The following is a 230,686-nucleotide window of genomic DNA, read 5'->3' on the forward strand; positions in this document are numbered from 1 at the left end:
CAGGCGGAAATAAAATGAATATAGATTCTGATGATCAAGACACCACAAAAGCCAATCCATTTAGAAAACTTAAGGGTGCGGGTTTTACAATGATCATGTTGCACGATGGATCTGTAAAATCGATAAACGGTGTAGATAAAATGCTAAATGATATGACCTCGAGCATGTCTAAAGATACGGCAGTTGTTCGTTCGATTAAACAATCGTTGGCCAAACAATTTAACGCAGAAAGTTTAAAGCAAACCATGGAATCATCGCTAAAAATTTATCCATCAAAACCAATTAAAATTGGTGAAAGTTGGGTTTCTGCAACCAAAGTTAATTTGGCAATGCCAATGGAAATGAATTCGACTTATACATTAAAAGATGTTAAAGGCAATATTGCTTATCTAACCATAAGTGGAACATTAGCTTCCAAAGGCAGTTTTGATGCAATGAATAATAAAATGGAAACCGATTTAAAGGGCACAAACATAGGTGATGCTGAGCTCGATCTTAATACAGGGTTGATTATGAACGCGCATTCTCGTATCGAAATGGACGGCACAATAAAAGCACAAGGTCAAAATATTGCTTTTAAACTCCAGGGAATTACTAAGATCGAGGCAAAAGAAATTAAATAATTTAGATGTTTATAACCCGCCAATTAAAGCAATCAAAAATTCTGTTGTAATTTCAACATGTGGAATATGCCCACAGTCTTCAAATTCTATAATTTTTGAGCCTGGTATTTTTAGTGCTGTATTTTTGCCTAAAAACCTGTAAAGCCCATGTATTGCTTGCTGATCTTTAGATAAAAGCCCCTTGCCAACTATTGTTTTATCTTCCTTACCGATAAATAAAATGGTTGGCACTTTTAAATCTTTAAATTCATCAACAACAGGTTGTTCATAAATCATGTTGTAGGTTAGCGCAGCAACTTTGGCAGCTTTTGGGTAATCGGCACTAAAAGTGGGGCCGGCGGCAATGTTTACCAAATAATCGTATTCTGGTTTCCAAATGGTAAAGTACGAGCTTTGATAATATTTTTTAATGCTTTGCGCAGTATTTTTAAGCTCACGTTTGTATTGTTCCTCAACGGTTGATGCAGGTACAAAAGCTTTATAATCTTCTAAACCAATTGGGTTTTCGAGTAATAATTTATCCATTCTTTCTGGATACATTAAAGCAAAACGCGTAGCCAACATACCGCCCATACTGTGTCCCAAAATCGAAGTTTTTTTGATACCCAAAGTATCCAAAAGCTTTTTATTCCATTCGGCAAGCTGTTTAAAGGTGTAATTAATAATCGGTTTGGATGATCGGCCAAAGCCAATTTGGTCTGGTGCAATTACCCTAAAACCAACTGCAGCAAGTGCTTTAATCACACTTCCCCAGTAATAACCTCCAAAGTTCTTACCATGGAATAACATCACGGTTCTTCCGTTTGGGGTAATTGTTGGTGCCACATCCATATAGGCCATGTTAATATCTTGGCCGTCGATATTTAAGGGTAGATATTTAAGGGCATAAGGATATTTTACACCCTCTAAATTAATAGAAAGTGTGTCTATTTTCTGTGCTTTCGCCGATGTAATATAAATTATTGAAAGCGTTAGTAGAATTAAGATTCTTCTCATTATGAATGTTTGAATTGCGAATTGTTAATGATTTGCAAATTTACACAATTTAAGCGTCCTTAATTTTTTAACTTAATTTATGTTCTCAATTATAAGCTTTCTGTAAAATAGCGCATTCATTAGCAAGGTGCTAAAACATCTTATATAAAATGTTTGTAGTATTTAACAATAGCTTAAACTTGTTACGTTTTAATGTGTAAAATAATTGGTTGAGCTTTATAAACTTTTAAAAAGAACAATTATGGAATATAGGAAGATTGGAAATTCAGATTTAGAGATGTCGGTAATTACTTTCGGTGCTTGGGCTGCGGGTGGTTGGATGTGGGGAAGTACAGATAGAAACGACGCAATAAATGCCATTAAAGCTTCGTACGATTTAGGCGTAACTTCAATCGATACCGCTCCAATTTACGGGCAAGGCGATAGTGAAGAAATTGTTGGTGATGCGATAAAAGGAATTTCTAGAGATGAATTACAGATTGTAACCAAATTTGGTATGCGGTGGGATTTAGCAAAAGGAGATTTTGGATTTAAAAGTAAAGATAACGATGGTAAAGATATCGACATCTATAAATACGCCGGTAGAGAAAGTATTATTTACGAATGTGAACAATCGTTAAAGCGTTTAAAAACAGATTATATCGATTTATATCAAATTCATTGGCCCGATAAAACTACGCCGATGAGTGAAACTTTTGAAGCCGTAAGTAGATTGATCGACCAGGGGAAAGTTCGCTACGCTGGGGTTTGCAATTTTAATGCTGAACAATTAAAAGAAGCAGGTCAAACTTTAGAAATTATTTCGAACCAAATTCCGTTTAGTATGGTAAATCGTGCGGTTGAAGATAAAACTGTTCCTTATTGTATCGAAAAAAATAAATCAGTTTTAGCTTATAGTCCGATGGAGAGAGGTTTATTGACTGGCAAAATTACCAAAGATTATAAGTTTGAGGCCGGCGATCACCGTAAGGGAAATAAATTTTTCACTGCTGAAAGTATTGAGCAAACAAATGCATTTTTGGCTAAAATTAAGCCTTTGGCTGATGAAAAAAATGCGTCGTTGTCGCAGTTGGTTTTACGTTGGACAATCGATCAACCTGGGATAACCATTGCTTTGGTTGGTGCTAGAAATGCAATGCAATCGGTACAAAATGCAGAAGCTGTTAATGTAAAACTAACTGTTGATGAGATTGAGTTTATCGATTTTGAATTGAAGAATGCTGGATTTTAATAATTAATTTTAACCGCAGTTTTATGCTAACTGTCGTTGATAAATCAAAAAATATATGTCGAAATTATTTAGTGCCCTTACTATAAAAAATGTTACGTTAAAAAACCGTTTGGTTATCTCGCCAATGTGCCAATATTCATCTGTTGATGGTTTTGCCAACGATTGGCACTTGGTTCATTTAGGAAGCAGATCGATTGGTGGCGCTGCATTAATTATTCAAGAAGCTACCGCGGTAACGCCCGAAGGTAGAATTACATACGGCGATATGGGTATTTGGAAAGATGAACACGTTGATAAATTAAAACAAATTGTTTCCTTTATCCATGCCAATGGTGCTGTGGCAGGTATTCAACTTGCACATGCGGGTAGAAAAGCAAGTTGCGAATTACCTTGGAATGGTGGTGAACAAATTACTGAAGGAGAAAATAGTTGGAAACCCGTTGCACCTTCTGCAATTCCGTTTAAAACCGAACAGGTTATTCCGCACGAATTAAGCATAAAGGAAATTCAAGAAGTTGTTACGGCTTTTAGAGATGCAGCAAGGCGTGCGAAAGATGCTGGTTTTAAAGTGGTCGAAGTACATGCTGCACACGGTTATTTATTACATGAGTTTTTTAGTCCGCTAAGTAATAAGAGAACTGATGTTTATGGCGGTAGTTTTGAAAATAGAATTAGGTTAACCATCGATGTTGTAGAAGCAGTGCAGTCGGTTTGGCCAGAAGATTTGCCATTATTTGTGCGTATTTCGGCTACAGATTGGACGGAAGGTGGTTGGACAATTGAGGATTCGTTACAATTAGCGGCGGTGCTAAAAGATAAAGGTGTAGATTTAATTGATACTTCTTCTGGTGGAAACGTACCTGATGCAAAAATTCCGGCTGGTCCAAATTATCAGGTTCCGTTTGCCGATAAAATTAGGAACGAGATTGGTATTTTAACCGGTGCGGTTGGCGTTATTGTTAAAGCCCACCAAGCAGAAGAAATTTTAGAACAGGGCAAAGCCGATTTAATATTTATTGCAAGGGAATCATTACGGGATGCGTACTTTCCTTTAAATGCTGCGCAAATTTTAGGTGATGATATTGAATGGCCTAATCAGTATGTGAGGGCGAAGAGAGAGGTTTTTAAATAAGAAATTTATTTATAATTATCGGATGAATATCAGCATGTTGCTAGTAATCATCCGATGATTATTTTTTTTTGTCGAAACCGTGGTCTTGTCTTTGGCGCCGACCCATTTTCAATATCATAATAAAAGTTACTAACTCTAAATAACCACATCGCTATTAGAGTTAGTAACTTTTATTTATTACTAAACCCATGGTTGGTATCTCACCGAAAATTTTCACCATCTTATAAAAAGTTACTAACTCTAAATAACTACAGCGCTATTAGAGTTAGTAACTTTGCATTATTTCACCAAAGCAAAAGGAATGTACAACCCAAAAGTAATATTCCTTCCAGTATTGTAAACGCCCAAATTTGGGTTTTCCGAGTCAAAACGACCTGGTTTGAACCTGCTCAGTGCATCGTAATATTTCTGATTAAGTAAGTTATTACCAGATACTGAAAGCTTTATAGGTTGTTTGCCCAAGTTAAATGTAGCGCCAATACCTGCGTTAAGCAAAGTATAACCACTCGTTTTTGTTTCAAAAATATCATCAACTCTGTTTTGTTTAAATGCCGAATTAATACCTACAGATAAATAAGCATCATTTGTGCCTTTCAACTTTGGCTCAAAGCGTAAATTATTTCGCAAACTTGCTGCAGGAATAAAAGATAGGGGCTTGTTTAGGCTTTCATTCTGCGCATGCACATACCCAAAAGTATTTTCGAAGTGAAGAAATGGCACTGGGTGGATAGTCAAACTCGCTTCCGCACCATATAGGTTAGCATTAACCTGTCCATAGCGGTAAACTGGAAAATCAGTACCGTCTACATCTTTTAGCTCGCCGTTATTTGATGCATAAATATAGTTATGGATATAATTGTTATAGATGCTCGCAGTCGCACTCACTATTTTGGTATCATAATCTATCTCTGCATCAATTTGAAAACTTTGTTCTGGAGATAGACCTGAATTACCAATTTCGTACCTAAATGTGCCTTCATGCACACCATTTGAACCTAATTCGGCAGGATTTGGTGCTCTAAAAGCAGAACCCGCATTTGCCTTAAGATTCCATTCTTTACTAAACTGGTGCGTAAAACCCAACGCTCCACTTACATTTGAAAATTTATTGCTAAATCCCGCAAAACGTTCCTCTCCGTTATCTACAAGCTGTTTTCCATCATTTTTTCTAAAATCGTAGCGGGCACCAAAATTTAAAGTATTGCTGGTCCAGTTTTTCTTTATATACGCAAATGCGCCAATTCCGAAACTGTCGTAAGCTGGAACAAGAAATTCGATGCCTTTATTTTGGCTATGTGCATCTTCCATGCTTAAGCCAAAAACAGGTTGCCAGCCATTTATTTCATTAATATAATATTTTAAGTCTGCTGTATATGTTTTAAGATCGAAAAACAGCGTTGGGTTAGGTCCATCCAACTCACGGCGTTGATTGCGCTGATAACCTAAATCTGCTTTCAAATAGCCATCACCTAAAATAATGTTATTGTTTAATGCTATTTTAAAATGTCTAATGTCTTGCCGTGGATAACTTAGATCGCGATTTCTATAATCCTGATTCGTAAAAGCGCTACCGTCTTCTTTCACAAAATTACCATCAGCATCTAAATTTGGCTCATAAAAACCAATATTATTACGGAAGTTAGAAACATTTAAATGCGAATAGCCCCAGCTTTTATTTAAGCCGACCATACCACTCAAATCAGTTTCGTTAAACCCCGAATTTGGAAAATAGTTTACTGGTGTTTTAAAAGAGTAAGCATTTTTATAAGTCCCTCTGGCTCTCCAAACAAAGCCATTCTCGTTGCCATTTACCATTAAAGAATTTGCAGTTAGGCCGTTATTGGTAGCATAATTACTAATGAATTCGCCGTTAATTTCGCCCTGCGGACCAGCGTTTGGAGCCAATAAGTTAATAACACCACCCAACGCATCAGAACCATACATTAAAGATGCTGCGCCTCTTAGAACTTCAACCCGATCTGACTTGAATTGATCAATTTCAATTCCATGTTCATCGCCCCATTGTTGCCCTTGTTGTTTTATGCCGTTATCCAAAGTCACAATTCGGTTATAGCCTAAACCTCTTATTACAGGTTTAGAAATTGATGGTCCAGTAGTAATTTCCGAAACGCCCGGAATTTTAGTTAATGCATCAATCAAATTATTAGAAGGTGCTAACAATTGAGCTTTGTTTAAAACTGCTGATGATGAACTATTCCTTTTGCTCGTACTGCTTATTAAAGTGCCTGTAATTACAATTTCCTTCGCTTCAATGGCCGTAGGTTCAAGCTCGAAATGGAGGTTTTCTCCGGTAGAAAAGTTTACACTTTTAGTGGCTGTTTTATAACCAATGTAGCGCACCTCGACTAAATAAATCCCTTTTGCAGGCAGATTTCTTAACGAAAATTCGCCGTTTTTATCGGTTACTGCGGTTACTTTTAAATCGGGAATATAAATGGTTGCACCTGGTAAAGTTTGGTTTGTACCAACTTCGGTAACTTTTCCATTAATGTCTTTTAAAGCAGATGCAAATATTGGGTTGCTAAATAATAATGTATATAGAATTACAAAGCCTAATAGCTGTAATTTTTTCATAAAATGAGATAATTTTAAATGATAGAAATAGCCGAAAATTAAAGCACAATAAAATTGTACGATTAATTCAGCATAAAATTGATAGAAAACGCGAACGTTTTTTTAGGAAAGTTTAAGCAATTGGCGGACCACGTAAAGAAGTATGCTTTAATTCTACGTAAGTATTTTTAAGTACAGGTACAGCAATGCCGAAAATTTTAACGGAAAGGAAAACCCTGTAAATATTATGCGCTTGTACGTAGTTTTTTTCGAAACCAGCATGGCAAATGAAACAATTATCTGCGTGTGCCTTTACATGGCTTACGTGATGACAGTTGGTTTCTTGTTGCGAAGTTGGAATTTCTTTATGATGGTGCAAAATGCTCCACGGCGTTAAAGCAATAGCAAAAACCACCAACATAAATGTTGATAGGAGTAGATTTATACGTTTTGCATGCTTTTTCAATCTGCCAAAAGTAATAAATAGTATTTAATTATCTATAAAGGTATTTTAATCCGATATTATAATGTTACTTTAAAATGAGATGTTCGCTATTGAAAATATGCGAACGGTTTAAGGGATTTTCCCTTCTTTTGCGTTGGTATGTTTGTTGCATGTATTGCTCTGACCGAAGGCAACTTAATATAACCTGAACGTTATTAGTCTTTTTAGCTAAATTTGAAATAAATTAAGAAAGGAAAAAATGAGACAAAGGTTTTAAGAGATTTTAGAATATGAAGACTAAAAACATAGAAATAGAAAAAGAGTTTGACACAGTTGAAACCTTTAGAAAAATTAAGGATTCAATTTCAAAAGATTTGTCAGGAAAATCTACAGAACAAATATTGGAATATTTAAGAATGAACAGCATGAAACTACAAGTCGAAAAATAGCACTTCACACAACATCGAACTTATGCAAGAACGGCTGAACGGTGGTTTAAGGTTAGTTCATCAATTATTTACTTAATTTGGTACGGGGAACCAATGGTTTTTCAAGCAGTTCCACTTCTTCACAAATTTTCAAAACAGTAGGTATAATCACCCATTTAGATAAGTAAGCCATAAATAAAAAGATAAATAATGGATAGATTCTTGAAATTTCTTAAGAAAAACATTGTAAATACAATTTTGCTGGTGCTTTTTGCCGTTTTATTTTTCGTGCCTGATGCAAAAGCATTTGTGTTAAAAGGATTCATTAATATTGGGCTTTTTTCGCCTGATATTAAGGAGGAGAAAACAGTAGTACCAGATTTAGATGGCATAAAGTTTAAAAACGCAAAAGGCGAAATAGTCGATTTAGGAGAATTAAAAGGAAAAGTTGTTTTTCTCAATTTCTGGGCAACATGGTGTCCGCCGTGCAGGGCCGAAATGCCATCTATTAACAAATTATACACGCAGTTTAAAGATGATGCGGATGTGGTTTTTATTTTTGTAGATGGCGATGGTGATCTACCAAAAGCAAATGCTTTTATGAAGGCTCGAAATTATCAAATGCCGGTATTTAAGGCAGAAAGCAATGTGCCGAATCAAATATTTTCGGGCTCACTGCCAACCACTGTTATTTTTGATAAACAAGGTAGAATATCGCTAAAACATGAGGGAATGGCCGATTACAGCAGTAAAAAAATTATTGATTTTTTAATGAAGTTAAAGGCTGGATAGGGTTTTTTGATCCATTAATGTAGTTCGATTATCCGCTATAGAAATGTAGTATTTAACTTTTAGAAAGGAATATTCGATTGACCAACAGGGGTTATTAGCACAAACTTTCGTAAATAAACCTGATCGAGGCGGTAGCTCCCGATTCGATAACTATCGGATTTTTATCGGGACTATAGCAAAGAGCAGGGCTGTCGCAACCGAAGAACTACTGCTGTTGGTTTTCCAAGAGAAAAATTGATTTATTTTAGCACACTTTAATTTTAATCTATATTTAATTGCTTTCATTACTTTTGCGATATGATTTCATTTTTCGAAGCCTCGCTTAAGCAACTTTCTATTCACCATACTGGCAATAAATTAGTTGAAGAATATTACAAACTATCTGATGCGCCTTTGAATATTGATGATGAAACGCTCAGTAACTTGTTAATGCAATATTTCTTAAAGCCTTTCGAAAAGGTGAACGAAGTATTCCGCTTTTACCACCCAAATGATAATTTGCAATTGAATGAGGTTTATCACTTTGTGAACGAAATTTTCGAAAACAACGAACTTTTTCACGAAGACTCGCAACAGCTTGCGAAGCATTTATATGATGTAGCCAACCACCCAAAAATTAAATCGGGCGAATTATATGTGGCCTATTTTGAAAAGGTACAAATTGAAGGCGAGCAGTTGGATTGTGTGGGAATTTTTAAATCAGAAAATAAAGAAACCTACTTAAAAGTTTATCCCGAGCTTGATGGCTTTGGCGTAAGCTACGAACAGGAAGCGATAAGCATAAACAAGTTAGATAAAGGTTGTTTAATTTTTAATGTGGATAAAGAAGAAGGGTATAAAGTTTTAGTGCTCGATCAATCTAAAAGTAACAATGAAAGTGCGGTATATTGGAAAGATGAATTTTTGAAGCTTAAAATTAGGAATGATAGTTATAACCAAACCAATAACGTTTTGGGTGTTTATAAAAGCTTTGTAACTCAAAAATTAGACGATGATTATGAAATTAGCAAAGCCGATAAGATTGATCTGCTAAACCGATCTATGAAATATTTTAAAGAGAAGGAAACTTTTGATATTGAAGAATTTAGCAATGAGGTAATTGGAAATGCAGCGGGAATAGAATCGTTTAAAAATTATAAAAAAAATTACGAAGAAGAATATGAATCGCCTATTGCTGATGTTTTTGAAATTGCAGAATCTGCGGTAAAAAAACAGGCGCGGGCGTATAAAAGCGTTTTAAAATTGGATAAAAACTTTCATATTTATATTCATGGAAATAAGGATATGATCGAAAAAGGATACGACGACGATAAATCGATGAATTTTTATAAAGTATATTTTAGAGAAGAGGAGTAGTGATCAGTTGACAGTTAACGGTGCCAACCAATAAACTAACCAACTAAAAAACTAATCAACAAACCAACGAAAGCATGATCAATCAGTTTAGAAAACTTAATCCTATTAACCTTGTTTTATTATTGGGTTATGCTTTTTTCATGCGTATCTCTATTTTTCTTGAACTGCCAGCGAAATTAAATTTTGATTTCTTTGAGCCTTTTGCACGCCTATTAATTAATGTGCCAATTGGCAATTCACTTTCTCCTACTGCTAATATTTGCATTGCCACTATCTTTATTTATATACAGGCACTTATTTTTAATAGCGTTATCAATAACCATAACCTGCTTGCTAAAACTAGTTTTTTGCCCGGGCTTATGTTTGTTACGGGCACAAGTTTGTTTATGCCTTTTATGGTTTTGAGTCCGGCTTTACTATGTAATTTTCTTTTAATATGGATTATTGATAAATTTTTGAAGTTGGGTAAAACGGCCAACTCCGTTACCATGGTTTTCGATATTGGGATGATTATCGGTATTGGCACTTTAATGTACTTTCCGTTTGTTGCAATGCTGTTGATGATATTTTTGTCGTTATTGCTATTTCGTCCTTTTAATTGGCGCGAATGGATCTCTGGTTTAGTAGGCTTTATTACTATATTTTTCTTTTTAGCCGTTTGGTATTATTGGAATGATAATTTAACTTTATTTTATAAAATTTGGAAACCTTTAGGCAATAAATTCCCTTCAGTTTTTACCATTAACTACAAGGATTATTTATCTCTTGTTCCGGTTTCCATTATTATATTATTGGCATCATTACAGTTGAGAGAGAATTTTTTCCGCAGTTTTATAAACACTAGAAAAGCTTTCCAACTCTTGTTTTTTATGTTTTTGATTGCGGGTGCAAGCTTTTACCTAAAACCCGATTTTAGATTATGGCACTTTTTACTGTGCGTTGCGCCTGCTGCAGTGATACTTGCGTACTACTTCAGCAACGCTAAAAAACGTTGGTTTTACGAAACTTTGTTTGTGCTATTTGTGCTCTCAGTACAGTATTTTCTGTTTGTTTAACCTTTTTTAACAAAATGTTACCCTAAAACTTGTTAAAGATTAATAGCTTTGTGAAATGAAGTTTGGAGTAGTTTTTTCTCGGCCAAATGCATAAGCTTAGCATAGATGTTGGTAATACAGCCACAAAAATTGCTATTTTTGTAAATCGAGAAATGATTAATTATCAACGATTTAGCAATTTTAATATAACGGATTTAACGGAAATAGTTAAGAAGTTTAATGTTAAAAAATCTATAATCAGCAGTGTTGATGAAGACATAACCAACCTGGAAATTTTTTTAAAATTAAATACAGATTATACCCGTTTTACTACTTTATTGTGCCACGGGATACACAATAAATACAAAACACCACAAACTTTAGGATTAGATAGGTGGGCTGCGGTAATTGCAGCAAAAAGTATATACAAAGATTCTGCAAATTTGGTTATTGATGCAGGCAGCTGTATTTCTTACGATTACTTAAACACTGCACACGAATATTTCGGTGGTAGTATTAGTCCGGGAATTAACATGCGCTTTAAAGCCATGAACGATTACACTGGGCGTTTGCCTTTATTGGTGTTAAATGATAAATTGCCAATACCCGAAGGGGTGGATACGGAAACGGCCATGCAAAATGGTGTTTTGCAGGGTGTGATAAATGAAATAGAAGGCTATATTGGCCTAAACAATAAAAAAACTAGTGCCTTAAATGTGATTTTAACAGGTGGCGATGCAACGTTTTTGTATAAGCAATTACAAAACAGCATATTTGCGCCTCAAATAGTTATAGATCCGTATTTGGTTTTAAAAGGATTAAATGAAGTTATTGCATAAAATGTCTAAAAAATTAAGTTTTATTACAACCATACTCCTAATCGTTTGTGGTTCAATTGCTCAAGCACAGGTTACTACATCATCGCCATATTCTCGTTATGGTTTAGGCAATCTAAGCGGTTCACTTTTACCACAATTGCGTGCAATGGGTGGTATTTCAACTGCGGTAAATAAGGTAAGTGGGTTTAATTATATCAATATGCAAAACCCGAGTTCTTACGCTGATATTACATTAACCACTATTGATATGGGCATGAGCACGAGTTTAACAAGTTTAAGCAAAGGTTCGTTAAGCGAAAATAATTTCAATGCAACTTTTTCTCATTTGGCTTTTGCTTTTCCAGTTACAAAGCGTTCGGGTATAAGTTTTGGCTTACTTCCCTATTCAGATTTGGGTTATAGCAATAGAAATACTACAAAAATTGATACCATGTCGGTTGATCAGATTTATCAAGGTGAGGGTGGTTTATCAAAAGCTTATTTGGGTTACGGATACCGTTTCGGCGATCATTTTAGAATTGGAGGTAATGTAGAATACATTTTTGGTAATTTGCAAAACACCCGTTCAACCGAATACGTGTCGCCTGGTGCTGTAAATTCTCGTATTCAAGATAAGAACAGTGTTGGTGGTTTAAGTTATTCGTACGGGTTGCAGTACGATTTTAAATTAGCAGCTAAAACCACTTTAACGATAGGCTATTCTGGTAGTACTGCAAGTAAAATAAATTCGCTTCAATCTAACTACGTTACGCAATACCTGGTTACGGCGGGTGCAGAAGGTACAGCGCTTGATACTTTGAGTAGTTTCGAAAAGGCAAAATCTAGTTTAAAACTTCCGTTAATCCATAATTTTGGAATCTCAATACAGCAGAATAATAAGTGGTTGGTTGGGGCTGATTTTAGGATGGGCGACTGGTCTAAATTGCAAATAAACAACGTAAACCAAGGTTTGCAAAATAGCTACGGCGCATCACTCGGTGCACAAATTACCCCCGATATTTCTTCTTATAACAATTACTTTAAAAGAGTTGATTACCGTTTTGGTGTAAACTACGATAAAACCTACGTGCAGATAAATAATCAAGATATTAAGCAAATGGGCGTATCGTTAGGTTTTGGCTTTCCATTGCCATCTGCGCAAGGTGGTTTATCTTTTTATAAAGTAAATTTTACCACAGAGTTAGGCCAGCGTGGTACGTTAGATAATAATTTGGTGAAAGAAAAATTCATTAATTTTCGTTTAGGCTTCACTTTAAACGATACTTGGTTCCGTAAATACAGGGTAGATTAATGAAAATAAAAACATTTTTTAGTTTCAGCGCTTTTCTGGCAGTCGTATTATTGGTTGCTTGTTCTGGTGATGAATTGAAAAATGTAAACTCTATTTCTGCAAAAAAAATAACTTTTTCCAAAGATAGGACCGAAGGTGTTGAGATTATTTATAGTGATTCTGCACGTGTAAAAGGAAAAGGTACAGCTCCGATTTTGGATAAGATAACACCATCCGATGGGAGTATTTACGAAGAGATGCCAAAAGGCGTGAAAATAGATTTTTACGATGTAAAGGGAGCGTTATCGGGCACATTGGTAAGTGATTATGCCATTAGAAGGGAAAGCGAACAAAAAACTACTTTTACCAAAAACGTGGTTGTAAATAATGTTAAAGGCGATAAGTTTAGTTCAGAAGAGTTAATTTGGGATGAAGGGAAGAAGCTATTCTATTCTAACCAAAGGGTTTATGTAACTACACCCGATGGAAATAATGTAGATGGCATGAATTTCGAAGCACCGCAAGATTTTAGTTCGTACCGACTTACACAAGGCAGTGGAGCGGTAAATATGAAAGAGGGTTTATCTCCTCAATAACTAAAATTTATATTTTTTGCTTGTGATAAATTGTTCAGAATCTTAAGTCAAATTATATAATCTTATTGAAAAATTACACCGTTAAAAAATGGAAATTTTGGCCTTGCTATTTGCTTAAAAATTAAACACTTATTAAATAAAATTTTGTGTTTTCTTTTTTGAGGCAAATTTGTATCTTGCGCCCTCTTAAAAAACAAATAAATTATAGGTACAATATGGGAATAATGACACATTTGCGTAATCATCCAGGGAAAGTAATTGCGGCTATAGGTATAGCAATGCTTGCATTTGTCATAGGGCCAGCTCTCGAGTCTGAACCTGTCAAATACTTAACCTCTTGGTTTACAGGGAAGTTACCTCCTGATGCGATTGGATCGGTTGATGACGTAATGATTAAATATGAGCAATTCAGCCCTAAAGTAGAGCAAAGCGTCAATCAGTTTAAACAGCAATACGGTGGCAATGTAAATCCGCAAATGCAAGCAATGGCTGTAGATCAAGCTTGGAATGGCGAATTGGGCAATATTCTTTTAAATAAAGAGTATGATCGTTTGGGTTTAAGTATATCTAGCGATGAACTTTGGGATTTATTGCAAGGTAAAAATCCAAGTCCAATTATAAAACAATATTTCTCTGATAAAGAAACCGGACAAATTAACCGTGCTTCTTTAACTCAGTTTTTAAAATCTAAAGATCCTCAAGCTGCAAATCAGTCGTTATTGTTGCAAGAGGAAATTGAGAAGCAAGCATTACAGCAAAAATATTCTAATTTGATTCGTAACTCAGTATATGTAACTTCGTTAGAAGCTACAGATGATTATACAAACCGTAATAAATTAGCAAACTTTAAATATGTTAATTTAGAGTACGCATCAATTGCAGATGCTTCTGTAAAGCCAACCGATGCAGATTACACTGATTATTACAACGAAAACAAAGCTCGTTTCAATAATCCTACAGAAACGCGCTCATTTGAGTATGTTACTTTTAGCATTAACCCAAGTACTGAAGACTCAATTGCGGTTAAAACTCAGGTAGATAAAATTGCAGCAGATTTTAAAGCAGCACCAAACGATTCGCTTTTTGCAGCCATAAATTCTGATGTTAAATTGCCATTTACTTATTCATCTAAAGGAAAATTAGATCCAGCAGTAGATTCGGCAGTTTTCGCTTTACCAGCAGGAAGCTTTTACGGTCCTAAATTATCTGGCAACGCTTACAAAATGGTAAAAGTTATCGGTACACGCATTTCGCCTGATTCTGTTAAAGCAAGTCATATTTTAATCGATCCTTCAAAAGTAGGTGGCGAAGCAAATGCAGTTAAACTGGCCGATTCGTTAAAAGGTGTAATTTTAAAAGGGGGCAATTTTGCCGAGCTTGCAAAAACTTACAGTATTGATGGATCGAAAGAAAAAGGCGGCGAGCTGGGTACATTTGCGCGTGGTGCAATGGTTCCTGAATTCGAAAATGCAGTTTTTGATGGTAAAGCTGGTGATATTAAAGTTGTTAAATCGCAATTTGGTGTTCACGTAATTAAAATCGAAAAACAAATCGGTTCATCTAAAGTAGTTAAATATGCTTATGTAGAGAAAGCAGTAGCTGCAAGTAATAAAACACAAACTGCGGCATACAAAGCAGCAAGTAATTTTATGAACGATGTTAAAGGTAAAGACTTTAATAAATATGCTCAAGAAAAAGGTTTTAAAATTGGTTTAGCTGATAAGGTTACAGCAACGCAAGGTTTTGCTCCAGGTTTGGATAATCCTCGTAAATTAATTCAAAATGCTTTTGCAGCAGATAAAGGAAGCGTTTTGCCCGAAATTTATACCATGAACAATGCCTACATAATTGCGCATTTAACGGATATTAAACCAAAAGGAGAATTACCTTTAGAGGCCGTTAAAAAAGAAATTGAGCCAATGGTAATTAACGCCGTTAAGGCAAAGCAATTGGCGGCAAAGTTTGAAAAAGCTGGAAACGGAAGTTTAGATCAAATCGCAACAAAAGTTGGTCGCTCGGTTTTCCCAGTAGAAAACCTTGTGTTTGCCAATCCGGTAATTCCTGGTGTATCACAAGAAACTAAGGTTGTAGGTTCGGTATTTGGTGCGCAACCAGGTAAAGTTTCTAAGCCTGTTGATGGCGAAAAAGGTGTTTACGTTTTTGTTGTAGATGGTTTTACAAATCCGGCTCCAATTGCAAATATGTTTAAACAAAAAGAAGCAATGTTGTTAAGTTTAGGTCAGCGTTCTTTAGGCGCAGCGTTCCAAGCCTTACAAGATCATGCTAAGATAAAAGACAATCGCGTGAAATTCTATTAATTAGAATTTGCGTAATTTTACAACCGTTTCAATGTATAATTGAAACGGTTTTTTTATTTGTACAAACTATGGAAATTCAAGAAAACTTCGTTAATAAAGTAGCAAACAGCGGTTTAATTACCTTAAACCTCGAAGATTATTACGACAATGGAGAACGGGTTGTTTATGATATAAAAGAAAATCTTTTCCATGGGTTAATTTTAAAGGAAAAAGATTTTAGAGAATTTATAAAAAATCATGATTGGGCACAGTTTACAGGCAAAAATGTGGCAATAATCTGTTCTGCAGATGCGATAGTACCAACATGGGCTTATATGCTTTTGGCAAATAGAATGAAGCCTTTCGCAAAGCAGATTGTTTTTGGGAATATGGATACACTCGATGCCGTATTATTTGCTAAAGCATTATCAAGCATCAATGTAGAAACCTTTCGCGATGAGCGTGTGGTTATTAAGGGCTGTGGCGAATTGCAAATACCTGTTTCGGCTTATGTTGAAGTAACCAACCTATTAACGCCAGTGGTAAAAAGTTTAATGTTTGGCGAGCCTTGTTCTACAGTACCGGTTTATAAACGAAAAGATTAATTTTTCGTTTTGAGGATTCATTGCGTTAAATTGGTTTACTTTTTGCGTACATTTCGTTATCGATTCTGCACACACACAAATCAAACACAAATGAAGACTTTAATTTTTATCGCTTTGAGCGGATTATTTTCGCTTAATGCATCTGCACAAGAAATTCCTTTTAAAAAGGAAGCTGTTTTTCAAGAGGGCGAAGTTTTAAGTTATCGGCTTAAATATGGTTTCGTAACCGCAGCAGAAGCCACTATAAAAGTAACCAACTCTGACTTAAAATTTGATGGTAAGCCAACTTATAAGCTTACCGTAGATGCGCAGACTTCGGGTACTTTTGATATTTTTTACAAAATTAGAGATCATTACGACTCTTATATTGATAAAGTGGAACTAACACCCTATTTCTATCAAGAAAATATAAGAGAGGCAAGTTACCGCCGCCAAGATAAAGCGAGGTTTAACCAAGATGATAAAAAAGTGGTTTCCAATCGTGGAACATTTAAAACGCCAACAACGCAAACGTTCGATTTGGTATCTGCTTACTATTTTGCACGCAGTTTAGATATGGCAAAAATTAAAGTGGGCAATAAGTTTTCCATCAATTATTTCTTGGGAGATGAGATTTCGGCGTTAGAAGTAGAATATGTTGGTAAAGAAGTGATAAAAAGCAAATTGGGTAATATCCGTTGCTTAAAATTTAGCCCATCAATAAAACCTGGGCGTATTTTTAAAAAGGATAGTCGTTTATATTTATGGGTTACTGACGATGGAAATAGAGTTCCGGTAAGGGCAGAGGTAGAGATTTTGGTGGGCTCAGTTGTGATGGAATTAAAATCTGCTGCGGGTTTAAAATACGCATTGGCTAAAGATTAGATAATGATAGAAGTAGAAAATGTGCTTGTGCACGAAGATGTTATAAAAGAAAATTTTGTTTGTAATTTAAGCAAGTGTAAAGGTATTTGTTGTGTTGAGGGAGATTCTGGCGCGCCGCTCGATGCGGAAGAAACCGCTATTTTGGCCGAGATTTACCCAAAGATAAAACACCTGTTAAATGAAAAAGGAATTAAAGCCATAGAAGAACAAGGAACTTCGGTTACGGATTTGGATGGAGATTTGACCACGCCCTGTGTTGATGGAAATAAAGAATGCGCGTACGTTTTATTTGAAGGTGGGATAACTAAATGTGCCATAGAAAAAGCTTATGAGGAAGGATTAGTAGCATGGCAAAAGCCTATTTCGTGCCATTTATATCCAATTCGCATTACCAAATACCCCGAATTTGATGTGTTGAATTACGACCGTTGGAGCATTTGCAGTGATGCTTGTACTTTTGGAAGAGAATTAAAAGTGCCCGTTTACAGTTTCTTAAAAACGCCACTTATTCGAAAATATGGCGAAGCTTGGTACAAAGAACTTGAAGAATCAGTGGCATTGATGTAAACAGATTACTCGTTAATAGTTGCTATTTTACAATATCTAAGGTATTTTAGCCGATAGAAAAAAATAAACTGTGAAAAAAATCTTAATTACAGGCGGTGCAGGCTTCATTGGCTCTCATGTTGTTCGTCGATTTGTTACTAATTACCCGCAATATGAGATTGTAAATCTTGATAAGTTGACTTATGCAGGTAACCTTGAAAATTTAACTGACATAGAAAATAAACCTAACTACCGGTTTGTTAAAGCGGATATTGCCGATGCGGTTGCGATGAACGGGCTTTTTGAGAAAGAAAACTTCGATGCAGTAATTCACCTTGCTGCAGAAAGCCATGTAGATCGTTCTATTACCGATCCAACTGCCTTTGTAATTACCAATGTAATTGGAACTGTAAATTTGTTAAATGCTGTCCGCGAGTATTGGAAAGGCGATTATGATAAAAAGAGATTTTATCACGTGAGTACCGATGAAGTTTATGGGGCTTTGGGCGATGAGGGAATGTTTACCGAAACCACAGCCTACGATCCTCATAGTCCATATTCTGCTTCTAAAGCAAGTTCCGATCATTTTGTTAGGGCTTATCATGATACTTATGGTTTAGATTGTGTTATATCTAACTGTTCTAATAATTATGGTTCGAACCATTTTCCCGAAAAGTTAATTCCTTTAGCCATAAATAATATTAAAAATAATAAACCCGTTCCTGTTTACGGTAAGGGCGAAAACATTCGTGATTGGTTATGGGTTGAAGATCACGCACGTGCCATCGATGTAATTTTTCATCAAGCTAAAACTGGCGAAACCTATAATATTGGCGGTCATAATGAATGGAAAAATATTGATTTAATCAATCTTCTTTGTTCAATTATGGATGAAAAATTAGGAAGACAAGCAGGAACATCAGCAAAATTAATTACTTATGTTACCGATAGAGCGGGCCACGATTTGCGTTATGCGATAGATTCCACCAAACTACAAAATGAATTGAATTGGGTGCCAAGTTTACAGTTTGAAGAAGGTTTGGCAAAAACGGTAGATTGGTATTTAGAAAACGAAGATTGGCTGAACAATGTAACATCAGGTAATTATCAATCGTATTACGAACAACAATATAATTCCTAATAATGGAAATTGAGCAAACTGGCTTAAAAGACTGCCTAATTATTAAACCAAGAATTTTTGAAGATGCTCGAGGCTATTTCTTCGAAAGTTTTAACCGCGATACGTTTGCACAAAAAACTGGTCTGTCTGGTGATTTTGTGCAAGATAATCAATCTTTCTCCGCTTATGGGGTAATTAGGGGCTTACATGCGCAAGGTGGCGAGTTTGCGCAGGCCAAGTTAGTTCGTGTTTTAAAAGGCGAAGTGCTTGATGTTGCCGTTGATATGCGCAAAGATTCTGAAACCTATGGCAAACACTTTTCGATTAAATTAAGCGCCGATAATAATTTGCAACTTTATATTCCAAGAGGTTTTTTACACGGATTTTCAGTGCTAAGCGAAACTGCTGAATTTTTTTATAAGTGCGATAATTTTTACAACAAAGCATCAGAAATTGGTGTGGTTTACAATGATAGAGATTTAAATATCGATTGGTTAATTCCCGGTGGGGATGAATCTATTTCGGATAAGGATGAAGTGCTTAATTCTTTTTCTGCTTTATAATGGGTAAAATATTAGTAATAGGAGCCGGCGGACAATTAGGGCAATGCCTTAAAACAGTTGCTAATAGAAGAGGCATTGATGAAATCAGTTTTCCAGCAGAACAAGAAGCCAATATTTTAAACGAAGAAGGTTTAAATATCTTGTTGCAGCATGAAAAGCCAAAGTACGTAATTAATTGCGCTGCATATACGGCTGTAGATAAAGCCGAAGATGAAGTTGATTTAGCGAAAGCCGTGAATGAAATTGGTGCGGGGAATTTAGCCGAAGCGTGTAAAAATAGCAATGCTACACTAATTCATGTTTCTACCGATTTTGTTTTTGAAGGGAATGAAGTAAAACTTTTGAAAGAAGATGATATTGCTAATCCCATTAATGTTTATGGCGTAACCAAATTAGCAGGGGAAAAACTCGTCGAATCAATCTTGCCTGAACATTTCATCGTCCGTACCAGTTGGTTGTATTCAGAATACGGCAATAACTTTACAAAAACAATGCTAAAGTTGGGTGCAGAAAGGGATGAATTAAATATTATTGCAGATCAGATCGGAACACCAACTTATGCAATAGATTTGGCAAATGCTATTTTCGATATTATTGCATTAGAAAGTAACGCTTTCGGTATTTATCATTACAGTAATGAAGGTATAACCTCATGGTACGATTTTGCCAAAGCGATATTCGATATTAGTAAAACAGATGTCAAGGTTAATCCAATTCCGGGATCAGCTTACCCTACTAAAGCAATTCGGCCAGCATTTTCGGTGATGGATAAATCAAAAATTAAGAATACATTTAACATCACTATTCCTTACTGGCGAGATAGTTTGGTGGAATGTGTAAATGCAATTAACAGAAATTAATTTAACAAAAATTAGAGAGAGGAGTTGCTGGGAATTTTTCTCAAATCTAACATCTCAAATCTAATATCTCTAAAAAAAAATGAAAGGTATAATTTTAGCAGGAGGCAGTGGCACACGTTTACATCCATTAACTTTGGCATGTAGCAAACAGATGATGCCAGTTTACGATAAACCGATGATCTATTATCCTTTATCTACTTTGATGCTTGCTGGTATTAAAGAAATCCTCATTATTTCTACACCACACGATTTGCCAAATTTTGAGAAATTGTTGGGCAGCGGTGCATCTTTAGGTTGTAAATTTAGTTACGCCGTTCAGGCAGAACCAAATGGTTTAGCGCAGGCTTTTGTTATTGGTGCAGACTTTATTGGTAATGATAAAGTGGCTTTAGTTTTAGGTGATAATATTTTTCATGGTGATGGAATGGCTAAACTTTTGCAAGCCAGTTCCGATCCTGATGGTGGTGTTGTATTTGCTTACCAGGTTGCTGATCCAGAAAGATATGGTGTGGTAGAATTTGATGAGCAGAAAAAAGCCATTTCAATTGAGGAAAAACCAACTTCACCGAAGTCAGATTATGCTGTTCCAGGATTGTACTTTTATGATAATTCTGTTGTAGAAATTGCTAAAAACATAAAACCATCTCCGCGTGGAGAATACGAAATTACAGATGTAAATAAGGTTTATTTAGCGCAAGGAAAGTTACAGGTTGGTGTATTGAGTAGAGGAACGGCTTGGTTAGATACGGGTACTTTTACCTCTTTAATGCAGGCCGGGCAGTTTGTGCAAATTATCGAAGAACGCCAAGGCTTAAAAATTGGTTGTATTGAGGAAATTGCCTATCGGATGGGTTTTATAACAGCAGAACAACTAAAGGCAATTGCTACACCGCTGGTAAAAAGTGGTTACGGGGAATATTTGCTTAAGCAGATTAAATAGGATTTTTTTTGGGTTATTAGATGAAACAAATAGTGTTGTCATCCTGAGCCTGTCGAAGGACAATATTTTCTAGAGGCTATTGCAAGGTTTTTGGTAGGTTGACCCTAACAGCGCTATCGGCTGACAACGATTAAGTTATCATACCTTTGGCATAGTTAACAGACAAATTATACTAATAAAAAATGAAAAACAAGCAAATTGCAATTATTGGATTGGGCTATGTCGGCTTACCACTCGCAATTGAATTTGCTAAAAAATATAAAGTAGTTGGTTTTGATATTGATAACGAAAGAATTACATCTCTCAAAAATGGGTTAGATTTAACTAAGGAAGCGAATATAGAAGAGCTAAAGTCGGTTATAAAGCAAAATGCCAAAGGTTTAACCTTAACTGCGCAACAATCTGATCTTATTAATTGCAACATTTTTATCATTACCGTACCTACACCTGTTGATGATTTAAAGCAACCAAACTTATCGTTTCTTTTAGATGCTTCGGCAATGGTTGGGAGCATTTTAAAACCAAATGACATTGTTATTTATGAATCTACGGTTTACCCTGGATGTACGGAGGAAGACTGCGTACCTGTTCTCGAAAAAACATCTGGCTTAAAGTATAATGAAGATTTCTACTGTGGTTATTCACCCGAAAGGATTAACCCTGGCGATAAAATAAATACGTTAATTAAAATTAAAAAAGTTACTTCGGGCTCAACGCCAGAAATTGCACTACAAATTGATGCACTTTATACTTCGATAATTGAAGCTGGCACACATTTAGCGCCGAGTATAAAAGTAGCAGAAGCATCAAAAGCGATAGAGAACGCACAAAGAGATGTGAACATTTCCTTCGTGAATGAATTGGCCCTAATATTCGATAAAATGAATATTGACACGGCGGATGTGTTGGCTGCCGCCTCTACAAAATGGAATTTTTTAAATTACAAACCGGGTTTAGTTGGCGGGCACTGTATTGGTGTGGATCCTTACTATATGGCTTATAAAGCAGAAAAGCTCGGCTACAAGCCCGAAGTTATTTTATCAGGAAGGAAAGTGAATGATAATATGGGCATTTTTGTCGCCAATAAGTTAATTAAGTTAATGCTTGCTCGTGATAAAGTAGTTAAGAATGCTAAAATTTTAATTCTTGGTATCGCCTTTAAAGAAAATTGTCCAGATGTTAGAAATACTAAGGTGGTTGATATTTATCACGAATTGAGATCTTTTAGTATGGAGGTTGATATTTACGACCCTTGGGCAAACGCGGATCAAGTAAAAGCAGAATATAATATAGATTTAATTAAGCTCGAAAATTTTAAAGTGTACGACGGAATTGTGATTGCTGTTGCACATCGAGAGTTTTTAAAGTTAAACTTTAGTGCGTATAAAAATGATGGGGCTGTTATTTTCGATACAAAATCTTTTATCAATCGTGATTTAGTTGATGGAAGATTGTAAGTTCTGCGCTCCATATTCGGCAATTTTTGGCGTAAAAAAACCTATCTATCTTCACATTTTAAATGAATATAGATAGGTTTTTTTAATTATGCTTTGTTTTTACAAGCCTACAGCATCTTTCCACGATGTTGCAATACGTACACCATCGTAAGTTGCGGTAAGTGCGTTAGTATTCTGTCTGATAAATACTTTTGAAAGTGAGGCTGGGCCAGTACCAGAAGAATTAACAGCGTTTGGAACAGGTGGTTCATACTTGGTTGGTGCCGAAGTTAAAACATACATGGTTGATGTACCAGAATCAAAATCATATTTGGTTACCACTAAATACGTTGTGCCATAACTATACGTCCCTGATGCAAAAATTACGGTACCAGCTGCTTTACCGAGTCCGAAACTTGGTTTACCAGTTCCATCATCTTTAACTGTTATTCTATTAAAGTAATTGTTTCCAGCATCTGCCATTCCTGCAAAGAAATCGCCTGTGGTACTACCAACAGATGGATTAATCATTTGAGCTTGATATACTACACCTGAGCTAATTGTTGTGCCAAAACTTCTGATATAATCTTTTCTCGATCCTGATCCATTTGCAGATACAATTGCGCCACCTACATTTGAGCCTGCATAACCTGTAAATGATAAACCTGTTGGCATATAAGCTATAGGATTTAATGTGCCAGAAAATACCGACCAATTTGCAGCGCCAACGGCATCCAGAGTACTGGTAGTAGAACCATAACTAAAATCATCCTTCATAACTAAAACACCTGGTAACGCAACGCCATATTCAATTCCTGTAACGTTAATCGTATTACTCGGTACTACACCAGAAGAATGTGTAATTGTACCTGTAACAGTTTGATTAATACCTGTAAGCGCAGTAAATTGAGCATAAACAGTTATAGGTGCAGCGTTTGCCGCAGCGAAAGGAAGCGTTAAAGTTGTTACAAAATTTGTATTATCTAATGATATTTGATAATTATCTGACGCAGTTATCGTAATATTTGATGTCAATTTTATACCCCTAACTGTGTAAGATTGTGAAGGCGATGTAGAACCTGAAATAGTAGGCGCAAACGCTGTTAATGCAGAAGTTTGAATTTCTGGATAAATAATTGGATCTCCTTTAACATTAATAACAGTTGTGGCATTTGTATTTGAAACCGTTACGCCACCAGTTGGTGCAGTTAACTTTAGTACTAAAGTTTTTTCGCCTTCAAAATTGTTCATCGAATTTACGTTAAAAGAAACCTCTGTTGATCCCTTTGGCAAACTAATTAATAAACCTGAAGGTGGTATTGCTGGCGAAATTGAATATTCCGTTGAGGCGATTGTACTAGCATTATCTACGGTAAGCAATACAGTTGCATCTTCCTCTAACGGTAGCGATAAAGGTAATGTAACAATTAGCGGATCGGTAGTTTTGTTTTCTATTGTATAAGTATTTGCTGTAAACCTAACCGTACCAACGTTTGTAGGTGCTTCGCCAATTAGTGCTTTTGTGCACGATATACCCATTATACCTACCAACATAACCATTATGATGGCATAAGTTTTAATGATGGATGAATTATAAGACATTAATTTCATAATTTATATTTTTAAAAACTGTATTACCAACCTGGATTTTGTAGTAAATCAACCGATTTATTTACCTCACCCTGTGGTATTGGCCATAAATACCATTTAGGCGCTGTAAATACTGGCGTTCTAACATTTATAAGATCATAAGTATAGGTAGCTGGTGTACCTGTTCCAACCTTTGTAACTTTCATACCGTGTAAAGTTTGGTTAGATACAGTTTCAGCAATTTTCCATCTACGTACATCCCAATACCGATGTTCTTCAATGGCCAGTTCAACTCTGCGCTCATTTTGAATAATCGTTCTCATCGGAATTAGCGTCAGTCCATCAGGTAAACCATAGTTATCTTCTACGCCTGGTAAAATTCCAGCCCTTTTTCTAATCAATTTTAGTTGTTCATAAGCCGTAACAACATCTCCTGCCTCATTGCTTGCCTCTGCATAGTTTAATAAAATTTCTGCATAGCGCATTAATGGGAAACAGCGCTCTGTAGTTGCCGAACTTGTATTGTTAATTGTATTATCATCTAACATCTTTCTTAAATAATAACCCGTTTTTGTGGTACTTGTTGTACCATAACCATCTTGCGCTGCACCCACATAAGTATAAACCGGACTTATGGTTTTTGTAGCATTTAAGCGCATTCCTTCATTAGGCAGAATGGTCCAATTAAACCGTGGATCTCTATTTGCGTAAGGATTAGCCGCATCGTAACCCGTTGGGTTTGATGGAGATTTTATATCTGTAGTAATTGGTAAGCCTTTTATGGTTGTAAACGCATCTACTAATTCCTGATAAGGCCAAGCACTTGCCGAACCTGAACGGGATGCAGGATCCCAAATGGATTCTAAAGATCTGTTCGGAGCCATCATTAGTGCTAACATGTACTCTGGGTTTTTACGCAATGTAAATACTTTTTGAAAGCCGTAGCCTGGTTTAGGGTCTAGCGGTAAATCATATAATTGATACTGATTTAAATCAATTACTGCTTTAGCTGCTTGTGCTGCTTTTGTCCAACGGGCAACATCTGCAGTTGGATAGCCAAGTACGCCGTCCATATTGTCACTTCTACCATTAAACAACGGACTGGCAGCATATAATAATAATCTAGACTTTAAACCCAAAGCAGATCCTTGTGTAACCCTGCCATAATCTAAACCTACGTATGCCTTAGGTAACAAAGCAGCAGCGGCATCGCACTCTGATGAAATATAATTTACGCAAGCTTCGTAGGTGTTTCTTTTTCCTGAAATAGGATCTGTTGCTTCATAAACAGCATCTCCAATTAATGGGATACCGGCGTAATGTTTTAATAAAATAAAATAATACCACGCTCTTAAAAATCGCGCTTCGCCCGCAACTCTTTTTTGTAGCGGTGTAGATAATGGCGTACTAGCAATATTCCTTAACAATAAATTTACCCTTCTAATATTTGCGTAAGTGGTAAACCAAGCATCGGTAGGTATATTTATTGCACTTATACCACCTGTTTGAAATATAATATTGAAAGCTGTTCCTGCGGTTAAGTTAGATTCTGTTTCATCGCCAATACTGTAAATACCAACACTTGCGCCAAATCTTCTTGGATCGGCACTAAAACCTATATCAGTATATATTCTAGTTAAAAACTGCATTGTTCTAGCGCTATCTGCAAAAGTGGTTGATTCATTTTGATCGTTCGTTTTCACTTGATCCAGCACGCTTCCTTTTTTACAGCCAATCATCATCGCAATAGCAACAATTGAGGCTAAAAATAATTTCTTCTTCATCATTATCGTTATTAAAATCCTACCTGAAAACCTAAATTATACACCTTTTGAACTGGGTATGTACCTCCACTCGCTCCATTTGCCACTTCTGGATCTTGCGAGTACAAGCTAAAGTTACTCCAAGTATATAAATCATAACCACTTAAGTAAATTCTAGCACTTGCAATATGTAAAGCACTAGCCCATTTTTTTGAAATTCTATAACCTACATCTACCGATTTCAACCGTATATATTTAGCATTAATTTGCCAAAAGGTAGAGTTATTAGCCGGACTACTTGGGCCTGCTACATTTTTACTCAAACGTGGAAAAGTTGCATTAATGTTATTCTCTGGCGTCCATCTACCTAAAGCAGATTGTTGCAGGTTTGCTTGGAAAGGGATACTTGCTTGTGTTCCAATTTGATAACTGTAATCAAAACTACCTTGAAATAGCACATTTAAACTAAAGCCCTTAAATTCTGCACCGAAAGTACTTCCTAAAACGGTTTGCGGTAAATTTGGCTTACCAATTGCTCTAAAATCTTGTCCATCAATTGAGCCGTCGCCGTTAACATCTTCATATTTTAAATCGCCCGGTTTAACATTTGCTAAATGAGGATAACCGTCAATTTCATCAGTTGTTTGGAAAAAACCTAATGCGTTATAGCCAAACGTTTGTCCAATTGGTAATCCTGTTCTTGCTAAATAAGGATATCTTGGTGTAGCTTCTCCTTGATAAATAATTTTGTTTTTAGCTGTTGAGAAGGTAAAACCAACATTATAATTAAAACTACCGATGTTATTTCGGTAAGATACTATACCATCGAAACCTTTGTTTTGAGTAATTGCCGAGTTGGTATAAGGTAAGCCGATCCCTAAAATACCTAAAACATCTTGTTTAACATACAATTGATCGTAACGATAATCGTAGAAATAATCTACCGTAAAGCTAAATTTATTTCCAAAAAATTGTGCATCTATACCAATATCAGTTTTACGAGATTTTTCCCAGGTAATATTTGAGTTTCCTAAAGGGCCTTCTTCAATACTTGAGAATGAGTTATTGGTTTCGCCAAAACTATAACCTGGGCCGCTGTTATAAACTTGGTCTGTTTTATATCTATTTCCTGCGGTAACGTCAGATCCTGTCATACCCCAAGAACCTCTTAGTTTTAATAAATCTAAAAACTTAAAGTTGTTTTTGATATATGGTTCTTCTGCAATATTCCATCCTGCCGAAACTGCTGGGAAAAAACCTTTTGTTTTTTTGCCCACAAACTGGCTCGTGCCATTGTATGCGCCGCTAAAATCAATTAAATAACGTTGTTTATAATCATAACCCGCTTTAAAAGTATAGCCCTGAGATGAAACCGGTGCATATTCTTGAAAACCTGAATTTGAATTTGCGTTAATTACCTGATTTAGATTATACAACACAAACCCGTAAACATGGTGGCTACCAAACGTATTGTTATAATCTATTTTAGCTAAACTGTTAATTGTTTTATTTGAAATATTTGTAGCGGCACCACCTGATAATGATAAAGGATCTAACCTATATAAACCGTTACTATGTGGTGTGTAGGTATTTGCAACCGGATCGTAATAAAAGGCAGGAATTGCAGTACGGTTTAAGCCTCTACCATAACTAACATCGCCAGCATAAGCCACCCGACCAGAAATTGAAAGGCCTTGCGTTAAGAAATCCAATCTGTGATCGGCACCAAATAGAATGTTAAATTCGTTTCTGTAAGTTTTCTCGTACCCTTGTAGCGCAAGCCTGCCCAAAATACTGGTTTCAAAATATCTCGATCTTTTCGCCCAAGGATAACTTCCATCTGGATTTAAAAGTGGCTCTGCAAATGGAGGTAAACGATCATAACTATATACTGTACTCAATGCGCTCACATTTGATGGCGAACCATTAAGTTTCGGTTCGGTGGTGTTGCCAATTCTACCGGTAACGTCCAATCGCAATTTTAAATTTTTTGTGGCCTGCATATCCAAATTTGAACGGAAAGTGTAGCGTTCGTATGCAAAATTATTGTTTGGTGCTTCGTAAGTGCCTTTACTAAAATCTCTAACGGCGCCATCCTGAAAGAATTGGCCTACAGAAACAAAGTATTTAACCTTTTCGCTACCACCTTGTATATCAAAATTGTTTCTGGTTTGGTAAGCATATTTTTTAAATAAAGCATTGTACCAATCTACATCAGGGTGGCCATAAGGATCATCGCCTGTGCGCCAGTGCTCTAAATCTTCTGGCGAAAATTCTGGTGGTGTACCGTCATTGTCATTTGCAATGGCCTCGTTTCTTAAAGTGGCTACCTGAAAGGCATTTAAAAAATTGGGAATCCGCACTGCAGATTGTAAGCCAGATTCTGTATTGAAACTAACTTGAGGTTTACCCAATTTACCGCGTCTTGTAGTTACCACAACTACCCCATTTGCACCCTTAATACCATAAACTGCGGTAGTTGATGCATCTTTTAAAATGGTAAAAGATTCAATTTCATTTGCATCAATTTGCGATAACTGATCGTAAGTATATTCCACATCATCAACAATTACCAATGGCTTTTGAGATTCGGATGCTAATGAATTTACGCCACGAATATAAAAATCAGATCCGGTTTTGCCTGGCTGACCAGAACGCTGCTGCGAGAAAAATCCTGGGGCTCTTCCTGCTAAGGTATTTTGAACGTTTGGCGTTGGAATCGATCTAATATCTGCACCAGAAACTGTACTAATTGCGCCAGTGTTGGTGATTTTTTTAGTCGTTCCAAAACCCACAACCAATACTTCTTCTAATCCTTTGGCATCTTCTTTAATGTTAACGGCAACGCTAGTTTTGCCCGCTACATTTACTTCTTGTGTAAGATAGCCGATTGCAGTAACCTGAATAATTTTGCTTGTTCCTCTTAAAGTTAACTGAAACTCGCCCTTTTCGTTGGTAGTTGTTCCGTTTCCCTTACTTCCTTTTTCTTGAACACTAACACCCGGCACAGCGCCTGTGTTATCTTTTACCGTACCACGGATAACTGTTTGCGCAAACCCAATGCTTGGCAATAGAAAGCCTGTAAGTAAAATGATGTATATTAATTTCTTCATATCTGTATGATTTTGATTGTAATAACTGATTGATTGTTACTACTAGTATCCTTCATTTTGGGTTAAGTTTGTATTTTTAGAAATCTCCGAAAATGGAATAGCGTACCGATACATTTTTGGTGCTATAAATTGGAAAGGTGTGCCCAATTCTTCAACCTGATAATTTGTTAGCGCACCAGTTTTAATAATTCGAATACCATGCAGTGGTTTATTGTAAACATTTTCTGCAATTTTCCATCTTCTCAAATCCCAAAAACGTTGCTCTTCAAAAGCCATTTCTACTCTGCGCTCGTTACGGATTAAATCTTGCATCTGTAACGCAGTTAAAGTACTCGAAACGCCATAAGTGTTTACACCTACACCTTGCGTTATTCCTGCTCTTGCCCTTATCAATCTAACATAGTTGTAAACAGAATCTGTATTTGCGCCAGGTCCATCAACTGCATTTTTTGCTTCTGCAAACATCAACAAAACATCAGCATATCTATAAATAGGAAAGTTATGCGTTTGATTAGCGTAGGCACTTCCCACTGTAAAATCGCCCATAAATTTTCGCATGTAATAGCCTGTTTTAGTTTGCGTAACGCTACCGCCGGGTCTGTCTTTTCCACCATTAAAAGTTTCTACAGGCCTGCTTAACCATGTCATTCCGTTATAAAAAACGGTATTGTCTAAACGTGGGTCTCTGTTTGCGTATGGATCTTTAGCATCAAAACCTTTAGGGTTCGACGAAGTTTTAAGATCGGTGGTAATTGGCAAGCCATTAATTGTTGTAAAGGCGTCAACCAATTCTTGCGTAGGGCTAGTTCTGCCTCGACTAGCAGTACTTCCACTTAAATAGCCTATCGGTGCGTTATTTAATTCTACATCTGTAGTTACATTTCGCTGATAAGCAAAAATTACTTCATTATTTTTACGTGATGAAAATACATTGCCAAATGATGCCTCTAAAGCAAAATTACCCAATGGTGCTTGTCTAATCACATCTGCCAAAGCATTTTTAGCCAATCTCCATTTTCCTAAATCGCCTGTTGGGTTATTTAATGCGCTCGCTGCATATAGTAAAGTCTTCGCTTTTAGCGTTAAAACAACCATTTTAGTAACCCTTCCATAATCTCCAGTGGCAATGGGGTCTGTTCTTACTAAATCTTTAATGGCATCACATTCGCTTACGATATAATTCACGCAATCTTCATAGCTGTTGCGGGGAAGTTTTAAATCATCATTAATAGTTAAAACACGATCGCCCAATAAAGGCACACCACCATAACGTTTAATTAATTCGAAATAAAATAAAGCGCGTAAAAAGCGATTTTCTGCTTTCCAATAAACACCTTGTGGCAACAAGGGTGTTCTAAGGTTAACTTTAGGGAAATTTTGCACAAAAAGGTTACATTTTCTAATGCTCGCATAATTAGATTGCCAAGCATTGTCTGCATTTACTGTAGCTGTATAACCTCCATTTGTAAACTTAGAAATTGAAGTATTATCTGCCGAGGGCACTGCATCATCTGTCGCTGTGGCTAAAACATTTCCATCAATTCTGTTATATCCGGTTGGAATATCAGCATAAATATCATTTAAGAAATAGCTGGCATTTATACCCAGCGAATCTTTAGAATCCCATACGTAATCTTCCGTAATTTTCTCGAAAGGCCTATCTTCTACTTTCTGGCAAGCCGAAATAAGTAGCGATGCAGATAAAAGAATGAATAATATATATTTGTAGTTTCTCATTTTCTTAGCTTTATAATTTAATATTTACACCAAAGTTGAATGTCCTGCGAATTGGAAAAACAGAGTTGAAAGCTTCCGGATCGCTATAATTTAATTTATCAAAAGAGTATAAGTTAAATCCATTTGCAAATACACGTATATTTCTTAGTTTAAGTTTACTTACCCATTGATTAGGCAGTGTGTAACCTAAATCAACATTCTGCAAACGCAGATAATCAACCGATTGTAACCAAAATGACGACGTTCTTTGATTGTTGCTATTGCTGCCTACCGAAAGCCTAGGGTAATTTGCGTTGTTAGCGTTTGATGGTGTCCATCGGTTTAGGTTTGCTTCGTACGCTTGACCTCCATTTTGGAATTCATAATACAAGCCATCAGCAATGTTTCTGTTGGCAACACCTTGAAAGGTAAAGCTCATATCAAAACCCTTAACATTAAAGCCAGCAGTTAAGCCGTAATAAATAAGCGGTTTTTGTGTGCCTAATGCAGTTGCATCAAATTGATCAATAATACCATCACCGTTCAAGTCTTTATATTTAATATCTCCTGGTACAGGCGTATATCCATCAACCACAGGACTCGCATTTATATCGGCTTGCGATTGGAAAAAACCGATTGCTTGATAGCCAAAAATCTGTCCGACTGGCAATCCTGTTCTTTTTTGATAATCTAACGGGCGAAAAATCTCATCTTGATAAATTACTTTTGATTGTAAGAGTGTGGCATTTGCAGTAATAAAATAACCAACTGATTTAATTTTTCCATTCCATGAAACACTGTTCTCAAAACCGGTAAATCTGTTTTTTCCAACATTTTCTGTCGGATAATTTTGGCCGATTAACGATGTTGAGTTTCCTCTGGTTTGCATTAAATCAAAGTAAAAATCGTTAAAATATTCTGATGTAATGCTTAAGCGGTTTGCAAACATTGCTAAATCCAAGCCAACGTTTAATTTATTTGCCTTCTCCCAAGTTGCATTTGGATTAGCTAAAGATTGTTCTGAATAACCTCTTGCACCAGTTGGCGATTGGCCAAAATAATAAACAGAGCTTGTACCTCCGCTGGCATAATATTGGTCGTAAACATAGTAGCCTACATTTGCATTACCCGTTCTGCCATAATTTATACGTGGTTTAATTGTGTTTATCCAGCTAACATCTTTTAAAAAATCTTCTTTTGCTAAGTTCCAACCAAGGCCTGCGGCATAAAATAAACCAAACCTGTTGCCTGGTGAAAAGCGATTAAAACCCCCATAACTTAACGCTGCTTCTGCAAAGTATTTTTCTTTAAAATTGTAGGTTGCATTACCCGCAAGGTTTGTGTACTTAGCAGGCAAAAGTAAATCAACTGTTGTAGATTGATTATCTCCGAGCACCAATAAACTTAAATTGTGGTCTCCAAAAGATTTATCATAACCAAGACTAAATTTGCCATAAGTATAAGTTCTGCGTGCATCAAAACCAATTGAATTGCTTTGACTTCCGTTTGTGCCAATTTGATTATAACTTGCAGTAGTGCCACCCGGATTTAGACTAAATACCGCAAAGCTTTTAGTTCTGTTTACCGTTTGCGCAACCGTATTGTTGTAAGATATATTTGCTTTAGCCCATAAACCAGGAATAACAAAATTTAACTTTTGAGTTAATTCGATATCAATTGCCAAATCCCGATCGGTAGATTTTGTGTAGCCAGAATTGTTAAGATACCCGTAAATGTTATTATTATACGTAGTACTGCCACTTAAAGAACCATCTGCATTAAAAACATTATAAGCATTATTTGGCGTATTGTAAATAGATTGATATGCTGTATTGTTCGAAGCCCCCGGTCCGTTGGCATTTTGTATGCGCCCGAAAATATTTAGACCAACATTTAGGTTTTTGCTTAAATCTATATTTACGTTCGATCTAACAATATAACGTTCTACCCCAGCATTTGTGCTGTACGTATTTAAGTTAGCCGTATTTAAAAAGCCACCTTCGTTTTGGTAATCTAGCGCTACATAAAATCTGGCGGTTTCATTACCGCTGTTAATATTGATGTTGTAACGATCTAAAGAAGCATTTTTTTTGAAAAACAAACTTTTAAAATCTGTATCAGGATGGCCAATAGGATCAGCACCTGTTTTATAAGCCATTATATCTGCTGCGGTATAAACAGGAGGTAAATTATCATTATTAAGCGCTTCATTGTATAAAATCGCATAATCTGCAGCCGAAACTGTTTTAGATTTATCGAGTTGACTTTGCACGCCATGTTGCGCGGTAAATGATAATGTAAATGGCGTAACTTTTGGCCGTTGGGTAATTACCTGAATAATATTTCCTGATGAATTTTGACCAAACATTACCGTAGATAGAGCATCCTTAAGTATGGTGATAGATTGGATGGATTCTGGTTCTATCGAAGTAAAATCTCTCGGTACACCATCAATTAAAATTAAGGGCGCCTGGCCACGAATTTTAAAATCTATAACTCCAGTTGGACTATCATTATCTTGAATGCCGCTGCGTTGCCGAGTATATAAACCTGATAATTTACCAGGCAAAGCTTGCAAAAATGATGGCGCCGGTGTTGTTATTAACTGGTTGGTATAAACAGTTGATGTGGCTTGTAATAAATTGCTCTTCTTTTGGGTTTTATTGAGCAAATAAATTTTAGAAGTTGTATCAGCCGTTTTTGCTGTATCGATGGTGTTAACGTTTTTGGTTTGTGCAAAAGCCGTGCTACACCCCAAAACTAAACCCATTGCGAAAAACGATTGCACTATTTTTCTATTTAAGTAGTAATTACACATAAATTTTTTGATAAATTATAACATTGACATGGTTAAATCTTAATCGTTTTGAGGAAGAAAAACCGAATTAAACTTATAATTAATATGATTTAGCGAGCATTAATCATAACAATAAGTTGATAAGAGGGGAGTACATTTTTAATCATAAGTGGTAAGTTTTATTTGGTTAGAAAATGGATTACTGATATTAAATTAGTTTAATTAAGCTACTTGCAGTGAAAATAATTGCTGTCAGGTAAACCGCTAATAATCAATACTCAATGTTAAGTATATGCTATTTGTTTTTACAGGTGTAATCGTTCATATTTACCCGTTAAATGATTAATTAAAGATGATGCATTTAATTAAGATTGCGAAATTATTACTTGTAAAATTTGCATTTAGCCTATTTCAACGCTTTTTGCGATATTTATAGCTTGTCATTTAATGCGCAATGTTTCGTTCTCACAACATAGAATTATTTCTATATTTGCATTTTAAACAAAAGCTGTTAAATTATGAAGGTTGCGCTTATTACTGGTGTTACAGGACAAGATGGTGCTTATTTAGCCGAGTTCTTATTGAAAAAAGGTTATTTCGTTCATGGTTTAAAAAGAAGGGCTTCTTCGTTCAATACCGATCGGATTGATCACCTTTATCAAGATCAGCATGAAAATAATGTACGTTTTAAACTGCATTACGGCGATTTAACAGATTCTACGAATTTGATCAGAATTATTCAGGAAACGCAACCTGACGAAATTTATAACTTGGCTGCGATGAGCCATGTGCATGTAAGTTTCGAAATGCCAGAATATACAGCTAATGCCGATGGAATTGGAACGCTACGTCTTTTGGAAGCTGTGAGGATTTTAGGTTTAACCAAAAAAACTAAAGTTTACCAAGCATCAACGTCAGAATTATATGGCTTAGTGCAAGCAGTACCACAAAGTGAAGCTACACCTTTTTACCCGCGTTCGCCTTATGCCGTAGCAAAAATTTACGGCTATTGGATTACCGTAAACTATCGTGAAGCGTACGGAATGTTTGCATGTAATGGGATATTGTTTAACCACGAAAGCCCGCTTAGGGGAGAAACTTTTGTGACACGCAAAATTACCAGAGCCAGTGCCAAAATTGCTTTAGGTTTACAAAACTGCTTGTATTTGGGTAACCTTTCAGCACAGCGAGATTGGGGACATGCTAAAGATTACATTGAAGCCATGTGGTTAATTCTTCAACAAGACAAAGCCGAAGATTATGTGATTGCTACCGGTGTTACCACCACGGTTAGGGATTTTGTGCGCATGAGTTTCGCAGAATTGGGAATCGAAATTGAATTCTCTGGTAGAGATGAAAATGAAAAAGGTGTTATTATCGGTTTAGATGAAGAATTGCTAACCAGTTTAGGGCTAAGTACTGAGAAATTATTTTTAGGCACAACAGTGGTCAAGGTTGATCCTAAGTATTTTAGGCCAACAGAAGTAGATCTTTTATTAGGCGACCCAACAAAATCGAAAACACAATTAGGCTGGGAACCAAAGTACGATTTGCCAGCGTTGGTTAAAGAAATGGTTATTTCTGATCTTCAATTGATGAAAAAAGATGAATATTTAAAAAAGGGTGGGTTTACTACCTTGAATTATTTTGAGTAAAACTGTGAGAATTAATAATATCTAAACAAAATTTCTGATTGACCGATATTTTTTTAATTCGAGATATTACTACATTTAACTTAATTAATTTAAACTGTAATGCAAGATCTTCAGTTAACCGAAGAGTTTTTTTCCGTTAGTAGAGCACAAAAGGAAGCCGTAAATGGGCACCCTTCTTTTGTGATTTGGCTTACCGGACTTTCTGCATCAGGAAAATCTACTATCGCAAGAAAGTTAGAAAAAGAATTATTTGATAGAAAAATCCGAACGGTCGTTCTTGATGGTGATAACACGAGAATAGGTATAAACAAAGATCTTGATTTCTCAGATGAAGGGAGAAAAGAAAATATAAGGAGAGTTGCTGAAATTTCAAAATTAATGAATGACGCAGGTGTGGTGGTCATCTCTAGTTTTATTTCTCCATTTCAATCAGACAGATTATTGGCAAAAAGCATAATAGGTCAAAATTCATTTATCGAAGTATTTATTGATGCAAATATTCAAACTTGTATCGATAGAGACCCAAAAGGTTTATACGCGCTTGCAAAAGCAGGCAAAATAGAACATTTTACAGGCATTTCTAGTCCTTACGAATCACCAGAAAACCCTGATTTGCAATTAGATACGAATTTATTGTCTATCCATGATTCCGTTGTGAAAATTTTAGACTTTTTAGCCATTAAATTTAAGCTAAACTAAGCTTTCACATATGTTAACTACATTAGCGCTAAAAAGCAAATACAGTGCAGAACAAATCTTAATTGTATTAATAGCGCGTTTATATTTCAAAAAAACACCTCGTGAGGAAGTTATTGTTTTCCTCAACCAACATGAAGTAAATTGGGCCCTGTGGGTGAAAATGGCCGTTTTGCATGGTGTATCAACATTTCTAACCCACGTCATCCTTAAAGAAGATGTGCCTATTCCAAGCATTTACCTCTCTCAACTTCAAAAGCGGAAATCTCAGTTCGGTTTAAAAGCGATGCACCAAACTATGGTTTTGAAGCAACTAATAAAAGACTTAGATGCAGAAAATATCAAGGTATTACCATATAAAGGCGTCGTTTTTTCTGCCGCTTATTTTGACTCATTTTTATGGAGAGAAAGCACCGACATAGATTTGATTGTTGCCGAGAAAGATGTGATCCGCGTTAGGAAATTTTTGCTTAATCATGGATTTACCTCATATACCGATGTGGATGATCGATATCTAAATCATTTTATAAAATATTTTAAAGAGATTACTTTTAAATCACCTGTAGATAGACTTAATGTTAATTGTACTGTCGAGATTAAATGGTTATTGCTTGGAAAATTTTTAGGTACCTATGAAAATTTCGATTTTTTTAAGGATCATTTGATTCCTTTTAAAGTTGGTGAATTGGAATTTAAGAAATTGAGCCCCACTTATGATTTCATGGCAGTTGCCTCTAACCACTTAATTAAAGAGCCTCTGCATGCATTTAAATATGTTATCGATTTGGGGGCAATTTTGCATAAATGCCCTAATGATGTTGATGCAGATCTTGTGCTTAAAACGATGGATAAACATGGATATCAACAGCTATTTTTAGCAGGAATGACCGTCTGTGACGATTTATTGGGCATTAACTTGCCTCAATGGCGCGAAAAAAGTATTCAGGATGAAATTCTTTTTAACAGGCCGCTAGCTTACCCGAGGTTACGGGGTGCCGAGAAGTTAAGTTTACAAATATTAGAAACGATAAATAGGTTCGACAGTAATAAATGGAGGCGAATGAAGCGTAAATTCGTTGTGTTATACTACTACTTTATTCCAAGTATGTTAGATTTTGATCTTCTCAAGCCTAGTCCGTTTTCACTTCTATTTTTATATGTAATTAGACCTTTCAGACTTCTAAAAAAAGCGTTATTTGGATAAACCCATAACGTTAAAGTTTTTGCAGGTCATACAGTTTCTTAAACAATCCATCATTTTCAATAAGCTGATCAAAGCTACCTTCCTCTGCCACATTTCCTTCGTGCATTACATAAATGTGTGATGCCATTTTCAAATTGTACAAACGGTGAGATACTAAAATGACCATCTTATTCAATGCAATTTCTTTAATGTGCTTAAATAGTTCAAATTCTGCTTCAGGATCTATGGCACTTGTTGGTTCATCTAAAACAACTAATTCTGCATCTTTATAAAAAACCCTAGCTAATGCCAATTTTTGCCACTGCCCGCCACTTAATTGTTCGCTATTTTGGAAGGTGCGCCCCAGCCTTGTATCGTATCCATTCGTTAGGTGCTGAATAAACGTGTCAGCTCCAGATGATATTGCCGCCTTTTTTACACGTGCATTGGTGTCTTCGTCACCTCCGTTCTTATCAAAAGTAATATTGTCTTGCACACTAAAAAAATACCGTTCAAAATCTTGAAATAAAAAGGCTGTTTTTAAACGATATTCCTTTTCTTCAATTTCATTAACAGAAACTTCATCAATAAAAATGGCGCCTGTTTGTAAGGTGTACAGTTTTGCCAATAATTTTACTAAAGTTGTTTTACCCGAACCATTTTCGCCTACAATGGCAATAATTTGGCCTGGTTTACAATTTATAGAAACATCTTTCAGTACCAGCTTCTCTGTTTGTGGATATTTGAAAGACAAATTTTTGATACTTAAACCAACTTCTACCATTGGGAAAGATGACGAACCACTTAAATTTTTAGCGGGTAGGTTTAAAAATGAAAATAGATCTTTTAGAAAAAGTCTTTGTTGAAATACCTGAACAATTGCCTGTAAAAAACCTCTAGATGTGGTTTGAAGACGTTGAAAACCTTGAAGATAAATTACAAAAACACTCAAAGTTATCGTCTTTTCCCATACGCTTTTGGCAAGGAAGCCAAATATTAGCGCCATCACAATAATCTCCGCAGCTTCAGCAAATAGGCTATAAATCATCAATTTCGATTGTAATCCTTTCTTACTATTGTAAATATGACTTCTGATCGCCCTAAATTTCTTGATAAACGATGTTCCAAAATCAAAGAGCCGTACTTCTTTAGCAAAATTTAATCCGGTAACCACCTGATGTAAGTAATTCGCCTCTCTCTCTAAAGGTGCAAATTTCTGCTCCATTCTAAGCGTTGCATAACCCGAATACCACTTTATACAAGCCAAAGGCACAGAAAGTAAAAGAAATAGCAAGCCGAAAAGACTATTTAGGCTTATAAAAAAAGATAGTAAAAAAAGTAATGATAATGAGTTTAGCAGCAGCGCATTGAAATTTGACAATAACTGAGACGCTTTATAAACAGATTGCTGTTGAGCCAGATGCAAATTATCATGGTAATCTGGATTCTCATAATATTCATAATCCACCGCTATAGCCTTATCTAATACCTGTAATGAAAGGTGATCGGTTAATTTTTGCTGGTATAAACCAGTGATGTACGTGTTGTACTGATTCACAATTGAAAATAATAGCTGTGAAATACCAAACAGAATAATGATTTCAGCAATTTTATCAAATGCTATTTCTGGTTTTACTAAATACTCTATCAATAATTTAATGCAATATAATGTTGCAATTGGTAAAAGCGATAATAGAAACTGAATGGTAATATTTATGATGGCTGTTTTCTTTCCAGATAACCACAATAACTGTAGTATTGACGAAAAGTCTTCTTTGAATAGATGTAATTGCTTTTTTAAGGTCACTCTGTTTGGTTTTTTGGGAAGTTAAAAAGTATAATTAAGAAATGTTATATTTTTTAAAAATTTATAGCTTTTTTCTTCACGCCGTTAATTCAATTCATGGTAAAATGATATTTTTTCTGTGAAACTACAAATCAGTTAAATATCATAAGAAAGTGTTTCGCAAGTTGCATACAGCTTATTGTTGGATTTTTTCGATCTAAAACTCCACAGTTTTGTGTTTTGGTAGCTGGGAGGGTAGAATCTATTTGCCTATTACGCCTAATGCCACTAATATGCATTAAGCATTGTTTTACAGGATGGCTGATGCCACTTGTTCTTACAAAGTGTTTCTTATCTTAAACGCTGAGAATTTTAATTTAATTAAAATCCCGAGCGAATTTGCAAGGCCAATGATTCGTTTGGCAGCAGCATCATTAAAAAAATCGTACTTATCTGTCATTTTATTGCTATTAATTTTTTTTGTATCATAAAAAAAAGATGTAATTTAGCAAAATCATAATAAAAATGAAACCAATAAATGCAAGATTGTTGTAAAAATTATTGTAAAAATCTTTATATTATCAACAATTTAAAAAAATATAAACCATGAAAAATCAAGAAATTAAAACAAATTCAGTTGAATTACAATCAAAAAAAGAGTGGGTTAAACCAGAAATCTTAAGCGACAAAGCGGTAAATACCTTAGGCGGAATAAATGCAAATTCTTTTGAGCAAGCAAGTGGGGCTAGCGCATCTTACCATTCTTAAAAAATTAATAAAACATGAAAAATCAAGAAATTAAATCAAATTCAGTTGAATTACAATCAAAAAAAGAATGGGTTAAGCCAGAATTGTTAACAGAAGAGGTTGAGCGTACATTAAGTGGACTTGGTCCTACTGCATTAGAAGGTATGTACCAACACTCGTAATTTTTAAAAATTTGAATTAATAGTGGCGAATAATCACACTTTTTGGTAAACAATTTTAATTCAAAAAGTATTAAGTTTTATTTAAACAGCATATTTTAGAATTAACTTCTTCTAGATCAAATAGCTATATATCGCTAATCAATAAAAATTAAATCATTAAATACCATAAACGTGAAAAATCAAGAAATTAAATCAAATTCAGTTAAATTACAAGCAAAAAAAGAATGGGTTAAGCCTGAATTGTTAACAGAAGAGGTTGAGCGTACATTAAGTGGTAGTATTATTGGCGGAGCTGAAGGTGCGATGACGCTTACAGGGGGGTTTTATTCGTCTTAGCATAAAGTTGAGCAACACCCACTAAGCGGGTTCAATCAAGTAAAAATCACATTAGTATTTCGTTATAAATTAAAAATATATAAGGATTAAAACCATGAAAAATCAAGAAATTAAATCAAATTCAGTTGCATTACAATCAAAAAAAGAATGGGTTAAGCCAGAAATTTTAAGCGAAGATATTGCGCGCACATTAAGCGGTAGTATTTCCGGTGGAGCCGAAGGTGTCCCGGCTCCAATAGGGAGTTATCACTCTTAAGAAGCAAACTAGGAAATAGTAAATCTAAAAAGTGTCAGTTGGGCTTGATTTATTATGTGATTAAATAAAAATAAAAACGTTGAAGAATCAACAAATTATTGCAAATCCTGTTCAAACAAAAAAAATTGGGTTAAGCCAGAATTGTTAACGGAGGAAGTGGACAATACTATAGGTGGGCAATACTTTAATACATTCGAAGATGTATATTTTCACTCTTAAGAATAAGGTTAAGTAATATTAGATAAGTAGGTACGTCAAATTAAGAGTGCATTTGGTTTAAATTATTGTCCAATTTAAAATTAAACAAAGTAAAAACATGAAAAATCAAGAAATTATTGATAACCCAATTCAAACAAAAAAAGATTGGGTTAAGCCAGAATTGTTAACTGAAGAAATTGATATTACATTGAGTCCATTGGGTACAATTAGTTCAGCTTCTTAATTTTATTCTTAAGAATAAGTTAAGCAATATTAAAAAAGTGGGCGTAATTAAATATAGAATGTTATTAGTTTATTTCCTTTACAAAACATGAAAAATCAAGAAATCACAGTAAACCCGATTCAAACAAAAAAAGAGTGGATTAAGCCAGAATTGTTAACTGAAGAGGTTGAGCGTACGCTAAGCGGTGCAAGCCCTAATCCAACGGAAAGTTTTTATTTTCACTCTTAACCATAATCTATCCTTGTTGTATAAGTTGGTAGTTGCAATATATGGTTAATTTAGGTAGCGTATAGTGCTATAGTTTATATTTAGGCTAAGATTAATTTTTCACTTATTTAACTGATCACTTCAGTTAAATTTTTTTTACCAATTTTAAACATTGAGTGCAATAGCTGGCTTTTCTGCCCAAAATTCTTCTGCCATTCAAAGCATGCTTAATCATCTTAAGCATTGGGCGCCGCATAGATCGGATATTTATCAAAGTCAATATATTACCTTGGGTAGCCTCGAGCTTTTTAATACACCCGAGGCTCACTTACAACCACAACCTTTTGTTTACAAAGATTTTGTACTCGTTGCCAATTGTAGAATTGATAACCGAGATGAGCTTGCGCTTGAATTTAATTTGCCAAATAAAAATGCCATAGCAGATATTAAGTACATTGCTTTAGCTTACGAAAAGTGGGGGAATGAATGTGTGGATCATTTATACGGCGATTTTGCATTTGTAATTTATGATCACAAAAAAGATAAAATATTTGGTGCAAGAGATCACATTGGGATAAAAACCCTTTATTACAGCATTAATGCAACTGTTTTAATTTTTGCTAGTGAAATAAAAGGCATTTTAGGTTATAAAGACTTAAAACCAGCATATAATGAAGCATATTATGTGCACGCTTTGAGTGCAGTAAGTTTACCTGCTACCGAAACACCATTTGCAAATATCCATCAGTTTCCTGCTGGAAGTTATTTCGAATGGCAAAATAAGGATTTAAAAATTACTAAATATTGGGAATTGGGTAGTCGTTTCGCGAAAATACCAGAAACAAGAGCAGCGCAAGAAAACGAATTTCGAACTCGCTTATTCGAATCGGTAAATTGCAGGTTAAGAACCGCAAATAAAATTGGTGCCGAACTAAGTGGTGGATTGGATTCGACTGGAATTGTAGCCATTGCCATGGAAATTTTAGGTAAAGGTTCAGAATTTTATTCTTATTTCTATGGTAAAGCATTAAATCCTTTAGCTGAAGATAAACAAAATATAGATGATCGGCACTTTGTAGAAGAGTTTTGTAATCGCTATGAAATTACAGATTATTTAACCGTGGTTAATGAAGATCATTATAATTTTGATTTAGTGTTGGAGCTTTTTAAAGACGTTTATGACGATTGTGAAGCAAATGGAGTACCACTCGCTGCAGGCTCATTTTTGCCAGATGCAAAAAGCAAAAATGTAAGCGTAATTCTTTCTGGTCATGGTGGCGATCATTTGGTTACGAGTATTAGTACTGCTTATTACAATCCAAAGGCATGCAAGAAAATGTATAAAGGTTTGTGGAAAGAATTGAGACAAGAATATAGTTTTGGCCCTGCATTTTTGAGGTTTATTTACTATTCCATCAAGGGGCTAAATCCAAACCATTTTAAAAGACAAAATATAATTTTCAACAGGGAAATTATGGCTAAAAGCAGCCTAAATCCTAAACTTATAGAAAAATATAAACTAAAAAATATCCCTAGTGACCGGTATTTTTTGCATCATCAAACCAATAGGTTAGACCGATTTAAGCAAACCATAGGTTATCCGCCTACGCAAACTCGAGCCTACCACCACGATTTAACAGGCAAACATTTCAATGCCGAATATCGATTTCCCTTACTTGATGTGCGGTTATTGGAATATATGATTAGCCTGCCCGCAGATACCATTGCACCTAAAGCAAAACCAAGATACCTTTTTTATAAAGTTGTACGCAATTATATTCCCGAAGGGATACCAATTTTAAAATCTAAAATAGGCAGTGTTCCATTCTTTGGTTCATTTATGAAAATGAATTTAAATAATGTCAAAACTGAAGTTGATAAAACGCTAGATAACAAGGAATTTTCTTCTTTAATTGATCCCGAAAAAATAAATAATATACCAGATCAGTCTTATTTTAAATTATTAAAATTAAGTTTGCTCCTTCAAAAATAAATAAAAAATGAATTTAAATACAACCATAAAAAGAGGTGAAAATTATCTACATAATGAAGTGGATAATGAATTGGTTATGATGAACGTAAATACAGGAGGTTACGTATCACTCAATGATACTGGGAAATTTATTTGGCATTTCTTGGAGTCGCCAAAAACTTATCAGGAAATTATGGATTGTCTTTTTAATACTTATAATGTGACTAAAGAACAATTTACCACTGATTTAGTGCCGTTTTTAGAAAAAATGTTAGATGAAAAGATAATCGAAATTTCGACAAAATAGATTTTATATGCTAATTGAGCGCTTAAATATCTCTTTTAAGAACCAAGTTTTTTCAAAGGAATATGATTTGTTAAGAATTCAATAAATTTTTGTCTAAATACAATTTCAATTCCTATTTAATTTTTTGTGACAGAATTTAAATCCTACTTAAGAATTTGATACCTGAGTAGTTTATTAAATAATTTTATTTCTTATTTTGCAGGCACATCATGATTAATTACACGTACGCACTATCTGGTTTTGTTTTAAAAACTAATTTTCATTTACCAGAATTAACAGTTGTACACGGGCCGTCGAATTTCGAGATAATAGTTAATGATCAAATCTCTGCAGCTTTTCCAATAACTTCTCTTCGCAATTTTTTTTTTAAAAAAAATGATTCAACTTTAATTTACATTAAGAGGGCAAAGATGGGTTATATTGAAGTTTGTGAAAAGAAAAAACTTGTTTTTACTCCTTTGTCTTCGTTAAGCGATGCAGAAATTAAAATGCACATTTTGGGCACTTGCTATATGCTGGCTTCGGCATGTTTGGGTTATTTCTCTTTTCATGCGGCTTGCGTAGTTATTAATGGTAAAGCGGTTTTGTTTTGTGGTGATTCTGGTGCGGGTAAATCAACACTGGCCGCCCATTTTTTTAATAAGGGTTACACGGTTTTAAGTGATGATGTAACCAATATTAAGATTTTACCTGCAGGTGAAATTAGCGTATTTCCTTCTTTACCTCGAATAAAACTTTCAGTTGATACGTTGTCTCAACTTCGAAAATCTACGGATGGTCTGAGTGAAATTGGCGGACCAAAAATTAAGTATTCATTGCCTATAAATGATTTTCCAGACCAACTTACCTTTAAGCTCGGCTGTATTGTTTTTCCTACTTTTACCGACGATGGTAACTGCTCAATATTACCTATGATTAATAACTTAAAAAAAAGTGAACTATCAAACAATTTTTATCGGGCCAAATTAAGTTTAGAGTTGCATACTAAAAATAAACTTGATGAAGTGGTAAGCATCCTCACGCAGGCTGTAGATATGTTTTCTTTTACACGGCCTAGTTATAGTGTTAGTGTCAACGAAAACATCAATTTTATAGAGGAAAAATTATTAGGCATTATAAAACCATAATAGCAATAACATGAAATATAAATACCTATTGGGTGGGTTCACAATCGCTTCTGATTTGCATTTTCCTGAATTAGTTCAAAGTTTGGATGATGCGGACGTGACAATTTCGTTAGGCAAAGTATCCGAGCATTTAGCTACCAATGATGTGGGTTTTCCTTTTATTGAGGCAAATGAGTTTCAGTATTTATTGAGGTTGCCAAATATAGGTCGTTATTTGGTAGAAAATGGTACATCAGTAACCATACAGCCAGATGATTGCGCGTTGATAGGCGATGTGAAGAACTATGTCTTAACAGCAATATTTGGCGCCTTGAGTTGCCAACGAAATTTTTTGCCAATGCATGGTGGCGCTATTTTAGTTGATGGTAAGGCATATTTAATCTTGGGAAACTCTGGTGTAGGAAAGTCAACGTTATTATCCTCGCTTAACCAAATGGGGTATAAGGTAATTACTGATGATATTAGTAACATTAAAATAGTAAATGGTCAGCCTGTCTTATACCCCTCTTTTCCAAGGATAATGATTTGGAAAGACACTTTAGCTAAAATGCAAATTGACAATACAACATTGGTTAGAGTGAGATCAGATATGGAGAAATATTTCTTACAAATTGATGATACCGATTTTACGACTCCAGTTGAAATTTATAAAATTTTTGTACTTGTTAATCGAAAAGTTGAGGATGCGCTAGAAGTTAAAGGTTTTAATAAGATAAACCTGCTAAAAAATAATATCTTTCATCCATGGATGATTAACGCATTTAAAAAGCACATCTCAATTAATGAGCAAATAATGGTATTGTCTTCAAAAGTAACGGTAGAAAGATTTTATAATAATCTATCGGCTGATATGAAATTTAATGTCGAAGAATTTATTAAAAGGATTTAAGAATGCTTAATAAACAAGTAAAACCTATATGGCTAAGTTCTTACCCCAAATCTGGCAATACTTGGGTAGGTTTGTTTCTTTCTGTATTAATCAAGCAGATAGAATTAGACATTAACAATTCGGGGTTTGAAAATATTATTTCTGCGCGTAATATTATGGATTCGACGCTTGGAATAAATTCTTCATTATTACCTGAGAAAGATTACTTAAGCTACAGAAGCGCGCTTTACCATACTTGGATGCAACAATTTACAGATAGAGACTATTTACTTTTTAAAGTTCATGATGCTTGTAAAATTGATGACATGGTTTTATTTCCGCAGCATATAACTCGAGGTGTTGTTTATATTATGAGAAATCCATTTGATATGGCTGCTTCTTGGGCCAATCATTCTTCTATATCGATTGAAAAAGCAGTAAGTGATATTTGTGACCCTAACGCTCGTTTGGCAGGTAATAAAAGGAAGCTAAATATTCAAATTTCTCAATATATGGGTACTTGGTCTAACCATGTAGAGAGTTGGTTAAGCGTACATGGCGATAATATGCTTGTTGTAAAATACGAAGAATTATTAGCTAATGGCTTTGTAGAGTTTTCTAAAATACTGGATTATATTGGCTTAAGTTTTTCGAAAGAAGAAATTGAGGAAGCAATATTAAAAACATCCTTTAAAAATATTCAAGATCAAGAAAAAATAACAAAATTTAAAGCTGCACCTAAAATAGACCGTTTCTTTAGAGCAGGTAAAGTTGGTGGATGGCGAAATGAAATTACCATGGAGCAGGCAAACACTATTATTGACTGTAATTATGACACTTTACTTAAGTTTAATTATATCGATGAGCAAAGAAATATTTTGGTATAGCGCTAACCATAAAAGTTAACCACATTAAATTCCTTATGGCCAGCCCCACCAGTTAAAATTTTATCACCGAATTTTAACCAAGCGTGGGCTAGCAACTTCTTATTGTTATCATTCTTAACGCCTAAATAAATCGTCGATTTTATACCACTTCTTTTTAAAATTTTTTTACAAATAATCGCTTGTACCAAGCATTTGCTTTCCCAAGGTGTATGGTTACAAACTGTTAAAACGATATTTTTAATGTTAAGTGCAAAAGCCATCGCTTCGGTGCTAATTTCTTGTACAGCCTCTTCTTGTAACTTTCCTAAAGTATTTTTGTAAAATTTAAACGGGAAAAAATAGATGCAAAAACGTATCCATGCAGCGAGAAAAAATATTTCGGCATAATATAATTTGTCTCGATTAGAAACCAAAATAAATTTCTCTTTAAAATTTTTGATGAAAGAATTCGTCACACTAATCGATGTTGTTTTTAGTAAAAATATTGATTGTTTGTTTATAATCATTCACTTCTGTAAAAATAGCGATATGATTTTCAAATAGTTGATAATTCTTTATTCTTTAATAATCCACTATCAACCAAAGTTGTAAAGTGTTTTGTCATTGGTACTTTTGCTAATCCATCTAAATGTCTAACATGGTGAATATCCGTACCAATAAAATCGATCATGTTTTTTTCGATTAATTTTTCGGCAATCAGTTTAATTCCTTTTCCATAATGTTCGGTTAGTGAAAGCGCATTTACTTGTAGTTCTACGCCCATTTCTTTCAACCGAACATAATAGTCGAAATTTTTATGAAAAAATAAATACCTTTCTGGGTGTGCCAATACAACTTGATAGCCTCTAATTGCCAAATCAAATATTACTTCTTCTAAGTTATGCGGCCTACTAATCTGGCTCATTTCTACCAATAACCTATTGCCATTAAAAGGCATTAAATCATTTGCCTCTAACTGTTGTCGAAACTGCTCATCGAGATAATATTCTGATGATAGGCTCAGTTGTATGGCATTTGGTAATTTCCCAAATAATAATTCATAACCTTTATTTAGTGTTTGTTTGGTATTTGGATGAATATCTTGTAATGTATGAGGAGTTGTAATTAACTGCGAAAATCCTAAATTTTTCAATCCATCAATAATCTGGATGCTGTCCTCAACATTTTGCGCTCCGTCGTCCACGTTGGGTATTAGGTGAGAGTGCATGTCAATACCAATTTCGGTAAAATCATTATACTTTGATTTTTTAGCGCGATTGAAAAATAGCATAATTAAAAGAATTGAATTTTCTCAAATATAATATTTGATTTCCAGTTTCTAAAATAGGTGTATTAAACGTAAATCAATTAGAATTGAGATTGAACAATCAGTTACCTTATAAAGTTATCTACCTTTTTTCTGTCTAAGTTCTTATAGCACTGTGCTAAAAACTACCATATTTGATTTGCGAAATAAAAATGGCTAAAATAAATGATGTTAGTATGTGAATCTTTAAATGAATAAAAGCATTTGAAACACAGTGAATTGGTCTCAAAAGTTTAAAGCTCTTGTTTGAAAATGAAATAAATATCGCATTTTCTAATCTTTTTAATGTGATAACCCTTTTTTGGTGTGATTTTTGTCAAACCTGGCGATCTCAATCTAACTTATGAACTATCAATCTTATCAATGCAGCAAGTGTGGTTGCGACTTTCACTATCAAGTGCCTAGAGGTTTTTTTTTAAAAAACATTTTAGGTTTCTTATCTGTACGTATTTTTTGGTGCCCGAAATGTGCAACAAATAGGTATGTGTGGATAAATGCAAAGCGTAATACAAGCGCTTAGTGTGGTTTTTGAATCAAACTGTCTATTTTCATTGTGAGTTTTTTTGCCCCGATTTCATTTAAATGATCTGCATCATAGAAATCACTTTTGTCAAATGATTTATCTTTAAGCCAATTGTAATAATCTACATTGTTTTTCTTTGCAATATCTGTTACCGCAGTTATTGTATTATGCAGTTGGTTAAGGTTTAAATTATCGTAATAGGTTTTGTAAGTAGGACAGGTTATTAAAATTATTTTTATGTTCCTTTGCTTTCCAAATTGGATTATGTTTTTTAATATTCGGAGGTTATTTTTATGGGTGTCATCATCCTTAACAGTATGCCTTAGCGCTGCTGTCATGCCAGTCCTGTCTAGATCCTTATTTTTTCCAGAGTTATAACTGGTTCCCCACCCAAACTTATTAGATGTGATTGCCGATTCTTTCTTTAAATAAAAGTTGTTTAATTTTTCTGAATTGATTTTAAGATTTGAGCTTAACATTTCCGAATTGTTTTTAACACTTTTTTGGTCAATGTCAATATTATAATATATGGTATAATTTTTTACTCTCCAAGCCTCAACACTCGTTCCTAATTTAGAATCAAGCGAAAAGTAATCAATTGGTATAATGATATACTTTAATTCTTTCCAATGATCTTTGTACAATTCTAATATTGCGAGATCATAATCAATAGATTGCGAGATGTAGGCGGCATTGTATGATTTATTTCGAATATATTCAGGATTGATACCATAGTAAATATGCGAATTCCCCAGGAAGAGCACATTAATATCGTCGGCGTGATTATCGAGGTATGTTTGTTTTTGAGAATAATCGTTGGGGATTCGTCTAACCAAATACTCACCACATATTGCCAAAAATAATATTGGCAATACAAAAATGGTCAGTTTTTTTACAAAAGTATTCATTGCTAAAATTGAAAATATATAAACTGCTGGTTACTTCCGTTAAACCAAAATATTGAAATTATGAGTAAGTAATAAAATGAAATACGAAGGGTCTTAGGCCATTTTGTTCCGAAAGCAGCTAATGCATATTCTTCTTCTCTTCCAAGCCATTCAATAATTAAAAATGCAACTAATATGACGAAAAGATGCAGTGGTTTTATTGCTGGAACTGAAAATAAAGATGTGGTGAAAATTTTAGATATATATGTGAAGGCTGAATTTAAGTTTTCTGATCGAAAAAATATCCAAGCAAAAACAGTTAAACTAAAAGTTAAAAGAATATTAAGCGTATCCTTAAATGTAGGTAGATATTTCCCCTTTGCTACAATCTCAATATTATTTCTATTCGTTTTAAATATAACAGAGGGCATAATGTATAATGCATTCAACAGTCCCCAAATTATAAATGTCCAGTTGGCGCCATGCCAGAAGCCACTAACTATAAAAATAGCAAAAGTGTTTCTAATTTTCATCCAAGTTCCGCCTTTGCTTCCCCCTAATGGGATGTATAGGTAATCCCTAAACCATGTAGAAAGAGAAATGTGCCATCTTCTCCAAAATTCTGCTATGTCTCTTGAAAAGTATGGGAATGCGAAATTCCGCAATAACTCAATGCCAAAAAGCCTTGCTGTTCCTAATGCAATGTCAGAATAGCCAGAAAAATCCCCATATATTTGAAATGTAAAAAATATTGCCCCCACAACTAACGTACTTCCGGAATATTCTCCCGAGTGGTTGAATATCGTATTTGCAAATTCGGCACATTGATCTGCTATTACGATTTTTTTAAACAATCCCCAAAGTATTTGTCTGAGGCCATCTATTGATTTTTATAGCTAAAATTTCTTTGAGTTTGTATTTGGGGTAAGAGATGGGTTGCCCGTTCAATTGGCCCTGCAACCAAAAGCGGGAAAAAGCTAACAAATAAGGAGTAGTCAATAAAATTACGCTCGGCTTTTATCCTACCTTGGTATATGTCAATCACGTATGATAGCCCATGAAACGTGTAAAAAGAAATGCCCACTGGTAAAATTACTTTTAAAGTCCATGGATTTACATTCATTCCTACTCCAGATAACATTTCAGCAAAAGAAGAAACGAAAAAATTGTAATATTTAAAAAGGCCTAAAAAACCGAGATTAATGCATATACTCAACCAAAACCAAAATTTTTTCAATTTCCGGTTGTCGGTTTCACACATTTTTATACCAGTAAAATAATCTAATAGCGTAGAAAATAGAAGCAAAAACAAAAATCGCCAATCCCAACATGCATAAAAAAAGTAACTTGCACTTAGTAGTAGAATGTTTTGACGTTTAAAACTCTTTTTTGCCGCAAACCAATATAGTAGGAAAATTATTGGCAGAAACAGTGCAAAACTGATAGAATTGAAAAGCATTAGATTTTTATATTTTCGATTAAATATATATATTCTTTTGTCGCATGTTATATATGATGAGCGATAATTTAGTTAAACGGCAGTAAATATAGTTTAATTTCCTTTCTATTTATCGAAATCTATTATTTTTACATGATCCAAATCTGGCAGCACGTACTTTCTAATCAAGTTATCTTTTCCGGTCGCTTTTAATAGCGAAATGGAGTAAGTTATTTTTCTTTCCGAAACAGGGTACTTCATCATATCCAAAACTGTAGGTAGAATATTAGCATGAGAGGCCTTATAGTTAGTATCTATTTTAATTTTTTCGCCGATTAAGATAATCGGAACTGTAGCTTCTAATTTACTTACTCCACCGTGTTTAGCACTTTTTCCATCTTCTAAAAAAGCCTCACCATGGTCGCCTGTATAAAGAATAGTTGTGTTTAATAAAGATTTGCTAACGTCTCCCAGTAATAATTTAAAAAACGGATCTATATTGTAATGTAGTGAGTTGTCATAAGTGTTCACTAATTTATTTCCATCTTTCGAATCCTTTTCGTCGATTGCAATTATTGGGCTCCATTTTCCTGCATTTTCTGGGTAATTACCCTTATAATTATAATGAAACCCTCGTTTAAATATATAAATGAAGTTGCCTGTAGAGGTATTAATAATTTTATTTACGGCTTTTGCTACTTTAAAATCAATATCGTAACCTGGAATATTTGAGTCTAAGATTAAACCTTTTGTAGCAACTCTATGGTCAATATACTTCATATCGTCACTTATTCCAGCCCATTCATCATCTTTTTGAGGATCAAAAAAGTATGTCTTATAATTCATGGCTTTTGCGTACTGAAATAAAGTAGGCCTTGTTAGCGAATGTTTTAGTATATCGCTATTTTCCGAGATATTTTCACCGACAATAAGAAGGTTATTAGAGGCTAAACTAGCTGTAGATCCAGATGCGCAATTGCCAAAGCTTTGGAGGATATTTGTCGACTTTAGGAATTCTAAAAAAGGTGTTGTAGGTCTATTATAGCCATTTATGCTTAAATGATCGCCTCGCAAACTCTCGTCAACAACCACAATAATATTATTTTTTGGTTTTAATTCAGATTGATACCCGAGCGGGATTCTTACTGTTTTTTCTCTTATAATATAACTAAAATATGAATTGATTACCGTATTTAAGCCTACTGGAAGTGGCATAAATAAGTTTTCGTTGATGTTTCTAGCATTTACGGAGGGATTTTTAAGACTAAATACTTTATAGGCTGAGTATATAAATGTGGCGTGAGCAAAGTATAGAAATATTAAAAGGAGGAAGCTTTTTAACCCCAAAAAATTATTCTTTTTGCATAAATAAATTTGAGCAACTATAAAGCCTAAAAGTATTAAAAGGATGTAGAAATTTAGATACCCAAAAATGATTTCAGATCTTTGTTCACCTGTAGCCTTAATCGCTATATCAACATCACTTGCGGTAGAAAATCTATCGTAAAATGTAATGTAACCATATTCTACGGAGACGCAAAATAATAAGAAAAGAAGCAATAAAATTTTGTAGATATATTTAGAACGCAAACTTACATATACAAAGATTACATAAAGGCCAAATTCAAATAGGAAATTGATTAGATGAAAGAGATGGAAGATAAAAGATTTGATTGGAGAATCTATACCTGGCCAATTATTATATAAATTCAAAAAATATTTACTAAATAGCAAAAAACCGACAATAGTAGAGCATACGCTAAATAAGAAACTAACATAAAGCGTGCTTCGGTCAATAGTTAATCTATACTTTTTAAATGAGTAAACAATTGCGGGCTTCATAATTAATTACTGCTATGAATGACAAAGGCAAGCGGAATATTCAACCTTAATTTGATTTTATTTTTGCTAAAAAATTTTTTAATCTCTTTTAAGAAAAATAGTGAATAGTAAACTTGAGAAAAACGACCATTTTTATCCAATCGTAATTTGAATTTATCTAAAATAATATGGGATGATTTTATTGGGAAAATTGTAAAAGGTAAGGTTGAAATGATTATATCAACTTTCTCTTGTACCAACTCCTTGTCGAAATTTTCCGCATTGTCATTAATTATAACTAGTCTTTCATCCTTGATCTGCTCACGCATATTTTCACAAAAAAAGGTGTTAAGTTCAAACGAAAATAATTTAGAATTTACATGCATTTTTTTGAGGATAACTTTTGTTACGTTTCCATTTCCTGCACCTACCTCAATAATTACCTGCGGTTGATCTGATGAAACATATTTGGTAATTTCATTTGCAACAAAAGTAGAAGTTTCTGTGAAAGCTCCTGTAGTTTTAATGTTCTTGGCAAGCAAGTAGCTTGATTTTAAAAAATTGGCCATTTATAATCCTTGAGTATTTTAACTCCAGCCACGAAGTTAATTTATTTGTGCAAAAATTTTGTGTAAAATAAATTATTTCAATTCGTTAGGTCTCATTTTTTTGACTAAAATTTAATGCGATGGTTTGCAATTTGATAATTAAAACGATTCCTGTATTTCATCCTATATTAGAACATCGACGTTGAAACAATAATGTCGCACCCCCAAGCTGATGCTTATTTATCAAAAAACTAAAACCTGCTTCAAAAAGATAGGTTTATATTTCTATTTAAGATATAGCTTATATTACTATCTTTGCAAAAAAACGATTGAATGAAAAATCACATATATTTTTTATTACTAATGCTTTTATTCTGTTCATGCAAAGGCTATAAGCAGGTTGCTTATTTTCAAGATTTGAATAAAGATGGCGTAATTAATCAAGAGATTAAAAACTATACCACATTAAAGCTTCAAAAAGACGATCTTTTGTCGATCAGCATTAGCAGTATAGAGCCCAAAGCGGCTGCAGTTTACAACATCGGTAATGGTGGCGGTGTCTCCGCTGTAGGTATGGGTTCTTCCTCGGGCCAAGATGGGTATTTAATTGATGAAAATGGAGAAATTCAAATCCCTACGTTAGGTACGGTTAAAGTTGGAGGCTTAACAACTAGTGAGGCAAAAATCTTGATTACTAAAAAATTAGTTCCTTTTTTAGGCAATCCAGTGGTCAATTTAAAATTAATCAACTTTAAAATTTCTATTTTGGGTGATGTAGGCGCACCAGGTGTTTACCCAATCCAAGGTGAACGTATTTCTTTTGTAGAGGCCATTAGTAAAGCAGGCGATTTGAATATATCTGGCCTAAGAAAAAATATATTGTTGGTTAGGGAAACAGACGGCGCCCGTAAATTTATTAGATTGGATTTAAATGATAAGGATATTTTTAACTCACCTTACTATTATTTGCAACCCAATGATGTGATTTATGTACAGCCAAGTAATTCTAAATATGCAGCTGTAGATAATACAACCAGGAATATAAGTTTTGCGCTATCTGGTATTTCTTTATTATTAGTGCTCTTTACTACGTTTAAATAATACGAATGGCATTAGCAAATAATTCACCGCAAGCACCTGTCGATTTTCATCAGGATGAAGTCTTCAATCTTCGAGACCTACTAAACAAATACGTGTATCACTGGCCAGTATTCGTTTTAAGTGTGTTCCTTTTTTTAACCGCGGGTTATCTTTATTTGAGATATACACAGCCTATTTATATGGTTACTTCTAGCTTGTTGATTAAGGAAAAGGATAGATCAGCAAGTTCAGATGTATTGAGTAAATTAGATCCCAGTAAAGGTTCCAAAAGTTTAGATAATGAAATAGAAATCTTGAAATCCAGAACGCTCATGAGGCAGGTAGTGGATCGATTACATTTAAATGTAACTTACAAAAATGTAGGCAAGATCGTCAATACCGACGCTTATGAAACTAGGCCAGTAGTAATTATTCCATCTAAATTAGATTCTAATTATTATGGCCATGATTTTAACCTAACCTTTGTTGATAACGCCCACTATCAGTTAGAAGATGTTATTTCGCACAAAAAGGTTACCGGCCCTTTGGATACCTTGCACCAAACGCCGTTCGGAGTCTATCGAATTGATAAAATCAATCCGTCCATCAACCTATCTAAAGAACAACTAAAAGTAACGATATTTAAGCCAAATGATGTAGTAACTGGCGTTTTAGGCGGATTGAGTGTAGAAAATGTAAATAAAAGATCTACAATCATTCAGTTAAGCTACGTAACGCCAAGCGTAAAATTGGGCGAAGATATTTTAAATACCTTAGCCCAGGTATATAATGAAGCGGCATTTGAAGATAAAAATCAAACCGTTAAAAATACATTGGCATTTATTAATAAAAAATTAGAGCCAATTACCGGGGAGCTGACCTCGGTTGAGAAACAAGTAGAACAGTTTAAAAGTAGTCAGGGTATTATTGATATGAGTGCTCAAGGCGACTTATACTTAGGCAATGTAAAAAGCAATGATTTAAAATTGGCCGATGTAAATATTAAGCTTGCTGTAATCGATGATATTAACCAGTACGTAAATGCGAACGCTAATCGTGAAAAAATACCCTCTACAATGGGAATTGAAGATCCGCAATTAGCCGCGCAGATTGCACAACTTGCTGATTTGCAAACGCAAAAGCAACAATTACTAGCTACCACCCCTGCTGCAAATCCTATTTTTGAACCGTTGAATCAGCAAATTGCCACGCTTCGTAAGAATATACAAGGGAATGTTAAGAATATTGCTGTGGTGTTACAACGTACAAAAAACCAAATCGTAGGCGGAAATAATATTGCGCAGGGCGCGATTAAAAAAATACCCGGTCAAGAGCGCGAATTTATTAGTATAAAAAGACAGCAGGTTGCGAAAGAATCACTTTATAATTTCCTTTTACAGAAGAGAGAAGAAACGGAACTTTCTTTTGCCTCTACAGTGCCAGATAGCCGTTTAATTGATCCAGCGATTGGTACAGGTGGCCCGATTAAGCCTAAAAAACAGATAGTTATGCTGGTGGCATTTTTAATTGCACTCATTTTGCCTGTAACATACATACACGCTAAAGATTTACTAAAGAATAAAGTTTATAGTAAAGCTGACTTAAATAGCCTTACGAAAGCGCCTTTGTTAGGCGAACTATCTTTTGAAGAAGGAACCGACGCGATTGTTGTGAGTAGCGACAGTAGGCGGGTTATTGCAGAGCAGTTTAGAGCACTTCGAACTAATTTACAGTTTATACAGGGCAAATCAGTTCCGGGTGCGGGTAGAGTTACACTCTTTACCTCAAGCATTTCTGGAGAAGGAAAAAGTTTTGTTGCGAGTAATTTAGGGGTTACCTTCGCATTAAGTGGCCGTAGAACGATTATTTTGGAGCTTGATTTGCGTAAACCAAAAATTATCAAATACCTAAAATTAAGTTCAAAACTTGGTTTAAGTAATTATTTTATCGGAAAAGCTTCTTATGAGGATATTTTGCAAGAATCTGGGGTTCATCCCAAATTATTTGTAATGGGTTCGGGTCCAATTCCGCCTAATCCGTCTGAACTGTTGATGCAAATAGAAATGGACGATTTGATTGGACATTTAAGAAAAGACTTTGACGAAATTATCATAGATGCACCGCCGGTTGGATTGGTGACCGATGCTCAAATTTTAGCGCCTTTGGCCGATGCTACACTATATGTGGTCAGGCATGGCGTTACTTTAAAAGCCGACATACAACAGTTTGATGCATTGTATAAGCAAGATAAGTTTCCCAAATTAAATTTAATTTTAAACGGTGTGCAGGTTGGCGGTAAATATGGCTATGGCTACGGTTATGGGTATTATGGAGAGGATGCAGAATCAAATAAATTTAGTATTAAAAGAAGCTTAAAGGGTTTCTTCAAAAGATTTTAAATTTATTTTTGTTTAGAAGTAATTATGAAAATGGTAATATAAGTTTAATAAAAATAAAAAGCTTTTTAATGGAAAAAATACCTTATGGACGCCAGAATATTACAGAAGATGATATTCAAGCTGTAATAGAAGTTTTAAAATCAGATTGGTTAACTCAAGGTCCAGATATTAAACATTTTGAAGATAATTTTGCAAATTACATTGGTGCTAAATATGCAGTTGCAGTTTCTAATGGTACAGCGGCATTGCATCTTTGTGCTTTAGCTCTAAATATTCAACCGGGTGATAAAGTAATTACCACACCCATAACTTTCGTTGCATCTGCCAATTGCGTAAAATATTGTGGTGGAGAAGTTGTATTTTCCGATATTGATCCTAAAACCTATTTGTTAGATTTAGATAAAGTTAGGCTTCGGTTAGAAAGCGCCCCAAAAGGCACCTACAAAGGAATAATTCCAGTACAATTTGCAGGTAGATCTGTAGATATGGAAGCTTTCAGAAAATTAGCAGATGAATTTGGTTTGTGGATTATAGAAGATGCATGTCATGCTCCAGGAGGATATTTCAAAGATTCTTCAGATAAAATACAAAACTGTGGTAATGGTATATTTGCAGATTTAGCAATATTCTCTTTCCACCCAGTAAAACATATTGCTGCAGGTGAAGGTGGTATGATTACAACAAATAATGAAACGCTATATAAGCATCTGCTAAACCTAAGGTCGCACGGCATACAACAAGATCCAGCTAAGAAATTAGAGAATCATGGTGTTTGGTACTACGAAATGCAAGAGTTAGGTTACAATTACCGCCTAACAGATTTTCAAGCAGCTTTAGGTAACAGTCAATTATTAAGAGCAGAAGCTGGATTAAAAAGAAGAAGGGAAATTGCCGAAATCTATCAAAAAGCTTTTGTGGGCAAACCTTATCTACTAGGGCAATCGGGGATAATTGATGGTCACGCATATCATTTATACATTTTAGAGGTAAAAGATAGAAAAGCTTTAGTTGAACATTTAAGAGCAAAAAATATTTTTGCTCAAATTCATTATATTCCCGCACATTTAATGCCTTATTATCAGCAGTTTGGTTGGAAAAAAGGTGACTTACCTAACGCAGAAAAATATTACGAAAATTGCATAAGTATACCCATGTTTCCTACTTTAACAGAAATTGAGCAAAGCTTTGTAGTCGATACGATAAATAAATTTTATCTTGCATAAGCTTGCCATTATACCTGCACGCGGTGGAAGTAAACGCATTCCAAGAAAAAACCTAAAAATTTTTTTAGGCAAACCCATCATTGCTTATTCAATAGAAGTTGCTGTAAAAAGCGGATTGTTTGATGAAGTAATGGTTTCTACTGATGATGAAGAAATAGCCAAAATTGCGATACAATATGGTGCTAAAGTTCCATTTATGAGGAGTAGTGAGAGGTCGAATGATTTTGCTACAACTTATGAAGTAATTGAAGAGGTGTTGTTAAATTACAATAAGTTAGGCCAAACTTTTAACCAAGCCTGTTGCATATACCCTTGTGCCCCTTTTATTTCAGTACAAAGTCTTAAAGAAGCATCACAGAAACTGACATCGTTTGATACTGTTTTCCCAGTGGTAAAATTCGGCTTTCCTATACAGCGAGCATTAAAAAAAGAAGAATCAAATAAAATTGCTTTCCTTCAACCTGGATTTGAACTGTACCGATCTCAAGACTTAGATGAAAGATACCATGATGCAGGACAGTTTTATTGGTTTAATGTTGACAAAGCATTACAAAATAAAAGCTTATTGTCTGCCAATACAGGTTGTGTAGTCTTATCTGAAATTGAAGTACAAGATATTGACAATGAAATCGATTGGAAACTTGCAGAGTTAAAATATAATCTACTCAATGAAATTTCCTAAAAGTTATCGAGTTTTAGAAAATAATTTGTTTTCAAACGATGCTTTTTCTCTTGTCCCAATACGTTTGGAGGATAAGATGAAAATTATGAATTGGCGCAACGAGCAAGTATATCACCTTCGCCAAGCAAAACCATTAACAGAAGACGAACAAAATAATTATTTTGAAAATGTTGTTGCAAAACTATTTGAACAAGAGCAACCCAATCAAATTCTTTTTTCTTTCTTAGAAAATGGAGAATGTATTGGTTATGGTGGTTTGGTTCATATCAATTGGATTGATAAAAATGCTGAGATTTCATTTGTTATGCAAACGGATCTAGAAAAAAATCGCTTTGCAGAGATTTGGGGTGAACATTTATACTTGTTAGAGAAGGTTGCTTTTAATGATTTGAGATTGCATAAAATATTTACCTATGCTTTTGATGTTAGGCAACATCTTTATGCACCACTTTTAAAATCAGGATTTTACGAAGAGGCTCGTTTAAAACAACACTGCTTTTTCGATGATAAATTTATTGACGTTATAATACACTCTAAAATTAGTCAACTTTTAGAATTAAGGTTGGCCACAGAAGAAGATGTAGATGTTACTTTCAAATGGGCAAGTGATTCGAAAGTACGACGGTTCGCTATTCAGAAAGACGCAATCACTTTTGAAAATCATAGCAATTGGTTTGAAAGAAAAATAAATGCAGACGATTGTGTTTATTTAATCGCTGAAGTAAATAAAAAGGCGATAGGTTCTATTCGGTTTGATATTGATGATAAAAATGAAGCATTGTTAAGTTTTTTACTGGATCCAACATTTCATGGAAAAGGCTATGGGAAAGAAATTTTAGTGAAAGGATATATCGAGTTACTAAAATTGAAATACATATCAAAAATAATTGGAGTTGTTAGTATTAATAACATTCCCTCTTTAAAAACATTTAAATCATTAGATTTTAATCAAGTTAATGAAACGGAAGGATACGTTACTTTTGAAAAAATAATAAGAAATGAAAATAGGTAAATTCGACATACACAAAAATTCAAAGGTTTTCATTATTGCAGAACTTTCCGCAAATCACAATGGAAGCATAGAAGTTGCGCTCGAAACAATAAAAGCTGCCAAACGCGCCGGAGCTGATTGTATCAAATTACAAACTTACACCGCCGATACGATTACTTTAGATTCAGATAAGGACGATTTTAAAATAAAAGGCACCATTTGGGAAGGTCAAAATTTACATAAATTGTATCAAGAAGCTTATACACCTTGGGAATGGCACCAACAATTATTTGAGGCTGCCAAAGCTGAAGGATTAGTTTGTTTTTCTTCTCCTTTTGATAAAACTGCAGTGGATCTTTTGGAGGATTTAAATACTCCTGCATATAAAATTGCTTCTTTCGAAATTACTGATATTCCTTTAATTGAATACACAGCTTCCAAAGGTAAACCTATCATTTTATCTACAGGTATTGCAACTGTAGAAGATATTGAATTAGCATTAGATGCCTGTAGGAGAATGGGGAATAATGACATCGCATTGCTAAAATGCACCTCCAGTTATCCTGCGCCAATCGACGAAGCGAATATGTGTATGGTAAAAGATTTGGCAGAACGTTTTGGAGTAATTTCCGGCTTATCAGATCACACTATCGGAAGTACTGTCCCAGTAGTTGCCACTTGTTTTGGTGCAAAAATTATAGAAAAACATTTTATCCTAGATCGTTCTATTGGAGGGCCTGATGCCTCCTTTTCTATGAACGAAGAAGAATTTACAGCAATGGTAAAAGCGGTGAGAGAAACTGAATTGGCTATAGGAAAAGTAGATTATACTTTAACAGATAAACAGGTAAAAGGAAAAGATTTTTCTAGATCACTTTATGTTGTTAAAGATATACAGCAAGGCGAAATAATTAGTGCCGAAAATGTTAGGTCAATCAGGCCAGGGTTTGGCCTACATCCTAAATTCCTGCCAGAAATTTTAGGAAAAAAGGTTAATCAGAATATTGCAAAGGGCGAAAGATTTTCGATGGATTTTATTTCAATTGATTAGTTAAAATATTGGCTCTAAATTAATGCTATGATTTCATCTATTAAAAAGTATTTTATTAGAAAAACTTACGATGTCATTTTCTATTATCCGCAACATTTTAATAGAAATGAAAACGGTGAAAACCCCTATTTTGAAAAATTAATCTCATCATGTGTTAAAAATAATTTTTCTTATTTACTTTTAGAAGAACCAGATCGGGGAACAAAATATCCGAGAAGTAAAAAGGCTACTAAATTTGATTTTTGGTTTTATCTGATTATAATTTTCAAAAAAATTATACCCTCTTCTTTGTTTAAAAATTATCTTGCAAAAGAACTATCTATAGCTAAAGTAATTTCTTTATTGTCACTAAACAGATTCAAAGCTAATACCTATATAACCATTTCTAATGCTAAAATAAATTTTTTATCTGGATTAAATAGTAGAGCCAATGTTTTTGATTTACAGCATGGTGTAATTTACAGTTGGCATCCTGGTTATTTTAACAGAGACTTTTCATTGCATCAACTACTTAGGCCTAAAAAAATAAATTTTTTAGTATCCGGAACTTCTTTCAAACATGTTTTTTGTATTAATGAAGATTTTTGCAACTATAAAACGAGTGATTCCGTATCTGTTATTGGGAATGTTCTCAGCGAGGACATTACTTATTCAAAACGTAAATTTTCCAGTATTCTTTATACACTTCAAATAACTGATGACCTTACCACCAAAGAAATAGATGATGAGAAGATAGAATTGGTTTCATTTATTAAATCCATTGCATCATTTTTTATTGAAAATAAATTGTCTTTAATTTTAAAAAATCATCCGCGCTTTAACGATGATTTTTTTCTTAATTCACTACAAGGAAAATTCTTTTTTGTTGAAATTTCAAAGAAAAATATGAATGATGTCGCTAGTGAAATCTTTTTACACCTCACTAAATCTTCTACTAGTATATTTGAATTGGCACAAAGAGGAATTCCTTCCCTACTTGTACAAAACGAAGTAGGGTCTAAAATATTTATAGATGAATATAAGTATCCTATAAAAACTTCAGATATTTGTAAACAAACTAATGAATATCTACAAAATAGAATAAGATATATGGAAGACCAGAAAAGAGTTATAGAATGGGTTTCTGGATTTTATGAACCATATAATGAGGAAGCATTTATTGAAATTTTAACACAGACTTAGTAAAATTTAGAATAGAATCATCCAAATTATAAAATTAAGACGTCCTACCAAATTTTAAATTTGAACACGAATAACTATGCTTGTTAAAAAAATAATTGCTGTTTTTCTTTATTATTCTGGTATTGCTTATTTACTATCACGCATTATAGAACATAAAACCCTTACTTACCACAATGTAATGCCAGATTGTTTTTATGATAATAAACTGCATTTAGGTGTTTCACATTCTTCTACAGTTTTTGAGTCACACATTAAAGTACTATCTCGATTTTTTGGCAGAAAAAAACTAAAATTTTCCTTCGATGATGGTTATTTAAATAATTATTTGATAGCAATACCTATTTTGGAAAAGCAGCATCTTAAAGGTTTGTTTTTTGTTCCTTTTTTTAAAAATAATTCATCTAAGGCATTTTGGGCAGATAGGCTAATGTATTTATTATCTTACACTAAACCAGGCAATTATTATTTTGATACAATAACCATTCAATTGGATGAGGATAATCGAGAAAAAAGTTTTTCGATTTTGTATGCTTACATAATGAATAATTACGGAAAAAAACTGAAAATTATGGAGTGTGTTGACAGCTATCTTCAATCAAAAATATTTATTGAGAGCGAATATTTTAAATTAAGATTTACTTTTATTGATGATGAACAAATAAATGCGATCAAAGAATCAGGGCATCAAATAGGTTTTCATAGCTTAAATCATGATATTTATTCTCAATTAAGCAATGAGGATATCTATGAAGAATTCCTTTTAAGTAAGGAGAGATTAGACTTCTTAAATGTTAATAGTTTCTCATTTCCTTTTGGAGGCGAGTTGGAAAATAAGTTGGAAATTGTTGAAAAGTTAAAAGATTTCAATATTACCAATATCTATTCCAACCAAAATAAACGTGGCAACCCAATTCATTCGAGAATTAGCCTGCCAAATACATCAAATACGTATTTGATCATTTTCTACTATATTAAAAATTCGTTAAACTTATAAATGAAAAATATACAGTTAAAAAAATATTCGTCTTTTAATGAGATTCCTCCAATTGTCATCAATTCCATTCAAGATTATTTGATTAATGATAACTATTTATCAATTAAAGAGTATGAATTTCATCTATCGAAATTTGAAAACGCGTTTATTTTAGTTGCCTATTCAGATATAACAGGGCTAGAATTTTTCTCTATTTTCAAAAAAGATTATTTTACTTATGCGGGAAAGAAAATTAAAAGTTTAGTTAGCTTCATGTACGAATATTATGATTACAACCCTTTTTATTCTATTTACAGTACGGTAGAATTAGAACGTGCAATCACAAAAATAGGATTAGAGGAAAATATTGAAATGATTGCGGTATTAAATACCTACACAGAATTACCAAATGCCATATATAATGCTAAGGAGGAAGTAGCCGTATACAATTCTAATATAAATAGTTTTGATGAATTTTTAAACAAAAAAAGTATAAAAAGAAAATATAATACGCTTTTGAAAGATTTTGAAATTGAAGTATTACACTACGATGAAAATAATAATTGGGATCTACTTATTATCAATGAAATAGAAAAAATGCATAAGATTAGATGGGCTTTTGATGGTATTGAAAGTTCTTTCGAAAACGATGCTTACAGGAAGGACTTCTATAAATTTAATGATGGAAATAGGGTTGTAAATATTGTAAAAAATAGTGGAAATAACGAAGTAGTTGCTATCCATTATGGCTTTACTAATAAAACAGACTTTTTATGGCACACGCCAATAATTAACGTTAAATACTACGATTATTCTCCCTTAGAAGTTCTCCTTAAAATTGTAATAGAATATTGTAAAAAACATCACATTCAGAACTTTGACTTAGGATTAGGATCAGAAAATTATAAATCACGTTTCACGAATTATCAAAAAGATTTATTTTCTTACTTCATCCCTATGAATAGATCGACTAAGATTCATTTTAATATTTTATTTAAAAACCGAAATTTCTTAAAAAATACCCTAGAGAAATTAAAAAAATTAAAACATATTGTTGCAGTACAGTTAGCAAAATTCAAATCAATTGTCTTTTATATCTCAGAAAATCAAACTCAAAATCATAACAATGAAAATGATCTTGAGTTTATAAAAGTTGATAATTGGATGGATTATTTTGATCTTTTAATTAACTCTGGTATTAACCCCACTAAAGAGGCATATATTCGATTTAAAAATCAAAACCTTTATTATGCCCTATTAAATGAGAACAAAATATTATCTTCTGGTTGGTTATCCAATAGTAACAGCTTTTACGTTCTTGAAATAAACAAGAAAATTGAATTTGATTGTGACAAGATTTTATTCGACTTTAATACTCCCATAAAGTATAGGAATAAAGGATATTATAAGAAACTTTTAAAAAGTATAAAAATTTCATTACCAACCTCTTGTTTAGGGATATTTGCAGACGCAACTAACAAAACTTCCAATAAAGGTATTTTAGGTGCTGGTTTTAGACTGAAAAATAAATATAATGGTTAAAAAAATCAAAATTTTTCTTGGTGGTTCTATCAACTATACCAATGCCCAAAATTTAAATTGTTTGGCTTTGGCTAAATATTTAGATAAGGAAAAATTTATAATTTACACTTTGCAGTATTACTCCGGTATGTTAAAAGACCAAAGGGGGGAAATTATTGGGGTAAATATATTTAATTGTTTTAGGCCAGCTAAAATTTCATTGTATCTTGGTTTTTTATGGGGCATTTGGAACTGTGATGTTGCTTACTTGCCAAAAAGTGAATTGTGGAAATACAACCGATTTTTATTATGGCTATTCAATAAAAAAAGTTTTTCTACAGTAGAAGGAATTTTTGATGAAGTGGCTTTTAACAATGCGATAAAAGCTTATGGTTCTGAAAAATCATTTTTAAGCGCAAAAAAATATTTCACAAAGTTATATAGCATCACTGCCTATATGAATCAGTATAATAAAGAAAAATTTAATATTGTAACCGAGCCAAATACTTTGTACTTAGGAGTGGAAAACAGTTTTGTTCCATTAGCTAACAAAGGAAATACACTAAATGCCATTTTAATGATAGGAAATGATTTAGTTAGAAAAGGAGCATTGGAGTATCTTGATATAGCGACTAAATTTGACCAAATAGAATTTATACTGGCGGGTAGTGGTAATGGCAAAATTGATTTAAATAAGGAAATTAAGGATAGAAATATTAAAAATGTAAAGTATGTGGGAATGGTATCTACAACTCAATTGAAAGAACTTTTAAATATAGTTCAGTTGCACATTTTACCATCACGTTCAGAAGGATTTCCTAAAGTGATTTTAGAAACTGCCTCAGCTGGAGTTCCGTCTGTAATATATAATGATTACGGTGCAGATGAATGGATTACTACTGGAGAGAATGGATGGGTGGTAAAAACCGTTGACCAAATGATAACTTTGGTTGAAGCGCTTGTTGCAAATCCATCAAAATTACAGGAAGCTTCAAAGCGAGCAGTTGCATTAGCCGAAAAATTTGATTGGAAAATACTTGTAAAAGACTGGGAAGAAGTGATTATCGACGTTTATAATAGCGAGAAAAATTAAGTTTATTTAGCTGTAAATACATAAAATTTAAAGATTCGCTTTAATTAATGTAAGATGTTGATTGTTTAAATCTTTTTAAAAGCTAAATTTGCATCGATTATTTTAGGCAGAGGTTTTACAAAACCTTTACTCAAAATTGATCAAAAACAACTATGTCTTTAAAAAAACAGGCTTTGTCGGGGATGTTCTGGTCATCCATGCAATTATTTGGCACACAGATTATAAGTTTTGGTGTATCTCTAATTTTAGCAAGGTTATTATTGCCTGCTGAATTTGGATTAATTGCCATGCTGAGTATTTTTATGGGGTTAGGCAATGCATTAATTAATAGTGGTTTAAGTAGTTCTCTAATTAGGGCTAAAGAGGTTGACGATGAAGATTACTCGACAGTATTTTATTTTAATTTAGTTGGCAGCATCATAATTTACTTAATCATTTACATCGTTGCACCACTTATCGCCAAATTTTATAGTCAGAGTTTGTTAACTATTATCGTTAGAGTATATTGTCTTACTTTTATCATAAGTGCTTTTTCAGCTATCCAAAATACTAGGCTGACAAGAATGATGGATTTTAAAACGCAAATGAAAGTTACGGTGCCATCTCTTGTAATAGGAAGTGTTGTAGGTATTGCTATGGCCTATAACGGCTATGGTGTTTGGAGTTTAGTTTTCAGTGGTATTACTCAAGCACTAGCAGCAACTATCCAGTTATGGTACTACGCTAAATGGATACCCTTATGGGTTTTTAATAAAAAAAAATTTAGGTCACATTTTCATTATGGTGTAAAGCTAATGTTTTCAGGCATTTTGGATACTGTTTTTACCAATGCTTATACCATCATTATTGGAAAGTTCTTTGTGCCTGCCCAAGTTGCTTTTTATAATCGTGCAGATGCGCTGCAAATGTTGCCAGTCGGCACTATTAGTTCCATCATCACAAAAGTTTCCTATCCACTATTCTCATCTATACAAGATGATGATGTAAGATTGAAGAGCGTGTATAAAAAAATAATGCAAATGGTAATTTTCCTTGTGGCACCTACCCTTATTTTGATGGCTGTTTTAGCAGAACCCTTATTTCGGTTTTTACTAACGGCAAAATGGTTGCCAGCTGTACCTTATTTTCAGATTCTTTGTTTTAATGGGATTCTATATCCCATACATTCTTATAATTTACAAATACTAAATGTAAAGGGACGAAGCGATTTGTTTTTAAAATTGGAGATCGTAAAAAAAATAATAATGGTGTTGGTTATTTTTGTATCTTTTCATTATGGTATTTACGGCTTATTGTATGGCAGTGTAGTTACCTCTTTGCTCGCGTTTTTCATAAATACACATTTTAGTGGTAAATTTTTAAATTACCCTGCCTGGGAGCAAATTAAAGATCTATTACCCACTATTGTATTGAGTATTTTAATCGGCGCAGTTGTTTATTCCTTTGATAAAATATTGATCTCCGATTTATTTCACGATTTTAGCCGTTTGCTACTAGGCGGGGCAATAGGGGTTATTTTATTTTTAACAGTAGCCTATTTATTTAAAATGAGTTCGTTAACTGAACTTATTACTATAATTAAACGCAAATGATACCTGTAACAAAACCCTTTCTACCTCCGCAAGATTCATACTCAAAATACCTTACTGGAATTTGGCAACGTAATTGGTTAACCAACATGGGCCCTTTAGCCAGTGAGTTGGAAATGAAATTAAAAGAACATTTGCAACTAGAGCACTTGTTATTTGTAACCAATGGTACTGTCGCTTTACAAATGGCCATAAAAGCGCTTAATTTAAAAGGCGAAATCATCACCACGCCGTTTTCATTTGTTGCAACCACAAGCAGCATTGTGTGGGAAGGATGTCAACCTATCTTCGTAGATATTGACGAACAATCATTGAATATCGATGCGACTAAGATAGAAGCTGCAATAACCCAAAACACAACTGCCATACTAGCCACCCACGTTTATGGTAATCCATGTGATGTGTTGGCCATAGAAAAAATAGCCCGTAAACATCACCTTAAAGTGGTATATGATGGTGCACATGCTTTTGGTGTGGAAATAAATGGAAAATCAATTTTCGAATATGGCGACATTTCTACCTGCAGTTTGCATGCTACAAAATTGTATCATTCCATAGAGGGAGGCTTAGTAATTACAAAAGATGCTTCTTTATTAAAAAGGCTAGCTTATATACGCAATTTTGGTTTTGATGGGCCAGAAGCTTTTGCAGAATTGGGCATAAACGGGAAAAATTCCGAATTTCATGCGGCCATGGGCTTGGTTAATTTAGACTATATTGATCAAATTAGCAGCAAACGCAAAGCACTTACCTTGCGGTACGACGAGAAATTAAAGGGCCTGAGAACAAGACGGCCTTTATGGCATGCCCATTCTGAAAACAATTATGCTTACTACCCAATTGTTTTTGAGAGTGAGGTTTCAATGCTAAATTGCATGAACTACTTAAAAGGCCATGAAATTTTTACCAGACGATATTTCTACCCGTCTTTGGCCAATACATTACCTTATTTAACACCTAAAAATTTTGAAGTTACAGATGAAGTTGATAAATGCATTTTATGTTTACCTTTGTACGCCGATTTATCTATCGAAGAAGTGGATTTGATATGTAGGTTGCTTTTAAGAATTCAAAATAATTAAATTTATAAATATTTATAACATGGAAATTACCACATTTTTACAAAACTTTGCTGATATATTAGATGATACAGATGCAACATTAGTTACGGCAGAAACCGATTTTAGAGATTTAGAGGAATGGGATTCTATGACGGCATTATCTTTAATTGCGATGGTGGATGAAGAATACGATGTTAAATTAACTGGTGAGGATATTAAAACATCAAAAACGATTCAAAATTTATTTGAAAAGGTTAATTCGAAAGTTTAAATTATGGCCGTTCTTAAGTTGCAAGGTATCGAAGTAAAGGGTATCTCATGCTGTGTTCCACCAAAAATTGAGTATAATAGAGATATAACATATTTAACGGCTGAAGAAAAAGAAAAATTTATCACAGTAACTGGTATTGAGGAGAGAAGAATTGCGGAGGATGATGTTTGTGCTTCCGACTTATCTTTGCAGGCTTCTGAACTCTTATTTGAGAAACTCAATTGGGATAAGGACTCAGTAGAATTATTAGTTTTTGTTTCTCAAAGTGCAGATTATACTCTTCCCGTTACTGCCGCAATATTGCAGGATCGAATGGGTTTATCAAAAAAATGTTTAGCCTTCGATGTACCTTTAGGTTGCTCGGGGTACGTTTACGGTATTTCTATTATCACAGGGATGATGAAATCATTTAATATCAAAAGAGGTATTTTAATTGCTGGAGATACAGGCAACAAGTTGATTTCTAAAACGGATAAAAGTACACATCCTTTATTTGGCGATGCAGCAAGCGCAACCGCATTTGAAAATACGGACTCAAACGAGACGATATTATTTGATTTAGGTACAGATGGTTCAGGTTTTGAATCTATTATAATTAGAGATGGCGGTTCAAGAAATAAAGCGACAGAAGCTTCGCTACAGTATAATGAATATAAGCCTGGTGTTTTGCGCAATAATTGTCAATTAAGTTTAAATGGAATGGATGTATTTTCGTTCGGCATTTCTCAGGCGCCTAAAACGGTTAACAATTTAATAGATTCATTTCAAATTAATAAAGATGAAATAGATTATTTCGTTTTTCATCAAGCTAATATGATGATCAATAAAAAGATCACAAAAAAATTAAAAATACCTATTGAAAAAGTGCCATATTCGTTAAAAGAATTTGGAAATACTTCATCTGCTACAATACCATTAACCATAGTAAAAGAGTTAAAACATCAGATAGAAGTAGAGAATAAGAAGTTATTGCTATGTGGTTTTGGCGTGGGCTTATCTTGGGGCACTGTAATTTTAACATTGCAAAAAGATATACAACTAATATATTCAGAATATGTATAATCCATTCAGTTTAGAAGGTAAAACAATTTTAGTTACTGGCGCATCATCAGGTATTGGCCGTGCTGTTGCTATAGATGTTGCCAAGGCAGGAGCGAAAGTGATTATTATAGGAAGAAATGAAAAGCGCTTGACCGAAGTTAAGGAATTAATAGGTTCTAATGTTATTAAAGCGCTTACAGGTGATTTAACAGATAACGAGTTTATAAAACATGTTTTATCTTCTGTTGATCAGATTGACGGTTTAGTACATTCGGCTGGCATAATGAAATTATTACCCTTCAAGTTTATTGATTATGAAGGTTTAGATCTCATGATGAAAACAAATTTTTATTCGCCTGTGATGTTAAGCGTAGAACTATTAAAACGGAAGAAATTTAATAAAAATTCCTCCGTACTTTTTATTTCATCCATTACAGGGTCTGTTGTAGGTAGCAAAGCAAATGCAATGTATGCTGCTTCAAAAGCAGCGCTTAGTGGTATAATTAAATCAATGGCAATTGATTTGGCTAAAAATAAGATTAGAGTTAACGAAATTGCACCCGGAATGATACAAACTGAAGGTGCGATGGAGCTAACTAATGTTATCTCAAATGATGCTATTATGGAAGATAAAAAGAAATATCCATTAGGGGACTATGGCAAGCCAAATGATATATCTTCAGCATGCGTATTTTTTATGTCTGATGCGAGTCAATGGATTACAGGGTCTAAACTTGTAATAGACGGCGGATTTACAATACAATAATTACCTTGAAAGCATACATTAAATATATTTCTTACTACTTGCCAGAATTCTCTCTGACAAATGAAAAAATTCATCAGGAGTTTCCTGAATGGAATATTGAGAAAATCAGTTCAAAAACTGGAATAGATGAAAGACATATTAGTGCTGACGATGAATTTTCATCCGATATGGCTATAAAAGCTGCAGAAAAACTATTTAATGAACATCAAATAGATAGAAAAACTATTGATTTTATACTGTTTTGTACCCAAAGTCCAGATTATTTTTTGCCTACTACTGCTTGCATTTTACAAAATGAACTTAAATTAAATACAAGTTGTGGTGCATTAGATTTTAATTTAGGCTGTTCTGGCTTTGTATATGGTTTAAGTTTAGCAAAAGGCTTAATTGCGGGCAACATGGCTAAAAATGTGTTGTTGATTACTTCAGAAACCTACAGCAAATTTATAAACCCAAAAGATAAAAGTAATAAAACAATTTTTGGAGATGCAGCGGCCGCTACTTTAATAAGCGCATCGGATGGGTTGTTTGAAATTGGTGATTTTATTTTTGGCACAGATGGTTCTGGTGCAGAAAATTTGATTGTCAAAAATGGAGGAATGCGGCATTCAAATATAAAGAATGAAGATGTTGTAGATGAATATGGAAACGTTAGAAATGATAATAACCTGTATATGAATGGCGCTGAAATATTCAATTTTACTAGTGAATCTGTTCCAAAATTAATAGCATCTATTTTAGCGAAAATAGATAAGAACATAGAAAATATTGATTTATTTATTTTTCATCAAGCTAATAAATACATGCTCAATCATCTAAGAAAAAAAATAGGCATTAGCGAAGATAAATTTTATATTTCAATGAAAAATTTTGGAAACACTGTTTCATCAACTATTCCTATTGCATTGTATAACGCAATTAAAAATGGAAAAACAAACAACAGTAAAAACATTCTTTTATCGGGTTTTGGCGTTGGATATTCATGGGCGAGTTGCAATCTTATAAAATAATATGAAACAGTTAATTATTATTGGGGCAAGAGGTTTTGGTAGAGAAGTCTTTTCGCTTGCAAAGAGATCTATCGGTTACGGAGATGAATTTTTAATAAAAGGTTTCTTAGATGATAATGTAAATGCGTTACATGGTTTCCTTAATTATCCAGCAATTTTAAATTCGGTAGAAGAGTATGTAATACAAGCAGATGATGTTTTTATATGTGCTTTAGGTTCAGCGAAGTGGAAACAACACTATGTGGAAATTATTATCGAAAAGGGAGGGAGATTTATAACTTTAGTAGATAAGACTGTAATTATAAGTGAAAATGTAAAATTAGGTGTGGGTAATGTAATTTGTGCAAATTGCGTGATTAGTAATGATGTAGAATTTGCAGATTTCGTGACTGTTAATTCTTTCAGCATTTTTGGCCATGATGTAAAAATAGGAAAATTCGCACAAATTGGCGCTCACTGTTTTTTTGGGGGTTTTGCAGTGGTTGGAGAAAGTGCAACAATATATGTTAGTGCCACAATATTAGATCGATTAACAATTGGAAAATCAGCTACGGTGGGTGCAGGAAGTGTAGTAATTAGGAATGTTAAAGAAAATACGACAGTATTTGGTGTTCCTGCAAAAAAAATAGTATTTTAAAATGGATGGGTTATGGTGTCAGTAAGTATGATCACTTATGGTCATGACAATTATATCATTGAGGCAATTGCGGGAGTATTAACGCAAAAAGCCAATTTTGCTATAAAATTGATTATTTCAGATGACTGCTCTCCCGACAACACAGAGCGATTAGTAAAAGCATTAATTGAAAACCATCCCAACGGGCACTGGATTGAATACTATCGCCATGAAAAAAATATTGGAATGAATGCGAACGCTGCCTTTGCAAGTTCGAAATGTCAGGGCAAATACGTTGCAATATGCGAAGGAGACGACTATTGGACTGATCCATTAAAGTTGCAAAAACAAGTCGATTTTTTAGAGGCAAACAAGGGTTATGGTTTAGTTTATACTAGAGCAAAATTATATGTAGAAGCAACGAAGAATTTTATTGGTGAAACTGGTGGGCCAATAATTACGTACAGAGATCTGTTAGAGTATAATCCAATACCTACTTTAACGGTATGTTTTAAAAGAAAATTTCTTGATTCCTTGGGTAATTTTAAAGAAACGGGTGATTTGTCATTAGGGGACTTACCCTTGTGGTTAACTATTGCTTATCAAGAAAAAGTAGGCTTTATTGATGAGATTACAGCCGTTTACAGGCTGTTAAAAGAAAGTGCTTCACAATCAATAGATATTTCTAAAAATATTCGTTTTTTAAACGATGCTTTGAGGGTTAGAATATCTTTTTTGGAAAGTATTGATCAAACCAATTTAATGCCTTTAGTACAAAAAACACACTATCTGAAGTTGAGTAATTTGAGATTATTGCCATCAAAAATACAAGTTTCTAATGAATGTAAATTATTTTTTAAGAACAAGAATATAAATTCACTTTACTATTTAGAAAGCTTTAAACAAATTGTCCGGTCTAACAAGTTTTTGTTACATTTCCTATATAGAAATAGTAGTTTGATTAATAAAGTTTTGAGAAGGTTAGTGTAAGTTAGAAATTTTAATTTTTTTGTCTAAATATATTTTAGGGCGCCAACTAATACTGGAGCGTTGAGAAATGTAAATTGAGGCTTTTCACAAGCAAACGGATTATGTATGAATATAGTTTTGGAGGAGGGTTTGTTAGATGTAAATGGTTTAGAAAACTATTTTGACTACAAAATATCAAATACAAATGAAATACACATTACCTTTGTAAGGTTCACCAAATTCAAATCTTAAGCATTACCGAGTAAAAAGTGAAGTGGGATGCTTGCTGTAATGTCGATCAAGATTTTATTGAAATTAATGACGATACTTCAGTTAATATATTACTTATGTAAATAGGCCTCAATAAAAGCGAAACAAATTAATCTTTAGAGTTTTACTATTTTTGCAAAAATGTAAATATTTAAGTGGACATTTTTAATTTAATCATATAATTTAGATCAAATGATTTTTAGGCATTTATCTTATTGGTGTTTTTGCCTAGGTATGATTAAAAGCATGTGATTTGAATAGTTGTCAATTTACCATTGTTAATAAAAATGAAATTTGGATGGATGTAAATCAGAAGGCAAAAAGTTATATAAAGGGATTGGATGGCCTACGCGGCATTGCAGCGATACTCGTTATTTTAGGTCATATTGAGTTATTAAAAAAGGTCTTTGGGTTTAAAAATGTTTATGATGGGGGAGGGCCCTTTTATATCTATTTAGGAGCTTTAGCCGTAACTTTCTTTTTTGTGCTCTCAGGTTTTTTAATTACTTACTTATTATTAAATGAAAGAGAAAAAAATAATAATATATCGATAAAAAATTTTTATTTAAGACGCGTACTAAGAATCTGGCCTGTGTATTATTTATTATTTATTATTGGTTTTATAGCTTTTCCTTTTATTATAAACAGTAACCTACTTTTACCAAATCATATTCCTAAAGATAATTATTGGAGGAGTTTTTTATTTAATTTTTTATTGTTGCCAAACTTTGTAAAACCATCCAACCCTATTGCTTTTCAATCATGGTCTATTGGTGTTGAAGAGCAATTTTATATTTTTTGGCCATTAATAATAGCTAGAATAACCTCGTTAAAAAAATTATTCATTGCGATGGTGCTTATAATTGTCAGCATTTATTTACTTAGGTCAGCGATGATTGTTAATAATTTTTCTGATTATAATTTTCAGTTTTTGGTAAAAATAAATCAGTTTTTTGGGGCCTGTAGGTTTGATAATATGGCCATTGGAGGGTTGCTTGCAATTTTTTACTTCAAAAAACCACATTTAGAAATTAATTTCTTCTCTAAAGTTATTATAATTATATCATTGTCAATTCTACTTATTAAACAGCCAGCAATTGGTTTTGGTCTTGATAACGTAATTGCAGCCATCATATTTGCCTTATTAATTGCTTTGGTAGCCTATGCAAAGAACATTTCATTTTTAGAGCATAAAATATTTAAATTTTTGGGTAGAATATCCTATGGTATATACATGTATCATGTAATTGGGATAATTATTGCAATAAACATAATTCGTTATTTTAATCGTAGTTTTAATGGAGAGGGTTTTTATAATATTATCCTATACATTTTGACAATTATAATAACCATTTTAATTGCTAATGTTAGCTATATTTATTTAGAAAAATACTTTTTAAAGTTTAAAAAGTAGCTAATTTTTATGCCTTAAATTCGTAACAATATTGAAAGACTTCTACATTACATTAACGCCATTCTTTCCATCGCCGACAAACTTTACGGGGTCTTATATTTACGATCAAGTAAAAGCCATTCAGAAAGAGCGTGATTTTGAGGTGATTGTAATTACGCCGGCTAATGGATTAAAAGAAGAATCCTATCAATATCAAGGCGTTGCGGTACACCAAATAAAATTATTAGATTTGCCCTCTTTCATTCTACCTGGCTTATTTACGGGCATTAATTACAATAGGCTTCTTTCTAAATTGAAGATATTTACCCATAACCAGCTTCAAAATATAAAGTTTATACATGGCCATGTTACTTATCCTTTCGGTATGCTTGCAGTAGATTTGGCCAAAGCTTTAGGCGCAAAATCGATTGTACAACATCATGGCTTTGATGTAATGGGCTATACCAATGGGCGGTTAAAGCAACAATGGTTTAAGCGTTTAAATCAGAATTGGATTAATAAATACCATGTACCTAAATTAAATCAAGCAGATTGGAATGTAGGCGTAAGTCAGAAAACACTCGATGCCCTACATGCCGTAAAAGGTTACCAGCCAACGCAAGAATATGTTTTGTATAATGGAGTGGATTTTAGGAAATTTTATCCTGTTGAAGGTTTAAAAGATGAAAAATATTTTACAATCGGTTGTGTAGGCAATTTTTGGGCAATTAAAGATCAGCTTACTTTAATTAAGGCGGTAGAAATTTTACTGAAAGAAAATTTGACCAAACGCATCAGGCTTAAATTAATTGGTACTGGCGCAACATTGGCAATTTGTACGGAATATGTTGAACGCCATAGTTTAAGCAATCACGTCCAGTTTTTACCCACAATAGATCATACCGAGCTCAATAACTTTTATAATACTTTAAATCTTTTTGTTTTGCCATCTTATTATGAAGCATTTGGTTGCGTATACACGGAGGCTTATGCTTGTGGTGTTCCATTTATAGGTGTATATGGGCAAGGTATTGAAGAGTTGATTTTGGCAAAAAATATTTCCTATCAATCGATAAAACCTAAACAAGAGCATGAATTGGCCATTAAAATTAATTACTTTTGCCAACACGAAAATTTTAAACCAAGCCTTAATCGGTCTATTGACATCACAAATTTGATAGCTCAGTTTTTAAGTACAATTAATCAGTAATGAAGTTCATTATAAAATATGGGATAGGAATTTACTTAATTGTAACGCTTTTGTTTAAATTGGGTTTTATTTTGCCCCATGCATTTACAAATGTAATTTATTACATTTTAATGGCTGCTGGTGTAATTGTGGTTCCTTTTTATAGTAAGGTAATTTTTAGCAGCAAATCCATCCGTGTTTTTTGGGTTTTCCATGCAGTAAATTTGTTAAATTTTATTTACCTTCTAATATTTGGTTTAACAAATATGGATTCTTGGTTATATTTTTTAACTAAGTTTTCGACTTTCAATTTGATCATTTTGGCTTTTGTATATAATTATGAATTTTATAAAGATTCATTTGTAAAATATTATAAATATATTATTTTGTTGATGCTATTAATGGGTGTGTTTTTTAGTGGCGTAACCGATGATAGTGCTGGGCGTTTATCAGCTGGCTTCAACCCCAATGATGTGGGTATATTTGGCTTAATGGGTCTGTTTTCTGTTATTATTTTAAATAAACAGTGGGCTAAAAGCAAAATTGATTTAGCATTAGTCGCCGTATTTTTTGTGTTTGCATTACTTTCTGGCTCTAAAGCAACCTTATTGGGGATCGGTTTATTGGGTTTTATGAACTATGGTTTATCGCTAAAAAGTGTTGGCCTAGCCATACTTGCAATTGGTGCAATTTTTATCGTATCAAATTTTGGTTATAAAACGAGCGTAGACCGTGTATTTAGTAAGGAACGTACTTTTGAAACCCGAGATGAGGTGTACAAAAACGGTATGCTTACTTTTGAGGAGTCTCCCGTTGTTGGCCATGGATTGGATAAATATGGTTGGTCTAACCCTAAATACTTCGAAAATCCAGAAGATGCTTTAGGTCCTCATAATACATATATAGCAATAGGTATCATGTATGGTATCCTATTTGGATCTGCTTTCTTAATTATTTTGTTCAGTTTTCTCTTGTTTACCAAAAAAATCTCATTTAGTAGCGGTGATGAATTTACTCGCTATTCTTTTTATTTTATGCTGCTCATTTTGATTATCGGTTTTTTTGAAACCTTAATAGTTGGCGTAAATGAAACGGTAACTTTACAATTTTGGGTATGTTTAGGGGTTGTGGCTTATAATTATTCTTTAAATAAAGAAAATGTTCGAGGTAATTAAAGATATTAATGAAGTTGAGCTTTTAGAGGAAGAGCTAAGTTCGCTGTATGTTGTAAACCAGTGTAAGTTAACCTTTTATTCTCCCCAATATATCATTAAAGGGTTTCGGGAATTTTTAGCGACTAATAGAGGAAACAGTTTATATTTTATAATTTATAGAACAAAAGCAAGTATTAGCCAATATCTCCCTTTATATATAGATGATAAGCATAACCTTAGATTTATATTTGATGCGCATACCGACTACTGCGATGTGATAGGCGAAGATTTTACATTTAGTGCCTTAAAGGCATTGTCTAACTTGATTTTGGAGGACAAGAATATAAAATATGTAAATCTCGATAATTTACTGCCTGAAAGTCAATTGTTAAATTTTTTCAAACATTTTTTAGGATTGGGTACAGTTATAACCTGTTATAATAATCATTCTTTTTTAAGTAAGGTTTATAATGATGGTTTACTTAACCATTTGAAATCAAATCAAAAGAGTGAAATAAGGAGAGTACAGCGAAAAAATGCTGAATTTATTTTCGAAATTTTCAATGGCGTGGAGCCTTTTCCAACCTTACAAATTAAAGACTTGCGTAAAACGATGATTGGAAATAAAATCAGAGATGAGCACTTTTTCGATGATGCATTTATAGCGTTTTCAGCATATTTATATCAGCGCAATGAATTGGAAATTTTCACTAAATGGAAAGAGGAAAAACTAATTTCAGCCTCAATGGTGTTAAAGAATGGTAGATACAGAATGGTTTGGATTGATTTATATGCTGAAGACGTTCAATTTATAAATTTAAGTGCTTACGCAGATTATATAGGTTATTTAGAACAATTTGATAATATTGTTTTTAGTTTTGGTAGAGGAAGTTACGATTATAAAGCTAAAAATTTTCATCCTAACATACAGAATTTATATAATTTGAGGTATAGCAAATCTAAATTCAATTTCTTTTTTAGCAATTATCAGGGTATTAAACAATTTGTAAAAAGGTTAATTAAGGCGAAAAAATGAGCGTACACACCATTTTTGTAGAACCGGCAAATTATACAGAAGACTTGATCAACAATGTTTATAAAAAGCAAAATATCAAATATTCCTTTCTCCATTCAACTTCAGTAGCCACAAATAATACCATAATTATAGATTCTGCGGAATATATTTTTGATCGAAATAATCTATTTTCAAACGTCTCATTTTTATGGCGTTGCATAAACGAGAATAATCTAATTATCATCAATGGTTACAATCATCTAGCATTTATATTTCTGTGGATCTTTTCTTTATTCGTTCCATGTTATGTAGGCATAGAATCTGATACACCTTATTATCCTACCAAAAGCTTTAAAAGGCTTTTGAAAACGATTTATCTAAAGTTTATTTTTTCTAACAAAAAAATATTGGGCTTGCCAGGCGGTACAGGTTTGCATACGCAGTTATTTTTGCATTATGGAATGAATAAAGACAGAATATTCCTTTTACCAATGATGGTAGACAATGCAAGATTTAAACGAGCAATTAAAGATGAAAACCTGTTGCATCAACCGCTAAATTTTATCTTTGTAGGCAGGTTAGTAGAAGAGAAAAATCCTGTGCTTTTAGTTAAAGCGTTTATAAATGTATTAAATAAAGGATTAAATGCAGTGTTAACCATCATTGGCGCAGGGGAGTGTTATGGTGAACTAGTGCAGTTGAGTGCTAAATTTTCAAATATTAGGATTTTAGGTAAAAAATTTGGCAATGATTTATTAGCAGAATATCAAGGCGCTAATGTATTGGTATTGCCATCAAATTTTGAACCTTGGGGTTTAGTGGTAAATGAAGCAATGGCCAGCGGGTTGCCCGTTTTGTGCAGTTCTGTAGTTGGGGCGGCCCATGATTTAGTGGAGCAGCCAGATTCAGGTTGGGTATTTAAAGCGAATGATGAAGCAGATTTAACCGAAAAGTTAATTCAAATTATTAATAATCCTTTGGCAATTATAGACAAGGCAAAAAGAGGTCAGGATTTCATTTTGAATTATTGGAATTACAATTTATATACGGAACGGCTAAATAAAATACTTACCTATGCGCAAAGAAGTTAAATCAAAAATATATTCGCTGGCTTTGCTTCTTGGCGCAATAAAATTTAATAATAAGAATAGCAAGGTACTATATTATCATGATGTGCATGAAGATGGAGATGTGCCAGAAACAGTTATGTCTACTCCAATGAGCCTTTTTAAAAAGCATATTGAAATAATTAAGGGCAATGGTTTCGAAATCGTTAGGGAGGTTACTAAGCCAAAAGGGCAGGTTATGCTTACTTTCGACGATGGTTATTTAGGGGTATTGAAGAACAGGACCTATTTTGAAGAAAATGGCTTGAAACCGACTATATTCATCATCACTTCTCGTATTGGTAAGCCCAACTTTATGTCTGTTGAAAACATTAAATCATTGGCAAAAAGTGGTTTTATCTTTCAATCACATACGCATACGCACCCCGATCTGAATTTATGCACCGCTGTTGAACTAGAAGACGAATTCATTAAATCGAAAACTTTATTAAGCGAATTATTATCAAAAGAGGTAAATGCTATTTGTTTTCCAAAGGGATTTTTTAACGACCAAACCATTTCTGTAGCACGCCAAAGTGGTTATAAAAAATTGTATTCCAGTATTCCGGGTAGTTATTTAGAAAGAAATGCTTTTGGTGTGATTTGCCGAAATTTAGTTCAATTTTCATCTCCAGCGGATTTTAAAAACACTCTTTTTGGAGGAATGACTATTTTTAAGAAAAGATACACCAACCAACATTACCATGAATAGTAAATTAATTGTATATCCAAAATTACCATCCCTTCATCACTTTATTATAAGATTTAGAGGCGCAGGTTTGGCAAATTGTTTATTTATTTATGCTAGGGCATTGGTATTGGCTAATAAATACCAGTTAAAAATAATAAATCCCTCTTGGGTGCAATTTAATTTAGGCCCATATTTACGTAAAGAAAAGGATAAAAGACATTATAACGGTTTATTTAAATCTTTCGGCATTGGACACGTAAAAAAGAATTGGCTTCTTTTTTTTGGTAAAAAATATGGCGAAAACCAACAAATTGAAAACCTAGCAAATGGATTAATTGTGGTAGAGGGGTTAGGGAATTACTTTGAGGATATAAAAAACCACAGCGAAATGGTTAAAAAGCATCTGCTAAGCATTGTAACTAATCAAACCATAAATAGCTATCATTCTGTAGTCGAAGAATTTGTTGGTGTACACATCAGAATGGGGGATTACGATTTAGACAGCAGAATTTCGTTAGATTGGTATTTGGAGAAAATGAGGTTTATCCATGAAAAATGTGATCGTAAGATTAAGTTTTTGGTTTTTTCTGATGGTAATGCCGATGAGTTGCAAAAAGTATTAAGTTTTCCATGTGCCGAAATGGCCTTTTTTGGTAATGCAATCGCCGATATTTTAGTGCTTTCAAAAGCGAAAATTATTCTTGCTTCGGATTCTACATTTTCTGCTTGGGGAGCTTATTTAGGTCAAACGCCTATTTTGTTTAATAAACGGCATTTTCCTCCAGTGTTGGATAATTCTCAGCATGAATGGGTAGAAAATATTCAGCAATCGGTAAATATTGAAAAAGAGATTAAAGCAATTTTTTCATCATGATTTTGATCGATGCTTTATACATTAATATGGGTGGGGGTAAAGTTTTACTCGATTATTTAATTACAAAGTTAGATCAATCCAATAAAAATATACACTTTCTATTAGATGATCGAATTAAAGATGCTCATCCAACAATTCAAAACAATAAGGTTACCTATTTAAGGGCAAAGTTTACCAATAGGCATCAGTTTTATAGGTTAAATGCAAGCCAATTTACAAAGGTTTTGTGTTTCGCAAGCTTACCCCCGTCTATGCGGTTAAAGGCCAAGGTTTACACCTATTTTCATCAATTGTTGTATTTAAAGGTGCCTAAAAATAGTGGTTTTAAATTTACGATTATTGCTGCTATAAAATCTTTGATTTCGAAAACATTAAAATCTAATACAGATTTTTGGGTAGTCCAGTCTGCCAGCGTAAAAAATCAGCTTGTTGCAAAATATAACATTAAAGCAGAGGAGGTAAAAGTAATTCCTTTTTATCCTCCAGTAGTTAACTGTGAAACAGTAGTAAGAATGCGAGAAACTTATGCTTACGTAAGTTTACCGGCTACATATAAAAACCACGAAAGATTAATAGAAGCTTTTTGTCTTTTTCACCAAAAAACAGGACGAGGTGAATTAAATATAACGGTTAATGATGAATTCCCTTTATTACTTGCCCAAATAGAACTACTAAAATTAAAAAAGATTCCAATTATAAATCACGGTTTTTTAGGTAAGGAAAAGCTAAACAACTTATACCAAAGTGTTGAATATGTTATTTTTCCATCTTTAGCTGAAAGTTTTGGTTTAGGTATAATTGAAGCTTTAGAAAATGGATGCAAGATCATAGGTGCAGATTTACCATACATGCGAGCCGTTTGTGAGCCTAGTATTAGTTTTAATCCCACTTCAATAAATGATATGGTTTTGGCTTTTGAAAAATCTATTTTTGAAGAACCCATCATAAGTAAGCAGTTGGTACACGATGAGGTTGATAAATTAGTGCGCCTATTGAACTAAAAAGGCAAAAATATAAATGGATTTGTATTTTTGTATCGAAAATAAGATTAAATGGTAAGTATCAGTGTAATAATATTAACTTTTAATGAAGAACTGCATATTCAAAGATGCATTGAGAAAGTTAAAACGCTAACTGATCAAATTTTTGTTGTAGATAGTTTTTCGTCAGACCGAACTATACAAATTGCTTCGAGCCTTGGCGCCATGGTTGTTCAAAATAAATGGCCAGGAAATCAAGCTGTGCAATTTAATTGGGCTTTAGATCATTTAGATATAAATACCGAATGGATTTTAAGATTAGATGCAGACGAATATTTGACTGATCAAATGATAACCGAGATTAATGAAAGACTTCTTAAGATAGAAAGCCCTGTAAATGGTATCTTTCTTAATCGTAAACTTATTTTTATGGGGCGATTGATTAAATATGGTGTAGATAAGGTAAAGATCTTAAGGATATTTAGAAAAAATACAGCGCGTTACAGTCAAACTTGGATGGATGAACATTTGGTTTTAAGTGGAGGAGAGACGATAACTTTAGATTCTTACTTTGTAGATGATAATTTAAATACCATTACCAATTGGACAGAAAAACATAATGATTATGCCATCCGCGAAGCGATTAATATGTTGGATGACCGTTTAAAGTTGCTAAATGAATCGAATACTTTAACTTTGCAACAAAATAAAAAAAGCTTTTACGCTAAAATGCCAATGTTTTTAAGAGGCTTTGCTTATTTTGTTTACAGATATATAATTAAATTAGGCTTCTTAGATGGTAAAGAAGGCTTTATTCGTCATTTTTTACAGGGGTTTTGGTACAGAACTTTAGTTGATGCTAAGTTATTAGAAATACAAAAGGCTTGTGGAGATGACAAAACAAAAATAAAAGAATACTTAAAACAGCATTATAAAATAGAGTTATAAAAATGTTAAAAAATAAAACCTTACTTATTACAGGTGGCACCGGCTCTTTCGGAAGTGCTGTTCTAAACCGCTTCCTACACACCGATCATTTTAAGGAAATTCGTATTTTTTCTCGCGATGAAAAGAAGCAGGACGACATGCGTAATCAACTCAAAAATGATAAGCTAAAGTTTTATATTGGTGATGTGAGGGATTTTAACAGCGTAAATAGGGCGATGAATGGCGTTGATTACGTTTTTCATGCTGCAGCTTTAAAACAGGTTCCTTCGTGTGAGTTTTTCCCTATAGAAGCCACTAAGACAAATGTTTTTGGTACACAGAATGTAATTGATGCTGCAATTGCCAATAAAGTAAATAAAGTAATTTGCTTAAGTACCGATAAGGCGGCATATCCAATAAATGCAATGGGCATTTCGAAAGCACTGATGGAAAAAGTAGCCATTGCTGCATCAAGAAATTCGACGGAAACAACAGTTTGTTTAACACGATATGGCAATGTAATGGCCTCAAGAGGATCAGTTATTCCATTGTTTTTAAAACAAATACAAGCAGGAGAGGTACTTACAATTACCGACCCGAATATGACAAGATTCTTAATGTCGTTAGAGGATGCAGTTGACTTAGTTTTATTTGCATTTGAGCATGGAAATCCCGGCGATTTATTTGTGAATAAGGCACCTGCTGGTACCATTGGCGATTTGGCGCAAGCTTTAAAAGAATTGTGTAAGGCCAGCAATGAAATTAAGATAATTGGAACACGCCATGGCGAGAAACTTTACGAAACCTTGTGTACACGTGAAGAGATGGTAAAGGCTGAAGACATGGGCGATTTTTATCGCGTGCCAGCTGATAACCGAGATTTAAATTACGCACAATATTTTTCTGAAGGAGAAACGGATATTGCTAAGTTGGAAGATTATCATTCGCATAATACCGAACAGCTCGGTGTGGAAGGAATGAAAAAACTACTATCCAATTTGCCATTAATTAAGCGAGATGTGTTTGGTGATTTAACTGCAATACAATACGCTGGATAAAATGAACGATGTTAACATTATCCACGGTGGCCAACTTGTAGACGGTAGAGGCAAACTTACCTTTATCAATGATTTTGATATGAAAGAAGTACGCAGATTTTATACCATCGAACATTATGACGTAGAAACACAAAGAGGATGGAGGGCACACCGAATTGAGCAGAGGTGGTTTCATGTATGTAAAGGAGTTTTTAAGGTGAAGCTAGTTAGGGTTGATGATTGGATAAAACCGAATAGAAAATTAACTCAAACCTGTTATACCTTAAACGCAGAACAAAATGAGGTTTTACACATTTCCGCAGGTTATGCGATTAGCTTACAGGCTTTAGAGGGCAATTCAAAAATGATTGTCTTTGCAGATTATGGCATTGAACATGCTCAAAATGATGATCATCTTTTTCCATTAGACTACTTCCTATAATAGCACATATTTATGAAAATAAGAATTGGTATCACTGGTCAACAAGGTTTTATAGGTCAGCATTTATACAATACCATTGGCTTATTTCCTGATGAATTTGAAAGGATACCATGTCAATCCTCTTATTTTGAGAATGAAGTTAAATTACATGAATTTGTAAGTAAATGTGATGTGATTATTCATTTGGCCGCAATGAACCGACACAATGATGCTGAAGTACTTTATCAAACGAATATTGGTTTGATAAAAAAGATCATTAACGCTTTAGAAAAAACAAACAGCAAAGCACACGTAATATTTTCTTCCTCCTCACAAGAGGAACGGGATAATTTATATGGGAAAAGTAAAAAAGAGGGCCGACAGCTATTACAAGAATGGGCCACAAATGCGAATGCCACTTTTACAGGAATGGTTATCCCGAATGTTTTTGGTCCGTTCGGAAACCCTTATTACAATTCTTTTATAGCAACATTTTCACATCAGCTAACACATGGCGAACAACCAACCATAGAAGTGGACGGGGAAGTGAAATTGATTTATGTAAATGAATTAATTGCAATTATTCTTAAGGAAATCAGATCCAAAAAAAGTAATCCACTATTCGTAATTCCGCATACATCCGTAAGCAAAGTGTCCGAAATTTTAAGGTTATTAAAAAGTTATACTACTGAATATTTTTTGGGAGGCATTATTCCCATGTTAAAAAATGAATTTGAGTTAAATCTATTTAATACCTTTCGGTGCTACATTGATATAAAGAATCACAATCCAGTTAAATTTGTACAACATACTGATCCGAGAGGCGCGTTTGTGGAAATTATTAGGTTGAATGTGGGTGGGCAAGTTTCATTTTCTACTACTGTACCGGGCGTAACGAGGGGCAATCATTACCATACGCGTAAAATCGAGAGGTTTGCAGTAATTAAAGGAAAAGCTTTGATTCAATTAAGAAAAATCGGAACAAATGAAGTACTTGACTTTTATTTAGATGGCGATGAACCAGCTTACGTTGATATGCCAGTTTGGTACACACATAACATTAAAAATATAGGAGACGAAGAATTATATACTAACTTTTGGATAAACGAATTTTATGATCCTGCAGATGCAGATACTTACTTTGAAGAAGTTTAGCTGTCAGCAATCAGCGGTTAGCAGTTAACAGTCAGTGCATATAGATAGAATAAAATGAAAGACTTTAGAAGTTTAATGGTTTGGGAAAAGGGGCATAGATTAGCAGAAGGATGCGGTAGAGGAAGTGAAGCTGATTTTGCCCTTTTTTACAAATTGCTTTTGGTTCTGCAAGTGAAACAGAATATATATTACTTTTGTCTTTCGAATTAGGATACTTGACAAAAGGGGATTATGAAGCAATTGATCCTTTAATACAAGAAGTGAAAAAAATGCTATCTAAATTAATAATTACCATTAGAAAATGATAAGTGAGCAGTCTAAAGGTCGACAGCTGATAGCCGACGGCTCTACGCTAATAGTTAAAAAAATATGAAAACCAAACTAAAAGTAATGACGGTGGTGGGTACTCGTCCAGAAATTATAAGATTAGCGAGAGTGATGGCTGCATTAGATGCATCTGAGGCTATAGAACATATTATAGTACATACCGGCCAAAATTACGATTACGAATTAAATCAAATCTTTTTTGATGATTTGGCTATTCGTAAGCCAGATTTTTTCTTAGATGCTGCTGGTAAAACGGCTACTGAAACTGTAGGGCAAATTTTAATTAAAATTGATCCATTATTGGAACAAGAAAAGCCAGATGCTTTTTTGGTTTTGGGTGATACAAATAGCTGTTTATGTGCTATTCCGGCGAAAAAGCGCCATATTCCCATATTCCACATGGAAGCAGGTAATCGATGTTTTGATCAACGTGTTCCTGAAGAAACCAATCGTAAAATTGTAGATCATATATCTGATATTAATTTAACTTACAGTGATATTGCTAGAGAATATTTGTTAAGGGAGGGATTGCCCGCAGATCGAATTATCAAAACTGGTTCGCCGATGTTTGAAGTTTTAAATCACTATCTGCCTGATATTAAAAAATCTAATGTTCTTCAAAGACTGAAATTACAAGAATTTAAATATTTTGTAGTGTCATCTCATCGTGAAGAAAATATTAACAGTGAAAAGAATTTCTTAGGCTTAATTAATAGTTTAAATTTAATTGCCGAAAAGTATAATTATCCAATTATAGTAAGTACACATCCGCGTACTCGAAATATGATTGAGGCTAAAAATATTCAAGTAAGACCAGAAGTTCAGTTTTTGAAGCCAATGGGTTTTAATGATTATAATGCCTTGCAAATGAAATCTTATGCGGTTTTATCAGACAGCGGCACCATCTCCGAAGAATCTTCAATTCTCAATTTTGCGGCATTAAACATAAGAGATGCACATGAACGTCCGGAAGCTATGGAAGAAGCATCGGTTATGATGGTTGGCATGAATGCTGAAAGAATTATGCAAGGATTAACACAGTTGCAATATCAAGTTCGAGGAGAAAATAGGAATTTTCGTCCCGTTCGAGATTATTCAATGCCCAATGTTTCAGATAAAATGGTAAGAATTATCATCAGTTATACAGATTATATCAAGAGAGTAGTTTGGTCAGAACAGTAGAATGAAGAGAAAAATACTAATTCATTCGATTGCCTTTAGTCCCGATGGAGTGTCAACTGCTTACTTATACAATGATATTGCTTTAAAATTTAAGCAATCGGGATATGATGTTGTGGTTTTAACCACAACGCCCCATTACAATATCGTGCCCGAAGATGTAGCAAAGCAACCTTTGCACAAAAAGTGGGGAGGTTTGTATTACGAAAGCCGATTCAATGAAATCAAAGTATTGCATGTACCGCAAAAAAAGTTTAAAAGTGCCTTCTTAAGGATTATAGGCTTTTTATATTGGCATTTTTTATCCCTCATCATTGGGCTCTTTCAAAAAAATGTATCCTTAATAATTTCACCTTCACCACCTTTAACAATCGGGTTAATTAACCTCTTAATCGGGAAGCTAAAAGGCGCTAAGGTAATCTATAATGTGCAGGAAATTTACCCTGATTTTCTAATTAATCAAGGTAGTCTTCGGTTTAAGCCTGCAATTAAGATTTTAAAAGCAATGGAAAGATTTGTTTATAATAAATCTGATGCTGTCACCACAATAGACCCGATCTTTTATCAAACTATAGCATCGAGATTTAAGGATAAATCAAAATTGAGGATTGTTCCCAACTTTGTTGATACGGACTTATTTAAGCCAATAAGTGATGGTGATTCAAGCTTAAATCCAAAATGGTTTCCTGCAAAACAAAATACCTTAAAAGTTATGTACGCAGGAAACATCGGTCACGCGCAAGATTGGGAGCCACTGTTGAAAGTTGCGAAAGCAGTTGTTGATTTAGAAATTGAATTTTGGGTGATTGGTGAAGGTGTAATGAAAGATTCTTTATCAAAAAAAATAGAAGAAAATTCCCTTAAAAATATCCATCTAATACCTTATCAGCCAAGAGAACAGATGCCTGCATTAATCGCTTATGCAGACATTCACTTTATATTTATGTCTCCAGAGATGGAAGGACAAGGCTTTCCATCAAAAGTTTATACCATTATGGCATGTGCGAAGCCACTATTGGTTATTTCAGGAAAGCGCACGCCTATCCATAACTTTTTATCGCAACATAACTGTGCATTTTTAGCAGATGATGATGCTAATAATATTAAATGCGCTCGGATTATCGAATTCCTAAAAAACGCATTATCCAATAGAAATTTTATCATTACTTTAGCAGATAATGGCTATAACGTTATAGAAAAAAATTATTCTAAAAATGCAGTTACGAAGCAGTATGTTGATTTGTTAGATGAAATACTATCTGGTAAATGATGAAAATAAACATTACAGGAGCAAACGGTTTTGTAGGTAAAAACCTTTCAGAATATTTAACTGATGCGCAATTTGAGTTAAGAAGTATTACAAGAAATGATTTAGCAAACGCAGGATGCATTGAATTTAAGGATTGTGATGCTATTATTCATTTAGCTGGTAAAGCCCACGATTTAAAGAAGTCAACAAATTCCGATGAATATTTTAAAGTTAACTTTGAGCTTACAAAATTACTTTACGATGCGTTTTTAAAATCTGACGCCACCAAATTTATTTTTATTAGTTCTGTGAAAGCTTCAGCAGACTCAATAAATGAAATACTTACTGAAGCTCATGCTCCAAATCCAAAGACAGCTTATGGTAAAAGCAAACTGTATGCGGAAGAATATATCCAAGCCCAAACCTTACCTCTTGGTAAAGTATATTATATATTACGGCCCTGTATGATTCACGGCCCTGGAAATAAAGGCAATTTAAATTTATTGTATAAATTTGTTAAAATGAGGTTGCCCTATCCGCTGTCAGCATACCACAATAAAAGATCTTATCTTAGTATAACTAATTTAAACTATATTATTAAAATGTTGCTTGTTAAAAACGTGGCCAGTGGTATATACAACGTAGCTGATGATGAGGCGTTATCAACAAATAATGTAGTAGAAATACTTTCAAAAGCGACTGCAAAAAAAACGAAGCTTTTAAAACTGCCAAAATCTGTTATAGAAGCTATGGCTAAAATAGGGGATGTGTTACATTTGCCGATTAATACCGAAAGATTAAACAAACTCACTGAAAGCTATGTGGTAAGCAATAAACTAATTAAATCAAAATTAAATATTGATGTTTTGCCAATAAATTCTACCGAAGGTTTAATTGCCACAGCCAAATCATTTAAATAAATTCTATAGTCTGAACAATAAAGTATGTCAATAATTTTTGCGCTTTCCATACTTACATGCTTATTTTTGGCAATGTTAGTGTATTTTAAAATTGCCAGTCATTACAACATAGTCGATAAGCCAAATCATAGAAGTTCACACTCAAAAATTACGATAAGAGGTGGAGGTGTCATTTTCATGTTATCGTTAATCATTTTCTATATTTATAGTAATTATCAGTACGCATACTTTATTCTAGGAGCGTTTCTTATATCTTCAATCAGCTTTTTAGATGATGTTTTTACCTTAAACAACAAAGTTCGACTTAGTATTCATTTGGTTGCCTCAATACTATTATTAGTAGATCTAGGTATTTTTGATTTAGAATGGTATTGGATATTATTAATTTTATTCATAATACTTGCGATAATAAACGCCTATAACTTCATGGATGGAATCAATGGGATTACCGGGGTTTATAGTCTGGTAACCATTTTAACGCTATTATATATCAATAATAGCGTTAGAAACTTTACTTCAAATGATTTATTAATTATAGTAGGTTTGTCGCTTTTGGTTTTTAACTTTTTCAACTTCCGAAAACGAGCAAAATGTTTTGCTGGTGACGTTGGTAGTATTAGCATTGCATTTATTTTAATCTTTTTAATTGGTCAGCTAATATTAAAGACAGATCAATATGAATATATTTTATTGTTACTTTTCTACGGGTTAGATACATCCACAACAATATTGTTTAGGATCATACGGAAGGAAAATATTGGACAAGCCCATCGAACCCATTTCTATCAATATTTAGCAAATAAGCTTAAATTACCACATCTTTCTGTTTCAAGTTTATACGCGTTGGCTCAAATCATATCTAATTTAATTCTTATTTTATTGCTGAAAAGTACGCTAAGCCTTTTTCTATATGTATGTGTTTCCGGTATTATCTTTATTTCGCTGAGGTTTTATTTAGAGGGAAAGTCTATTTTATTGGAGCCGACATTGGGCAAAAAGAACTTTGATAAAAGTTAAAACGAAGTCGTCAACATCTTCATTTATAATTTGATGTAAAATATTTGTTATCTTTAGCGAAAAATTAGCCTATAGAAATTTTGTTTACTCAAATCAACATAGTACCCCGTTGGATCATCTTCGTTTTGGATTTGATGATTTGCACATTTTCTCTAATATTCGCCTACTTTTTAAGGCATAATTTAGATTTAACAAGTGTAGAAGTGCCAGAACTCGCCAGAAACTTGTTGATTTTGGGCGTCATTAACATTGTAGTATTCTTCAATATAAAAACCTACAGCGGTATAATACGTTATACAAGCGCTCAAGATTCCTTCCGGATTCTTTTTGCTGTAATTATTTCAAATGGAATTTTCTTTGTACTTAATTTAATTGGTTTAACTTTTGCTAAAATATTACTTATTTCAAATACGGTTTTAATTACCAATGGTTTATCAAGTTTTTTGTTGCTGATTACGTATAGAGTTTTGATCAAATATTTTTTCATGTATGTGAAAAATTTGAAATTGGATAAAGTTAAAGTAATTATTTACGGAGCTGGAGAAGCAGGTTTGGCTACAAAAAGAACCTTTGATCATGATGGTAAGGTGAATAAGAACATCGTTGCCTTTGTTGATGATGATGATCGTAAAGTGGGTAAAACAATTGATGGGGTAAAAATATTAGATGCGAAAAATCTTGAGCATCTGATTAATGCGCATCATTTAGATGAAATTATATTCGCTTCTTACACAATACCAACCGAACGTAAAGAACAAATTGTCGATTTATGTTTGGCAAATAATATTAAAGTTTTAAATATTCCGCCGCCTGATGTTTGGCTTAATGGTAAATTACAGCCTGCACAGATTCAGAAATTAAATATCGAAGATCTTTTGAACCGTAAGTCGATTAAAATTGATATTAATGGTATTGGAGAAATGCTAAATAATAAACGCATTTTAATAACGGGTGCTGCGGGTTCTATTGGAAGTGAAATTGTTCGGCAGTTGGCTAAGTTTGATGTTGGTTTAGTCATTTTGTGCGATCAATCTGAAACGGCACTTCACGAATTGTATTTAGAGCTGGAAGAAACCAATAAAAATAAAAATTTCCACGCTTTTGTAGGCGATGTTCGCGATGAGCAAAGGATGGATAAGTTGTTTAATACCTATAAACCGCATTACGTTTATCATGCTGCAGCTTATAAACATGTGCCTTTGATGGAAGATAATCCTGCCGAAGCCATTAAAGCAAATGTGTTGGGCACTAAAACCATCGCAAACAAGTCGGTACAATACGGCGTGCAGAAATTTGTAATGATTTCTACAGATAAGGCTGTAAATCCAACCAATATTATGGGGGCTTCTAAGCGAATTGCAGAAATATACGTTCAATCACTAAACAATTCGTTAAGTGATCAGAAATTTATTTTTAGCAACGGCTTAAGCTACATAAATGAATTAGAGGTTAAGCCGATTACCAAATTTATAACCACCAGATTTGGTAATGTACTTGGATCTAATGGATCAGTTATACCGCGGTTTAAGCATCAAATTGAAAAAGGTGGGCCAGTAACCGTTACGCACCCTGAAATTACACGTTACTTTATGACCATACCAGAAGCGTGCCGATTGGTGTTAGAAGCTGGATGTATGGGTAAGGGAGGAGAGATTTTTATTTTTGATATGGGTAAAAGCGTAAAGATTGTAGAACTTGCAAAAAAAATGATTCGTTTGGCCGGACTGGAGCCAAATGTTGATATCAAGATTGAATTCTCAGGGTTAAGACCGGGCGAAAAACTATACGAGGAATTGCTTAACGATAATGAGAATACAATGCCTACACACCATGAAAAAATTATGATTGGCAAAGTAAGGGAATATGTTTTTGAAGAAGTCGAAACCCAAATAGCACAACTAATCAATTCTGCAAAAAATGACAACGACCGCCAAGTTGTGGTGCGAATGAAAAAATTAGTGCCTGAATTTAAAAGTAACAATTCAATATTTGAAGAACTAGATCATTTAATAACAGAGTAAAAACATGAAGAGAAGTATTTTAATCATAACCTTAACTTTCTTTGTTTTGGGCGCAAAAGCACAAAACCCTACACCCAATCAAATTATACCTTACGATTATCAGTTTTATCAAAAATTAAATTCTTCTGTTTACGATCAGGAATCAAAGTTCCACTCTTCCATTAAAGGTTTTTATGGCGATGATTTTCTGTTAAAATTAAGATATGATTCGTTGATGAACGCTGGTACGGATAGCTTGAATAAAAGAAGTTGGGTACATAGAAAGTTGTTTCAAGAGCATCTTTTGCAATTTAAAAGCACAGATTATAATGTTTATGCCGATTTTCTTCCCGATTTCCAAATTGGCAAAGATTTAAGTAATAATAGAACGACCTGGCTAAATACAAGAGGGTTTCAGGTTGGTGGGAATGTGGGTAAGCAATTCTCATTTTACTTGAATGGATTCGAAAACCAAGGAAAGTTTGCCAATTATGTGAACGATTTTATTGTTAAAAATCAGGTGGTGCCCGGTCAGGGATATGGTAAATTAGGTACTGATGCCCAAGACTGGACTAACGTTACCGCGCTGCTGTCTTACACGCCAAGTAAATATTTAAATTTTGCTTTAGGTAGAGATAAAAATTTTATTGGCGATGGTTATCGTTCTATGTTATTATCTGATAATGCTTCAAACTATACTTTTTTTAGGTTGAGAGCAACATTAGGGAGCGTTCAGTATCAAACCATTTATGGATATATGCTCGATCCTGGTGCTCCAAAGCTTGGCACAGATGGTAATTTGGGCGATAGAGGAAAATGGATGGCGGCACATTATGTAGATTGGAATGCAACAAAAAGATTCTCTGTAGGCTTTTTTCAGGCAGTAACTTGGGCCGATGCGGAGGTTGAAGGCAAAAGAGGATTTGATTTTAATTATGTAAACCCGTTTTTGTTTTTGCGCCCTGTTGAAAGCAACAACACAACCTCGCCTGATAAAATGCGTTTGGGCTTCAATTTAAAATACGAGGCTTTAAAGAAAACTACCGTATATGGTCAGTTTATGTTTGATGAGTTTACGGCGAAAGAATTTTTCGCTGGAAGAGGTTATTGGGCAAATAAATGGGCTATCCAAGTTGGTTTGATAGGATCGGATTTATTTAAAGTACCAGGACTAAATTATTTGGCAGAGTTTAATACTGCTCGACCATTTACATACTCTCATAACGAAAGAATTACCAATTATTCTAACTATAACCAATCTATGGCGAACCCTTTTGGGGCTAATTTTAGAGAGTTTATAGGGTTACTAAGTTACTCTTACAAAAAATTCGATTTTCAGGGCCAAGCCATGTATGCCAACTATGGTTTAGATCCCGTAGGTCAAAATTTTGGTGGAGATATTTTTAAAAGTTACAACACTAGGTCGGTGCAATATGGTAGCCATATTGGGCAGGGAATATTTACTAAACTATATTACGGACAAGCCAAAGTGGCTTATTTACTAAATCCTAAATATAACTTGCGTTTAGAAATAGGAGGTACATTGAGGCAAGAAAGTAATGATTTAGGTAAAACAAATACTAGCTTGGTTACTTTTGGATTGAGAAGTAGTTTTAGGAACATTTACCACGATTTTTGATCTGATCACAAATACTTAGAATCAAAAAAGCCATCTATCATTTGAAATAGATGGCTTTTTTTTGTTTTTGCCTTAATGGTAGAAATATTACAACCAGTACAATTTTGTAAAACATTAAGAAGTTAAGGGAATTAAGCAATTTCGAACAAAAACTTAATATTTCTTAATGGTAGAAACATTACAGCCAGTACAATTTTGTAAAACATTAAGGGGTTAAGGGAATTAAGCAGGTGCAAATAACAAAAGCTTAATATTTCTTAATGCCTTAATGGTAGAAACATTACAGCCAGTACGATTTTTTAAAACATTAAGAATTTAAGGGAATTAAGCAGGTGCAAACAACAAAAGCTTAATATTTCTTAATGGTAGAAACATTACAACCAGTACAATTTTGTGAAGCATTAAGAAGTTAACAGAATTAAGCAGATGCAACGAACAAAAGCTTAATATTTCTTAATGCCTTAATGGTAGAAACATTACAGCCAGTACGATTTTGTAAAACATTAAGAAGTTAAGGGAATTAAGCAGATGCAATTAACAAAAACTTAATATTTCTTAATGCCTTAATGGTAGAAACATTACAGCCAGTACGATTTTGTAAAACATTAAGAAGTTAAGGGAATTAAGCAGATGCAAATAACAAAAACTTAATATTTCTTAATGCCTTAATGGTAGAAACATTACAACCAGTACAATTTTGTAAAGCGTTAAGAAGTTAAGGGAATTAAGCAGGTGCAAACAACAAAATCTTAATGTTTCTTAATGCCTTAATGGTAGAAACATTAAAAACAGTACGATTTTGTAAAGCATTAAGAAGTTAACGGAATTAGCAATTTCGAACAAAATCTTAATGTTTCTTAATGGTAGAAATATTATAATCAGTACGATTTTGTAAAACATTAAGAAGTTAAGGGAATTAAGCAGATGCAAATAACAAAAACTTAATATTTCTTAATGCCTTAATGGTAGAAACATTACGGCCAGTACGATTTTGTAAAACATTAAGAAGTTAAGGGAATTAAGCAGATACAAATAACAAAAACTTAATCTTTCTTAATGCCTTAATGGTAGAAACATTACAACCAGTACAATTTTTTAAAACATTAAAAAGTTAAGGGAATTAAGCAGATGCAAATAACAAAAGCTTAATATTTCTTAATGCCTTAATGGTAGAAACATTACAACCAGTACGATTTTGTAAAACATTAAGAGAAGTTAAGGGAATTAAGCAGGTACAAACAACAAAAGCTTAATCTTTCTTAATGCCTTAATGGTAGAAATATTACAACCAGTACAATTTTGTAAAACATTAAGGAGTTAAGGGAATTAAGCAGGTGCAAACAACAAAAGCTTAATATTTCTTAATGCCTTAATGGTAGAAACATTACAACCAGTACAGTTTTTAATTATCCTGCAATACTATTCGTTGTTCTCTTTACAGCAACTTTTCTAACAGCTTCAGCAATTGCGTTTTTATCATAACCACATTCGTTCCAAAGTTCTGCCTGTTCTCCATGCTCAATAAACACATCGGGAATACCCAAACGAACTACATTTGAATTATAGCCATGGTCGACCATAAATTCTATTATCGCAGAGCCTAAACCACCTTGCAAACAACCATCTTCAACGGTAATAACATGCTTATATTTCGAAAATACTTCGTGTAAAATCTGTTCATCCAAGGGCTTAACAAAACGCATATCATAATGTGCTGGGTAATAACCTTCGCTATTCAATTCGTTGCGTGCTTCTACTGCGAAATTACCAACATGGCCAATGGTTAAAATTGCAACTTCTTCACCATCACAAATCTTTCTTCCTTTCCCAATTTCTAAAGCCTTAAAAGGTCTTTTCCAATCTGGCATAACGCCATTTCCACGCGGATAACGAATAACAAATGGACCAACATTATCTTGTTGTGCCGTAAACATCAAGTTTCGTAATTCCTCCTCGTTCATAGGAGAAGATACAACCATATTAGGAATACACCTCATATAAGCAATGTCATAAGCGCCATGATGTGTTGCGCCATCACTTCCTGCTAAACCAGCCCTATCTAAGCAAAAAACCACGTTAAGCTTCTGTATTGCTACATCATGAATAACTTGATCATAAGCTCTTTGCATAAAACTACTGTATATATTGCAAAATGGAACTAAGCCTTGTGTGGCCAAACCAGCCGAAAATGTAACTGCGTGCTGTTCAGCAATGCCAACATCAAAAGCCCGTGTTGGCATGGCCTTCATCATAATATTTAACGATGAACCAGATGGCATTGCAGGCGTAATACCTACAATTTTATCATTTGCTTCAGCCAGTTCAACCAGTGTATGTCCAAAAACATCTTGATATTTGGGCGGTTGTGGTTTATCAATAATGCTTTTCTTTATTTCTCCAGTAATTTTATCAAATAAGCCTGGTGCATGCCATTTAGTTTGATCCTTTTCTGCAAGTGCAAAGCCTTTGCCCTTAACGGTTACAATATGCAATAGTTTAGGGCCTGGTATGGCAGATAAATCTTTAATGATGGATGCAAGTCGTTTTACATCATGTCCATCAACAGGGCCAAAATATCTAAAATTTAGCGCTTCAAATAAATTACTCTGTTTTAATAACGTGCCCTTTATGCTCTTCTCAATCTTTTTAACGTACTTATGCGCGTTCGGCCCTAATTTAGAAATACTCGTTAACACTTGCGAAATATCCTCGCGAAAGCGATTATAAGATTTTGAGGTTGTTATCGAAGCTAAATATTCTTTTAGTGCACCAACATTTGGGTCGATAGACATGCAGTTATCGTTTAAAATAACCAATAGATTGCTATTCTCTATCCCAGCGTGATTTAAGCCTTCAAAAGCCAAGCCGGCTGTCATTGCGCCGTCGCCAATTACAGCTACGTGTTGCCTATTTGTTTCGCCCTTAATCTGCGAGGCTACAGCCATACCCAAAGCTGCAGAAATGGATGTTGAAGAGTGGCCAACACCGAAGGTATCATACTCACTTTCTGATATTTTTGGGAAACCACTTATGCCACCGTAAATACGGTTGGTATGAAATTGATCTCTTCTGCCGGTTAGTATTTTATGGCCGTAGGCTTGATGACCTACATCCCAAACCAGCTTGTCATAGGGGGTATTTAATGCATAATGTAGTGCTACGGTAAGTTCAACAACACCTAAACTGGCGCCAAAATGACCTCCATTTACACTGACAACATCAATGATGTATTGTCGTAATTCCTGGCTTATTTGTTCTAAGTCAGCTTCTCCAAACTGCTTTAAATCAGCAGGAAAGTTTATTCTTGATAAAAGAGGGCCAGCCTTTACTTGCATGCGGTATATGTAAAAAATTAGGATACAAAGTACGGTATTTTTTTGTAGTATTTAAGTAAAATCTCTTTCAAAACTTAACCTTAATTTATTAAAATATATTTAAAGGTTTTATTATGTTTGTTTTTATAAGATGCAAACCGAAAACTTTGAAATTAAACTTCCCGTATTCGAAGGCCCTTTCGATTTATTACTGTTTTTTATAGAACGTGATGAACTTAACATCCAAGACATCGAAATATCCAAAATTACAAATGATTTTTTAGCTTACATTCATAAATTACTCGCCCTAAATGTAGAATTGGCTAGCGAATTTATTTTAGTCGCGTCAACGCTGATGCGTATTAAATCTAAAATGCTATTGCCACGAATAGAAATAGATGATGACGGCAATGAAATCAACTCAGAAGAAGATTTAATTGCCCGGTTAATTGCATATAAGCAATTTAAAGCTGTTGCCGAAGAACTTAAGGGGTTTGAAGTGGCTAGAATGCAACAGGTTAGAAGGGGTAATATTGACTTCGATTTATCATTGGTTGCAGCCTCCGCAAGCCATCAAGATGAACTGTTATCGCTCGATCTTTATAAACTTTTAATCATTTATCAAAAAACGATGCAAAGGCATGATATACGAACGGATGAAGTTAAACACACCGTAATTCAATATCCTTATACCATCGAACAACAGAAATATTTTATTGCCAACTTATTAAATATTAACAAAGAGATAGATTTTGCAATTGTTTTAAAAAATTCGGAAAATAGAGTGCATTTTGTCTATAATTTTTTAGCAATATTGGAAATGTTGCAACAACAAGTTATCGAAATTACAATTGGCACGGGTTATAATAATTTTCTAGTTAAATCAATGTCTTAATAAGCCTTATATAAGGTTGAAATTTATTACTTTTGCCAAAAAAAAGATTATAATGAAACGTGATACAAAAATCTTCGAACTTATTGATCAGGAATTAAACAGACAAGAGCATGGCCTGGAACTAATTGCCTCAGAAAACTTTGTGAGCAAGCAAGTTATGGAAGCTGCGGGTTCTGTACTTACTAATAAATATGCCGAGGGTTTACCCGGGAAACGTTATTACGGAGGTTGCCAAGTGGTTGATGTTGTTGAGCAAATTGCTATTGACCGTGCTAAAGAACTATTTAGCGCTGCTTGGGTTAACGTACAACCACACTCTGGCGCACAAGCAAACGCAGCGGTAATGTTAGCGGTATTGCAGCCCGGCGATAAAATTTTAGGTTTCGATTTATCTCATGGTGGTCATTTAACACACGGTTCACCAGTTAATTTCTCGGGCAAAACATACCAGCCATTTTTTTATGGGGTAAATAGAGAAACTGGATTAATTGATTATAAAAAATTAGAAGAAGTTGCATTAGCAGAGAAGCCAAAATTAATTATTTGTGGTGCATCTGCTTATTCTCGCGAGTGGGATTATGCTTTTATTCGCGCAGTTGCAGATAAAATTGGCGCATTGGTTTTAGCAGATATTTCTCATCCGGCAGGTTTAATTGCTAAAGGTTTGTTGGCAAACCCGCTTCCACATTGCCATATTGTAACTACCACTACGCATAAAACTTTGCGCGGTCCACGTGGTGGATTAATTATGATGGGTAAAGATTTTGAAAACCCATGGGGATTAAAAACGCCAAAAGGCGAACCCCGTATGATGAGCAATTTGCTTGATATGGCGGTTTTTCCAGGTACTCAAGGTGGGCCGTTAGAGCATATTATTGCAGCTAAGGCAATTGCTTTCGGCGAGGCACTTAGCGATGAATATACTGTTTACATTAAACAGGTGGCAGTTAATGCGCAGGCGATGGCTAAAGCGTTTATGGCTAAAGGATATGGAATTATTTCTGGCGGTACCGATAACCATTTAATGCTAATCGATTTAAGGAATAAAAATATTACCGGTAAGGTGGCAGAAAACGCCCTAGAGAAAGCAGAAATTACGGTAAATAAAAACATGGTTCCATTTGATGATAAATCGCCATTTGTAACCTCTGGTATTCGTATAGGTACTGCTGCAATTACCACGCGCGGATTGAAAGAAGCTGAAATGGTAAAAATTGTAGATTTAATCGATCAGGTATTAACAAACCCTGAGGATGAAGCAAACTTAAACGCAGTAAAAGAAGAAGTTTACAAATTGGTAAGCAACTTTCCATTATATAAATAGGCTAAAGTCCCATCGGGATTAAAAATTTGAACGCTTTGCATTAATTTGTAAAGCGTTTTTTTATTTTAGAAAATCCAATGTAATTTATTTTGAGTGTGGGGAATCGAGTTGGACTATGATTTTCAAAAACAATAATTTAAAGTCACATTGTCTTGCTTGGAGTGGAAAGCCATAATCTTGAAAATCCTTAAATCCTGAAAATCCTGAAAATCCTGCTTCTAAAGTAAAGGGCCGATAATCCAATTAAGTATTTATCGACCCTTACCATCTAAATTAACGCTCTCAATTATATAAACACGATCAGTAAAAAAATGTTTTGAAAATTAATAAAATATTTTATTCTGCAAAGGCAAGCGCAGCGATGCTTACTTTCGATGCGCCGTTTTCTAGCAGAACGTTTGCGCAGGCCTCCAATGTAGCACCAGTTGTTACCACATCATCAACCAATAAAATATGCTTATTTAAAATTTCATTTACATTACCCACGGAGAAAACCGCCTTCATGTTTTCATATCGGTTGTATCTATTTTTTTTGGTTTGACTATCTGTTTCCACCTTACGGATGAGTTGACTTTCGCCAAAAGGTATTTCCATTTTTGCTGCAACGCCCTGGGCTATAAATGTACTTTGGTTGTATCCCCTTTTTCTTAATTTTTTATAGTGGAGTGGCACAGGAATAATCAAATCTATATTTTCATAAAGCGGACTAACTTTCAATCGCTCACCTAAAATTTCGCCGAGCCTTACGCCAACCGCTGTTTTATTATTGTACTTTAGGTTGTGGATAAGGTTTTGAACTTTAGCGCCTTTTCTGAAATAAAGCAAAGCCATTGCGGCGTTTAACGGTAAGCGTCCCCAAAGTTGTTTGGCAACTCTATTTTCAGCATGTAAATGATAATCGGTAAAAGGCAAATCGTACACACATTTCGTGCAAATTACCAGTTCTCCATGAAATAATGGAACACCGCAACCATTGCATAAATTAGGGAATAATAAGCCAATTAAATCATTCGCCCATTGGTTAAATATTGATTTTTTAGATTTAAGTGTTGCCATTAATTCTCTTAGTTAGATAAAAAATCCTAATTAAATATAGGCTTTTATAATGTAACTTTTAAGTTAGGGCTCCAATTACTAAAATACAGCTATTTTTCTAACAGAAAATAAAAGTTAAGCTTTCGCTTCCTCTTTTACAGCTAATTGGCCACAAGCCGCATCAATATCTTTACCCCGGCTCCGCCTAATGTTTGTATTAATTCCCTGCGACTTTAAATAATTGGCAAAAGCATCAATTTTATCACCTTCGGCATTGGTGAAATCTGCAAAAGAAATGGGATTGTATTCAATTAAATTCACTTTACAGGGAATGTGCTTACAAAATTTAGCCAAATCCATTGCATCTACAAGCTCATCATTAAAATGGTTGAAAACAATATATTCGTAAGTAACAGGATTTTTGGTTTTAGCGAAGTAATACTTTAATGCATCCGCCAAGGCTTTTAGAGTATTTGCCTCATTAATAGGCATAATTTCATTGCGCTTCTTATCATCTGCGGCGTGCAACGAGAGTGCTAAATTGAATTTTGCGCCATCATCACCTAGCTTTTTAATCATTTTGGCAATGCCTGCAGTTGAAACGGTAATGCGTTTATAACTCATGTTTAAACCATCTGGCGCGGTAATACGTTCGATAGATTTCATCACGTTTGCGTAATTTAACAACGGCTCGCCCATGCCCATATATACAATATTGGTTAACGGGTTATTGTAATTCTGTTTGGCTTGTTTATCAATTAAAACAACTTGATCGTAAATTTCATCTGCATTTAGGTTACGTTTCCGTTCCATGTAACCTGTAGCACAAAATTTGCACGTTAAACTACAACCCACCTGCGAACTTACGCAGGCCGTCATTCTATCGTCCATAGGAATTAAAACACCTTCTACAATGTTTCCATCTGCTAAACGGAAAGTATTTTTTATGGTATGATCGTTACTGAACTGCGAATTGTTAACCTGTACAGCATTTATAATAAAATTTTCATCCAATGCTTTGCGCAAATCTTTCGAAAGATTGCTCATTTCATCAAAATGAACTGCAGATTTTTCCCAAAGCCACTGGTAAATTTGCTTCGCCCTAAAAGTAGGTTGTTGCATCGCCGTTAAATGTTGCTGCAATTGTGGCAAATCCAGTGCGCGGATATCAATTTTTTTTTCTGTTTTTTCTAACATCTTATTTATCACTGTAATGACCCATTGCAGCAATTATGAAAACGGTAACAATATTTTCATCAACCCTATAAATCATTCTATCTTTTTGGTTTATTTTTCTTGACCAGAAATTTGATAAACTGTATTTTAAAGCTTCGGGTTCTCCTGTCCCGAAATATGGGTTAGATACAAGTTCGTCAAAAATTTGATTTATTTTTTTAATAGATGCTTTGTTGCCTGATTTAAAATGTAGCTTAATTTGCTTCTCAGCATTTTTTTCTAAAACTATTGAATATTTTCCCATAATGATTTTGATGGGTCTAAAGTTTTAACATTGCCATTTTTTATCGACTCCTCTGCTTTTTCTATAGCTTCGATCATTTCGATACCGTAGAGCGCAATTGTTTTTTCACGTTCTGTCATTGATACCTTTTGCTTTTCATTAAAAGGAATCTTCAAAACCTTTGCAATTGCTTTTAATGCAACTAACTGCTCTTCAGTTTCTGGATGCATGATTAGTGGTTCCATACTTATTAATTTACCTCGTTGCAAAATGATTAATACAAAGGTAGTTAAAAAAAAGGTTTAGGGCAGAAGGATTGAACTTTAAGGTAATTATCGAAAACTAATTTTACAATTTATTAGTTTATCTACCTCGTCCTTTAGCACTTGGTTTACCTTTCGTAGGCCTGGCGTTACGACCAGTTGAATTTCCTTTTACAGTGGATTTACCGCCGTTCGCTGTTCCTGTTTTTTTGCCTGATGATTTTGAAGCTGACGGACGGTTGGGTTTGAAAACTTTTTTGGGTTTATCAGGGTTTGCTTCCGTTAGTTCTTCCCAAGAGTTGGTTTTCTTTTTAGTGTTTTTTGGTTTAGCTGTACCTTCTGAAGACGATTTTTCGACACTCTTCATAATGCCATTCAATTCTTCTTCGGTTAATTCGCGAAACTCTCCGCTGGGTATGCCTTTTAAATTAATATTCATAATCCGGATACGTTCCAACTTGGTCACTTCGTACCCAAAATGTTCGCACATGCGCCTTATTTGCCTGTTCAAACCCTGCATTATAGTAATATTAAAAACAAAGGTACTTACTTGACGTACTTTGCATTTACGAGTATTTACACCTAAAATGGGCACACCATTGCTCATTTCAAAAACAAAATCTTCCGTTAATGGCTTATTAACCGTAACCACATATTCTTTTTCGTGCTTATTTCCTGCTCTTAAAATTTTATTTACAATGTCGCCGTTATTGGTTAAAAAAATTAATCCCGATGAGTCTTTATCCAAACGCCCAATTGGGAAAATTCGTTCGCTATGGTTTACAAAATCAACTATATTTTCTTTAACCGATGCTTCTGTTGTACTGGTAATACCAACAGGTTTATTAAATGCTAAAAGAATGAAATTTGATGCTTTTTTAGGTTCGATATTATGACCATTAACCATAACGCGGTCGCCTGCATAAACCTGATCGCCAATTTTGGCTTTTTTTCCATTGATGAAAACATTGCCTTTTTCTATAAATCGGTCGGCCTCTCTACGCGAACATAAGCCGCTTTCGCTGATAAATTTATTTAAACGGGTAGCAGAGTTGTTGTTCATGGTGCAATTTTACGGAAATATAATCTTTTATTAATGATTGAGGTAAGTTAGTTTTTTACCACAGAGCACACGGAGGTTTTCACAGCGTGCACGGAGTGAATTACTAGAGGCGCAGAAGAATATGAAGATTAAAGGTCTTATCATCCCGAGGAACGAGGGGTTTATTAAAGAGATTTAGTGGCGAGGTTTTTTGCCACCTGAGGCGGCTAAGAAATATTACTTCGTAAATTCAACCAAGGTGGTTACACAGAATTACATTTTTCTCTATGAACTCTGTGTTATCTTCTTTGTGTACTCGGTGGTTAAAAAACTTCAAAAATATATAAAAACAGTTTTTTTCAGCTTAATTTGCATCATGATAACTTATTTTTCTGCCGATTGGATATTCCCAGTTTCTAGTCCACCAATAAAAAATGGTGCAGTTGCTATTAATAGCAATGGAGAAATTATAGAGGTATGTACAGAAATCGAATTCAAAAAGCTAAATATCATTATCGATAAATATAAGGGAGCAATTGTTCCTGGTTTTATAAATACACATTGCCATTTAGAACTATCGCACCTGCACGGAAAAATTGAAGAACACACTGGTTTGCCATTATTTATAAAAAGCGTTTTAGCGCATAGGCAACAAACAGAAACAGAAGTAACATCCGCTATGCAAAATGCAGATGAAGAAATGTACACAAATGGTATTGTTGCCGTTGGTGATATTTCGAATGTAGCAATCTCAAAATCTATCAAACTAAAAAGTAAACTATACTACCACACGTTTGTAGAGGTTTTAGGTTTTAATAGGCTTTCGGCACCAATTATAGAAGCTGCGATTCAAGTTAAAAAAGATTTTGCACCTTTAAAAGCTTCTATTGTGCCACATGCGCCATATTCTGTCTCTGCAGATTTATTTAATGAAATCAACCAAGTGATTGATGACGATGATATTTCATCCATACATAATCAAGAAACCAAAGGAGAAAATGATCTATTTGAAAATGGAAAGGGCACTTTCGCCGATTTTTTTGCTGAAATTGATATTGCACAAAGTGATGCTCACAATAAAGGAAGAAATTCGTTGCATTATCATTTGCCACTTCTAAATAAAAATATAAATACTTTACTGGTGCACAATACTTTCTCTGGCAAGGCCGATGTAGATTTTGCGAATGGTGTGCATGAAAAATTATTTTGGTGTTTATGTCCGAATGCGAATTTATACATCGAAAATAATTTACCGGATGTAAATTTGTTGGCAACAGAAAACCTAAAAATTACACTGGGAACGGATAGTTTGGCGAGTAACCACCAGCTGAATATTTTGGCGGAGATGCAGGTTTTACAAATTCAAAAAAATATTGATTTTGAAGAACTCCTTAAGTGGGCAACGTTAAACGGCGCTGAGTTTTTAAAAATAGAGAAGCTATATGGAAGTATCGAAAAGGGAAAAAGGCCAGGTTTAAATCTTATCCAACTTTCGAATGATTTTAAGATTAAGGATATTAAAGTGCAGAAGCTGTGCTAGTTTTTTCGTGTTATTTACGCCTGACCTAACACTTAAAAAAAAACTAGGAGTATATCATTTGTAATGATTTTTGCAGCTTAATATTTTTTGTTTAAATTTGATTTATGTCAACGTTAACTGTACATCCTGAGAATCAGGAGCAACTTTCTGCTCTAAAGGTATTTATGAAAGCCTTTAATATCGTATTCGAGGAAAACAAGCAACCATATAATGCTCAATTTATTAATAAAATGAGGCTGAGTAAAGAGCAAGCTTCTAAAGGCGAAACCGTAAAGGTTACTTTAGATGAGATATGGAAATAGAGTTTACACTAATTGCTATTGAAGATTTAAAGTATTTCAAAAAATCTGGAAACCAAGCGGTTTTAAAAAAGGTTCGTGCGTTATTAGAAAGTATTCAAGAAAATCCTTTTTCGGGCATTGGTAAGCCTGAGGCGCTTAAATATTAACAAATCGGTAATTGGTCTAGAAGAATTAATCAAGAACATCGACTGATATATGAGGTTCAAGAAAATCGAATTCTTGTCCATTCTCTGAAAGGACATTACTTGTAGCTTATTAAATATCAATGATAAACCCAATCTGCAAACTCTTTAATATTAAATTCCCCATCATACAGGCTGGCATGGTTTGGTGCAGTGGTTGGAAACTGGCCTCGGCGGTGTCTAATGCAGGTGGTTTAGGTATTATTGGTGCTGGTTCGATGTATCCCGAGGTTTTAAGAACGCACATTCAAAAGTGTAAACTCGCAACTGATAAACCCTTCGCGGTTAATGTTCCTTTGCTCTATCCAAATATTAAAGAAATTATCAATATTGTTATCGAAGAACGAGTTAAAATTGTTTTTACCTCGGCTGGAAACCCATCAACTTGGACAACAACTTTAAAAGAAAAAGGAATAACGGTGGTGCACGTAATTGCGAATACCAAGTTCGCATTAAAGGCGCAAGAAGCTGGAGTAGATGCAGTCGTTGCAGAAGGTTTTGAAGCTGGCGGACATAACGGTCGGGAAGAAACAACCACATTATGTTTAATCCCGATGATAAAAGATGCTGTAAAAATCCCGGTAATTGCTGCGGGTGGTATTGCCAGTGGGCGGGCAATGTTGGCTTGCTTTGCTTTGGGTGCAAATGCGGTTCAAATAGGTTCGGCATTTGCTGTTGCCGAAGAATCATCTGCACATCCGCTCTTTAAACAAAAAATTCTTTCATCAGCCGAAGGCGATACCAAATTGGCAATGAAAAAACTCGTGCCTGTTAGATTATTGAAAAACGAATTCGCAGAAGCCGTTACACTTGCCGAAGCGCAAGGCGCAGATCAAGAAAAATTAATACAATTACTTGGTAAAGCGAGAGCGAAGTTGGGCATGTTCGAAGGCGATATGCAAAACGGAGAACTGGAAATTGGACAGGTAGCCGCAATGCTTAAAGAGATAAAACCCGCAAAGCAGATTTTGGATGACATTTGGGAGGAGTTTTTATTCATCAAAAAGAATTTATCTGAATACGATTTTGATACTTAACTTTACAGCATTTAACATTTCAACTTTCCAACACCAGTGAAACACATTAAAATAAAAATTAAGGGTAAAGTACAGGGCGTTTTTTTTAGGGCAAGCACAAAAGCCGTAGCCGACCAAATGGGTGTAAAAGGTTTTGTAAAAAACGAAAAAGATGGTTCGGTATATGTAGAAGCAGAGGCTGACGAAATTACTTTGGATGTATTTAAAGAATGGTGTAACGAGGGGCCAGAAAAATCAAAAGTAGAAAACGTAGAAATTATAGAAGGCGAACTGAAAAACTATCGTAATTTTGATGTGGTAAAAAAAGTAGCAAGTATTTAGTATCAAGGCCAGAAAATGAGCTCAATATTTATACGAAATAAATTTTCTTGATACTTTTATCTCGATCCTAAAAAATGTCTGTTTATAAAAAATTTCTTGGTCAAACAATGGTTTATGGTATCAGTACCATATTTTCTAGGTTGTTTAACTTTATTTTAACGCCAATTTATACCAGTGTTTTCCCAACCAATATCTACGGGATTTTTACCAAAATGTTCAGCTATGTTTCCATTATAAATCCAATTTTGGCTTTTGGAATGGAGACAACTTATTTTAGATATCTAAATAAGCATTCGGATAGGAAAGAGGAAGTTTATAACAATAGTTTTTTGGTAATTGGTTTTATTGCCACATTATTTCTAATAACAGGATTAATTTTTTCTGATTTTTTAGCCCGATACACGTTAACTGAAAGCATTAGTCAGTTGCCAAATCAAATATTATATGTAAAGTACTTTGTATGGATACTTTTTTTCGATGCCATAAGCGTAATTCCTTTTGCTAAGTTACGTGCCGATGGAAAACCGCTGCGGTACAGTGTTATAAAATTTTTAAATATTGGTGTTTTTGTTAGCCTAAATTTAATATTTATCTATGCAATTCCATTTTTAATTGCGCACGGAGGTAGTGTAGGCACATGGTTTTCATCGTGGTATAAAGGCATTTGGGTGGGTTATGTTTTCATTGCAAACTTAATTGCCAGTATTTCTACGTTCATCTTCTTGCTCCCTCAGTTTTTAGAAATTAGATTTAGGTTTAACAAATCATTGTTTTATGATATGTTCGGGTACAGTTGGCCGGTACTTATCGCCAATTTATCTTTCATTATAAACGAAAATTTAGACAAGATTTTGTTAGGTAAATATCTTCCCAGTGCCATTGCCGATCACGAAACGGGAATTTACGGCGCTGTATGCAAGCTCGCTATTTTTATCAGTATTTTTAATACGGCTTTTCGACTGGGTGCAGAGCCCTTCTTTTTTAGTCACGCTAAAAACGCAAATGCCAAAAACACTTACGCATCTATTTTATACTATTTTGTTTTGGCACTTGCGCTTTTGTTTGTGGGTTTAACGGCAAACATCGAAATATTAAAACACTTTATTAACCATAAATATTGGGTGGGTTTGCCTGCAGTACCATATTTGCTTTTTGGCTATGTATGTTTAGGTATTTACATGAATCTTTCTATTTGGTATCGATTATCAGATCAAACTCGTTTTGGCTTATATATCTCATTAGTGGGCGCCGTATTTACCATCGTAATGAACATTATTTTGATTCCAATTTACAGTTATATGGGTTCTGCGGTAGTTTCTATGATGGCTTATTTTATAATTATGGTTATTTCGTACGTTTTAGGGCAGAAATATTATCCAATACCTTATAAAATTAAACGGATGTCGGCGTATTTATTAACTTCCATCCTAATTGTTTATTTATCTTTTTGGGTATTTAATCGAAATATTTACATTGGTAATGGATTATTGGTGTTGTTTTTGGCTATAATTGCCTATTTTGAAAAGACAGAAATAAAAAAAATGATCAAAAGCGCAGAATAAGTAGCAATTATGAGTTTAAAGCAATGTGTATTTCTCGGTTTTTTTCTGATCAATACTAGCGTATTTGCTCAAAAGGCTTCTAATCTGAGAAATGAGGCAGACAGCAACATGGTTAAGCAACTGTTTTTTGCAGGGTTGCGTGAAAAAATGAACGAAAATTATGTTGTTGCTTCAAATAACTTTTCAAAAATTGTTAGCCTCGATCCTAAAAATGATGTGGCCTACTTCGAATTGGCAACCACCAACGTGCGAATGGATAAGTTTAAAGAGGCAGAGATTAACGTAAAACAAGCCATTAAAATTAACGGGGATAATAAATGGTATTGGATATTGCTTTCAGAATTGCAAAAGCGCAATAACAATATGCCAGAATTAATCGTAACATTAAATCAACTTATTAAACTAGACCCAGCGCGTGATGCTTATTATTTTGATCGGGCGAACGCACAGTTTATCTCCAATAAAATAGAAGATGCCCAAAAAACCTACGATGAAATTGAAACTAAATTCGGATTATCACCGGATTTAACACAGGCTAGAGAACGCTTATCAAACGTAAAAAATGCTGATCAGGATGGTTCGATAATTACCCCAAATAATAGTAAAGCCGACAACGACTACTACGTAAAGCTAGCAACTGCGCAGTTGCTAAATAAAAATAGAGAAGAAGCAATTGATATTTTGCAGAAAGCAGTGTTTGAAGTGCCAGAACACTTCGAGGTTAATTTAGCACTTGCTAGCATTTACTTTATCCAAGGTTATGATGATCTTTCTGTTGCTACGCTGAAGCAGGCAATTGAAAATCCAAAAATCCCCTTAGATGATAAAATCGAATTAATAGTGTCTCTTTTTCCAAAAGTGAAAGATACCGAATTTGTTGGCCGCCTTACAGAAATAAGTAAGCTTTTAACGAATATAAGCCCAACTGAAGCCAAAGTTTTTGCACTTTATGGCAATATTTTATATCAACAGAACAACTTGAAAGAAGCGCTTCCACAATATTTAAGTGCTTTAAAATTAAACTCAAAAATTTATTCGGTTTGGGAAGCTGTAATCGAAATACAAACCGCACTAGGAAATTACAAAGAGGCGTTGAAAACTTGCAATGAAGCATTATCTATTTACCCCAACCAGGCAAGTTTATATTATTATAACGGTTTCGCTTTGTTTAAAACTGGAAAAACCGACCTTGCCTTAAGTAATTTAGATAGCGCACTCCAGTTGGATACAGAAAATAAACTGCATCAATCTCAAGTTTATCAGCTTAAAGGCGATATTTACATTAATCAGAAAAATTTTCATGCAGCAAAATTAGCGTTTGAAAAGGCAATCGATCTCGATGCTAATAATTATCTTGTAATGAATAATTATGCCTATTATCTCGCATTGCGAAATGATGAGTTATTAAAGGCAGAGAAATTTGCAAAAATAGCGGCAAATGCAGTAACCACTAGCGCTTCATTTGCAGATACTTATGCCTTCGTGCTTTTTAAACTTCAAAAATATGATTTGGCGCAACAATGGATAGAAAAAGCAATTCAAAACATTAGCACAAGAAATGATGTTTATTTTGAGCGTTATGGGGATATTCTGTATATGCAGGGCAATAAAGATGGCGCTTTGCAACAGTGGCAAAAAGCTAAGGAGTTAGGAAATGAATCACAAATTTTAAATAAAAAAATAAATGAGAAGAAATATATTAAGTAGCATAGCGCTATTATTGGTTGTAGTTTTGGGTTCTGCCTGTAAAACAAAAAAAGTTATTGCGGTTGCACCAACAGTTGTTGTAGAAAATAAAACAGATCGATCTAAAGCTGAAACATTAACATTGTTAAACAGTAAGCAATTTAAGTTTAAAACACTTTCTTTAAAGGCAAAGGCAAGTTTAGAGATTAATGGCGAAGCAAACGATGTAACGATGAATATTCGTATTAAAGATAAACAAACAATTTGGGTAAGTGTAACCGCAGTTGGTGGTATTGTAGAGGTTGCCCGTGCTTTAATAACGCCTGATAGCATTAAGATTATTGATAAAATAAACAATAAATACATTAAAAAACCTTTTAACTATATATACAGCTTTACCAACAAACAAATTAATTTTAATACGCTTCAGAATGTGTTAACAGGCAATGCGATTGACGAGTTTTTGACCGAAAAATCGATGGTTAAACAAGAAAATGGCGTTTGGACAATTGCAGGCAGCGATGAAGATTTAGATTATAAACTTGTTTTTAATACATTTTTAAAAATTGCTGAAACAGATTTAAACGACTCGAAAAATAGCCAAGCTTTAAAAGTAAATTACAGTGATTACAAAATGATAGATAGTTCAATGTTTCCAGAAAATATGGTCATTAATACACTATCTGGAAAAAAGAAAATTGGTATTAATTTAATGTTTATAAAGATTGATAATAATGTTCCTGTTGATTTCCCGTTTACAGTTCCGAAGAGGTTAGAAGTAGTTAATTAAAATTTTCTAGCACTTTTTTAAGAATTAAATCGCATTACTTTTTTTAATACTTTGCTTTTATAGTGATGAAGATTTTATGAAGTTGCTGTATTTAAAGAGTTTCCAAAGCTCAGATCTTAATTTTTGACCCTTTTTACTGTAAAAATTTATACTTTTGCCATAATGAAGCTGTACAAACTCTTAATTACCCTACTTTTTACTTTTTTGGCAATAGCTGTATTTGCACAGAGCAGCAATGAGTTGAAGCGAAAAAAAGAAGCTTATGAACGCGAAATTGAACAATTACAAAAAGTTTTAAAGAAAACTGCATCGGGTAAAAAACTAACCGTACAGCAGTATAATGCCATTAATACGCAAATTCGATTGCGCCAAAGTAAGATCGGCGTAATCAATTCTGAAATAAAAAATTTAGATAATCAAATCTCTGCCAACACAAATACCGTACATACGTTGCAAGGTCAGTTAGGAGACTTGAAAAAAGAGTACGCAGGGATGGTTCGCTTTGCACAGCGAAACAGAAATGCTTACGATAAAATGATGTTTATTTTTGCGGCGAAAGATTTTAATCAAGCTTACAAACGCATAAAGTATTTGCAACAATTTAGCCAATACCGTAAAAAACAGGCTGGATATATAGAGAGTACAAAAAAAGATTTAAACGGTAAAATTTTGGTTTTGGATAGAACCTTAAAAGAGAAGAGTAACTTATTAAAAGATCAAGAACGCGAAAAGGATAAGTTGGGCAAAGATAAAAGCGTACAGGCTAATTTGATCGGGAAATTTAATAAGCAAGAGAAACAGCTTAAACAAGATATTGCAACGCGTAAAAAACAACAGGCGCAAATAGACAGAGCAATTACGGCTGCAATTAATAGAGAAATTGCAGCGCGTAGAAGAGCTGAGGAAGAAGCAAGAGCAGCTGCTGCTAAAGCCGCCGCAATTGCTGCAGCTAAAGCAAGAGCAGAAAATAAACCTGTGGCGGCAACACCAGCCGAGGCAAAACCTGCTAAAACTTCTAACAGCGATGTTTTAACGAATACGCCTGCTGATGCGAAACTGTCATCAGGTTTTGAAAATAACAGGGGAAGATTGCCGTGGCCAGTGGCTACTGGTAGTATAACCGAAAGGTTTGGTGTGCATAAAGTAGATCAGGCGAGTATAAATAACGAAGGCGTAAATATTACCACTGCGGAGGGATCGAGTGTTAGAGCAGTGTTTGATGGAGAAGTATTTATGGTGCAAACCATTTATGGTAAATATTTTGTAGTTATTAAACATGGTGATTACTTTACAGTTTATCAGAATTTGCGTTCTGTTAGCGTAAGTAAAGGCGAAAGAGTAAATACAAAACAAACTATTGGTGTAGTGGCCAATACCGGTGATGTTGCGGAGTTGCATTTTGAAATAATTCGGGGGCAGAGTAAGCAAAACCCCGAAGCTTGGATTAGTAAATAAACCTTAGGCAAAATTTATTGTCTATATTTGTATTAATAATAATTGTTATGTATCAGGGAACTTTGTTAGAGTTTTTAAATATGGGTGGAGGAGAAATCATCCTCATATTAGTAGTTGTTCTTTTAATGTTTGGAGGTAAAAAATTGCCCGAACTTGCTAGAGGGCTAGGTAAAGGAATTAGAGAGTTTAAAGACGCATCAGAAGGTGTAAAGCGAGAAATACATCGAAATATTAATGGAATGGATAATGAGGAAGTAGTGGTAAATAACAATCAGGCACACCACCCTACTGAACCAAGTACATTTCAGCACAATGAAACAGCAGTTGTAGAACCAACTGCAGTGGTAGTTGAAAAAACTGTTGAGGTAAAATTACCTACAAGCACGCCGATTGACGAAATAGTTGCAAACCAAAACGATAAAGTATAAACCAAAATATTATGTTAAACACAACAATAGCAGCAATGCTTGGCACACCAGAAATTTTACTTATTTTAGCCGGTGTATTATTATTATTCGGGGGTAAAAAAATTCCAGAATTAATGCGTGGATTAGGTAAAGGTGTAAAAGAATTTAAAGAAGGTAAAGATGGCCCAGAGGGTGATGCTGCCGACATTAAAAGCGATAACAAACCTTTATAAATTTTTAATAGGTAGTTTTGAAGAAATACAGTTCTCTTAAAGAGATACATACGCTCATTTTACAGCATAAGTTAACTTTACCCAGTTTACTAACTTATTATTTAGAGCAGATTAAGAAAAACGAACACCTCAATGCATTTAATGAGGTGTTTTTTTATTCGGCGGCTGCGCAGGCAGAAAAGGTACAGCAAAAAATTGATGCTGGCACAGCTGGCAAACTTGCGGGTATGGTTATCGGTATAAAAGATAATATCTGTTACCTAGATCATGAAGTCACTGCTTCCTCTAAAATGTTAGAAGGATTTGTGTCGCCTTATTCCTCAACTGTTGTAAAACGATTGTTAGAAGAAGATGCCGTAATAATTGGTCGTTTAAACTGCGATGAATTTGCAATGGGCGGATCAAACGAAACTTCCTATTTTGGACATGTAAAAAATGCTGCCGATCATTCTCTTGTTGCGGGTGGCTCATCTGGAGGTTCTGCAGTGGCAGTTCAGGCAGATATGTGCTTGTCTTCGTTAGGTACTGATACCGGCGGTTCTGTTCGTCAGCCTGCAGCATTTTGTGGTCAAATTGGTTTAAAACCTACTTACGGTCGCATTTCTAGGTACGGGATTATTGCCTATGCTTCTTCCTTCGATCAAGTTGGAACCATTACATCATCAGTAACAGATACTGCATTACTTTTAGAAGTTTTGGCAGGAGCAGATGAAAACGACAGTACAGTTTCTCCTTTGGCGGTACCAGAATATTCAAAACACTTACATCAACATAAAAAACAAAAAATAGCGGTTTTAAAAGAAACCATCGATAGCGATGCGCTCGATCCTAAAGTTAAAGCAGCGATTTTAACATCGATTAAAGATTTAGAAGACAAAGGCCATACCATAGAATATGTATCTTTCGATATGTTAGATTACTTGGTGCCAGCATATTATATTTTAACAGCGGCAGAAGCTTCATCAAATCTATCACGTTACGATGGTGTACACTATGGCCATCGTAATACCGACGCAACTTCGTTAACCGAGCTTTATAAAAAATCGCGAGCCGAAGGTTTTGGAGAGGAAGTAAAGCGAAGAATCCTTTTAGGAACTTTTGTTTTAAGTGCGGGTTACTACGATGCGTATTATCAAAAAGCGCAAAAGGTTAGGCGACTAATCCGCGAGCGAATGGATGTGCTCTTTGAAGATTTTGATTTAGTTTTATCGCCCGTTGCGCCCACAACTGCTTTTAAAATTGGCGATAACATGCAAAATCCTTTGGTAATGTACATGGCTGATATTTTTACGGTATTACCTTCGCTAAGCGGAAACCCTGCAATTGCCTTACCTTTAGGCAATAATGAAGATGGTTTGCCGTTAAGTATTCAATTTATTGCCAAACATTTTGATGAAGATAAATTACTTGCTTTTTCCGAAGAGTTTTTAGCAGTTGGTTAGAAATAGGAGATTGATTTAATAGTTTTTTATTGGTTGATTGTCTTACTCAGCTTGTCGAAGTGTATTTCATTAATAATTTTGAAATTAACATCCTTCAATTAGGTAGAATACAAGCCCTAAGTTTTTAGAAATAAAAACTGAACATTAAAGAAAGCGCATGATTAAAAAATTACTTCTTATATTCATTTGTATTTCAACAACATGTTGCTTTCCATCATTCGCACAGCAAAACAAAAAAATAGATTCATTAATTAATAACCTAAATAATGTTTTTATAAATAAAGATACGGTAACGGTTCCTGCATTGGTAGAAAATCCGCTGATGCTGAGCCAAAATTACCTGTATAAACTTCGGCTAGATTCTATTTCCAAAACCATTCCTTTGCCTTATAACGAATACGTACAGCATTATATTGATATTTATGCGAAGCGGAAAGATATGATTGGCCAAATGTTGGGGCTATCGAATTATTACTTTCCCATATTTGAAAAAGCACTTAAAGAATACAACATTCCTCAAGAAATAAAGTATCTGCCAATTATCGAGTCATCTATGAATCCCCATGCGGTTTCGAGGGTTGGGGCAACAGGCTTGTGGCAGTTTATGTTCGGAACTGGAAAAGCGTATGGTTTACAAATGGATAATTTTGTTGATGAACGGAAAGATCCAATTCAAGCCAGTTATGCAGCTGCGGCTTACTTCCGCGATGCGTATGCAAAATTGGGCGATTGGTTACTTGCAATTGCCGCTTATAATTGCGGTATGGGTAATGTAACCCGTGCGGTGGATAAAGCTGGATCGAGAGATTTTTGGGTAGTTAGACAATATTTGCCTTTAGAAACCAGAAATTATGTTCCTGCGCTAATTGCAGCAATTTACATTATGAATTATTCGGGAAAGCATCAAATTTCTGCACAAGCGTGTAATTTGTATTTAAAAACCGATACTGTTCAGGTTAATCGTTTTGTTTCTTTGCCGTTACTTGCCAAAGCACTTAATATAGATGAAGTTTCCCTTTGTGCTTTAAATCCATCGTACAAAAAGAAAATTGTAAATGGTTCTGCAGATTTGCCGAAAAGAATCGTAATGCCAAAACTAAAAAATATGGATTTTGCAAGCATTTACGAAGTGTTGAACCATACCGATTTAGATGTGGATATGCAAATTGTGGCCGCAGGAACGGATGATGTACGTGATTTAAGGAAGAAGAAAGGGTTAGTAGCCGCAGCTTCAAATAAAACGCTTTATCACAAAGTTAAAGCTGGTCAAAATTTAACGCAAGTTGCAAATTTATATCATGTAGAAGTACAAGATTTAAAAGTTTGGAATAATTTAAAAAACTTTAATATTGTACCCGGGCAAAAATTAAAAGTTTATATTAAAACAAAAATGGCATCAAAGCCTTCGGCTGATTATTTAACTTATCTTGTTAAAGCTGGCGATACCATTTCTAATATTGCTGATAAATTTGAAGGTGTTACTGTACAAACTATAAAACGGGATAATAATTTAGAAAACTCCAACTTACAACCTGGTATGGTATTGAAAATTAGTAAGGGATAAGTTTTGGTTATTGATTTTTTTGAGCTGTAATTTAGCATTGAGTTGCTTAAATGCTTACCCATCCAATTGTAAAATATTTTCTCAGAATCCTTTTCGGAAAATCCTTTTCGGCTTACCTGCCTTTTTGCCGATTTTAATTAATCTGCAAACTCCTCCAAATGCCTAAGGTGAAAAAAACGTTCACCCTCCTAAAAAAGAATTGTACATTTGTGGCCTCACTAATATCCAAATCATGAGTAAAACAAACAATAAACAGGATGCTTTAGATTATCATGCACTAGGCCGTCCCGGTAAGATACAAGTTATACCAACCAAACCAACTACTTCTCAACGCGATTTAACTTTAGCATATTCTCCAGGCGTTGCAGAACCTTGTTTAAAAATTGCTGCAAACGTAGAAGATGTATATAAATATACGGCAAAAGGTAATTTAGTTGCAGTAATTAGTAATGGTACCGCAGTTTTAGGATTAGGAGATATTGGGCCAGAAGCTGGTAAGCCAGTTATGGAAGGTAAAGGTTTGTTGTTTAAAATATTTGCTGATATTGATGTTTTCGATTTAGAATTAGATACGAAAAATGTTGATGATTTTGTGAAAATTGTAAAGGCATTAGAGCCAACTTTTGGTGGTGTAAATTTAGAAGATATTAAAGCCCCAGAATGTTTCGAAATTGAACGTCGTTTGAAAGAGGAAATGAATATTCCTGTTATGCACGACGACCAGCATGGAACGGCAATTATTTCGGCTGCTGCCTTGTTAAATGCCTGCGAAATAATAAAGAAGAAGTTAGATAAGATTAAAATTGTAGTTAACGGCGCTGGTGCTGCTGCAATTTCCTGCACAAGATTATACGTTTCTTTAGGTGCTAAAAAAGAAAATATCGTAATGTGCGATCGTACTGGCGTGATTCGGAAAGATCGCGCTGTCCTCGATGATATTAAAGCAGAATTTGCAACAGATCGTAAAATTAATACGCTGGAAGAAGCAATGAAAGATGCTGATGTTTTCATCGGTCTTTCATCTGCAGATTGTGTTACTGCACCAATGTTGAGTACAATGGCTAAAAATCCAATTGTATTTGCAATGGCAAATCCCAATCCAGAAATTGCGTACGAACTGGCTATAAAAACCCGTAAGGATATTATTATGGCTACTGGCCGTTCTGATTATCCTAACCAAGTTAATAACGTTTTAGGTTTTCCATATATTTTCCGCGGTGCATTGGATGTTCGCGCAACCACAATAAACGAAGAAATGAAAATCGCTGCGGTGAAAGCCATTGCAGATTTAGCGAAAAAATCAGTGCCAGAGGCAGTAAACTTAGCTTACAACTCGCGTAATCTTAAGTTTGGTAAAGAATATATTATTCCAAAGCCGGTCGATTTTAGATTAATTACCGAAGTTTCTATGGCTGTGGCAAAAGCAGCAATAGACAGTGGCGTGGCACGCAAAAAAATTACCGATTGGGATGCTTACGCAGAAGAATTGAGAAAACGTTTGGGTTTGGATGATGCCATCATGAACGTAATTACTACAAAAGCAAAATCAGATCCTAAACGTGTTGTTTTTGCAGAGGCTGATAATTACAAAATTTTAAAAGCAGCGCAAATTGTTAACGACGAAGGTATCGCTATTCCGATCCTTTTAGGAAATAAAGAAAAAATTCAGAGTATTATAAATGAACATGCTTTAGAGTTAGATGGTGTTCAAATCATCGATCAAATGCAGGAAACTGAGAAAACAAAGCATTATGCCGATGCATTATTTAAAAAGCGACAGCGTAAAGGCGTTTCTGCAAATGATGCAACTAAATTATTGAGAGATCGTAATTATTTTGGTGCTTCGATGGTAGAATTTGGCGAAGCCGATGCGATGATTTCTGGTTTAACTAAGAATTATGCTTCAACAATTAAGCCTGCTTTACATGTTATTGGTGTAGAACCTGGTGTAAAACGTGTTGCAGGAATGTATATGATGATGACTAAGAAAGGTCCAGTATTTTTTGGCGATACTACAGTAAATGTAGATCCAACGGCAGAAGAATTGGTTGATATTACGGTATTGGTTGATAAATCTGTTAAGCAGTTTAACATTAAACCTCGTATTGCATTGTTATCATATTCAAATTTTGGTTCGAATGATGGTGTTACACCCGAAAAAGTACGAGAAACTGCCAGATTATTGCACAAAAACCATCCCGAAATACTTGTTGATGGAGAAATGCAAGCAAACTTTGCCATTAATAACGAGTTATTGAAAGAGAATTTTCCGTTTAGTGCACTTGCAAGTGCACCTGCAAATACGCTTATTTTTCCTAACTTGGAGGCAGGAAACATCGCCTACAAACTTTTGCAAGAGTTGGGTGGCGCAGAAGCAGTTGGTCCAATTTTATTGGGCTTAAACAAACCGGTTCATATTGTACAGTTGGGCAGTTCGGTTAGGGAGATTGTAAATATGGTTACAATTGCCGTTGTGGATGTACAAGCAAAAGAAGAAATTGCAACATCAAAACGAAAAGGTATATTTGCAAAACCAACAAACAAACAAACAAAATAAATGTACGCTTATATCGATGGTAAATTAGTTCATAAAAACCCAACTTATGTTGTGGTTGAAGCCGGAGGTATTGGTTATCACATTAATATTTCATTAAATACTTATAGTTTATTGGCAGATGCCGAAAGATGTAAATTATACACTTGGCTATACGTTAAAGAAGATGCACATACATTATACGGCTTCGCCGAAGAAGGCGAACGCCGTTTATTTTTACATTTAATATCAGTTTCGGGTATTGGCCCAAACACAGGGAGGATGATTTTATCCTCAATTACGCCTGATGAAATTCAATCGGCCATTGTACATGCCGATTTACCATTAATACAACGGGTTAAAGGATTGGGTGCTAAAACCGCACAACGTTTAGTGCTCGAATTACAAGATAAGTTAAAAAAGGAAGGTTCAGATTCTTTAATTTCTGTGCCTAAACACAATACAGTTAAAGACGAAGCGTTATCAGCATTGGTAATGCTCGGATTTACCAAACAAACTACCGAAAAAACAATCGATCAAATTCTGAAAGTAACAGAAGGAACACTTTCGGTTGAACAACTAATTAAACAAGCTTTAAAAAAATTATAGAATTACACGGCCTTTGAAGAGAATTTCTACACTCCTTTTTCTCATTGTACTTTTATTTGCTACAAAAATCGCTTTTTCTCAAGTGATTCCGGGCAAAGCAGATACAACTTTGTCTAAAAATAATTTTAGTCTTAAAGAAAAAGAACTTTTAGGCCTTAGTTCTACAACCAATCCTTTTTATCCACTGCCCAATAATATTAAACGTACTGTGGAGTACGACGCTAAAACGCGTATGTACATTGTGCGCGAAATGATGGGCGATAAAGAAGTAAGCATTCCTCAGTTTTTAACTATTGGTGAATACCAACGTTTGGTTGATAGTGAACTTAAAAGAAGCAATTGGCGTAGTATTTCAAATACCGATGTTGCCGATTTTAGGAAAACAGGTATCATTCCACCTATCCAAGTAAACAGTAAAGGCTTTGAGAAATTATTTGGGGGTACTACAATTGATATTCAGCCTAGGGGCGAAGCAGAGTTGACTTTTTTAGGTAGAACGAATAAGAATGAAAATCCACTTTTTAACGAAACACAGCGGGTACAAACCAATTTTGATTTTAATCAGAGAATCCAAATGGATTTGGCTGGAAATATCGGAACGAAACTTAAAATAAAAAGTAATTACAATACCGAAGCTCGATTCGATTTTGAAAACCAAATTAAATTAGATTATACCGGAGCACCAGATGAAATTATTAAAAAAATTGAAGCAGGAAATGTAAGCTTGCCACTAAGCACTACCTTAATTACTGGTACACAAGCACTTTTCGGTATTAAAACTCAGTTGCAGTTTGGTAAATTAAACGTAACGAGTGTTTACACGCAACAAAAATCAGAATCGAGAGAGATTAGAATTACCAACGGTGCACAACAAAACGATTTTAATTTTAGTGCAGATAATTATGAAGCCAATAAACATTACTTTTTGGCCCAGTATTTCCGAAATAATTACAATAAAAATTTGGCCAATGCACCCATTATTACTTCACCCATTCAAATTACAAAAATAGAGGCGTGGATTACCAATAAAGCGGGTACAACCACAGATTCTAGAGATGTTTTGGGCTTTTTAGATTTGGGCGAAAATCAACCTTACGATGCACGTCAACTCTTGCCGGGCGGTTCTGGCTTGCCTGCAGGTACATCAGCAACGGGTTTTCCACAACAATCTAACAGGTTAATCCAGAATTTACCTCCAGGTGCGCGGTTAACAAATTCTAACGATGTAATTACATATTTCCAAGCAAACGGCGCTAATGATAACTACGCAAAACTAACTTACGCCCGTAAATTAACGGATAGAGAATTTACATTTCAACCTCAATTGGGTTATATATCGCTTAATAATCCATTAAACGCTGATGAGGTTTTGGCAGTTGCTTACCGATATACTTACAACGGTGTAGAATATCAAGTAGGAGAATTTTCTACCGATGTTTCTTTCGATCCCAATAATCCAAAAGTTTTATTTGCCAAACTTTTAAAGAACGAAACCACAAAAATTAAACTTCCGACTTGGAAATTAATGATGAAAAATATCTACTCGATGGGCGGATATTTGATTAGTAATCAGAATTTTAGGTTAAATATTTTCAGAATAGATGATAAAACCGGAGTAGAAACACCAATATTAACCGAGGGCCAAAACACAGCGAACAAGCAATGGATAAATTTAACCGGTGTCGATCGTTTAGATATGCAAAATCAACGTAAGGCAGATGGTGTATTTGATTTTATTTCTTCAAACAATGCTTTCGGTAATTCATCAACTACGGCAGCTGTTGTAAGTCCTTTTGGGGCTAATTTTGGCAGCGGTTCTGTTTCATCTTTACTAACCAACACCAATAACGGTTATATTACAATAGACCCCGCAAACGGCCGTATTATTTTTCCATTGATAGAGCCATTTGGTAAAGATTTAGCAAGCCAATTTAACAGCACAACCGAACAGGCACTTATTGATAAGTACAGTTTTACGGCGCTTTATGATTCAACGCAAACGATAGCAAAACAACTCTTTCAAAATAAGGATAGATATATTATAAAGGGAAGCTACCAATCTGAGGTTTCTTCGGAGTTTAGCTTAAATGCGATTAACGTTCCGGAGGGATCCGTAAAGGTTTTCGCAGGTACAATTCCACTAACAGAGGGTGTAGATTTTAATGTAGATTATCAAGGTGGTAGAGTAAGCATAATTAATCAGGCGTTGTTATCTTCTGGCCAGCCCATTAGAATTACGACCGAAAATAATGAGCTCTTTGGTTTACAGCAAAAATCGCTCTTCGGAACGAGATTGGATTATCGTGTAAACAAAAAATTAAACTTTGGCGGTACGATTATGAATCTTACCGAGAAACCGTTAACCCAAAAAGTAAATCTGGGCGAAGAGCCAATTTCAAATACCATTTGGGGTGCCGATGTAAATTACAGTTCGCCATCGAGGTTTTTAACCAAGCTGGTTGATAAGTTGCCATTTCTTTCTACCAAAGCACCGTCTAGCGTAACCTTTTATGGGGAATATGCAAATTTAATTCCAGGGCATCCAAATGCAATAAATTTTGCGGGTACTAAAGGAGGTGTGAGTTATTTGGATGATTTTGAAGGCGCAAGATCGGTTGTGGATTTGAAAAGTGCGATAGCTTGGCAATTATCGGGTACGCCACAACAGTTTCCCGAATCGCAATTGATAGATAATCTCGCCTATGGGTATAACAGAGCACGGGTGGCATTTTATAATATCGATCCTACCTTTTACAACTCAAGCTCTACATTAACGCCGAGCAACATTAGAAATAATAAAAAAGAATTATCAAATCATTATGTTAGAGAAGTTATAGAACAAGAGGTTTTTCCATTTAAAGAAACTGCCACTGGGCAAGCTTTAAATATTACCACTTTTGATGTTGCTTTTTATCCTACAGTTCGTGGGCCATATAATTTTGCAACAAGCGGCTTTAATAATGATGGAAGTTTAAGTTTGCCAAAAAGCCGTTGGGCTGGTTTTCAGCGCAAAATAGAAACCAATGATTTCGAAGCGCAGAATATTGGTTTCATAGAGTTTTGGGTAATGGATCCGTTTATTTATAAACCAGGATCTACCGGAGGTGATGTTTATTTTAATCTTGGTAATATATCCGAAGATATTTTAAAAGACGGAAGAAAATCGTTAGAAAATGGATTGCCTGCAACGGATGATCCGTCGAGGTATGATGAAACAAATTGGGGTAGAGTACCAAAACTACAGCCAGTGGTACAAGCTTTTGATAACGACCCCGATGCGCGTAAAGCGCAAGATGTTGGTTTAGATGGTTTATCAAATGCCAATGAAAGAATAAAATTTGCAAGTGCATTAACTACAATAAAAGCACAGTTAAATTCTAGTGCATCAGCAGCTGTCGATGCCGATCCTTCATCCGATGATTATAGTTATTTTAGAGGGCCTGCCTTAGATCAAGCTAATGCTGGTATTTTGAAGCGATATGAACGTTATAACGGAACCGAAGGCAACTCGAAAACAACAAAACAGTCTCAAGATGAATTGGGTATAGATAATTCTGCATCAACTTCCCTTCCCGATGGAGAAGACATCAACCGAGATAACAATATGACGCAAAGCGATGAGTATTTTCAATACAAAGTTTCTATGCGTCCGGCAGATTTGCAGGTTGGGCAAAATTTTATTACCGATAAAGTAACTTCGCAAGTAAAATTAGCAAACAATACTTCGCAAGCCGTTTCGTGGTATCAATTTAAAATTCCTATTGGAGAGTACCAACAAAAGGTAGGTAGTATTCAAGATTTTAAATCCATCCGATTTATGCGGATGTTTATGACAAATTTTGCAGATACGGTAGTGATGCGTTTTGCAAAATTGCAATTGGTTCGTGGCGAATGGCGCGAATATAATTCGACCAATGCAGGTGATAAAATAATAGTTGATCCGGTATTGGTTACATTAACGCCCGATAACTCTTCGATAGAAGTAAGTACGGTTAATATAGAGGAAAACGGAAAAAGATCTCCAATCCCGTATGTAACGCCACCGGGCATTGTCCGCGAAAGAGATTTTAGCAATTTCCGTGGCGATACAAGATTAAATGAGCAATCGTTAGCGGTAACCGTAAAAAATTTAAGAGATGGTTATGGCAGAGCAGCATTTAAAACTGCTTTTAGCGATTTCCGATCGTACAAGCATTTGGAAATGTTTGTGCACGCAGAAGCTTTGCAGAGTGGGGCTAACAATAATTTAAACAATGGAGATGTTGCTGCTTTTTTAAGGATAGGTACTGATAATCAGGATAACTATTATGAGTATGTATTGCCATTAAAGGTTACTTTACCAGGCACAAGTGATCCAAATACAATTTGGCCCGATGCCAATAAAGTAGATGTTGATTTAACCTTATTTCAAAATGCTAAACTTGCTCGAAATGTTGCCAAACTAAGTAACGGGCAACCATGGCCAACCAATTTACCTTTTACTTTTACCGATGGTGCAGGAACCATTATTGTTAAAGGCCAGCCTGATATGAGTAAAGTGCGGGTTTATATGTTGGGTGTAAAAAATCCCCTTCGTAATGTTGCTAATGGATCGGTTGATGATGGTTTGGATAAAAGTGTTTTAGTTTGGTTTAACGAATTGCGCTTAACTGAATTTGATGAAAGAGGCGGTTGGGCAGCTACTGCAAGGTTAAATTTAAAACTTGCCGATTTTGCAGATGTAAATATTTCTGGCAGCAAATCTACCATAGGCTTTGGATCGATTGATTCGAAGGTGAGTGAAAGAAACCGTGCAGATAATGTGTTGTTGGATGTATCTAGTGCAATGGAACTCGGTAATTTCTTGCCAAAAAAATCGGGCATTAAAATACCAATGTTTGTAAGTTATTCAAAACAGGTAAGTACGCCACAATATAACCCTAGAACACCCGATATTGAATTGAAAAATGCTTTAGAGCGTTCTACAAAACAGCAAAAGGATTCGATCTTAAATTTCGCACAAGATTATACCACGCGTAGAAGTATCAACTTTACCAATGTAAGGAAAGAACGTATAAATACCACTAAACCTGCAAGGCTTTGGGATATAGAAAACTTTGCGGTTAGTTACGCTTTTACAGAGTTTGATCACCACGATTTTATCAATCAAAGTAGCCTCCAGAATAATTATACCGGATCTTTACAGTACAGTTATTCGGCGCAACAGAAAAGTTATGCCCCGTTCGAAAAAATAATTAAATCCAACCTGCTATCGTTATTACGCGATTTTAACTTCACAATATTACCAAGCTCGATAAACTTTAGGGTAGATGTAAATCGTTTGTATGCAGAAAATACGTTAAGAAACAACGATCCGAATAATTCTATTCCAGTTTTTCAGAATGGTTTTGGCACAACCTTTAATAAAAACTTTAATATGAGTAGGGTTTACGGTATTGCGTGGAACTTAACAAAATCGTTGCAGTTAGATTTTAATGCCACCAATTACTCTATTATTGATGAGCCAGATGGCAGAATTGATGGTTTAAAACGCGATACTGTTTGGCAAAATTTGAAACGTTTAGGTAGGACAACAGATTATAACCATAATTTGAATGTTACATACAATGTGCCTATTAACAAAATTCCCGGCTTAGGTTGGGTTACTTTGGCTACGCGCTATGGCACAAACTTTAATTGGCAAACCGAGCCGCTATCCACCATTCAAGATCCTAATATTAACCTAGGAAATACCATTCAAAACAGTAGAACAATTCAGCTAAACCCTACTTTTAGTTTATCTAATCTGTACAGTAAATTTGGTTTTATTAGAAATGCTACAGGGAAAGATGATATTGGCATAAAGGGATTTTTCATAAACTTATTAACAAGTTTAAAAAATGTAAATGCTGCTTATACACAAACCAAAGGAACATTTTTGCCAGGTTACTTGCCTAAAACGAAGTATTTCGGTATTGATGATGTTACAGGTGCGCCAGGTTCTGCATTTGTGTTTGGTAGTCAGAGAGATATTAGAGAAATGGCCTTAAATAATGGCTGGTTAACAACCGATACGTTACAAAACCAACTTTACGTAAATACACTAAGAGAAGATTTTAGTTTAACCGGACAGTTGGAGCCTGTTAAGGATATGAGAATAACCCTTACGGCAACGCGCAACCAAAATCGTAATTACTCATCTAATTTTCGGTATGTAAGTACATCATCATCATTCCAAAATTTAAGTGCAATTACCACGGGAGATTACAGTATATCTTACATTGCAATTGGTACTGCTTTTAAAGAAAAAAATGCAAATGTAATATCTGGACTGTTTAATCAGTTTATGGCCAACCGAATTATTATTTCGCGCAGGTTGGGTGCTCAAAATCCAAACTCATCTGGCATAAATTCTGGCTATGCCGATGGTTATAACAAAGATGATCAAGATGTACTAATTTCGGCTTTCATGGCTGCATATACGGGTAAAGATGCAAGCTCGGTAAAACTAAATGCTTTCCCTAAAATTCCGTTGCCAAATTGGCGTTTAACGTATAGCGGTTTAACTAGAATTCCTTTTATAGCCGATCGTTTTTCATCAGTTGATATTAGACATGGTTACCGTTCTACTTATAGCATTAATGGGTATAACTCGTTATTGCGCTATCAAGAGGTAAACGGTTTTTCAAGTATCAGAGATGCAAACAACAATTTTTTGCCTCAATTGCAGTTTGCACAAGTAACTATTGCAGAACAGTTTGCGCCTTTAATTGGGGTTGATACTAGATTCAAAAATAATTTAACAGCCTCATTTGAGATGAATAAATCTCGCTTATTGGGTTTAAGTTTAACCAATAGTCAATTGGCACAGCTTTCAGAAAATAACGTGGTTTTAGGTTTGGGTTATCGCACCAATAAATTCCGGTTCCCGTTTGGTCTATTTAAAGGTTTAAAAACAGATAATAATATGGATTTTAAACTTGATGTGGCAATTAGAGATAATAAAACGGTTATTTACAGAGCAGATGTTACCGAGGCAGAAATTTCATCAGGTGCAAAAAATATAACAGTTCGCCCTAGTGTAGATTATATGTTGAACCAAAAGTTTAACATTAAATTATTTTACGATTCGAACATTACAAAACCATATACTTCGCAAACGTTTAACACTTCGTTTAGTAATTTTGGCTTTAGTTTGAGGTTTACTTTGAACTAGAGAGAATAAATATCACACAATTACTGGTGAACAATTGAATTGTTTAATATTTTTTTTTAGGTTTGATAATCTAAATTAAAAACCTCACATGGAAAACGCAGTTATAATTTCTGGAATAATAAGTTTGATTGCCTTGATTGTATTTTTTATAATGTCAAGCAATATTGGTAAAATTAGAGATCACATTAAATCAATCGACAAGCCAATTTGGTATAATGAATACACCAAACGAAAATTTATGAAACGCCCTAATGCAGAAATCCTTTTTGCGTTACAAGAAAATGTTTGGCAACAAATAATGTTAAAGCCTTCAGTGAAAAACTATGAGGCTCTTAAAGAAAGATGGGCGAATGAGTTTATTTCCTTGGGTGCGGAATTTCCAGAATATCCATTTAAATAAATTAAAGCTTAAATATGCTTTGTGTAAATTTTTTCTTTGTGTTTAAGTAATTAACTTGCTATATGATGTAAATTTTTGTTAAATGTTTTGCATAATTCAAACTGATTACTATCTTGTGTGTTATTAAGCGAGACAGTTTTATTTAGAAATATGTCAATGACATATTTTTTTGTACAACAAGTTTTAATATAAAAAATATTCCTACTTTTGCAGTCCTGTTTAGAACAAACCATACATTATAACATTCATGTCAACTAACACAACGGATATAAAAAAGCAAACTACAAATGCTCAATCAATTCCGTCCAATTGGTCAGAAACTGATATGGACAAATTCGGGTGGGAGCAGTTTCAAAGAGGCGAAGCGCATCAAAAGAAAAAATCACAGGCAGAAGTCCAAACGATTTTTGATAAAAATGTTGGTCGGGCAACAACTTTATCCGAAAATATATTTCATATAGCCCAGGAGGATTATTGTGTTAACATAAAAAAAGCATTATTAAAAATTGATACTCTCCATCAATATGAAGCTTTATTTTTAGTAGACAAAGCAGACTATTTATCTGACAAAATAAAGGAAGTTTATTTAAAATCTCAAAATATCAAATCAGATTTTAACTGCGATGACTTTTATATAAGTTTTAAATTTATGCCTTTCTCTGAAACCTTAAATAGGGACTGCATTCATAATGATGGCTTTACATTAGAATATGGCCAAAGAAAACAAAAGTCTAAACCAAGCAAGGCATAATAATGAGGCTATAAAGTATCTTGATCGTTCTCCAGATCATCTCGACTGGGTTATTACAATTTGCTTTTACTCTTCGTTGCACTATGTTAGATCGAAGATTTTCCCAAAGATTTTAAAATCTGATAATGGTGGTTCATTTAAAGTCAATTCTATTGATGAATACTGTCGACACGTTAAGAAAGGTAAAGTATTTGTAAGTAAGCACGAACACCTTCTTATTTTGGTATCCGATCAATGTAGTGAGATTTCATGGGAATATAACCAGCTAATGGACATGTCTACCACTGCTAGATATACAGATTATGTTACCGACAGAGAGATGTCAAATAAAGCGAAGGCGTTTCATAAGAAAATTAAAACCTTCTGCGATCCGGATGAAATGCTTGAAAGAAAAGTTTAGTCTTTTGTAGAAAATTTAAGCTAATCTAAGTATTGTATATTTATGCATGATAAAGTATTAAGAACTATTAGACGTTTGATGAGATATGTGCACGGTTATTAATTATTAATTAAAGTATATTGAAATATTAACAATCAATTAATTATAAAAAAATGAACTTTCCAGCAGAAGGGTAATACTGTATATTCACTAACAGTTTGGCGAACACTTATTAATTGACAAAACAAAACCTATTGCAATTGTTGCAAGCGTTTATTTGCTTCAATTTATTTGGTTATTCGTTAATAGTATAACCAATTTAAACGCTGAAAAATGTGGCAGTTTAAAAAGTCGAACTGTAACTTTATTTATAGACCTTAACGGTTTTGATAAATGGAATAGCGAAGTAAAAGAACTTTCAAGCATTGCAAATGTTAACATCTCAAATTTATTGGAACAAAGAGCAACCGCAACTGAAAAGATACAAGATTTGGATATTGTCGACTATCTTATAAAATTTGATTACATAAAGTTTAATGCAGTAAAAGACGAAACTTTATCGCCAATCTATAAAGAGGTTGAAAAACGGCGAGCTAACATATTAATTGCGAAGTAAATTGACCCACAACAAGCAGAAAATAATTTTTTAGGATTGGTCAGGATTGGTAGTGCCATATACTCGCCAAATTGAAAGAGGCATTCTTGACAATTTTTTAGGGGGTACAATGGGCAAATAGATATAATGCTATCAAGTTTTTTTAGGATTTACAGTCAGTGCTTTAATGTTTGAAAAAATATGATAATATTTATTTGTTTGATTTGGTAATTTAGTTTAGCTTTATACTAAAAACGCATGCTAAAACAATTGTTTACTATATTAATGATTTTAGCTTCTATTGTTGTTAACGCACAGGAGGAATATATATCTGACTTATTCCTTAATCTTTCACGTAAAAGCACAAAATTTTTTGAAGATAATTTAAGCAATAATCATGGCCTAAAATTATCTGAAAAACGAACAAATGAGTTCGGTGTGATATTTTATGAATTTTCAACTGTACAACCTCATGTTGCCGACAAAATAAGTTCTGTATCTGCAGAGTTTAATTCGGCAGATGTATGCACAAATTTAGAGTTTGCTGTTAGAAATGATGTCGCTGCGGATTTTGTAAATTATTTAAATAGACATACGGAAAGTAGCTTATCGAGAAACAAAAAATATTATAAATTAAACGACTCTGTCTATTTAACAATAAAGAGCGTAACTTCTAAAACCACATTTTGTTGGTCTACTTGGGAGGAGCCTGAAAATTCTAAACGGCGTACGGAGTTTAAAAACTATTTTTTGAAAAGGCTATCAGATACAAAAACTTCCGTGACTTCAACGAGTAAAAATAATGAAGACAGTAAAAAATCAAACAAAAGTAAGGCCTACCTTGGGCGGGTTATAAAGCAAGTAAATATGAGAAATGGTCCAGGTTTACGCTATCCAATAATTGGACAAGTTAAGGGAGGCTCTCAAATCTTCATTATTTCATTACAATCTGAAAACGACTTTTACAATATTATAGATATAGAAACTAACAAAGAGGGATATATCCATAAATCTAATGTAACAACCAGTAAAGAGATTAAAGCGAGTAAAGGCGATATGTTTATTCCAACCCACGAAACAACAAATATAAATCCAGAAGTAGAAATATTCAACAATACGACCAAGATATTAACTTTAAAAATGGATAATGAAAACTATACTTTACAACCAAAACAAAAACAAAAAATAACATTAACAGCAGCAAACATAACTTATAGGGCTTCTGCATCGGGTGTGATTCCTCTCTATGGAAATAAGGTTTTTCAACAAAACATGGGATATTCATGGGAGTTTTTTATTCAAAAAACAAGGCTATAATTTAAAATTCAATAATTTTGCTTATTACCACGAAAAGCGTAAACCTTTTAAGATGGTGTTTTGTTGGTTAAATTATAAAGACTGTTGCAAAAGTGAGACATTATCGGTCTTCATTTTTGTTTGATTTTTCGTCTTTTTTTTAGTTTTTACCGAAAATATTAGTGAAACAAACAAATTAAACCTATGGACGGAGATAAGTTTTTAATGAATAGAAATATCAGTAGGTTTTTTAGAAATATAAAAACCGAAAGTTATTATTTTTCATTGATTTTAGGAGTTTGTTTATCATTATACATTTATTTTCACTTTTTTGAGGGATATTTTTATACCACTTATTATTTTACGCCCAGGGAATACAATAAAACAATTATTGAAGAAGTACCGCACAATTTCTTTTTAGGAATAGTAATAGATATTTTACAACTCTTTTCAGTTATTTTTTGTATTACACTTGCGATAATACCTTTATATATTGCAAGTTTTATTTATGGTGATTTTAAAAGAAAAATTTTTTTAAGTAAACATGGAATAAATACAATCAATCGTAAACGTATCTTGAAAAAACTATATTTAATTCTTATAACCATATTGGCTATCTGTTTATTATTATTGGCTTATTCTGGCGTGCCATACGTTTATTATCAACTTATAAAAATAGGATTAGCTTTATCTTTTGTATTTGCTGCGATTGTGGTTAGAAATATAACCAGTATACTGTATTTATTTTTTGCATCTGTTTTTAATCCTATAGCGCCATTAATTATAAAAAAACAACAATGGCGTCATATTGATTTAGCAACTATAACTGTTTCAGTCGTGTTGATGGTGATATTTTGTCTTTTACCAACAAAATCTAAAGCCTAATTAAAGGCGTTTCTTTGTCTCAAAATTTGGTCTTCATTAATTTTTCACCCTTCTTTGAGATTGATGATTGCATAAATTCAGCTATTATGCATTAAGACCAATGTAAAAAAAGTTGGCCGGGTTTCTGCTTAAAGTTATCGCTGCCCAAATTTCAGCAATGGAATATTAATGAACTTTTGGGTTTGCACTATTTTTTAACAACATATCAGAGTCAACAATAACACTTTACCGGTCGAAGTAGTTTGATAAGATAAAAGGCCAACATAAAGCACGAGGTTTGTCTTTCTTTTACAATTAACTGTTTTATCATTCCATTACCAACTTATCACCATATAATAAAGCCGTAGTTAAATTATTTAGTAAAAGGATTTCATATTCTTTATTCATGATAAATGTTAGTAAATTTGTTTAAGTATAAGCCTTTGTTTGCAATTATGTGTTCAATAGATACTTTAAATACTTGTTAACTAACTGATAATAAATTAATTATAAAAAAATGAACTTTCCAGCAGAATTAAAGTACACTAAAGACCACGAGTGGGTTAAAATAGAAGGTAACGAAGCTACAATTGGCGTTACTGATTTTGCACAGCGCGAATTGGGCGATATCGTTTATATCGATGTAGATAGCGTTGGCAACGAAGTAGCTAAAGATGAGGTTTTTGGTACTGTTGAAGCTGTGAAAACTGTTTCTGATTTGTTTATGCCTGTATCAGGAACTGTTCTAGAATTAAATGCTGAGCTAAATAATAGCCCAGAATTGGTCAACTCTGATCCTTACGGAAAAGGTTGGATGATTAAAATTTCAATTGCCGATGAAAGTGAAGTGGCAGGTTTACTTTCTGCTGAAGCATATCAAACGCTTGTAGGCGCGTAAAAGTCGAAGATATTGTACAAAGCACTAAAACAACAAATTTTAGCCATTTTATGGACTGTCTTTGTTTTAGTGCTTTGTTTTATGAAGATGCCACAATCCAACGATGGCCCTAGTTTCTTCTTCGAAGGTTTCGATAAAATGACCCATTTGGGTTTTTTCTTTGTGCTTTCGATTTTAATTTTTCACGGAAAAATCAAGTTCCAACATAATTTTTCCGTTAGCATATCAACTATATTTAAAATTCTCTTAATCAACGCAATAATTGGCGGTGGTATAGAGTTATTGCAATGGAAAGTATTTACTTACCGCTCTGCAGAGTGGTGGGATTTTGCCTGTGATATGATTGGCGCCTGTATGGCCATATTCAGTTATCTTCTGTTACATAAATCAAATTTAAATGAGAAAAGTAATTAGTGTGTGCCTATTATTAACTTCTTTGAGTTTGAGCAGTTGCAGTATTTTTAAAAAAAACTGTCACTGCCCAAAAGTTTATTATAAAAGTTTTCCCCAAAATAAAAAGTAGTAAAGGCATTTTATTACTCGTTTTTTGCGTACCTGAAATGTTACGTAATCTTTAACACTTGTTAACAAACCTTTCAATTATTCTATAGTCTGAATAGAATAGATTTGTGAATAAAATCTAAATAACTGTGAAAGAATATTAAGCTCATTTATCTATTGATAAATTATTCTTTTATTAACGCTTTTTAAAAAATTGTAACAAAAATGAATTTAATTACAAAGGGTGCATTGCTAGCTATCTTATTGTTTGGTGGTTATACTGTGCAGGCACAAAATGCAGGTATTGTTAATGGTAAAGTAATTAATGATAAAGACAAACAACCAGTTGATTTTGCAACTGTGGCCATCAAAAGTTTAAAGGATTCTAGCGTAGTGGTTACAGGACAAACCTCGCCAGATGGTACTTTCATTTTTAAAAATATTTCTCCCGGAAAATACAGGGCAATTGTAGCTTACCTAGGTTTAAAAACAACTAGTAAAGAATTCGAATTAACAGCTACTAAAACACCTTTAAACATTGGTACAATTAATATGGGTGATGATGGACTTGATTTAAATACGGTTACCGTTAAAGGTACGCCACCAGCAGTTGTGGTAAAACAAGACACTATTGAGTTTGACGCCAAGCAGGTAAAAGTGCGCGAAAATGCAGTAGTAGAAGATATATTAAAGAAACTGCCAGGGGTAGAGGTTGCAAAAGATGGTAGCATTAAAGCGCAAGGCGAAACCGTGACTAAGGTAAAAGTTGACGGAAAGGAGTTTTTTGGTAGCGACCCTTTATTGGCAACCAAAAATCTGCCTGCAGATATGGTAGATAAAATTCAAATTATTGATGAACAATCTGAACAAGCGCAATTTAGCGGTGTAGATGATGGCACAAGGAATAAAATACTAAACATTACCACAAAAAGTGGGATGAAAAAGGGTTATTTTGGAAATAGTACCGTTGGTTATGGCTCGAATGATCGTTACGATGCCAGCTTAAATGTAAATAAATTTGATAACGACCAACAGATGAGTTTTATTGGTCAGTTTAACAATGTAAATAAACAAAGTTTTGGTGGTGGAAACGGACAGGGAAATGGATTTGGTGGTGGGCGCGCTACCGCAGGTGGTAGCGGAGGCGGTGGTGGAATTACCACAACTAATGCTGCGGGTTTAAATTTTGCCGATACTTACAAAGATGGAACACAAATTCAGGGGAGTTATTTCTTTAACAAAGCATCAGTATTTAGTACCCAAACAAGCTTCACGCAAAACTTATTCGGCAACCAAATTTTTACAACGAACAATAACAACACGTCCAATTCTGATAAATTAAATCATAGGTTTAATTTTATGATTGATACGAAACTTGATTCATCTACCACGATTAAAATTCAGCCGAATATATCCTACACCGAAAATGATGGAACGAATGCAAGCAATTATATCAGAAATTTGCAGAATATTAAAACGATAGGTTCGCAAAACTATACCACAAATAGTTCAACGCCTGTTATCAGCAATAATTTATTAATCCGCAAAAAATTTAAACGTAGGGGGCGTACTTTATCTTTAAATGTTAGCACCACAATTAACGATAGTGATGCTGCAAACAAAAATTACATTTTAGATAATAATACCATAGGCGGCGTAGATACTACGAAATTAACCAATCAACTAAATAAAATTAGCAGTAACGCTATCAACAATACCATTAGGGCAGTGTACACCGAGCCTTTATCTAAAACAACAAGTGTCGAGTTCAATTATCAAAATGGTTACTCAAATAACGATCAGGATAGAAATGTTTTAAACTTTAACCCTATCACCGGGGAATACGATATCGTTGATCAGTTATACTCAAATCTTTACCAAAACCAAACGCTAACCAATTCGGCTGGGTTAAGTTTTACCAAAACAGAGAAAAAATATAATTTTAACATAGGTTTAGCGGCGCAGCAAACAAATAGGGTAAATACAAATGTAACCACTGGCGATGTGCGGACTCAAAACTTTGTTAACCTTACGCCATCGGCTAATTTTAGGTATAACTTTAGCAATAGAAGACGATTAAATATTAGATATAGAGGCCAAACCCAACAGCCAAGCATTAATCAAATACAACCGATTTTGGATAATACCAACACCCAAAATATATTTATTGGCAACCCAAATTTAAAGCCTGCGTTTAATAATAATTTAACGTTTAACTACAATAACTTCGATTTCGAAAAAAGTAGAATGTTCTTTGCTTATGTTAATTTAAGTCAAACTTTTAATAATATTAGCAGTTCTAGCGCGCCTATTACAGACCCAACAAACCCTGATGTAGGTAAAACAAAAACATCGTATGTTAACGTTGGTGGTGTGTATGGTGCCAATGCAAGTGTTAATTTGGGTTTACCACTTTTGCCAGATAAAAAATTAAACTTAAATAGTTCGTTAAATGGCAGTTACAATAGAGATGTAAACTTTACAACACCAAACAGTACATCAGCACCGCAAAAAAATATTACCAATTCTTGGTCGCTAACAAATAAGTACAGTTTAGTAACCAATTTCGATAAATTCGATTTAACAGGTGGTATTTCGGGCACGGTTAGCAGCGCAATGTATTCGGTTAATCAAAATCAAAATACCCGTTACTATACTTTAAATCCAAATTTTGATATTTCTTACGTTTTCCCAGGCAATATTCGCTTAGCTGTAGATTTAGATTATATTAAGAACACAGGTAGAGGAGAGGGTTATAATACCGATTATACGTTGGTTAACTCATACATTAGTCGGCAGTTTTTTAAAAATAGAGGAACATTTAAAATTGCTGTAAATGATGCGTTAAATCAAAATCAAGGAATTACTAGAACATCATCAAACAATACCATTACCGATTTAAGCTACAACGTACTAAAGCGCTATTACATGTTTTCTTTCACTTACTCGCTAACGCGTATTGCGGGGCGTAATATGGGTGGTGATGTTTCAATGCCGAATTCTGGATTTGGCGGAGGCGGAAGAAATAGAATGTAATGAGTGATTTTTTATGAACGAATTGAGGATTGATTTAAGTTAAGTTGCTGCTAAAAAATTTGTGTGCTTAATTTAAATCAATCTTTTTTTGCGAGCGCTGCGAAGACTAAATTCTCTAAAAAATCTTTTACGCTTGCGTTATCTCCTTTGCCTCCAAAATCTGTTAAAGATGGTAAATTAGTCATGAAAAAATCTTGATAATGAGCCATTTCTATCATCGTACTTGATAATGATTTCGGATATTTATAATTTGGGTTATACGCTTTAAATAACTCGCTAATATTATAACAAAGCTTTTTATAAGGTAAAAATAATTCCTCTTTATTGTCTTCAGTTACATGCTTTGTTAAATAAACTTTCGATGATTCTGAAACGATGATTTCATGTAAGTCATCAATAGCTATGTCGTAATTGTTAACGTGGTTAGCATCTAATTGCCAAGTTAAAATATCGATGGTAATTTTTATTTTTGTACTATAACCGGTAATGTTGTGTGTGTTAAACATTACTTGGTAATCGAGCCAGTGAAAGTACCAACAAACAATGTAGTTTAGCAACTTATGCTTATTCTCAAAATACCGGTAAATAGTTGCTTCAGTTGTGCCAATTTCTTCGGCTAACTTTTTAAAGGTAAATAATTCAAAACCAATTTTCCTGATTAAGCCTACACCATTTTTAATTACTTTTTTCCCAATTACACTGTTTTCTGGATCTTTAAGAAATAAATTTGGGTTCATTTCGGGATGTAACTGCCACTGCATATTTTTCTATTTGGTCAAATATAGCCTAAAAAACGAAACTAGATTTTTACTATTTAATTACGATAGTATTACTATTATTTTATGAAGTACTACATATATTTGGAGGATTATGCTATTTGTATGTCAGAAAATACTTCTTTAAAAGGAGCGATAAAAAAACTTTTCAACTTAATTAATCTCGAAAAATCTGAGATTAAGAACGTGTATATCTACGCGGTACTTAACGGTGCAATCATTCTTTCACTTCCTTTGGGCATCCAAGCCATTATAAACTTAATGTTTGGTGTTAACCTCAGTACATCATTAGTTGTGATGATTGCGTTGGTTATTTTCGGTGTTTTGCTAAATGGGATATTTCAAATTAAGCAAATGCGGGTAATTGAGAAATTACAACAGCGCATTTTTACCCGTTTAACCTTTGCTTACGCTTATCGCATACCAAAAATAAACTTAATTAGTATTGATAAGTATTATTTGCCGGAGCTTGTAAATCGCTTTTTTGATACCGCAACACTACAAAAGGGTTTATCAAAATTGTTGTTAGATTTGCCTACCGCCACCATCCAAGTTTTATTCGGTATCGTTTTATTAGGGTTTTATCATCCAATATTTGTGGTTTTCGGAATTACACTGCTTTTAGTTGGCATCGTAATATTTTATTCCAGTAGCTCAAAAGGTTTTACCAGTAGCATCGAAGAGTCTGATTATAAATATAAAGTGGCTTTTTGGTTAGAGGAATTGGCGAGGAGCATTAAAACATTCAAATATCACCAACAAACTGATTTACATTTAAAACGGACCGACGATCTTGTTGGTGGCTACCTAAATTCGAGAAATAATCATTTCTCGGTTTTGTTGCTTCAATACAGGGTAATAATTGGTTTTAAGGTAATTGTAACGGCGGCAATGCTGGTTGTGGGTGCTTTCTTATTTATAAATCAGGTTATTAATCTTGGTCAGTTTATCGCCACAGAAATTATCATAATTACGATAATTAACGCCATGGAAAAACTAATTATTAGTTTAGAAGTGGTTTATGACGTGCTCACAGCATTAGAAAAAATTGATAAAGTTTTAGAAAAACCTTTAGATAACGACAGCGATGAACTTATTACTTTAGAAAATTGGTTGCCTGTTGATGGATTAAAGGTTACCGCAACTAATTTAAACTTTGGCTTTGAGGATGAGAATTTGATTCTTAAGGATATTAATTTATCCATAAATGCTGGTGAAAAAGTTTGCATTTATGGTGCGCAAGATTCTGGTAAATCTACTTTAATTAAATTATTAACAGGTTTATGGCAGAATTATAACGGCGGGTTAATGATCAATAATATTCCCGTCCGCAATATTTCCCCATCAGTTCTTCATCACGAAATCTCTTTTTATTTAACAGATGATGAGCTTTTTACCGGCACTTTAATTGAAAATATCACGCTAGGAGAAAAAGATATAGATTTTAATGAACTGCAAAAGGTAATTGAACTTGTTGGATTATCAGATTTTGTATCCCGCAAAAGAAAAGGATTTGAAACGGTTTTAGATTCGCAAGGTAAAAAGCTTTCGTACAATATTGTGCAGAAGATATTACTTGCAAGGTGTTTGTATAAAAAACCATCGCTGTTACTTTTAGAAGACGGATGGATGTACATCGATGAGGAATCAAAAAATAAAATTATTGCCTATTTAACCTCAAAATCTACAAATTTTACAATGATAGCCGTAAGTAACGATCCAGCTTTTATGGCCAAATGCGATAAAACCTTTATAATGGATGGCGGTAAAATAAACGGATACGACCATGTTTCTACAGGATAAAAAATATACCGATAAAATGATGCAGTTTAACGCTTTTGCTAAAGTGATTAAACAAGGCAAATCAAATAGTTTGGCCAAAATATTTGGTTTGGCGTGTATTATAGGCATTGGCGTTTTATTACTCCCGTGGACACAGAATATAAAATCTAAAGGCATTGTTTCTACACTTAGCCCGCAACAAAAGCCACAGCAGATAAACAGTATAATTGCTGGCCGAATAGAAAAATGGTACGTTGCAGATGGTCAAAAAGTGAAAAAAGGCGATACCTTACTTCAAATAAGCGAAGTTAAAGAGGATTATTTAGACACTAGCTTGTTAGATCGTGTAAAAGAACAAATTACAGCAAAAAGCCAAACCAAAGATTTTTATGCACAAAAAGCAAATGCAGCCAAAGATCAACAAAGTGCGTTAAACCAATCGTTGAAATACAAATTGGCGCAAACTAAAAATAAATTAAAGCAGTACACGCTTCAAGTTGTATCAGATAGTATTGCATCCAAAGTGGCAAAAAAACAGTATGATATTGCAGCAGAACAAGTAGATAGGCAAAAAAAACTTTACGAAGCTGGATTAAAATCTTTAACAGATTTTGAGCAGAAACAACAATATCTTCAAGAGGCATTGGCAAAAAAAATCAGCTCAGAGAATAAATTTTATAGTGGTAAAAATGAGCTTTTAAATATTAAGTTAGATTTACTCGCATCTGAGCAAGAGTATAACGAAAAAATATCAAAAACAGAGGGCGATCAATTTACGGCGCTGTCTCAGGTTTCTGCTACCGATGGTGAAGTGGCCAAGCTTAAAAATCAGTATGCAAATTATAAAAAACGGCAGGGTTTTTACATCATAACTGCGCCGCAAGATGGGCAGATGATGCGATCGGCAAAGGCTGGAATTGGCGAAACGGTAAAGGAAGGCGAGCAATTAATGCAAATTGTGCCCAGCCGTTTCGATCCTGTTGTAGAAATGTTTATCAACCCTTTAGATGTTTCTTTAGTTAGCATTGGCGAAAAAGTACAAATTCAATTTGATGGTTTCCCGGCTATCGTTTTTTCGGGCTGGCCCGATGCTTCTTACGGTATATTTGAAGGCAAAGTTGTAGCCATTGACCAAGCTATTAACGTAAACGGACAGTTTAAGGTTTGGGTTGCGCCATCTGGAAATGATAAATGGCCTAAAGAAATTAGATTTGGTTCGGGTACGCAAAATATCACGTTGTTAAAAGATGTTCGGTTGGGTTATGAATTGTGGAGGCAGATTAATGGTTTCCCGCCAGATTTTTATCAGGCACCAAAAACCGAAAAGAAAGGAACAAATGAAAAGTAAATTCTTTTTTAGCCTACTTTTTTTGCTGATTAATGTGGCTGCCCAAGGTAAAAATTTGCAAGACACACTTTTTTATAAAAACTTTTTATCAATTGTTAAGGCTTATCACCCAATAGCTCAACAAGCAAATTTGCTTAGCGGCTTGGCACAAGCAAAAAGAACGAAAGCATTGGGTGGTTTCGACCCAAAAATTGAAGCAGAATTTGACCAAAAATACTTTAACGGTACAAGATATTATTCGTTTTTTACGCCACAATTAAAATTGCCTTTGTGGTATGGTGTCGAGTTAAAAGGATCGTATTCTACCGCAGATGGTGTTTACCTTAACCCCGAAAGTAAATTGCCTAAAGAGGGCTTGGCATACGCGGGCATTAGTTTTAATTTAGGTAAGGGTTTGTTTATTGATGAACGGCGTGCAGACTTGAAAAAAGCCCAAATTTTTGCCGAATCGTATAAAAATGAAGGGGCAATTGCTTTAAATGATTTGTTTTTAGATGCTGGAACGCAGTATATTGATTGGCAAACAAAATACAAACTGGTTAAAGTTTATCAAAATGCCTTAAAATTGGCTAAGGAAAGGCAAAGAGCTGTTATACTCAGCGTTAAAAACGGAGATAAGCCTGCAATTGATAGTGTAGAAGCACTTTTAACCGTTCGCCAACGAGAAATTAGTTTGCAAGAAGCCAACTTAGATTTTAAAAGTAGTCAGCAACTTTTAAGTGATTTTTTATGGCGCAATAACAACCAAAATATAGATGCAAATAAGTTGGAAATTGTACCTCAAGATTTGTTTATACAACCCGTCGATGTAAATGGCGGTATTAGTGATAATCCAAAACTATTAAACTACGATTTTAAGATTAAAGAACTGAATATCGAAAGAAAATTAAAAGCAGATAATTTAAAACCTGAATTAAAAGTACAACTCGGCCTTTTAAATGAAGGCAAAACTTTTATCGGGCCAATTAATTCGGCCTATTATCAAAATAATAATAAGGTAAATGTTGGATTCTCGTTTCCCCTTACCCTTGCAAAAGCTAGAGGTGATTTGGCGGAAACAAAAATTAAAATTAAACAGACGGAGCTGGCACAAATTGATTTAAGAAACCAGTTAACGAATAAAATTACGCAGAATAATTTTGAAATCGCTACGCTGGAAAGTCAGATAAAATTATTGCAAAGTACATATACTTTTTCCAACCAACTTTTAACAGGTGAAGAAACTAAATTTAAATTAGGAGAAAGCTCTTTGTTCCTAATAAATTCTCGAGAAAATAAATTAATAGAGGTAACCGAAAAACTACTAAATACCGAGTTTAAATTACATAAAGCTAAAATTAAAAACCTTTGGATTTTGGGTAATATTGGTGGCAGTATTGATGATGAGCCAGATGTAAATTTGTTGAAATAAATGTAAAATATTATGATTGATGCTTTAATTCCATTGCTCTCACTAATCGCACTCGAAGTTATTCTAGGTATGGATAATATCATTTTTATATCTATCCTTGCCGATAAACTTCCCGAAGAGAATAGAAATAAGCTTCGTTATTGGGGTATTGGTTTAGCAATGGTTATGCGCCTTTGTTTATTGGCGGTAATTTCGTGGATTTTAAAGTTAGACCAAACCTTATTTACATTGTTCGACATTGAATTTTCTGGTAAAGGTTTAATTTTAATCGGTGGTGGATTGTTTCTGATCTACAAAAGTACCAAAGAGATTTATCACAATACGGAGGTGGCTAGTAATGGCGGTTTACCTGTTACTCATGTAAAGAGTTTTGGGAAACTTTTAACCGAGGTAATTATTTTAGATTTGGTATTCTCCATCGATTCTATTATTACAGCAGTAGGCATGGTGCAAGAATTATGGATTATGTACACTGCAGTTATTGTAACAGTGGTTATTATGCTAATTGCATCCAAACCTATTTCCGAATTTATTAGGAAACATCCTTCCTTTAAAATATTGGCATTGTGTTTTTTGATGATGATTGGTTTAGCTTTGATCGCCGAAGGCTTTCATTTTCAGATACCAAAAGGTTATATTTATTTCTCGATGGGTTTTGCCTTTTTAGTTGACATTATACAAATGAAGGTGATTAAAAACAAGGTTGCCTAAATACTGGTAATTCGCTCCATTTTATTTTCAACTATTTTGCTATAAATATGCTATCCTTATTTGGATTAAATCTAAAGAAAGATTAACTTGCGCTAGATTTACGGAGCGATGATGATTTCTAATCATTTTTTAAAGGTTCGGAAAATTATTAATACCGCAAAAAGATGAAACTTTCGCATTTAAAAGTTGGGCAAACAGGAACAATAGTTGCATTTACAGATTTAGAAATGTCTGTTAAATTGATGGAAATGGGATGTTTGCCAGGTGAAATGGTAGAAGTTGAGCGTTTTGCGCCTTTTGGCGATCCAATGGCTATTAGAGTAGCGGGTTATCAACTTTGTTTACGTAAAAGCGAAGCCTCGGTAATTATTATTCAATAAACACTTTCATTTTGAACCTTAGAATTGCATTAGTTGGTAATCCCAATACAGGTAAATCGACCCTTTTTAACCGGTTAACTGGTTTAAATCAAAAAATAGGGAATTTTCCGGGTATTACAGTTGATAAAAAACTAGGCTATGCTAAACTAAATAACGGTAAACAAATTGAACTTATCGATTTGCCGGGTACATATAGTTTGTATCCAAAAAGTGCCGATGAGGGTATTGTATTTCAGGTTTTAGCCGATCATAAAAATTCTAGTCACCCCGATGTTGTTGTGTTAGTTGTAGATGCTTCTAACCTCAAACGCAATATGCTTTTATATTCGCAAGTTGCAGATTTGGGTATTCCGATGGTTTTGGCATTAAACATGGTCGATCTTTCGGATAAACAAGGTGTAAAAATTGATGCGAATGCCTTAGCAACTAAACTGGGCGTTCAGGTTATTCCGATTTCGGCTAGAAATAATGTGGGCATCCATTTACTAAAGCAGGCGATAGAAAATACTAGTATTGCTACTCAAGTTAAAGAAGTTGATGTAAATTTTCTTGCTCCAGATGCCATAAACGCAGTTAAAAAGAGAATAAACTCAGATAACGATTATTTTGCGTTACAGGTTTTGCATCAGCATGAGCATTTAAAATTCTTCACAGAAAGTGAGCAGGCCGATATCGAACAAATAGAGAAGTCACATCATTTTGAGTCATCAAAAATACAAGCTGCCGAAACAATTGCCAGATATAAACATTTAAGCGGTATTTTAAGTAGCGTGGTTACCGAGAATGAACAGATACAAAAGTTCTCTTTCAGCGATAAGTTAGATACAGTTTTAACCCATAAAATTTGGGGATTTGCCATTTTCTTATTGATCCTATTTATCGTTTTCAACGCCATATTTGCTTGGTCTTCTTATCCCATGGCATGGATAGAAAGTGGTTTTGGCTGGATTACAGAAACCGGACATAATTATTTGCCAGCAGGTATGTTAACCGATCTTTTGTTGGATGGTGTTATTGCAGGCTTGGGTGGTATATTTGTTTTTATTCCTCAAATTGCAATTCTTTTTGCTTTTATATCCATTTTGGAAGATACCGGTTACATGGCCCGTGTTACTTTTATGATGGATAAAGTAATGAGCAAGGTTGGTTTAAACGGTAAATCGGTGGTGCCAATGATTGGTGGTTTGGCCTGTGCGGTACCTTCCATTATGGCTGCTCGAAATATTGAAAATTGGAAAGATAGGATGATTACCATTATGGTAACGCCATTAATAAGTTGCTCTGCACGTTTACCAGTTTATATTTTACTTATTTCGTTAATTATCCCATCAAAAACAATTTTTGGTATCATCAGTTTGCAAGGTTTGGCCTTAATGATTATGTATTTAATCAGTTTTGTTGCTGCTATTGTGGTGGCTTGGGTCATGAAGATCATCATCAAATCGAAAGAAAAATCATACTTTATTATGGAGTTGCCAGTATATCGTATGCCCCGTTGGAAGAATGTTTTCTATACCATGTTCGAGAAATCTAAAACGTTTGTTTTTGAGGCGGGTAAAGTTATTATCGCAATTTCTATTATTTTATGGGTTATGGCTTCTTTCGCGCCAGGAAATAGGTTTGAAAAAATTGATGCAAAATATGTCTCAACTTTATCAGATACCACCAAAAATCTTACGCATACAAAAACTTTAATTGCCTCAGAGAAATTAGAAAATTCTTACGTAGGTATTTTGGGGCATGCTATAGAACCAGCCATTAGGCCTTTAGGTTACGATTGGAAAATAGGCATTGGTTTAATCACATCTTTTGCTGCCCGCGAAGCTTTTGTTGGTACGATGGCTACAATTTACAGTGTAGATGGGGGCGAGGGCGATCAAGCCACTATAAGTCAGCGTATGAAAGCTTCTGTAAATAGCAAAACCGGCTTACCCGTTTACACCTTCGCAACCGGGATATCTTTAATGTTATTTTACGCCTTCGCAATGCAGTGCATGAGTACCGTTGCGGTTGTTTACCGAGAAACAAAGGGTTGGAAATGGCCAGTTATTCAGTTAACTTACATGACGGCAATGGCATACATAGCTGCACTAATTGCTTATCAGCTTTTAAAGTAGGTTATTGCCCAAAAATTTTTTTCCCCTAAACCCCCAAAAGGGGATTTTTAGGCGCAATGCAAATCGTAGCGTTTCGTCTCTAGCTTTTTTTTAGCCTTTAACTTTCAACTTTTTTTCCCAAACCCCAAAGTGCGCATTTAGACGCTAAACATAACTATCTTTAATCTTTTTATCGAACGGTGCCAACTCATATCTCATCACTTATATCTCATAACTACTAGCCAAGCTCAATCTGCCTTTTAATGCTTTCTTCTAACGATATTAAAGTTTCCGTGCGTTGAATGCCATTTACAGCTTGAATTTCTTCGTTTAGCACATGGCGTAAATGATTCGTATCTCTGCAAATAATTTTGGCGAACATACTGTAAGCGCCCGTGGTATAATGCAATTCAACAACTTCTTTAATTTTACTCAATTGCGCAACAGCATCTTTATACTGAATTCCTTTTTCTAAGTAAATTCCTAAGAAAGCACAAATATCATAACCAGCTTTCTGCGGATCTATAATTAAGTGGGAACCCTTTATAATACCCATTTCTTGCAATTTTTTCATTCTAACATGAATCGTTCCACCCGAAACAATTAAATCTTTTGCAATTTCTGTGTAAGGTTTTGTGGCATCCTGCATCAATTGCTTTAAAATATCAATGTCTAGGTTGTCAATTTCTAAATTGGGATTGTCTTTTTTAAGCATATTTTTGAATTTTCATAAGCGAATTTACAAATAATTATCAATATTATAAAAATAAAATTAATTGTTTAAAAAATTTGCAAGGTATTGCAGGTTCTATTACATTTGTAGTAAGCAATAACAAAAAAAGGATCGTTCTTTAACAATTGCTAAACATAATGTAGGGTGGTGAAACAGGCAGACACACCTCCTTGTCTCGGTGGCGGAGAAATTGGAAAATCAGTAATGACTAACCACTCCTTGAAGGTTCGATTCCTTCCCCTACAGCAACTAAGTATTAAGTTGTACGTAATAGGTTGTAAGTTTTAAATACACATTTAGCTTATTACTTAAAACCTAACACTTATAACTAAGTTAACAATGTTGGGTGGTGAAATTGGCAGACACGCCTCCTTGTCTCGGTGGTGGGGAATAATGGGACAAACGCAGTTTATTGGGTTGACCACAATTAATTTTTTGAATTGTAGCTAACTACCCCTTGAAGGTTCGACTCCTTCCCCAACAGCATTTTTATGAATAATAAGTTAGTTAATTGAGCAGTCCTGGATAGGTTGCTCTTTTTCTTTTTAAAGGTATTTTAAATGCAGACTATATAAACTTTGTTTACTTAGTTATTAAAACCTATTTTTGAATAAATATATAATAACAATGTACGATATTTTAAAAAATACACACTCTGGATGGCGTTACGTGGTTTTCATTTTATTGATTATCGCAGTAGTAAAAGCATTAATAGGTTGGATGGGTAATAAAACTTATACCGAAGGCGACAAAAAGTTAAACCTTTTAACCTTCGTAAGTGCTCATATTCAACTGCTAATGGGTTTAGCCTTATATTTTTTAGGCAATTGGTACAAAGTTGATAGCAGTAATGCAATTGGCCGGTATTGGAAAATGGAACACATCAGCATGATGATTATTGCCATAATTTTAATCACTGTTGGTAATGCGAAATCCAAAAAAGCAGTTGATGGTGTCGCTAAACACCGTACAATAGCACTGTTTTTCGGCATTGCGCTAATTATAATTATCGTCGCAATTTTGTTAATGACCAAAAGTATCCCCGGAACAACATTTTTCGGAATGTCTTAAACGGTAGATTTAATAAAATTTGGTTATTTCAAAATTCTTTATATTTTTGCTACTTATGATTAACAATATACATTCATGGCTTTGGCAAAGTAATTCAACACGGATTGCGCTGGCTGCGTATGCAAAAATATAAGTTTATCAACCTAAACCTAAAGTAACCATTAGAAGCCCGGCGTAGAACCACACGTCGGGCTTTTTATTTTTTAAAAATAAGCCTTGAGTCTTTTACCTTACGTCTTACACACTATAAAATGTTTAAAATAAACACAACATATAAAAAAATTTTAGCAGATACCACTACGCCAGTAAGTATCTATTTACGCTTGCGCGATATTTATCCAAACAGTATTCTTTTAGAAAGTTCTGATTACCATAGCCGCGAAAATTCCATGAGCTTTGTTTGTGCAGAACCTGTAGCAGGAATAATTTTAAAAGGTACGCGCTTAGAAACTTATTTTCCCGACGGTACAGTAAATATTACCGAAAGCAAAAACTTGTTACAAGAAATTGCCGATTTTAAAGAGAAGTTTAAAGAAACGGAACTGCCCGAAATTAAGTTTATTTCTAGTGGGTTGTTTGGGTATTTTACTTGGAATGCAGTGCAACATTTTGAAGATATAAAATTTACTTCCGTTACGCCTGAGGGTGAAGAGATACCCGAAATGCAATACCATCTATATCGCTATATTATTGCGATAGATCACTTTAGGAATGAAATTACTTTGTTTAAAAACACTTTTGATGGCGAGGAAGATGGTGGTTTAGAAAAAATGGAATACCTTATTCAGAACAAAAATCATCCTGAGTATAAATTTCAAATAAAGGGTGAAGAAACCTCAAACTTGACCGATGCAGGTTTTATGGGCCTTGTAGAAAAGCTTCAAAAGCATATTTTTAGGGGTGATGTTTTTCAAATTGTTCCGTCGAGAGCATTTAAACAATCTTTTTTAGGCGATGAATTTAATGTTTACCGCTGTTTAAGATCCATAAACCCATCACCTTATTTGTTTTATTTTGATTATGGAGATTTTAAACTTTTCGGTTCATCGCCTGAGGCACAAATAACCATTAAAAACAATACGGCTAATATTTTTCCAATTGCTGGTACTTTTAAACGTACGGGTAATGATGTTGAGGATGCAGAACAGGCGAAAAAATTAGAAGAAGATCCTAAAGAAAGTGCTGAACATGTGATGTTGGTAGATTTAGCGCGGAACGATTTAAGCAGACATTGCAATAGAGTAGAGGTAAAATCATTTAAAGAAGTGCAATATTATTCGCATTTAATTCATTTGGTAAGTAAAGTTAGTGGGCATTTGCAAGACAATGTTAGTGCATTTAGTGTTGTTGCAGATACATATCCTGCCGGAACATTAAGTGGAGCACCAAAATATAAAGCAATGCAATTGATCGATGAAAATGAAAAATTGGGACGAAATTTTTATGCAGGCGCAATTGGTTTTATGGGTTTTAACGATGATTTTAACCACGCAATTATGATTAGAACTTTTATGAGTAAGAACAATGAATTGCATTATCGTGCGGGTGCGGGTATTGTAGCCGACTCGGTGCCAGAAAGCGAAATGCAGGAAGTAAACAATAAAATTGCTGCACTTCGTAAGGCTATTGTTATGGCAGAGGGAATTTAGACCCCAACCCCAGCCTGTCCGGCAGGCAGGCCTAAAGGGGCTTTGTATAGTTGTAAATAAGAAATATAACAAAGATGTTATTTTCCATAAATGGAAAACAAATATAAAATTAAAGAAATGGATAGTAACAATATTCCCTCTTCAGAGAACAAGGGCGTGGTTTTAGTAATTGATAACTACGATAGTTTTACTTATAATTTAGTGCATTTGATTAATGAAGTAGGTTACGAAGCAGTGGTTTGGAGAAACGACAAATTCGATTTGGATGATGTAGAAAAATTCGATAAAATTCTTCTTTCGCCAGGGCCTGGAATTCCAGAAGAAGCTGGTTTATTATTGGATGTAATAAAAAGATACGCGCCTACTAAAAGTATTTTTGGCGTTTGCCTTGGTCAGCAGGCAATTGCCGAAGCATTTGGTGGTACTCTATTAAATTTAGGCCGACCAATGCACGGTATTGCTACGCCAGTAACGGTTGTAGATGGCGAGGAATCATTATTTTGGGAGTGCCCACAAACCATAAATGTTGGTAGATACCACAGTTGGGTTGTTAGTAATAATAATTTTCCTTCATGCTTAAAAATTACGGCGAGAGATCATAAAAATGAGATTATGGCGCTTCGACATGAAAGTTTTGATGTTCGAGGGGTTCAGTTTCATCCGGAGAGCGTACTAACGGAGTATGGAAAGCAAATGATGGAGAATTGGTTGAGCCCCCCGGCCCCCTAAAGGGGGAGAAATAACCCCCAGCCCTGCCTGTCCGGCAGGCAGGCCCTAAAGGGGAGCTTAAAAGCAAGTGGGAATAGCAAATAGGATATAAAGAGAATAAAATATTACATGAACGATAGAAATTCAAGTCCCCCTTTAGGGGCGGATGGGTCTATTTTAGACCGAATTGTACTAAGAAAAATGCAAGAAGTTGCTGAAGCTAAGCAATTGGTTTCGATACAAGATTTAGAAGATGAAGCGTATTTTAAAAGAACACCACTTTCTTTTAAAGAGTTCTTATTGGCAGAAGATCGGACGGGAATAATTGCAGAATTTAAACGTCGTTCACCGTCTAAAGGATTAATTAATGGCGTAGCAGATGTTGCCGAGGTAACTCAAGCCTATAATAACGCTGGCGCTTCTGCACTTTCGGTTTTAACTGATGTAGATTTTTTTGGCGGCAAACGTGATGATTTGTTAATGGCAAGAAAGGAAAATGATATTCCAATTCTCCGTAAAGATTTTATAATTGATGAGTACCAAATTTTGGAAGCTAAAGCTTGGGGTGCTGATATTATTTTATTAATTGCATCAATTTTAACACCTCAGCAGATTATTGATTTTGGGAAATTCGCTCAGAATTTGGGTTTAAACGTGCTTTTAGAAGTTCATAATTTAGCAGAGTTAGAAAGAAGTATTTGCCCTAATTTAAATGCTATTGGCGTAAACAATAGAAACTTGGCCGATTTTACAGTAGATATTCAGACTTCGTTTGATTTAGTAAATAAAATTCCGAATGAGTTTTTAAAAATTTCGGAGAGTGCAATTAGCGATCCTAAAATAATAAAAGAACTAAAAATTGCAGGTTTTAATGGCTTTTTAATTGGCGAAAATTTTATGAAAACGGATGATCCGGGGAAAGCTATAAAAGAGTTTGTTGCGGAGATGTAGGTTTATCATCTGTGAAAGTTACTAACGCTAATGGGCAAGGTGCTTATCAGAGTTAGTAACTTTTCGTTTTTAAACTTCGCTAGGAGCAGGCTTTTCTTTAACGCACGGCTTTTGCTTAAATAAGCCCGATTGGATGAATGCCGTTTTTCTCGGCAGTAAGGAAAGCGGGGCTTCGATTATTAACTGCTTCTTACGTTAGCTTTCAAATATTAATAAAACATTTATTACATCTTAATGGTTTTTTTTTGAAACTGCACAATTGCAAATTTTGTATATTTGAACTTATTACATGGGAAAACAAAAAACGTATGATACTGCAGTAAAGCAGGAGCGGGCAATATTAGTTGGAGTGGTTACGCCAGGCGAAAAGGAAGAACAGACTAAAGAATATTTAGATGAGCTTGCTTTTTTAGTAGAAACGGCTGGTGGTTTGGTGGAGAAAAACTTCACGCAAAAAATGCTGAAACCAGAACGTGCAACTTTTGTGGGTACAGGAAAACTGCAGGAAATTAAGGCTTACGTAAAATCGGAAGAGATTGATACCGTGATTTTTGACGATGAACTTTCTCCATCTCAATTGCGAAATATTGAGCGCGAAATAGGCGTTAAGATTTTAGATCGGAGCAATTTAATTCTGGATATTTTTGCGAGCAGGGCACAAACTGCGCAAGCGAGAACGCAAGTAGAACTGGCGCAACTACAATATATGTTGCCACGTTTAACGGGAATGTGGACGCACTTAGAACGCCAAAAAGGTGGTATTGGAATGCGTGGGCCGGGTGAAACGCAGATTGAAAGTGATAGGCGGATTATTTTAGATAAAATTTCGTTGTTGAAAGAGCGTTTAGCCTTAATTGATAGACAAAACGAAACGCAACGCAAAAATCGTGGTCAGTTGATAAGAGTTGCACTTGTTGGTTACACAAACGTGGGCAAATCGACCATTATGAATATGCTTGCCAAATCGGAAGTTTTTGCAGAAAATAAACTTTTTGCAACTTTGGATACGACGGTTAGAAAGGTTGTGATTGAGAATTTGCCGTTCTTACTTTCGGATACAGTTGGTTTTATTCGCAAGCTCCCTCACCATTTGGTAGAGTGTTTTAAATCTACTTTGGATGAAGTTAGAGAAGCGGATATATTGATTCACGTGGTTGATGTTTCGCATGCAAACTTTGAAGATCAGATACATATTGTAAATGAAACTTTGAAAGATATTGGCGCAATTGATAAAGACGTTATTTTAGTTTTTAATAAAATTGATGCTTATGTACCACCTGAAGAGGATGATTTAGTTGCTTTGGAGAAAGGAAAGATGAGCCTTGCTGATTTTAAAAAGAGTTGGATGAGTCATGGTAAATTTCCGGTGCTTTTTATTTCGGCAACTGAAAAAGAAAATATAGAAGAATTTAAAACATTACTTTATGATAAGGTAAAAGCTGCGCATATTGCAAGGTATCCTTATGATAGTAATTTGCTTTATTAGATACAGAATAATCAAGGAACAATTATCTTCGAAGAATTACCAAAAAACAATAATCAATTATCAAACTAGCGGAGTTTTATATAAGAATTACCAAGAAACAATAATCAATTATCAAATTAACGTACTTTTTTAGAAGAATTTCAAAGGAACAATAATAAAAGAATTACCAAAAAACAATAATCAATTATCAAAATAGCAGAGTTGTTTAAAACAATTACCAAAGAACAATAATCAAACTAGCGTAGTTTTGTAAAGGAATTACCAAAAAACAATAATCAATTATCAACTTAGAATAGTTTTATATAAGAATTACCAAGCAACATTAATCAATTAGCATTTGTTTTTTTAATTATAGCGTTGAAAATGAGCATAAGTTGTTTTGCTTCGTCTGCTAATTGTAATTTGGTAACTGCGAGCTCGGGTTTGTCTTCAATGCCAATCAAATTTATCCATAATACGGTTTCTTTAGCTTCTTTTCTACAAACTTTAATCCGATAAATAAAATCTGCTTTGCTTAAAGCTTCGTTGGCTTCAATATAATTTGCTGCGACAGAGCCCGATGATCGAACGACTTGTTTTATGTCTTGAACATTGATTGTATGATGTGTTACATTTTTACAATATGCTCTTACGGCTTGGGCGAATCGAAATGTTCTATCTTCTAAATTAAAATTAGTTTCACTCATAACTGATAACTTTGGAAGTTACAAAACGACCTCTTTTGAAGAATTAAGGCTTTCAGAATTTGATATTTGGTCTGTTCTTAAATAAATATAGTATTTTTACATCAATAACAAAACATCGATTATTTTTTAAAGTTCATAAACTCAGTTTGCCCGTAATTTGGATCTGCTTTTTTGAATTTTTCTAGTTTGATAATTGTTTTTTGAAATTTGATAATTTTTAAAAATATGGAAAGTAAACGTCAGCAAAAATTTGCAGGAGTACTACAGGAAGAGTTGGCACAAGTTTTTCAGCGTGATGGAGGTGCTTTTTTACCAAACACATTGGTAACCATTACGAGGGTTAGGGTATCGTCTGATCTGGCTGTCGCGAAAGTTTATCTAAGCTTTTTTAATACCACTAACACCGAACTTTCGATTAACACCGTAAACGCACATACCGGAGAAATAAGGTATAAATTGGGCGCACGAATTCGCCATCAGGTTAGGGTAGTGCCCGAGCTTACTTTTTTTGTTGATGATACAAATGAATATGTAGAGCGTATGGATACTATTTTTGATAAAATAGCGAAAGAACCTAGACAGCCAGAGGAAGAAAGCGAATAATTTGTAGTGAAATTATTGAGAGAACCTGTCAACTTTTTTACGCATTTTATCCCTGCGCTAATTGCTGTTCCGGCAGGATATATTTTGTTGCAGAAATGTAATACACCATTACAATTTACCGCCGCGTGGATTTACGGAATTTGTACATTAATTCTTTTTGGAGTAAGTGCCATTTATCACGGTTACCCGAAAACAGATTACGGTATTCGCTTTTGGCAAAAATTTGATCATTGTTGCATCTATTTAATGATTGCGGGATCTTATACCCCAACTGCTTTATTGGTTTTTGATGGCTGGTTGCGATGGACTTTGTTTGCTATTGTATGGATTATTGCAATAACAGGCTGCTTATTAAAAATTTTTAACCGTTTAAAAAGCAACGCTATTTCCTTATCTATTTATATTTTAATGGGTTGTCTAATTATTCCATTATTACAAAAAATGCTATTAACGTTGCCGATAGGGGCAATTTTTTGGTTAATATTTGGAGGCGTATTTTACATTTGTGGCACTTATTATTTTGCGAAAGATAAACAAATGTACAAATGGATGCACAGCCATGAACTTTGGCATTTATTTGTAATTGGAGGTGCTGTTTCTCATTATATTTACAATTACGCTTACATTTTCGCCAATTTATTATGATCGATTTCGAAAAAATTATTCAATCTGAAGCTTCATCTTTTCATCAAGTAGTAGATTTTGATCGAGCTGAAGATAAAATAGTTGCCTTAACTTTTACAACGAGCAATACCGAGGTAAACAGCGAGATTTTAAACAATACAGGTTTATTTTGCGATTGGATTAATAACCAAATGATTAAGAATGGCGCAAGATATGCAATGGGTGGTTACGATGAACATAGAACCATTTATGCCAGAAGTGCCCATTTTAGTGGCGCTGAAGAACCTCGACGATTGCATTTGGGTGTAGATATTTGGGCGGATGCAGGTACGCCAATTTATAATTTTTATGATGCGCATGTACATAGTTTTGCCAATAATGATCATTTTGGCGATTATGGTGGGACAATTGTTTTAACCTATATTATTGATGGTTTTAAATTTAATGTTTTATACGGACACTTAAGTTTAGCATCTTTAAAAGGATTATCAGACGGTGATTTTATCCCCAAGGGGAAACTGTTTGCTACTTTTGGTAAACCAGAAGAAAACGGACATTGGCCACCTCATGTTCATTTTCAGATTGTGATAAATATGAACAACCTAAAAGGTGATTATCCTGGCGTTTGTAAATTTAGTGAACGCGAAAAGTATTTGCAAAATTCTCCTAATCCAGCTCTAATTTTAAAATATAATTTTTAGATTAGGTCTTGTGAAAATCAATAATCACTTAAGCTTAAACTTTTTAATATGAATTTACGTTAATCAAAGTTATGAAGAAGCTAATTTTTATTGCCTTTATACTACTAAGCAACTTGGCATTTGCGCAAGTTCAATTTAAATCAGATTCGCCTAATATAGAATCTTTTTTAACTGCGAAAACGGTTTACCCAATGTACTCCAAACAAAATTGTATTCAGGGTACTGTTGTAGTAAGTTTTAAACTCAATGCCAATGGCGAAATATATTCTTCTAAAATTAATCAAAGCGTACTGGGCGATTTAGATGAAGAAGCCTTAAGGCTAATTCGTTTAACGAGTGGGAAATGGCAAGTTTCTGCTGGTTATGATACTGCTACAAATATCAATCAGCGGATAAACTTCGTGCTTTTAGGTTTTAATTGCGAATCGAAAAGTGCCAGTGAAATTACAGCTTCAAAAATGGCTTATCAAACGGAAAGTAACTTAATGGATGCAGTAACGAATTTTTATAAAAATAAAGATAAATCTACGCCAGCACAAGAAGCGCAGATTATTGCAATTAAAAATCAGTTGGGTATTGATGATGATTATTTGGAAAGTAGAATAAAGAATGGTTTACAAAAATATAAACAGGGCGATAAGCAAGGTGCTTGCGAAGAGTTCAGTTTTGTGAAAAATACAGGCAGTAAACTTGCTGATGAATACCTAAACAAATATTGTAATTAGAATGCGTAACACAATCAGAATTTTTGCTCTTTTGGATATCATCAGTATCATCTTTTTAGCACCATCATTTTATGAAATTATTACCCATTTAAATCAAATTCCGGCTGAATTTTTATCTCAAGCACGCGTAATTTTAACTTTGCCTTTATTTATTTCACTTTTTATAAGTGCTGCGGGCTTAATGCTTTTCAAAAAATTTGGGTTCATTACTTACTACTTGCAATTTCCTTTCCGATTGGTGGTTTGGGTATTTTCAATTGGTTTTATTACTTTTTTGCCTGAGTGGTTTAAGCTCGGTGAAAATTGGTTCAATGTGCTTTTTAAAATATGCTTTATTGCAGAATTTTTCAGACTATACTTTACGATTCAAATTCAGAAGAAGCGATTGAGTTAATCTGGATTGGGCAAAATAATTGAAATGGCATCAACTACTATTTCTGCCTTCAAATCATTTATTTTACCCATATATTCGCCATCTATTTGAAAATGAACTTTACTTTTCGAATGTATAGTTAATTTAGACGTTTGAAAAACTTCAATCTTTTTAGGGTTAAAAGGGAGTTTAGTAAACCATATTTTTAAAATCTCTAAGTACGAATAATCTTTAACGATTACTACCTCGAACAGTTTGTCATCTAACTTCCCATGTGGATTAATTTTTAAACCTGTACCATACATTGTAGCATTTGCAATGGCAACCATAGCTGCTTGCGAGGTTACTTTTTTTCCGTTAATGTTTAAAGCGACTGCCATTTTTTTAGAACGCCATAAGGCTTGCCACGTCGCTTTCGCATAGCCCCACATGCCACGTTCTGGTAACGAATCGAATCTCTTAACCAGGTATGCATTAAAACCTAAATCGGATAAATGAATGCAAATTTCTTCGTTAATTTTTATCAAGTGGATTTTCTTAGCCGAACCATTCTCGGCAATTCCCAAAGCCAAATTCACATCTTCGGGGATATTTAACTCTTTAGCCATTCCATTCGCCGAACCTGCGGGAATTATACCAATAGGCGTATCTGAATTTACTAAGCAGGTTGCCACCAATTTTACAGTTCCATCGCCACCTACCGCAATTACTCGATCGGCTTTAGCACCTTTTATCGCAGCTCTAATTTTAGTTAGGTCGCAATCTTTAGGTAGTTCATAAACATCAAAAGCTGTCTCCTTTCCTTTAAAATATGTTGCAATTAAGGTTTTATAATCAGGAGCATCTCCGCCCGAACCCGGATTAATGATGAAAAATAATTTCATAAATTTTCTGCTATTTATTAACAAACAACTTTGCATGTAGTCTGTTTTAACGATAATGAATTCTACGGTTGTAAAAGTTTATCATGGTTATGGCCATACGCAAAATTTGGTGGTGTATGGGCACGTATTCAAAAGTAAAGCAAAAACCAATCAGGTATATAGCAACAATATTTTTGTAAACATTATCCATTTGTTAAAACTTTTTATCTTAAAGCCTTTTCCATTTGTAGATGTAAGATTGCATTTTTTCGGTCAAACTATAGAGAATAAAACAGAAGCTGATGGTTTTTTTAAATTTGAATGGGAAGCGAATGAAAATATTCCAGCAGGTTGGCACGAAGTAGTTGTTGAAGCAGTAAACAAGAACAACAAAGTTTTGAGCTCGGGAACTGGCAAAATTTATGTTCCACATATTACACAATATGCTTTTATTTCTGATGTTGATGATACGGTTATGATCTCACATTCGGCCACTATTGGGAAAAGATTACGAGAACTTTTTATTAAAAACCCACACACGCGCAAAACTTTCCCCAATGCTTCGTCTCATTACAAACAGTTGGCGCTCGCTTACACCAATGCCGATCAACCTAATCCATTTTTTTACGTAAGCAGTAGCGAATGGAATTTATATAATTATTTGATCGAAACATTTAAATTTAATCACCTTCCAGATGGCGCTTTTTTGCTAAATGCCATAAAACAATGGAAAGATTTATTCAAGACAGGTAAAACTGGTCACGAAGGTAAATTATTGCGCGTTATGCGAATTTTAGATGCCTTTCCGAATCAAAAATTTGTGTTTTTTGGTGATAATTCTCAACAAGATCCGTCAATTTATGCTACCATAATTGAAAAATATCCTAAAAATATCGAAGCTGTTTACATCAGAAATATACGGCCGAGTAAGGAAATCGCAACTCGGGAGATATTAAATAGAATTGAATCAAAAGGCGTTCAAACCTGTTTATTTATACATAGTGAAGAAGCAATTGAACATTCAAAAGGAATTGGATTGATAAAATAGTTTCTGCACATAACTATGAAATTGATTTTCCGAAAGGTGTAAAAGCCAAGTTCATTAATTTAAAATGTTGGCGACCAAATGGAATTCCGATAATGGTTATGCAGAATAAAACCCCGAAGAGTAAGTGTGTTAGTGCGATCCAAATTCCACCGCTAAAAATCCAAATTATATTCATCAAAGTTGATAAGCAACCGGTATTTGATGATTTGTCTGTAATCTTTACGCCAAAAGGAGCAAGGCCAACAATGGCGAATTTAAAGCATTGTATGCCAAATGGAATGCCGATTATGGTTAGGCAAAGTATTAAACCACCAATAATATATTCGAAAAAAATAAATATTCCGCCGAAAACGATCCAAATTATGTTGCCTATAAAATTCATTTAAAGTTTTATTTGTAAGATGAATTTACAGCTGTTTTGTTACGGAGTAGATGATAATGATTTTTCGCAATCGGGCATGGCTGATCTTATTATTTCAATAGAAAAGTTGTCCTTGCGAGGAGGCTTTTTCAGCCGACGAAGCAATCTATTTAGCGATAAAGGTTGCTTCGTCGTACCTCCTCGCAAGGACGGCCGCCGGGAATGGTCGCCCAATAAAAGTTCGTCCGTGCGCAAGCTTTTCAAAAACAACTTAAATAAAATCTAACGTGTCAAACCTTTTGTTCAAAATATCTTTATTGTTTACATCCAGCCACTTATCTAAAATCGTACCGTAAATTTCTCTAAAATCTACTTGATATTTTAAATCTCCGCTATCCAAATCACTTAAATTTGGCGCGTTATTGAAGATTCCTTTTTTCTTTAATCGGCCACCAAATAAAAACATATTATTTGCCGTTCCATGGTCGGTACCATTGCTTGCGTTTTGTTCAACCCTGCGTCCAAATTCAGAGAAAGTTATCACCAAAGTATCATCTAGCTTATTATTATGCTTTAAGTCTTTTACGAAAGCAGCAATGCCTTCACTGTATTGTTTAAGCAAGTTACCTTGTTGTTGGGTTTGGTTAACATGTGTATCAAATCCACTTAAAGAAACATAATAAACCCTAGTTTTTAACCCAGAAGAAATGAATTTCGAAACCGTTTTTAATTGATTTGCGAAGTTAGAGGTTGGATATTGGGCAGTTGACTGATAAATTTTGGAGGTATTTTGGATATAACTTGCCGATGATGAAGTTTCGATCATGGTTTTATACAGATAGCCCAAATTATCTTCATCCAAATGCTCTTTGTCATGCTGAAGCATAGCTTTAAAAAACGGGTCGTTCGTATTTCTGTATAAAGCAGCAGGGTCTTTTAAGGCAATACCCTTTTTAGTCGCACCCTTTAGTGCCAACGATAACGAATCAGCAACCTCAATTGCAGTGTACGGATATTTACAAGTTTGGCAATTGCTATCTAAATATCTACCAATCCAACCGGTTGATAAAAATTGGTTACTATCACTTCCTGTCTGCCAAATGTCCATCGATCGGAAATGAGAGCGGTCTGGATTTGGATAGCCAACATCGTTAATTACAGTCATCCAACCTTGATCGTAAATTTCTTGTAACGCTGCCATATTTGGGTTCAAGCCCTGCATATCGTTCAGCTTAATCACCTCTTGTGGCTTAATAGCTATCCCTTTTCTCTTTTGGTAATAGATATCATTCCCGAAAGGAACTACGGTATTTAACCCATCATTACCACCCGATAATTGTACTACAACTAAGTTTTTATACAAACTAAGCTCATCCAACGCCATAGCTTCAAGTGGTTTCATAAAGGCGGGTACAAAAAAAGCTCCTGCAGCAACAAAACCTGTATTTCTTAAAAATTTTCTTCTGTCCATGATGTAAATTTTAACAAAGTTGATATTCGGGCATGCTTGTAACTTCGACCGCCGTGCTCCGCAAGCCTTTATTGTTCGCAATCATGGCGCTAATTTTATCATTCAGCTTTGGCTGGAGTATAAACTGCGCCAACTGTAATGGTTTTATATCTTTAGGGAAAGTGGATAAAAATTTAGGCCAATCTGCTTTCGCATTTACATAAGATTTGGTAGTATTCTGTTTCGTAGTTCTATTTAGAGCGATAATTGCTTCATCTTCTGGATCGGCTTTGCCACTAAAATCTATTTCACCATCGTTTAAAACCATTGAAGGAATGCGCATCCGTAACATCAGTGATGAACTATCTATCCAGCTTCTTCCACCGGGCCAACCGGCAACATTAGGTGGGTTAAATAAGTATTGGCCTAAGCTGCTTTGCAATTGAATGAGCAATTGTGGCCTGTTATACGTAACATAAAATCCGCTACTTAAGCCTACAATAAATTCAGCAGGCGATTTTATTTTATTGCCAACGTTCTCTTCATTGTAAAACCAAGGCGCAGTAAATACTTTTTTCATAAGCGAAGCGATATCGTATTTACTGTTGTAAAAGTGGGTAGCCAATTCGTTAACATTAGTTTCGTTAACATTATCGTTTACAAAAAATTTATAAACTTTTGTAGCAATAAAAGTTGCTGTTTTAGGGTTTTCTAAAATAATATCGATGATTTTTTCGCCATCGAAGTCGCCAGTTTTACCGAAAAATGTTTTTGTGTCATCATCATGTTGGTTAATTCTAAAAACGAATTCACCATCTTTATCAAACGACCAACCTGTAAATGCACGTGCTGATTCTTTAATGTCGTGTTCAGAATAATTTCCTCTACCTAAAGTAAATAACTCCATCAATTCACGGGCAAAATTTTCGTTAGGCTTACCTTTTTTATTCTGCTGATTACTTAAATATTGTAACATGGCTGGCGATTTTGATACTTCCATTAGGAGTTTTTTAAAGCTGCCTAAGCCGTGTTCTCTTTGTATATTGTTAAGCTGTTGCGCAAAAAATGGCACTCTACTTCTGCAAGCAAAATGACCGTGCCAAAATAGCGTCATTTTCTCTCTAAAAGGAGAATCGGTATTAATCATTCGCTCTACCCAAGCAATATTTAGATCTCTACTTTTTTCATTTTCCATTCTGATAAGATCTTTTCTCATCATCTTTTGGTCGTCGTTGAGCTCGCCTCGTTTGGCGTAAATTGTTGCGCGTTGCAAAACAGAATCTCTATATTCTCCGTTGGTTATTAAAGTTAAACGATCAGACTTTTCGGCCTGGTTTACCAAATTATTTACAACTTTATCTAAATTTGTACGACTTAAATTTTGTAATTCACGATATGAAATGCCAAAACCCGCACGGTTGTAAAGGTGTTTTATGTTGAGGAAATTAGCTACTGCGCTCATAGTTTTCGACATTTTTTTTATAGATATGACCCAATTAAAAGAAAAGGGTTTAACGGTATTTTGTTGTTAATTTTGTTTTATGTTTTTTCAGTTGCTCGATCACGATATTTCATTTCCAAGCCCAACTTTAGCAGAAGAAGATGGTTTACTAGCAATTGGCGGAGATTTAAGCGTAGAGAGATTACTCTTGGCATACTCAAATGGAATATTCCCTTGGTTTAGCGAAGGTGAGCCAATTTTATGGTATGCGCCACATCAACGGTGCGTAATTTATCCCGATAGGATAACGATAAGCAAAAGCACTCAAAAATTAATAGATCGACAGGTTTTCCATATTACTTTTAATCAGGCGTTTGGAGAAGTGATACAGAAATGCGCTAAAATTAAGAGGTTGGGGCAGGATGGAACCTGGATAACCAATGAAATGCAAGAAGCGTATATCGAATTGCACCAGAAAGGATATGCCCATAGTATAGAGGTATGGCAAAACTCTGTTCTTGTGGGTGGCTTGTACGGCGTAAAAATTAATCGGATTTTTTGCGGCGAAAGTATGTTTAGCGAGGTTAGCAATGCTTCTAAAATAGCTTTGATTGCGCTAAGTAAGATGGATATTGATTTAATAGATTGCCAATTGCCTAACGATCATTTAATGAGTTTGGGTGCAGAAATGATTGGATATGATGAGTTTATCACTTTAATGAAAAATGATTAAATTATTCTTTTTTGCCCTTACAGCTAGTTTTAACGGTATCTAGGAATTACGCTTCGGCGATGAAGGTTTTTTTAACCCAAATCATCAGCAAAATAAGTCTCTTGCGTCATCAGTATTTCATCAGGAATTCTATTTTCCCTTTGTGCTTGAAGATCTTTCAGTGGGCAATAACCAGAAATTCCACGATATAATAAACCCGCACCAGCAGATGCACCCGCTAAAGCGATTATTGGATGATCGAATAAATTTGTAAGGCCTTTAAAAAGTAAATAACTGCCAGTAATGCCCGATAGCCATCTTTCTGAAGTAGAAATGTTTTCAAAAAGTTCAGGATATTGTAGTGCTTCTTTAATGTTATTTATTGCAGTATTAATTTCTTCGTTATTCATAACAGGTTATTTATATACAAATTCATAACAACCTAAATGGAAATGAGTTTTAGTTAATTCATTAATGCGTAAATATTTGTTATTGTAACGTATTTTTAAAAAATGTTTTAGAACTTTACGATTTGGATGGAAAACGTAAAGCTTTTACAGAAATATATGCCCGAGCAAGCGGCACCACTTATTGCTAAGTGGATTGATTACTTTCAGTGTGAGTTTAAAATTTCTAAAACGCGTATAACAAAACTGGGCGATTATCGGCATCCATATCAAAATAAAGGGCACAGAATTTCGGTTAATTTTAATTTAAACCATTATTCTTTTTTAGTTACAACCGTACATGAATTTGCACATTTATTAACGTGGAACGATTTTAAAAATAAAGTTAAGCCACATGGTAACGAGTGGAAAAAAAACTTTCAACGCATGATGGTTCCATTTTTTGATTTAGGTGTTTTTCCAGCCGATGTACATAAAGCAATTGATCATTATATGGCAAACCCTGCAGCATCTAGTTGCTCAGATTTGCATTTGGCAAGGGCGTTGAAGAAGTATGATGTTAATAAAATTGACACATTGCATTTAGAGCAGATACCCTTAAACACGATTTTTAAAATTAAAGATGGTAGGCGTTTTACAAAAGGCGAACGGATTAGAAAGCGCTATCGCTGTGTATGTTTGGATGATAAAAGGATTTATTTATTTAATCCGTTAGCGGAGGTTTTTGTGAATGAATTAAATTAGTGAAAGCGATTGCTAAAATCGAAGCAATTGATTAACTTCATGTTATGGAAAAAATTTTTGATAGAATCTACATTGATAATGATATTTGCAACGGGAAGCCCATTATTGGAGGCAAAAGAATTTCTGTTCAAACCATTATGGAATTTTTATCATCTGGAGAAACAAAGGATGAAATTCTAAAACAATACCCGTCGTTAGAAATTGAAGATATTGACGCATGTATGCAGTATGCAACTGAATTGATGAAGAATAGTTTTATTATTAAACAAGCCGTGGCTTAATGGGATTTAAGTTTCTTATTGACGTTAATTTACCTCGTTTTTTTTCATTGTGGGATAGTGCAGATTTTATACACCAGTTTGATTTAGGGGATGAATGGAATGATTCTGAAATTTGGAATTATGCCAAAGCGCATAATTTAACGATTATTACAAAGGATAGTGATTTTTCATCTCGAATTTTGCTGCATAATCCGCCACCAAAGGTGATTCATATTAAACTTGGAAACTTGAAAATGAATCAATTTTTTGAAGTGATTCATAGATTATGGCCAGAGATTATCGAAATTAATAATGAGTACAAATTGATCAACGTATTTAAGGACAGAATTGAAGGAGTCAGATAAACCTAAACTCATCTCCATCAAACAACCCTTTATCGCTTAACTTTAAATGTGGAATTACGAGCAAAGCCATGAAGGAAAGCGTCATAAATGGTGCAATTAACGTTGAACCCAATTGTTTCGCAAACTGATCTATTGATGTATAACTTTTTGCAACTTCGTAACCATTTTTGTTACTCATTAAACCAGCAACAGGTAGTGGCAAAACTTCTTTCTTGCCGTTGCCAATAGCCGCTACGCCACCAGTTGATGCGATGACCAAATTTACAGCTTCGCAAATGCTTTTATCATCAACGCCAACTGCAATAATATTATGGCTATCATGTGCTACACTAGATGCAATTGCACAATGTTTAAGGTTGAAATTTTTTACAAAAGAAACTGCAATGGGCGCATTGTGATAACGGTTTACCACAACTATTTTCAACACATCATTTTCTAAATCGCTTACTAAATTTCCATTTTCAACTTTCGGCGTTTTAAATAATTTATTGGTAATCAATTGGCCATCTAAAGCTTCAATCACAGCAATTTCATGCTCATTATTATATGGATAGACAAAATCATCGTCCGTTTTAAAATCGCAGTCGAACTGATTTACTACATCTTTTTCATCAACGGGTTTTACCCAATCGCCTACAATATTTCCATTTTGGGCAAGCAAAACGCCATTAATATAGGTTTGGTTAACTTTGAAATCTATTAGGTCTTCTGTTATAATAAAATCGGCATAATCGCCAATTTTTAGCGTGCCAACATCTAGTTTATAATGGAGAATTGGATTTATGCAAGCGGCCTGCAATATTTTAAAAATATTTATTCCTTTAGTTACAGCCCTTGCACAAAGGTTATTAATGTGGTTTAATACTAAGCTATCGGGATGTTTATCGTCACTACAAAACATCATCCTTTCGGGCCATTCATTTAACAGATTTATCAATGCATCAAAGTTTTTTGCAGCACTTCCTTCTCGAATAAGAATTTTCATTCCACGTTGAAGTTTATCCAATGCTTCTTCTTCGGTAAAACATTCGTGATCGGTCGAAATTCCAGCATCTATATATTGTTGTACACTGTCTCCTCTTAAACCTGGCGCATGCCCATCAACAGGTTTACCCAGTTTGTGCGCCGAAGCAATTTTTTTTAATACTTCTTCATCTTTAAATAAAACCCCCGGAAAATTCATCATTTCACTCAAGTATTTTATTTCCGGTCGTTTTAAAAGTGCTTCAACATCTTTGTGGTTTAATTCAGCTCCTGCGGTTTCGAATATAGTTGCAGGCACGCAACTTGGCGCGCCGAAATAAAATTTAAAAGGAACAGTTTTTCCGTTATCCAGCATAAATTCTACACCTTCTATACCACATACATTTGCAATTTCATGCGGATCGCTAACCGTTGCAACCGTACCATGCACAACAGCAAGTCTTGCAAATTCACTGGGAATAAGCATACTGCTTTCAATATGAACATGACTATCAATAAAACCCGGCATAATAAAGTTTACGCCATCTTTTTGTGTCGCTATTTCGATGATAGATTTTATTTTTCCATCCTGCACATCAACTTCGCCAAAAAAAATATTTTGCTTTGCAATATCAACGATGTTGCCTTTAACCTTGAAATTGCTCATTTTTTGATTTAGTTTTTTAATTGCTCAAATGTTTAAATCTATATATTACACCCAAGCAATTTAATCAGTTTTGCTGTTCACTCGAGAGTTAATATTTCAATAATTTATCAACTGTTTGTGCCAATCTAGAATTTGCTAAAAAATCTTGTTCTAATATTTTATTCATCGGGATTGCCGAATCTAAACTTGCACATCGCATAACGGGTGCATCTAGGTATTGGAAACAATGTTCGCCAATCCAAGCAGAGATTTCTGCACCAAAACCGCTTGTTAAAGTATCTTCGTGCAAAATTATAACTCGGCCTGTGTGCTTAACAGCCGCTTCTACGGTTTCTTTATCCCAAGGTTGCAAAGTGCGTAAATCGATCAAAGTGGCGTTAATTTCAGGGTTATTTTTTAGATAATCTAAGGCCCAATGTACGCCCAACCCGTACGTGATAATGGAGAAGGAATTACCATTACTTAATTTAACTGCTTTGCCTATTGGCGTAGTGTAATAGCCATCGGGCACAAGCGCTGTTAAACTTCTGTATAAGTTTTTATGCTCGAAATATAATACCGGATTTGGATCTTCTATTGCTGCAAGCAACAATCCTTTTGCATCTACGGGGAAAGCCGGGTAAACAATTTTTAGTCCTGGGGTTTTAGTAAACCAAGCTTCGTTGCTTTGTGAATGAAATGGACCGGCACCACTTCCTACACCAGTTGGCATACGCACCACAACATCGGCTTTTTCACCCCATCGGTAATGGGTTTTGGCTAGGTTATTTACAATTTGGTTAAAGCCACAGGTTACAAAATCTGCAAATTGCATTTCCACAACAGCTTTATATCCGTTAATAGATAAGCCTAAACCCGCACCAACAATTGCCGATTCGCAAATTGGCGTATTACGTACTCGGCCTTTACTATATTTGGCTGTAAAACCATCGGTAATTTTAAAGGCACCACCATAATCTGCAATATCCTGGCCCATTAAAACCAAATTAGGATACTGTTGCATGGCCAAATCTAAACCATCCGTAATGGCATCTAAATATCTTTTATCGGTTGATAATTTGCTAGGTGCAATAACAGTTTGGGTGAAAGGAAAGTACATATCCGCTTCTTCCTGAGGGGAATTTGCTTCAGGTTCTTCTTCAGTAAAAGCTGCTTCAATTTCAAGCTCGATATCTCGTTTTATAGCAAGTTTTAAATCAATAACTTCATCAGACGTTATTACTTCTTGTTGAATTAGAAAAGCTTCGTAGTTTTTTAACGGGTCTTTTTCCTCCCACTCGTCAAATAGCACTTGCGGAACATATTTCGTGCCCGATGCCTCTTCGTGTCCGCGCATTCTAAAAGTTAAACACTCCAACAAAACTGGGCGGGGGGTTTTGCGAATGTCTTTGGTAATTCTATCAATGGTGTCATAAACCTCGAGTATGTTATTGCCATCTATTTGTATGCCTTCTATGCCATATCCAATGGCTTTATCTACTAAATCTTTACATTTAAACTGTTCGCTTTTTGGGGTCGATAGGCCGTATCCGTTATTTTCGATTAAGAAAATTACGGGCAAATTCCACACCGCTGCAACGTTAATAGCTTCGTGAAAATCTCCTTCACTTGTAGCGCCTTCGCCTGTAAAAACTAAGGTTGCATTTTGTTTTCCTTTTAATACATCAGCCAAAGCAATTCCATCAGCCAGCGCCATTTGTGGTCCTAAATGCGAAATCATGCCAATGATTTTATAATCTTGTGTGCCAAAATGGAATGAACGGTCTCTGCCTTTTGTAAAACCAGAAATTTTGCCCTGCCATTGTGCCATCAATTTTTTTAGTGGAATATCTCGAGCGGTAAAAACGCCTAAATTGCGGTGCATTGGTAAAATATATTCATCGCGCTGCATAGCTAAAGTACTGCCAACTGAAATTGCTTCTTGACCAATACCTGAAAACCATTTGCCAATTCTACCTTGACGTAGAAGTTTTAGCATTTTCTCTTCCACCATCCGTGGATAAAGTAATTTTTTATATAAATTCAGTAGGAATTTGTCGTCTTTATCGGTTCGGTTAAAATGCATTTGAAGTTTTTATTATGTTGCAGTTTTAAAGTTAATTTCTAAGCATCTAGCTTCTTTTTCAATTCTTCCCAGCGTTGTGCAAAAGATTTATCGGCAACTTTTGGCATTTCCCTATATTTACCCCAGCTTTTTTTAAAAAATGTTTTCAGCATAAAGTTTTTAAATTTTCCGCCAAAAAAGTCCATCCATTTACGTTTTTGCATCATTTTGCTAAACATTCCCCAACCAACTTCTTCTACTTTTCCATTTTTATGGTCAGCTGTTGCATCTCTCCGATTAAGTAAAAGCATTTTATGGATATCAATTTTAACCGGGCAAACTTCCGAGCATTTTCCGCATAGGGTAGAGGCATAGCTTAAATGTTTAAACTCTTCCATGCCTTGTAAGTGTGGCGTTATTACGGCGCCAATTGGGCCACTATAAGTTGTGTTATAAGTATGGCCACCAATGTTTTTATAAACTGGGCAAGCATTTAAACAAGCGCCACAGCGGATGCAGTATAAACCCTGTCTTTGCTCTTTTTGCGCCAATAAATTAGTTCTACCATTATCCAAAAGGATTACATACATTTCTTCTGGTCCATCGGTTTCATTAGGTTGGCGCGGGCCACTTAAAATAGAATTGTAAACCGTTAAATTTTGTCCGGTACCGTGAGAGGACAGTAGAGGCCAAAATAAGTCGAGATCGTTTATAGATGGAATAACTTTCTCTATACCAACAATGGCGATGTGAATTTTAGGAAAAGTGGTGCATAGTCTTGCATTTCCTTCATTTTCGGTTATGGCAATACTTCCTGTGTCGGCAATTAAAAAATTGCCACCACTTATTCCAATATCGGCTTTTAAATATTTTTCTCTAAGTAATTCTCTGGCTTTTTGAACCAATTGAGGAGGCGTTGCGTCAATTGGTGTTCCAAATCTTTCGTGAAACAATTTTGCAATATCAGTTGCACTCAAGTGCATTGCCGGCGTAACTATATGGTAAGGTTTTTGGCCCAATAGCTGAACAATATACTCGCCCAAATCACTTTCTAAAGATTCAATGCCGTGCTCGCCTAAAAACTCATTCAAATGAATTTCTTCGGTTGTCATTGATTTAGATTTGATTACTGTTTTGCCGTTATTTTTTTGAATGATGTTTAAAATTTCGCGCTGCGCTTCTTCCACATCATTAGCCCAAATTACTTTGCCACCTCTACGCTGAAAATTCGACTCAAACTCGGGTAAATATTTGTCGAGATTTTCAATCACACGCCATTTTATAACGTGTGCTTTTTTCTTTGATGCTTCAAGATTTTCGAATTTTGATAATCCACGTTCAACCGCAACATTGTATTTGCCGATATTGTAATTTATGGTTCTACGATGTGGTAAATCGAAAGCTTTTTCATCAGATTTCTCTAAAAATTCTTCAGCAGTTTTGATCATAGTCCAAATATAAGAATTTCTATTGCGGGCAAATAGTATTGTGCATAAAAAAGCCTCTTCAATTTTTGAAGAGGCTTAGTATTATTTTTTATCAACGACGGGTCGTTTAGCTCTATTGGCTAACTCCCAAGCGGTAAAGTAGGTGAGTTTAGCACGTTTCGTTAATAACTGGAAATTTATTTTACTTACTTCATCTCCAGGTCTGTGATAATCTTGTTGTAACATACCATCATAATAAAAAATGATTGGAATGTTGTGTTTTGCAAAATTGTAATGATCTGAACGGTAATAAATACGCTCTGGATCTTTCGGATCATCGTATTTAAAATCTAATTTCATTTTTGTATATGTGTTGTTTACCTGCTCACTTAGTTTCCCTAATTCGGTACTCAACATGTTAGATCCGATTGAATAAATATAATTTGCAGAGTCTGGCTTGCCCAAATATTCTTCGCCAATTCTACCTATCATATCGGTATTTAAGTTTGCTATGGTGTTCTCTAATGGAAATACAGGATGTTCAGAATACCATTCAGAACCCCATAATCCTTTTTCTTCTCCAATAACAGTCATAAATAGGATGCTTCTTTTAGGGCCTTTTCCAGCTTTTTTAGCATTCATAAATGCTTTTGCCATCAGTAAAACTCCAGTCGTTCCCGATCCATCATCATCTGCACCGTTATTAATTTTATCTGGTCCCTCAACATCAGGCGTAATGCCAATGTGGTCATAATGGCCTGTTAATACTAAAACTTCTTTTTTAAGTTTAGGATCAGAACCTTCTAAAAAACCCAATACATTTTCGCCACGTACAGACATTTCTGTTTTCATTGCACTTGCAGAAATTGCAACTTCTATATTTTGCGAAGCTGGTTTCATTGTTGACATTATTTTGCCTTGAACTGCATCAATTGATGTACCTGCGATTTTAAATATTTCGTTTGCAGTTGCGGTAGAAATTGAAATTGAAACAAAAGGGTGTTGCTTTTGCATTCTTTTCGTCGTCTCTTCATTTTTAACCATCACGTCGCTTTCTAAAAAACTTTCTTTGTAATGGTCAGTAATATTATCAATTTTTGGGTCGATTAAAATAACTGCTTTAGCCTTATTTTGTGTTAGATAAAATATTTTCCTACCCAGGGCCATTTTTGCCATTCTAGCATCCATTTTATCGGTAGCTTTTACTGTTGGATCACCATTTGCGAAAATCATCACAACTTTTCCTTCTACGTTAATTCCATCATAATCATTATAACCATCTTTCGATATGCCATAGCCAGCAAAAACAATATCGTTAGTATTAAAAGTAAAACCATTTAAACCTACTGCTGCCGTGCCGATAATAAAATCTTTGTTAGCTTCTTTCGGCTGTCCGTTTATAGTGAATAAACTTTGGCTTATCGCATAGTTAATTAAATCTACTTTTTGAAAATAACCTCCATCAACTGGACCTTTTAAACCGATAGATTTAAAGTAATCTCTAATATAATCGGCAGCCATCCAAGCCCCTTTTTTTCCGGTATCTCTACCTTCAAATTCATCAGATGCAAGTATTGATAAATGTTTATAAGCATCAGTTGGGTTTATTGCCTGGCTAAACTTAACAGCGTTTGCATTTTTTGGTAATTTATTTTGGGCAAAGCAACTTATGCTTAATAATGTTGCAACTCCTAGTGTTAAAATTCTTTTCTGCATAATTTTTTATTTAAAGCTCAATTAACAAGACATTTTATCAATCCTATTTTGGTGTCTTCCACCTTCAAAATCGGTGGTTAAAAAAGTTGTGGCAATTTCTTTTGCAACATATTCTGAAACAAACCTAGCAGGAATACACAAAATGTTTGCATCGTTGTGTTTGCGCACCAAAAGTGCGATGTCATTTTCCCAGCAAATTGCTGCTCTGATGTGCTGGTGCTTATTGGCTGTCATTGCCACACCATTTGCTGTACCACAAATTAAAATTCCGTAGTCAAATTCTTTGTTTTCTACAGCTAATGCAACAGGGTGTGCAAAATCTGGATAATCTACAGAATCTATCGAATGTGTTCCGAAATCTTGAAGATCAAATTCAGTTAAATAGGCTTTTAAAGCCTCCTTATATTCAAAGCCAGCGTGGTCTGAACCAATCGCTATTTTTATTTTCGTATTTGGCATTGTCAAATTTAAACAGAAATTTAAAATTTATTCGTAATGTTTTTGTTATGGCCTATTTGGCAAAAAATTCGGCTTCGGCTTTCAATTTTTTCTTCTCTATGTAACCAGATATAAAAATACTTAATTCATAAAGTAAAAATAATGGCGTTGCTACAATCATCATCGTCATAATATCTGGCGTTGGTGTAACAATTGCTGCAATAATTAAAATTACAATAATGGCGTATCTTCTACTTGCGCGCATAAATTTAGGTGTCATTATTCCAAATTTTGAAAGGATATAAATAACCACCGGTAATTCGAAAATTATGCCTGTACCTAATGTTAAAGTAGCTACCGATGATAGATAAGAATCTACTGTAAAAGTATTTTCAATTTCGGCACTTACCGTATAGCCTGTTAAAAAGTTAACCGAAAGCGGACAAACGATAAAGTAGCCAAACAATATTCCTAAGGCAAATAATGATGAAGCAAAGAAAACAAAACCACTTGCAGATTTACGTTCTTTTTCGTGCAGGGCAGGCTTAATAAAACGCCAAATTTCCCAAAGTAAGTATGGAATACCCATCACGATGCCCGCCATAACACAAGAGTTAAGTTGCAAATTAAATTGCCCGGCCATTTCTGTATTGATGATTTTACCATTTATTTTGGTAATACACATGTCTTTGCCAAGTGATGGAAAATTTTCAACTAGCTTACACATCATTCTGTATGTCCAGAAATCGGGTTTTTTGGGGCCGAAGATAATTTTATCTAAAAGTATATCGTAATAGTAAAATGCAATACTGGTAAAAATACCTATGGCTATAACCGCCCTTATTAAGTGCTTACGTAATACATCTAAATGATCGAAAAAGGACATTTCTGCCTCTAAGCTTTTGCCTTTATTTCCGATGGTTTTTAATAATGATTCTCTTTCTTTAGTGTCGCTCATGATTTGAAACAAAAATACCATTCTATTTGAATAGAATGGTATCTACGTGATAAATATATAAATAGTTTACCAATTATGAGAAAAAGGTAAAATACAATTTATAAACATGGTCTTTCTGGTAAAGGTTGAATTTTAAGTAGCCATTAATTGAGCTGAATTTCGAGGATAAATTCGTTTTAAATGATTGAGAATATCTTTTTTTGTGGTGAGATTATCGTAATTAATGAATATGTATTGTGTGGATATTTATTCTGTTTTTTTAATGATATATCTAAAGATTACTTTCGGCAAGAAAAAACCCATTCTATTTTACCAAAATGGGATTGTATTATTTTTAATTCTTGTTAAGATTACGCTACAAATTTAAAGGTTTCCATAAATTTTGTAGTCAAATTTCCTGCTGTAATTTTGAGCTATCTTTGGGTTATTAATAATGGCCTCGTAAAGAATAAATTTTTATAATTTGCTCAGTTTCTAAAATTTCATAAATAATCCTATGTTCTGAATTTATTCTTCTTGACCATTTTTCACTTAAATTGTATTTGAGTGCCTCAGGCTTTCCTATTCCCTCAAATGGAGATGCTAATATGCTTTTATAAGAGATTGAATTTTCTTTTGAATTGTTGCATTGCCAGATTTTCTTCAATATATCAAGTCATTTTCTGCCACCTCATCAAACGCTATTTCCATAAGTCGTCTATCTTTAACGTAATAAATTTTCCTTCTTTATAATTCTGCTCTGATTTTTTTATTTTCTTTACAAATTCAGGGTCATAAGGACTAATTTCTGCGCTTTTTATAAAGGATACATCTAAAGCTTTCAAAACAGCTTTTACAGCTAACAATTGTTTTTCGGTTTTTGGTTGAACGATTAATGATTCCATAATTAAATTTAGTTAAATTAATCGAAAATGTATATTTACAAAAAAATCCCATTCTGTTTTACCAAAATGGGATTGTATTATTTTTAATTCTTGTTAATATTACTCTACAAATTCAAAAGTTTCCATAAATTTTGTAGTGAAATTTCCTGCTCTAAAATTAGGATCTTTCATCAATTGTAAATGGAAAGGGATAGTTGTTTTTACGCCCTCGATTACAAATTCGCCCAAAGCACGTTCCATAGTACAAATAGCCTCTTCGCGGGTTTGTGCCACGCAAATTAGTTTTGCAATCATCGAATCGTAATTGGATGGAATTGAGTAGCCTGCATAAACATGTGTATCAACTCGAACGCCGTGGCCACCTGGAGAGTGAAAATTAGTTATTCTTCCCGGTGATGGGCGGAAATCTTTTGCAGGGTCTTCTGCATTGATGCGACATTCGATTGCATGCATTTTAGGAAAATAATTATTTCCCGATATCGGAATACCTGCTGCAACTTTAATTTGTTCTTTAATTAAATCGAAATTAATTACCTCTTCTGTAACCGGATGTTCCACTTGAATACGGGTATTCATTTCCATAAAATAGAAGTTGCGGTGTTTATCAACTAAAAACTCAATTGTACCAGCACCTTCATAGTTTACAGCAACAGCACCTTTAATTGCTGCTTCTCCCATTCTTACGCGAAGTTCATCCGTCATAAATGGAGAAGGAGATTCTTCTACTAATTTTTGGTGACGGCGTTGAATAGAGCAATCGCGTTCGGATAAATGGCAAGCTTTACCATATTGATCGCCAATAATTTGGATTTCAATGTGGCGAGGATCTTCAATATATTTTTCTAAATAAAGACCATCATTACCAAATGCTGCACCGGATTCTTGTCGAGCACTATCCCAAGCGTTTTCAAAATCTTCATCTTTCCAAACTACACGCATTCCACGGCCACCGCCACCGGCAGTTGCTTTAAGTATAATTGGGTAGCCCATATCATTGGCAATTGCAATGCCTTCTTTTACGCTGGTTAACAAACCCTCAGAACCAGGTATTGTAGGTACGCCAGCAATTTTCATGGTTTCTTTTGCCGAGGCTTTATCGCCCATGCCATTAATCTGCTCAGGCGTAGCACCAATAAATTTGATATTATACTCTCGGCAAATGTTAGAAAATTTAGCATTTTCTGATAAGAAACCGTAGCCTGGATGTATTGCGTCTGCATTGGTTAATTCTGCAGCCGATATAATATTTGGAATATTTAAATAAGAATCTTTACTAGGTGGCGGGCCGATACAAACTGCTTCATCAGCAAAACGTACGTGTAAACTTTCACGATCTGCTGTTGAATAAACTGCAACAGTTTTAATGCCCATTTCCTTACAGGTACGGATAATACGCAAAGCGATTTCGCCCCTGTTGGCAATTAGTATTTTTTTAAACATAATTTTTAGTTTATCGTCACCCTGAATTTAGTTCAGGGTCTTTTAACAATTAAGATGCTGAACTAAATTCAGCATGACGGGTTCTAAATAGGTTCTACTAAAAATAAAGGTTGATCGTATTCTACTGGCGATGCATTATCAACCAATATTTTAACGATTCGTCCAGAAACTTCACTTTCAATTTCGTTGAAAAGTTTCATGGCCTCGATGATACAAATTACCTTGCCTACACCAATTTCATCGCCAACGTTTACAAACAAAGGTTTATCTGGACTAGATGAACGGTAAAAAGTGCCGATCATTGGAGATTTAATGGTAATGTATTTTGAAGTATCTTCAGCAACCGGAACCGCAGGTGTTGTTGGATCTGGAGCGGTTGGTGCAGTAGCAACCGGTATTGCAGCCTGTACGAGTGGTGCTTGTGGTAGGGCAGCATGTACAATTGTTGGCGCTTGATTTGTTTTAATGGTAATCTTGAAGTTTTCTTGTTCAATAGCAACTTCATTCACGCCAGAACGAGAAACAAATTTAATAAGTTCTTGTATTTGTTTTATATCCATTTTTTAAGCTTGTTATGTAACAAATAGTGTTATAGAATTAACTAAGTTATACTTTTTTTATTTTATTTATCTAGTTTTTTAGTTTTTTGGGCTTGCAATCTTACTAAACACCCGACCAACCAAAAAATCAATGCCAAGGGCAACCCTTTGGGATTAACTATTGTATGCCCATTTTAGGTAAATCGATCCCCAGGTAAAACCGCCACCAAAGGCTGCCAACACAATATTGTCGCCTTTTTTTAACCTACTTTCCCATTCCCATAAACATAGCGGGATTGTTCCGTTGGTGGTATTTCCATATTTTTCAATATTGATCATCACTTTATCGGTGGTTACACCCATTCGATTTGCAGTAGCATCAATTATACGTTTATTGGCTTGGTGTGGAACTAACCAGGCAACATCATCGGCTGTAAGGCTATTGCGCTCCATAATTTCTGCAGCAACATCTGCCATATTGGTTACAGCAAATTTGAAAACTGTTGGCCCTTCTTGGTGTGCATAATGTAATTTAGCATCAATACTTTCATGTGTTGCAGGCGTAACAGATCCGCCTGCTTTCATACCTAAAAAATCCCTGCCAGAACCATCAGTTCTTAAAATAGAATCGATTATACCTAAGCCTTCTTCGTTGGGTTCTAATAAAGCGCAACCACAACCATCGCCAAAAATAATACAGGTAGTTCGGTCTGCATAATTAATGATAGATGACATTTTATCACCACCTACAACCAAAACTTTTTTGTGTCTTCCGGCTTCAATAAAAGATGCACCAGTAGAAAGGCCGAAAAGAAAACCGGAACACGCTGCTTGCAAATCGTAACCCCAAGCATTTGTTGCACCAATTTTATCAGCCAAAACATTTGCCGTAGCAGGAAAAGTAAAATCAGGTGTTGTGGTGCAGAAAATAATTAATTCTATCTCAGTTGCATCAATTCCCCTTTTTTTAAGCAAACCGTTAACAGCATGAACTGCCATATCCGAAGTGCCTAATCCTTCACCCTTTAATATTCTACGCTCTTTAATTCCAGTTCTACTGGTAATCCATTCATCCGAAGTCTCAACTATGGTTTCTAATTCTGTATTGGTTAATACATAATCGGGAACATAACCATTTACTGCCGTAATAGCAGCGTGAATTTTACTCATTTTAATAAATTATTTAAATGCGACTCTAATTTTCTCAATCAAACCGGTTGTAATCATTTCTCGTGATTGCAGTACCATGTTTTTTACTGCAGTGGGGCTGGATATGCCGTGACCGATAACTACTGGCGCATTAACACCTAAAACAGGACTGCCACCATATTGCTCGTAATTAAAACGATCGAAAAACTCATCTTTTAATCCTTTTTTAATGGTTAAAACATAAAAAGATTCAGCTAATTTAAGCATAATGTTCCCAGTAAAACCATCGCAAACAATTACGTCGGTTTTATCATTAAATAAATCTCTGCCTTCTACATTGCCCACAAAATTGAATAATTTTGTTTCTTTCATAAGTGGAAAAGTAGCCATGCTAAGCATATTACCTTTCTCATCTTCTTCGCCAATATTTATTAGCGCAACTTTAGGATTGTTAATCTGCAGCATGTTTTCTGCATACAAACTTCCTAAAATGCCAAATTGCAATAAAAATTCGGGTTTACAATCTGCATTTGCACCTACATCTAATAGTAAGCCTGTGCCGCCATTAGTTTTTGGAAGAATGGTGCATAAGCAAGGGCGAAGAATGCCGGGAATGGTTTTAACGCTAAATACAGCACCAACTAGCATTGCGCCAGAATTTCCAGCGCTTGCGAAAGAATCAATCTTACCTTCTTTTAAAAGGTTAAAACCAACCGCAATGCTCGAATTTGGTTTCTGAACAATTGCTTTTGTGGGATGTTCGCCCATACCAATCACCTCATCAGTATGAACGTATTCAAAATGATCTGGATTAAAACCTTCTTCAGTTAGAATTGGCTTAATCAGTTCGGTATCGCCGATGAGGACTAAATGTTCTCCAGCGTTTAGCGATTGATGAGCTGCTATCGCTCCCAAAACAATTGCTTTGGGAGCGTAGTCTCCGCCCATTATGTCGAGTCCTATTTTCATAGAAAAAATCTGTTTGTGTTAAGTTAGGGATGCCTAAATATCCAGCTGACTAAGGTATGACTAAAGTGGCTGAAAACACAAACAATTTTTTACAAAAATTACCCGATTTGAGTATTTTCTATAACCAACTTACCATTATAGTAAAGGTTACCATCTACATTATAAGCACGGTGAGGTACATGGATAGCACCGGTTGCCGAGCATGTTGCGAAAGAAGGCATCTCCGCTTTGTAGTGAGTTCTTCTTTTATTTCTTCTCTGTTTCGAGATTTTCCGTTTTGGATGTGCCATTGGTTTATAATCTAATTATTTTTTTAACTTATTAAGTGCTTCCCAACGTGGGTCGCTATTTTGTTCATTTTCTTCTTGCTTATCAGCTGATAATTGATCTAAACGCTCAATCATCTCCTGGTCGCAATCTTTGTTTGCCTGTTCGCAGTTCTTAATATAAGGTACTGCTACGTTAATTATTTCGTATAACGGACCGGCTAGGTCTATTGCCGTTTCCTTACGGCTTAGCGAAATAATTTCTTCATCATCACTCTCCATTTCGGCCTCTGCAAATTTTACAATCTGTCTTTCATACAAATTAATTGGTAATGAAAATTCAGCTAAACATTTATCGCAGTTTAAATTTACAGTGCCAATTATTTTAAATTTTAAAAGCATCATGGTTTCTTGTTTCTCAAGTTCCAGGTAAACTTTTAATTTTCCACTTTTTATTAACGAGTACTCAAATGCATTAAAAAAAGTGTCATCTAGCTCATATTCAAACTGATGAGTGCCTAATTTTAAGCCTGTAAACGGTAACGAAAATTGTTTTAAGTTGTTCAACGTACTGTAAAATTTTAGCCTGCAAATGTAGGGATAAATAAATTAGATTAAAAGTATTTTTTGAATTATTAAACCTTTTAAAATCTCGGGTCGATATTGTTTATGCCTAATTGCATTGGCGAATTAAATTGATTGGTGTTTTGCAACTATCAAAATGCTTTTATAAAATAAATTTATTTTAAAGCTTTTTTTGATGTTGTGGGTGGTAAAAAGCTTTCTTGGGTTACAACATTTTTGCCGGTTTTTGCTTCCAATTCTTTCCGGGCATTTTTTGCTATAGAACCCCCTTTTTTACCTGCTTTTGCATTTTCGGTTAATCCTTTGGCCTGGTCTGCTTCGGCTATTTGTCTTGTAGAAATTTATGCCAAGGCTGTAAAAATCAATTCGGCCTCACTCATGTGGTCTCGTAGGTTTTGCGTTTTTAAACCTTTAAGCTCTTTATGTCATTTTATGGTTATTCCTGTCCATTCTTGGTGGATGATATTTGTTAAAAAACCAAACTCATCGGATTTCTCCACGCCACTTTCTTTCCAATAATCTGTTAATTTATTCCGGGTATCTTGGCCCGTCATTCGTTGCTGAATCCACTTTTCGCTTCTTCCAAGTTTTTGCCAATTTTCTCTTGCCCTATTTAAGCCCATTTCTGGGTCTTGAATTTCTTGCATCCTTTCGTAGCCAACCTTCGCTAACAATTGTTTAAAAGGCTCTGCTTTGGGCGAAGGAACAGATTGGATAAGTCTCAATAGTGTTTCTGTGTCCGCAATGTCTGTATCTCTCATCTTGCCATCTTCTGCTTTCATTTTCAACCGTACGATTTTATCGTACACTTCACTTCCTTCGTTTAAAAGCTTTTTTTTCAAGTCGCTCCAATATCTTTTTGGAATGGAGCTCCCAGTCAATATTTATATTATATCTATTACAGAGAAGTACCATATTTCCTTTTCCGCATTCCAATGAGATCGCACTTTTTTACTTTCGAATAATTTTACAGCGCTCATAAAGTTAGTTTTTTACTTGTTTTTGATTGTCCTTTTTCAATTATAAAAATAGTATTTCTTTATGGTGAAAACAATTTAAACGCTTGATAATAAATTTATTAAAGTGAAATTTGATTTTGTATTTCGATACGAAAATTGCCATTTGGCTAGAGTAAGCTTTTGGTTTTTTACTTTGCGTTTATTGTACAGACCGTTGTTATTAAACCCGATCGAAGCGGGATGCCGATTTTTCTTCGGCAGAAGCGGGAGCGGGACTGCAAACTGTTAATTGCACAGAACCGATGTTTTCCAAAATCAATAAAAAACATTTTTTTATCAACCACTATTAGTGATAGGTGAGGGAATTTATTAAAAGGGAAATGTTTTTGGAAAGACGATTTAACGGATGTTAAAGGCCGATTATAGATTTTGTAGTACTTGAATAAATGTTTCAAATATTGAAAAAAATATTTGAAACATTTATGCGGTATTTAATCTTCTACCATCTCGCTGTTGATGTTAACTTCTTCTTTAACATCATCTTTAAAGTAGTTTTTTTGGAAGATAATGATGAGTATAACGCCCACTGATATCGCTGCATCGGCAACGTTAAAAACCGGCCTAAAGAATTCAAATTGATCGCCTCCCCAAATTGGAATCCACGAAGGGAAATATCCTCTGGCAATTGGAAAGTAGAACATATCTACAACTCGGCCGTGAAACCAAGTTTCGTAATGGTAAATTTTTCCGTAAAAAACCGAATCGATTATATTGCCGAGTGCGCCAGAAAAAATTAGAGCTACATTTAGAATTAAACCACGGTGATATTTGTGCTTGATTAAATAGTGCAAACCGTAACCAATACCGGCAACAGCCACAATTCTAAATAAAGAAAGCGCGAGTTTTCCAAATTCACCGCCAAACTCCATACCGAAGGCCATACCGTTGTTTTCGGTAAAATGGATAATGAACCATTTGCCAATAACATTAAATTCTTGGCCGATGTACATGTTGGTTTTAACCCATGTTTTTAGTAACTGATCTGCGAGGAGCACTAAAAATATGATGATTAAAGGTTTTGTGTAGCCTTTCATTAACCCTGCTTTAACTTGGCTTCCATACTTAAAGTAGCGTGAGGAACTGCACGTAATCGTTCTTTTTGAATCAATTTACCAGTTTCGCGACAGATACCATAAGTTTTGTTTTCTATACGGCCCAATGCAGCTTCTAAATTATCGATAAATTTTTTCTGGCGCGCTGCTAATTGATTAATCTGCTCTTTTTCCATCGTTGCAGATCCATCTTCTAATGTTTTGTAGGCACCAGAAGTATCTTCGGTTCCATTTGCATTGGGGTTGCTTAACGAAGTTGTTAAAGCGTTTAATTCTTCTTTTGAACTGCGTAATTTATCTTGAATAAGTTCTTTAAATTCTTGTAATTCGCTATCAGAATAACGTGTTATGTTAGTGTTTTCCATTCTTTTTAGAGTTTAATTTTATTCGATCCTGTTATTTTTTAGTTATTGAAATGTCTAACTCAACATCATCAATGGTGATTTTGTTTGGATTACTTACCATTTCTACCAATTCTACATCGTCGGCTAGTATTTCTGCGCAAATATAAGCTTTGTTTTTAGCAACAGCATGTTGGATAATGTTATGTTTTTGTAAACGAACTGAAATTCTATCCGTTACTTCAAAATTTAATTCTTTACGGAGATTTTGTACACGGTTAACCAGTTCTCTAGAAAGTCCTTCCTGTTTTAAATCTTCGGATATGGTAATGTCTAATGCGACTGTTAAGTTGCCCAAATTAGTTACCTGCCATCCTGGAATGTCTTCTGCGAAGATTTCTACATCCGCAAGAAGTATCGAGTAGTTAGTATCTGGTATTAAGATAGAACCAGTTTTTTCAAATTGAACTAACTCTTCTTGAGAAATTTGATTAATCGCCTCGCTTACCATCTTCATGTCCTTACCAACCTTAGCACCTAAGGCTTTAAAGTTTGGTTTTACCTTTTTCTTTATTAAGCCCGAGGTATCGTTAATAAATTCTACCTCTTTAATGTTCGTTTCTGATAAAATCAGATCTTTTACCAGATTTACCTTCACTTGAAAATCATTATCTAAAACAGGGATCAAAATTTTGGCTAAAGGCTGACGAACGTTAATGCTTGATTTTTTACGCAACGATAAAACCATCGACGAAATATGTTGCGCGTAAAGCATTCTTTCGTTCAAATCATTATCAATTAAGCTTTGATCGGCATTATTCCACAATGTTAAGTGGATTGATTGTTCGGCCGTTGAATCGTTAACGGTTAAATTTCTGTACAACCAATCGGCAAAGAATGGCGCTACAGGACTCATCAGCTGTGCTAAAGTTTCTAAACAGGTGTAAAGCGTTTCATAAGCGGCGCGTTTATCATTTGTCATTTCGCCCTTCCAAAAACGGCGACGACTTAGTCTGATGTACCAGTTGCTTAAGTGTTCATCAACAAAGTTTTGAATGGCACGAGTTGCTTTAGTTGGTTCGTAAGTGTTGTAGCTATCATCAACTTCGTTAATTAAATTTTGTAAAAGCGATAAAATCCAACGATCTAGTTCCGACCGATCTTCAACTTTACTGAGGTTATTTTTATCAATTTGAAACTTATCAATATTTGCATATAAAGCAAAGAAAGCGTAAGTATTGTACAGCGTGCCAAAGAATTTACGGCGCACTTCCGCAATACCTTCAATATCAAATTTTAAATTATCCCAAGGGTTTGCATTCGAAATCATATACCAACGTGTGGCATCGGCTCCATACTCGTTAATAGTTTGGAACGGATCTGCTGCATTGCCCAAACGTTTAGACATTTTTAGCCCGTTTTTGTCTAACACCAAGCCGTTTGAAACTACATTTTTATAGGCAACTTTATCGAAAACTAGGGTAGAAATTGCATGCAAAGTATAAAACCAACCACGGGTTTGATCTACACCTTCGGCGATAAAATCTGCGGGAAAATCTTGGTTTTCGTCGATTGTTTCTTTGTTTTCGAATGGATAATGCCATTGCGCATAAGGCATTGCGCCAGAGTCAAACCAAACATCAATTAAATCGCTTTCGCGGATCATTGGTTTGCCAGCTGGAGAGACTAACACAATTTGATCAACAACGTTTTTGTGCAAATCAATTAAATCGTAATTCTCTTCACTCATGTTTCCAATTTCGAATCCTTTAAATGGATTTTCTTTTTGAAAGCCAGCGGCGATTGATTTTTCAATTGCGTTGTAAAGTTCTTCAACCGAGCCAATTAATATTTCTTCTTTTTTATCTTCAGTTCTCCAAATTGGCAACGGAATACCCCAATATCTCGAGCGTGATAAATTCCAATCGTTGGCATTTTTTAGCCAATTACCAAAACGACCTTCGCCGGTTGACTTTGGTTTCCAATTGATGGTTTCATTAAGATCGAACATTCTATCTTTAACATCCGTAACTTTAATAAACCAAGAATCTAAAGGGTAATATAAAAGTGGCTCGTCAGTTCTCCAGCTGTGTGGGTAACTGTGAACGTATTTTTCTACCTTGAAAGCTTTGTTTTCTTCTTTTAATAAGATGGCGATTTCTACATCAACCGATTTTTCGGGTGCTTCGCCGGCTTCGTAGTATTCATTTTTTACGTATTTGCCAGCAAACGGACCAACATGTTTGGTAAATCTACCTTGTAAATCAACAAGAGGGACCAAAACGTCGTCTTCGTCCATTACCAACATTGGTGGTATTTCTGGACTTGCTTCCTTGGCAACTTTAGCATCATCTGCACCAAAAGTAGGTGCAGTGTGTACAATACCAGTTCCATCTTCGGTGGTAACAAAATCTCCAGCAATTACGCGGAAAGCATTTTCTGGATTGTTAAACGGTAATGCGTAAGTTAAAAGTTGTTCGTATTTAATTCCAACTAGATCTACTCCTTTACATTCGGCAAGAATTTGGTACGGTATCTTTTTGTCTCCAGATTTGAAATTTTCGAAATCTTCAATATTTTCACTTTCGAAGAAAATTTTGCTGAATTGTTTTCCAACTAAGTTTTTAGCCAAAATTACGTTTGTTGGCAGGAAAGTATATTGGTTAAAAGTTTTGACTAAAACGTAATCGATTTTTGGTCCAACTGTTAAAGCTGTGTTCGATGGTAAAGTCCATGGTGTTGTGGTCCAAGCAAGGAAATAGAAATCCTCCCCCAACCCCTCCGAAGGAGGGGAGCTTAAACCAAAAGCATTTACTAAGCCATTTCCAGTTCCCCCTTTGGGGGTTAGGGGGACTTTAAACTGTGCAACAATTGTCGTATCCGTAACATCGCGATAAGCACCCGGTTGGTTCACTTCGTGAGAACTTAATCCAGTTCCCGCTTTTGGTGAATAAGGCTGAATGGTATAGCCTTTATAGATTAATCCTTTATCGTAAATTTGTTTCAAAAGCCACCAAACCGATTCCATGTATTTCGATTTGTAGGTAATATACGGATCATCCATATCTACCCAATAACCCATTTTCTCAGTTAAATCGTTCCACACATCAGTGTAGCGCATTACTGTTTTTTTACAGGCTTCGTTATAATCTTCAATAGAAATGATTTTGCCAATATCTTCCTTGGTTATGCCCAATTCTTTTTCGGTTCCAAGCTCAACAGGCAGGCCGTGGGTATCCCAACCGGCTTTTCTTTTTACTTGATAACCTTTGATTGTTTTGTAGCGGCAAAAAATATCTTTAATTGCACGAGCCATTACGTGGTGAATGCCCGGCATGCCATTTGCAGACGGCGGACCCTCGTAAAAAGTAAACGGATTAGATTTAGGGCGGGAAGAAATGCTTTTTTCAAAGATGTTTTCCTTTTTCCAAAAATCTAGTACTTCTTGTCCTATTTTGGCAAGATCTAATTGTTTAAATTCGTTATACATCAATCAAGTAACTCTAAAAAATAAAGGGTGCAAAGTTAAAAAAATTGAGGGGATTTAGGTAGTTTTGATGTAAATACTTTTGAGGTGAAATTATTTAATATCGGACTTTCGTTAATGATTATGGCGGTAATTGCGTTGCCAATTGTTACCGTTGTTAGTGCGCAACATAAAAACTTAGTTGTGTATGGATTTTATTTTTGTGGCTTACTCGAACTTATTGGACTAATCTTTGTTTTAGTTCACATTATATCAATAAAAAAAACTAATCCATGATCAAGCTCTTAAAATTACAAAAGGCCGTTTTCGTTATTGTTGCAGGCTTACTTTCGTTTATTGCGTATAAAATTCTGCATGCCAATAAGGTTCCTTTTGCTATTCACTTTCAAACATTGGCTGGCGTTTTGGTAATTATTGGAGCACTTTGGCTTATTTATCCAATCCTTTTTGCAAAAAAAGACAGCGACGGCAACGCAGAAATAAAAACTGACCCAACGGTAGAAGTGCCTGTTGATGAAGTAGAAGAAAAGCCAAGGACTGAATAAATAGTTGGTTTTTTTGTGAACAAAGTATATTGTTTAGGTCTTTTTTATGAGCTTCTTTTTTCAAAAAAATTTCAATCATTTCCATTTTTAGCATCCTATCGGGCGATAAATTATCCAAATCCACACAGTATATTTCTTGCAAAAATCTTTTAAATGTCAACTCTTTCGAATTTTGAATTAGCTATAATCTAAATTGGTAAATTTGTAAGGCAAACTTATAAGTTTTACTTACTATATGAATTTGGACAAGAGTTTTTTGCTGGCTTCTGCATTGAGGCCTATACTTGCGAGATTGAATAGAAAAATGCGGAAGCTTTCGCCATCCAATACGCCGCTGTCGCAAACGGAAAGATCAATATTGGTTTTATTAGAACAGCACGATCAACTACTTTCGGCAGAACTTGCCGTTTTAGAGAAAATCACACCTCAATCCGTTGGTCCGTTGTTGAATCATTTGGCTGAGTTGGATTTAATTGAAAAACGTCCATCCACAACCGATAAAAGGAAAATTAACATTTCGCTTTCTGTTAAAGGACAAGATTTTTTGCAACAAGTTAGGCAAGAGCGGGATGAGTGGTTGGGTAAAGCCATTGCCGAACTTTGTACGCCACAAGAGCAACTCATTTTACAACAAGCAATAACTCCATTAACTAAACTGATTGATTTTTAATCAGTTCATTTTATTATGAATATTAGTACATTTAGCGCCTTTAAAAGCAGAAATTATCGTTTATATTTTGGCGGTCAATCCATATCGTTAATAGGCACGTGGATGCAAAAAACCGCCGTAAGTTGGGTAGTATATTCTATTACCCACTCTAATTTTATGCTTGGCCTCACGCTGTTTGCAAGCCTTTTTCCATCGTTCATTTTTTCATTTATTGGGGGTGTTGCTTCCGATAGGTACAATAGATATAAATTGTTGTTGATTACACAAATTGCTTCTATGGTGCAAGCCGTTTTATTAACTTTACTGGTTTTCACAAAAAATTATTTGGTTTGGGAAATTATTGCGCTAAGTGCATTATTGGGGTTAATAAATGCATTTGATGTTCCTGCAAGGCAATCGTTAGTGTACGAAATGGTAGAAGATAAAGCCGATTTGCCAAATGCCCTGGCCTTAAATTCATCTATGGTAAACTTATCGAGATTAATTGGTCCGGGTTTAGCGGGTTTAGCTTTAGAAAAATTTGGAGATGATATTTGTTTCGGGTTAAATGCCATAAGTTTTATAGCTGTAATTGGCTCTTTAATGATGATGAAATTACCCAAATACATCGCTAAACCGCGCACTAAAAATGTAATTGGCGAGTTGAAAGAAGGTTTTGCATACATCCGTGCAACGCCATCTATTTCATATATTTTAATTATGCTGGCGCTGATTAGTTTAATAGCTTTGCCTTTCGGCACTTTAATTCCGTTTTATGCAAAAGATATTTTTCACGGTACAGCATCAACATTTGGGGTAATAGATAGTGTTATTGGTTTAGGTGCTTTTTCGGGGGCGATATTTTTAGCATCGTTAAAGCCAGGGAAGAATTTGAGAAAAATATTAGCGATAAATACTTTAATTTTTGGAGCTGGGTTAGCGCTTTTTTCGCATACTACCTACTATCTTTTAGCCTTATTTTTCGCTGTTTTAGCGGGCTTCGGCATGATGTCGCAAATTACAATTAGCAACACATTAATTCAAACCACAGTTGATCCGGCTATGCGGGGCAGAGTAATTAGCTTTTATGCCATGGCTTTTTTTGGTATGCAACCTTTAGGCGGGTTATTGGTTGGTAGCGTTTCGCAATTAATTGGCACACAAGATACCGTACTTATTCAAGGTTTAATTACGATATTGATTGGGATTTTAATTTACAGAAGATTGCGCAAAAATGAGATTAAAAATAAGCAACTTCAATATCTTTCAAACGCAGTGGTTTTAAATAAATAATTAACTCAAGCAGTCTTTTTGGATCCTTTTCCATTCCTAATTAATACCTTTGTTGCCAATATGCAGGGCTTAGTAATTAAATCTACCGGAAGTTGGTATAGTGTTTTGGCCGATGATGCCAAGCGTTACGATTGCCGGATTGTGGGTAAATTTAGGATGAAGGGGATTCAAACCACTAATCCAATTGCTGTGGGCGACCGTGTAAAATTCGATCTCGAAAGGGACGGAATTACTGGAATGATTAACGAACTTTTCCCTCGAAAAAACTACATTATCCGTAAATCTATCAACCTAAGTAAGCAGGCGCAAATATTGGCTGCTAATTTAGATATGGCTATTTTGCTGGTTACATTGGCTTCTCCCCGAACGTCGTTGGGTTTTATAGATCGCTTTTTGGTTACCGCCGAAGCATACGATGTGCCTGCAGTTTTGGTGTTTAACAAACTCGATTTATTTAGCAAAGAAGGACTAGAAATTCTGCAAGATTTTAAAGAAATTTACCAAACTATAGGCTATCCTTGCTACGAGGTTTCTGCGCTAAAAGGAATAAATATTCCAATTATCCAAGATTTAATTAAAGATAAAATCACTTTAATTTCCGGTCATTCGGGTGTAGGAAAATCGAGTTTAATTAATGCCATTCTGCCCGACCGTGAGTTAAGAACAGGCGAAGTTTCTGACTGGAGCGATAAAGGACAACATACTACAACTTTTGCCGAAATGTACGAGTTGCCACAGGGCGGATTTATTGTAGATACACCTGGAATTAGAGAATTAGGCGTTATAGATATTGAAAAAGAAGAACTCAGCCACTTTTTTCCAGAGATTTTTAAAACATCTCATAACTGTCGGTTTAACAATTGCAGGCACATTAACGAGCCGGGTTGTGCGGTATTAGAAGCTGTTAATAATGACCAGATTGCAGTGTCGAGATACGAGAGTTATTTAAGTATTTATCATAATAACGATACGAGACATTAGTTTAGTTATGAGTTATGAGTTATGAGTTATGAGTTGTGAGTTGGGATTTGCTTTAACTGTTTCTAGCGCAGGTTTATCGCTTGCGCCAAATTATTTGCATCGTCATGCTCAGCGTGACTTGGCATCTTAATGTTTTAGTAGAAACTAATTTCGTTTTCTTTCTGTCGCATGACGCTTGCACCAGATTAAGAATCCGAACATTTAACTGATAACCCACAACCCATAACCCTTACTTTCCTCTTAAAAAATCACTAAAATAACTACACTCATTTACAGCAATTTTATAAAATGGAGTTTTAGAATAATTTGCTTTCATTTCTTTAAAGTACGAATTCTTGTAATTTAACGCTAAAAACTTATTGCTTTCATTTTGATAATCGCCATTATACCAATTTATTTTTCCGTAGTTGTCGTTTATTATTTTTTTCTGCTCGCATTTTGCCAACATAAAAGTGCATTTTGCTTTTAAATTGGGATCTTTTGTAAGGGATCTCGCTTTTTTATACCATTCCGTTGCTTTAAGTGCTAGTTTATAGTCGCCATCGTAGCTAAATGTAGGTTTTTCAAAACTTGCGTAAGAACTCCATTCGTAACTGATTAAAAACCAGAAATTACCATAATAACCCGATTGATAAACTGCGTTTGCCATTTTGTAATAATAAATCGGCGCATTTGCTTTGTCTGAAAGTGTAAGTCTTTCTAAACGGAGCATTTCTTGCGCAAAGGTTTTCTTGGTTGAGCCGGGTGCAGTTTTACCGTATTTTTTCGGGTAATCCTTTATGCGCTCGATAAATGGATTGGCAAATGTTTTTTGGTTTTCTTTTGCGCTGTACCAATTACTCGGCGTAAAGTATTTATAGTTGGGTGCAATTTTATTAAAACTCGTTAAAGCTTTTGCATAATCGTGTGTACGCAAATACGTAGTGCCCATAAGTTCGTTAAAATCATCACTACTCAATTTATTTAAACCATCGGCAATCAAGCCATCTAAACCATCATTTTTCGGATTGGATTTTAGTGCGACTAATCCTAACATTGTGTTAGCGCTTAATCTATTCTGCCAAAAGAACGTGGTTTTTACATCCATGTTTTTTGAGAAACTATGGTTGGTAATCGTTCTGTACTTTAAATCGCCTTTTAGCATGGCTGCTGCGGCTTTTGCGGTATCCCCAATTTTTAAATATGCAGGTGCTAATATTTGCTGATAGAAATTTCTAGTTGTTGTGGTAAAACGATTTTCGCCACTCGCCCAGCCAGTGTCGTAATAATCATTTTTTGGTTGCGCTTTATTTTCGGCATATCGTTTTTCATCCAACCATTTTAACGCTGTTACAAGATCCGAAGCGTTAAAATTGCTGCCTTGCTTAATGTTTCCGGCAGAAATTAATAATTGAACAATGCGGCTTTGGTCTTTCAGTTTTGCAGGAAGTTTATCAATTTCTTTCAACTGCGATAAATATTTTAAACCTTCTTCGGGTTTGTTCTCCATCCATGATAAATATGCGGCGGAAATAGTTCCTAATTCCCATTGAGGATATTTCTGCTCCGTTGCCAGTTTTACAGCAAATTCTTTAATGTTTTTTAAGTGCATTAAGTTGGCATTTTCTACACTATCTTTATTTGTAGTTTGATCATCATAGCGATTAAAATAACTGTTCGGATTGGCATAAATTGGATCTTCTTTAATTAGATTTTGTTCTAATTTATTTATCTCTCTAACTAAAAGCGCACCGTTTAACAAGCTAGAAGGTGCAAATTCGTAAACCTTTTGCAAACTTTGAATATTTGGTGCTGGATTGCCAAAACCGCTAATTGCCCAAATATTGGCTTTCTCTAAATCGTTTTTCGCATATTTTAGTACAGCATTAATATTCGCACTGGTGTAGAAATAATTTTTATAAGCTTGTATTCTCCTTTCAGGATTACTTTCGAAAACTTTAGAAAATAAGTATGCAGATCGTTCTGGATTTCCTGCATAACGTACGGCGCCTGCATAAACAGCTAATGCCCATCCTTTTACAGCACTTTCTAAAGTACTCTTCGCAATCCACTTTTCGTAAACTATTTTGCTTTCTTCAAAGTTTCCAGCGTAATGATATAAACGCTCAGCTTGGTATTGATAACGTAATTTCAAGAATTCATCGTTCTCTGAAGAAGCGAGATTAATCGACTCTTTTGCTCTTTTTATCATCAGCGTGCTATCTCTTTCAATTGGATCCCAACTATCAGCCGACCGTGCAGTTAAAGGCTCGCATTTTTTTGCAAAGTTGTAGTATTTTAAGGCATTTGGGTTTTTAGTTAATGAAATGAGAAAAGAATTCATTTTCAAATTTTCTGGTACGGTACTCAAAGTCTTAAAATTTGTAAGCTTTAAACTCGTTTTTTTATCTAAACCATACATCACTTTAAAAACATCTTTAGTTTTAACATTCAGGTATTTTGCCCACTCTGCACTGTTAATTTGGGGTTCACTTTTAACCTCTTCATCATGGTATAAATAAACCATTTCGTTAAATGCAAACGGCGAATATTCATCACCCTGTGTATTATTATGAAAATATGAAACATAATAATCGTAAGGATCTTGCTCAGGTCCGCAGGCAATATTTACCGCTATTTCGCCTAAAAAGGCGATAAAAAAACTAACGGAAAATATTAGCGATTTCTTTAAGTTGATGCGTTTCATAGTTTTTTAATAAATTGTAATCTAAGTGATAATATATTAAGCTAATCGGTTTTTGTGATAAAAATGTTGTTAAATATGTTGCAGTTTCCCTGAGGGCATTAATTTTGCTTTCCTCGTACCTAACCTCGTCATTTTTAATTAATCCGTATGCAGGTAAATTTGTGTTTGCTGTATATAATCCATCCGTTTTACGCGTAAAAAGTTCAGGATTTTTCAAATCAGCGAGATTCAGTCTTTTCGAAATCCCTGCGTATTGTTGGTTTCTAAAAACTACGCACCAAGAGAATAAAGGTAATGCAATATCGATGTTCATAGGATAAAAAGCTAAATTTTCCCCTGCGTATTTTTTAAGTTCTTCTACATCTAAAATAGAATTCTGAGTGCCGTATTTGCGTAAATTACCCATGTTGTAGCACATTAACAGTACTTTATCGCAAGGCGGAATACCACTTTTTTCTTGATTTTTTAACTGATGTAATCTCAATGTTGAGGATAGGATTTTACTTTTATCGTGCTGTTTTAAAAGCTTTAAAAGTGTAAAATATTCCGTTTTGGTAGTTGCAGTCCAGTCGCAATCTATTTGCAATTCTTTATAACTTTTCGCGCCAGCTTGTAAAACCTTTGCTTGTACAAATGCCAATATATTTATCGCCAGTTGCGCTAATTGTCTTTCATCTTGGTTCTTTAATGCATTATTAACTATAAAAACAACTGGTACAATTTCTAAATTTTTCGGAACAGAATCAACAAATTTAATAGGCGCAATTGGAATAAGTTTTTGATCTAAATTTAAATCTACATCCATTATTCTGATGTACAATTTTTTGCTGTTTAAGGTATTTAAAATATTGTTTTCAACTTTTTGTTGTTTATAAACCGTTTTCCAAAAATAGAAACTCGTGTTTACCTCACGTTTTTGTTTGCAGGCAGTAATTAAAAAAATAAAAAGTACTAAAAGCTTAAATTTCATCTGTGGGTTTTGCGCAATAAAATTAATATAAAGTTTTCATATCAAAATCCTAATAAATAGGTATTTTACAACACAATTATGAGAGCGGTAATACAAAGGGTTACACAGGCAATGTGTAAGGTTGATGATTTAATTAAAGGCGAAATTAACCAAGGTTTTTTAGTTCTTTTAGGTATTGAGGATGCCGATGAACTGGAAGATTTAGAATGGCTTGCACAAAAAATTGCTAACATGAGGGTTTTCGGTGATGAAAGTGGATTAATGAATAAATCATTGGCAGATGTTGATGGGAATATTTTATTAATCAGTCAATTTACGCTTTTTGCCAGTACAAAAAAGGGCAATAGACCAGGATTTACAAATGCTGCTAGACCAGAAAAAGCAATCCCCTTGTACGAAAAAATGATAAAAAAGTTATCAGCTTTGCTGAATAAAGAAATACAGTGTGGGGTTTTTGGCGCCGATATGAAAATTAGTTTGGTTAACGATGGTCCGGTTACGATATTGATTGATACCAAAACTAAAGAATAACAATTAGGTTTATTATACAATATATTTAGAAAAATGCTTTTTATGAATTCATATTACTACAGTTTCTTTAAAAAATCATTGTTGCTTCTTTTCTTATTAGGTTTTGTTTTTTCGGGTTGCAAAAGAGTTGTAAAAAGCGATGACGATGAAGGTGGTGCCATAGCCGATGTGGAGTCTGTCTCTAAGGCAGATTACGAAAAGGTAACAAAGTTAAAGCTTCCGTTAAAAACGGTTTCAATAGACAATACTTACAGCCTCAACATACCGGCAAACAGTAACTTTGAAGTAACAAAATACGATCCAAAGGATGAATTTGCGGGCATGATTGGCAATATAGATTTAGCTACTTTAAAAACTAGTTTTTATGATGTTGCTTTAAGTAATTTTTTTACCAGTAAAGAAAAATTGTATTCGGAAGATGTGTTTATTATCCCTCATGATGATGCTAATTTTTTGACAATAGATAAGATAAAAAAGGATGGAGAACAAATTGAAAATGTGTATTATGAAGATGAGAATAGTATAGTTTTCGATCAAAGTGATAGTTTTTCTGCCTATACCATACATTATGATGAGTTAAAGAAATGCTATATTATTTACAAAGCAGAAATGAGCTGGGCGAAAAAATTTCCTAAAAAGGAAAAGATAGATCTTTTTATGCATTTTGTTAAACATGGCAAAAGCTTAACGGCTAAAACTTTTCCAATGATAAAATTTTCGTCGTGGAATGAATATGTACAAAACATGCCAACTTTAGAGATTGATTATGTAAATGCAGTCTTTGGCAAATTAGAAAAAGAACTGAAGTTTTTTTTAGAGGTTGATGAAAGTGTATCGCCAAGAACAGAAGGTAATTATACTTTTGTTGAACTTTTTAATACATCAACAGAAGAAGCCCTTTATTTCTACAAGAACATAGATATAATTAAAGCTGGTAAGGTTAATGATGCAGATTATGTTTCTGGAAAGCAAATTTTAAGTTTAAATAGTCGAGATAAATACAACTTACGAGAAGATTCTGGCAGTTACATTGTGAATCAGCGCTATACAACTGAAGAAGGGAAGGAAAAGGTAATTAATTTGACAGTTTTTCATCCAATCGATTATAAGAACAAAACTTACATGCTTAAAACTGACACTGATTTAGGTGAATCTGACGTTGATTTTTTTGTTAAAATGTTCGGCTATTTTGCTAAAAACTATACTTTAAAAATCTAATTTAACTTACAATCTTTTAACTATGCGTATTTTAAGAAACATCCTGTTTTTAAGTTTTTCAATTATAATGTTGTCATCATGCAATCCAATTGGCGAAAAATTGGCTGAAATTTCGTTAGAAGGTGATGGAATAGCTACCGTAGATAATATAAATTTAAAGAAAGGTGATGTGATTAGCATTTGGACAAAAGTTATCGAAAAGGATGATTCTTACACATCTAAATCTGGCATCAGGTACAACATAGAATGCAATGGTAAATCAATATTGTTTGATAGCTTAAATGTTAATATTACCGAGCATGTTATTAATTCGAAGAAATTAGACGACTCATATATTCAAAGCAGTTCTGAAAAAGATAGTACGGTTTATTACACGATGCATCAATACGAAACAGAAAGTAAAAAATTTACAGCTCCGATTGATGGAAAGTATAGTTTTGATTTTAAGCCAAAACGTAACCAAGGCAGTAGTTTTCAAGACACAAAACTGGCTGTAATTTTGCGAAAGCCATAAAAACTACTGAAATTTTTCTATGTATGCCTCAAACTTATCAGGATTATGCTCTTCGAAGTAAGCCGTGTAAAAGCATTTGTGTAAAATATAATCAACTATATAGTAGAGTATAAAAGTAGCCAACGTGCCCAACCAAAGGAAAGAAAATACTTTATCCTTAAAAAATGGCCATAATCCATTTCCAAAATCAAAGAAATCTTTTATATCCGAGAAATAAAGAATAATTACCGCTAAAAATGGAATTACTTTAGTGCTCCATTTAAATCGGGCAAGCACAATAATAGATACTCCAAAAACTAGAAGTTTATAAAGCGGTTCAAATGTTCTGTAATCTGCAGGTTTTGAGAAGTAATTATATAGGTAATATAAAGTTAGCAACGAGCAATAAATGATTAAATGTATATTTCTGTTCGGCTTCAATTTGTCTTTATACTCCGTGATAGAAACTGGACTTTTCTTGTAATAAAGTAGTGTGAAAAAAGCACCTAAATTTAGTAGGGGAAGGAGTGATAAGGTATTTACGACACCAAAATAACGCTTTAAACTAAAGTTTCTGAATTGGATTAAGCTTCCAAAAAATCTTCCACAAATAAAAAGTACAATTAAATTACCTAGCATATATAGAATGTCGTGCGTGTTTATGGTTGAAAAAGCCATCGTAAAAACCGATTTACTCATATCTACAATCGATAGAAATAGAATTGGATAGCTAATTAGAAAGCCCCATTTGAATAAATCGGAAGAAATTGGCTGTTCATCTAATGGATTTATGGTTTGATTTGCACTGTAAATCCGATTCGATAAATAAAAAAATCCAGTCAAAACTGCGATCATTTTTAACGAAATCAAGATGAATATCAAACAAACAAAAGCATCTTTTACATATAAAGAACTTGTGGTTAAACTACCAATGAAACTGTATAAAGAATCAGGATCAGAAGAGATGGTAAAGCTTAATATCAGCGTAACTACGAATTGTATTAAAATTCCTTTTATTTTTGATACGTTACTTGGTTTAGTTTCGTTTTTAAAATAAAAAACACAGAAAGCCAACAGCGGTAAAACAAATGACACGATGTTAATACTTTGATAAATGAGTGCACTTCGATCAAAATCTAAGTGATAATCGAGGTAACTCGACCAATCTTTTTTAAAAATGTAATATGGAAGAAATAACAACTGAATAATAAAACCTTGAGCTGTTTTCTTGTTTTTGTAAAAATACCAAGCAAAAATTAGACTCTGTAAAAACCAGTTCTGTAACTTCCATAGGTAATCGTATGTTGTATTATCTGGCCCATAACTATTCATAAAATAACAACTTATTTGTAGAAAAGCTATAATTACGCCCAAAATCCAAATAGACTCAACTGCTTTTTTTTGGTTATTGGTAAAAAGTAAATTCATATTTTTAAGAATAGATTTATAAAATGTAGTTGCTATTTCAGCCTAAAATATGAAATTTAAACAAATTTAAATAAAGAAAAACGATGACAATTACCGAAGCGCAAGAAAATGTAGATAAATGGATTAAAACTACAGGTATCCGTTACTTTAATGAGCTAACCAATACCGCCATTTTAATGGAAGAAGTTGGTGAGGTTGCAAGAATTATGTCGCGTACTTACGGAGAGCAATCTTTTAAAAAGAGTGATGAAGAAGTAAATTTGGCTGATGAAATGGCTGATGTTTTATTTGTGTTGATTTGTTTAGCCAATCAAACCGGAATAGATTTGAATGATGCGCTGATTAAAAACTTGGAAAAGAAAACAATCAGAGATGCGGATAGGCATAAAAATAACGAGAAGATTAACCCCCAACCCCCCTAGCCCCTGCCGGACAGGCAGGGGCTAGGGGGTTACAAACTCCATCAAAGTACGGTATGCAACAAATTTGTTTTCAAATTTTTGATTAAGTTTCGCTTGCAAGTCTGGGGCGTAAACTTCTTGATATTTGTCGTAATCTTCTTGGCTTTCTGCTACGTATTGAGCACAATACGTAACGCCTTCATTTGGCGAATCCAAAACTTTTAAAAGTCGGTTGGAAACGAAAAGTCCCGTAGCCAACACTTCTGGAATATGAATTTCTTGCATCCACTGCAACCATTCTTTAGCTATGGCATCCTCCAAAATTAGGGTAACATTGTATAATAACATGGCTCAAATGTAGTGAAAAAGCAGTTAAGATTAAAAATGAGTATGATGAGTTAGTCTTCAATTTTTCCAATACTTATTTAAATTCCATCACCTCTTAAATTTCTAAATCTTTTTCTGGCTTCAGCGCTAAACATACTTCCGGGGTAGTCGGCTACTAACTTCTGAAAATAGATTTTTGCTTGATCAGGATCACTCATCTTTTTTTCATACAAATCGGCTAGTGTAAATAAAGCATCGTCTGTCCAGATGCCATCTGTATAATCTTCGGTAACTTTTTTAAGGATAATGCAAGCTTGTTGGTATTCGTTTGCTTTAATTAAAATTTTCGCTTTGGTCATCAAAATCGCATCGCTTAAACTATTTTTAGGATAGGCAATTGCAATACTATCTAACTTTTGCAATGCCTGTTGGGGTACATTTCTAAACAAGAGCATTTCTGCATCTGCATACATTTTTAGCGCGCTACTATCGGTTGGGGTTTGGGTATTATCGCTAATTAAAAGACTTAAGTTCAAAGCATCGTTGGCAATAAGTTGCGAAGTGGCGGTTTTTAAAACTGAACATTGTGCATTTGCATATTCAAAATTACCTTGGTAAAAAGAAAGCTGTGCGCTTTTGTAACGGGCTTCATTTCCAATTGGCTGGCCTTCATAAAGTTTGCTCACTTGCTCGTACAATAAAAAAGCTTCCCAAGGTTGTTGCGTTAAAATATAAACATCGCCCAAATCTAATTTTAACTGTCCAATATCCATCGCCGAAAGGCCTAAAAAACTAACAGCTTCTGCCAATGCTTTTTCGGCTTCCGTAGGTTTATTCAAATAATAAGCATCTAAATTGGCTAATTTTTTTACTGCGAATAAAGTATTTTTATTCTTACCATATTCATTTATTAAAAGTTTATAATCTTCAGCTAAAAGTGCTAAATCTGCAATATTGTATTTGCCAGCAGTTTGTAAATTATACTTTGTATTTAGCAATTCTATTTTTGACGATAAAAAATACGGCTCATCTTTCCCTTTGGCAATTAGATATTCGTAAGCTTTAATTCCGGTATCAAACGCGCCATTATATACAAATGTATAGGCTGCGCTAAAAATGTTGGCTCCGTTTCCTTTTGTTCGTTTATCAAAAGCAACCAACTGCCGTAAAGCCATGTCGAACTCTTGTTGCTGAATGTAATTCCACGTTAATAACTCAATGTAAACCTCGGCATCAGGCTCTTTCTGCATTTTTCGCAAAATAGCCACTTTAAAATTTTGATAATCATTTTTATCATCGAAAACACTAGCTAAGCTATTTTCTGCCCGCATGAGCATTTCTGGCATGGTACTTAAAACATCTAAATACTCTTGCATCAGCATATTTTTATCTTTTTTGTATCGATAAATGTTAATCAAATCGAACACAAAAAGTTGATTGTTGTTAAGCAATTTTCTGCCTTGCTTTAAGGTTTGAATGGCGAAATCATAATTCTCAAAACGGTAAAAATTATTGGCAAGCTCTCTGATCTTAAATTCATCGGCAGGTAATTTATCAATGGTGTTGAGAAAGATTTTATTGGCGCTTTGTATATCTCCTTTTTCTTGGTATAATTTCCCTAAAGCAATAGGAAACTCATCGTTTTGGGGAAATAACTTAATTTGTTTTTTGATGAGTTTTTCGGCGACATCGTATTTTTTTAATTTTAGTAAAGAGCTGAAATATAAATCGAAATAAACATCATTCTGAGGATCATTGACTAATTTCTCTAATAAAACTATTGTTTTTTCATACGCTCCTTGTTGGTAATATTGCACGGCAAGCGCACCATCGTCCGTAACAGATTGTGAGCCTATTTTAACCTGCCTTGCAGATAAGAAACCTGTAGAAAGGGCAAATAAAATAAAGAGGATGTATTTCATTGAACAAATGATAAAGTTTTAAATATAATAAAAAAGAGATTAGTTTAAGTCACTCATTAAGTAACTGCTAGGCAAATTATTCTGCGCATCTATTAAAAATGTTACCGTAAATTTTCCCTGCTCTTTATTAAAAATCTTAAATTGTACCTCATATCAAAGCCGAATGATTAACATTGCTAGTTGAAACCATATTGTGGCTTTTTTAGACTTATTATTCGTATTAATGGTTAAAGTTGTATTATGCTTAAAAAAATAGCTGTATTATTTTTAATTGTATTGTTTTATGCTTGTAATCAAAAAAAGGAGCTTAAAGTTATTCCAATTAACGATTTTTTTAAAGCAAAGGATAAAGCTTACTATCATGTATCGCCCGATGGCAAAAGTTTGTCTTTTTTAAAATTGCAGGATAATACTTCTAATCTTTTTATTGATGATTTGGCTACTGGAAAAAGTACGCAGCTTACCCATTTAAAAGACAAAACATTAATTTTTTACTTTTGGACAGGAGATAACGAACTCGTTTATTACACGCAAGACGAATCAAAAGAGCGGAAATCAGATTTGTTTGTAATCAATAAGGATGGTAGTAACCAAATTCAAATTATCTCAAACGAGCAAACGAAACTTAAAATTTTAGAAGATAAATTAATTGATGGTAAATATATCATTGTAGCCTCTAATAAGCGGGATTCGACTGTTTTTGATGCTTATCGCTTAAATGTTAGAGATGGTAAAATGGTTATGGTGGCAAAAAACCCCGGTAATATTTCGCAATGGATGACTGATAATAACGGGATATTGAAAATTGCAGTATCTAGCGATGGCGTAAATGAAACTTTGCTTTATCGCGAGAATGAAACCACGGCATTTAAACCCGTAATGACCAACAATTTTAAAAATACTTTTAGTCCTGTGGCGTTTGCTGAGAATGAAAAGGATGTTTTGTATGCAATATCCGATATCAATAGAGATAAAAATGCGCTTGTTGCCTTCGATTTAAAAGCAGGTAAAGAGAAAAAAGTACTCTTTAGTACCGATTCTTTAAATGTAATTGATGCGAAATATTCTAAAGTAAAAAACAAAATGCTTTTTGTTACCTGCGAAACATGGAAGAAGGAGAAATTTTATTTAGATGAGCCAACTAAAGTAAAGTATGCTAAAATTGATAAGCTTTTTCCGCGTACAGAATGGCGTATAATGGATAAAGACAAAACCGATAATGTATTTGTAATTCGCACGTTTACTGATCGCAGTCCCGGTTCTTATTACCTGTATAACGCAAGTAAAAATAAACTCAAAAAATTATCAGATATCAATTCATCTATAAAAGATGATGATATGAGTGAAATGAAACCTATTAGCTATAAAAGTAGTGATGGTTTAACAATTAATGGATATTTAACTTTGCCTAAAAATAAGAAATCGACTAATTTACCTGTTGTGGTGTTGCCACATAATGGCCCTGGAGGAAGAAATGTTTGGGGTTATAATGCCGATGTACAATTTTTAGCAAATAGAGGTTACGCAGTACTGCAGGTAAACTATAGAGGATCTTCGGGATATGGAAAAGCTTTTTATGCTGCGGGTTTAAAACAGTGGAGCGATAAAATTCAAGAAGATGTAAATGATGGTGTGAGGTGGCTTATCGACAAAAAAATTGCTAACCCGAAAAGAGTAGCTATTTATGGCAATGGTATCGGCGGATTTATTGCGCTAAATTGTATGTATAGAAATCCAGATATTTATGCATGTGGAGGATCTAACTCTGGCGTAATTAACTTATTTAGTTACTTAAAAACAGTTCCGCCATATTTAAAAACTTACCTGCAAATGTATTATGAGATTGTTGGCAATCCGAATACAGATACCGAGTTTATGCGTTACGCATCGCCAGTTTTCCATGCTGATAAATTTAAAAAACCGATATTTTTTGCTCAAAACACAAAAGATCCGAGAGTGAATGTTGCCGAAGGTGTACAGTTTGTAAAAGAACTAAAAAAGCGAAACGTTAAAGTAGATTACATCGAAAAAGAAGAAGCGACTAACCCAATTAAGCGGCAGGAGGAGCGTTTAGCTTTGTACAAAGCATTGGAGGCATTTTTGCATCAAAATCTTGCCAGCCAATAAGTTATGATGCTTGATAAAAAAAGTGGTTATCGAAAAAACTTTTCGCTTATCGTAACCTTTATTGTGCTTACATCTATTTTATTTATACTCTCTTTATTTCTGGCTTTTAGTTTTAGTAAAAAATCTATCGAAGGTGCTTTCGTTTCAGAAAAAGTAAATATTTTAGAACAAACGATTAAACCGTACAACGATTTTTTTCAGAATAAAATGCCCGAAGTTTCCTATTACAATGGGTTTTTAGATTCTGCTACTGCATCTAAGTTTGTAGATACCATCGTATTAAACTATCCATTTGTATCCAAAGTTACCTTTTACGATTCGGAGGTAAAAAATATTGCCGTAAAAGACGGGATGAATGTTGGCCACTTATCTTTCGGCCCTAAATCAATTTATCAATTTGGGAAAGGGATTTTAAAAGATTCGATTAAGTTGTTTTCGGAAACCGACAGGCGTGGTTTCAAAGTTGGCGATGATTTTAATGGAATGGCTTATAAGTTGGTTATTTTTGTCGATCAGTTAGATACGTCAAAAGTTCCTTCGCAGGAGGAGTTATTCACAAATTTCTCGGTAATCAAATCTAATAAAATAACATATTTAAATATCCCTCGTAGAGAAGATTTAAAGGTTTATAAGCAAATGATTGATAAACGCTTAAATACTTCTTCCGTTTATCAGCAAGATATGCTTGTTTTTCAACTCGATGCATATAAGCTCAAAATATTAAATGCAAGGCCATTATTGTATCAAAATATAGCAGTAAAGCCTTTAACTTACGATCCAATCGATTTATCGGATGAAAAGATGAGAACGGAAATTGCTTTACCAGGTGCGTTTTCGGATTTTAAGCTATACTTCACGTCGTCCAAATCTTACATCAAAAAAGAAATATTTTTTTATTTTTTACCCATTGCAAGCGTACTTTTACTTGTTTATGGCGTTCTGCTTTTGGTGGGATTTTTAATTTTTAGGAATTTAAACATCAACCGGAAAATGTTTAAATTGCAATATGATTTTGTAAACAATCTTACCCACGAATTTAAAACACCAGTTAGCGTAATTAAAATTGCAGGCAATAATATCAAAAGTGCTCAATCTTTAACCGAGAAGGAACTGAAGCTTTATGGCCGTATTTTAGATGAAGAAGCCGATAAGTTAAACGGTTTAATGAACAAATTGCTCGCCTTTACGCAAATAGAAAATAAAGCCATAAAACTGAATAGGGAAGAGGTAAACATTAAAGATTTTATCGAAAGTACGATAGAATCACACACTTTAAAACATCCAAATTTTGAAATTACATCAGAAATTTCGGGTTTTAAAACGTTCATTACCGATCCTGTACTTTTGGGTAGTTTGTTTGATAATTTAGCTGAGAACGCCTATAAATATTCGCCGCCAGCACAAAAAAAACTCCACATTAGCGCAAAATTAATTAAAGGGGTTTTGGTGTTTCGCTTTGCGGATAAAGGAATAGGCATCCCGGATAACGAATTGAATAATATTTTCAAAAAATTTTTCCGAATACAAAATCAATATAACCAAAATGGTAGTGTTGGTTTAGGTTTGGCTTTTTGCAAAGAACTGGTTAACTTTATGCAGGGAGAAATTACAGTAAAAAGCAAAATAAATAAAGGCACAGAGTTTAAAATTGTACTGCCCTATAATAACTAAAACGTTGAGAGTTTAAACGCTTAAAAATTTTATATTTAAAAAATTGCAAAGGCTAAACCGCACAGTTTTTAAAACAAAAAAATATGTCTAAGGAAGTAAAAATACTAATTGTAGAGGACGACGAAAATCTACGTTTTTTGGTGGCGCATCGGTTAAAAGTAGAGGGTTATAATGTTTTGGAAGCCCACGATGGAGATGCAGGTGAGCGAATTATTTTGGCCGATCAGCCTGATATTGTATTATTAGATTGGATGCTGCCTGGTAAACAGGGCTCGGAAGTTTGCGAAAGCGTACGCAAAGAAGGTTTCGAAAACTTGATTATTATGATGACTGCCAAAGCGCAAGATGTAGATAAAATTGATGCTTACAATTTTGGTGCGTCTGATTACATTACCAAGCCATTTAACATGGATGTTTTGGTTGCTATGTTGGAGAGTAAAGTAAAATTCATTGTAAATAAAGATAACGTAGAAATTCATCGTTTTGGTAACATGGAGCACCATCCAAATGTGCATGCCTTATTTAGAGATGGAAAAAAGATAGAATTAACTATTTTAGAGAACAGAATATTGTTGTATTTTTTGCGTAATCTGGGCAAAGTAATTAATAGAGATGAATTAATGTTGGTGGTTTGGGGTTACAATTCTGATGTAAATACCCGCACATTAGATATGCACATTGTTAGGTTGCGTAAAAAAATCGAAGCAAATCCCGATAATCCACAACTTTTGCAAACTGTTAGGGGCGTTGGTTATCGTTTTAATGTTGGATAATTAGCTTGTGTGTTATTTTAGCTTTATATTCACAAAAAAAAAGTAATCGATTATTATTGCATTTTATTTTTTGAATATACGTCTCACATATTATATCTACATTTTGTATTATCAGAATATTAGCATTTCTATCAACCAAATCTTCTATCCATTTATTTTTTAAAAAAAGTAATATTTTTGTTTAATGCCAATTCAATCAATTCAAATCCGAAATTTCAAATCCATTAGAGATACTGGTGAATTAGAAGTAAAACCTTTAAATGTTTTAATTGGTGCTAATGGTGTTGGCAAAAGCAATTTTATAAGTTTTTTTAAATTTTTAAATAAACTGTATGAACAAGAGTTACAGCTTCATATTAGTAAAAATGGGAGAGCAGATAATTTTTTATATTTTGGGAGGAAAAAGTCTGATTTTTTGGGTGGGAAAATAACTTTTGATAATGAGTATAGAAACCAATTTGAATTCCAAATGGTTCCTGATCAATCAGGTAGTTTAATTTTCTCTCAAGAGTATAGTAATTTTAATAATTCAAATAATAATCACTGGAATAAATCTAAGATAAGTATTCCGGGAGTGCAAGAGAGCCAACTTAAAAGTTCATCTTCGTTTAGAAATAATTATATAAGGACGTTCTTGGAATCACTACGTATTTTTCACTTTCACGATACTGGTTTTAATTCTAGAGTTAAACAAGCTAGTGGCGCAAATGACTATGCTTTTTTGCATGAAGACGGTGGGAACATTGCAGCGTTTTTATATCGTTTGCAACAGGCCAATAACAAGCATTTTAAATTCATTGAAAAAATTATACAGTCTATCGCTCCTTTTTTTGATAGGTTTTATCTTCAACCAGATGAGATTAACCCTCAACAAATTTTTTTAAGATGGTTTGAAAAAGGTTCGGATATTATGTTCAATGCTCATAATTTATCAGACGGAACGCTAAGGATGATTTGTTTGACTACGTTGTTAATGCAACCAAAATTACCTACCACAATAATTATAGATGAACCTGAACTTGGCTTACATCCCTTTGCTATTAGTAAATTAGCTTCTATGCTAAAAAGCGCATCAGAAACCTCGCAAATTATTATTTCGACTCAATCTGTAAACTTAGTAAATGAGTTCCAAGCAGAAGATATAATTGTGGTTGAGAGAAATGATAATCAGACAGTTTTTATTAGACAGTCGTCAGAAAAGCTAAAGGAATGGCTTGATACTTACAGCATGGGTGATTTGTGGGAAAAGAACGTATTGGGAGGGAGACCGAGATGAGGGGTATTTACATATTAGTTGAGGGTGTTACTGAAGAAGAATTTGTAGAAAAGGTGTTGGCACCGTATTTAATTAAATATGAAATTTATGATGTTCGGCCAATACTTATGCAAACAAGTCCAGGTTTTAAGGGAGGGGATGTAAAGTATGTAAGATATAAAAACAACGCGGAAAGACTTTTACATAGTGAAAAAGATGTTGTTGTAACTTCTTTAATTGACTTTTTCCGATTGCAATCCGATTTTCCAAATTATAGTCAAGGGCTTACAATGTTTGACAAGGTAGAGCGTGTCGAGTTCTTAGAGAATGAAATTTTAAAGGATACTAATCATCCTCGATTTATACCATATATACAGTTGCACGAATTTGAGGGGTTGCTATTCTCTGATATAGAGGCGTTTAATATACTCCCTGAATTATCACCTGATCAACAAAAAAAACTTAAACAGATTGTTGATGAATATCCAAATCCGGAGCTCATAAATGATAAGCCTGAAACTGCACCATCAAAAAGATTAAAGCAAATTATCCCAACGTATAAAAAAACTTTGCATGGGCCATATTTAGCTGAAGAGATTGGAATGGAACAAATTTTAAAGCAATGCCCACGTTTTGCGGTATGGGTAAACAAATTGATTTTATTTTTTGAGGATAAAAAAAATTAAATCTCCCAAATTGGGAGATTTTTTTTTGAATCAAAGCTTTATAAATACCTATTAGTGGGTATTTCGAGGTCGAAATTATTACTGTATTTTAGTTGGATAAAATTAAATCCGATATGAAAGCATTTATTATCTCCATCATCTTCTGTATTGCAGGCATAAAATCCTTTGCGCAAAACCAAAATGCGTTAGTTATTGGTATCGATACATACAAGCCATTAGGGTCTATAAAGCCATCAGCAAGTGGGCGAGTAGATTTTAGAAATTTAGATGGTTGCAGGAATGATGCTTTAGCCGTAAAATCACTCATACAGAGTTTTTATGCCTTTAAGCCACAAAATGTGGATACGCTTTTTAATAGAAAAGCAACACGGGCGAGTATTTTAGCAAAGTTTGCAACACTATTAAATAAAAGTAATGCTGGCGATGTCGCCTTTATTTATTATGCTGGTCATGGCAGTCAACAGCGCAACTCGCTTACTAAAGAGAAGGATAGCTTAGATGAATCCATCGTGCCTGCAGATACCTATACCGCAGGTGTTGGAGATATTAGGGATAAAGAATTAGCGAAAATTTTTAATGCTTTTATTGATAAAGGTGTAAAACTTACAGTGATTTTAGATTGCTGCCATAGCGGATCAATGAGTCGTGGTTTATACGATAAGCCTAAAAGCAGATACATTGCAACCAATTATTTCGATGCTAAAGATGATTCAAATCCGCAAGCACCCGAAGATAGAAAAGAAGGCACATTTTTAATTATATCTGCTGCGCAGGATGATGAACCGGCAGAAGAAGCTGTTGATGAAAACAAAAAACCGCATGGTGCATTTACCATTTCGTTATTAGAAGCCATAAAACAACAATCTGTAAATGCCTCTGCATTAAATTTATTTAGAAGTATTGGGGTAATTTTAAAAAGCAAAGGTAAAAGTCAAGAACCTGTAATTGGTGGCGATGTGGAGCGCCAAAATCAAACCCTGTTTGGTATTGAAAGAGGAAAACTAGCTGATAAAATTTTAATTCCTGTTGGAAGCGTAGATGGAACAACCGTACAATTGCAAGGTGGATTTGCCGAGGGTTTATACAAAGGCCATCAATTAAAAGGAACAAACGATACCACCTTAGTTTTGGAGGTAGAAAAAGTAGATGGTATAGACCAAGCCACAGCAAAGCTTATTAAAGGCAGTATTAAAAAAGTTAAAGTTGGGCAATTGTTCGAAATAAGTAATTGGGTTTCATCTGGTGCGCCTTTGTTAAAGGTTTATGTGCCACAGAGTGTTTTTACTGCCGATCAGGTAGATCAATTGGCAAAATTGAGCGTAAAACTGAAAAACACAGAATCCGTTAAATATGTAGATGATTTTGAGAAAACAGATCCCGATATATTAGCTTATTTTGTTGATAATAAGCTTTATGCTAATATTGATAGAAAAGCGTTAGAAGAGATAAAACCCGACTTGAAAAGTTTGGAAAAGATAAGTGCAAATAAATCTATTTTTTTAAATCTTCCTGCATCTAAAGACCTAACCGATAAGTTAAAACAGGTTTTTAGCGTAAACAAAAGTATAGTTATTGTTAATAATGCTAATGATGCAAATTACATTTTATACGGTACAGTAAATGCCGAAGGACAACCGAGTTATGGGTTAATTAATGCACAAGCATCAAGCAAAGATAGTTTAGCATCTATGCCTTTGCAAACGAGAAACTACGCCGTTACCGATAAAACTGCAGAAAATTATGATGATGTAGCTACAAATATTTATGATTTAGCAAAAAGCTTAGCTAAAGTAAAAGTATGGCTCACATTGGCATCTCCGGTTGATGATAATAATGTTTTTCCTTTTCATTTAGAGTTTATAAACAATAAAACTAAGGAGGTGGTTGGTACGTCAGCGGTTAAAATTGGCGATGTAATTTCGTTGCGTTTGGTTGCCGACTCTAACTTCGCAACACTGCCTTCGGTACCACAAAAATACGTGTATATTTTTACCATAGATAAATATGGAGAAATGCAGTTGGCTTATCCAAATCCGCGGGCAGGAAGTGTCGAAAATAAATATCCATCGGATAATACGAGAACAATTTATGATATGCTTACCTTTAAAATTAAAGAACCCGTAGGCATCGATAATTTTTACGTTTTAGCCTCTGATACCCCTATCCCTGGCTATGCGGTTTTGTTTAATCAAAAAGGGACAAGAGGCGCAGGCGGTAAATTGCCCGATCCGAAATTGCACCCTTTAATTAATTTATTAAGCTTAGGCAATGAAGATAGTATTGGCGCAACTAGAGGTGTAGGTTTCGAAACGCCATCTACTTGGAATTTATTAAAAGCCCCGCTAAAATCTTCGCACTAAAAAAATACAAGATTTAAATAACCTCATCAATGTAGTATTGAGGAGAAAATTAAACCGTTCTACAATCCTTAAACCGTTAAAATTGAAAAAAGCCGGAACCAAAAAATCAGTTCGTAAAAAATTATCTGTGTGGCATTATCTAAAAAATAGAGATACCATTTTGGCGACGATTTCAGTTTTCTTAATAATGGGTTTGCTAGCACTTATTCCAATAAATACGCATATTCTCGATCCTTTTAAATTGGCGCTGCACGATTTTAACTACAATGATTTGGTGTATTCTAAAATGGGAAAAAATAAAAATACCTCCATAGATACCAATATTGTTGTCGTAAATATTGCAGATGCCGGGCGTTTAGAAATTGCACAAATGATCCAAAAATCGTACGATGCAAAAGCAAAGGTAATTGGTGTAGATGTTTTGTTTAAAGTGGCCAAAGATCCCTCGGCAGATTCCGTACTGAACAATACTTTCAACACTAAAAATAATGTTGTAATGGCCTATAATTTGTATGAAGATCATAGTATTTTTAAGCCAGAAGGTTACTTTTTTAATCAAGCAAAAAATAAAGGTTATGCAAATTTTGTAGGCGAAGAGGAAGGTGTAATAAGGTATTTTAAGCCCGAGGTTGCGTATGGTAATTTGAACTATTTATCTTTTGCATCTGCGATTGTTAAAGTTGCCAATCCAATTACTTTCGATCAGCTAAGCCATAGGCGTAAAGACTTCGAAATTATTAACTATCGTAAATCGAGCGCCAAATATTTGGTAGTTTCTGGCGAAAAGTTAATCAATGGAGAAATTTCTACAAGCATATTAACCAATAAAATTGTATTGTTGGGTTATGTGGGGAAGAATGAAAAAGATATTGAAGATAAGCATTATACGCCATTGAATGCGGTATTTACTGGTCGCGGGGTGCCCGATATGAACGGGATATTTATCCATGCAAATATTATCAGCATGGCAATAGACGATGCTTACGTACACCAAACTCCAAATTGGATAAATTGGACCATTGCCTTTTTACTGTGTTGGATACATATTGCTTTTTTTATTAAATATTCTTTAGAGGGACATATTTGGTTTCACTTAAAAGCAAAATTAGTTTCTTTAACTATGGCTGTTCTTTTTGTGTATTTGGGTTTGTGGTTCTTCTATTATTTCGATACTCAAATTAATATGACCTTAACTTTAGCTGCGGTAATTTTAGCATTGGATGTTTTGTATTTTTACGAATCTTTTGCCTTATGGTTGCATAAAAATTGGGGCTTTAAAACTGTTTTCCATCATGATGTACATTAGAATAGTAGTAAGTATTAGTTTTTTTATACTTGGTTTTTCATCTAGTTGGGCAAGTGAAAAAATGCCACAATATGTTGTTTATCAAGTTATTGGTAAATGCTCAAAGGTTGCACTAAAAAAAGTTTCTCTCCTAAAAAAAGGCGATTTCTTAAATACGCCCGATGTTGTGAATCTGGCGGAAGGATCTACTTTGATTTTAATTTGCGCAAATTATAAAGCTTTTCAGCTTAATGTTAAAGGTAAATATGCGGTAAGTACATTCAAAAAATATTGCGCCAAAAGCGATGGTTCTTTTACTGCAAATTATTTTCGTTTTGTGTGGGATGAATTAACACACCCACATTCCTCGCCAGAAGTAGAACCAGAAAAGTATATGAAAACTGCAGGTGCGGTAACGCGTGGGCAAGAGAAGTACAATCTCAGCATTCGCACCGATACCATAAATATGTACGATGGTGATTTCGGAATTAGATTTACGATAACCAAAGAACCAGCAACGGTAAAGTTTTTTGCATCGATAAATCCTTTTAAAATTTTGGTTTCGCAACAATCTAAAGATTTTATATCCTTTTTAGCGTTCGCTAAAACGCAGCCACAACCCGGAGTATATTATTGGTATATTAATGAGTTACCGTATAAAAAGAGCAATTTACATGTATTAAACGTGCTCAACGAGAAGCAGTACAAAACAACTGTAGCACAAATTCTTTCCAAAGTTATTGGTAATAATGATGCAGATCGCGCATTTATGGGTGGGTTTTTGCTCGAACAAGAACACTTTTTAGGAGAAGCTCAAAAATATTATAAACTCGGCTTATCGCTCAATCCTGAAAGCAAAATAAATCAAAGGCTTAGCAGGATATTCTCTGAAAGTGGCTCTGTGTTGTAATGGACTGTTTTTTATATCGTGAAAATGAATGTAAACTATAAAATTTATGGTCGGAGCTAAAAATTATTTAATATTATTGGTGGTTTTATGTTTCTTCACGGCCTCTGCGCAGGTGCAAAAAGTAGATCAAATATTAAAGATGCCAAATAGTTTGGCAAAATTGGATCTGACGATTTCCCAACTGCAAAATCCATTCGTTGCAAATACAAATGAGCTAAGTAAATTAATTGATAATCAGTTAGATTATGTAAAAACATCGAAGTTGCTTAAAACTAAAATGCTTTTAGCGGTTGCAAATTTTTATTTTAATCAAGGAGATGAATTAAGCGCAAAGCAAAACTTAAAAATTGCAGAAAATCAATTACTTGGCATAAAAGAGAAAGAAAAAACTGAGTTATTAGTACAGGTAGCGAAGTTAAATGCACAGCTGGGAAATAATAAGTTAGCTAAAGATTATCTCCAAAATTTGGAAATCAAATCGCGAGGGGAAATAAGTGCTTACGTTTTAATCAATAATCTTCTATTGCAGGCAAATGTATATGCACTGTTAAAAGATAACAAGAATAAAAGCGAAGTTTTAAGCAAAGCTGATGATATCGCAACCGATTTACGTGTAGATATCGATGAATCTGAGGCCAATCACATCCTTTGTCAATTAATTATAAATTCAATTCGTTTAGGTAGATTTTCTAAGTTGGATTTATATTATAATCAACTCTTGTTAAAACAGAATAATAGCAACGAACAAGAATTTCAGCAAGCAGTTGCGATGTATCAAGATTTTAAAAAACAATATGTTAACGCCGAGCGCAATTACAAAAAGTTAACTTCTGCGTATTTACAAGGTAATCGTACCGAGTACGGTTTTGAAGCAATTGTTCGATTGGCAGATTTGTACAGTAGAAAATTAAGTGTAGATTCTGCTCAGCGCTATTTTAAACTTGCTAAAGAAAATCTTAATCCTAATATTTCAACGCAACCCTTAGGCCTATTATATACCCAACTGTATCAAAATCATTTACAGCGGATTAGTAAAAATAAGGGATTGATTACCAGCGTTTCAAAAACATTAAAGCAACGAGATTCTACTTATAAGCTGGAATTAGAAGCATCGTTAAAAGAAGCAAATTACAAATATTCGCTCTTAACCAATAAACAGCAAATAAAATTATTAACTCAACAGAAAGAACTCGCCACTTTAAATGAGTTAAAAGCTAAACAGCGCAATTACTTAATCACATTAAGTTTGGCATTGTTGGCTTTGGTTGCCTGTACTGTTTCTTATGTATTTTATCAGAAAAGAAAAAGAAGTTTATTGCAATTTAATATCGAAAAAGAGCGCACTGCGCACATACATCATTTAGAAATGAATAAAATGTTGGCCACTTCGCAAGAGGAAGAGCGAACGCGAATTGCAGAGAAACTACATGATGAAATTGGCTCAATGTTGGCGGTTGTTCGCCTTAATCTTTCTAGTCCTTCAAATAATGATACGGTTGTTTTGCCAAATGGTCAATTGCAAACGGCATCTAAAGTGCTGGCCGATGTAGCAGATACGGTTAGGGAAATGAGCCATGAGCTGATGCCAATTGCCCTTAATAAGCTAGGATTAAAAAAAGCAATAGAGCAAATGATTTGGGATATAAATGCATCGAAAAAGATCAATATCGAATCGGTAATTATGGGTATGGAAAAGGGGGAAAATATTTTTACTTATGATTTTCAGGTTAATATTTATAGGATTATACAAGAGCTTTTCCAAAATATTTTAAAGCACGCCAATGCGAAACATGTTTTGTTTCAACTGTTAATTAGAGCAGATGAATTGAATATAATGATCGAAGATAACGGCATCGGTATGGATGCGAATGCTGAAATTACAGGGCGAGGAATTAAACTTATAGATGCGCGCTTAAACAATTATAATGGAAAACTTTCGGTGGATAGTCGGCTTGGAAAGGGTACATTAATTATTATAGATATCCCAATTAGAGACATTATGGTAAGTTAATAGTGAAAGCTGAAATTGGCAGATTTATGTAAATTATTGTATATTAGTTTTTTAAATTAAAAGTCTTGACTAAAACTTCTCTCTATATTGCAGATGATCATCAAATTTTAATAGATGGCTTAACTGCATTTTTTCATACTACCGACGATTTGGAGGTGATTGGACATGCCAATGATGGTATGACATTGCTTCGCGAGTTGAACCACAAAAAGCCACAAATTATTTTGTTGGATTTGAATATGCCAAAGTTTGATGGACTAAAAACATTGCAACGATTGGTGATTGATTATCCGCAAATAAAAGTGATTATTCTCTCCAATTACGATCAAGCTCATCTGATTAAAGAAACAGAAAAAATGGGTGCGAAAGGTTATTTGCTTAAAAACGGCTCGAAGAAAGAATTGTTAGAAGCAATTGAAGCCGTGAAAAATGGTGGAACTTATTTTAATATTAAGGAGCCAATAGAAGATACTGAAAGTGATGTGTTTGTGGATGTTTTTAAAAAACGCTTTCAGCTAACTAAAAGAGAAATCGAAATTATCCGTTTGGTTTGTAATGGCGCCTCCACACCAGAATTAAGCAAAAAACTTTTCATTGCGGAAAATACCGTAAATACGCACCGCCGAAATATTATGTACAAGCTCGATGTTAAAAATGTGGCTGGGTTAATTGGCTTTGCTAGAGAAAACGGGTTGTTGTAAAGACGGCTTTTTTAATTTTAAATTGAGCATAAATAAGGTTCTTTTCCTTGCACGGAAGCATGACGAAGCAGCCTTTCTAACAAAATAGATTGCTTTGTCGGCTGAAAGAGCCTCCTCGCAACGACGAGTTATTCTATTACATTTATGAAATCAATTCAACTTCAAAAAACGGTGTGCTCCGGGCGGCCGTCCTTACGAGGAAGCATGACGAAGCAATCTTTCTAACAAAATAGATTGCTTCGTCGGCTGAAAGAGCCTCCTCGCAACGACGAGTTATTCTGGCCGGACGCCTTTTTCTATCGTTTGATTTCCTCGCTTACTAAAAATTGAGCCAAAAAAAATCCCTCAGACATTTTTCAATGCTGAGGGAGTGAGATTGTTAATTTGGGGAATTAGTTATAAATGTTCCAAGTATATTGGTAACCTGTAACTGGGTTTATCGGTCCCCAAGATGTGTAAGAACCATCAGAGAATCTAGCAACACCTACTAATCTTGTTTTTCCTGGCATTGCCCAAGTTGTAATTTTGCTGTTTGGAGAAACACTAGTTCTGTAGTTTCCATCAACATAAATTTCTACATAGTAACCGCTGTAGTTATTTACTACAATATCGCTGTAGTTAGAACCATAAATGTCGCCACGGGTTTTAGAACCTACCGCTCCTTTTTTGTTTGTTGGAGCGGCATACTTTGCTGCATCTTTGGCCGATAGTACCATTCCTTTACTATCGATAACTTTTTTCTGCTTAGCTTGTGCGTTAGCAACGTTTACCGAGATTGTGCTTGTTGCGAAGATCGCAAGAGCAATTAATAATAGCTTTTTCATGTCGTTTAATTTAATGTAGTTTATGAATGTAAATGTATAGGCTTTCTCGTTATCCTGAAATACCTACTTATAGTGATTTTTCGATTATTTAGGCTGATTGTGCGTTTTTCGAATTTTTCTAAGCACTCGTTTTTGCGAAGAAGCACGACGGAGCAATCTGTCTAACAAAATAGATTGCTTCGTCGGCTGAAAAAGCCTTCTCGCAAGGACGACTTTTCTATTGGATTTATGAAATCAATTCAACTTCAAAAAACGGTGTGTTCCGGGCGGCCGTCCTTGCGAGGAAGCATGACGAGCAATCTGTCTAACAAAATAGATTGCTTCGTCGGCTGAAAAAGCCTTCTCGCAAGGACGACTTTTCTATTGGATTTATGAAATCAACTAACTTCAAAAAACGGTGTGTTCCGGGCGGCCGTCCTTGCGAAGAAGCACGACGAAGCAATCTTTCTAACAAACCAGATTGCTTCGTCGGCTGAAAAAGCCTTCTCGCAACTACGAATTATTCTGGCCGGACGCCTTTTTCTATCGTTTGATTTCCTCGACTACTAAAAATTGAGCCAAAAAAAATCCCTCAAACACCAATTAAGGTGCTGAGGGAATGAGATTGGTAATTTATGTAATTAGTTATAAATGTTCCAAGTATATTGGTAACCTGTAACTGGGTTTATCGGTCCCCAAGATGTGTAAGAACCATCAGAGAATCTAGCAACACCTACTAATCTTGTTTTTCCTGGCATTGCCCAAGTTGTAATTTTGCTGTTTGGAGAAACACTAGTTCTGTAGTTTCCATCAACATAAATTTCTACATAGTAACCGCTGTAGTTATTTACCACAATATCGCTGTAGTTAGAACCATAAATGTCGCCACGTGTTTTAGAACCTACAGCTCCTTTTTTGTTTGTTGGAGCGGCATACTTAGCTGCGTCTTTGGCAGATAATACCATTCCTTTACTATCGATAACTTTTTTCTGTTTTGCTTGTGCGTTAGCAACGTTTACCGAGATTGTGCTTGTTGCGAAGATCGCAAGAGCAATTAATAATAGCTTTTTCATGTCGTTTAATTTTGTTTTGTAAATCTAAATAGTTTTTGATGGTATGAAAATACCTACTTATAATGATTTATCAAAAAAAAACGATCAAAATACCCACCAGTACGGATAATATTAGGCTGATTTTAAGGTAAATACAGTAATCTCGGGTAAAATACCTACTCTACCCGGGTATCCTAAAAAGCCGTAACCAACATTTACATACAACTGTTGCTTTTGTTCTCGATACAAACCCGCCCACTCTTTATAGATATATTGTACAGGGCTCCACTGAAATTCTTTGAAACGAACGCCAAACTGCATTCCATGTGTATGACCACTAAACATTGCATCTATTTGTGGGTATTTTTGCAACACTTCGCCTCGCCAATGAGAAGGATCGTGGCTCAATAATAATTTTACAGGCAGATCATCGGTGTTTTTAACAGCAAGCTCCATTTTACCATATTTAGGAAAACGGCCCATTCCCCAATTTTCTATTCCTAAAATACCTAATTCCTCACCATCAACTTTTAGTCTTCTATTCTCATTCATCAGCAAGTCGTAACCCATCACTTTGTGTACATCAATCATGTCTTTCAAGTTTTTAACCTTTGCAGGTGAAGATTCTTTCCCAAAATGATAATCGCCATAATCGTGATTTCCTAAAGTAGAATACACGCCCAAAGGCGCTTTAACTTTCGAGAAAATATCAATGTAATCTCTCACTTCGTTGGTGAGGTTATTTACTAAATCGCCGGTAAAAAAGATAAAATCGGGCTTTTCGCCCAATAGCATTTCTATACCACCTTTTACAGCAGTCTTATTGTAGAAGCTACCAGAATGGATATCAGAAATTTGCGCCATTCTAATCCCATTAAAAGCTTTTGGTATATTTGGGAGGATAAGATCTACTCTTGTAACCTGATAATCGTACGCGCCAGAAACAATGCCCCAACTTAATGAAGTTAGAGGAATAGCCGCAGCAACCAAACCTGCTTTTACCAAAAACTCTGATCTAGGGATGGGATTTTGATTCGTGATCGGCTCTGATTTTTGCCTTTTGGTTTTTCTAAACAGCTTAATTGCACCTCTTCTCAAATCATCAATTAATAAAAAAGGCAACATGGTAAATTTACAAGCAACGGTTAAGAAGAATGCAACCAATATTATCGCCCGCAACGAAAGGTAAAGATTCAGATAAATCCCGCCAAACACGCCGATAATCAGTATAATGCTATAAGTCCAATATAAAATCTTGAATATTTTTTTTGTGCGAGGTTTCCAATTTTTAAAAACGGCAACAATTGCTTTGAAACAATAAAGATCAAAAGCGATAATGAAAATGCAGGCTGCAACTATAAAAGGTAATCTTCCCATGTAAAATATGGTTTGTAAATAAAAAGCTTTGAAATTTCTTTCTTACAGAAAGTTTTCAAAGCTAATAAAATGTAAAACTAAATATTATCTAAAATCATCTTCGTTTTCATCCTCATCAAATTCAGCATTAAATAAACTGCCAAACATATCGCTAAAACCGAAGCCTCCATTTAAGTAATTTTTGCTTAATTGCGAATATTCTGCAAGGCCGTGCAATACAAATTCCATTAATAATAGCGTTTGGTTTTCGTTTAATTTAGGATGAAATTTCTTCACCATATCATATAAACTAGGCACTGCCATTAATGCTTTTTTATATTTTGCGTTAGTCAACGTATCGGTTACATCAATGTTATTTCCATCGGTAAACCATTCGGTAATTTCAGTATATGGATTTGCTGTTTTTGATTTTTTCGCTTTCTCGGGATCAGGGAAATATCGTGCAAACATTGTTTTAACGGCTTTGCCAATTAAAGTGGTGGCAACATGTGCTGGCCCTTCTAATTCTCCTTCGTAAACTAATTCTATTTTTCCGGTTATTGCGGGGATAATTCCGGCCAAATCTGATAAGCGTACTGAAGTATTTTTCTCGCCTGAAATTAACATTCTTCTTTCAGCAGTGCTGATTAAATTTTCGTAAGCTGAAATGGTTAACCTAGCCGAAACGCCCGATTTTTGATCAATATATTCACTTTTGCGCGCCTCAAAAGCAATTTGTTCGATCAAATCTTTAACCAAATCATCTACTTCAATTTCTTTTTGCGCTGGCGTCAACTTCGCTTCCTGCGAAGTAATTTGCCGAGAAATCTCAATGGTTCTTGGGTAATGTGTTAAAATCTGACTTTCAATTCTATCTTTCAAAGGTGTTACTATGCTTCCGCGATTGGTATAATCTTCAGGATTTGCCGTAAATACAAATTGAATATCCAAAGGTAAGCGCAATTTAAAACCGCGAATTTGGATGTCTTTTTCTTGCAACATATTAAACAATGCTACTTGTATACGTGCCTGTAAATCGGGCAATTCGTTAATTACGAAAATGCTACGGTGTGCACGTGGAATTAACCCAAAGTGAATTACCCGTTCATCATTATAGGTTAGTTTTAAAGTTGCAGCTTTAATCGGATCAACATCGCCAATTAAATCGGCAACGGTAACATCTGGCGTAGCCAATTTCTCTGTATATCTTTCGCTGCGGTGCAACCATGCAATTTCGGTGGCATCACCTTTGGTAGCAATTTCATTTTTGGCATACCATGAAATGGGATTTAAAGGGTCATCAAAAATCTCACTTCCGGCCACATAAGGCACATATTCATCTAATAAATTCACCATTAAACGGGCAATACGCGTTTTCGCTTGTCCGCGTAGGCCCAAAAGTAAAATGTTATGACGAGATAAAATTGCTGTTTGCAGTTCGGGTATAACGGTTTCATCGTAACCAATAATGCCTTCAAATTCTGCCTTGTTGCCACGAAGTTGCTTAATCAGATTTTCTCTAAGTTCTTCTTTAACGCTTCGCGATTTATAATTTGTAGTCTTTAATTGACCTAAAGTTGTGTTTTGCATCTTGTTGGGTTGTGTGTTATCGGTTAAGGGTTACGGGTTTGGGCGTTTAAACTTGTAACTTTTAACTTTCAACCTTTAACTTATTTAACTGTTTTTCTTCTATTTTTAATATAATCTTCAAAAATGTATTCGCCCAAGCCATTCAACGAGCTATAAAAAGCTCTGCCACCGTTCACTTCTGTAAATTCTCGTACAAATTGCTGTAAATAGGGATCTTTCGCAATCATAAAAGTGGTAATTGGAATTTTTAAGCGCTTGCACTGTGCCGCCATGTTTAAGGTTTTATTAATTACCTTTCTATCTAAGCCCATACTATTTTTGTAGTATTTGCCATTCTCTTTTAAGCAGGTAGGTTTACCATCGGTAATCATAAAAATCTGCTTATTATGGGTTTTCCTACGGCGAAGAAGATCGGCTGCCAATTCTAACCCTGCATACGTATTGGTGTGGTAGGGGCCAACTTTCAAATACGGTAAATCTTTAACCGTAATTGGCCAAGCATCGTTTCCAAAAACTACAATATCCAAAGTATCTTTGGGGTATTTTGTTTTGATGAGCTCTGCTAAAGCCATGGCTACTTTTTTTGCAGGCGTAATTCTGTCCTCGCCATATAAAATCATCGAATGCGAAATATCAATCATCAACACCGTAGATGTTAACGTTTTAAAATCTTTTTCCTCTACTTCTAAATCTCTATCTGTTAATGTAAAATCGCCAATTCCATGATTAATTTGAGCATTTTGGATAGAGGCCGTCATATCAATTTGGTCTAAACTATCACCAAAACTATATTCCCGTCTATCTGCATTTTTTTCTTCCCCAACACCAGATTTATTGCTGTTGTGGTTGCCACGACCAGATTTTTTTAGCTTACCGAAAATCTCATCTAAAGCTGATTTACGAATGGTTTGTTCTGTTTTTGCAGTAATTTTAAACTCACCCGATTTATTATCTTCTGTTAAATAACCCTTGTCTTTCAAATCATCAATAAAATTACCAATGCCGTATTCGTTATTTGTTAATTTATATTGTTTATCAAGCTCATTTAGCCAACTTAGCGCTTCCGCCGCATCGCCTGCAGTATAGTTTAGCAATTCGCTAAATAATTTTAGCAATTCATCAAACCCGCCCTTCGGCGAATCACCTGGTTTATAATCAGAAAAACGAAAACCTCTCATGTGCTTGTATTAACGGAAAATCGAAGATAAAAGTTTCGGTTTGTATAAATTTAAGCGTGGTGTCATATTCCTCATCCGGCCTTGCAGGCACCTTCTCCAAAGGAGAAGGATAGCGAATTGTAAATAGCATGATGTAGTTAGTAGATTTTTTTAGAGAACAGCCAACTGGGAACTGAAAACTGCCAACTGAAACTAGGCTTATTTTACTAATTGCGAATTATTTTTCTCTAATTATTTCACCTTTTGATCCATACGTGTTTCCGTTGTAATTTGTATATTTTAGTGTTTCTGCATCTTTACCAACGCCTCTAACTCTAAAACCATCAGCAAATTTTTTTATGGGCTTGTTATTTTTATCAATTAACATATAATCCGTAGCACTTTCAACTAAAGCACTGTATTTAGAAAAAACGCCAGGGTCTGTATAAGCAAAAGGAATAATAACATCGCCTTTTGGATTAATGTAGCCCCATTTACCCAATTGATTTTTTACTGCAGCCAAACCGTTCGAAAAGAATTGCACATCTTTATATTTAGATGCATCTATAACTACATCGCCTTTGGTGTTGATGAAAAATTGTTTGCCAGCCTTGTTTTTAACCAATAACAAACTATCCATGCCGAAGTTATCGTAGGTATCGATAACATAATCTTCTTTATTTATTTTTTTACCACTGCTGTTGTAAATATCTTCTGTACGACTAAGCGTGATGTAATCTGCAAATTTTTCTTTCTTTGTATATGGCTTCTCTTTAAATATGTAGTTGCCATGTATCTTATAATTGTAGCCATCAACGGTCATTATGGTTTTAAGATTTTCATCTACTATAACGCTTTTTTGATCTTGAGTAGTTAAAACCAAAAAATTTCCATCTTCAGAAACATTGTCGTACGTTGGTGCCAAAAGTATTTCATTTGTGTTAAAATTAACAATACCTTTGGGGCCGTTTACACCATCTTCAATAAAGTAGTATTTATTAAAATAAGGTCCGTCTTTATAAAAACGATATTTAAAAGGAATTAAGTTTTGACTTTTTCTATCCAACCATAAAACTTTTCTATAACCATCATCGCCAACATCGCCCATAAAATAATCACTTTTATATTGGTCTAACTGCTCAAAAGTTGGCTCAACTACCCATTTTCCTTTATCATCCAATAAACCAAATAAGCCTTTTTTATTTTTTGATATAATAAATCCATCAATGTAATCAGCCTGATTTTTTAGGGTAAAGCTGTAATTCTCTATTGCGCCTTTAGGTTTGAAGAAAATGTTAACAGCCGTTATGTTGCCTCTAAAACTGTAGGATACATTGGTTAGGTTTTCGGGTTTTTCTTTATCTTCTTTTGGCATATTTTGATAAAGGTATTTTATCAACTCGTCCACATTTTGGTATTCCTTTTTATCTATTTTTGCAATTGCATCTTCCCCAGTTTTGTACATCGCCTGTAAAAAAGCTACCGAAAAGTTACTTCCTATGTTTGATGAAGAAGAGCCAGATTGCTCGATAGATTTTCCACTGGCATTAATGCCTTCAACTTTTATAATTTTATCTTTAATTTTTTCAGAAAGCTTTAAATTAATTTCATTTCCCTTTATATCTACTAAAATAACTTTACCATCATTTAAAACATGCGAAGGATTTTTTTCACTTACGTTTATAAAAGATAACCCATCGGGATAGTAATAGGTAGCCTCCAATTGAATGCTATCTATCCATTTAGTGCCTTTAATCTCGTTTACCACATCACTATCTCTACCTGCAATATCTTGATCTTGATTTTCGGTTTTCCCATCTTTAAAATAGACTTTTTTTAATTTTAAACTGGGTTTTGGAAAACCATAACTATCGTAATCGTTTACGCTGTACATGATGCTACTCGCACTAAAATCTAATCCTAAATAAGTATTTGGATAAATAACCTCTTGCCTAAAATAAAGCTTGTCGAATTTTTCGTTAAATGCCGAAACGATTTTGTTTTTAGGCGATGTGCTAAATTTTTCGGATGTTTTACTTTCTTTAGGATCTAATTTGCCTGGCGTGATTTTAATACTTAGCGATGAGAGCTTAATCATGCTAGAAAGCTGCTTATTTTGGTCAACTAATATTTCTTTAATTTCTTCAATTGACTTTCCTTTAAATTGTTTTTTAAATTCATCCATATTATTTTGTGCAAAACTTAATGAACACGTAAAAAACGTTAAAATTAATAGGCTAAGGGATTTTTTCATAAAGTGATGCTATTGTTTCTACATAAAGTAAGCATGGAGCAGTTTGTTTTAAATTTTTGTTAATTAAATACTTCGTTATCGTAATTTGGATTTGCTCCAGTTTGCGAGGCTACAAATGCACCAACTTTACAGGCCTTATCTAAAATTGAAGTCATTGGATATCCATTTAAATAACTCGCAATAAATGTAGCTAAGAATGCATCGCCCGCGCCAACTGTATCTGCAACTTTTACTTTATAGCCTTTGTGATGAAACAACTTATCATCTTGTAAAACACAAGCACCTTTATCGCCAAGGGTAAGACAAATAATTTTAATGGTAAATAATTTACTAAGCTGTTTTAGCAGTTGTTCATCGGTATTGCCGGTTAAATTTAATTCATCTTTTAAATAAATAATTTCGTGTTCATTTACTTTTAAAATGTCGGCTTGCCTTAACAGTAATTTTAAGGTTTCGATAGTATAAAACGGCGGACGAAGGTTAATATCAAATACTTTTAATTTTGCATAATTAAGGAGTGCCAAAACTGTGCTTTTACTTTTATCGTTGCGACAGGTTAAACTGCAATACACAAAAGCATCAGCGCTTTTAACTGCCTCATTTGCATCTTTTGTAAGTGCTATCGCATCCCACGCTACTGGTTCTACAATGGTGTAAGTTGCTTGTTTATGTTCATCAAGTACAACTTGAACGGTGCTTGTTGGCAAAGCCGAAATCTGAACTAAATTTGTAGGGTAATTATTTTGGCTTAAAAAATTGATTAATTCCTTGCCATTTTCGTCATCGCCAACGGCGCTTATAAAACCGCTTTTTATATTCTGTTTATGAAGGTTTAAAGCTACATTCATACTAGAACCACCCGCTTTTTTTCCTTCCGGGAAAACATCCCAAAGTATTTCTCCAATAGTGATTACCTTCTTTTGCATAATTAATTTTATTTTGCAAATTAACAAATTCTGTGCATTTTTAGGTGTTTGATATTAAGGAGTCAATTTTTAAAAACGTAACATTCTTAACTATTCAAAAAGTTGATTGCTGTTTTTAGAACCAGTTATAAAGCAACCGTTATAAAAAAATTAATCTTTATATTGTTTTGGTTATCAAGTTTTAGTGTATTTGCTCAAAATGAAGCAGATCGACAGGCGATTTTGAATGTTTTAGAAAAACAGCGGATGGATTGGAACCAAGGAGATTTGAATGGTTTTATGATGAGTTATGCAAAAACTGATAGTTTACTTTTTGTTGGAAAAAGTGGGGCGAATTATGGTTGGCAAACTACTTTAGATAACTATAAAAAAGGCTATCCTGATAAAGGAGCAATGGGGTTTTTGACCTTCGCAATAAAAAAAGTGGAGTTTTTAAATGTTGATATTGCTTTTGTTTTAGGTAGTTGGCATTTAAAGCGCGATAACGATGAGCCTAAAGGGTTTTTTACTTTATTACTGAAAAAAATAAATGGCGAATGGAAAATTATAGTTGATCATTCTAGCTAGTTGCTCATCTTATATTTTACAAAATTTAAGTTTCGTTATTCTTCGATTTTGAAGTTTTTGTAGTAGTATTCTTTATCTTCATCGGTAATTTCACGTACAACTTTACAAGGGTTCCCGAACGCCAGCATGTTATCGGGAATGTCTTTTGTAACTACACTACCCGAGCCAATTACCACATTCGATCCTATTTTTACACCAGCATTAATTACAACATTACCACCAATCCACACACTGTTTCCAATGGTAACTGGTTGCGCCCACTCCACATGTTGATCTCTTAAATGTGCGTGTAAAGGGTGTCCGGCTGTATAAATAGCAACATTTGGCGCAATAAATACATTGTCTCCAATGCTTACCTTGGCACAATCTAAAATAACCAAATTAAAGTTTGCGTAAAAATTATCGCCAATTTCTATATTGTAGCCATAATCGCAACGAAATGGGGGCTCTACATAAAACATTCTTTCTGTTTTACCAAAAAGCCTCTTTAACAAATCTTTACGTTGCTTAAAAAATTTTGGTGCGAGGTTATTAAACTCGAAAACGATTTCTCTAGCTTTTAATCTTTCTTTTGATAATTCAGAATCGCCTGCATGATAGGCTTTTCCAGCAAGCATTTTTTGTTTTTCGGTAAGCATTTAGATATTTTAAAAAAAAAATGATTGAACTTAAAATTTACTCACCAACCAATTGATGGTAGCTGTAAAATAAGAGTTATAAATTGCGCCCCAAATTGGTGCAGTTCTGCATTTGTAAACTGTGCGTTTATCCATATCCATTAAAACAACAAATTCGAAGGCAGAAAAATGCGTTGGAGAAGCGCCCTCAGCGAATTTAATCGCATCGTTTTCGATATTTTTTGCCTGTAATACAGCTATTGAACCGACTGCAGATTGCAATCCCCTTGGCCAACCTCTGTTATTCGCAATTGCAAAATCATAACAGTTTTTACTAAACTGCTGTAAGCCCGATGCATTAACTTGTTGATCAGTATTTGCAATAAAAATAAATGTGTTTAGTTGCGTGCCAAACCAGCTCCATTTAAATTCTTTTATGTAACCAACAGTGCAGTCGATGCCGTTTATGTTTACGTCGCCAAAATAAATGTTTTGAGATTCGAGAATTTGTTTTGCGTTACCCATCATTTTAGATTGAATGAAAAAATGTTCATATACAAAAATTATACCACCGTTAAATTATGCGGTAAAAGGTTGAACACAATTCATCGAGAAATAAGTAAGCAGAAATGCCAATTAAACGCTAAAATTTTAGCAATATTAAAAAAATTGCAAATGAAATTTGTGCTATGGCTTGTTACTGGCCAATGCTTTTTCGGCAATTTCAATTGCTTTTTTCTCTCTCCAGTTTGCGTATTTTTCTTTAAAGGTCATTTTTATAACGCTATCTACTGCGCCATGGGTAAATAAGCTCCATAAACTCGCCACTTTACGGGTAATTGATTGATCCCAAGCACGTAAACTTAGTGAGAAAGATCCATCCAAGTATTTCATCCAATGCCACATTCCTGTTGGCATAAATAAGGTATCGCCGTGCTCCAAAAACACTTCATAACCTTCTACACCATTTAATGCAGGGAATTTTTTAAAATCGGGGTTATCTACTTTATAATCTTCTAAAGCATAGGTTGCATTAGGCAAACAGTATAAACGATCTTTCCACTTGTTATCAAAAAGAATAATATGCTTTCTGCCACCAAAATGTGTGTGGAAGATATGAGGTAAATCTATATCGTAGTGTAAAAATGTTTCGGAATTAGAACCTCCAAAAAACATTGCTGGCATACTTTCTATAAAACCACCCATTAAATCTTTAGGTATCTTTATATCATTAACCAGGCTGGGTACTTTCTTAAATAAATTGAAAAAGAAAATTCTCAATTCGGTAGGTTCGCGTTTAATCAAATCAAGATAATCGCCAAACTTCATGTGCGCAGCGGCAGCATTTATCGGTTTTGAAGGATCGGCTTTTGAATTATCGTAAAGTGGAACTTCTAACTCGCCACCAACTTCTTTTAAGTAATCGGTAGTCCACTTTTCTCTGGCAGGCCAATTTTTTGTAAGCCCTTTAATAACTAACGGACGTTTAGTTTTTAGATAATTTTTCTTAAAATCCTCAGGAGTAATACTCTCAACGATATCAACTTGTTTTAAAATAAAACTCATACTGCTAAAACGGTAATTTGTAACCGATTAACAAAAATGTAAATTTTATTTTATAAAAAATTGTTTAATCGCTAAATGTGACGAAAAACAAGTAATAAAAAGTTAACATTTTGATAACATATTTCGTCTCGCAAAACTGTTACTAAAACCGGCGCTATTTTGGCAGGTGTTAAATCGATGTTTTGAATGATAGTAGATTTTTTAACAAAAAAAAACGCCTCTGTACATACAGAAGCGTCTTTTTTAATGGGTTTTATACCAGATTATTTTGGCATTAAAACAGTGTTCACTACGTGAATAACACCATTTTTTTGGTAAACATCTGCAATAGTTACAGTACTTACACCACCTTTTTCGTCTTTCAACATTAATTTTTTACCTTTCATGTAAGCTACTAATGTACCACCTTCTACAGTTTTAAGCATTGCTTTACCATGTCCAGCTTTAATTGCAGCAGCAATTGCTTTGCTATCCATTTTACCAGCAACTACATGGTAAGTTAAAATTTTTGTTAAAGTTGCTTTGTTTTCTGGTTTAACCAAAGTTTCAACAGTACCTTTAGGTAATTTTGCGAATGCTTCGTTAGTTGGTGCAAAAACTGTGAATGGTCCAGCACTTTTTAAAGTTTCTACTAAACCAGCTGCTTTTACTGCTGCTACAAGTGTAGTGTGATCTTTAGAGTTAACTGCATTATCTACAATGTCTTTAGTTGCATACATTTCTGCGCCACCAACCATTGGATTGTTTTGTGCGTAAACTTGGGTTGTAAATGCCATTGTTATAACAGCAAATCCAGATAGAATTAATTTTTTCATGTTTTTATTTATTTAAAGTTCTTTTTATTTGAACTCATTTACGACAGGTAAGGGAAGGTTGGATTTTAGAAAAAATTGAAAAAGATGTAATCCTTTGATTTATAGGTAAATAAATTTAAAATAAAATTTAATTTATTGTTTAATTTCATTTTCGCATATCTATTTTATTGTATTTTGAGTGAATAAAAGGAACAAATATTCTGGTTTTAATGAATATTATTTGATTTAACTCGATTTAAAATAGATGCTTTTTTTAGTATTTCTCTGTTTATCTCAAATTGAACTCACAACGTTTGATGATTTTATGAAAAATTGCATTTCAAATTTGATTGTGCCATTAGACTACTTTGGCTGTTCTTATTTTTTTAGAAAATACGTTAGGGAAAAATCGCTTTAATAAAACTGCTTTTTTTTCTTTTCCCCCGATATAAACTTCTTCTTTTTTTGCACCTATCGCTTTCATTATTTCTGTGGCACAAGTTTCGGCACTCATTCCATTGGCCTGTGCGTCATCCATGGTGCCCTGCAACCTGCCATTCGCAGTTAAAGCATTTATACTAACATTAGTTTTTATAAAACCAGGGCAAACTAAAGTAATAGTAACGTTCTTATCGTAAACCTCCGCTCGAAGTGAATCGAAATAACCATGAAGCGCATGTTTTGAAGCCGCATAAGCTGAACGTAGCGGTGTACCAAATTTACCCACCAAACTGCTTATGCAAACGATATGCCCACCACCGTTCTCAATCATCAGCGGAAGTACAGCTTTGCTTAAAATAGTTGTGCCCCAAAAATTGGTATTCATAATTCTTTGTTCGGTGTCCAAGTCAGTTTCTAATGCCAAACTCCGCTGACTAACGCCACCGCTGTTAACTAAAACATCAATTTTGCCGAAAATTTTAATTGCTTCGAAAGCTTTGTTTGGCAAAGAGGAGGTATCATTTAAATCAAAAGCCAACACATGTACATTAAACGAATTTTGGCAATTTGCTTTTACTCTAAATAATTCATCACGGTTACGGCCTGAAATGATAAGCTTATCTCCAGCTTTAAAATATTTATAAACCAATGCCTCTCCAATACCAGATGAAGCACCAGTAACCCACACTATTTTCGACATATAATTTCAATTATTGATGGTGTAATTTTGAATAATTGCATTTAAGTGAGTTGCAAATTCAAAAGTCAAAATTCTCTTACTCGTTAACTATAAACAATTCTGATGCGATTTGATCGGCAAATAATTTTCCACTTTGTGTTAATTTTATTTTGTCTTGGCTGAGCAAAAGCCAACCTTTATCATCAAAACTGCGCAAGTTATGTTTTGTTTCTTCTAAAAATTCTTGTCCAAACTCTAGCTTTATTTTTTCTAAATCTACGCCCCAAATTGTTCTCAAGGCTGTCATAATGTATTCATTAAACCTATCGTTTACGCTCAAGGTCTCAATTACTTCGGGCAATTTATTGTGTTCAATAGTTTGTAAATATTGGGCATTGTTGGCAGGGTTCATATACCTGTTGCGTCCATCAAAACCGTGTGCAGATGGACCAATGCCAATATAATTAACACCTCGCCAATAATTTGTGTTGTGTACAGCATAGTGGCCTGGTTTTGCGAAATTTGAAATTTCATATTGCTCGAAACCTGCTTTTTCTAATTTATCCATTAAAATGATAAACTGCTCGGCACTTTGGCCTTCGCTAATCGGGTTTTGCTTTTTTGTTTTGATAAATTGCGCTAGGGCAGTTTTTGGTTCTACTGTTAAGGCATAAGCAGAAATGTGGGGTACTTCCAGCGATAAGGCTTTGCTAATATTAAAGTTCCATTTCTCATCTGTTAGTAATGGATAGCCATAAATTAAATCGAGCGTTAAGTTTTCAAAACCTGCATCCTGACTTCTTTTTATGCAATCTTCGGCTTCGATTGCATTGTGTGCCCGGTTCATCCAAATTAAATCCTCATTAAAAAAAGATTGAATACCAACGCTTAAACGATTAACCGGTAATTGGTTTAACTCCTTAATTTTTTGAGAAGTTAAATCATCGGGATTGGTTTCTATCGTGATCTCCGCATTTGCATTAACATGAAAATTGGTGTTTATGGCATCAAAAATCTTCTGTAAAGCGTGTTGTGATAGAATCGAAGGTGTTCCGCCACCAAAATAAATACTTCCAATCGACTCGGTAATTCTGTCTTTTTTAAATTTAATTTCTTTACAAATTGCCTCTACCATTTCATCAGCATACTTTAAAGATGTGCTAAAATGAAAATCGCAGTAATGGCACGCTTTTTTACAAAATGGAATATGGATGTAGATGCCGGACATGCCACAAAGATAAAGCTAAAAAACAAAGACTTTCATTTTCTTTCCGAAACAGAAAATATTGAGGTACTTTTGCATTCTAATTTTTGCCAATAAATGCCTAAGTGTGTTCTTTTTCTGCTTATTTCATTATTTGTATTTGCACAATCTACACTTGGGCAGGAGCCTACTGTACAAGTTTCGCCGATAGGAAAGGCTGATACTGCCAAAGCTATTTATCACAGTAACTACAGGAGAATAGACCCTGTAAAATTAGCAATGCAACAGAAAGTAACCGATTCTATAATGGCGCACAGCTGGGTGTTGCCAGATAGTGCGATAAATAACCATGCTTTCTTAGATAGCGTTCAGAATGAATATTTATTCCCTGTTTTAGATTTGTATGCTTGGCATAAAAAATATCAGCACTTAAAAAAGAAAGTAAATCCTTTTAAGCTTGGCACACGATTGCCAAAAGGTAATGTTGGGCTTTTAGGCTTCGTTTTGGCTATGCTCGTCATTTTTGCAATTTTAAAAAACTTATTCTCAAAACAATTATATACAATTGTTGAAGCTTTTTTTAATAATCGCATTCTAAATAATATAAATAAAGAGGATAATCTTTTCAGTTCTTGGCCATTTTTACTCCTTTTTATACAGTTTGGTTTTGTTTTTGGGATGTTCTTTTTCCTAGTAGCGCAGTACAACCAGATGTACCAAGCACTGCAAGGATTTAGGTTTTTATTTACTGTTTCTATAAGTATTATTATTCTTTATGCTTTAAAGCTCATTGTGTTGAGGTTTTTGGGTTACGTCTTCAATGTTCAGAAAGCTGTTGGAGAATATATATCTATATTGTACTTAAGTTATTTTAATGCGTCTCTGCTTTTTATACCGCTAATCGTGGCATTCGCACTTTCTCCGCTTAAATATGGCTCAATATATATTGGTTTATCGGTAGTTTTATTAGGGATTATTTTTACTTTTCAGCTAATCCGTGCGGGAATAAATATACTTTCCAATAATAAGTTTTCTAAAATGCATTTAATTCTGTACTTTTGCGCCCTCGAAATATGTCCTATTTTAATACTTATTAAAACTATAGGACTATAGCAGGAAAAGGACATGCAAGAAAAAAATGAAGCTAGAATTCGGAAAGTTAAAAGTATCTTAGTTACTTTGCCCAAGCCTGAAACCGATAAATCTCACTATTTTGATTTGGCAAAGAAACTCAATGTAAAAGTAGATTTTAGGTCTTTTATTCATGTGGAAGGCGTACCTGCAAGGGATTTTAGGAAAGATAAAATCAATCTGGTAGATTTTACCGCAGTAATATTTACAAGTAAAAATGCTGCCGATCATTTCTTTAGGATCTGTGAAGAAATGCGGTATGACGTGCCAGCAGATTTAAAATATTTTTGTTTGTCTGAAACAATTGCGTTATATCTTCAAAAATACATTCAGTACCGGAAAAGGAAAATCTTTTTTGGCAAGCAAACTGCTGCAGATTTAACAGAGGTGTTAAAAAAGCATGCTAATGAAAAATTTTTATATCCATGTTCGGATATGGCTACAGAAGACACTTTAAAGTTTTTAGAAAAAAGCGGGTACGATTTTACGGCTGCGGTTTTATTTAAAACTGTGGTAAGCGATTTATCAGATTTAGCCGAAGTTTTTTATGATGTTATTGCATTTTTTAGTCCTTCTAGTATTCAGTCCTTGCTAAAGAATTTTCCTGATTTTAAACAAAATGAAACGCGCATTGCAACTTACGGGGTAAATACTAGTAAAGCTGCTACAGATGCAGGATTAATTGTTGATATCGCGTCGCCAACACCGGGTGTACCTTCTCTTACTATGGCAATCGAAAATTATATTAAAATCGCTAATAAATAATTGGAATACCGCAATAAAAGCGAATATTTGTAGTTATAATCGAGGATTTCAAAATTGTTTTGTAACAATAATGCTAACTTCGCTGATTGGGCATGGAAACTTTTTTTTACTTTCGGTTGATTTATTAAGTCAAAATATTTGCATTTGTTAATTTTTTCAATCATTTTTGATTCAATTGCCCCTAAATGTGTTTTTTACACTATGAAAAATATGAAGAAAATTTACCTTATAGGTATTAGTGCTGCAACTTTTCTTTTCTCAAGCTGTAGTCACGGTGGTGCGGGAGAGTTGGTCGGAGCCTACAATAAAAAATTTAAAAACGACCGTATTCCTTTGGGCATGGTATATATTCCGCCTGGTCATACACCAATGGGTGGTTCTGATGAAGATATTACATTTTCTCAAAATGGGCCGAGTAGAATGACAACGATTAGTGCATTCTACATGGATCAAACCGAAATTTCAAATGCTGAATACCGTCAGTTTACCAATTGGGTACGTGATTCTATCGCTGTAACCATGATGGGAATGCCAGCGCAGTTTACTAAACAACCTAAAAATGCTGCAAGTGCGGGTTTAGGGGGTAGTAAATTTATCGATTGGAAGAAAGTTGGTGTTAATGGCCGTAATATTTGGCGCGCTTCAGGCAAAGGTGGTGCTCAATCGGCGCAAGCCAATAGCCTAGATGCAATGTACTATTCTGGTTTAGATGCTTTACCGGGCCGTAAAGAAATTGATGTGCGCAAACTAGAGTATTCTTATAGTGTGCTAAATATGGATAAGGCTGCTATAGGCCACAAAAATGCAAATAGCAAACGCCAAGATTATATAGATCGCTACAATATTGCTGTTTATCCAGATACGATGGTTTGGAAAATAGATTTTTCTTATTCTCAAAATGATCCAATGGTTCGTGGTTATTTTAATCATCCTTCTTATGATGATTATCCGGTAGTTGGCGTTAGTTGGGAGCAATGTAATGCTTTCAGCCATTGGAGGACAGAACTATATAACGGTGTAGCCGTTGCAAGAAAGTTACCAATGAATTCTAGATCGGATTATCGTTTACCATCAGAGTCTGAATTCGAATACGCATCAAGAGGAGGTAACGTTAAAACCAAATACCCTTGGGGTGGGCCTTACATTAGAAATGCCAAAGGTTGTTTACAGGCAAACTTTAAGCCCGGTCGTGGCGATTATTCTAGCGATGGTGGTATTTATACAGTGGGCGTAAAGTCTTATTTTCCTAACGATTATGGGTTGTATAATATGTCGGGAAATGTTGCAGAGTGGACTAAAACTGCTTACAATAAATCATCTGGCCCATTATTGCATGATTTAAACCCTGATTTTACTTATGTTGCAGATAAGAACGACAGTAAATATTTAAAACGTAAAGTTGTAAAAGGTGGATCATGGAAAGACACAGGATTTTTTCTCCAAAACGCAGTTTCTACTTACGATTATCAAGACGAACAAAGATCATATATCGGCTTTAGATGTGTTTCATCTTTTATGGGTACCGATTTAAGACGCTAATATTACAAATACCTACAAAACCAATCATTAAACTAAAAGTAAAGCATTAAAATTTTATGGCAGCTAAAAAACAACCAAGTTGGTTACACGTCGCAATCTCATGGGGAGCAAGTATCGTTATCATTGGGGCATTATTCAAGATTTTACACATTGGTGGAATCTGGGGTAACTGGGCGATTGGTATCGGATTAGGCGTGGAAGCGTGTTTGTTCTTTTTAACAGGATTTTTTCCACCAGAAGCTGAACCAGCATGGGATAGAGTTTATCCTGAATTAAATGAAAACTTTAAAGGCGAATTGCCAGTGGCTTCAGCTAGGCCCATAGCACAATCCAATGCAGGAAATACTGCTGCTTTAGATAAAATGTTATCGGATGCTAAAATTGGACCAGATTTAATTGAGAGTTTAGGGACTGGCTTACGCACCTTTGGCGATAAAGTAAAAACTATTTCTAATGTTGCTGATGCAGCTACTGCCACTAACGAATTTACAGGAAAAATAAAAACAGCTTCTGCAAGTTTTGATAATTTAAGTACTTCGTTTGATAAAGCAACAGCTAATTTAAAAGCTATGGGCGAAAGTAATGTCGATTCTCAAGCTTATCATGATCAAGTAAATAACTTGGCTAAAAATTTATCGGCATTAAATGCAGTATATGAATTAGAATTGCAAGATTCTAGCGCACATTTAAAATCGATGAATAAGTTCTACGCAAACTTATCGCTTACGATGCAAAACTTTAACGAATCTATGGAAGATTCTAAGCAGTTTAAAGATGAAGTGAATAAATTGGCTAAAAACCTTTCATCGCTTAACGCAATTTACGGTAATATGTTATCGGCTATGAATGGCCCACGTGTATAATTTATCTAGTTTTTAATTTTTAAACAAAAGCTTCATAAACTATGGCAGGCGGAAAAGAAACAACAAGGCAGCGGATGATCAATATCATGTATTTGGTATTGTTGGCTATGCTTGCCTTAAACGTATCAGATACAATATTAAATGCATTCAAAAATATTAACGATAGTTTAGCAACATCTAGAGATAATGTAAATGTAAGCATCGATCAACTTTTTTCTTCATTCGAGAATTCTAAATTGAAAGAAGATCCAGCACGTGCGCAACCTATTTTTGATAAGGCAAAACAGGCAAAAGCTGCTGCGGATGATTTAAGTAGTTATATCGAGAACATTAAGAAGCAATTCACAGAGGCTGGAGATGGTATTGATGAAAAAACTGGCGATTTAAAGCGCCGAGAGAATATGGATATCGCTCAAGGCATTATGATTAACCAAGGTGAAGGTGAAAAACTAAAAGCCAAGATTAATCAAACAAGAGAAAAATTAATCAGCTTGTTAGATAAAAATGATCAAGCAGGGGTATCGTTTACTTTAGAAGCAAAGGATCCGAAAAAAGGTAAAGGAGATTGGAAAGAGGTGAATTTTGGAGAGGGAACGCCTTTAACTGCAGCAATGACTAACTTAACTAAAATTCAGGCAGATGTGAAAAATGCAGAAGCTGAGGTGGTTAAAAAGTTATTCGGAAATATGGATAAGGCCGTAGTAAACATAGATAAGTTTGCAGCCGTTGCTGTTGCACCTACATCTTATGTTATTCAGGGTCAACCTTACACTGCTGAAGTATTTTTGACAGCTAGTGATTCGAGATCATCTCCAGATATTTCTGTTGGTGGTGGAAAATTAGCTGTTAAAGATGGTAAAGGTACATATACAGGTGGAACGGGGAGCGTAGGTGTGTTTAAATGGGTAGGTACTGTTCGCGTTCGTCAAACCGATGGACAGATTAAAGAGTACAAAACACCAGAACAAACTTACCAAGTAGCAAAACCTTCGGCTAATGTTTCATCAGATAAAATGAACGTTATTTATGCAGGTATCCCAAATCCGTTTTCGGTATCCGCGGCAGGTTTTCCATTAGAAAGTGTTAATGCCAATGCTTCTGGCGCTTCAATGAGTAAAGCAGGTGCAGGTAAATATAATGTAACGGCTGCTGGCTCACAAGTAGGTAGCGAAGTTACTATCAGCGTGAGCGCTAGTAATGCGGGTAAAACAATAAGTTTAGGTAGTCAGAAATTTAGAGTAAAAGCTATTCCGGCTCCAATAGCGAAAGTTGGCGGCCGTTCTGGTGGAGATATCGCTTCTGTACAATTAAAAAGCGAAAGCGAAATTGAGGCAGATTTGGATGATTTTCCATTTGATGTTAAATTTAGAATTCTGCGTTATAAGTTTACAGTTGTAAAACCACGATCTGATGCAATTACCATTTCTGGTAGTGGTGGTAGTTTTGCAGGTAGCGTTAAAAATGCGATAAATACAATTACTCCAGGTTCGAGGGTATTTTTCGAAGATATAGTTTCTCAAGGCCCTGATGGCCGTCAAAGAATCTTACCTTCAATAACATTCCTTATAAAATAAATAGTCATGAAAAGGATTTTAAGCATAATCGTCTTAATTTTAGTTGTAGGTGCGGCCAACGCTCAAAATAGAAAGAAGCTTGCCCCAGCTAAAAAAGCAGCAGCAAGTCAGCCTGTTAGTACGGTGGATACTGTAAAAGCGACCAAAGTAGTAGTTAAGAAAAAGCTTAAAGTACCGCCGAAGGATGGTTTTTATGCGCGTAAGGATATTGATAGCACTGTGATGGTTCCGTTAGCAGATGTGCGAGAGGAAGATGTTTTTTACGCAAAAAGAATTTGGAGAGAAATTGATTTAAGAGATACTGTAAATTCTATCCTTAAATCTCCGAAAGGCAGGTTAATAGATGTAATTGTTAATGCGGTTAAGGCCGAAGAATTAACAGCTTATGCACCGTTTGATTCATTAAATAATGATGATGATGCTTTTACTAATCCGTTGACTGCTGATTCGGCTGCAAGGGCTGCTTTAGGAACGGCTGAGGTTTCTAATAATAAAACAGGTACCGTAACTACGGTAACTAATGATTTTAATCCGCTATTATTTTTGAAGTACAGAATAAAAGAAGATTGGATTTTTGATGTTAAACGATCAATATTTGAACCGCGTATTGTTGGTATTGCGCCAATGAAATTTGTAGAATCTTCTAAGCAATGGCAACCTGTTTTTTGGATTTACTATCCTGAAGCACGTGAATTATTCGCTAGAAAACGTTTAATAAACACCAATAATGATGCATCATCATTAAGCCTTGATGACTTTTTTATCCGTAGGTTGTTTAGTAGCTATATTGTTAAGGAGTCAAATCCTGGTGATGATAAAATTAGAGATATTATTACAGATCCAAGAGACAGGTTATACGAATCAGAAAGAATCAAAAAATCTGTTTTAGATTACGAACAAGGACTTTGGGAGTATTAAAATCCCGAACCTCTGCCTGTCCGGCAGGCAGGCCCAAAGGGGGCTTTTAAACGCCATATAAAAAAGGAGCAAATTAAAATTTGCTCCTTTTTGTTTTATGCTAAGACTTGACAAATAATTTAAGATTTTTCTTTAAACTACTTTGTTTTACCGCCTAATATTTACGCTCGCTGTTACGCTCCCCCTTCAGGGCCTGCTTGCCTGACAGGCAGGGGCTGGGGGGTAAAATACGCTCTTAGCGTCTGCACCTGCTTTTTATTCAATACCTCTGCAAGTTCTTTTTCAGTAACTTCCTTAATTTTCTTGACTGATTTAAAATGGGTAAGCAACTTATCGGCAGTTGTTTTGCCAATGCCATCAATTTGTTCTAATTCGGTTTTCAGTGTTCCTTGGTCACGTTTTTTCCGGTGAAAAGTGATGCCAAATCTGTGCGCCTCATCTCGCAATTGCTGAATAATTTTTAGCGTTTCCGATTTTTTATCTAAATATAATGGATAAGAATCGCCAGGATAGAATAATTCTTCTAACCTTTTAGCAATGCCAATTATAGTCACTCGGTTTTCTATACCCAATAACTTTAAGCTCTTTACTGCTGATGATAATTGACCTTTACCGCCGTCGATAATGATTAATTGAGGCAATGGCTGATCTTCTTCGAGCATGCGCTTATATCTACGGAAAACAGCCTCTTCCATTGTGGCAAAATCATTCGGGCCTTCAACCGTTTTAACATTAAAATGGCGGTAATCTTTTTTGGATGGTTTGGCATCTCTAAAAACCACAATTGCCGATACTGGGTATTTACCTTGAAAGTTCGAATTATCAAAACACTCAATGTGCGTAGGTAATTGCGTTAACATTAAATCCTTTTGCATCGTTGTTAAAATTCTATCGGTGCGTAAATCAGGATTTAATTTTTCATATTGATTTAATTTATCCTTTTTAAAGAATAACACATTTTTTTGCGAAAGTTCTAATAGCTTTTTCTTTTCGCCCAATTTTGGAACGGTAAATTTTAAGCTTTCATCCTGTAGCGAAAGCATAAAGGGAACAATAATTTCCTTTGATGTACTGTTAAACTTGGTTCTAAAATCCAACATGGCAAGGGTAATGATTTCTTCATCACTCTCATCCAATTGCTTTTTAACTTCTAGGGTTTGCGTTTGGATAATCGTGCCATTCATTACCTTTAAGTAATTTATAAAAGCGTAACGCTCATCAGAAGCAATACTTACTACATCAACATTGGTGATGGCGCTATTTACAACAGTCGATTTACTTTGATATTTCTCTAGCACCTCTAATCTACGAGCATATTGATGTGCCAATTCGAAATTTAACTCTTCAGAAGCGGTTTTAATAACTGTTTTTACCTCGCGTATAACATTGCCAATTTTCCCGCCTAAAATCTCTTTTATTTCGGCAATGTTGTTATCATAGTCAACTTCCGTTTGATAATTTTGACATGGTCCTTTGCAGTTGCCAATCTGATATTCTAAACAAACCTTGAATTTCCCCTCGTCAATATTTTTTTGATTAAGAGGCAAACTGCAAGTACGCAAAGTGTAGGTTTCTTTTATCAAATCT

The 230,686-nt window shown here is 34.4% G+C and carries 208 protein-coding genes, 1 tRNA gene and 3 pseudogenes (2 of these 212 cut by a window edge); 145 read left to right on the plus strand and 67 right to left on the minus strand.

All coding sequences use genetic code 11. The features are described from left to right. Positions 1–623 carry the 3' portion of a DUF6263 family protein gene (locus EZJ43_RS00755; RefSeq protein ID WP_133260745.1) on the plus strand. It extends 280 nt beyond the left edge of the window, so only the last 623 of its 903 coding nucleotides appear in the window; its start codon lies beyond the left edge, outside the window; the stop codon is at positions 621–623. 9 nt (positions 624–632) lie between these two features. Here EZJ43_RS00755 and EZJ43_RS00760 read toward each other — a convergent pair whose 3' ends face one another. Further along, positions 633–1,619: an alpha/beta fold hydrolase gene (locus tag EZJ43_RS00760; protein ID WP_133260746.1), complete on the minus strand. Its 987-nt coding sequence runs from the start codon at positions 1,617–1,619 to the stop codon at positions 633–635. Between the two features lie 241 nt (positions 1,620–1,860). Between EZJ43_RS00760 and EZJ43_RS00765 the strand changes: the two genes are divergently transcribed. Next, complete coding sequence (locus EZJ43_RS00765; protein WP_133260747.1) at positions 1,861–2,850, plus strand: aldo/keto reductase; 990 nt, start codon at positions 1,861–1,863, stop codon at positions 2,848–2,850. 55 nt (positions 2,851–2,905) lie between these two features. Beyond that, positions 2,906–3,982: an NADPH dehydrogenase NamA gene (gene namA, locus EZJ43_RS00770; RefSeq protein WP_133260748.1), complete on the plus strand. Its 1,077-nt coding sequence runs from the start codon at positions 2,906–2,908 to the stop codon at positions 3,980–3,982. A gap of 279 nt (positions 3,983–4,261) precedes the next feature. On the opposite strand, the gene EZJ43_RS00775 is transcribed toward namA, so the two are convergent. Then, positions 4,262–6,577 (minus strand): TonB-dependent receptor, encoded by a 2,316-nt coding sequence (locus EZJ43_RS00775; RefSeq protein ID WP_133260749.1) that lies wholly within the window; start codon positions 6,575–6,577, stop codon positions 4,262–4,264. A gap of 112 nt (positions 6,578–6,689) precedes the next feature. Further along, positions 6,690–7,022: a hypothetical protein gene (locus EZJ43_RS00780; RefSeq protein ID WP_133260750.1), complete on the minus strand. Its 333-nt coding sequence runs from the start codon at positions 7,020–7,022 to the stop codon at positions 6,690–6,692. A 269-nt stretch (positions 7,023–7,291) separates the two neighbouring features. Between EZJ43_RS00780 and EZJ43_RS16980 the strand changes: the two genes are divergently transcribed. The 16 genes from EZJ43_RS16980 (at position 7,292) to EZJ43_RS00855 (ending at position 22,568) form a co-directional block, all read left to right on the plus strand. After that, positions 7,292–7,450: a hypothetical protein gene (locus EZJ43_RS16980; protein ID WP_165953055.1), complete on the plus strand. Its 159-nt coding sequence runs from the start codon at positions 7,292–7,294 to the stop codon at positions 7,448–7,450. A 189-nt stretch (positions 7,451–7,639) separates the two neighbouring features. Further along, complete coding sequence (locus EZJ43_RS00785) at positions 7,640–8,221, plus strand: TlpA family protein disulfide reductase (RefSeq protein WP_165953056.1); 582 nt, start codon at positions 7,640–7,642, stop codon at positions 8,219–8,221. 297 nt (positions 8,222–8,518) lie between these two features. Then, the gene (locus EZJ43_RS00790) at positions 8,519–9,577 is read left to right on the plus strand and encodes a nucleoid-associated protein (RefSeq protein WP_133260751.1); all 1,059 of its coding nucleotides are present in this window, start codon (positions 8,519–8,521) and stop codon (positions 9,575–9,577) included. 74 nt (positions 9,578–9,651) lie between these two features. Further along, positions 9,652–10,632 carry a DUF6427 family protein gene (locus EZJ43_RS00795; protein ID WP_133260752.1) on the plus strand — a complete coding sequence of 327 codons (981 nt, stop codon included), beginning with the start codon at positions 9,652–9,654 and terminating at the stop codon, positions 10,630–10,632. A gap of 86 nt (positions 10,633–10,718) precedes the next feature. Beyond that, positions 10,719–11,450 carry a type III pantothenate kinase gene (locus tag EZJ43_RS00800; RefSeq protein WP_133260753.1) on the plus strand — a complete coding sequence of 244 codons (732 nt, stop codon included), beginning with the start codon at positions 10,719–10,721 and terminating at the stop codon, positions 11,448–11,450. Then, a complete protein-coding gene (locus EZJ43_RS00805; protein ID WP_133260754.1) occupies positions 11,434–12,741 on the plus strand; it encodes a hypothetical protein in 1,308 nt (435 codons plus the stop codon). Before EZJ43_RS00800 ends, EZJ43_RS00805 begins: the two co-directional genes overlap by 17 nt. Further along, positions 12,741–13,316: an LPS export ABC transporter periplasmic protein LptC gene (locus EZJ43_RS00810; protein ID WP_133260755.1), complete on the plus strand. Its 576-nt coding sequence runs from the start codon at positions 12,741–12,743 to the stop codon at positions 13,314–13,316. Before EZJ43_RS00805 ends, EZJ43_RS00810 begins: the two co-directional genes overlap by 1 nt. A gap of 215 nt (positions 13,317–13,531) precedes the next feature. Then, positions 13,532–15,634, plus strand: coding sequence for a peptidylprolyl isomerase (locus tag EZJ43_RS00815; RefSeq protein WP_133260756.1), 2,103 nt, complete (start codon positions 13,532–13,534; stop codon positions 15,632–15,634). 68 nt (positions 15,635–15,702) lie between these two features. Continuing rightward, positions 15,703–16,218, plus strand: a complete 516-nt coding sequence (locus EZJ43_RS00820; RefSeq protein WP_133260757.1) for a DUF2480 family protein — start codon at positions 15,703–15,705, stop codon at positions 16,216–16,218. Between the two features lie 90 nt (positions 16,219–16,308). Next, positions 16,309–17,082: a DUF3108 domain-containing protein gene (locus tag EZJ43_RS00825; protein WP_133260758.1), complete on the plus strand. Its 774-nt coding sequence runs from the start codon at positions 16,309–16,311 to the stop codon at positions 17,080–17,082. Positions 17,083–17,085: 3 nt separating this feature from the next. Next, positions 17,086–17,649 carry a DUF3109 family protein gene (locus tag EZJ43_RS00830; RefSeq protein WP_133260759.1) on the plus strand — a complete coding sequence of 188 codons (564 nt, stop codon included), beginning with the start codon at positions 17,086–17,088 and terminating at the stop codon, positions 17,647–17,649. Positions 17,650–17,719: 70 nt separating this feature from the next. After that, positions 17,720–18,769: a dTDP-glucose 4,6-dehydratase gene (gene rfbB / locus EZJ43_RS00835; protein WP_133260760.1), complete on the plus strand. Its 1,050-nt coding sequence runs from the start codon at positions 17,720–17,722 to the stop codon at positions 18,767–18,769. A 2-nt stretch (positions 18,770–18,771) separates the two neighbouring features. Continuing rightward, entirely contained in the window at positions 18,772–19,311 is a 540-nt protein-coding gene (gene rfbC / locus EZJ43_RS00840) for a dTDP-4-dehydrorhamnose 3,5-epimerase (RefSeq protein WP_133260761.1), read from the plus strand. Next, the gene (gene rfbD, locus EZJ43_RS00845) at positions 19,311–20,171 is read left to right on the plus strand and encodes a dTDP-4-dehydrorhamnose reductase (RefSeq protein WP_133260762.1); all 861 of its coding nucleotides are present in this window, start codon (positions 19,311–19,313) and stop codon (positions 20,169–20,171) included. Before rfbC ends, rfbD begins: the two co-directional genes overlap by 1 nt. Before the next feature lie 79 nt (positions 20,172–20,250). Next, positions 20,251–21,111: a glucose-1-phosphate thymidylyltransferase RfbA gene (rfbA, locus tag EZJ43_RS00850; protein WP_133260763.1), complete on the plus strand. Its 861-nt coding sequence runs from the start codon at positions 20,251–20,253 to the stop codon at positions 21,109–21,111. 182 nt (positions 21,112–21,293) lie between these two features. Continuing rightward, positions 21,294–22,568: a nucleotide sugar dehydrogenase gene (locus EZJ43_RS00855; protein WP_133260764.1), complete on the plus strand. Its 1,275-nt coding sequence runs from the start codon at positions 21,294–21,296 to the stop codon at positions 22,566–22,568. A 99-nt stretch (positions 22,569–22,667) separates the two neighbouring features. Here the strand turns inward: EZJ43_RS00855 and EZJ43_RS00860 are convergent, their stop codons facing one another. The 5 genes from EZJ43_RS00860 to EZJ43_RS00880 are packed head-to-tail and all read right to left on the minus strand — an operon-like array spanning position 22,668 to position 33,547. Then, positions 22,668–24,158 (minus strand): hypothetical protein, encoded by a 1,491-nt coding sequence (locus EZJ43_RS00860; RefSeq protein ID WP_133260765.1) that lies wholly within the window; start codon positions 24,156–24,158, stop codon positions 22,668–22,670. A gap of 23 nt (positions 24,159–24,181) precedes the next feature. Then, positions 24,182–25,921, minus strand: coding sequence for a RagB/SusD family nutrient uptake outer membrane protein (locus EZJ43_RS00865; RefSeq protein ID WP_133261135.1), 1,740 nt, complete (start codon positions 25,919–25,921; stop codon positions 24,182–24,184). A gap of 11 nt (positions 25,922–25,932) precedes the next feature. Continuing rightward, the gene (locus tag EZJ43_RS00870) at positions 25,933–29,013 is read right to left on the minus strand and encodes a SusC/RagA family TonB-linked outer membrane protein (RefSeq protein ID WP_133260766.1); all 3,081 of its coding nucleotides are present in this window, start codon (positions 29,011–29,013) and stop codon (positions 25,933–25,935) included. 42 nt (positions 29,014–29,055) lie between these two features. Next, positions 29,056–30,750: a RagB/SusD family nutrient uptake outer membrane protein gene (locus EZJ43_RS00875; RefSeq protein WP_133260767.1), complete on the minus strand. Its 1,695-nt coding sequence runs from the start codon at positions 30,748–30,750 to the stop codon at positions 29,056–29,058. Positions 30,751–30,760: 10 nt separating this feature from the next. Continuing rightward, positions 30,761–33,547, minus strand: coding sequence for a SusC/RagA family TonB-linked outer membrane protein (locus tag EZJ43_RS00880; protein ID WP_133260768.1), 2,787 nt, complete (start codon positions 33,545–33,547; stop codon positions 30,761–30,763). Between the two features lie 497 nt (positions 33,548–34,044). On the opposite strand from EZJ43_RS00880, the gene gmd reads away from it, so the two are divergent. The 3 genes from gmd (at position 34,045) to EZJ43_RS00895 (ending at position 37,081) form a co-directional block, all read left to right on the plus strand. Then, positions 34,045–35,181, plus strand: a complete 1,137-nt coding sequence (gene gmd, locus EZJ43_RS00885; protein ID WP_133260769.1) for a GDP-mannose 4,6-dehydratase — start codon at positions 34,045–34,047, stop codon at positions 35,179–35,181. Positions 35,182–35,280: 99 nt separating this feature from the next. Beyond that, the gene (gene cysC, locus EZJ43_RS00890) at positions 35,281–35,880 is read left to right on the plus strand and encodes an adenylyl-sulfate kinase (RefSeq protein WP_133260770.1); all 600 of its coding nucleotides are present in this window, start codon (positions 35,281–35,283) and stop codon (positions 35,878–35,880) included. 10 nt (positions 35,881–35,890) lie between these two features. After that, complete coding sequence (locus EZJ43_RS00895; protein ID WP_133260771.1) at positions 35,891–37,081, plus strand: nucleotidyltransferase family protein; 1,191 nt, start codon at positions 35,891–35,893, stop codon at positions 37,079–37,081. A gap of 10 nt (positions 37,082–37,091) precedes the next feature. Here the strand turns inward: EZJ43_RS00895 and EZJ43_RS00900 are convergent, their stop codons facing one another. After that, entirely contained in the window at positions 37,092–38,867 is a 1,776-nt protein-coding gene (locus EZJ43_RS00900) for an ABC transporter ATP-binding protein (RefSeq protein ID WP_243718015.1), read from the minus strand. Between the two features lie 585 nt (positions 38,868–39,452). Here EZJ43_RS00900 and EZJ43_RS16985 point away from each other — a divergent pair. The 11 genes from EZJ43_RS16985 (at position 39,453) to EZJ43_RS00925 (ending at position 46,177) form a co-directional block, all read left to right on the plus strand. Further along, on the plus strand, positions 39,453–39,614 hold the full coding sequence (locus EZJ43_RS16985; protein ID WP_165953058.1) for a hypothetical protein: 162 nt from the start codon (positions 39,453–39,455) through the stop codon (positions 39,612–39,614). Positions 39,615–39,628: 14 nt separating this feature from the next. Further along, positions 39,629–39,775 carry a hypothetical protein gene (locus tag EZJ43_RS16990; protein ID WP_165953059.1) on the plus strand — a complete coding sequence of 49 codons (147 nt, stop codon included), beginning with the start codon at positions 39,629–39,631 and terminating at the stop codon, positions 39,773–39,775. Positions 39,776–39,946: 171 nt separating this feature from the next. Beyond that, positions 39,947–40,111, plus strand: a complete 165-nt coding sequence (locus EZJ43_RS16995) for a hypothetical protein (protein ID WP_165953060.1) — start codon at positions 39,947–39,949, stop codon at positions 40,109–40,111. A 94-nt stretch (positions 40,112–40,205) separates the two neighbouring features. Then, positions 40,206–40,367, plus strand: a complete 162-nt coding sequence (locus EZJ43_RS17000) for a hypothetical protein (protein WP_165953061.1) — start codon at positions 40,206–40,208, stop codon at positions 40,365–40,367. Between the two features lie 316 nt (positions 40,368–40,683). Continuing rightward, the gene (locus tag EZJ43_RS17515; RefSeq protein WP_262708841.1) at positions 40,684–40,809 is read left to right on the plus strand and encodes a hypothetical protein; all 126 of its coding nucleotides are present in this window, start codon (positions 40,684–40,686) and stop codon (positions 40,807–40,809) included. 87 nt (positions 40,810–40,896) lie between these two features. Continuing rightward, the gene (locus EZJ43_RS17005) at positions 40,897–41,037 is read left to right on the plus strand and encodes a hypothetical protein (RefSeq protein WP_165953062.1); all 141 of its coding nucleotides are present in this window, start codon (positions 40,897–40,899) and stop codon (positions 41,035–41,037) included. Positions 41,038–41,188: 151 nt separating this feature from the next. Next, the gene (locus EZJ43_RS00905; protein WP_133260772.1) at positions 41,189–43,009 is read left to right on the plus strand and encodes an asparagine synthetase B family protein; all 1,821 of its coding nucleotides are present in this window, start codon (positions 41,189–41,191) and stop codon (positions 43,007–43,009) included. 7 nt (positions 43,010–43,016) lie between these two features. Further along, complete coding sequence (locus tag EZJ43_RS00910) at positions 43,017–43,295, plus strand: PqqD family protein (RefSeq protein WP_133260773.1); 279 nt, start codon at positions 43,017–43,019, stop codon at positions 43,293–43,295. Positions 43,296–43,504: 209 nt separating this feature from the next. After that, on the plus strand, positions 43,505–44,422 hold the full coding sequence (locus EZJ43_RS00915; RefSeq protein WP_133260774.1) for a phosphoenolpyruvate carboxykinase (ATP): 918 nt from the start codon (positions 43,505–43,507) through the stop codon (positions 44,420–44,422). A 10-nt stretch (positions 44,423–44,432) separates the two neighbouring features. Further along, positions 44,433–45,311: a phosphoenolpyruvate carboxykinase (ATP) gene (locus EZJ43_RS00920; RefSeq protein ID WP_133260775.1), complete on the plus strand. Its 879-nt coding sequence runs from the start codon at positions 44,433–44,435 to the stop codon at positions 45,309–45,311. A 2-nt stretch (positions 45,312–45,313) separates the two neighbouring features. After that, on the plus strand, positions 45,314–46,177 hold the full coding sequence (locus EZJ43_RS00925; RefSeq protein ID WP_133260776.1) for a sulfotransferase domain-containing protein: 864 nt from the start codon (positions 45,314–45,316) through the stop codon (positions 46,175–46,177). Positions 46,178–46,179: 2 nt separating this feature from the next. On the opposite strand, the gene EZJ43_RS00930 is transcribed toward EZJ43_RS00925, so the two are convergent. The 7 genes from EZJ43_RS00930 to EZJ43_RS00955 form a co-directional block, all read right to left on the minus strand. Beyond that, positions 46,180–46,683: a lasso peptide biosynthesis B2 protein gene (locus EZJ43_RS00930; protein WP_133260777.1), complete on the minus strand. Its 504-nt coding sequence runs from the start codon at positions 46,681–46,683 to the stop codon at positions 46,180–46,182. 29 nt (positions 46,684–46,712) lie between these two features. Next, entirely contained in the window at positions 46,713–47,447 is a 735-nt protein-coding gene (locus EZJ43_RS00935; RefSeq protein ID WP_133260778.1) for a tyrosine-protein phosphatase, read from the minus strand. A 552-nt stretch (positions 47,448–47,999) separates the two neighbouring features. Further along, entirely contained in the window at positions 48,000–48,914 is a 915-nt protein-coding gene (locus tag EZJ43_RS00940) for a hypothetical protein (protein WP_133260779.1), read from the minus strand. Between the two features lie 2 nt (positions 48,915–48,916). Then, a complete protein-coding gene (locus tag EZJ43_RS17295) occupies positions 48,917–49,747 on the minus strand; it encodes an MBOAT family O-acyltransferase (RefSeq protein ID WP_207924541.1) in 831 nt (276 codons plus the stop codon). A gap of 26 nt (positions 49,748–49,773) precedes the next feature. Then, a complete protein-coding gene (locus EZJ43_RS17300) occupies positions 49,774–50,034 on the minus strand; it encodes a hypothetical protein (protein ID WP_207924542.1) in 261 nt (86 codons plus the stop codon). A gap of 423 nt (positions 50,035–50,457) precedes the next feature. Further along, positions 50,458–52,044, minus strand: a complete 1,587-nt coding sequence (locus tag EZJ43_RS00950; RefSeq protein ID WP_165953063.1) for a sulfatase-like hydrolase/transferase — start codon at positions 52,042–52,044, stop codon at positions 50,458–50,460. Positions 52,045–52,175: 131 nt separating this feature from the next. Continuing rightward, positions 52,176–52,721 (minus strand): class I SAM-dependent methyltransferase, encoded by a 546-nt coding sequence (locus EZJ43_RS00955; protein WP_133260781.1) that lies wholly within the window; start codon positions 52,719–52,721, stop codon positions 52,176–52,178. A 312-nt stretch (positions 52,722–53,033) separates the two neighbouring features. Here EZJ43_RS00955 and EZJ43_RS00960 point away from each other — a divergent pair, with 312 nt between their 5' ends. The 37 genes and pseudogenes from EZJ43_RS00960 to EZJ43_RS01140 all read left to right on the plus strand — a co-directional run bounded on the left by EZJ43_RS00960 (position 53,034) and on the right by EZJ43_RS01140 (position 92,761). Then, positions 53,034–53,801 carry a polysaccharide biosynthesis/export family protein gene (locus EZJ43_RS00960; protein WP_133260782.1) on the plus strand — a complete coding sequence of 256 codons (768 nt, stop codon included), beginning with the start codon at positions 53,034–53,036 and terminating at the stop codon, positions 53,799–53,801. A gap of 5 nt (positions 53,802–53,806) precedes the next feature. Beyond that, the gene (locus EZJ43_RS00965) at positions 53,807–56,179 is read left to right on the plus strand and encodes a GumC family protein (protein ID WP_133260783.1); all 2,373 of its coding nucleotides are present in this window, start codon (positions 53,807–53,809) and stop codon (positions 56,177–56,179) included. Between the two features lie 68 nt (positions 56,180–56,247). Continuing rightward, positions 56,248–57,402, plus strand: a complete 1,155-nt coding sequence (gene pseC, locus EZJ43_RS00970; protein WP_133260784.1) for a UDP-4-amino-4,6-dideoxy-N-acetyl-beta-L-altrosamine transaminase — start codon at positions 56,248–56,250, stop codon at positions 57,400–57,402. Further along, the gene (pseF, locus tag EZJ43_RS00975) at positions 57,395–58,084 is read left to right on the plus strand and encodes a pseudaminic acid cytidylyltransferase (protein ID WP_133260785.1); all 690 of its coding nucleotides are present in this window, start codon (positions 57,395–57,397) and stop codon (positions 58,082–58,084) included. Before pseC ends, pseF begins: the two co-directional genes overlap by 8 nt. After that, a complete protein-coding gene (locus tag EZJ43_RS00980; RefSeq protein ID WP_133260786.1) occupies positions 58,071–59,096 on the plus strand; it encodes a GNAT family N-acetyltransferase in 1,026 nt (341 codons plus the stop codon). The genes pseF and EZJ43_RS00980 overlap by 14 nt, the downstream gene beginning before the upstream one ends. Beyond that, the gene (pseI, locus tag EZJ43_RS00985) at positions 59,083–60,126 is read left to right on the plus strand and encodes a pseudaminic acid synthase (protein ID WP_133260787.1); all 1,044 of its coding nucleotides are present in this window, start codon (positions 59,083–59,085) and stop codon (positions 60,124–60,126) included. The genes EZJ43_RS00980 and pseI overlap by 14 nt, the downstream gene beginning before the upstream one ends. 27 nt (positions 60,127–60,153) lie before the next feature. Next, on the plus strand, positions 60,154–61,308 hold the full coding sequence (locus tag EZJ43_RS00990; protein WP_133260788.1) for a hypothetical protein: 1,155 nt from the start codon (positions 60,154–60,156) through the stop codon (positions 61,306–61,308). 76 nt (positions 61,309–61,384) lie between these two features. Continuing rightward, a complete protein-coding gene (locus EZJ43_RS00995; RefSeq protein WP_133260789.1) occupies positions 61,385–62,302 on the plus strand; it encodes a polysaccharide deacetylase family protein in 918 nt (305 codons plus the stop codon). Then, positions 62,303–63,823, plus strand: coding sequence for a GNAT family N-acetyltransferase (locus tag EZJ43_RS01000; RefSeq protein ID WP_133260790.1), 1,521 nt, complete (start codon positions 62,303–62,305; stop codon positions 63,821–63,823). Beyond that, positions 63,816–64,895: a glycosyltransferase family 4 protein gene (locus EZJ43_RS01005; protein WP_133260791.1), complete on the plus strand. Its 1,080-nt coding sequence runs from the start codon at positions 63,816–63,818 to the stop codon at positions 64,893–64,895. The genes EZJ43_RS01000 and EZJ43_RS01005 overlap by 8 nt, the downstream gene beginning before the upstream one ends. Positions 64,896–65,047: 152 nt before the next feature. Further along, positions 65,048–66,487 carry a lipopolysaccharide biosynthesis protein gene (locus EZJ43_RS01010; RefSeq protein ID WP_133260792.1) on the plus strand — a complete coding sequence of 480 codons (1,440 nt, stop codon included), beginning with the start codon at positions 65,048–65,050 and terminating at the stop codon, positions 66,485–66,487. Beyond that, positions 66,484–67,566 (plus strand): DegT/DnrJ/EryC1/StrS family aminotransferase, encoded by a 1,083-nt coding sequence (locus EZJ43_RS01015; RefSeq protein ID WP_133260793.1) that lies wholly within the window; start codon positions 66,484–66,486, stop codon positions 67,564–67,566. Before EZJ43_RS01010 ends, EZJ43_RS01015 begins: the two co-directional genes overlap by 4 nt. A gap of 19 nt (positions 67,567–67,585) precedes the next feature. Then, entirely contained in the window at positions 67,586–67,816 is a 231-nt protein-coding gene (locus EZJ43_RS01020) for an acyl carrier protein (RefSeq protein ID WP_133260794.1), read from the plus strand. A gap of 3 nt (positions 67,817–67,819) precedes the next feature. Beyond that, entirely contained in the window at positions 67,820–68,878 is a 1,059-nt protein-coding gene (locus EZJ43_RS01025) for a 3-oxoacyl-ACP synthase III family protein (protein ID WP_207924543.1), read from the plus strand. Continuing rightward, positions 68,871–69,623, plus strand: coding sequence for an SDR family NAD(P)-dependent oxidoreductase (locus tag EZJ43_RS01030; RefSeq protein WP_133260796.1), 753 nt, complete (start codon positions 68,871–68,873; stop codon positions 69,621–69,623). Before EZJ43_RS01025 ends, EZJ43_RS01030 begins: the two co-directional genes overlap by 8 nt. 5 nt (positions 69,624–69,628) lie before the next feature. Further along, the gene (locus EZJ43_RS01035) at positions 69,629–70,633 is read left to right on the plus strand and encodes a ketoacyl-ACP synthase III (protein ID WP_133260797.1); all 1,005 of its coding nucleotides are present in this window, start codon (positions 69,629–69,631) and stop codon (positions 70,631–70,633) included. 1 nt (position 70,634) lies between these two features. Beyond that, the gene (locus EZJ43_RS01040; protein WP_133260798.1) at positions 70,635–71,270 is read left to right on the plus strand and encodes a NeuD/PglB/VioB family sugar acetyltransferase; all 636 of its coding nucleotides are present in this window, start codon (positions 70,635–70,637) and stop codon (positions 71,268–71,270) included. Positions 71,271–71,282: 12 nt separating this feature from the next. Then, positions 71,283–72,239 carry a glycosyltransferase gene (locus tag EZJ43_RS01045; protein ID WP_133260799.1) on the plus strand — a complete coding sequence of 319 codons (957 nt, stop codon included), beginning with the start codon at positions 71,283–71,285 and terminating at the stop codon, positions 72,237–72,239. 547 nt (positions 72,240–72,786) lie between these two features. Further along, positions 72,787–73,902, plus strand: a complete 1,116-nt coding sequence (locus tag EZJ43_RS01050) for an acyltransferase family protein (RefSeq protein WP_133260800.1) — start codon at positions 72,787–72,789, stop codon at positions 73,900–73,902. A gap of 31 nt (positions 73,903–73,933) precedes the next feature. Then, positions 73,934–75,091: a glycosyltransferase gene (locus EZJ43_RS01055; protein ID WP_133260801.1), complete on the plus strand. Its 1,158-nt coding sequence runs from the start codon at positions 73,934–73,936 to the stop codon at positions 75,089–75,091. Further along, on the plus strand, positions 75,091–76,245 hold the full coding sequence (locus EZJ43_RS01060) for an O-antigen ligase family protein (RefSeq protein ID WP_133260802.1): 1,155 nt from the start codon (positions 75,091–75,093) through the stop codon (positions 76,243–76,245). The genes EZJ43_RS01055 and EZJ43_RS01060 overlap by 1 nt, the downstream gene beginning before the upstream one ends. Continuing rightward, positions 76,229–77,260 (plus strand): GNAT family N-acetyltransferase, encoded by a 1,032-nt coding sequence (locus tag EZJ43_RS01065; protein WP_133260803.1) that lies wholly within the window; start codon positions 76,229–76,231, stop codon positions 77,258–77,260. Before EZJ43_RS01060 ends, EZJ43_RS01065 begins: the two co-directional genes overlap by 17 nt. Beyond that, entirely contained in the window at positions 77,257–78,330 is a 1,074-nt protein-coding gene (locus EZJ43_RS01070) for a glycosyltransferase family 4 protein (protein WP_133260804.1), read from the plus strand. Before EZJ43_RS01065 ends, EZJ43_RS01070 begins: the two co-directional genes overlap by 4 nt. Next, complete coding sequence (locus EZJ43_RS01075; protein ID WP_133260805.1) at positions 78,314–79,057, plus strand: polysaccharide deacetylase family protein; 744 nt, start codon at positions 78,314–78,316, stop codon at positions 79,055–79,057. Before EZJ43_RS01070 ends, EZJ43_RS01075 begins: the two co-directional genes overlap by 17 nt. Further along, on the plus strand, positions 79,050–79,910 hold the full coding sequence (locus EZJ43_RS01080) for an alpha-1,2-fucosyltransferase (protein WP_133260806.1): 861 nt from the start codon (positions 79,050–79,052) through the stop codon (positions 79,908–79,910). Before EZJ43_RS01075 ends, EZJ43_RS01080 begins: the two co-directional genes overlap by 8 nt. After that, positions 79,907–80,911, plus strand: coding sequence for a glycosyltransferase (locus EZJ43_RS01085; protein WP_133260807.1), 1,005 nt, complete (start codon positions 79,907–79,909; stop codon positions 80,909–80,911). The genes EZJ43_RS01080 and EZJ43_RS01085 overlap by 4 nt, the downstream gene beginning before the upstream one ends. A gap of 51 nt (positions 80,912–80,962) precedes the next feature. After that, on the plus strand, positions 80,963–81,838 hold the full coding sequence (locus EZJ43_RS01090) for a glycosyltransferase family 2 protein (protein WP_133260808.1): 876 nt from the start codon (positions 80,963–80,965) through the stop codon (positions 81,836–81,838). Positions 81,839–81,840: 2 nt separating this feature from the next. Beyond that, positions 81,841–82,875 (plus strand): polysaccharide biosynthesis protein, encoded by a 1,035-nt coding sequence (locus EZJ43_RS01095; protein WP_133260809.1) that lies wholly within the window; start codon positions 81,841–81,843, stop codon positions 82,873–82,875. A gap of 1 nt (position 82,876) precedes the next feature. Continuing rightward, the gene (locus EZJ43_RS01100) at positions 82,877–83,296 is read left to right on the plus strand and encodes a WxcM-like domain-containing protein (RefSeq protein ID WP_133260810.1); all 420 of its coding nucleotides are present in this window, start codon (positions 82,877–82,879) and stop codon (positions 83,294–83,296) included. Positions 83,297–83,308: 12 nt separating this feature from the next. Beyond that, entirely contained in the window at positions 83,309–84,430 is a 1,122-nt protein-coding gene (locus EZJ43_RS01105; protein ID WP_133260811.1) for a polysaccharide biosynthesis C-terminal domain-containing protein, read from the plus strand. Positions 84,431–84,576: 146 nt separating this feature from the next. Beyond that, positions 84,577–84,735: pseudogene (locus tag EZJ43_RS17585) on the plus strand (four helix bundle protein); the annotation flags it as partial. 64 nt (positions 84,736–84,799) lie between these two features. Beyond that, complete coding sequence (gene wecB, locus EZJ43_RS01115) at positions 84,800–85,939, plus strand: non-hydrolyzing UDP-N-acetylglucosamine 2-epimerase (protein ID WP_133260812.1); 1,140 nt, start codon at positions 84,800–84,802, stop codon at positions 85,937–85,939. 1 nt (position 85,940) lies between these two features. Then, on the plus strand, positions 85,941–87,206 hold the full coding sequence (locus EZJ43_RS01120) for a glycosyltransferase family 4 protein (RefSeq protein ID WP_133260813.1): 1,266 nt from the start codon (positions 85,941–85,943) through the stop codon (positions 87,204–87,206). Beyond that, positions 87,206–88,105 carry an NAD-dependent epimerase/dehydratase family protein gene (locus EZJ43_RS01125; RefSeq protein ID WP_207924544.1) on the plus strand — a complete coding sequence of 300 codons (900 nt, stop codon included), beginning with the start codon at positions 87,206–87,208 and terminating at the stop codon, positions 88,103–88,105. Before EZJ43_RS01120 ends, EZJ43_RS01125 begins: the two co-directional genes overlap by 1 nt. A 24-nt stretch (positions 88,106–88,129) precedes the next feature. Beyond that, the gene (locus tag EZJ43_RS01130) at positions 88,130–89,122 is read left to right on the plus strand and encodes an MraY family glycosyltransferase (RefSeq protein ID WP_133260815.1); all 993 of its coding nucleotides are present in this window, start codon (positions 88,130–88,132) and stop codon (positions 89,120–89,122) included. A gap of 80 nt (positions 89,123–89,202) precedes the next feature. Then, entirely contained in the window at positions 89,203–91,143 is a 1,941-nt protein-coding gene (locus EZJ43_RS01135) for a polysaccharide biosynthesis protein (protein WP_133260816.1), read from the plus strand. Between the two features lie 4 nt (positions 91,144–91,147). Next, complete coding sequence (locus EZJ43_RS01140) at positions 91,148–92,761, plus strand: gliding motility protein RemB (protein ID WP_133260817.1); 1,614 nt, start codon at positions 91,148–91,150, stop codon at positions 92,759–92,761. Between the two features lie 1,406 nt (positions 92,762–94,167). On the opposite strand, the gene dxs is transcribed toward EZJ43_RS01140, so the two are convergent. Then, complete coding sequence (gene dxs / locus EZJ43_RS01145) at positions 94,168–96,096, minus strand: 1-deoxy-D-xylulose-5-phosphate synthase (protein ID WP_133260818.1); 1,929 nt, start codon at positions 96,094–96,096, stop codon at positions 94,168–94,170. Positions 96,097–96,226: 130 nt separating this feature from the next. Between dxs and EZJ43_RS01150 the strand changes: the two genes are divergently transcribed. After that, positions 96,227–96,970, plus strand: a complete 744-nt coding sequence (locus tag EZJ43_RS01150; protein WP_133260819.1) for a segregation and condensation protein A — start codon at positions 96,227–96,229, stop codon at positions 96,968–96,970. A 52-nt stretch (positions 96,971–97,022) separates the two neighbouring features. Continuing rightward, the gene (glyA, locus tag EZJ43_RS01155) at positions 97,023–98,294 is read left to right on the plus strand and encodes a serine hydroxymethyltransferase (protein ID WP_133260820.1); all 1,272 of its coding nucleotides are present in this window, start codon (positions 97,023–97,025) and stop codon (positions 98,292–98,294) included. Positions 98,295–98,630: 336 nt separating this feature from the next. Here glyA and EZJ43_RS01160 read toward each other — a convergent pair whose 3' ends face one another. From EZJ43_RS01160 to rluF, 5 genes are all read right to left on the minus strand, one after another. Further along, entirely contained in the window at positions 98,631–99,350 is a 720-nt protein-coding gene (locus EZJ43_RS01160) for a ComF family protein (protein WP_133260821.1), read from the minus strand. Positions 99,351–99,464: 114 nt separating this feature from the next. Continuing rightward, positions 99,465–100,526 carry a 23S rRNA (adenine(2503)-C(2))-methyltransferase RlmN gene (gene rlmN / locus EZJ43_RS01165; RefSeq protein WP_133260822.1) on the minus strand — a complete coding sequence of 354 codons (1,062 nt, stop codon included), beginning with the start codon at positions 100,524–100,526 and terminating at the stop codon, positions 99,465–99,467. Between the two features lies 1 nt (position 100,527). Further along, complete coding sequence (locus EZJ43_RS01170) at positions 100,528–100,809, minus strand: Txe/YoeB family addiction module toxin (RefSeq protein ID WP_133260823.1); 282 nt, start codon at positions 100,807–100,809, stop codon at positions 100,528–100,530. Further along, complete coding sequence (locus tag EZJ43_RS01175; protein WP_133260824.1) at positions 100,791–101,033, minus strand: DUF2683 family protein; 243 nt, start codon at positions 101,031–101,033, stop codon at positions 100,791–100,793. The genes EZJ43_RS01170 and EZJ43_RS01175 overlap by 19 nt, the downstream gene beginning before the upstream one ends. Before the next feature lie 118 nt (positions 101,034–101,151). Beyond that, positions 101,152–102,114, minus strand: coding sequence for a 23S rRNA pseudouridine(2604) synthase RluF (rluF, locus tag EZJ43_RS01180; RefSeq protein ID WP_133260825.1), 963 nt, complete (start codon positions 102,112–102,114; stop codon positions 101,152–101,154). A 355-nt stretch (positions 102,115–102,469) separates the two neighbouring features. Here rluF and EZJ43_RS01185 point away from each other — a divergent pair, with 355 nt between their 5' ends. The 25 genes and pseudogenes from EZJ43_RS01185 to EZJ43_RS01305 all read left to right on the plus strand — a co-directional run bounded on the left by EZJ43_RS01185 (position 102,470) and on the right by EZJ43_RS01305 (position 133,671). Then, positions 102,470–103,633, plus strand: a complete 1,164-nt coding sequence (locus tag EZJ43_RS01185; protein WP_133260826.1) for an amidohydrolase family protein — start codon at positions 102,470–102,472, stop codon at positions 103,631–103,633. Positions 103,634–103,737: 104 nt separating this feature from the next. Further along, positions 103,738–103,935 (plus strand): DUF2683 family protein, encoded by a 198-nt coding sequence (locus EZJ43_RS01190; protein ID WP_133260827.1) that lies wholly within the window; start codon positions 103,738–103,740, stop codon positions 103,933–103,935. Next, positions 103,926–104,186: pseudogene (locus EZJ43_RS01195) on the plus strand (Txe/YoeB family addiction module toxin). The gene EZJ43_RS01190 and the pseudogene EZJ43_RS01195 overlap by 10 nt, the downstream one beginning before the upstream one ends. A 14-nt stretch (positions 104,187–104,200) precedes the next feature. Beyond that, entirely contained in the window at positions 104,201–105,154 is a 954-nt protein-coding gene (locus EZJ43_RS01200; protein WP_133260828.1) for an NAD(P)H-dependent flavin oxidoreductase, read from the plus strand. A 36-nt stretch (positions 105,155–105,190) separates the two neighbouring features. Then, on the plus strand, positions 105,191–105,475 hold the full coding sequence (locus tag EZJ43_RS01205; RefSeq protein WP_133260829.1) for an acylphosphatase: 285 nt from the start codon (positions 105,191–105,193) through the stop codon (positions 105,473–105,475). 74 nt (positions 105,476–105,549) lie between these two features. Further along, on the plus strand, positions 105,550–107,037 hold the full coding sequence (locus EZJ43_RS01210) for a lipopolysaccharide biosynthesis protein (RefSeq protein ID WP_133260830.1): 1,488 nt from the start codon (positions 105,550–105,552) through the stop codon (positions 107,035–107,037). A gap of 9 nt (positions 107,038–107,046) precedes the next feature. Then, positions 107,047–108,744, plus strand: coding sequence for a tetratricopeptide repeat protein (locus EZJ43_RS01215; RefSeq protein WP_133260831.1), 1,698 nt, complete (start codon positions 107,047–107,049; stop codon positions 108,742–108,744). Then, positions 108,722–109,513, plus strand: a complete 792-nt coding sequence (locus EZJ43_RS01220) for a DUF4292 domain-containing protein (RefSeq protein ID WP_133260832.1) — start codon at positions 108,722–108,724, stop codon at positions 109,511–109,513. The genes EZJ43_RS01215 and EZJ43_RS01220 overlap by 23 nt, the downstream gene beginning before the upstream one ends. A 162-nt stretch (positions 109,514–109,675) precedes the next feature. Beyond that, positions 109,676–110,968, plus strand: a complete 1,293-nt coding sequence (locus EZJ43_RS01225) for a murein hydrolase activator EnvC family protein (protein WP_133260833.1) — start codon at positions 109,676–109,678, stop codon at positions 110,966–110,968. 47 nt (positions 110,969–111,015) lie between these two features. Further along, the gene (locus EZJ43_RS17570) at positions 111,016–111,396 is read left to right on the plus strand and encodes a Sec-independent protein translocase subunit TatA/TatB (protein ID WP_133260834.1); all 381 of its coding nucleotides are present in this window, start codon (positions 111,016–111,018) and stop codon (positions 111,394–111,396) included. A gap of 11 nt (positions 111,397–111,407) precedes the next feature. Beyond that, positions 111,408–111,608, plus strand: a complete 201-nt coding sequence (locus EZJ43_RS01235) for a Sec-independent protein translocase subunit TatA/TatB (protein ID WP_207924545.1) — start codon at positions 111,408–111,410, stop codon at positions 111,606–111,608. Positions 111,609–111,625: 17 nt separating this feature from the next. After that, the gene (gatA, locus tag EZJ43_RS01240) at positions 111,626–113,050 is read left to right on the plus strand and encodes an Asp-tRNA(Asn)/Glu-tRNA(Gln) amidotransferase subunit GatA (protein ID WP_133260835.1); all 1,425 of its coding nucleotides are present in this window, start codon (positions 111,626–111,628) and stop codon (positions 113,048–113,050) included. Between the two features lie 157 nt (positions 113,051–113,207). Next, complete coding sequence (locus tag EZJ43_RS01245; RefSeq protein WP_133260836.1) at positions 113,208–114,614, plus strand: lytic transglycosylase domain-containing protein; 1,407 nt, start codon at positions 113,208–113,210, stop codon at positions 114,612–114,614. Between the two features lie 232 nt (positions 114,615–114,846). After that, the gene (locus EZJ43_RS01250; protein WP_133260837.1) at positions 114,847–117,171 is read left to right on the plus strand and encodes an NADP-dependent malic enzyme; all 2,325 of its coding nucleotides are present in this window, start codon (positions 114,847–114,849) and stop codon (positions 117,169–117,171) included. Further along, a complete protein-coding gene (ruvA, locus tag EZJ43_RS01255; protein WP_133260838.1) occupies positions 117,172–117,756 on the plus strand; it encodes a Holliday junction branch migration protein RuvA in 585 nt (194 codons plus the stop codon). Between the two features lie 13 nt (positions 117,757–117,769). Beyond that, positions 117,770–124,951 carry a T9SS outer membrane translocon Sov/SprA gene (sov, locus tag EZJ43_RS01260; protein WP_133260839.1) on the plus strand — a complete coding sequence of 2,394 codons (7,182 nt, stop codon included), beginning with the start codon at positions 117,770–117,772 and terminating at the stop codon, positions 124,949–124,951. A gap of 88 nt (positions 124,952–125,039) precedes the next feature. Continuing rightward, positions 125,040–125,351 carry a hypothetical protein gene (locus tag EZJ43_RS01265; protein ID WP_133260840.1) on the plus strand — a complete coding sequence of 104 codons (312 nt, stop codon included), beginning with the start codon at positions 125,040–125,042 and terminating at the stop codon, positions 125,349–125,351. 247 nt (positions 125,352–125,598) lie between these two features. Beyond that, positions 125,599–126,102, plus strand: coding sequence for a hypothetical protein (locus tag EZJ43_RS01270; RefSeq protein WP_133260841.1), 504 nt, complete (start codon positions 125,599–125,601; stop codon positions 126,100–126,102). Further along, positions 126,062–126,502: a hypothetical protein gene (locus tag EZJ43_RS01275; RefSeq protein ID WP_133260842.1), complete on the plus strand. Its 441-nt coding sequence runs from the start codon at positions 126,062–126,064 to the stop codon at positions 126,500–126,502. Before EZJ43_RS01270 ends, EZJ43_RS01275 begins: the two co-directional genes overlap by 41 nt. Positions 126,503–126,710: 208 nt before the next feature. Next, positions 126,711–127,097, plus strand: a pseudogene (locus tag EZJ43_RS01280) (DUF6371 domain-containing protein); the annotation flags it as partial. Positions 127,098–127,334: 237 nt separating this feature from the next. Beyond that, entirely contained in the window at positions 127,335–128,393 is a 1,059-nt protein-coding gene (locus tag EZJ43_RS01285; RefSeq protein ID WP_133260844.1) for an SH3 domain-containing protein, read from the plus strand. Positions 128,394–128,576: 183 nt separating this feature from the next. Beyond that, positions 128,577–129,257 carry a DUF6804 family protein gene (locus EZJ43_RS01290; protein WP_133260845.1) on the plus strand — a complete coding sequence of 227 codons (681 nt, stop codon included), beginning with the start codon at positions 128,577–128,579 and terminating at the stop codon, positions 129,255–129,257. Between the two features lie 496 nt (positions 129,258–129,753). Beyond that, a complete protein-coding gene (gene gcvH, locus EZJ43_RS01295) occupies positions 129,754–130,134 on the plus strand; it encodes a glycine cleavage system protein GcvH (RefSeq protein ID WP_133260846.1) in 381 nt (126 codons plus the stop codon). A gap of 12 nt (positions 130,135–130,146) precedes the next feature. Further along, entirely contained in the window at positions 130,147–130,548 is a 402-nt protein-coding gene (locus EZJ43_RS01300) for a VanZ family protein (RefSeq protein ID WP_133260847.1), read from the plus strand. Positions 130,549–130,860: 312 nt separating this feature from the next. Further along, on the plus strand, positions 130,861–133,671 hold the full coding sequence (locus EZJ43_RS01305; RefSeq protein WP_133260848.1) for an outer membrane beta-barrel family protein: 2,811 nt from the start codon (positions 130,861–130,863) through the stop codon (positions 133,669–133,671). A 77-nt stretch (positions 133,672–133,748) separates the two neighbouring features. On the opposite strand, the gene EZJ43_RS01310 is transcribed toward EZJ43_RS01305, so the two are convergent. Continuing rightward, positions 133,749–134,432 carry a helix-turn-helix domain-containing protein gene (locus EZJ43_RS01310; protein WP_133260849.1) on the minus strand — a complete coding sequence of 228 codons (684 nt, stop codon included), beginning with the start codon at positions 134,430–134,432 and terminating at the stop codon, positions 133,749–133,751. An 81-nt stretch (positions 134,433–134,513) separates the two neighbouring features. Here EZJ43_RS01310 and EZJ43_RS01315 point away from each other — a divergent pair, with 81 nt between their 5' ends. From EZJ43_RS01315 to feoB, 6 genes are all read left to right on the plus strand, one after another. After that, on the plus strand, positions 134,514–136,250 hold the full coding sequence (locus EZJ43_RS01315; RefSeq protein ID WP_133260850.1) for a peptidase domain-containing ABC transporter: 1,737 nt from the start codon (positions 134,514–134,516) through the stop codon (positions 136,248–136,250). After that, complete coding sequence (locus EZJ43_RS01320; RefSeq protein WP_133260851.1) at positions 136,234–137,577, plus strand: HlyD family secretion protein; 1,344 nt, start codon at positions 136,234–136,236, stop codon at positions 137,575–137,577. Before EZJ43_RS01315 ends, EZJ43_RS01320 begins: the two co-directional genes overlap by 17 nt. After that, the gene (locus EZJ43_RS01325; protein ID WP_165953064.1) at positions 137,567–138,988 is read left to right on the plus strand and encodes a TolC family protein; all 1,422 of its coding nucleotides are present in this window, start codon (positions 137,567–137,569) and stop codon (positions 138,986–138,988) included. The genes EZJ43_RS01320 and EZJ43_RS01325 overlap by 11 nt, the downstream gene beginning before the upstream one ends. A 12-nt stretch (positions 138,989–139,000) precedes the next feature. After that, entirely contained in the window at positions 139,001–139,699 is a 699-nt protein-coding gene (locus tag EZJ43_RS01330) for a TerC family protein (protein WP_133260853.1), read from the plus strand. A gap of 164 nt (positions 139,700–139,863) precedes the next feature. Beyond that, the gene (locus EZJ43_RS01335) at positions 139,864–140,079 is read left to right on the plus strand and encodes a FeoA family protein (RefSeq protein WP_133260854.1); all 216 of its coding nucleotides are present in this window, start codon (positions 139,864–139,866) and stop codon (positions 140,077–140,079) included. Positions 140,080–140,090: 11 nt separating this feature from the next. Continuing rightward, on the plus strand, positions 140,091–142,196 hold the full coding sequence (feoB, locus tag EZJ43_RS01340; RefSeq protein WP_133260855.1) for a ferrous iron transport protein B: 2,106 nt from the start codon (positions 140,091–140,093) through the stop codon (positions 142,194–142,196). A gap of 217 nt (positions 142,197–142,413) precedes the next feature. Here the strand turns inward: feoB and EZJ43_RS01345 are convergent, their stop codons facing one another. Further along, positions 142,414–142,890 carry an Lrp/AsnC ligand binding domain-containing protein gene (locus EZJ43_RS01345; RefSeq protein WP_133260856.1) on the minus strand — a complete coding sequence of 159 codons (477 nt, stop codon included), beginning with the start codon at positions 142,888–142,890 and terminating at the stop codon, positions 142,414–142,416. Between the two features lie 156 nt (positions 142,891–143,046). Here EZJ43_RS01345 and EZJ43_RS17010 point away from each other — a divergent pair. From EZJ43_RS17010 to hflX, 6 genes are all read left to right on the plus strand, one after another. Beyond that, positions 143,047–143,154, plus strand: a tRNA-Asp gene (locus EZJ43_RS17010). Between the two features lie 381 nt (positions 143,155–143,535). Then, complete coding sequence (locus EZJ43_RS01350) at positions 143,536–143,979, plus strand: cytochrome B (RefSeq protein WP_133261139.1); 444 nt, start codon at positions 143,536–143,538, stop codon at positions 143,977–143,979. Positions 143,980–144,230: 251 nt separating this feature from the next. Then, positions 144,231–145,628 (plus strand): anthranilate synthase component I family protein, encoded by a 1,398-nt coding sequence (locus EZJ43_RS01355; protein WP_133260857.1) that lies wholly within the window; start codon positions 144,231–144,233, stop codon positions 145,626–145,628. 117 nt (positions 145,629–145,745) lie between these two features. After that, on the plus strand, positions 145,746–146,357 hold the full coding sequence (locus EZJ43_RS01360; RefSeq protein ID WP_133261140.1) for an anthranilate synthase component II: 612 nt from the start codon (positions 145,746–145,748) through the stop codon (positions 146,355–146,357). A 108-nt stretch (positions 146,358–146,465) separates the two neighbouring features. Then, on the plus strand, positions 146,466–147,287 hold the full coding sequence (trpC, locus tag EZJ43_RS01365) for an indole-3-glycerol phosphate synthase TrpC (protein ID WP_133260858.1): 822 nt from the start codon (positions 146,466–146,468) through the stop codon (positions 147,285–147,287). A gap of 289 nt (positions 147,288–147,576) precedes the next feature. Further along, positions 147,577–148,773 (plus strand): GTPase HflX, encoded by a 1,197-nt coding sequence (gene hflX, locus EZJ43_RS01370; protein ID WP_133260859.1) that lies wholly within the window; start codon positions 147,577–147,579, stop codon positions 148,771–148,773. A gap of 326 nt (positions 148,774–149,099) precedes the next feature. Here hflX and EZJ43_RS01375 read toward each other — a convergent pair whose 3' ends face one another. Beyond that, entirely contained in the window at positions 149,100–149,459 is a 360-nt protein-coding gene (locus EZJ43_RS01375) for a four helix bundle protein (protein WP_133260860.1), read from the minus strand. A gap of 225 nt (positions 149,460–149,684) precedes the next feature. On the opposite strand from EZJ43_RS01375, the gene rbfA reads away from it, so the two are divergent. The 5 genes from rbfA (at position 149,685) to EZJ43_RS01400 (ending at position 152,506) form a co-directional block, all read left to right on the plus strand. Then, positions 149,685–150,062, plus strand: coding sequence for a 30S ribosome-binding factor RbfA (rbfA, locus tag EZJ43_RS01380; RefSeq protein ID WP_133260861.1), 378 nt, complete (start codon positions 149,685–149,687; stop codon positions 150,060–150,062). Between the two features lie 6 nt (positions 150,063–150,068). Further along, a complete protein-coding gene (gene trhA / locus EZJ43_RS01385) occupies positions 150,069–150,707 on the plus strand; it encodes a PAQR family membrane homeostasis protein TrhA (RefSeq protein ID WP_133260862.1) in 639 nt (212 codons plus the stop codon). Further along, entirely contained in the window at positions 150,704–151,387 is a 684-nt protein-coding gene (locus EZJ43_RS01390; protein ID WP_133260863.1) for a peptidoglycan DD-metalloendopeptidase family protein, read from the plus strand. Before trhA ends, EZJ43_RS01390 begins: the two co-directional genes overlap by 4 nt. 71 nt (positions 151,388–151,458) lie before the next feature. Further along, on the plus strand, positions 151,459–152,112 hold the full coding sequence (locus EZJ43_RS01395; protein ID WP_133260864.1) for a TonB family protein: 654 nt from the start codon (positions 151,459–151,461) through the stop codon (positions 152,110–152,112). Position 152,113: 1 nt separating this feature from the next. Further along, positions 152,114–152,506, plus strand: a complete 393-nt coding sequence (locus tag EZJ43_RS01400; protein ID WP_133260865.1) for a hypothetical protein — start codon at positions 152,114–152,116, stop codon at positions 152,504–152,506. Here the strand turns inward: EZJ43_RS01400 and EZJ43_RS01405 are convergent. After that, positions 152,503–153,369 carry a diacylglycerol/lipid kinase family protein gene (locus EZJ43_RS01405; protein ID WP_133260866.1) on the minus strand — a complete coding sequence of 289 codons (867 nt, stop codon included), beginning with the start codon at positions 153,367–153,369 and terminating at the stop codon, positions 152,503–152,505. The genes EZJ43_RS01400 and EZJ43_RS01405 overlap by 4 nt on opposite strands. A 55-nt stretch (positions 153,370–153,424) precedes the next feature. Between EZJ43_RS01405 and EZJ43_RS01410 the strand changes: the two genes are divergently transcribed. After that, the gene (locus EZJ43_RS01410; RefSeq protein WP_133260867.1) at positions 153,425–154,396 is read left to right on the plus strand and encodes an App1 family protein; all 972 of its coding nucleotides are present in this window, start codon (positions 153,425–153,427) and stop codon (positions 154,394–154,396) included. 13 nt (positions 154,397–154,409) lie between these two features. On the opposite strand, the gene EZJ43_RS01415 is transcribed toward EZJ43_RS01410, so the two are convergent. The 3 genes from EZJ43_RS01415 to EZJ43_RS01425 form a co-directional block, all read right to left on the minus strand. Continuing rightward, complete coding sequence (locus EZJ43_RS01415) at positions 154,410–154,778, minus strand: YccF domain-containing protein (RefSeq protein ID WP_133260868.1); 369 nt, start codon at positions 154,776–154,778, stop codon at positions 154,410–154,412. Positions 154,779–155,028: 250 nt separating this feature from the next. Further along, complete coding sequence (locus tag EZJ43_RS01420; RefSeq protein ID WP_133260869.1) at positions 155,029–156,228, minus strand: DUF1501 domain-containing protein; 1,200 nt, start codon at positions 156,226–156,228, stop codon at positions 155,029–155,031. A gap of 10 nt (positions 156,229–156,238) precedes the next feature. Then, positions 156,239–157,681, minus strand: a complete 1,443-nt coding sequence (locus EZJ43_RS01425) for a DUF1800 domain-containing protein (RefSeq protein ID WP_243718016.1) — start codon at positions 157,679–157,681, stop codon at positions 156,239–156,241. 67 nt (positions 157,682–157,748) lie between these two features. Between EZJ43_RS01425 and aat the strand changes: the two genes are divergently transcribed. Continuing rightward, positions 157,749–158,381: a leucyl/phenylalanyl-tRNA--protein transferase gene (gene aat, locus EZJ43_RS01430; RefSeq protein WP_133260870.1), complete on the plus strand. Its 633-nt coding sequence runs from the start codon at positions 157,749–157,751 to the stop codon at positions 158,379–158,381. A gap of 71 nt (positions 158,382–158,452) precedes the next feature. Here aat and EZJ43_RS01435 read toward each other — a convergent pair whose 3' ends face one another. Beyond that, complete coding sequence (locus tag EZJ43_RS01435; RefSeq protein WP_133260871.1) at positions 158,453–158,770, minus strand: YgaP-like transmembrane domain; 318 nt, start codon at positions 158,768–158,770, stop codon at positions 158,453–158,455. Positions 158,771–158,896: 126 nt separating this feature from the next. Here EZJ43_RS01435 and EZJ43_RS01440 point away from each other — a divergent pair, with 126 nt between their 5' ends. Genes EZJ43_RS01440 through EZJ43_RS01450 form a run of 3 tightly spaced genes read left to right on the plus strand, consistent with a single transcriptional unit; the run spans position 158,897 to position 160,136 of the window. After that, positions 158,897–159,511, plus strand: coding sequence for a SprT-like domain-containing protein (locus EZJ43_RS01440; RefSeq protein WP_133260872.1), 615 nt, complete (start codon positions 158,897–158,899; stop codon positions 159,509–159,511). A gap of 44 nt (positions 159,512–159,555) precedes the next feature. Next, positions 159,556–159,792: a DUF433 domain-containing protein gene (locus tag EZJ43_RS01445; RefSeq protein ID WP_133260873.1), complete on the plus strand. Its 237-nt coding sequence runs from the start codon at positions 159,556–159,558 to the stop codon at positions 159,790–159,792. Next, positions 159,792–160,136, plus strand: a complete 345-nt coding sequence (locus EZJ43_RS01450) for a DUF5615 family PIN-like protein (RefSeq protein WP_133260874.1) — start codon at positions 159,792–159,794, stop codon at positions 160,134–160,136. Before EZJ43_RS01445 ends, EZJ43_RS01450 begins: the two co-directional genes overlap by 1 nt. On the opposite strand, the gene ade is transcribed toward EZJ43_RS01450, so the two are convergent. The 18 genes from ade to ileS form a co-directional block, all read right to left on the minus strand. Then, a complete protein-coding gene (ade, locus tag EZJ43_RS01455; RefSeq protein ID WP_133260875.1) occupies positions 160,129–161,766 on the minus strand; it encodes an adenine deaminase in 1,638 nt (545 codons plus the stop codon). The genes EZJ43_RS01450 and ade overlap by 8 nt on opposite strands. Before the next feature lie 88 nt (positions 161,767–161,854). Then, the gene (locus tag EZJ43_RS01460) at positions 161,855–163,831 is read right to left on the minus strand and encodes an alpha-ketoacid dehydrogenase subunit alpha/beta (protein WP_133260876.1); all 1,977 of its coding nucleotides are present in this window, start codon (positions 163,829–163,831) and stop codon (positions 161,855–161,857) included. A gap of 38 nt (positions 163,832–163,869) precedes the next feature. Then, the gene (locus EZJ43_RS01465; RefSeq protein ID WP_133260877.1) at positions 163,870–165,258 is read right to left on the minus strand and encodes a LutB/LldF family L-lactate oxidation iron-sulfur protein; all 1,389 of its coding nucleotides are present in this window, start codon (positions 165,256–165,258) and stop codon (positions 163,870–163,872) included. Positions 165,259–165,339: 81 nt separating this feature from the next. After that, on the minus strand, positions 165,340–166,953 hold the full coding sequence (locus tag EZJ43_RS01470; RefSeq protein ID WP_133260878.1) for a M28 family peptidase: 1,614 nt from the start codon (positions 166,951–166,953) through the stop codon (positions 165,340–165,342). A gap of 21 nt (positions 166,954–166,974) precedes the next feature. Continuing rightward, a complete protein-coding gene (gene rpiB / locus EZJ43_RS01475) occupies positions 166,975–167,412 on the minus strand; it encodes a ribose 5-phosphate isomerase B (RefSeq protein WP_133260879.1) in 438 nt (145 codons plus the stop codon). A gap of 52 nt (positions 167,413–167,464) precedes the next feature. Continuing rightward, a complete protein-coding gene (gene tatC / locus EZJ43_RS01480; RefSeq protein WP_133260880.1) occupies positions 167,465–168,349 on the minus strand; it encodes a twin-arginine translocase subunit TatC in 885 nt (294 codons plus the stop codon). 427 nt (positions 168,350–168,776) lie between these two features. Then, the gene (locus EZJ43_RS01485) at positions 168,777–168,995 is read right to left on the minus strand and encodes a Txe/YoeB family addiction module toxin (RefSeq protein WP_243718017.1); all 219 of its coding nucleotides are present in this window, start codon (positions 168,993–168,995) and stop codon (positions 168,777–168,779) included. Positions 168,996–169,029: 34 nt separating this feature from the next. After that, positions 169,030–169,233, minus strand: a complete 204-nt coding sequence (locus EZJ43_RS01490) for a DUF2683 family protein (protein ID WP_133260881.1) — start codon at positions 169,231–169,233, stop codon at positions 169,030–169,032. A 99-nt stretch (positions 169,234–169,332) separates the two neighbouring features. After that, complete coding sequence (accC, locus tag EZJ43_RS01495; protein ID WP_133260882.1) at positions 169,333–170,673, minus strand: acetyl-CoA carboxylase biotin carboxylase subunit; 1,341 nt, start codon at positions 170,671–170,673, stop codon at positions 169,333–169,335. Between the two features lie 83 nt (positions 170,674–170,756). Next, positions 170,757–171,233 carry an acetyl-CoA carboxylase biotin carboxyl carrier protein gene (gene accB / locus EZJ43_RS01500; protein ID WP_133260883.1) on the minus strand — a complete coding sequence of 159 codons (477 nt, stop codon included), beginning with the start codon at positions 171,231–171,233 and terminating at the stop codon, positions 170,757–170,759. Positions 171,234–171,386: 153 nt separating this feature from the next. After that, positions 171,387–172,382 carry a beta-ketoacyl-ACP synthase III gene (locus EZJ43_RS01505; protein WP_133260884.1) on the minus strand — a complete coding sequence of 332 codons (996 nt, stop codon included), beginning with the start codon at positions 172,380–172,382 and terminating at the stop codon, positions 171,387–171,389. Positions 172,383–172,391: 9 nt separating this feature from the next. Next, positions 172,392–173,330 carry a phosphate acyltransferase PlsX gene (plsX, locus tag EZJ43_RS01510; protein ID WP_133260885.1) on the minus strand — a complete coding sequence of 313 codons (939 nt, stop codon included), beginning with the start codon at positions 173,328–173,330 and terminating at the stop codon, positions 172,392–172,394. A gap of 98 nt (positions 173,331–173,428) precedes the next feature. Next, on the minus strand, positions 173,429–173,620 hold the full coding sequence (gene rpmF, locus EZJ43_RS01515; protein WP_133260886.1) for a 50S ribosomal protein L32: 192 nt from the start codon (positions 173,618–173,620) through the stop codon (positions 173,429–173,431). A gap of 15 nt (positions 173,621–173,635) precedes the next feature. Next, entirely contained in the window at positions 173,636–174,163 is a 528-nt protein-coding gene (locus EZJ43_RS01520; protein WP_133260887.1) for a YceD family protein, read from the minus strand. 443 nt (positions 174,164–174,606) lie between these two features. Beyond that, the gene (locus tag EZJ43_RS17305) at positions 174,607–175,023 is read right to left on the minus strand and encodes a BRO-N domain-containing protein (RefSeq protein ID WP_207924546.1); all 417 of its coding nucleotides are present in this window, start codon (positions 175,021–175,023) and stop codon (positions 174,607–174,609) included. A gap of 608 nt (positions 175,024–175,631) precedes the next feature. After that, the gene (locus EZJ43_RS01530; RefSeq protein WP_133260888.1) at positions 175,632–176,234 is read right to left on the minus strand and encodes a lipoprotein signal peptidase; all 603 of its coding nucleotides are present in this window, start codon (positions 176,232–176,234) and stop codon (positions 175,632–175,634) included. Beyond that, the gene (locus EZJ43_RS01535; RefSeq protein ID WP_133260889.1) at positions 176,234–176,617 is read right to left on the minus strand and encodes a TraR/DksA family transcriptional regulator; all 384 of its coding nucleotides are present in this window, start codon (positions 176,615–176,617) and stop codon (positions 176,234–176,236) included. Before EZJ43_RS01535 ends, EZJ43_RS01530 begins: the two co-directional genes overlap by 1 nt. A 31-nt stretch (positions 176,618–176,648) precedes the next feature. Further along, positions 176,649–180,083, minus strand: coding sequence for an isoleucine--tRNA ligase (ileS, locus tag EZJ43_RS01540; RefSeq protein WP_133260890.1), 3,435 nt, complete (start codon positions 180,081–180,083; stop codon positions 176,649–176,651). An 84-nt stretch (positions 180,084–180,167) separates the two neighbouring features. Between ileS and EZJ43_RS17015 the strand changes: the two genes are divergently transcribed. The 5 genes from EZJ43_RS17015 to rsgA all read left to right on the plus strand — a co-directional run bounded on the left by EZJ43_RS17015 (position 180,168) and on the right by rsgA (position 183,548). Further along, positions 180,168–180,356 carry a hypothetical protein gene (locus EZJ43_RS17015; RefSeq protein WP_165953066.1) on the plus strand — a complete coding sequence of 63 codons (189 nt, stop codon included), beginning with the start codon at positions 180,168–180,170 and terminating at the stop codon, positions 180,354–180,356. Continuing rightward, on the plus strand, positions 180,353–180,625 hold the full coding sequence (locus EZJ43_RS01545) for an isoleucyl-tRNA synthetase (protein ID WP_133260891.1): 273 nt from the start codon (positions 180,353–180,355) through the stop codon (positions 180,623–180,625). Before EZJ43_RS17015 ends, EZJ43_RS01545 begins: the two co-directional genes overlap by 4 nt. Before the next feature lie 235 nt (positions 180,626–180,860). Further along, positions 180,861–181,295 (plus strand): MarR family winged helix-turn-helix transcriptional regulator, encoded by a 435-nt coding sequence (locus EZJ43_RS01550; RefSeq protein WP_133260892.1) that lies wholly within the window; start codon positions 180,861–180,863, stop codon positions 181,293–181,295. 15 nt (positions 181,296–181,310) lie between these two features. Next, positions 181,311–182,567, plus strand: coding sequence for an MFS transporter (locus tag EZJ43_RS01555; protein ID WP_133260893.1), 1,257 nt, complete (start codon positions 181,311–181,313; stop codon positions 182,565–182,567). Between the two features lie 60 nt (positions 182,568–182,627). Further along, positions 182,628–183,548: a ribosome small subunit-dependent GTPase A gene (rsgA, locus tag EZJ43_RS01560; protein WP_133261142.1), complete on the plus strand. Its 921-nt coding sequence runs from the start codon at positions 182,628–182,630 to the stop codon at positions 183,546–183,548. 229 nt (positions 183,549–183,777) lie between these two features. Here rsgA and EZJ43_RS01565 read toward each other — a convergent pair whose 3' ends face one another. Both EZJ43_RS01565 and EZJ43_RS01570 read right to left on the minus strand, forming a co-directional pair. Next, positions 183,778–186,234: a hypothetical protein gene (locus EZJ43_RS01565; RefSeq protein ID WP_133260894.1), complete on the minus strand. Its 2,457-nt coding sequence runs from the start codon at positions 186,232–186,234 to the stop codon at positions 183,778–183,780. Then, complete coding sequence (locus tag EZJ43_RS01570; protein WP_133260895.1) at positions 186,191–187,204, minus strand: hypothetical protein; 1,014 nt, start codon at positions 187,202–187,204, stop codon at positions 186,191–186,193. The genes EZJ43_RS01565 and EZJ43_RS01570 overlap by 44 nt, the downstream gene beginning before the upstream one ends. Before the next feature lie 78 nt (positions 187,205–187,282). Here EZJ43_RS01570 and dtd point away from each other — a divergent pair, with 78 nt between their 5' ends. The 3 genes from dtd to EZJ43_RS01585 are packed head-to-tail and all read left to right on the plus strand — an operon-like array spanning position 187,283 to position 189,467. Beyond that, positions 187,283–187,735 (plus strand): D-aminoacyl-tRNA deacylase, encoded by a 453-nt coding sequence (gene dtd / locus EZJ43_RS01575; RefSeq protein ID WP_133260896.1) that lies wholly within the window; start codon positions 187,283–187,285, stop codon positions 187,733–187,735. A 42-nt stretch (positions 187,736–187,777) separates the two neighbouring features. Beyond that, the gene (locus EZJ43_RS01580; RefSeq protein WP_133260898.1) at positions 187,778–188,953 is read left to right on the plus strand and encodes a hypothetical protein; all 1,176 of its coding nucleotides are present in this window, start codon (positions 187,778–187,780) and stop codon (positions 188,951–188,953) included. A gap of 22 nt (positions 188,954–188,975) precedes the next feature. After that, positions 188,976–189,467: a hypothetical protein gene (locus EZJ43_RS01585; RefSeq protein ID WP_133260899.1), complete on the plus strand. Its 492-nt coding sequence runs from the start codon at positions 188,976–188,978 to the stop codon at positions 189,465–189,467. Positions 189,468–189,470: 3 nt separating this feature from the next. Here EZJ43_RS01585 and EZJ43_RS01590 read toward each other — a convergent pair whose 3' ends face one another. Next, positions 189,471–190,874: a hypothetical protein gene (locus tag EZJ43_RS01590; protein ID WP_133260900.1), complete on the minus strand. Its 1,404-nt coding sequence runs from the start codon at positions 190,872–190,874 to the stop codon at positions 189,471–189,473. Positions 190,875–190,957: 83 nt separating this feature from the next. Here EZJ43_RS01590 and EZJ43_RS01595 point away from each other — a divergent pair, with 83 nt between their 5' ends. Then, entirely contained in the window at positions 190,958–191,296 is a 339-nt protein-coding gene (locus EZJ43_RS01595) for a nucleotide pyrophosphohydrolase (RefSeq protein ID WP_133260902.1), read from the plus strand. Between the two features lie 21 nt (positions 191,297–191,317). On the opposite strand, the gene EZJ43_RS01600 is transcribed toward EZJ43_RS01595, so the two are convergent. Next, positions 191,318–191,623, minus strand: coding sequence for a DUF4286 family protein (locus EZJ43_RS01600; RefSeq protein ID WP_133260903.1), 306 nt, complete (start codon positions 191,621–191,623; stop codon positions 191,318–191,320). Positions 191,624–191,700: 77 nt separating this feature from the next. After that, positions 191,701–193,524 carry a tetratricopeptide repeat protein gene (locus EZJ43_RS01605; RefSeq protein WP_133260905.1) on the minus strand — a complete coding sequence of 608 codons (1,824 nt, stop codon included), beginning with the start codon at positions 193,522–193,524 and terminating at the stop codon, positions 191,701–191,703. Between the two features lie 240 nt (positions 193,525–193,764). Between EZJ43_RS01605 and EZJ43_RS01610 the strand changes: the two genes are divergently transcribed. From EZJ43_RS01610 to EZJ43_RS01655, 10 genes are all read left to right on the plus strand, one after another. Then, complete coding sequence (locus EZJ43_RS01610) at positions 193,765–195,651, plus strand: S9 family peptidase (protein ID WP_133260907.1); 1,887 nt, start codon at positions 193,765–193,767, stop codon at positions 195,649–195,651. Between the two features lie 6 nt (positions 195,652–195,657). Further along, entirely contained in the window at positions 195,658–197,322 is a 1,665-nt protein-coding gene (locus EZJ43_RS01615; RefSeq protein WP_317126387.1) for a sensor histidine kinase, read from the plus strand. Positions 197,323–197,405: 83 nt separating this feature from the next. Then, positions 197,406–198,095, plus strand: coding sequence for a response regulator transcription factor (locus EZJ43_RS01620; RefSeq protein ID WP_133260910.1), 690 nt, complete (start codon positions 197,406–197,408; stop codon positions 198,093–198,095). Positions 198,096–198,279: 184 nt separating this feature from the next. Then, positions 198,280–199,371 (plus strand): AAA family ATPase, encoded by a 1,092-nt coding sequence (locus EZJ43_RS01625; protein ID WP_133260911.1) that lies wholly within the window; start codon positions 198,280–198,282, stop codon positions 199,369–199,371. Further along, the gene (locus EZJ43_RS01630; RefSeq protein ID WP_165953067.1) at positions 199,368–200,036 is read left to right on the plus strand and encodes a DUF4276 family protein; all 669 of its coding nucleotides are present in this window, start codon (positions 199,368–199,370) and stop codon (positions 200,034–200,036) included. The genes EZJ43_RS01625 and EZJ43_RS01630 overlap by 4 nt, the downstream gene beginning before the upstream one ends. A 113-nt stretch (positions 200,037–200,149) precedes the next feature. After that, a complete protein-coding gene (locus EZJ43_RS01635; protein ID WP_133260914.1) occupies positions 200,150–202,396 on the plus strand; it encodes a caspase family protein in 2,247 nt (748 codons plus the stop codon). An 82-nt stretch (positions 202,397–202,478) separates the two neighbouring features. Beyond that, on the plus strand, positions 202,479–203,702 hold the full coding sequence (locus tag EZJ43_RS01640; protein WP_133260915.1) for a CHASE2 domain-containing protein: 1,224 nt from the start codon (positions 202,479–202,481) through the stop codon (positions 203,700–203,702). Beyond that, on the plus strand, positions 203,689–204,591 hold the full coding sequence (locus tag EZJ43_RS01645) for a DUF1398 family protein (protein ID WP_133260916.1): 903 nt from the start codon (positions 203,689–203,691) through the stop codon (positions 204,589–204,591). The genes EZJ43_RS01640 and EZJ43_RS01645 overlap by 14 nt, the downstream gene beginning before the upstream one ends. A gap of 46 nt (positions 204,592–204,637) precedes the next feature. Beyond that, positions 204,638–206,602 carry a sensor histidine kinase gene (locus EZJ43_RS01650; protein WP_133260918.1) on the plus strand — a complete coding sequence of 655 codons (1,965 nt, stop codon included), beginning with the start codon at positions 204,638–204,640 and terminating at the stop codon, positions 206,600–206,602. Positions 206,603–206,667: 65 nt separating this feature from the next. Further along, complete coding sequence (locus EZJ43_RS01655) at positions 206,668–207,303, plus strand: response regulator (protein ID WP_133260919.1); 636 nt, start codon at positions 206,668–206,670, stop codon at positions 207,301–207,303. Positions 207,304–207,695: 392 nt separating this feature from the next. Here the strand turns inward: EZJ43_RS01655 and EZJ43_RS01660 are convergent, their stop codons facing one another. The 7 genes from EZJ43_RS01660 to EZJ43_RS01690 form a co-directional block, all read right to left on the minus strand. Beyond that, on the minus strand, positions 207,696–208,127 hold the full coding sequence (locus tag EZJ43_RS01660) for a hypothetical protein (protein ID WP_133260920.1): 432 nt from the start codon (positions 208,125–208,127) through the stop codon (positions 207,696–207,698). 620 nt (positions 208,128–208,747) lie between these two features. Continuing rightward, a complete protein-coding gene (locus tag EZJ43_RS01665) occupies positions 208,748–209,179 on the minus strand; it encodes a hypothetical protein (protein WP_133260920.1) in 432 nt (143 codons plus the stop codon). A gap of 111 nt (positions 209,180–209,290) precedes the next feature. Further along, positions 209,291–210,535, minus strand: coding sequence for a metallophosphoesterase (locus EZJ43_RS01670; RefSeq protein ID WP_133260921.1), 1,245 nt, complete (start codon positions 210,533–210,535; stop codon positions 209,291–209,293). 84 nt (positions 210,536–210,619) lie between these two features. Then, complete coding sequence (locus tag EZJ43_RS01675) at positions 210,620–212,104, minus strand: MoxR family ATPase (protein ID WP_133260922.1); 1,485 nt, start codon at positions 212,102–212,104, stop codon at positions 210,620–210,622. An 80-nt stretch (positions 212,105–212,184) separates the two neighbouring features. Next, complete coding sequence (locus tag EZJ43_RS01680) at positions 212,185–213,282, minus strand: vWA domain-containing protein (protein WP_133260923.1); 1,098 nt, start codon at positions 213,280–213,282, stop codon at positions 212,185–212,187. 217 nt (positions 213,283–213,499) lie between these two features. Next, positions 213,500–215,446, minus strand: a complete 1,947-nt coding sequence (locus EZJ43_RS01685) for a WG repeat-containing protein (RefSeq protein ID WP_165953068.1) — start codon at positions 215,444–215,446, stop codon at positions 213,500–213,502. Between the two features lie 128 nt (positions 215,447–215,574). Next, on the minus strand, positions 215,575–216,441 hold the full coding sequence (locus tag EZJ43_RS01690; RefSeq protein ID WP_133260925.1) for a carbohydrate kinase family protein: 867 nt from the start codon (positions 216,439–216,441) through the stop codon (positions 215,575–215,577). 162 nt (positions 216,442–216,603) lie between these two features. Between EZJ43_RS01690 and EZJ43_RS01695 the strand changes: the two genes are divergently transcribed. Beyond that, a complete protein-coding gene (locus EZJ43_RS01695) occupies positions 216,604–217,008 on the plus strand; it encodes a YybH family protein (RefSeq protein ID WP_243718018.1) in 405 nt (134 codons plus the stop codon). A gap of 35 nt (positions 217,009–217,043) precedes the next feature. Here EZJ43_RS01695 and EZJ43_RS01700 read toward each other — a convergent pair whose 3' ends face one another. The 6 genes from EZJ43_RS01700 to hemW form a co-directional block, all read right to left on the minus strand. Next, positions 217,044–217,646 (minus strand): sugar O-acetyltransferase, encoded by a 603-nt coding sequence (locus tag EZJ43_RS01700; RefSeq protein WP_133260926.1) that lies wholly within the window; start codon positions 217,644–217,646, stop codon positions 217,044–217,046. A 30-nt stretch (positions 217,647–217,676) separates the two neighbouring features. Further along, the gene (locus EZJ43_RS01705) at positions 217,677–218,153 is read right to left on the minus strand and encodes a hypothetical protein (RefSeq protein ID WP_133260927.1); all 477 of its coding nucleotides are present in this window, start codon (positions 218,151–218,153) and stop codon (positions 217,677–217,679) included. 159 nt (positions 218,154–218,312) lie between these two features. Next, the gene (locus tag EZJ43_RS01710; RefSeq protein WP_133260928.1) at positions 218,313–219,191 is read right to left on the minus strand and encodes a cupin-like domain-containing protein; all 879 of its coding nucleotides are present in this window, start codon (positions 219,189–219,191) and stop codon (positions 218,313–218,315) included. Between the two features lie 263 nt (positions 219,192–219,454). Beyond that, positions 219,455–220,006: a fasciclin domain-containing protein gene (locus tag EZJ43_RS01715; RefSeq protein ID WP_133260929.1), complete on the minus strand. Its 552-nt coding sequence runs from the start codon at positions 220,004–220,006 to the stop codon at positions 219,455–219,457. A gap of 337 nt (positions 220,007–220,343) precedes the next feature. Beyond that, entirely contained in the window at positions 220,344–221,126 is a 783-nt protein-coding gene (locus EZJ43_RS01720) for an SDR family oxidoreductase (RefSeq protein WP_133260930.1), read from the minus strand. A gap of 76 nt (positions 221,127–221,202) precedes the next feature. Continuing rightward, on the minus strand, positions 221,203–222,333 hold the full coding sequence (gene hemW / locus EZJ43_RS01725; protein WP_133260931.1) for a radical SAM family heme chaperone HemW: 1,131 nt from the start codon (positions 222,331–222,333) through the stop codon (positions 221,203–221,205). 93 nt (positions 222,334–222,426) lie between these two features. On the opposite strand from hemW, the gene EZJ43_RS01730 reads away from it, so the two are divergent. The 6 genes from EZJ43_RS01730 to porN all read left to right on the plus strand — a co-directional run bounded on the left by EZJ43_RS01730 (position 222,427) and on the right by porN (position 229,099). Further along, the gene (locus EZJ43_RS01730; protein ID WP_133260932.1) at positions 222,427–223,422 is read left to right on the plus strand and encodes a DUF4271 domain-containing protein; all 996 of its coding nucleotides are present in this window, start codon (positions 222,427–222,429) and stop codon (positions 223,420–223,422) included. Between the two features lie 12 nt (positions 223,423–223,434). Next, a complete protein-coding gene (locus EZJ43_RS01735; RefSeq protein ID WP_133260933.1) occupies positions 223,435–224,205 on the plus strand; it encodes a uroporphyrinogen-III synthase in 771 nt (256 codons plus the stop codon). A gap of 210 nt (positions 224,206–224,415) precedes the next feature. Continuing rightward, positions 224,416–225,744 carry a T9SS ring complex lipoprotein PorK/GldK gene (gene porK, locus EZJ43_RS01740; protein ID WP_133260934.1) on the plus strand — a complete coding sequence of 443 codons (1,329 nt, stop codon included), beginning with the start codon at positions 224,416–224,418 and terminating at the stop codon, positions 225,742–225,744. 56 nt (positions 225,745–225,800) lie between these two features. After that, a complete protein-coding gene (gene porL, locus EZJ43_RS01745; protein WP_133260935.1) occupies positions 225,801–226,607 on the plus strand; it encodes a type IX secretion system motor protein PorL/GldL in 807 nt (268 codons plus the stop codon). A 41-nt stretch (positions 226,608–226,648) separates the two neighbouring features. Further along, positions 226,649–228,181, plus strand: coding sequence for a type IX secretion system motor protein PorM/GldM (porM, locus tag EZJ43_RS01750; protein ID WP_133260936.1), 1,533 nt, complete (start codon positions 226,649–226,651; stop codon positions 228,179–228,181). Positions 228,182–228,187: 6 nt separating this feature from the next. Then, the gene (gene porN, locus EZJ43_RS01755; RefSeq protein WP_133260937.1) at positions 228,188–229,099 is read left to right on the plus strand and encodes a type IX secretion system ring subunit PorN/GldN; all 912 of its coding nucleotides are present in this window, start codon (positions 228,188–228,190) and stop codon (positions 229,097–229,099) included. Between the two features lie 173 nt (positions 229,100–229,272). Here the strand turns inward: porN and uvrC are convergent, their stop codons facing one another. Beyond that, positions 229,273–230,686 carry the 3' portion of an excinuclease ABC subunit UvrC gene (uvrC, locus tag EZJ43_RS01760; protein WP_133260938.1) on the minus strand. The gene runs 428 nt beyond the window's last position, so only the last 1,414 of its 1,842 coding nucleotides appear in the window; its start codon lies off the right edge, out of view; the stop codon is at positions 229,273–229,275.

It is taken from the genome of Pedobacter changchengzhani (genome assembly GCF_004354365.1).
GTDB classification, from domain to species: Bacteria; Bacteroidota; Bacteroidia; order Sphingobacteriales; family Sphingobacteriaceae; genus Pedobacter; species Pedobacter changchengzhani.

What these genes read in the sequence shown, in the direction of transcription:
- EZJ43_RS00895 (WP_133260771.1), top strand. Translation starts at nt 35,891, where the DNA reads ATGTTAACTACATTAGCGCTAAAAAGCAAATACAGTGCAGAACAAATC.
- cysC (WP_133260770.1), top strand. Translation starts at nt 35,281, where the DNA reads ATGCAAGATCTTCAGTTAACCGAAGAGTTTTTTTCCGTTAGTAGAGCA.
- EZJ43_RS01065 (WP_133260803.1), top strand. Translation starts at nt 76,229, where the DNA reads ATGTTCGAGGTAATTAAAGATATTAATGAAGTTGAGCTTTTAGAGGAA.
- dxs (WP_133260818.1), bottom strand. Translation starts at nt 96,096, where the DNA reads ATGCAAGTAAAGGCTGGCCCTCTTTTATCAAGAATAAACTTTCCTGCT.
- EZJ43_RS01450 (WP_133260874.1), top strand. Translation starts at nt 159,792, where the DNA reads ATGGGATTTAAGTTTCTTATTGACGTTAATTTACCTCGTTTTTTTTCA.
- EZJ43_RS01160 (WP_133260821.1), bottom strand. Translation starts at nt 99,350, where the DNA reads ATGGCAACACTTAAATCTAAAAAATCAATATTTAACCAATGGGCGAAT.
- EZJ43_RS01730 (WP_133260932.1), top strand. Translation starts at nt 222,427, where the DNA reads ATGCCTAAGTGTGTTCTTTTTCTGCTTATTTCATTATTTGTATTTGCA.
- EZJ43_RS01225 (WP_133260833.1), top strand. Translation starts at nt 109,676, where the DNA reads ATGAAGCTGTACAAACTCTTAATTACCCTACTTTTTACTTTTTTGGCA.
- EZJ43_RS01310 (WP_133260849.1), bottom strand. Translation starts at nt 134,432, where the DNA reads ATGCAGTGGCAGTTACATCCCGAAATGAACCCAAATTTATTTCTTAAA.
- porN (WP_133260937.1), top strand. Translation starts at nt 228,188, where the DNA reads ATGAAAAGGATTTTAAGCATAATCGTCTTAATTTTAGTTGTAGGTGCG.
- EZJ43_RS01595 (WP_133260902.1), top strand. Translation starts at nt 190,958, where the DNA reads ATGACAATTACCGAAGCGCAAGAAAATGTAGATAAATGGATTAAAACT.
- wecB (WP_133260812.1), top strand. Translation starts at nt 84,800, where the DNA reads ATGAAAACCAAACTAAAAGTAATGACGGTGGTGGGTACTCGTCCAGAA.
- porM (WP_133260936.1), top strand. Translation starts at nt 226,649, where the DNA reads ATGGCAGGCGGAAAAGAAACAACAAGGCAGCGGATGATCAATATCATG.
- EZJ43_RS01400 (WP_133260865.1), top strand. Translation starts at nt 152,114, where the DNA reads ATGCGTAACACAATCAGAATTTTTGCTCTTTTGGATATCATCAGTATC.
- rfbD (WP_133260762.1), top strand. Translation starts at nt 19,311, where the DNA reads ATGGGTAAAATATTAGTAATAGGAGCCGGCGGACAATTAGGGCAATGC.
- EZJ43_RS01020 (WP_133260794.1), top strand. Translation starts at nt 67,586, where the DNA reads ATGGAAATTACCACATTTTTACAAAACTTTGCTGATATATTAGATGAT.
- EZJ43_RS01535 (WP_133260889.1), bottom strand. Translation starts at nt 176,617, where the DNA reads ATGGAAAACACTAACATAACACGTTATTCTGATAGCGAATTACAAGAA.
- EZJ43_RS01570 (WP_133260895.1), bottom strand. Translation starts at nt 187,204, where the DNA reads ATGAAATTTAAGCTTTTAGTACTTTTTATTTTTTTAATTACTGCCTGC.
- EZJ43_RS01325 (WP_165953064.1), top strand. Translation starts at nt 137,567, where the DNA reads ATGAAAAGTAAATTCTTTTTTAGCCTACTTTTTTTGCTGATTAATGTG.
- EZJ43_RS00765 (WP_133260747.1), top strand. Translation starts at nt 1,861, where the DNA reads ATGGAATATAGGAAGATTGGAAATTCAGATTTAGAGATGTCGGTAATT.
- EZJ43_RS01675 (WP_133260922.1), bottom strand. Translation starts at nt 212,104, where the DNA reads ATGCAAAACACAACTTTAGGTCAATTAAAGACTACAAATTATAAATCG.
- EZJ43_RS01250 (WP_133260837.1), top strand. Translation starts at nt 114,847, where the DNA reads ATGAGTAAAACAAACAATAAACAGGATGCTTTAGATTATCATGCACTA.
- EZJ43_RS01670 (WP_133260921.1), bottom strand. Translation starts at nt 210,535, where the DNA reads ATGGGAAGATTACCTTTTATAGTTGCAGCCTGCATTTTCATTATCGCT.
- EZJ43_RS16980 (WP_165953055.1), top strand. Translation starts at nt 7,292, where the DNA reads ATGAAGACTAAAAACATAGAAATAGAAAAAGAGTTTGACACAGTTGAA.
- EZJ43_RS01215 (WP_133260831.1), top strand. Translation starts at nt 107,047, where the DNA reads ATGAGTTTAAAGCAATGTGTATTTCTCGGTTTTTTTCTGATCAATACT.
- pseI (WP_133260787.1), top strand. Translation starts at nt 59,083, where the DNA reads ATGAAAATAGGTAAATTCGACATACACAAAAATTCAAAGGTTTTCATT.
- EZJ43_RS00860 (WP_133260765.1), bottom strand. Translation starts at nt 24,158, where the DNA reads ATGAAATTAATGTCTTATAATTCATCCATCATTAAAACTTATGCCATC.
- EZJ43_RS16985 (WP_165953058.1), top strand. Translation starts at nt 39,453, where the DNA reads ATGAAAAATCAAGAAATTAAAACAAATTCAGTTGAATTACAATCAAAA.
- dtd (WP_133260896.1), top strand. Translation starts at nt 187,283, where the DNA reads ATGAGAGCGGTAATACAAAGGGTTACACAGGCAATGTGTAAGGTTGAT.
- EZJ43_RS00810 (WP_133260755.1), top strand. Translation starts at nt 12,741, where the DNA reads ATGAAAATAAAAACATTTTTTAGTTTCAGCGCTTTTCTGGCAGTCGTA.
- EZJ43_RS01615 (WP_317126387.1), top strand. Translation starts at nt 195,658, where the DNA reads ATGCTTGATAAAAAAAGTGGTTATCGAAAAAACTTTTCGCTTATCGTA.
- EZJ43_RS01275 (WP_133260842.1), top strand. Translation starts at nt 126,062, where the DNA reads ATGGCCAAAGAAAACAAAAGTCTAAACCAAGCAAGGCATAATAATGAG.
- EZJ43_RS01680 (WP_133260923.1), bottom strand. Translation starts at nt 213,282, where the DNA reads ATGAGAGGTTTTCGTTTTTCTGATTATAAACCAGGTGATTCGCCGAAG.
- EZJ43_RS01120 (WP_133260813.1), top strand. Translation starts at nt 85,941, where the DNA reads ATGAAGAGAAAAATACTAATTCATTCGATTGCCTTTAGTCCCGATGGA.
- EZJ43_RS01590 (WP_133260900.1), bottom strand. Translation starts at nt 190,874, where the DNA reads ATGAATTTACTTTTTACCAATAACCAAAAAAAAGCAGTTGAGTCTATT.
- EZJ43_RS01395 (WP_133260864.1), top strand. Translation starts at nt 151,459, where the DNA reads ATGAAGAAGCTAATTTTTATTGCCTTTATACTACTAAGCAACTTGGCA.
- EZJ43_RS01220 (WP_133260832.1), top strand. Translation starts at nt 108,722, where the DNA reads ATGAGAAGAAATATATTAAGTAGCATAGCGCTATTATTGGTTGTAGTT.
- EZJ43_RS01095 (WP_133260809.1), top strand. Translation starts at nt 81,841, where the DNA reads ATGTTAAAAAATAAAACCTTACTTATTACAGGTGGCACCGGCTCTTTC.
- ade (WP_133260875.1), bottom strand. Translation starts at nt 161,766, where the DNA reads ATGAGCAATTTCAAGGTTAAAGGCAACATCGTTGATATTGCAAAGCAA.
- EZJ43_RS00940 (WP_133260779.1), bottom strand. Translation starts at nt 48,914, where the DNA reads ATGAATACTTTTGTAAAAAAACTGACCATTTTTGTATTGCCAATATTA.
- EZJ43_RS01185 (WP_133260826.1), top strand. Translation starts at nt 102,470, where the DNA reads ATGATAACTTATTTTTCTGCCGATTGGATATTCCCAGTTTCTAGTCCA.
- EZJ43_RS01420 (WP_133260869.1), bottom strand. Translation starts at nt 156,228, where the DNA reads ATGGACAGAAGAAAATTTTTAAGAAATACAGGTTTTGTTGCTGCAGGA.
- EZJ43_RS01545 (WP_133260891.1), top strand. Translation starts at nt 180,353, where the DNA reads ATGATCAAGCTCTTAAAATTACAAAAGGCCGTTTTCGTTATTGTTGCA.
- EZJ43_RS01580 (WP_133260898.1), top strand. Translation starts at nt 187,778, where the DNA reads ATGAATTCATATTACTACAGTTTCTTTAAAAAATCATTGTTGCTTCTT.
- EZJ43_RS01190 (WP_133260827.1), top strand. Translation starts at nt 103,738, where the DNA reads ATGTCAACGTTAACTGTACATCCTGAGAATCAGGAGCAACTTTCTGCT.
- EZJ43_RS01625 (WP_133260911.1), top strand. Translation starts at nt 198,280, where the DNA reads ATGCCAATTCAATCAATTCAAATCCGAAATTTCAAATCCATTAGAGAT.
- EZJ43_RS01290 (WP_133260845.1), top strand. Translation starts at nt 128,577, where the DNA reads ATGGACGGAGATAAGTTTTTAATGAATAGAAATATCAGTAGGTTTTTT.
- accC (WP_133260882.1), bottom strand. Translation starts at nt 170,673, where the DNA reads ATGTTTAAAAAAATACTAATTGCCAACAGGGGCGAAATCGCTTTGCGT.
- EZJ43_RS01610 (WP_133260907.1), top strand. Translation starts at nt 193,765, where the DNA reads ATGCTTAAAAAAATAGCTGTATTATTTTTAATTGTATTGTTTTATGCT.
- porK (WP_133260934.1), top strand. Translation starts at nt 224,416, where the DNA reads ATGAAGAAAATTTACCTTATAGGTATTAGTGCTGCAACTTTTCTTTTC.
- EZJ43_RS01565 (WP_133260894.1), bottom strand. Translation starts at nt 186,234, where the DNA reads ATGAAACGCATCAACTTAAAGAAATCGCTAATATTTTCCGTTAGTTTT.
- rluF (WP_133260825.1), bottom strand. Translation starts at nt 102,114, where the DNA reads ATGAACAACAACTCTGCTACCCGTTTAAATAAATTTATCAGCGAAAGC.
- EZJ43_RS01600 (WP_133260903.1), bottom strand. Translation starts at nt 191,623, where the DNA reads ATGTTATTATACAATGTTACCCTAATTTTGGAGGATGCCATAGCTAAA.
- EZJ43_RS01235 (WP_207924545.1), top strand. Translation starts at nt 111,408, where the DNA reads ATGTTAAACACAACAATAGCAGCAATGCTTGGCACACCAGAAATTTTA.
- EZJ43_RS01010 (WP_133260792.1), top strand. Translation starts at nt 65,048, where the DNA reads ATGTCTTTAAAAAAACAGGCTTTGTCGGGGATGTTCTGGTCATCCATG.
- EZJ43_RS01100 (WP_133260810.1), top strand. Translation starts at nt 82,877, where the DNA reads ATGAACGATGTTAACATTATCCACGGTGGCCAACTTGTAGACGGTAGA.
- EZJ43_RS00915 (WP_133260774.1), top strand. Translation starts at nt 43,505, where the DNA reads ATGATTAATTACACGTACGCACTATCTGGTTTTGTTTTAAAAACTAAT.
- EZJ43_RS01665 (WP_133260920.1), bottom strand. Translation starts at nt 209,179, where the DNA reads ATGAAAAAGCTATTATTAATTGCTCTTGCGATCTTCGCAACAAGCACA.
- EZJ43_RS01735 (WP_133260933.1), top strand. Translation starts at nt 223,435, where the DNA reads ATGCAAGAAAAAAATGAAGCTAGAATTCGGAAAGTTAAAAGTATCTTA.
- EZJ43_RS01635 (WP_133260914.1), top strand. Translation starts at nt 200,150, where the DNA reads ATGAAAGCATTTATTATCTCCATCATCTTCTGTATTGCAGGCATAAAA.
- EZJ43_RS01140 (WP_133260817.1), top strand. Translation starts at nt 91,148, where the DNA reads ATGAAGAGAAGTATTTTAATCATAACCTTAACTTTCTTTGTTTTGGGC.
- EZJ43_RS01045 (WP_133260799.1), top strand. Translation starts at nt 71,283, where the DNA reads ATGGTGTCAGTAAGTATGATCACTTATGGTCATGACAATTATATCATT.
- trpC (WP_133260858.1), top strand. Translation starts at nt 146,466, where the DNA reads ATGAACGATAGAAATTCAAGTCCCCCTTTAGGGGCGGATGGGTCTATT.
- EZJ43_RS17005 (WP_165953062.1), top strand. Translation starts at nt 40,897, where the DNA reads ATGAAAAATCAAGAAATCACAGTAAACCCGATTCAAACAAAAAAAGAG.
- EZJ43_RS00960 (WP_133260782.1), top strand. Translation starts at nt 53,034, where the DNA reads ATGAAAAATCACATATATTTTTTATTACTAATGCTTTTATTCTGTTCA.
- EZJ43_RS01445 (WP_133260873.1), top strand. Translation starts at nt 159,556, where the DNA reads ATGGAAAAAATTTTTGATAGAATCTACATTGATAATGATATTTGCAAC.
- EZJ43_RS16990 (WP_165953059.1), top strand. Translation starts at nt 39,629, where the DNA reads ATGAAAAATCAAGAAATTAAATCAAATTCAGTTGAATTACAATCAAAA.
- EZJ43_RS01390 (WP_133260863.1), top strand. Translation starts at nt 150,704, where the DNA reads ATGATCGATTTCGAAAAAATTATTCAATCTGAAGCTTCATCTTTTCAT.
- EZJ43_RS01130 (WP_133260815.1), top strand. Translation starts at nt 88,130, where the DNA reads ATGTCAATAATTTTTGCGCTTTCCATACTTACATGCTTATTTTTGGCA.
- EZJ43_RS01530 (WP_133260888.1), bottom strand. Translation starts at nt 176,234, where the DNA reads ATGAAAGGCTACACAAAACCTTTAATCATCATATTTTTAGTGCTCCTC.
- EZJ43_RS01465 (WP_133260877.1), bottom strand. Translation starts at nt 165,258, where the DNA reads ATGATCAAAACTGCTGAAGAATTTTTAGAGAAATCTGATGAAAAAGCT.
- EZJ43_RS01620 (WP_133260910.1), top strand. Translation starts at nt 197,406, where the DNA reads ATGTCTAAGGAAGTAAAAATACTAATTGTAGAGGACGACGAAAATCTA.
- EZJ43_RS01245 (WP_133260836.1), top strand. Translation starts at nt 113,208, where the DNA reads ATGATTAAAAAATTACTTCTTATATTCATTTGTATTTCAACAACATGT.
- EZJ43_RS00785 (WP_165953056.1), top strand. Translation starts at nt 7,640, where the DNA reads ATGGATAGATTCTTGAAATTTCTTAAGAAAAACATTGTAAATACAATT.
- EZJ43_RS01085 (WP_133260807.1), top strand. Translation starts at nt 79,907, where the DNA reads ATGATTTTGATCGATGCTTTATACATTAATATGGGTGGGGGTAAAGTT.
- EZJ43_RS00910 (WP_133260773.1), top strand. Translation starts at nt 43,017, where the DNA reads ATGAATTTAAATACAACCATAAAAAGAGGTGAAAATTATCTACATAAT.
- rbfA (WP_133260861.1), top strand. Translation starts at nt 149,685, where the DNA reads ATGGAAAGTAAACGTCAGCAAAAATTTGCAGGAGTACTACAGGAAGAG.
- EZJ43_RS00880 (WP_133260768.1), bottom strand. Translation starts at nt 33,547, where the DNA reads ATGTGTAATTACTACTTAAATAGAAAAATAGTGCAATCGTTTTTCGCA.
- EZJ43_RS01000 (WP_133260790.1), top strand. Translation starts at nt 62,303, where the DNA reads ATGAAAAATATACAGTTAAAAAAATATTCGTCTTTTAATGAGATTCCT.
- EZJ43_RS01320 (WP_133260851.1), top strand. Translation starts at nt 136,234, where the DNA reads ATGTTTCTACAGGATAAAAAATATACCGATAAAATGATGCAGTTTAAC.
- EZJ43_RS01265 (WP_133260840.1), top strand. Translation starts at nt 125,040, where the DNA reads ATGGAAAACGCAGTTATAATTTCTGGAATAATAAGTTTGATTGCCTTG.
- EZJ43_RS01405 (WP_133260866.1), bottom strand. Translation starts at nt 153,369, where the DNA reads ATGAAATTATTTTTCATCATTAATCCGGGTTCGGGCGGAGATGCTCCT.
- EZJ43_RS01350 (WP_133261139.1), top strand. Translation starts at nt 143,536, where the DNA reads ATGTACGATATTTTAAAAAATACACACTCTGGATGGCGTTACGTGGTT.
- porL (WP_133260935.1), top strand. Translation starts at nt 225,801, where the DNA reads ATGGCAGCTAAAAAACAACCAAGTTGGTTACACGTCGCAATCTCATGG.
- EZJ43_RS01305 (WP_133260848.1), top strand. Translation starts at nt 130,861, where the DNA reads ATGAATTTAATTACAAAGGGTGCATTGCTAGCTATCTTATTGTTTGGT.
- EZJ43_RS01015 (WP_133260793.1), top strand. Translation starts at nt 66,484, where the DNA reads ATGATACCTGTAACAAAACCCTTTCTACCTCCGCAAGATTCATACTCA.
- EZJ43_RS00830 (WP_133260759.1), top strand. Translation starts at nt 17,086, where the DNA reads ATGATAGAAGTAGAAAATGTGCTTGTGCACGAAGATGTTATAAAAGAA.
- EZJ43_RS00870 (WP_133260766.1), bottom strand. Translation starts at nt 29,013, where the DNA reads ATGAAGAAATTAATATACATCATTTTACTTACAGGCTTTCTATTGCCA.
- hemW (WP_133260931.1), bottom strand. Translation starts at nt 222,333, where the DNA reads ATGTCCGGCATCTACATCCATATTCCATTTTGTAAAAAAGCGTGCCAT.
- rlmN (WP_133260822.1), bottom strand. Translation starts at nt 100,526, where the DNA reads ATGTTAGAAAAAACAGAAAAAAAAATTGATATCCGCGCACTGGATTTG.
- EZJ43_RS01410 (WP_133260867.1), top strand. Translation starts at nt 153,425, where the DNA reads ATGAATTCTACGGTTGTAAAAGTTTATCATGGTTATGGCCATACGCAA.
- EZJ43_RS01605 (WP_133260905.1), bottom strand. Translation starts at nt 193,524, where the DNA reads ATGAAATACATCCTCTTTATTTTATTTGCCCTTTCTACAGGTTTCTTA.
- EZJ43_RS01460 (WP_133260876.1), bottom strand. Translation starts at nt 163,831, where the DNA reads ATGCATTTTAACCGAACCGATAAAGACGACAAATTCCTACTGAATTTA.
- EZJ43_RS01150 (WP_133260819.1), top strand. Translation starts at nt 96,227, where the DNA reads ATGCAAACCGAAAACTTTGAAATTAAACTTCCCGTATTCGAAGGCCCT.
- EZJ43_RS00865 (WP_133261135.1), bottom strand. Translation starts at nt 25,921, where the DNA reads ATGAAGAAGAAATTATTTTTAGCCTCAATTGTTGCTATTGCGATGATG.
- EZJ43_RS17300 (WP_207924542.1), bottom strand. Translation starts at nt 50,034, where the DNA reads ATGTTATCTGGAGTAGGAATGAATGTAAATCCATGGACTTTAAAAGTA.
- EZJ43_RS01060 (WP_133260802.1), top strand. Translation starts at nt 75,091, where the DNA reads ATGAAGTTCATTATAAAATATGGGATAGGAATTTACTTAATTGTAACG.
- EZJ43_RS01200 (WP_133260828.1), top strand. Translation starts at nt 104,201, where the DNA reads ATGATAAACCCAATCTGCAAACTCTTTAATATTAAATTCCCCATCATA.
- EZJ43_RS01685 (WP_165953068.1), bottom strand. Translation starts at nt 215,446, where the DNA reads ATGGATGAATTTAAAAAACAATTTAAAGGAAAGTCAATTGAAGAAATT.
- gcvH (WP_133260846.1), top strand. Translation starts at nt 129,754, where the DNA reads ATGAACTTTCCAGCAGAATTAAAGTACACTAAAGACCACGAGTGGGTT.
- EZJ43_RS00805 (WP_133260754.1), top strand. Translation starts at nt 11,434, where the DNA reads ATGAAGTTATTGCATAAAATGTCTAAAAAATTAAGTTTTATTACAACC.
- rsgA (WP_133261142.1), top strand. Translation starts at nt 182,628, where the DNA reads ATGCAGGGCTTAGTAATTAAATCTACCGGAAGTTGGTATAGTGTTTTG.
- ileS (WP_133260890.1), bottom strand. Translation starts at nt 180,083, where the DNA reads ATGTATAACGAATTTAAACAATTAGATCTTGCCAAAATAGGACAAGAA.
- aat (WP_133260870.1), top strand. Translation starts at nt 157,749, where the DNA reads ATGTTTTTTCAGTTGCTCGATCACGATATTTCATTTCCAAGCCCAACT.
- EZJ43_RS01090 (WP_133260808.1), top strand. Translation starts at nt 80,963, where the DNA reads ATGGTAAGTATCAGTGTAATAATATTAACTTTTAATGAAGAACTGCAT.
- EZJ43_RS01335 (WP_133260854.1), top strand. Translation starts at nt 139,864, where the DNA reads ATGAAACTTTCGCATTTAAAAGTTGGGCAAACAGGAACAATAGTTGCA.
- EZJ43_RS17000 (WP_165953061.1), top strand. Translation starts at nt 40,206, where the DNA reads ATGAAAAATCAAGAAATTAAATCAAATTCAGTTGCATTACAATCAAAA.
- EZJ43_RS00875 (WP_133260767.1), bottom strand. Translation starts at nt 30,750, where the DNA reads ATGAGAAACTACAAATATATATTATTCATTCTTTTATCTGCATCGCTA.
- EZJ43_RS01490 (WP_133260881.1), bottom strand. Translation starts at nt 169,233, where the DNA reads ATGGAATCATTAATCGTTCAACCAAAAACCGAAAAACAATTGTTAGCT.
- EZJ43_RS00920 (WP_133260775.1), top strand. Translation starts at nt 44,433, where the DNA reads ATGAAATATAAATACCTATTGGGTGGGTTCACAATCGCTTCTGATTTG.
- EZJ43_RS01435 (WP_133260871.1), bottom strand. Translation starts at nt 158,770, where the DNA reads ATGAATAACGAAGAAATTAATACTGCAATAAATAACATTAAAGAAGCA.
- plsX (WP_133260885.1), bottom strand. Translation starts at nt 173,330, where the DNA reads ATGAAAATAGGACTCGACATAATGGGCGGAGACTACGCTCCCAAAGCA.
- EZJ43_RS01210 (WP_133260830.1), top strand. Translation starts at nt 105,550, where the DNA reads ATGTCTGTTTATAAAAAATTTCTTGGTCAAACAATGGTTTATGGTATC.
- hflX (WP_133260859.1), top strand. Translation starts at nt 147,577, where the DNA reads ATGGGAAAACAAAAAACGTATGATACTGCAGTAAAGCAGGAGCGGGCA.
- gmd (WP_133260769.1), top strand. Translation starts at nt 34,045, where the DNA reads ATGAAGGTTGCGCTTATTACTGGTGTTACAGGACAAGATGGTGCTTAT.
- EZJ43_RS01470 (WP_133260878.1), bottom strand. Translation starts at nt 166,953, where the DNA reads ATGCAGAAAAGAATTTTAACACTAGGAGTTGCAACATTATTAAGCATA.
- EZJ43_RS01170 (WP_133260823.1), bottom strand. Translation starts at nt 100,809, where the DNA reads ATGGGAAAATATTCAATAGTTTTAGAAAAAAATGCTGAGAAGCAAATT.
- EZJ43_RS00775 (WP_133260749.1), bottom strand. Translation starts at nt 6,577, where the DNA reads ATGAAAAAATTACAGCTATTAGGCTTTGTAATTCTATATACATTATTA.
- EZJ43_RS01360 (WP_133261140.1), top strand. Translation starts at nt 145,746, where the DNA reads ATGGATAGTAACAATATTCCCTCTTCAGAGAACAAGGGCGTGGTTTTA.
- EZJ43_RS01070 (WP_133260804.1), top strand. Translation starts at nt 77,257, where the DNA reads ATGAGCGTACACACCATTTTTGTAGAACCGGCAAATTATACAGAAGAC.
- EZJ43_RS00995 (WP_133260789.1), top strand. Translation starts at nt 61,385, where the DNA reads ATGCTTGTTAAAAAAATAATTGCTGTTTTTCTTTATTATTCTGGTATT.
- EZJ43_RS01315 (WP_133260850.1), top strand. Translation starts at nt 134,514, where the DNA reads ATGAAGTACTACATATATTTGGAGGATTATGCTATTTGTATGTCAGAA.
- EZJ43_RS01270 (WP_133260841.1), top strand. Translation starts at nt 125,599, where the DNA reads ATGTCAACTAACACAACGGATATAAAAAAGCAAACTACAAATGCTCAA.
- EZJ43_RS00790 (WP_133260751.1), top strand. Translation starts at nt 8,519, where the DNA reads ATGATTTCATTTTTCGAAGCCTCGCTTAAGCAACTTTCTATTCACCAT.
- EZJ43_RS00930 (WP_133260777.1), bottom strand. Translation starts at nt 46,683, where the DNA reads ATGATTATAAACAAACAATCAATATTTTTACTAAAAACAACATCGATT.
- EZJ43_RS01330 (WP_133260853.1), top strand. Translation starts at nt 139,001, where the DNA reads ATGATTGATGCTTTAATTCCATTGCTCTCACTAATCGCACTCGAAGTT.
- rpmF (WP_133260886.1), bottom strand. Translation starts at nt 173,620, where the DNA reads ATGGCACATCCAAAACGGAAAATCTCGAAACAGAGAAGAAATAAAAGA.
- accB (WP_133260883.1), bottom strand. Translation starts at nt 171,233, where the DNA reads ATGGATATAAAACAAATACAAGAACTTATTAAATTTGTTTCTCGTTCT.
- EZJ43_RS01285 (WP_133260844.1), top strand. Translation starts at nt 127,335, where the DNA reads ATGCTAAAACAATTGTTTACTATATTAATGATTTTAGCTTCTATTGTT.
- EZJ43_RS00760 (WP_133260746.1), bottom strand. Translation starts at nt 1,619, where the DNA reads ATGAGAAGAATCTTAATTCTACTAACGCTTTCAATAATTTATATTACA.
- EZJ43_RS00990 (WP_133260788.1), top strand. Translation starts at nt 60,154, where the DNA reads ATGATTTCATCTATTAAAAAGTATTTTATTAGAAAAACTTACGATGTC.
- EZJ43_RS01550 (WP_133260892.1), top strand. Translation starts at nt 180,861, where the DNA reads ATGAATTTGGACAAGAGTTTTTTGCTGGCTTCTGCATTGAGGCCTATA.
- EZJ43_RS01175 (WP_133260824.1), bottom strand. Translation starts at nt 101,033, where the DNA reads ATGGAACCACTAATCATGCATCCAGAAACTGAAGAGCAGTTAGTTGCA.
- EZJ43_RS00795 (WP_133260752.1), top strand. Translation starts at nt 9,652, where the DNA reads ATGATCAATCAGTTTAGAAAACTTAATCCTATTAACCTTGTTTTATTA.
- EZJ43_RS00820 (WP_133260757.1), top strand. Translation starts at nt 15,703, where the DNA reads ATGGAAATTCAAGAAAACTTCGTTAATAAAGTAGCAAACAGCGGTTTA.
- EZJ43_RS01415 (WP_133260868.1), bottom strand. Translation starts at nt 154,778, where the DNA reads ATGAATTTTATAGGCAACATAATTTGGATCGTTTTCGGCGGAATATTT.
- EZJ43_RS01075 (WP_133260805.1), top strand. Translation starts at nt 78,314, where the DNA reads ATGCGCAAAGAAGTTAAATCAAAAATATATTCGCTGGCTTTGCTTCTT.
- EZJ43_RS01630 (WP_165953067.1), top strand. Translation starts at nt 199,368, where the DNA reads ATGAGGGGTATTTACATATTAGTTGAGGGTGTTACTGAAGAAGAATTT.
- EZJ43_RS01375 (WP_133260860.1), bottom strand. Translation starts at nt 149,459, where the DNA reads ATGAGTGAAACTAATTTTAATTTAGAAGATAGAACATTTCGATTCGCC.
- namA (WP_133260748.1), top strand. Translation starts at nt 2,906, where the DNA reads ATGTCGAAATTATTTAGTGCCCTTACTATAAAAAATGTTACGTTAAAA.
- EZJ43_RS01005 (WP_133260791.1), top strand. Translation starts at nt 63,816, where the DNA reads ATGGTTAAAAAAATCAAAATTTTTCTTGGTGGTTCTATCAACTATACC.
- EZJ43_RS17570 (WP_133260834.1), top strand. Translation starts at nt 111,016, where the DNA reads ATGTATCAGGGAACTTTGTTAGAGTTTTTAAATATGGGTGGAGGAGAA.
- EZJ43_RS17515 (WP_262708841.1), top strand. Translation starts at nt 40,684, where the DNA reads ATGAAAAATCAAGAAATTATTGATAACCCAATTCAAACAAAAAAAGAT.
- glyA (WP_133260820.1), top strand. Translation starts at nt 97,023, where the DNA reads ATGAAACGTGATACAAAAATCTTCGAACTTATTGATCAGGAATTAAAC.
- EZJ43_RS01355 (WP_133260857.1), top strand. Translation starts at nt 144,231, where the DNA reads ATGTTTAAAATAAACACAACATATAAAAAAATTTTAGCAGATACCACT.
- EZJ43_RS00955 (WP_133260781.1), bottom strand. Translation starts at nt 52,721, where the DNA reads ATGGCCAATTTTTTAAAATCAAGCTACTTGCTTGCCAAGAACATTAAA.
- EZJ43_RS01710 (WP_133260928.1), bottom strand. Translation starts at nt 219,191, where the DNA reads ATGAGTTTTATTTTAAAACAAGTTGATATCGTTGAGAGTATTACTCCT.
- EZJ43_RS00935 (WP_133260778.1), bottom strand. Translation starts at nt 47,447, where the DNA reads ATGCTATTTTTCAATCGCGCTAAAAAATCAAAGTATAATGATTTTACC.
- rfbC (WP_133260761.1), top strand. Translation starts at nt 18,772, where the DNA reads ATGGAAATTGAGCAAACTGGCTTAAAAGACTGCCTAATTATTAAACCA.
- EZJ43_RS00855 (WP_133260764.1), top strand. Translation starts at nt 21,294, where the DNA reads ATGAAAAACAAGCAAATTGCAATTATTGGATTGGGCTATGTCGGCTTA.
- EZJ43_RS01690 (WP_133260925.1), bottom strand. Translation starts at nt 216,441, where the DNA reads ATGCAAAAGAAGGTAATCACTATTGGAGAAATACTTTGGGATGTTTTC.
- EZJ43_RS01645 (WP_133260916.1), top strand. Translation starts at nt 203,689, where the DNA reads ATGATGTACATTAGAATAGTAGTAAGTATTAGTTTTTTTATACTTGGT.
- EZJ43_RS01650 (WP_133260918.1), top strand. Translation starts at nt 204,638, where the DNA reads ATGGTCGGAGCTAAAAATTATTTAATATTATTGGTGGTTTTATGTTTC.
- EZJ43_RS01585 (WP_133260899.1), top strand. Translation starts at nt 188,976, where the DNA reads ATGCGTATTTTAAGAAACATCCTGTTTTTAAGTTTTTCAATTATAATG.
- rfbA (WP_133260763.1), top strand. Translation starts at nt 20,251, where the DNA reads ATGAAAGGTATAATTTTAGCAGGAGGCAGTGGCACACGTTTACATCCA.
- EZJ43_RS01440 (WP_133260872.1), top strand. Translation starts at nt 158,897, where the DNA reads ATGGAAAACGTAAAGCTTTTACAGAAATATATGCCCGAGCAAGCGGCA.
- ruvA (WP_133260838.1), top strand. Translation starts at nt 117,172, where the DNA reads ATGTACGCTTATATCGATGGTAAATTAGTTCATAAAAACCCAACTTAT.
- EZJ43_RS01660 (WP_133260920.1), bottom strand. Translation starts at nt 208,127, where the DNA reads ATGAAAAAGCTATTATTAATTGCTCTTGCGATCTTCGCAACAAGCACA.
- EZJ43_RS00965 (WP_133260783.1), top strand. Translation starts at nt 53,807, where the DNA reads ATGGCATTAGCAAATAATTCACCGCAAGCACCTGTCGATTTTCATCAG.
- EZJ43_RS01030 (WP_133260796.1), top strand. Translation starts at nt 68,871, where the DNA reads ATGTATAATCCATTCAGTTTAGAAGGTAAAACAATTTTAGTTACTGGC.
- EZJ43_RS01050 (WP_133260800.1), top strand. Translation starts at nt 72,787, where the DNA reads ATGGATGTAAATCAGAAGGCAAAAAGTTATATAAAGGGATTGGATGGC.
- rpiB (WP_133260879.1), bottom strand. Translation starts at nt 167,412, where the DNA reads ATGCCAAATACGAAAATAAAAATAGCGATTGGTTCAGACCACGCTGGC.
- EZJ43_RS01345 (WP_133260856.1), bottom strand. Translation starts at nt 142,890, where the DNA reads ATGCTTAAAAAAGACAATCCCAATTTAGAAATTGACAACCTAGACATT.
- tatC (WP_133260880.1), bottom strand. Translation starts at nt 168,349, where the DNA reads ATGAGCGACACTAAAGAAAGAGAATCATTATTAAAAACCATCGGAAAT.
- EZJ43_RS00800 (WP_133260753.1), top strand. Translation starts at nt 10,719, where the DNA reads ATGCATAAGCTTAGCATAGATGTTGGTAATACAGCCACAAAAATTGCT.
- EZJ43_RS01040 (WP_133260798.1), top strand. Translation starts at nt 70,635, where the DNA reads ATGAAACAGTTAATTATTATTGGGGCAAGAGGTTTTGGTAGAGAAGTC.
- EZJ43_RS01705 (WP_133260927.1), bottom strand. Translation starts at nt 218,153, where the DNA reads ATGATGGGTAACGCAAAACAAATTCTCGAATCTCAAAACATTTATTTT.
- EZJ43_RS00980 (WP_133260786.1), top strand. Translation starts at nt 58,071, where the DNA reads ATGAAATTTCCTAAAAGTTATCGAGTTTTAGAAAATAATTTGTTTTCA.
- EZJ43_RS01700 (WP_133260926.1), bottom strand. Translation starts at nt 217,646, where the DNA reads ATGCTTACCGAAAAACAAAAAATGCTTGCTGGAAAAGCCTATCATGCA.
- EZJ43_RS01720 (WP_133260930.1), bottom strand. Translation starts at nt 221,126, where the DNA reads ATGTCGAAAATAGTGTGGGTTACTGGTGCTTCATCTGGTATTGGAGAG.
- EZJ43_RS00815 (WP_133260756.1), top strand. Translation starts at nt 13,532, where the DNA reads ATGGGAATAATGACACATTTGCGTAATCATCCAGGGAAAGTAATTGCG.
- EZJ43_RS01555 (WP_133260893.1), top strand. Translation starts at nt 181,311, where the DNA reads ATGAATATTAGTACATTTAGCGCCTTTAAAAGCAGAAATTATCGTTTA.
- EZJ43_RS01025 (WP_207924543.1), top strand. Translation starts at nt 67,820, where the DNA reads ATGGCCGTTCTTAAGTTGCAAGGTATCGAAGTAAAGGGTATCTCATGC.
- EZJ43_RS00925 (WP_133260776.1), top strand. Translation starts at nt 45,314, where the DNA reads ATGCTTAATAAACAAGTAAAACCTATATGGCTAAGTTCTTACCCCAAA.
- EZJ43_RS01505 (WP_133260884.1), bottom strand. Translation starts at nt 172,382, where the DNA reads ATGAGTAAAATTCACGCTGCTATTACGGCAGTAAATGGTTATGTTCCC.
- EZJ43_RS01080 (WP_133260806.1), top strand. Translation starts at nt 79,050, where the DNA reads ATGAATAGTAAATTAATTGTATATCCAAAATTACCATCCCTTCATCAC.
- EZJ43_RS01105 (WP_133260811.1), top strand. Translation starts at nt 83,309, where the DNA reads ATGAAAATAAGAATTGGTATCACTGGTCAACAAGGTTTTATAGGTCAG.
- EZJ43_RS00825 (WP_133260758.1), top strand. Translation starts at nt 16,309, where the DNA reads ATGAAGACTTTAATTTTTATCGCTTTGAGCGGATTATTTTCGCTTAAT.
- EZJ43_RS01715 (WP_133260929.1), bottom strand. Translation starts at nt 220,006, where the DNA reads ATGAAAAAATTAATTCTATCTGGATTTGCTGTTATAACAATGGCATTT.
- EZJ43_RS01125 (WP_207924544.1), top strand. Translation starts at nt 87,206, where the DNA reads ATGAAAATAAACATTACAGGAGCAAACGGTTTTGTAGGTAAAAACCTT.
- EZJ43_RS01425 (WP_243718016.1), bottom strand. Translation starts at nt 157,681, where the DNA reads ATGTCGAAAACTATGAGCGCAGTAGCTAATTTCCTCAACATAAAACAC.
- pseC (WP_133260784.1), top strand. Translation starts at nt 56,248, where the DNA reads ATGGAAAAAATACCTTATGGACGCCAGAATATTACAGAAGATGATATT.